At 55.2% G+C, this 230,686-nt stretch carries 208 protein-coding genes, 4 tRNA genes and 19 pseudogenes (2 of these 231 cut by a window edge); 173 read left to right on the forward strand and 58 right to left on the reverse strand.

Going from position 1 to position 230,686, the window contains the following annotated elements:
* The 3 genes and pseudogenes from ET810_RS06335 to ET810_RS06345 form a co-directional block, all read right to left on the reverse strand.
* Nucleotides 1-1,878, reverse strand: a pseudogene (locus ET810_RS06335) (pyruvate formate lyase family protein) (its annotated part extends 24 nt beyond the left edge of the window); the annotation flags it as partial.
* A gap of 474 nt (nt 1,879-2,352) precedes the next feature.
* Nucleotides 2,353-3,180, reverse strand: a pseudogene (locus ET810_RS06340) (class I SAM-dependent methyltransferase).
* 23 nt (nt 3,181-3,203) lie between these two features.
* Nucleotides 3,204-3,707 (reverse strand): DUF2505 domain-containing protein, encoded by a 504-nt coding sequence (locus ET810_RS06345; RefSeq protein WP_134316153.1) that lies wholly within the window; start codon nt 3,705-3,707, stop codon nt 3,204-3,206.
* Between the two features lie 23 nt (nt 3,708-3,730).
* On the opposite strand from ET810_RS06345, the gene ET810_RS06350 reads away from it, so the two are divergent.
* On the forward strand, nt 3,731-4,870 hold the full coding sequence (locus ET810_RS06350) for a UDP-N-acetylmuramate dehydrogenase (RefSeq protein WP_087453317.1): 1,140 nt from the start codon (nt 3,731-3,733) through the stop codon (nt 4,868-4,870).
* Between the two features lie 120 nt (nt 4,871-4,990).
* Here ET810_RS06350 and ET810_RS06355 read toward each other — a convergent pair whose 3' ends face one another.
* Nucleotides 4,991-6,697 carry a long-chain-fatty-acid--CoA ligase gene (locus tag ET810_RS06355; protein ID WP_087453318.1) on the reverse strand — a complete coding sequence of 569 codons (1,707 nt, stop codon included), beginning with the start codon at nt 6,695-6,697 and terminating at the stop codon, nt 4,991-4,993.
* A 345-nt stretch (nt 6,698-7,042) separates the two neighbouring features.
* On the opposite strand from ET810_RS06355, the gene mshA reads away from it, so the two are divergent.
* The 4 genes from mshA (at nt 7,043) to ET810_RS06375 (ending at nt 11,131) form a co-directional block, all read left to right on the forward strand.
* Complete coding sequence (mshA, locus tag ET810_RS06360; protein WP_415750656.1) at nt 7,043-8,305, forward strand: D-inositol-3-phosphate glycosyltransferase; 1,263 nt, start codon at nt 7,043-7,045, stop codon at nt 8,303-8,305.
* A 124-nt stretch (nt 8,306-8,429) separates the two neighbouring features.
* A complete protein-coding gene (locus ET810_RS06365) occupies nt 8,430-9,176 on the forward strand; it encodes a phosphoglyceromutase (protein WP_087453320.1) in 747 nt (248 codons plus the stop codon).
* A 20-nt stretch (nt 9,177-9,196) separates the two neighbouring features.
* Nucleotides 9,197-10,435 carry a sensor histidine kinase gene (locus ET810_RS06370; protein WP_087453321.1) on the forward strand — a complete coding sequence of 413 codons (1,239 nt, stop codon included), beginning with the start codon at nt 9,197-9,199 and terminating at the stop codon, nt 10,433-10,435.
* A complete protein-coding gene (locus ET810_RS06375) occupies nt 10,436-11,131 on the forward strand; it encodes a response regulator transcription factor (protein ID WP_087453322.1) in 696 nt (231 codons plus the stop codon).
* Here ET810_RS06375 and ET810_RS06380 read toward each other — a convergent pair.
* Nucleotides 11,128-12,063: a DUF3109 family protein gene (locus ET810_RS06380; protein WP_087453323.1), complete on the reverse strand. Its 936-nt coding sequence runs from the start codon at nt 12,061-12,063 to the stop codon at nt 11,128-11,130. The two genes, ET810_RS06375 and ET810_RS06380, sit on opposite strands and share 4 nt — an antisense overlap.
* A 32-nt stretch (nt 12,064-12,095) precedes the next feature.
* On the opposite strand from ET810_RS06380, the gene ET810_RS06385 reads away from it, so the two are divergent.
* From ET810_RS06385 to ET810_RS06420, 7 genes are all read left to right on the forward strand, one after another.
* A complete protein-coding gene (locus ET810_RS06385; protein WP_087453324.1) occupies nt 12,096-13,052 on the forward strand; it encodes a Ppx/GppA family phosphatase in 957 nt (318 codons plus the stop codon).
* 5 nt (nt 13,053-13,057) lie between these two features.
* The gene (locus ET810_RS06390) at nt 13,058-14,143 is read left to right on the forward strand and encodes a DUF2157 domain-containing protein (RefSeq protein ID WP_087453325.1); all 1,086 of its coding nucleotides are present in this window, start codon (nt 13,058-13,060) and stop codon (nt 14,141-14,143) included.
* A gap of 96 nt (nt 14,144-14,239) precedes the next feature.
* A complete protein-coding gene (gene proC, locus ET810_RS06395) occupies nt 14,240-15,043 on the forward strand; it encodes a pyrroline-5-carboxylate reductase (protein WP_134316155.1) in 804 nt (267 codons plus the stop codon).
* A 286-nt stretch (nt 15,044-15,329) separates the two neighbouring features.
* On the forward strand, nt 15,330-15,521 hold the full coding sequence (locus tag ET810_RS06405) for a helix-turn-helix domain-containing protein (protein ID WP_013241124.1): 192 nt from the start codon (nt 15,330-15,332) through the stop codon (nt 15,519-15,521).
* A gap of 312 nt (nt 15,522-15,833) precedes the next feature.
* Entirely contained in the window at nt 15,834-15,935 is a 102-nt protein-coding gene (locus ET810_RS06410) for a 30S ribosomal protein bS22 (protein ID WP_003402602.1), read from the forward strand.
* A gap of 82 nt (nt 15,936-16,017) precedes the next feature.
* Nucleotides 16,018-16,902, forward strand: a complete 885-nt coding sequence (locus ET810_RS06415) for a DsbA family protein (protein WP_134316156.1) — start codon at nt 16,018-16,020, stop codon at nt 16,900-16,902.
* Entirely contained in the window at nt 16,895-17,719 is an 825-nt protein-coding gene (locus ET810_RS06420) for a cytochrome c biogenesis CcdA family protein (protein ID WP_087453328.1), read from the forward strand. Before ET810_RS06415 ends, ET810_RS06420 begins: the two co-directional genes overlap by 8 nt.
* On the opposite strand, the gene ET810_RS06425 is transcribed toward ET810_RS06420, so the two are convergent.
* Entirely contained in the window at nt 17,716-18,759 is a 1,044-nt protein-coding gene (locus tag ET810_RS06425) for an HAD-IB family hydrolase (protein ID WP_087453329.1), read from the reverse strand. The two genes, ET810_RS06420 and ET810_RS06425, sit on opposite strands and share 4 nt — an antisense overlap.
* Nucleotides 18,760-18,852: 93 nt before the next feature.
* Here ET810_RS06425 and ET810_RS06430 point away from each other — a divergent pair, with 93 nt between their 5' ends.
* The 9 genes from ET810_RS06430 (at nt 18,853) to ET810_RS06470 (ending at nt 30,373) form a co-directional block, all read left to right on the forward strand.
* Nucleotides 18,853-19,107 (forward strand): glutaredoxin family protein, encoded by a 255-nt coding sequence (locus ET810_RS06430; protein ID WP_087453330.1) that lies wholly within the window; start codon nt 18,853-18,855, stop codon nt 19,105-19,107.
* 164 nt (nt 19,108-19,271) lie between these two features.
* Nucleotides 19,272-20,636 (forward strand): glutamyl-tRNA reductase, encoded by a 1,365-nt coding sequence (locus ET810_RS06435; RefSeq protein ID WP_087453331.1) that lies wholly within the window; start codon nt 19,272-19,274, stop codon nt 20,634-20,636.
* A gap of 2 nt (nt 20,637-20,638) precedes the next feature.
* Nucleotides 20,639-21,529, forward strand: a complete 891-nt coding sequence (hemC, locus tag ET810_RS06440; protein ID WP_087453332.1) for a hydroxymethylbilane synthase — start codon at nt 20,639-20,641, stop codon at nt 21,527-21,529.
* 257 nt (nt 21,530-21,786) lie between these two features.
* Nucleotides 21,787-23,475, forward strand: coding sequence for a bifunctional uroporphyrinogen-III C-methyltransferase/uroporphyrinogen-III synthase (locus ET810_RS06445; RefSeq protein ID WP_087453333.1), 1,689 nt, complete (start codon nt 21,787-21,789; stop codon nt 23,473-23,475).
* Between the two features lie 46 nt (nt 23,476-23,521).
* Nucleotides 23,522-24,529 (forward strand): porphobilinogen synthase, encoded by a 1,008-nt coding sequence (hemB, locus tag ET810_RS06450; RefSeq protein ID WP_087453334.1) that lies wholly within the window; start codon nt 23,522-23,524, stop codon nt 24,527-24,529.
* A gap of 7 nt (nt 24,530-24,536) precedes the next feature.
* Entirely contained in the window at nt 24,537-25,118 is a 582-nt protein-coding gene (locus tag ET810_RS06455) for a hypothetical protein (RefSeq protein WP_087453335.1), read from the forward strand.
* On the forward strand, nt 25,105-27,744 hold the full coding sequence (locus ET810_RS06460; RefSeq protein WP_087453336.1) for a heavy metal translocating P-type ATPase: 2,640 nt from the start codon (nt 25,105-25,107) through the stop codon (nt 27,742-27,744). The genes ET810_RS06455 and ET810_RS06460 overlap by 14 nt, the downstream gene beginning before the upstream one ends.
* A 134-nt stretch (nt 27,745-27,878) precedes the next feature.
* Nucleotides 27,879-28,925: a uroporphyrinogen decarboxylase gene (gene hemE, locus ET810_RS06465; protein WP_134316158.1), complete on the forward strand. Its 1,047-nt coding sequence runs from the start codon at nt 27,879-27,881 to the stop codon at nt 28,923-28,925.
* Nucleotides 28,926-28,987: 62 nt separating this feature from the next.
* Nucleotides 28,988-30,373: a protoporphyrinogen oxidase gene (locus tag ET810_RS06470; protein ID WP_134316159.1), complete on the forward strand. Its 1,386-nt coding sequence runs from the start codon at nt 28,988-28,990 to the stop codon at nt 30,371-30,373.
* 6 nt (nt 30,374-30,379) lie between these two features.
* On the opposite strand, the pseudogene ET810_RS06475 reads toward ET810_RS06470, so the two are convergent.
* Nucleotides 30,380-31,215: pseudogene (locus ET810_RS06475) on the reverse strand (NAD(P)-dependent oxidoreductase).
* A gap of 87 nt (nt 31,216-31,302) precedes the next feature.
* On the opposite strand from ET810_RS06475, the gene hemL reads away from it, so the two are divergent.
* From hemL to ET810_RS06500, 5 genes are read left to right on the forward strand one after another with little or no spacing between them, the layout of a single operon-like run.
* Entirely contained in the window at nt 31,303-32,628 is a 1,326-nt protein-coding gene (gene hemL, locus ET810_RS06480; protein WP_087454822.1) for a glutamate-1-semialdehyde 2,1-aminomutase, read from the forward strand.
* Between the two features lie 8 nt (nt 32,629-32,636).
* Nucleotides 32,637-33,245, forward strand: a complete 609-nt coding sequence (locus tag ET810_RS06485) for a histidine phosphatase family protein (RefSeq protein ID WP_087453338.1) — start codon at nt 32,637-32,639, stop codon at nt 33,243-33,245.
* Between the two features lie 2 nt (nt 33,246-33,247).
* Nucleotides 33,248-33,832, forward strand: coding sequence for a TlpA disulfide reductase family protein (locus ET810_RS06490; RefSeq protein WP_023635061.1), 585 nt, complete (start codon nt 33,248-33,250; stop codon nt 33,830-33,832).
* Complete coding sequence (locus ET810_RS06495) at nt 33,829-34,635, forward strand: cytochrome c biogenesis CcdA family protein (RefSeq protein WP_134317669.1); 807 nt, start codon at nt 33,829-33,831, stop codon at nt 34,633-34,635. Before ET810_RS06490 ends, ET810_RS06495 begins: the two co-directional genes overlap by 4 nt.
* 13 nt (nt 34,636-34,648) lie before the next feature.
* On the forward strand, nt 34,649-36,256 hold the full coding sequence (locus ET810_RS06500; protein WP_087453340.1) for a cytochrome c biogenesis protein ResB: 1,608 nt from the start codon (nt 34,649-34,651) through the stop codon (nt 36,254-36,256).
* A gap of 34 nt (nt 36,257-36,290) precedes the next feature.
* On the opposite strand, the gene ET810_RS06505 is transcribed toward ET810_RS06500, so the two are convergent.
* Nucleotides 36,291-37,019 carry a class I SAM-dependent methyltransferase gene (locus ET810_RS06505; RefSeq protein WP_087453341.1) on the reverse strand — a complete coding sequence of 243 codons (729 nt, stop codon included), beginning with the start codon at nt 37,017-37,019 and terminating at the stop codon, nt 36,291-36,293.
* A 168-nt stretch (nt 37,020-37,187) separates the two neighbouring features.
* Here ET810_RS06505 and ccsB point away from each other — a divergent pair, with 168 nt between their 5' ends.
* On the forward strand, nt 37,188-38,201 hold the full coding sequence (gene ccsB, locus ET810_RS06510; protein WP_087453342.1) for a c-type cytochrome biogenesis protein CcsB: 1,014 nt from the start codon (nt 37,188-37,190) through the stop codon (nt 38,199-38,201).
* Nucleotides 38,202-38,263: 62 nt separating this feature from the next.
* On the opposite strand, the gene ET810_RS06515 is transcribed toward ccsB, so the two are convergent.
* Together ET810_RS06515 and ET810_RS06520 are read right to left on the reverse strand one after the other, a co-directional pair.
* Entirely contained in the window at nt 38,264-38,473 is a 210-nt protein-coding gene (locus ET810_RS06515) for an ArsR/SmtB family transcription factor (RefSeq protein WP_225870233.1), read from the reverse strand.
* A 178-nt stretch (nt 38,474-38,651) separates the two neighbouring features.
* The gene (locus tag ET810_RS06520) at nt 38,652-38,942 is read right to left on the reverse strand and encodes a hypothetical protein (RefSeq protein WP_087453343.1); all 291 of its coding nucleotides are present in this window, start codon (nt 38,940-38,942) and stop codon (nt 38,652-38,654) included.
* Between the two features lie 107 nt (nt 38,943-39,049).
* Between ET810_RS06520 and ET810_RS06525 the strand changes: the two genes are divergently transcribed.
* Nucleotides 39,050-39,361: a DUF4229 domain-containing protein gene (locus ET810_RS06525; RefSeq protein ID WP_087454824.1), complete on the forward strand. Its 312-nt coding sequence runs from the start codon at nt 39,050-39,052 to the stop codon at nt 39,359-39,361.
* Here ET810_RS06525 and ET810_RS06530 read toward each other — a convergent pair.
* From ET810_RS06530 to dcuC, 5 genes and pseudogenes are all read right to left on the reverse strand, one after another.
* Nucleotides 39,347-40,222 carry a 1,4-dihydroxy-2-naphthoate polyprenyltransferase gene (locus tag ET810_RS06530; RefSeq protein ID WP_087454823.1) on the reverse strand — a complete coding sequence of 292 codons (876 nt, stop codon included), beginning with the start codon at nt 40,220-40,222 and terminating at the stop codon, nt 39,347-39,349. The two genes, ET810_RS06525 and ET810_RS06530, sit on opposite strands and share 15 nt — an antisense overlap.
* A gap of 13 nt (nt 40,223-40,235) precedes the next feature.
* Nucleotides 40,236-41,363, reverse strand: a complete 1,128-nt coding sequence (gene menE / locus ET810_RS06535) for an o-succinylbenzoate--CoA ligase (protein ID WP_087453344.1) — start codon at nt 41,361-41,363, stop codon at nt 40,236-40,238.
* A gap of 60 nt (nt 41,364-41,423) precedes the next feature.
* Complete coding sequence (locus ET810_RS06540; RefSeq protein WP_087453345.1) at nt 41,424-42,392, reverse strand: 1,4-dihydroxy-2-naphthoyl-CoA synthase; 969 nt, start codon at nt 42,390-42,392, stop codon at nt 41,424-41,426.
* A gap of 258 nt (nt 42,393-42,650) precedes the next feature.
* A complete protein-coding gene (locus ET810_RS06545; RefSeq protein ID WP_087453346.1) occupies nt 42,651-43,112 on the reverse strand; it encodes a DIP1984 family protein in 462 nt (153 codons plus the stop codon).
* Nucleotides 43,113-43,188: 76 nt separating this feature from the next.
* Nucleotides 43,189-44,612 (reverse strand): annotated as a pseudogene (dcuC, locus tag ET810_RS06550) (C4-dicarboxylate transporter DcuC).
* Between the two features lie 242 nt (nt 44,613-44,854).
* Here dcuC and ET810_RS06555 point away from each other — a divergent pair.
* From ET810_RS06555 to ET810_RS06575, 5 genes and pseudogenes are all read left to right on the forward strand, one after another.
* Complete coding sequence (locus tag ET810_RS06555; protein ID WP_087453347.1) at nt 44,855-45,892, forward strand: o-succinylbenzoate synthase; 1,038 nt, start codon at nt 44,855-44,857, stop codon at nt 45,890-45,892.
* A 62-nt stretch (nt 45,893-45,954) separates the two neighbouring features.
* Nucleotides 45,955-47,568, forward strand: a complete 1,614-nt coding sequence (gene menD, locus ET810_RS06560) for a 2-succinyl-5-enolpyruvyl-6-hydroxy-3-cyclohexene-1-carboxylic-acid synthase (RefSeq protein WP_087453348.1) — start codon at nt 45,955-45,957, stop codon at nt 47,566-47,568.
* Nucleotides 47,565-48,020 carry a DUF3592 domain-containing protein gene (locus tag ET810_RS06565; RefSeq protein WP_087454825.1) on the forward strand — a complete coding sequence of 152 codons (456 nt, stop codon included), beginning with the start codon at nt 47,565-47,567 and terminating at the stop codon, nt 48,018-48,020. The genes menD and ET810_RS06565 overlap by 4 nt, the downstream gene beginning before the upstream one ends.
* A pseudogene (locus ET810_RS13180) lies at nt 47,998-49,116 on the forward strand (glycosyltransferase family 4 protein). Before ET810_RS06565 ends, ET810_RS13180 begins: the two are co-directional and overlap by 23 nt.
* Nucleotides 49,109-49,807: a demethylmenaquinone methyltransferase gene (locus ET810_RS06575; protein WP_087453349.1), complete on the forward strand. Its 699-nt coding sequence runs from the start codon at nt 49,109-49,111 to the stop codon at nt 49,805-49,807. Before ET810_RS13180 ends, ET810_RS06575 begins: the two are co-directional and overlap by 8 nt.
* A 75-nt stretch (nt 49,808-49,882) precedes the next feature.
* On the opposite strand, the gene ET810_RS06580 is transcribed toward ET810_RS06575, so the two are convergent.
* Entirely contained in the window at nt 49,883-50,845 is a 963-nt protein-coding gene (locus tag ET810_RS06580; protein ID WP_087453350.1) for a lactate/malate family dehydrogenase, read from the reverse strand.
* 95 nt (nt 50,846-50,940) lie between these two features.
* On the reverse strand, nt 50,941-52,221 hold the full coding sequence (locus ET810_RS06585; protein ID WP_087453351.1) for a geranylgeranyl reductase family protein: 1,281 nt from the start codon (nt 52,219-52,221) through the stop codon (nt 50,941-50,943).
* A 151-nt stretch (nt 52,222-52,372) separates the two neighbouring features.
* Here ET810_RS06585 and ET810_RS06590 point away from each other — a divergent pair, with 151 nt between their 5' ends.
* From ET810_RS06590 to ET810_RS06720, 28 genes are all read left to right on the forward strand, one after another.
* Complete coding sequence (locus ET810_RS06590; RefSeq protein WP_087453352.1) at nt 52,373-53,392, forward strand: polyprenyl synthetase family protein; 1,020 nt, start codon at nt 52,373-52,375, stop codon at nt 53,390-53,392.
* A 78-nt stretch (nt 53,393-53,470) separates the two neighbouring features.
* Nucleotides 53,471-53,555 (forward strand) — tRNA-Tyr (locus ET810_RS06595).
* Nucleotides 53,556-53,933: 378 nt separating this feature from the next.
* A tRNA-Thr gene (locus ET810_RS06600) sits at nt 53,934-54,006 on the forward strand.
* 38 nt (nt 54,007-54,044) lie between these two features.
* Nucleotides 54,045-54,116, forward strand: a tRNA-Met gene (locus ET810_RS06605).
* A 127-nt stretch (nt 54,117-54,243) separates the two neighbouring features.
* Nucleotides 54,244-54,316: transfer RNA gene (locus tag ET810_RS06610), tRNA-Trp, on the forward strand.
* Between the two features lie 341 nt (nt 54,317-54,657).
* The gene (gene secE, locus ET810_RS06615; RefSeq protein ID WP_087453353.1) at nt 54,658-54,984 is read left to right on the forward strand and encodes a preprotein translocase subunit SecE; all 327 of its coding nucleotides are present in this window, start codon (nt 54,658-54,660) and stop codon (nt 54,982-54,984) included.
* A gap of 118 nt (nt 54,985-55,102) precedes the next feature.
* Nucleotides 55,103-55,933: a transcription termination/antitermination protein NusG gene (gene nusG, locus ET810_RS06620; protein ID WP_087453354.1), complete on the forward strand. Its 831-nt coding sequence runs from the start codon at nt 55,103-55,105 to the stop codon at nt 55,931-55,933.
* A gap of 297 nt (nt 55,934-56,230) precedes the next feature.
* A complete protein-coding gene (gene rplK / locus ET810_RS06625) occupies nt 56,231-56,662 on the forward strand; it encodes a 50S ribosomal protein L11 (RefSeq protein ID WP_013910757.1) in 432 nt (143 codons plus the stop codon).
* A gap of 78 nt (nt 56,663-56,740) precedes the next feature.
* Entirely contained in the window at nt 56,741-57,448 is a 708-nt protein-coding gene (rplA, locus tag ET810_RS06630; protein WP_013910758.1) for a 50S ribosomal protein L1, read from the forward strand.
* A gap of 108 nt (nt 57,449-57,556) precedes the next feature.
* Nucleotides 57,557-58,894 carry a C1 family peptidase gene (locus ET810_RS06635; RefSeq protein ID WP_134316160.1) on the forward strand — a complete coding sequence of 446 codons (1,338 nt, stop codon included), beginning with the start codon at nt 57,557-57,559 and terminating at the stop codon, nt 58,892-58,894.
* A 39-nt stretch (nt 58,895-58,933) separates the two neighbouring features.
* Nucleotides 58,934-60,235, forward strand: coding sequence for a C1 family peptidase (locus ET810_RS06640; protein ID WP_134316161.1), 1,302 nt, complete (start codon nt 58,934-58,936; stop codon nt 60,233-60,235).
* A 107-nt stretch (nt 60,236-60,342) separates the two neighbouring features.
* Nucleotides 60,343-61,416 (forward strand): alkene reductase, encoded by a 1,074-nt coding sequence (locus ET810_RS06645; RefSeq protein ID WP_087454826.1) that lies wholly within the window; start codon nt 60,343-60,345, stop codon nt 61,414-61,416.
* Nucleotides 61,417-61,740: 324 nt separating this feature from the next.
* Nucleotides 61,741-62,262 (forward strand): 50S ribosomal protein L10, encoded by a 522-nt coding sequence (gene rplJ, locus ET810_RS06650; protein WP_087453356.1) that lies wholly within the window; start codon nt 61,741-61,743, stop codon nt 62,260-62,262.
* 78 nt (nt 62,263-62,340) lie between these two features.
* Nucleotides 62,341-62,724: a 50S ribosomal protein L7/L12 gene (rplL, locus tag ET810_RS06655; protein ID WP_013241171.1), complete on the forward strand. Its 384-nt coding sequence runs from the start codon at nt 62,341-62,343 to the stop codon at nt 62,722-62,724.
* A gap of 312 nt (nt 62,725-63,036) precedes the next feature.
* A complete protein-coding gene (locus tag ET810_RS06660; RefSeq protein ID WP_087453357.1) occupies nt 63,037-63,990 on the forward strand; it encodes a choice-of-anchor M domain-containing protein in 954 nt (317 codons plus the stop codon).
* A 9-nt stretch (nt 63,991-63,999) separates the two neighbouring features.
* Complete coding sequence (locus ET810_RS06665) at nt 64,000-65,625, forward strand: anchored repeat ABC transporter, substrate-binding protein (protein WP_134316162.1); 1,626 nt, start codon at nt 64,000-64,002, stop codon at nt 65,623-65,625.
* Between the two features lie 90 nt (nt 65,626-65,715).
* A complete protein-coding gene (locus ET810_RS06670; protein WP_134316163.1) occupies nt 65,716-66,765 on the forward strand; it encodes a choice-of-anchor M domain-containing protein in 1,050 nt (349 codons plus the stop codon).
* The gene (locus tag ET810_RS06675; RefSeq protein WP_087453359.1) at nt 66,762-67,562 is read left to right on the forward strand and encodes an anchored repeat-type ABC transporter ATP-binding subunit; all 801 of its coding nucleotides are present in this window, start codon (nt 66,762-66,764) and stop codon (nt 67,560-67,562) included. Before ET810_RS06670 ends, ET810_RS06675 begins: the two co-directional genes overlap by 4 nt.
* Nucleotides 67,559-68,440, forward strand: coding sequence for an anchored repeat-type ABC transporter permease subunit (locus tag ET810_RS06680; protein WP_134316164.1), 882 nt, complete (start codon nt 67,559-67,561; stop codon nt 68,438-68,440). The genes ET810_RS06675 and ET810_RS06680 overlap by 4 nt, the downstream gene beginning before the upstream one ends.
* Nucleotides 68,437-70,443 carry a hypothetical protein gene (locus ET810_RS06685; RefSeq protein ID WP_134316165.1) on the forward strand — a complete coding sequence of 669 codons (2,007 nt, stop codon included), beginning with the start codon at nt 68,437-68,439 and terminating at the stop codon, nt 70,441-70,443. The genes ET810_RS06680 and ET810_RS06685 overlap by 4 nt, the downstream gene beginning before the upstream one ends.
* 104 nt (nt 70,444-70,547) lie before the next feature.
* On the forward strand, nt 70,548-71,489 hold the full coding sequence (gene pgfA, locus ET810_RS06690; RefSeq protein ID WP_087453362.1) for a cell envelope lipid trafficking protein PgfA: 942 nt from the start codon (nt 70,548-70,550) through the stop codon (nt 71,487-71,489).
* A gap of 225 nt (nt 71,490-71,714) precedes the next feature.
* The gene (gene rpoB / locus ET810_RS06695) at nt 71,715-75,215 is read left to right on the forward strand and encodes a DNA-directed RNA polymerase subunit beta (protein WP_171483329.1); all 3,501 of its coding nucleotides are present in this window, start codon (nt 71,715-71,717) and stop codon (nt 75,213-75,215) included.
* Between the two features lie 105 nt (nt 75,216-75,320).
* A complete protein-coding gene (locus ET810_RS06700) occupies nt 75,321-79,331 on the forward strand; it encodes a DNA-directed RNA polymerase subunit beta' (RefSeq protein WP_087453364.1) in 4,011 nt (1,336 codons plus the stop codon).
* A gap of 173 nt (nt 79,332-79,504) precedes the next feature.
* Nucleotides 79,505-79,846: a DUF4288 domain-containing protein gene (locus ET810_RS06705; RefSeq protein WP_087453365.1), complete on the forward strand. Its 342-nt coding sequence runs from the start codon at nt 79,505-79,507 to the stop codon at nt 79,844-79,846.
* Between the two features lie 415 nt (nt 79,847-80,261).
* On the forward strand, nt 80,262-81,131 hold the full coding sequence (locus ET810_RS12645) for a thioester domain-containing protein (protein WP_225870232.1): 870 nt from the start codon (nt 80,262-80,264) through the stop codon (nt 81,129-81,131).
* Nucleotides 81,103-81,669, forward strand: a complete 567-nt coding sequence (locus ET810_RS12650; protein WP_233426079.1) for a VaFE repeat-containing surface-anchored protein — start codon at nt 81,103-81,105, stop codon at nt 81,667-81,669. Before ET810_RS12645 ends, ET810_RS12650 begins: the two co-directional genes overlap by 29 nt.
* A 176-nt stretch (nt 81,670-81,845) precedes the next feature.
* Nucleotides 81,846-83,114 carry a sensor histidine kinase gene (locus tag ET810_RS06715; protein WP_087453366.1) on the forward strand — a complete coding sequence of 423 codons (1,269 nt, stop codon included), beginning with the start codon at nt 81,846-81,848 and terminating at the stop codon, nt 83,112-83,114.
* A 14-nt stretch (nt 83,115-83,128) separates the two neighbouring features.
* Nucleotides 83,129-83,833 carry a response regulator gene (locus tag ET810_RS06720; protein WP_087453367.1) on the forward strand — a complete coding sequence of 235 codons (705 nt, stop codon included), beginning with the start codon at nt 83,129-83,131 and terminating at the stop codon, nt 83,831-83,833.
* A 20-nt stretch (nt 83,834-83,853) separates the two neighbouring features.
* Here the strand turns inward: ET810_RS06720 and ET810_RS06725 are convergent, their stop codons facing one another.
* Nucleotides 83,854-85,197 carry a DUF5692 family protein gene (locus ET810_RS06725; protein WP_087453368.1) on the reverse strand — a complete coding sequence of 448 codons (1,344 nt, stop codon included), beginning with the start codon at nt 85,195-85,197 and terminating at the stop codon, nt 83,854-83,856.
* 205 nt (nt 85,198-85,402) lie between these two features.
* Here ET810_RS06725 and ET810_RS06730 point away from each other — a divergent pair, with 205 nt between their 5' ends.
* On the forward strand, nt 85,403-86,455 hold the full coding sequence (locus tag ET810_RS06730; protein WP_171483315.1) for a hypothetical protein: 1,053 nt from the start codon (nt 85,403-85,405) through the stop codon (nt 86,453-86,455).
* Between the two features lie 78 nt (nt 86,456-86,533).
* Here the strand turns inward: ET810_RS06730 and ET810_RS06735 are convergent, their stop codons facing one another.
* The gene (locus ET810_RS06735; RefSeq protein ID WP_241657936.1) at nt 86,534-87,604 is read right to left on the reverse strand and encodes a DUF5692 family protein; all 1,071 of its coding nucleotides are present in this window, start codon (nt 87,602-87,604) and stop codon (nt 86,534-86,536) included.
* Between the two features lie 273 nt (nt 87,605-87,877).
* Here ET810_RS06735 and ET810_RS06740 point away from each other — a divergent pair, with 273 nt between their 5' ends.
* From ET810_RS06740 to ET810_RS06755, 4 genes are all read left to right on the forward strand, one after another.
* Nucleotides 87,878-88,867: an ABC transporter ATP-binding protein gene (locus ET810_RS06740; protein WP_087453369.1), complete on the forward strand. Its 990-nt coding sequence runs from the start codon at nt 87,878-87,880 to the stop codon at nt 88,865-88,867.
* A gap of 38 nt (nt 88,868-88,905) precedes the next feature.
* On the forward strand, nt 88,906-89,655 hold the full coding sequence (locus ET810_RS06745; RefSeq protein ID WP_087453370.1) for an ABC transporter permease subunit: 750 nt from the start codon (nt 88,906-88,908) through the stop codon (nt 89,653-89,655).
* Between the two features lie 100 nt (nt 89,656-89,755).
* Nucleotides 89,756-90,481 carry a TIGR03943 family putative permease subunit gene (locus ET810_RS06750; RefSeq protein WP_087453371.1) on the forward strand — a complete coding sequence of 242 codons (726 nt, stop codon included), beginning with the start codon at nt 89,756-89,758 and terminating at the stop codon, nt 90,479-90,481.
* Nucleotides 90,478-91,434 carry a permease gene (locus tag ET810_RS06755; RefSeq protein WP_134317668.1) on the forward strand — a complete coding sequence of 319 codons (957 nt, stop codon included), beginning with the start codon at nt 90,478-90,480 and terminating at the stop codon, nt 91,432-91,434. The genes ET810_RS06750 and ET810_RS06755 overlap by 4 nt, the downstream gene beginning before the upstream one ends.
* A gap of 10 nt (nt 91,435-91,444) precedes the next feature.
* Here the strand turns inward: ET810_RS06755 and ET810_RS06760 are convergent, their stop codons facing one another.
* Nucleotides 91,445-92,140: an anaerobic ribonucleoside-triphosphate reductase activating protein gene (locus tag ET810_RS06760; protein WP_087453373.1), complete on the reverse strand. Its 696-nt coding sequence runs from the start codon at nt 92,138-92,140 to the stop codon at nt 91,445-91,447.
* Nucleotides 92,106-93,902: a ribonucleoside triphosphate reductase gene (locus ET810_RS06765; protein ID WP_087453374.1), complete on the reverse strand. Its 1,797-nt coding sequence runs from the start codon at nt 93,900-93,902 to the stop codon at nt 92,106-92,108. Before ET810_RS06765 ends, ET810_RS06760 begins: the two co-directional genes overlap by 35 nt.
* Before the next feature lie 268 nt (nt 93,903-94,170).
* On the opposite strand from ET810_RS06765, the pseudogene ET810_RS13185 reads away from it, so the two are divergent.
* The 7 genes and pseudogenes from ET810_RS13185 (at nt 94,171) to ET810_RS06800 (ending at nt 101,097) form a co-directional block, all read left to right on the forward strand.
* Nucleotides 94,171-94,555 (forward strand): annotated as a pseudogene (locus ET810_RS13185) (hypothetical protein).
* 470 nt (nt 94,556-95,025) lie between these two features.
* Complete coding sequence (gene rpsL / locus ET810_RS06775) at nt 95,026-95,397, forward strand: 30S ribosomal protein S12 (protein ID WP_013241191.1); 372 nt, start codon at nt 95,026-95,028, stop codon at nt 95,395-95,397.
* Between the two features lie 3 nt (nt 95,398-95,400).
* Nucleotides 95,401-95,868, forward strand: coding sequence for a 30S ribosomal protein S7 (gene rpsG / locus ET810_RS06780; protein WP_013241192.1), 468 nt, complete (start codon nt 95,401-95,403; stop codon nt 95,866-95,868).
* 288 nt (nt 95,869-96,156) lie between these two features.
* Nucleotides 96,157-98,283: an elongation factor G gene (gene fusA / locus ET810_RS06785; RefSeq protein WP_134316166.1), complete on the forward strand. Its 2,127-nt coding sequence runs from the start codon at nt 96,157-96,159 to the stop codon at nt 98,281-98,283.
* A gap of 306 nt (nt 98,284-98,589) precedes the next feature.
* Nucleotides 98,590-99,780 (forward strand): elongation factor Tu, encoded by a 1,191-nt coding sequence (gene tuf / locus ET810_RS06790; RefSeq protein WP_013241194.1) that lies wholly within the window; start codon nt 98,590-98,592, stop codon nt 99,778-99,780.
* 95 nt (nt 99,781-99,875) lie between these two features.
* On the forward strand, nt 99,876-100,505 hold the full coding sequence (locus tag ET810_RS06795; protein WP_087453378.1) for a hypothetical protein: 630 nt from the start codon (nt 99,876-99,878) through the stop codon (nt 100,503-100,505).
* Between the two features lie 34 nt (nt 100,506-100,539).
* Nucleotides 100,540-101,097, forward strand: a complete 558-nt coding sequence (locus ET810_RS06800) for a DUF421 domain-containing protein (RefSeq protein WP_404825542.1) — start codon at nt 100,540-100,542, stop codon at nt 101,095-101,097.
* On the opposite strand, the gene ET810_RS06805 is transcribed toward ET810_RS06800, so the two are convergent.
* The 6 genes from ET810_RS06805 to ET810_RS06830 are packed head-to-tail and all read right to left on the reverse strand — an operon-like array spanning nt 101,094 to nt 103,674.
* Complete coding sequence (locus ET810_RS06805) at nt 101,094-101,639, reverse strand: alkaline shock response membrane anchor protein AmaP (protein WP_087453380.1); 546 nt, start codon at nt 101,637-101,639, stop codon at nt 101,094-101,096. The two genes, ET810_RS06800 and ET810_RS06805, sit on opposite strands and share 4 nt — an antisense overlap.
* Entirely contained in the window at nt 101,636-102,184 is a 549-nt protein-coding gene (locus ET810_RS06810; protein WP_087453381.1) for a DUF6286 domain-containing protein, read from the reverse strand. The genes ET810_RS06805 and ET810_RS06810 overlap by 4 nt, the downstream gene beginning before the upstream one ends.
* On the reverse strand, nt 102,177-102,638 hold the full coding sequence (locus ET810_RS06815) for an Asp23/Gls24 family envelope stress response protein (RefSeq protein WP_087453382.1): 462 nt from the start codon (nt 102,636-102,638) through the stop codon (nt 102,177-102,179). Before ET810_RS06815 ends, ET810_RS06810 begins: the two co-directional genes overlap by 8 nt.
* Nucleotides 102,638-102,844 (reverse strand): hypothetical protein, encoded by a 207-nt coding sequence (locus tag ET810_RS06820; RefSeq protein ID WP_013910792.1) that lies wholly within the window; start codon nt 102,842-102,844, stop codon nt 102,638-102,640. Before ET810_RS06820 ends, ET810_RS06815 begins: the two co-directional genes overlap by 1 nt.
* A complete protein-coding gene (locus ET810_RS06825) occupies nt 102,844-103,194 on the reverse strand; it encodes an Asp23/Gls24 family envelope stress response protein (protein ID WP_087453383.1) in 351 nt (116 codons plus the stop codon). The genes ET810_RS06820 and ET810_RS06825 overlap by 1 nt, the downstream gene beginning before the upstream one ends.
* A 12-nt stretch (nt 103,195-103,206) precedes the next feature.
* A complete protein-coding gene (locus ET810_RS06830) occupies nt 103,207-103,674 on the reverse strand; it encodes an Asp23/Gls24 family envelope stress response protein (protein WP_087453384.1) in 468 nt (155 codons plus the stop codon).
* Between the two features lie 735 nt (nt 103,675-104,409).
* Between ET810_RS06830 and rpsJ the strand changes: the two genes are divergently transcribed.
* From rpsJ to rpsQ, 11 genes are read left to right on the forward strand one after another with little or no spacing between them, the layout of a single operon-like run.
* Nucleotides 104,410-104,715 (forward strand): 30S ribosomal protein S10, encoded by a 306-nt coding sequence (gene rpsJ, locus ET810_RS06835; RefSeq protein ID WP_003854291.1) that lies wholly within the window; start codon nt 104,410-104,412, stop codon nt 104,713-104,715.
* Between the two features lie 32 nt (nt 104,716-104,747).
* The gene (rplC, locus tag ET810_RS06840) at nt 104,748-105,404 is read left to right on the forward strand and encodes a 50S ribosomal protein L3 (protein ID WP_013241203.1); all 657 of its coding nucleotides are present in this window, start codon (nt 104,748-104,750) and stop codon (nt 105,402-105,404) included.
* The gene (gene rplD, locus ET810_RS06845) at nt 105,401-106,054 is read left to right on the forward strand and encodes a 50S ribosomal protein L4 (RefSeq protein ID WP_087453385.1); all 654 of its coding nucleotides are present in this window, start codon (nt 105,401-105,403) and stop codon (nt 106,052-106,054) included. The genes rplC and rplD overlap by 4 nt, the downstream gene beginning before the upstream one ends.
* The gene (gene rplW / locus ET810_RS06850; RefSeq protein WP_023635110.1) at nt 106,054-106,359 is read left to right on the forward strand and encodes a 50S ribosomal protein L23; all 306 of its coding nucleotides are present in this window, start codon (nt 106,054-106,056) and stop codon (nt 106,357-106,359) included. Before rplD ends, rplW begins: the two co-directional genes overlap by 1 nt.
* Before the next feature lie 21 nt (nt 106,360-106,380).
* A complete protein-coding gene (rplB, locus tag ET810_RS06855) occupies nt 106,381-107,223 on the forward strand; it encodes a 50S ribosomal protein L2 (RefSeq protein WP_013910797.1) in 843 nt (280 codons plus the stop codon).
* A gap of 16 nt (nt 107,224-107,239) precedes the next feature.
* Nucleotides 107,240-107,518: a 30S ribosomal protein S19 gene (rpsS, locus tag ET810_RS06860; RefSeq protein ID WP_013241207.1), complete on the forward strand. Its 279-nt coding sequence runs from the start codon at nt 107,240-107,242 to the stop codon at nt 107,516-107,518.
* Nucleotides 107,519-107,521: 3 nt separating this feature from the next.
* Nucleotides 107,522-107,884 (forward strand): 50S ribosomal protein L22, encoded by a 363-nt coding sequence (rplV, locus tag ET810_RS06865; protein WP_013910798.1) that lies wholly within the window; start codon nt 107,522-107,524, stop codon nt 107,882-107,884.
* Nucleotides 107,884-108,630, forward strand: coding sequence for a 30S ribosomal protein S3 (gene rpsC / locus ET810_RS06870; RefSeq protein WP_087453386.1), 747 nt, complete (start codon nt 107,884-107,886; stop codon nt 108,628-108,630). Before rplV ends, rpsC begins: the two co-directional genes overlap by 1 nt.
* A 2-nt stretch (nt 108,631-108,632) precedes the next feature.
* Nucleotides 108,633-109,049 carry a 50S ribosomal protein L16 gene (gene rplP, locus ET810_RS06875; protein ID WP_013241210.1) on the forward strand — a complete coding sequence of 139 codons (417 nt, stop codon included), beginning with the start codon at nt 108,633-108,635 and terminating at the stop codon, nt 109,047-109,049.
* Complete coding sequence (gene rpmC, locus ET810_RS06880) at nt 109,049-109,279, forward strand: 50S ribosomal protein L29 (RefSeq protein ID WP_004566751.1); 231 nt, start codon at nt 109,049-109,051, stop codon at nt 109,277-109,279. Before rplP ends, rpmC begins: the two co-directional genes overlap by 1 nt.
* 2 nt (nt 109,280-109,281) lie before the next feature.
* Nucleotides 109,282-109,560, forward strand: a complete 279-nt coding sequence (rpsQ, locus tag ET810_RS06885) for a 30S ribosomal protein S17 (RefSeq protein WP_087453387.1) — start codon at nt 109,282-109,284, stop codon at nt 109,558-109,560.
* A 195-nt stretch (nt 109,561-109,755) separates the two neighbouring features.
* Here rpsQ and ET810_RS06890 read toward each other — a convergent pair whose 3' ends face one another.
* The 4 genes and pseudogenes from ET810_RS06890 to ET810_RS06905 all read right to left on the reverse strand — a co-directional run bounded on the left by ET810_RS06890 (nt 109,756) and on the right by ET810_RS06905 (nt 115,570).
* Nucleotides 109,756-111,438, reverse strand: a complete 1,683-nt coding sequence (locus ET810_RS06890; protein ID WP_087453388.1) for an ABC transporter family substrate-binding protein — start codon at nt 111,436-111,438, stop codon at nt 109,756-109,758.
* A 24-nt stretch (nt 111,439-111,462) separates the two neighbouring features.
* Nucleotides 111,463-113,541: pseudogene (locus tag ET810_RS06895) on the reverse strand (dipeptide ABC transporter ATP-binding protein).
* A 3-nt stretch (nt 113,542-113,544) separates the two neighbouring features.
* Nucleotides 113,545-114,584 (reverse strand): annotated as a pseudogene (locus ET810_RS06900) (ABC transporter permease).
* 2 nt (nt 114,585-114,586) lie between these two features.
* A pseudogene (locus ET810_RS06905) lies at nt 114,587-115,570 on the reverse strand (ABC transporter permease).
* Between the two features lie 712 nt (nt 115,571-116,282).
* On the opposite strand from ET810_RS06905, the gene rplN reads away from it, so the two are divergent.
* From rplN to ET810_RS07000, 20 genes and pseudogenes are all read left to right on the forward strand, one after another.
* Nucleotides 116,283-116,651 carry a 50S ribosomal protein L14 gene (rplN, locus tag ET810_RS06910; RefSeq protein WP_013241217.1) on the forward strand — a complete coding sequence of 123 codons (369 nt, stop codon included), beginning with the start codon at nt 116,283-116,285 and terminating at the stop codon, nt 116,649-116,651.
* Nucleotides 116,652-116,653: 2 nt separating this feature from the next.
* The gene (rplX, locus tag ET810_RS06915) at nt 116,654-116,968 is read left to right on the forward strand and encodes a 50S ribosomal protein L24 (protein WP_087453389.1); all 315 of its coding nucleotides are present in this window, start codon (nt 116,654-116,656) and stop codon (nt 116,966-116,968) included.
* A 2-nt stretch (nt 116,969-116,970) separates the two neighbouring features.
* Entirely contained in the window at nt 116,971-117,534 is a 564-nt protein-coding gene (rplE, locus tag ET810_RS06920) for a 50S ribosomal protein L5 (RefSeq protein WP_013910805.1), read from the forward strand.
* Nucleotides 117,535-118,234: 700 nt separating this feature from the next.
* Nucleotides 118,235-119,578, forward strand: coding sequence for a serine/threonine transporter (locus tag ET810_RS06925; protein WP_087453390.1), 1,344 nt, complete (start codon nt 118,235-118,237; stop codon nt 119,576-119,578).
* Nucleotides 119,579-119,629: 51 nt separating this feature from the next.
* Nucleotides 119,630-121,006 carry an L-serine ammonia-lyase gene (locus ET810_RS06930; RefSeq protein WP_087453391.1) on the forward strand — a complete coding sequence of 459 codons (1,377 nt, stop codon included), beginning with the start codon at nt 119,630-119,632 and terminating at the stop codon, nt 121,004-121,006.
* Nucleotides 121,007-121,216: 210 nt separating this feature from the next.
* Nucleotides 121,217-122,296: an asparaginase gene (locus tag ET810_RS06935; protein WP_087453392.1), complete on the forward strand. Its 1,080-nt coding sequence runs from the start codon at nt 121,217-121,219 to the stop codon at nt 122,294-122,296.
* A 535-nt stretch (nt 122,297-122,831) separates the two neighbouring features.
* The gene (locus ET810_RS12015) at nt 122,832-123,083 is read left to right on the forward strand and encodes a hypothetical protein (protein WP_087453394.1); all 252 of its coding nucleotides are present in this window, start codon (nt 122,832-122,834) and stop codon (nt 123,081-123,083) included.
* Nucleotides 123,084-124,237: 1,154 nt separating this feature from the next.
* Nucleotides 124,238-125,461: pseudogene (locus ET810_RS06940) on the forward strand (acid phosphatase).
* Between the two features lie 292 nt (nt 125,462-125,753).
* On the forward strand, nt 125,754-126,152 hold the full coding sequence (gene rpsH / locus ET810_RS06945) for a 30S ribosomal protein S8 (RefSeq protein ID WP_013910810.1): 399 nt from the start codon (nt 125,754-125,756) through the stop codon (nt 126,150-126,152).
* Between the two features lie 15 nt (nt 126,153-126,167).
* Nucleotides 126,168-126,704, forward strand: a complete 537-nt coding sequence (rplF, locus tag ET810_RS06950; RefSeq protein WP_087453395.1) for a 50S ribosomal protein L6 — start codon at nt 126,168-126,170, stop codon at nt 126,702-126,704.
* Nucleotides 126,705-126,707: 3 nt separating this feature from the next.
* Entirely contained in the window at nt 126,708-127,115 is a 408-nt protein-coding gene (gene rplR, locus ET810_RS06955; protein ID WP_134316168.1) for a 50S ribosomal protein L18, read from the forward strand.
* Nucleotides 127,116-127,155: 40 nt separating this feature from the next.
* On the forward strand, nt 127,156-127,782 hold the full coding sequence (rpsE, locus tag ET810_RS06960) for a 30S ribosomal protein S5 (RefSeq protein WP_013241228.1): 627 nt from the start codon (nt 127,156-127,158) through the stop codon (nt 127,780-127,782).
* A 2-nt stretch (nt 127,783-127,784) separates the two neighbouring features.
* On the forward strand, nt 127,785-127,970 hold the full coding sequence (gene rpmD / locus ET810_RS06965; protein ID WP_013241229.1) for a 50S ribosomal protein L30: 186 nt from the start codon (nt 127,785-127,787) through the stop codon (nt 127,968-127,970).
* A 3-nt stretch (nt 127,971-127,973) separates the two neighbouring features.
* Nucleotides 127,974-128,420, forward strand: a complete 447-nt coding sequence (rplO, locus tag ET810_RS06970; RefSeq protein ID WP_087453396.1) for a 50S ribosomal protein L15 — start codon at nt 127,974-127,976, stop codon at nt 128,418-128,420.
* A gap of 228 nt (nt 128,421-128,648) precedes the next feature.
* Complete coding sequence (locus ET810_RS06975) at nt 128,649-129,107, forward strand: hypothetical protein (protein ID WP_087453397.1); 459 nt, start codon at nt 128,649-128,651, stop codon at nt 129,105-129,107.
* Nucleotides 129,108-129,659: 552 nt separating this feature from the next.
* Nucleotides 129,660-130,907, forward strand: a complete 1,248-nt coding sequence (locus tag ET810_RS06980) for an extracellular solute-binding protein (protein ID WP_087453398.1) — start codon at nt 129,660-129,662, stop codon at nt 130,905-130,907.
* Between the two features lie 112 nt (nt 130,908-131,019).
* Entirely contained in the window at nt 131,020-132,426 is a 1,407-nt protein-coding gene (locus ET810_RS06985) for a carbohydrate ABC transporter permease (protein ID WP_087453399.1), read from the forward strand.
* Nucleotides 132,426-133,304: a sugar ABC transporter permease gene (locus ET810_RS06990; RefSeq protein WP_087453400.1), complete on the forward strand. Its 879-nt coding sequence runs from the start codon at nt 132,426-132,428 to the stop codon at nt 133,302-133,304. The genes ET810_RS06985 and ET810_RS06990 overlap by 1 nt, the downstream gene beginning before the upstream one ends.
* Before the next feature lie 167 nt (nt 133,305-133,471).
* The gene (locus ET810_RS06995; RefSeq protein WP_087453401.1) at nt 133,472-134,215 is read left to right on the forward strand and encodes a TraX family protein; all 744 of its coding nucleotides are present in this window, start codon (nt 133,472-133,474) and stop codon (nt 134,213-134,215) included.
* 212 nt (nt 134,216-134,427) lie between these two features.
* Nucleotides 134,428-135,225, forward strand: coding sequence for a formate/nitrite transporter family protein (locus ET810_RS07000; protein WP_087453402.1), 798 nt, complete (start codon nt 134,428-134,430; stop codon nt 135,223-135,225).
* A gap of 27 nt (nt 135,226-135,252) precedes the next feature.
* Here the strand turns inward: ET810_RS07000 and ET810_RS07005 are convergent.
* Both ET810_RS07005 and ET810_RS07010 read right to left on the reverse strand, forming a co-directional pair.
* Nucleotides 135,253-136,570 (reverse strand): annotated as a pseudogene (locus ET810_RS07005) (DUF4032 domain-containing protein).
* Nucleotides 136,571-136,616: 46 nt separating this feature from the next.
* Nucleotides 136,617-137,753, reverse strand: coding sequence for an ABC transporter ATP-binding protein (locus tag ET810_RS07010; RefSeq protein WP_087453403.1), 1,137 nt, complete (start codon nt 137,751-137,753; stop codon nt 136,617-136,619).
* Nucleotides 137,754-137,881: 128 nt separating this feature from the next.
* Between ET810_RS07010 and ET810_RS12020 the strand changes: the two genes are divergently transcribed.
* From ET810_RS12020 to infA, 7 genes are all read left to right on the forward strand, one after another.
* A complete protein-coding gene (locus tag ET810_RS12020) occupies nt 137,882-138,022 on the forward strand; it encodes a hypothetical protein (RefSeq protein WP_166741068.1) in 141 nt (46 codons plus the stop codon).
* Nucleotides 138,023-138,394: 372 nt separating this feature from the next.
* The gene (gene secY / locus ET810_RS07015) at nt 138,395-139,717 is read left to right on the forward strand and encodes a preprotein translocase subunit SecY (protein ID WP_087453404.1); all 1,323 of its coding nucleotides are present in this window, start codon (nt 138,395-138,397) and stop codon (nt 139,715-139,717) included.
* Entirely contained in the window at nt 139,717-140,262 is a 546-nt protein-coding gene (locus ET810_RS07020; protein WP_087453405.1) for an adenylate kinase, read from the forward strand. Before secY ends, ET810_RS07020 begins: the two co-directional genes overlap by 1 nt.
* A gap of 163 nt (nt 140,263-140,425) precedes the next feature.
* Complete coding sequence (gene map / locus ET810_RS07025) at nt 140,426-141,220, forward strand: type I methionyl aminopeptidase (RefSeq protein ID WP_087454830.1); 795 nt, start codon at nt 140,426-140,428, stop codon at nt 141,218-141,220.
* A 388-nt stretch (nt 141,221-141,608) separates the two neighbouring features.
* Complete coding sequence (locus ET810_RS07030; protein ID WP_087453406.1) at nt 141,609-143,675, forward strand: sialidase family protein; 2,067 nt, start codon at nt 141,609-141,611, stop codon at nt 143,673-143,675.
* 169 nt (nt 143,676-143,844) lie between these two features.
* Complete coding sequence (locus ET810_RS07035) at nt 143,845-144,567, forward strand: L,D-transpeptidase (RefSeq protein ID WP_087453407.1); 723 nt, start codon at nt 143,845-143,847, stop codon at nt 144,565-144,567.
* 335 nt (nt 144,568-144,902) lie between these two features.
* The gene (gene infA, locus ET810_RS07040; RefSeq protein WP_013241245.1) at nt 144,903-145,121 is read left to right on the forward strand and encodes a translation initiation factor IF-1; all 219 of its coding nucleotides are present in this window, start codon (nt 144,903-144,905) and stop codon (nt 145,119-145,121) included.
* A gap of 6 nt (nt 145,122-145,127) precedes the next feature.
* Here infA and ET810_RS12025 read toward each other — a convergent pair whose 3' ends face one another.
* Nucleotides 145,128-145,274 (reverse strand): hypothetical protein, encoded by a 147-nt coding sequence (locus tag ET810_RS12025; protein ID WP_166741069.1) that lies wholly within the window; start codon nt 145,272-145,274, stop codon nt 145,128-145,130.
* A gap of 39 nt (nt 145,275-145,313) precedes the next feature.
* On the opposite strand from ET810_RS12025, the gene rpsM reads away from it, so the two are divergent.
* From rpsM to ET810_RS07080, 8 genes are all read left to right on the forward strand, one after another.
* Nucleotides 145,314-145,682 carry a 30S ribosomal protein S13 gene (gene rpsM, locus ET810_RS07045; protein WP_013910826.1) on the forward strand — a complete coding sequence of 123 codons (369 nt, stop codon included), beginning with the start codon at nt 145,314-145,316 and terminating at the stop codon, nt 145,680-145,682.
* 3 nt (nt 145,683-145,685) lie between these two features.
* Entirely contained in the window at nt 145,686-146,090 is a 405-nt protein-coding gene (gene rpsK, locus ET810_RS07050) for a 30S ribosomal protein S11 (protein WP_013241247.1), read from the forward strand.
* 23 nt (nt 146,091-146,113) lie between these two features.
* Nucleotides 146,114-146,719, forward strand: a complete 606-nt coding sequence (gene rpsD, locus ET810_RS07055; protein ID WP_087453408.1) for a 30S ribosomal protein S4 — start codon at nt 146,114-146,116, stop codon at nt 146,717-146,719.
* A 145-nt stretch (nt 146,720-146,864) separates the two neighbouring features.
* Nucleotides 146,865-147,881 (forward strand): DNA-directed RNA polymerase subunit alpha, encoded by a 1,017-nt coding sequence (locus ET810_RS07060; RefSeq protein WP_013910827.1) that lies wholly within the window; start codon nt 146,865-146,867, stop codon nt 147,879-147,881.
* A 75-nt stretch (nt 147,882-147,956) separates the two neighbouring features.
* Nucleotides 147,957-148,442, forward strand: a complete 486-nt coding sequence (gene rplQ / locus ET810_RS07065; RefSeq protein WP_013910828.1) for a 50S ribosomal protein L17 — start codon at nt 147,957-147,959, stop codon at nt 148,440-148,442.
* A 199-nt stretch (nt 148,443-148,641) separates the two neighbouring features.
* Entirely contained in the window at nt 148,642-149,517 is an 876-nt protein-coding gene (gene truA, locus ET810_RS07070) for a tRNA pseudouridine(38-40) synthase TruA (protein ID WP_087453409.1), read from the forward strand.
* Nucleotides 149,518-149,576: 59 nt separating this feature from the next.
* A complete protein-coding gene (gene eccB / locus ET810_RS07075) occupies nt 149,577-150,935 on the forward strand; it encodes a type VII secretion protein EccB (RefSeq protein WP_404825548.1) in 1,359 nt (452 codons plus the stop codon).
* A gap of 101 nt (nt 150,936-151,036) precedes the next feature.
* Nucleotides 151,037-151,459, forward strand: coding sequence for a TIGR02611 family protein (locus ET810_RS07080; protein ID WP_087453411.1), 423 nt, complete (start codon nt 151,037-151,039; stop codon nt 151,457-151,459).
* Here ET810_RS07080 and mycP read toward each other — a convergent pair.
* The 3 genes from mycP to ET810_RS12665 are packed head-to-tail and all read right to left on the reverse strand — an operon-like array spanning nt 151,456 to nt 153,969.
* Nucleotides 151,456-152,652, reverse strand: a complete 1,197-nt coding sequence (gene mycP / locus ET810_RS07085; RefSeq protein ID WP_087453412.1) for a type VII secretion-associated serine protease mycosin — start codon at nt 152,650-152,652, stop codon at nt 151,456-151,458. The two genes, ET810_RS07080 and mycP, sit on opposite strands and share 4 nt — an antisense overlap.
* A 2-nt stretch (nt 152,653-152,654) precedes the next feature.
* Nucleotides 152,655-153,353: a type VII secretion integral membrane protein EccD gene (eccD, locus tag ET810_RS12660; RefSeq protein ID WP_225870290.1), complete on the reverse strand. Its 699-nt coding sequence runs from the start codon at nt 153,351-153,353 to the stop codon at nt 152,655-152,657.
* Nucleotides 153,253-153,969 (reverse strand): ubiquitin family protein, encoded by a 717-nt coding sequence (locus tag ET810_RS12665; protein WP_225870288.1) that lies wholly within the window; start codon nt 153,967-153,969, stop codon nt 153,253-153,255. The genes eccD and ET810_RS12665 overlap by 101 nt, the downstream gene beginning before the upstream one ends.
* A gap of 260 nt (nt 153,970-154,229) precedes the next feature.
* Here ET810_RS12665 and eccCa point away from each other — a divergent pair.
* From eccCa to ET810_RS07140, 10 genes and pseudogenes are all read left to right on the forward strand, one after another.
* A pseudogene (gene eccCa / locus ET810_RS07095) lies at nt 154,230-158,080 on the forward strand (type VII secretion protein EccCa).
* On the forward strand, nt 158,073-159,116 hold the full coding sequence (locus ET810_RS07100; RefSeq protein WP_134316381.1) for a type VII secretion-associated protein: 1,044 nt from the start codon (nt 158,073-158,075) through the stop codon (nt 159,114-159,116). Before eccCa ends, ET810_RS07100 begins: the two are co-directional and overlap by 8 nt.
* Nucleotides 159,117-159,273: 157 nt before the next feature.
* Nucleotides 159,274-159,591 (forward strand): WXG100 family type VII secretion target, encoded by a 318-nt coding sequence (locus ET810_RS07105; RefSeq protein ID WP_087453414.1) that lies wholly within the window; start codon nt 159,274-159,276, stop codon nt 159,589-159,591.
* Nucleotides 159,592-159,637: 46 nt separating this feature from the next.
* A complete protein-coding gene (locus tag ET810_RS07110; protein ID WP_087453415.1) occupies nt 159,638-159,919 on the forward strand; it encodes a WXG100 family type VII secretion target in 282 nt (93 codons plus the stop codon).
* Between the two features lie 350 nt (nt 159,920-160,269).
* On the forward strand, nt 160,270-160,713 hold the full coding sequence (gene rplM / locus ET810_RS07115; protein ID WP_013910839.1) for a 50S ribosomal protein L13: 444 nt from the start codon (nt 160,270-160,272) through the stop codon (nt 160,711-160,713).
* Complete coding sequence (rpsI, locus tag ET810_RS07120) at nt 160,710-161,243, forward strand: 30S ribosomal protein S9 (protein ID WP_087453416.1); 534 nt, start codon at nt 160,710-160,712, stop codon at nt 161,241-161,243. The genes rplM and rpsI overlap by 4 nt, the downstream gene beginning before the upstream one ends.
* 209 nt (nt 161,244-161,452) lie before the next feature.
* Complete coding sequence (gene glmM / locus ET810_RS07125; RefSeq protein ID WP_087453417.1) at nt 161,453-162,796, forward strand: phosphoglucosamine mutase; 1,344 nt, start codon at nt 161,453-161,455, stop codon at nt 162,794-162,796.
* 71 nt (nt 162,797-162,867) lie between these two features.
* A complete protein-coding gene (locus ET810_RS07130) occupies nt 162,868-163,170 on the forward strand; it encodes a hypothetical protein (protein WP_087453418.1) in 303 nt (100 codons plus the stop codon).
* 34 nt (nt 163,171-163,204) lie between these two features.
* Nucleotides 163,205-164,366: pseudogene (locus ET810_RS13190) on the forward strand (hypothetical protein).
* Entirely contained in the window at nt 164,360-164,665 is a 306-nt protein-coding gene (locus ET810_RS07140) for a hypothetical protein (RefSeq protein ID WP_134316382.1), read from the forward strand. Before ET810_RS13190 ends, ET810_RS07140 begins: the two are co-directional and overlap by 7 nt.
* Before the next feature lie 48 nt (nt 164,666-164,713).
* Here ET810_RS07140 and ET810_RS07145 read toward each other — a convergent pair whose 3' ends face one another.
* Nucleotides 164,714-165,556 (reverse strand): dienelactone hydrolase family protein, encoded by an 843-nt coding sequence (locus tag ET810_RS07145; protein WP_087453419.1) that lies wholly within the window; start codon nt 165,554-165,556, stop codon nt 164,714-164,716.
* 154 nt (nt 165,557-165,710) lie between these two features.
* Here ET810_RS07145 and alr point away from each other — a divergent pair, with 154 nt between their 5' ends.
* The 9 genes from alr to groL all read left to right on the forward strand — a co-directional run bounded on the left by alr (nt 165,711) and on the right by groL (nt 174,723).
* Nucleotides 165,711-166,823, forward strand: coding sequence for an alanine racemase (alr, locus tag ET810_RS07150; RefSeq protein WP_087453420.1), 1,113 nt, complete (start codon nt 165,711-165,713; stop codon nt 166,821-166,823).
* A 162-nt stretch (nt 166,824-166,985) separates the two neighbouring features.
* Nucleotides 166,986-167,480: a tRNA (adenosine(37)-N6)-threonylcarbamoyltransferase complex ATPase subunit type 1 TsaE gene (gene tsaE / locus ET810_RS07155; RefSeq protein WP_087453421.1), complete on the forward strand. Its 495-nt coding sequence runs from the start codon at nt 166,986-166,988 to the stop codon at nt 167,478-167,480.
* A gap of 540 nt (nt 167,481-168,020) precedes the next feature.
* Nucleotides 168,021-169,628 (forward strand): aspartate:alanine exchanger family transporter, encoded by a 1,608-nt coding sequence (locus ET810_RS07160; protein WP_087453422.1) that lies wholly within the window; start codon nt 168,021-168,023, stop codon nt 169,626-169,628.
* Between the two features lie 186 nt (nt 169,629-169,814).
* Nucleotides 169,815-170,291 carry a hypothetical protein gene (locus tag ET810_RS07165; RefSeq protein ID WP_087453423.1) on the forward strand — a complete coding sequence of 159 codons (477 nt, stop codon included), beginning with the start codon at nt 169,815-169,817 and terminating at the stop codon, nt 170,289-170,291.
* 117 nt (nt 170,292-170,408) lie between these two features.
* Nucleotides 170,409-171,083 carry a tRNA (adenosine(37)-N6)-threonylcarbamoyltransferase complex dimerization subunit type 1 TsaB gene (gene tsaB, locus ET810_RS07170; RefSeq protein WP_134316384.1) on the forward strand — a complete coding sequence of 225 codons (675 nt, stop codon included), beginning with the start codon at nt 170,409-170,411 and terminating at the stop codon, nt 171,081-171,083.
* On the forward strand, nt 171,084-171,575 hold the full coding sequence (gene rimI, locus ET810_RS07175; protein WP_087453425.1) for a ribosomal protein S18-alanine N-acetyltransferase: 492 nt from the start codon (nt 171,084-171,086) through the stop codon (nt 171,573-171,575).
* Nucleotide 171,576: 1 nt separating this feature from the next.
* Nucleotides 171,577-172,632 carry a tRNA (adenosine(37)-N6)-threonylcarbamoyltransferase complex transferase subunit TsaD gene (gene tsaD, locus ET810_RS07180; RefSeq protein ID WP_134316387.1) on the forward strand — a complete coding sequence of 352 codons (1,056 nt, stop codon included), beginning with the start codon at nt 171,577-171,579 and terminating at the stop codon, nt 172,630-172,632.
* 160 nt (nt 172,633-172,792) lie between these two features.
* Complete coding sequence (groES, locus tag ET810_RS07185; RefSeq protein WP_004566891.1) at nt 172,793-173,089, forward strand: co-chaperone GroES; 297 nt, start codon at nt 172,793-172,795, stop codon at nt 173,087-173,089.
* Between the two features lie 11 nt (nt 173,090-173,100).
* On the forward strand, nt 173,101-174,723 hold the full coding sequence (gene groL / locus ET810_RS07190; protein ID WP_087453427.1) for a chaperonin GroEL: 1,623 nt from the start codon (nt 173,101-173,103) through the stop codon (nt 174,721-174,723).
* Between the two features lie 84 nt (nt 174,724-174,807).
* Here groL and ET810_RS07195 read toward each other — a convergent pair whose 3' ends face one another.
* Nucleotides 174,808-175,089 (reverse strand): WhiB family transcriptional regulator, encoded by a 282-nt coding sequence (locus tag ET810_RS07195; protein WP_087453428.1) that lies wholly within the window; start codon nt 175,087-175,089, stop codon nt 174,808-174,810.
* Nucleotides 175,090-175,410: 321 nt separating this feature from the next.
* Here ET810_RS07195 and ET810_RS07200 point away from each other — a divergent pair, with 321 nt between their 5' ends.
* The gene (locus ET810_RS07200) at nt 175,411-175,992 is read left to right on the forward strand and encodes a sigma-70 family RNA polymerase sigma factor (RefSeq protein WP_134316388.1); all 582 of its coding nucleotides are present in this window, start codon (nt 175,411-175,413) and stop codon (nt 175,990-175,992) included.
* 2 nt (nt 175,993-175,994) lie between these two features.
* Nucleotides 175,995-176,874, forward strand: a pseudogene (locus tag ET810_RS07205) (hypothetical protein).
* 12 nt (nt 176,875-176,886) lie between these two features.
* Here the strand turns inward: ET810_RS07205 and ET810_RS07210 are convergent.
* Complete coding sequence (locus tag ET810_RS07210; RefSeq protein WP_087453429.1) at nt 176,887-177,297, reverse strand: DUF5319 domain-containing protein; 411 nt, start codon at nt 177,295-177,297, stop codon at nt 176,887-176,889.
* Between the two features lie 139 nt (nt 177,298-177,436).
* On the opposite strand from ET810_RS07210, the gene guaB reads away from it, so the two are divergent.
* The 5 genes and pseudogenes from guaB (at nt 177,437) to ET810_RS07235 (ending at nt 184,365) form a co-directional block, all read left to right on the forward strand.
* Nucleotides 177,437-178,957: an IMP dehydrogenase gene (gene guaB / locus ET810_RS07215; RefSeq protein WP_087453430.1), complete on the forward strand. Its 1,521-nt coding sequence runs from the start codon at nt 177,437-177,439 to the stop codon at nt 178,955-178,957.
* Between the two features lie 26 nt (nt 178,958-178,983).
* On the forward strand, nt 178,984-180,126 hold the full coding sequence (locus ET810_RS07220; RefSeq protein ID WP_087453431.1) for a GuaB3 family IMP dehydrogenase-related protein: 1,143 nt from the start codon (nt 178,984-178,986) through the stop codon (nt 180,124-180,126).
* Between the two features lie 161 nt (nt 180,127-180,287).
* A complete protein-coding gene (locus tag ET810_RS07225; RefSeq protein WP_134316386.1) occupies nt 180,288-182,147 on the forward strand; it encodes an APC family permease in 1,860 nt (619 codons plus the stop codon).
* Nucleotides 182,148-182,214: 67 nt separating this feature from the next.
* Nucleotides 182,215-183,789, forward strand: coding sequence for a glutamine-hydrolyzing GMP synthase (guaA, locus tag ET810_RS07230; RefSeq protein WP_087453433.1), 1,575 nt, complete (start codon nt 182,215-182,217; stop codon nt 183,787-183,789).
* A 127-nt stretch (nt 183,790-183,916) separates the two neighbouring features.
* Nucleotides 183,917-184,365, forward strand: a pseudogene (locus ET810_RS07235) (imm68 putative immunity domain-containing protein).
* Here the strand turns inward: ET810_RS07235 and ET810_RS07240 are convergent.
* Nucleotides 184,362-185,408 carry a PspC domain-containing protein gene (locus ET810_RS07240; RefSeq protein ID WP_087453434.1) on the reverse strand — a complete coding sequence of 349 codons (1,047 nt, stop codon included), beginning with the start codon at nt 185,406-185,408 and terminating at the stop codon, nt 184,362-184,364. The pseudogene ET810_RS07235 and the gene ET810_RS07240 sit on opposite strands and share 4 nt — an antisense overlap.
* A gap of 105 nt (nt 185,409-185,513) precedes the next feature.
* Between ET810_RS07240 and ET810_RS07245 the strand changes: the two are divergent.
* Both ET810_RS07245 and ET810_RS07250 read left to right on the forward strand, forming a co-directional pair.
* Nucleotides 185,514-186,547 (forward strand): annotated as a pseudogene (locus ET810_RS07245) (PspC domain-containing protein).
* 5 nt (nt 186,548-186,552) lie between these two features.
* Nucleotides 186,553-187,232 (forward strand): annotated as a pseudogene (locus ET810_RS07250) (LuxR C-terminal-related transcriptional regulator).
* Nucleotides 187,233-187,236: 4 nt separating this feature from the next.
* Here ET810_RS07250 and ET810_RS07255 read toward each other — a convergent pair.
* A complete protein-coding gene (locus ET810_RS07255) occupies nt 187,237-187,869 on the reverse strand; it encodes an AMIN-like domain-containing (lipo)protein (RefSeq protein ID WP_134316404.1) in 633 nt (210 codons plus the stop codon).
* A 183-nt stretch (nt 187,870-188,052) separates the two neighbouring features.
* On the opposite strand from ET810_RS07255, the gene ET810_RS07260 reads away from it, so the two are divergent.
* On the forward strand, nt 188,053-188,919 hold the full coding sequence (locus tag ET810_RS07260) for a sucrase ferredoxin (RefSeq protein WP_166741031.1): 867 nt from the start codon (nt 188,053-188,055) through the stop codon (nt 188,917-188,919).
* A 179-nt stretch (nt 188,920-189,098) separates the two neighbouring features.
* Here ET810_RS07260 and ET810_RS07265 read toward each other — a convergent pair whose 3' ends face one another.
* The 4 genes from ET810_RS07265 to ET810_RS07280 form a co-directional block, all read right to left on the reverse strand.
* Nucleotides 189,099-189,776, reverse strand: coding sequence for a methionine ABC transporter permease (locus ET810_RS07265; RefSeq protein ID WP_087453438.1), 678 nt, complete (start codon nt 189,774-189,776; stop codon nt 189,099-189,101).
* Nucleotides 189,773-190,795 carry a methionine ABC transporter ATP-binding protein gene (locus ET810_RS07270; RefSeq protein WP_087453439.1) on the reverse strand — a complete coding sequence of 341 codons (1,023 nt, stop codon included), beginning with the start codon at nt 190,793-190,795 and terminating at the stop codon, nt 189,773-189,775. Before ET810_RS07270 ends, ET810_RS07265 begins: the two co-directional genes overlap by 4 nt.
* Before the next feature lie 45 nt (nt 190,796-190,840).
* Entirely contained in the window at nt 190,841-191,683 is an 843-nt protein-coding gene (locus ET810_RS07275; protein WP_134316403.1) for a MetQ/NlpA family ABC transporter substrate-binding protein, read from the reverse strand.
* Nucleotides 191,684-191,911: 228 nt separating this feature from the next.
* Nucleotides 191,912-192,778, reverse strand: coding sequence for a MetQ/NlpA family ABC transporter substrate-binding protein (locus ET810_RS07280; RefSeq protein ID WP_134316402.1), 867 nt, complete (start codon nt 192,776-192,778; stop codon nt 191,912-191,914).
* A 512-nt stretch (nt 192,779-193,290) separates the two neighbouring features.
* Between ET810_RS07280 and ET810_RS07285 the strand changes: the two genes are divergently transcribed.
* From ET810_RS07285 to ET810_RS07315, 7 genes are all read left to right on the forward strand, one after another.
* The gene (locus tag ET810_RS07285) at nt 193,291-193,749 is read left to right on the forward strand and encodes a PH domain-containing protein (RefSeq protein ID WP_171483310.1); all 459 of its coding nucleotides are present in this window, start codon (nt 193,291-193,293) and stop codon (nt 193,747-193,749) included.
* Nucleotides 193,750-193,802: 53 nt separating this feature from the next.
* Complete coding sequence (locus tag ET810_RS07290; RefSeq protein WP_087454833.1) at nt 193,803-195,050, forward strand: PH domain-containing protein; 1,248 nt, start codon at nt 193,803-193,805, stop codon at nt 195,048-195,050.
* A 59-nt stretch (nt 195,051-195,109) separates the two neighbouring features.
* A complete protein-coding gene (locus ET810_RS07295; protein ID WP_134316401.1) occupies nt 195,110-196,066 on the forward strand; it encodes a metal ABC transporter substrate-binding protein in 957 nt (318 codons plus the stop codon).
* A gap of 84 nt (nt 196,067-196,150) precedes the next feature.
* Complete coding sequence (locus tag ET810_RS07300; RefSeq protein ID WP_087454834.1) at nt 196,151-196,909, forward strand: metal ABC transporter ATP-binding protein; 759 nt, start codon at nt 196,151-196,153, stop codon at nt 196,907-196,909.
* Nucleotides 196,902-197,744 (forward strand): metal ABC transporter permease, encoded by an 843-nt coding sequence (locus tag ET810_RS07305; protein WP_087453443.1) that lies wholly within the window; start codon nt 196,902-196,904, stop codon nt 197,742-197,744. The genes ET810_RS07300 and ET810_RS07305 overlap by 8 nt, the downstream gene beginning before the upstream one ends.
* Nucleotides 197,738-198,547, forward strand: coding sequence for a metal ABC transporter permease (locus tag ET810_RS07310; RefSeq protein WP_134316400.1), 810 nt, complete (start codon nt 197,738-197,740; stop codon nt 198,545-198,547). Before ET810_RS07305 ends, ET810_RS07310 begins: the two co-directional genes overlap by 7 nt.
* On the forward strand, nt 198,505-199,179 hold the full coding sequence (locus tag ET810_RS07315) for a metal-dependent transcriptional regulator (protein WP_087453445.1): 675 nt from the start codon (nt 198,505-198,507) through the stop codon (nt 199,177-199,179). Before ET810_RS07310 ends, ET810_RS07315 begins: the two co-directional genes overlap by 43 nt.
* Before the next feature lie 10 nt (nt 199,180-199,189).
* Here the strand turns inward: ET810_RS07315 and ET810_RS07320 are convergent, their stop codons facing one another.
* A complete protein-coding gene (locus tag ET810_RS07320; protein WP_166741032.1) occupies nt 199,190-199,663 on the reverse strand; it encodes a tRNA (cytidine(34)-2'-O)-methyltransferase in 474 nt (157 codons plus the stop codon).
* 68 nt (nt 199,664-199,731) lie between these two features.
* Between ET810_RS07320 and ET810_RS07325 the strand changes: the two genes are divergently transcribed.
* Both ET810_RS07325 and ET810_RS07330 read left to right on the forward strand, forming a co-directional pair.
* A complete protein-coding gene (locus tag ET810_RS07325) occupies nt 199,732-200,577 on the forward strand; it encodes a bifunctional methylenetetrahydrofolate dehydrogenase/methenyltetrahydrofolate cyclohydrolase (RefSeq protein ID WP_087453447.1) in 846 nt (281 codons plus the stop codon).
* The gene (locus ET810_RS07330) at nt 200,570-200,896 is read left to right on the forward strand and encodes a DUF3017 domain-containing protein (protein ID WP_134316399.1); all 327 of its coding nucleotides are present in this window, start codon (nt 200,570-200,572) and stop codon (nt 200,894-200,896) included. The genes ET810_RS07325 and ET810_RS07330 overlap by 8 nt, the downstream gene beginning before the upstream one ends.
* Nucleotides 200,897-200,899: 3 nt before the next feature.
* Here the strand turns inward: ET810_RS07330 and ET810_RS07335 are convergent.
* The 3 genes and pseudogenes from ET810_RS07335 to ET810_RS07345 all read right to left on the reverse strand — a co-directional run bounded on the left by ET810_RS07335 (nt 200,900) and on the right by ET810_RS07345 (nt 203,907).
* A pseudogene (locus ET810_RS07335) lies at nt 200,900-201,981 on the reverse strand (HNH endonuclease signature motif containing protein).
* Nucleotides 201,982-202,233: 252 nt separating this feature from the next.
* Nucleotides 202,234-203,332: pseudogene (metX, locus tag ET810_RS07340) on the reverse strand (homoserine O-acetyltransferase MetX).
* Between the two features lie 101 nt (nt 203,333-203,433).
* Entirely contained in the window at nt 203,434-203,907 is a 474-nt protein-coding gene (locus tag ET810_RS07345; protein ID WP_087453451.1) for a hemin receptor, read from the reverse strand.
* Nucleotides 203,908-204,098: 191 nt separating this feature from the next.
* Between ET810_RS07345 and ET810_RS07350 the strand changes: the two genes are divergently transcribed.
* The 5 genes from ET810_RS07350 (at nt 204,099) to ET810_RS07370 (ending at nt 210,055) form a co-directional block, all read left to right on the forward strand.
* The gene (locus ET810_RS07350; RefSeq protein WP_087453452.1) at nt 204,099-205,946 is read left to right on the forward strand and encodes an HtaA domain-containing protein; all 1,848 of its coding nucleotides are present in this window, start codon (nt 204,099-204,101) and stop codon (nt 205,944-205,946) included.
* Nucleotides 205,947-206,072: 126 nt separating this feature from the next.
* Nucleotides 206,073-207,128 carry a heme/hemin ABC transporter substrate-binding protein gene (locus ET810_RS07355; protein ID WP_087453453.1) on the forward strand — a complete coding sequence of 352 codons (1,056 nt, stop codon included), beginning with the start codon at nt 206,073-206,075 and terminating at the stop codon, nt 207,126-207,128.
* A complete protein-coding gene (locus ET810_RS07360) occupies nt 207,112-208,164 on the forward strand; it encodes a FecCD family ABC transporter permease (RefSeq protein ID WP_087453454.1) in 1,053 nt (350 codons plus the stop codon). The genes ET810_RS07355 and ET810_RS07360 overlap by 17 nt, the downstream gene beginning before the upstream one ends.
* A complete protein-coding gene (locus ET810_RS07365; RefSeq protein WP_087453455.1) occupies nt 208,161-209,003 on the forward strand; it encodes a heme ABC transporter ATP-binding protein in 843 nt (280 codons plus the stop codon). Before ET810_RS07360 ends, ET810_RS07365 begins: the two co-directional genes overlap by 4 nt.
* Nucleotides 209,004-209,146: 143 nt before the next feature.
* Complete coding sequence (locus tag ET810_RS07370; RefSeq protein WP_087453456.1) at nt 209,147-210,055, forward strand: HtaA domain-containing protein; 909 nt, start codon at nt 209,147-209,149, stop codon at nt 210,053-210,055.
* Nucleotides 210,056-210,140: 85 nt separating this feature from the next.
* Here the strand turns inward: ET810_RS07370 and ET810_RS07375 are convergent, their stop codons facing one another.
* On the reverse strand, nt 210,141-211,454 hold the full coding sequence (locus ET810_RS07375) for an O-acetylhomoserine/O-acetylserine sulfhydrylase (RefSeq protein WP_166741033.1): 1,314 nt from the start codon (nt 211,452-211,454) through the stop codon (nt 210,141-210,143).
* A 184-nt stretch (nt 211,455-211,638) separates the two neighbouring features.
* Nucleotides 211,639-213,849 carry an NADP-dependent isocitrate dehydrogenase gene (locus ET810_RS07380; RefSeq protein WP_087453458.1) on the reverse strand — a complete coding sequence of 737 codons (2,211 nt, stop codon included), beginning with the start codon at nt 213,847-213,849 and terminating at the stop codon, nt 211,639-211,641.
* Between the two features lie 252 nt (nt 213,850-214,101).
* On the opposite strand from ET810_RS07380, the gene ET810_RS07385 reads away from it, so the two are divergent.
* Nucleotides 214,102-215,331 (forward strand): MFS transporter, encoded by a 1,230-nt coding sequence (locus tag ET810_RS07385; RefSeq protein ID WP_087453459.1) that lies wholly within the window; start codon nt 214,102-214,104, stop codon nt 215,329-215,331.
* Here the strand turns inward: ET810_RS07385 and ET810_RS07390 are convergent.
* Nucleotides 215,328-216,098 (reverse strand): MerR family transcriptional regulator, encoded by a 771-nt coding sequence (locus ET810_RS07390; protein ID WP_134316226.1) that lies wholly within the window; start codon nt 216,096-216,098, stop codon nt 215,328-215,330. The two genes, ET810_RS07385 and ET810_RS07390, sit on opposite strands and share 4 nt — an antisense overlap.
* 68 nt (nt 216,099-216,166) lie before the next feature.
* On the opposite strand from ET810_RS07390, the gene ET810_RS07395 reads away from it, so the two are divergent.
* From ET810_RS07395 to ET810_RS07415, 5 genes are all read left to right on the forward strand, one after another.
* Nucleotides 216,167-217,066, forward strand: a complete 900-nt coding sequence (locus tag ET810_RS07395; protein WP_087454835.1) for an exodeoxyribonuclease III — start codon at nt 216,167-216,169, stop codon at nt 217,064-217,066.
* Between the two features lie 86 nt (nt 217,067-217,152).
* Nucleotides 217,153-217,332 (forward strand): hypothetical protein, encoded by a 180-nt coding sequence (locus ET810_RS07400; protein WP_087453461.1) that lies wholly within the window; start codon nt 217,153-217,155, stop codon nt 217,330-217,332.
* A 293-nt stretch (nt 217,333-217,625) separates the two neighbouring features.
* Nucleotides 217,626-218,765 carry a trypsin-like serine protease gene (locus ET810_RS07405; protein ID WP_225870258.1) on the forward strand — a complete coding sequence of 380 codons (1,140 nt, stop codon included), beginning with the start codon at nt 217,626-217,628 and terminating at the stop codon, nt 218,763-218,765.
* A 112-nt stretch (nt 218,766-218,877) separates the two neighbouring features.
* Nucleotides 218,878-219,906: a tryptophan--tRNA ligase gene (gene trpS, locus ET810_RS07410; RefSeq protein WP_087454836.1), complete on the forward strand. Its 1,029-nt coding sequence runs from the start codon at nt 218,878-218,880 to the stop codon at nt 219,904-219,906.
* A 135-nt stretch (nt 219,907-220,041) separates the two neighbouring features.
* On the forward strand, nt 220,042-221,127 hold the full coding sequence (locus ET810_RS07415; RefSeq protein WP_087453462.1) for a YhjD/YihY/BrkB family envelope integrity protein: 1,086 nt from the start codon (nt 220,042-220,044) through the stop codon (nt 221,125-221,127).
* 33 nt (nt 221,128-221,160) lie between these two features.
* Here ET810_RS07415 and ET810_RS07420 read toward each other — a convergent pair whose 3' ends face one another.
* Nucleotides 221,161-222,372 (reverse strand): D-alanyl-D-alanine carboxypeptidase family protein, encoded by a 1,212-nt coding sequence (locus ET810_RS07420; RefSeq protein WP_134316227.1) that lies wholly within the window; start codon nt 222,370-222,372, stop codon nt 221,161-221,163.
* A gap of 35 nt (nt 222,373-222,407) precedes the next feature.
* Here ET810_RS07420 and ET810_RS07425 point away from each other — a divergent pair, with 35 nt between their 5' ends.
* A complete protein-coding gene (locus ET810_RS07425) occupies nt 222,408-223,331 on the forward strand; it encodes an amidohydrolase family protein (RefSeq protein ID WP_134316228.1) in 924 nt (307 codons plus the stop codon).
* Between the two features lie 65 nt (nt 223,332-223,396).
* On the opposite strand, the gene ET810_RS07430 is transcribed toward ET810_RS07425, so the two are convergent.
* The 3 genes from ET810_RS07430 to ET810_RS07440 are packed head-to-tail and all read right to left on the reverse strand — an operon-like array spanning nt 223,397 to nt 225,785.
* On the reverse strand, nt 223,397-224,632 hold the full coding sequence (locus ET810_RS07430; RefSeq protein ID WP_087453464.1) for a hypothetical protein: 1,236 nt from the start codon (nt 224,630-224,632) through the stop codon (nt 223,397-223,399).
* Nucleotides 224,633-224,652: 20 nt separating this feature from the next.
* A complete protein-coding gene (locus ET810_RS07435) occupies nt 224,653-225,519 on the reverse strand; it encodes a C40 family peptidase (RefSeq protein ID WP_087453465.1) in 867 nt (288 codons plus the stop codon).
* A complete protein-coding gene (locus ET810_RS07440; protein WP_087453466.1) occupies nt 225,516-225,785 on the reverse strand; it encodes a hypothetical protein in 270 nt (89 codons plus the stop codon). Before ET810_RS07440 ends, ET810_RS07435 begins: the two co-directional genes overlap by 4 nt.
* Nucleotides 225,786-225,849: 64 nt before the next feature.
* Here ET810_RS07440 and upp point away from each other — a divergent pair, with 64 nt between their 5' ends.
* Nucleotides 225,850-226,485: a uracil phosphoribosyltransferase gene (gene upp / locus ET810_RS07445; RefSeq protein WP_087453467.1), complete on the forward strand. Its 636-nt coding sequence runs from the start codon at nt 225,850-225,852 to the stop codon at nt 226,483-226,485.
* A gap of 201 nt (nt 226,486-226,686) precedes the next feature.
* Nucleotides 226,687-227,124, forward strand: a complete 438-nt coding sequence (locus ET810_RS07450) for a helix-turn-helix domain-containing protein (protein ID WP_087454837.1) — start codon at nt 226,687-226,689, stop codon at nt 227,122-227,124.
* A 45-nt stretch (nt 227,125-227,169) separates the two neighbouring features.
* Here the strand turns inward: ET810_RS07450 and ET810_RS07455 are convergent, their stop codons facing one another.
* Nucleotides 227,170-228,780 carry a phospho-sugar mutase gene (locus tag ET810_RS07455; RefSeq protein ID WP_087453468.1) on the reverse strand — a complete coding sequence of 537 codons (1,611 nt, stop codon included), beginning with the start codon at nt 228,778-228,780 and terminating at the stop codon, nt 227,170-227,172.
* 321 nt (nt 228,781-229,101) lie between these two features.
* Between ET810_RS07455 and ET810_RS07460 the strand changes: the two genes are divergently transcribed.
* Nucleotides 229,102-230,298 (forward strand): amidohydrolase, encoded by a 1,197-nt coding sequence (locus ET810_RS07460; protein ID WP_087453469.1) that lies wholly within the window; start codon nt 229,102-229,104, stop codon nt 230,296-230,298.
* Nucleotides 230,299-230,423: 125 nt separating this feature from the next.
* Nucleotides 230,424-230,686: the beginning of an NAD(P)H-quinone dehydrogenase gene (locus ET810_RS07465; protein ID WP_166741034.1), read on the forward strand. It continues 1,159 nt past the right edge of the window; the window shows 263 of its 1,422 coding nt (coding positions 1-263); the start codon lies at nt 230,424-230,426; the stop codon falls past the right edge of the window.

A 230,686-nucleotide genomic window follows, 5' to 3' on the forward strand; every position in this document is an offset into this window, starting at 1 on the left:
CTGGGTCGGGATGGCATCGCGGTAGAGCGGGATTTCCTTGATCTTGGACATCACCGTGTGGACGATGGTTGCGGCGATGTCGTCGACGCGGTCGTCGTCGTTACCGTAGCGAGGGAAGTCGCCTTCGGTGATGTAATCAACGATCAATCCGGTCTCATCGCGCACAGGAGTGACTGTTGCGTGCTTGATGGCAGAGAGAGAATCGGCGACGATAGCCAGACCTGCGATGCCACAGCCCATGGTGCGGATGATGTTGGAGTCATGCAGCGCCATCTCGATGGACTCGTAGGCGTAGCGGTCGTGGCAGAAGTGGATGATGTTGAGTGCCTCAACGTAGGTGCCGACGACCCAGTCGAGCATGTTCTCGTACTTTTCCCAGACCTCATCGAAGTCCAAGGGGCCATCGCCCTCGATGGGAGCGAACAGTCCGGGCTCGGTGATCTGCTTGCCGGAGACCTCGTCGCGGCCGCCGTTAATAGCGTAGAGCAGCGACTTTGCGCTGTTCACGCGGGCGCCGAAGAACTGCATCTGCTTGCCGATAGCCATCGGGGACACGCAGCAAGCGATGGCGGCGTCGTCGCCCCACTGATCGCGAATCTGCTTGTCGGACTCGTACTGAATGGACGAGGTCTCGATGGAGATTGCGGCGCAGAAGTCCTTGTAGCCCTCGGGTAGCTCGGGATCCCAGAAGATGGTGATGTTTGGCTCTGGTGCAGGACCCAGGTTACGAAGAGTCTGCAGCAGGCGGAAGGAGGTCTTGGTGACCATCGAACGGCCGTCTTCTGCAAAGCCAGCGTCGGACCAGGTTGCCCAGTAAGGATCGCCGGAGAAGATCTGATCGTAATCGATGGTGCGCAAGAAGCGGACGATGCGCAGTTTGATGACGAGGGCGTCGATCATTTCCTGAGCGTCTTCCTCAGTGATGAGGCCTGCGGCGAGATCGCGCTCAAAGTAGATGTCCAAGAATGCGGAGAGGCGGCCGATGGACATTGCGGCACCATCTTGGGACTTAACGGATGCTAGGTAAGCAAAGTACGTCCACTGAACAGCCTCTTGAGCGGTCTTGGCCGGGCGAGAGATGTCAAAGCCATAGGAAGCTGCCATGATCTTCAGCTTCTTCAGAGCTTTGATCTGCTCGGAGTGCTCTTCACGGTAGCGTGCCCAGTGCTCGGAGAAGTGCTCGGTTGCCACCGAGTCCTTGGCGCGATTCTTTTCCTCGATGAGGAAATCAACGCCGTAGAGTGCTACACGACGATAATCGCCGATGATGCGGCCGCGACCGTATGCGTCGGGCAGGCCGGTGATGATGTGAGCGGAACGAGCTGCACGGATACGAGGCGTGTAAATGTCAAAGACTGCCTCGTTGTGGGTCTTGCGGTACTTGGTGAAGATGCTCTTAATATCTTCGTTTGCTTCCTTGCCCGCTTCTTTAATAGCGGTCTCGACCATGCGCCAACCACCGAAAGGCATCATTGCGCGCTTCAGTGGAACGTCTGTCTGCAGGCCAACGATGACGTCATCGTCTTCGGAGATGTAGCCAGCAGGGAACGCGTCGATGTCAGCAGGAGTATCGGTGTCTACGTCGAAAACGCGCTTCTTGCGCTCTACGGAAAGGTAGTTCTTTTCCAGTGTGTCCCATACGCGGAGTGTTTTCTCCGTGGGGCCTGCCAAGAAGCTGGCGTCGTCATCGTAGGGGGTGTAGTTGCGCTGAATGAAGTCGCGAACATCGATGTCTTCCTGCCATGGGCCGGCTGCAAAGCCTTCCCAAGCAGACACGTTCGTTTCTTGTTGGGCGGTGGTCATCGAGAAAGTGCCCTCTCTAAATCGAGTTGCTGTGATCCCTGCGGGTTCGGGGATACAGAGATTCCTAGATGGCATAGCCGCTAGTTTTTACTCGGTCCTAGGTTCGTACGTCGGGGCTGAGCTATTTTTGACGGCTTTTGCCATGAACAAATTCGAGTGTAGTAATAGTGACCCATCTCTGCATAAACAGAAAGGGGTGAGTTATCTCACTTAGATTCGTTTTTACTTGTGGCTCACAACGGCGTAAATGGGGTTTGGGGTTGTGTGATTGTGTCTGACCTCGTCCGTGTGGAAAACGGTGAAAACCTGTACACTTACCGGAAATAATGGGCCGCTAGCTGCTTGGATTGTGGTCGGTAAAGGTGAAAGCGGGCTGCGACATGCGGTGTTTATATGTGTTTGATCAGCTTTTGGTCGAACCTATTTACTCAATTGGAAAATGCAATGAAAATAGATGAAAAACCGTTTTGGCTGGAATCACAGGGAAAAGGCCGTGACAATCACGAGGCGCTAATGTACGTGCGAACTTCTTAGCGGTTCGGTGGGGAATCAGCGCTGCACTGGGTCTACAAGAGACCATGGGACAGTCAGGAGACTGTCGCGCACGGGGCGACGAATAGGCATCATGGGGATGCCTTGCTCCGCGAGGGAAGCGCGGGCAGCTCTCCAGCGCACGCGGGGTCCATAGGATGCCCATGGGGCGCTGTGGTTCCAGGCGGCGTCGGCAAGCGAAAGTAGCTGGTGAATCTTCTCGCCGGGAACGTTTCGGTGAATGAGGGCTTTGGGAAGGCGCTCTGCGATGTCGGAGGGGCGTTCTACGTCGAAGGGATCTCACGCAAGGGTGAGTGATAGCGGGCCTGAGTGATTAAGTAATACCCATGTTGAGCGCCGGCCGAGTTCGTCGCATGTGCCCTCGATGAAGAATCCGCCTGGCTGGAGTCGCGAGGTAACCATGTTCCATGCGTCGTGCACTTGGTCTACGTCATACTGGCGTAAAACGTTGAAAGCTCGCACGATCGTGGGCTGATAACCCGCTAGCTCAAAACCCCCGAGCTCAAAGGTAACTCCATCACGCGGAGGCAGAACCCGCTCCGGATCGATTTCTAGCCCTGTGACCTGTGTAGTAGGGCGTATTGTGCGCAACCAACGGGCCCAGTCTACCGTGGTGGTAGAACTCGCCCCATAGTCCACATCCAGGGCCAGTGGGGTTTCGGCTCTGCGCAGTGCCGCCCGTATATCTGGGTGATGCGCCATCCACCTATCGCACCTGCGGAGGCGATTGAATCCTGTTGTCCCACGGGTGATTACGCCGACAGGACGTGACAAAGGCCGACCGTGCCCAAAGGAAGTTCGGAGATTATGGGCATGGTCGGCCATCGGTCAAATGTTAAAAAATCGAGTTAGAGGTTCTCGGAGATCCACTGTGCGGTGAGGTTGCCTTCATTTTGGAAGAGCTCGCCGAGGGCCTCGCCAACCTTGGGCTCGATGGCTGCACCCATGAACGGGATGTTCACGGTGACCTCGTTGGCATAGGACAGCGTGGTGGATTGACCAGCGCCGGTCAGAGCAATCTCGCCCTTGAAATCTACAGGGGTGCCTTTTACGTCGGCGGTGTAGCTGATGGGGGCGGAGTCGCCGTTGAGGCCGCCGACAGTCACTACACGCTTAACCTTCAATGCCTGGCTGATCATCGCACGAACAGCTTCGGGGAGCACCTCAAGGGGGAGCACCTCAAAGAGCGTTACTACGGCGCCGCCGTTGGCGTCTGCGAACTCGTGAACCTGACCTGGTTCGGGGCTCAGGTTTTCCACGACGAACGCCCAGTAATCGGGGTTAGTCAGGGCTGCATGCACCTTTTCAGCTGGCTGATTGATGGTGACAGTGTTCTCGCTACGCGTTGTCATGCGTACAGACTACCCTTAAAGGGGTGACGGATACATCGCTGACCCAAACATTCGCCGAAATTCGACCCGAGATCGAGCGCCATGCCGATACTCGCATCGAGTCTCTTGCCTTCTCCGAACTCACCACTTTCCATCTCGGCGGCACGCCTATCGCCGCTGTTCATTGCGGCTCACGTGAGGCTGTGGCGCATGTGGTGAGGCTTCTCGACGCCCACCGCATCCCCCTTCTCATCGTTGGTGGAGGGTCTAATCTGGTGATCGCTGATGGCGATATTCCGGTCGTCGCTGTGATCGTAGAATGCGAAGAGATTTCTGCAGATATGCACACTGGGCGTCTTGTAGTAGATGCTGGCGCGGTGTGGGACGACGTCGTCGCGTTTGCTGTCGACGCAGGGCTCGGAGGCATCGAATGTCTTTCCGGAATCCCCGGCTCTGCGGGAGCGACCCCCGTGCAAAATGTTGGGGCATATGGTGCAGAAATAGCAGATGTCCTGGTAAGCGTTGAGCTTTTGGATCGTGGCACTGGTGAGGTCTCCGAGGTTCCGGCTGCGGAATTAGAGCTGGCATATAGGTACTCCAACTTGAAGTTCACGGGCCGGGCCGTAGTGCTGGGCATCACGCTGCAGCTATCCTTGGACGGGCTTTCTGCGCCTTTGCGCTTTGGGGAATTAGCGCGCCTCTTGGGCGTAGCGGCCCCTGGCGAGGAAGCGATTCGCTGGAATGTGCGGGAAGTAAGAGAAGCCGTTGTGCAGCTGCGCCGGGGGAAAGGAATGGTCTATGACCCCGATGACCACGACACGTGGTCTGCCGGATCGTTTTTTACCAACCCGATTGTCAGCGATGCACTCTTGGAAACGGTGCGGACTCGGATGGCGGAGCTGTGCGAACCAGAGGATGCGGCCGCCATGCCGTGCTACCCGATGGGCCCCGGCGCATGGAAGCTTTCTGCGGCCTGGCTGATAGATAGGGCTGGATATAAGAAGGGCTACCCCGAAGGCGCGCCTGCTCGTCTTTCCACTAAACACACCCTGGCTCTGACCAACCGGGGCAACGCAACCACAACAGATCTGGTGGCGTTGGCACATGATATTTGCGACGGTGTCCAAAAAACTTTTGGAGTGGCTTTGGAGCCTGAGCCGGTGTGGATTGGCGTCGAATTTTAGATCGAATATGAGTGGGTGAATAAGCAAGACCCTGCATTTCCATAGACGTTAGGGGGTCTAGCGGGCGTCGGAGCGCGCTTTGTCTATGGAAATGCAGGGACGTGCAGAAAAGCTGTCGCGTTACTTCTTGAGCTTCTGGATCAGTTCTGCCTGCACCTCGCGGCGGCGGATCTTTCCAAGCTGGTCCTTAGCGAGCTCTTCAAAGTGGTAGAAGGTGCGCGGCACTTTGTAACGGGTGAGGTTTCCGCGGCAGTGATCCTTAAGCCCCTCGGGGTCAAGGGCTGCGCCCTCGTTGAGGGTGATTGCGGCGACAACGGACTCGGAGCCGTCGCTACGCGGGAGTCCAACAACGGCGGCATCGAGGACATCAGGGTGCTGGCGAAGAACATCTTCTACCTCTGCCGGATACACATTGAAGCCTCCGGTAATGATGATTTCCTTGATGCGAGCAACAAGGCGGATGAAGCCGTCTTCTTCCATGATGCCGACGTCGCCCGTGCGGTACCAATCTTTGTGGAAGCTATTCGCGGTGGCCTCGGGCTGGTTGAGGTAACCGGCAAACACCTGGGGGCCGCGAACCAGGATTTCGCCTTCCTGCCCGTCGGGCATCGTCTCGTCGAGGTTCTCAGGGTTTGCGATGCGAACTTCGGTGTCGGGGAAGGGGATTCCCACGTAACCAGGACGGCGGTCTGAGGTCATGGGGTTTCCGACGATAACGGGAGACGTCTCGGTGAGTCCGTAGCCCTCGACAAGCAGGCCGCTCGTGAGCTTTTCCCAGTATGCGACGGTATCCACCGGCAGTGCGGAAGCGCCGGAGAAGGAATTGCGGACGCTGGAGATGGAGATGCCGGATTTCTCGGCTGCCTCGGCGATCTTTTGGTACAGGGTGGGGACGCCGGGAACCCACGTAACGGGCTCCTTCTTCATGATCTTCATGATCAGCGGGATCTGCGGTGCTGGCAGCAACACCATCTCTCCGCCGATGTAAAACGCCAGGTTGAGGACGATGGTAACGCCGTAAGCATGGAACATTGGGATGGCGCCGAGGAGTCGTTCATCTTGATCTCCCAGCCCCTGGATCCAGGCTTTGCCTTGCAGGAGGTTGGCAAAGAGGCCACCGTGGGTAAGCTGAGCGCCCTTGGGCGCGCCCGTGGTGCCTGAGGTGTACAGGATGAGTGCCACAGAGTCTTTGGTTACTTCGGGGCAGGAGACGATATCTTCGCCCTGGCCACCGAGTGCGGTACCGGTGAGGATCTGCCAGGGGATGGTATTGGGCGCTGGCGCGGTGATTGCATCGCGCTTTTTCATCAAGGCGGGAATCGGCAGCTTGAGCGCATATTTTTGCAGTGGCGGCATTGCGTCGATCATATTGACGGACACGATGGTTTCTAGCGGGGTGGTGCGTCGTAGTTTCTCCAGCGTCGGTGCGGCCTTATCCCACACAATGGCCACGCGTGCACCGTGGTCGGTGAACGGCGCTTCTAGCTCATGTGCTGTGTAAAGGGGGTTGTGCTCAACGACGATTGCCCCAAGCTTGAGTACCGCATAATGCGCAGCGACGTGCTGCGGACAGTTGGGGAGACAAATGGCTACGCGGTCGCCGGCGCGGACACCAAGTGCTCGGAGGCCTGCGGCCGCGCTGCGTACCTGCTTATCCAATTCGGCATAGCTCTGGCGCTTGCCAAAGAAATAGGTGGCAGGTTTGTCGGCGTTGATGGCCAAGTTGTTGTCATAAATATCAAGGAGAGTGGTATCTCCATAATCAAGACTGTGAGGTGTCCAGCTGGGGTAGTACTGTAGCCACGCTTTGGTCTCAAATGCTGACATGATGTCCCTTCGACGTTGGATTAACTTTACACACCGGTAAGTTTTAATACGAGCATAGCCTCATGTTTGAGTACTGGGGGAATCCATAAGCTGGTGATTTTGGAAATGTTATGGATTTGTGAGGCGGGGAGGGGCGTATATCTTTGATGAATTGCGCCTAAAGCAAATGGCTAGAGTCACAATATGACATTCAAGTGATACTCCAAGCATTCATATAAAAGAGTGATCTAAACAATAGGAAAAGGTGCAAGGCGACATAGGGTGACATGCTGGCAGTGGCATAGCAACACCTCACAGCGCTACCAACACAAACGCAGACGACGTTCTCCTCTTAGAATGATCGTTATGCGTATAGCCATGATTTCGATGCATACATCGCCGCTGCAGCAGCCGGGTAGCGGCGATGCCGGTGGAATGAACGTTTATGTTTTGTCGATAGCGCGGGAACTGGCGCGTCGTGGGCTAGACGTGGACGTTTTTACGCGGGCGACGCGCCTCGGCCACGGGGAGGTCGTCGATGTAGAGCCAGGCCTTCGGGTTATTAACATCGTGGCGGGTCCCTATGAAGGGTTGTCTAAGGAAGAGCTGCCTACCCAGCTGGCGGCATTCGCGGGCGGAATAGTGCAGTTTGTTAAGTGCAATGCGCTGACCTACGACGTAGTGCATAGCCATTATTGGCTGTCCGGTCAGGTGGGGTGGCTGTTGCGCGATCTTTGGGAGATTCCGCTGGTTCATACTGCTCATACGCTGGCGGCGGTGAAGAATTTCTATAGCTCAACCTCTGACATGCGTGAGTCGGAAGCTCGCCGGATTTGTGAACAGCAACTAGTGGATAACGCGGATATTTTAGTGGTGAACACCCCAGAAGAAACCAGCGACCTTATCCGTCATTATGATGTGCTGCCGGATAAGGTGGCGGTGATCGCGCCGGGCACGGATATTTCCCTTTTTACGCCGGGTACGCAGCGTAATACGGAGGTATCTCGACGGTGTTTGGGAATTCCTTTGCATATCAAGGTCATTGCTTTTGTGGGAAGGCTGCAGGAGTTTAAGGGGCCACAAGTATTGCTTGCTGCTGTGGCTGAACTGATACGCCGTGATCCTGAACGTGAACTTCGGGTTATTTTTTGTGGTGGTCCCTCTGGTGCCGCGGCGACCGTCGAACATTACATTGAATTGAGTCGGCGTTTGGGGTTGGGTAAGCGAGTGCGGTTCCTTGACCCGCGTCCGCCGGAAGAGCTGGTCTCTATCTATCAGGCAGCGGATATTGTTGCGGTGCCTTCATATAACGAGTCGTTTGGGCTTGTTGCTATGGAGGCCCAGGCGAGCGGAACGCCGGTGGTTGCGGCTCGGGTGGGTGGTCTGCCGATTGCGGTGTCCGATGGGGAGACTGGGTTGCTTGTCGACGGCCACGCGCCGGAAATCTGGGCGGATGCACTGGCGCAGCTGCTTGACGACGATGCATTGCGGATCCAGATGGGTGAGGAAGCAGTGCGCCACGCTGCGAACTTTACGTGGGCTGCCTCTGCGGAGAAGCTGGAAGAAGTCTATGAGGCCGCGCTCACTATTGATGTTGATGAATGTAAAGAGCGCCATGCGGAAGGGTAAGCGATAAGGATTCTCCGCATAGAGGCCGCCACTACGATAAAGTCCGCTCGGACATAAGTGTAAACAATCCCACATTTTAGTGTGATCGCTGCCGGGCGGACATTTTCGTGGCAAACTGAGCACTATGACTATCGGAAAACTGATTCTTCTCCGTCACGGACAAAGCGAGTGGAACGCCTCCAACCAATTCACTGGTTGGGTGGACGTTAACCTTACCGAGCAAGGCGAGGCCGAGGCCAAGCGTGGCGGCGAGATGCTGAAGCAGCAGGATGTTCTGCCAACTGTTGTGTATACGTCGCTTCTTCGTCGTGCAATCCGCACCGCCAACATCGCGCTTAACGCGGCAGATCGCCATTGGATTCCTGTTGTACGCGACTGGCGTCTCAACGAGCGTCACTATGGTGCGCTGCAGGGCCTGAACAAGGCTGAGACCAAAGAGAAGTACGGCGCAGATCAGTTCATGGAATGGCGTCGTTCTTATGGCACCCCTCCTCCGGAGCTGGAGGATTCAAGCGAGTTCTCCCAGGCCAATGATCCTCGCTACGCGGATCTTCCCCAGGTGCCGCGCACGGAATGCCTGAAAGACGTCGTGGATCGTTTTGTGCCTTACTTTGAAGAGGAAATTTTGCCGCGAGCAAAGAAGGGCGAGACTGTCCTTATCGCAGCGCATGGCAATTCCTTGCGTGCATTGGTCAAGCACCTCGACAATATCTCGGATGCAGATATTGCTGAGCTGAATATTCCTACCGGAATTCCGCTGGTATACGAGCTTGACCAGGACGGAAAGGTCCTTAATCCGGGTGGTACTTACCTTGATCCAGAGGCAGCGGCAGCAGGCGCTGCGGCGGTTGCTGCACAAGGCGGCAAATAACAGGTTACGATGGTGAGCTAGTGAATGTTTTACTAGCTTTCGTATTGGGCGCGGCTCTTATGGGCCTCGCCCTACCCGCGTTTAAGTGGGTCCAAGGCCGCTCGGGGCGCTACCATCGGTCGCTCGCGGGCGCCCACGCCAACCAGGTGACCACCGTTGGTCAAATGCTGCACTTGGCTGTGCAGGGATCGCCCACGGGAGTCACGGTGGTGGATCGTACCGGCAGTGTCCTTTTGTCTAATGCCCGTGCCCATGACATGGGGATTGTGCATGAGAGAAGCCTGAACCCTGACATTTGGGCGCTTTCTCAAGAGGTCTTTGAGGATCGGGAAACCCACTCCCTGGAGTTGGCCATTGCGGATAGGCGTACGCGCATCACGTCGGTGCGGGCGATGGTGAAACCCCTGACCCTGGTGGATGACCGCTACGTGATCGTTTTTAGCACCGATGAATCAGAGAATCAGCGCATGGAGGCTGCGCGGCGGGACTTTGTGGCCAATGTGTCTCATGAGCTGAAAACCCCGGTGGGGGGCATGGCTTTGCTGGCTGAAGCAATAACGCAAGGCTCAGATGATCAAGAGCAGGTTGAGTACTTTGGTAAGCGTCTGCAAAAAGAGGCGCATCGGCTTGCAGACATGATTAATGAGCTGATCTCCTTGTCCAAGCTGCAGGGTGCGGAGGCACTGCCTGATCTGCAACCAGTCGCGGTGGACGAGATCATCGACGAAGCCTTGAGCCGGAACCACCTTGCCGCCGAGAACGCGGGCATTGAGTTGACGCGGGGGAAGAAGTGCGGCGTTGAAGTGATGGGCGATAGAAGCCTTTTGGTCACGGCAGTGTCCAACCTCATCAGCAACGCTATTAATTATTCTCCGAATGCGATGCCGGTATCGGTGACCACCAAAGTGCTTTTCGACGAGCTCGTGCTCATCCGCGTCATCGACAGCGGTATTGGTATCTCCCCGGAAAACCAAAGTCGAGTTTTTGAGCGGTTCTTCCGGGTGGATAAGGCGCGGTCGCGCTCTACCGGAGGAACCGGTTTGGGCCTGGCTATTGTTAAGCATGTTGCTGCTAACCATGGGGGGGATGTGAAGCTGTGGTCGCGCCCCGGGACCGGGTCGACGTTTACCATTGACTTGCCGATCTATCACCCCGAGGAATCTGCGCCTGCAGATTCCGTCGATGCCGAATCGGATTCAGAATTGTTGCTTCACCCCAGCGTGCCTCGTGGGGACTCTCGCCGAAAGGACAAGGCCTAAATGATTACTATTCTTCTAGTTGAAGATGAAGAGTCCCTCGCCGATCCGCTGGCGTTTTTATTGCGCAAAGAAGGGTTTGAGGTGGTAGTCGCAGGCGATGGCCCCACAGCCCTAGTGGAATTTGAGAAGAACGACATCGACATTGTTTTGCTCGATCTCATGCTGCCTGGCATGTCTGGAACCGATGTGTGCAAGCGGTTGCGCAAGGTGTCGAGCGTCCCAGTGATTATGGTGACCGCCCGTGACTCTGAGATAGACAAGGTCGTGGGCCTGGAACTTGGCGCAGACGATTATGTGACCAAGCCTTATTCGGCGCGAGAACTCATTGCGCGAATCCGGGCAGTGTTGCGACGCGGCGGCGAGCAACAAGTAGCAGATTACGAGGAAGACGGCGACGATATCCTCGGCGGTGGTCGCGTACGCATGGACGTGGAACGCCATACGGTCACCGTGGCAGGAGAAAGCATTTCTATGCCGCTAAAAGAGTTCGACCTGCTGGAATACCTCATGCGCAACTCCGGGCGGGTCCTCACGAGGGGCCAGCTTATCGACCGCATCTGGGGCGCAGATTACGTGGGAGACACCAAGACGCTGGACGTTCACGTCAAGCGCCTGCGATCCAAGATTGAAGAAGAGCCTTCTTCCCCTAAGCATCTGGTTACAGTGCGGGGATTGGGCTACAAGTTCGAAGATTAGGATGTGGCCTGTGGGCGAGCGCCCGCAGCTACGCTAGCCGGATGCGGGCTAAAAATGCTTGCGGGAACGCCGCTGCGTCGGGCGGTATCCCGCGTGCGGCATATGTGCGCTAAAAACTCGTATGAGGGGTCTCCCATGAGTGCTCTGAGCTCCGCCTCATGAGTCACCCACAAGGGGTCGGAGTTGTCGTGGCATGCCGGTGCGGTGGTGCAGTACCAGTCAAAGTCTTCGCCGCCGTTGCCCCAACCACGCCGTTCATATTCTGTGATCGTGGTGCGTAGGATCTCTACGCCGTCGGCACGCTCTTCATATGCTTCGAGTCTGCGTAACGGGAGCTGCCAGCATACTTCCGGTTTGACCACCGTGAGATCGCGGCCTGCATCGAGCGCCCATTGATGAATCGCGCAGCCGGTGCCGGTGGGCCAGCCCTTGCGGTTGGCAAAGATGCATGCGCCGTCGACCACTGTGGTTTTCAGTGCTGGTTCTGGTTCGCCGTTGTCGTCGTCTAGCTCATCCCACACCAGCCAAGGTTCTGTCTCTGCGGGGTCGTCGGCGGAAATAAAAGCGTCAGTTTCTTCTGGGCGCAGCTGCCAATAGCGCGCGGGCATCTGCGACACGGCCTGCAACAGCTGTTCGCGGTCCTCGTCGTCGGAGAGATAGGCTCCGTGCCCGCAGCATCCTACGGAAGGAAGGGATGCGTCGATGCCTTTGCATGATTCAGTGCCAAAGGCGCAGGAATATGTGGATTCGATCCAGGTGAGGTCGATGCTGAACTGATGCATCGGGTCTTCCGGATTGGTGAACTCAAACCATTGGCGCGGAAAATCCGGCGCTAATTCATCGCCGCGTCGGATCGATTCTGCAGCCGGCGAAAACTCGGGGAAACCAAGATGCACTGGAGCAGATTCGGGAGTGGTTTTGGGGTCATTCACACTGGACAGGCTATACGGTCTACCCTGGAGTAGTGCGATTAGGTGTATTGGACGTGGGAAGCAACACGGTTCACTTGGTGGCGGTGGATGCCCAACAGGGTGGTCGCCCGACTCCGATGAGTGACTGGAAAACCACCTTAAAGCTGGTGGGGTACCTGGACAAAAAGGGTGCCATTACCGCTGCTGGGGTGGATAAGCTCGTGGCCTCGGTGGCGGAAGCTGCTGCATTAGCCGAGCAACTTGGGTGTGAAGAGCTCATGCCCTTTGCTACGTCCGCGGTGCGTTCAGCAACTAATTCTGATGAGGTGCTTGCGGAGGTCGCTAAGCATACGGGGGTCAACCTTGAAGTACTCTCCGGAAGGGATGAAGCGAGACTGACTTTCCTTGCCGTACGGCGTTGGTATGGATGGTCGGCCGGACGGATTATTAATCTGGATATTGGTGGCGGATCGCTAGAAATGTCGACGGGGGAGAACGAGAACCCGGACGCGGCTTTCTCCCTAGACCTCGGTGCCGCTCGTCTTACCCACAATTGGTTTGATACGGATCCCCCTGAGCGTAAGAAGATCAACCTTCTGCGTGATTTTATCGATGCTGAGTTGGTTGAGAGTGCAAAAACACTGAAGTCCTATGGTGAGGCGCGTCTGGCTGTGGGAACCTCGAAAACTTTTCGCACCTTAGGTCGCCTCACCGGCGCAGCTCCTTCTTCCGCTGGCCCCTTTGTCAAGCGCGAGCTTAGTGCTCCTGGCCTGCGACAACTGATTGCTTTTATCTCTAGGATGACGGCCGCAGACCGGGCAGAGCTGGAAGGCGTGAGCGCGAATAGATCGCAGCAGATTGTAGCGGGGGCGCTTGTCGCAGAAGCTGCTATGAGGGCGTTGGGAATTGAACATTTAGAAATTTGCCCGTGGGCACTCCGTGAAGGCGTCATACTTCGGCGTATAGAACAGGGTATTGTGCCAAAGGAAACCCTTTTAGTAGAGAAGTAGGAGAGATGAGCGAGAAACAACTCACCGTTGCGGAACTATTGGCGCGTTCCGGCAAAAACGGCGGTAGCTCCGAAACTCCGCGACGTCGACGCCACAACCTGGAAGATGGGGGCATTTCCGTTGCGGAGCTGACTGGCAGCATTCCTAAGGTGGCCGCTAAGCCCGCCGAGTCGAAGCACTCCAGCCAGCCTATCGACGTCCCTGCTTCCTCTGCCGCGTCGTCTAGCACGGGAGAACCGGATAGCGTTGCACAAGGCTCTCGCACGCAACCTGCGGCTTTTACAGACCCTGCCTCCCATGATCCTGCCCCGTTCGCGGACGCATTCCCCACGACTTCCCGTACTCAGGCAATAAAACGTGATGCCGCGTTTAACGCGGTCAAGGGGCAGTCGGAGAAGACTCAGGAACGGCAAGCTGCAACCCAGGCTGAGGAGCTTCTCGCCGCTAATAATGTGGAAACGCCTGTTGGGCCAGAAGCACCCGTGGCAGAGACCCCCAGCAAGGAACAAACCATTGTTCTGAGTGTTGTGGATGAGAAAGATCCGGTTCGCCTGACCACTGATTCTTTCCCCGCGGTCTCAAAGGATTCGGACAGTGAAGCGGTGCAGGTTGCCGCTGACTCCCTTGGTATGGCAGCTGTAGCGCCTGCCGAGGTTGCAGATACTCCTCCTGCGGAACCCGTCAATGCCGCTGAAGAGACCAGCACATTTGCGGTTGTCGAAGACGAGGACGAAGCGTTTTATGACGTAGAAGATGACTACGAAGACTATGAAGACGCAGAAGAATTCGACGACGAGTATGACGAATACGACGAATACTACGAGGAAGACGAAGAAGAGGAACAGATCTCTGCCATGGGAGTCATCTTCATGGCTTTGGCGGGAATCGTCCTGGGTGTTGTCATTTTCCTAGGCTTCCAGCAGCTTTGGGGTGCTCTGAGTAAAGCGATCGTGGCAGCATTGGCTGTGGCCGTGACCGGAGCTATCGTTGGCGTCGTTCATGCATTGCGCACGGAGCGGGATCGCGAGTCCATGATTCTTGCAGGCGTCGCTGGTCTGGTCATGACGTTTGGCCCGCTGCTCGTGTCTTAATCCCTGTACATAGGCTTTTAAGGGCTGGTGGAGAGCAATCTTCCGCCAGCCCTTCGCTTTTGCTGTTGGTGCGGCGAGCGTGGCAGAGTGGTCGCCATGACTTCAATTGCAGTGATTGGTGGCGGCAAGATCGGCGAAGCCCTTATCTCAGGGCTTATTGCTGCGGGGATGAACCCTAAAAATATCAACGTCACCAACAGGAACGCGGAGCACGGTCAGGCTCTGAAAGAAAAGTACGGCGTCGTATCTTTTACGGAGAATATTCCTGCCGTTGACGAGGTTGACGTTGTATTTTTATGCGTCAAACCAAAGCAGATTATTAATGTGGTCGAGGAGATCGCGGACGCGGTCGATAACAACTCCAACACCACCGTGGTCTCGATGGCGGCAGGCGTAAGCACCGCGGCTATCGAAGAAATCTTGGCGGCTGGCTCGCCCGTGATTCGCGTTATGCCTAACACTCCGATGCTGGTAGGCAAAGGAAATTCGGCGGTCGCCCCTGGTCGTTTCGCGGATCAGTCCGCGGTGGAACAGGTGTGCAAGCTGCTTGAGACCGTTGGCAACGTCACGTTGATAGAAGAGTCTGATTTAGATACTGTTGTTGCGCTGTCGGGTTCTTCGCCTGCATACGTATTCCTCTTTGCTGAGGCGCTTATCGACGCCGGCGTGCACCTGGGACTGAATCGGGACCAAGCCAAGGAGCTGGCAGTCAATGCGTTTTATGGTGCGGCCGCAATGCTCAAGGAAACCGGGGAGGAGCCTACGCAATTGCGCGCTAACGTCTGTTCACCGGCGGGTACCACGATTGCAGCTATCCGTGAGCTGGAGGAAAGCGGCTTGCGGGGAATGGTGTATCGCGCAGCTGAGGCTGCTGCGAAGCGAAACGGTGAGCTCGGCTAAGTCGCTCCAAGCTAAAGGGGTAGAAGTAGTCTTCTACCCCTTTAGCTTTCCCCTTTTCACTGAACCTGTACTTGAGGGTTGGGGTTTTGATGTTTCGCCTGTGACCAGTTGTTTCCACTGGGGAGGGGAGGGTATTTACGTGACTTATGTTGCGTTTGGGGAAATAAATTAACAGGTGGGTCGCAAGTGTCACACGTTTCACGCTAAGCTTTGTTAAGCACGTGCGTGTTCGTTCTGTAGGAGGGGAAGCCTGCAGCGCGCGACTTGCTGAAGGGTTAGATAAATTATGGCTAGAGAAGATAATGGCACTTTTTTGACAGTCGCCGAGGTCGCGGAGATTATGCGCGTATCTAAAATGACCGTTTATCGGTTGGTTCACTCTGGTGAGCTTCCGGCAGTTCGCGTGGGGCGCAGCTTCCGCGTGCACGAAAAGGCTGTTAACGAGTACCTGGATGCCTCCTACTACGACGTGGGATAAGCATCTTGAGAGCTTTGCCGAGGGGCAGTTTCCACCAGTATTTCTGGGGCGACTGCCCCTCGTTATTTTTGTGACTCATGGGGGCGTTTTTGGTCTCTGGTGTGAGCGTCGGTATTATTGCGACCATTCGTGTCAGACAACAGCCCCAACCGGCGGTTGCCGCATGTCTAGTGAGGGTCAGCGCCCTCGCATGACAGGCAGTAACCCTGCGCGGGCGGATGTGCACTTCGGCCGCGTATGCATTGCAAAAGAGACCGTGGGGCTTCTGACAGGGAAGTACGTACACCGATCAATAAAGCGAGGGAAACCGTTATGGGTTCTGTCATCAAGAAGCGCCGCAAGCGCATGTCCAAGAAGAAGCACCGCAAGTTGCTGCGCCGTACTCGCGTTCAGCGTAGAAAGCTCGGTAAATAAAGCATTCACCGCCCAGGGATTACCCTGGGCGGTTTTGTTATGGTGTAAAAAGGTTTTTCACAACAAAAGGAGCCCTAACTTTATGTTTTCAGCAAAGCGTCCAGCGGTTGTGGCGCTGCTTATCGTCATTCTTCTCATCGTTGGCATTGGCGCTTATACCTTGGGCCGTGGCTCTGCCACGAAAAACGAGGGTACCTCTGCGAACAAAGCAGGCACTTCACAAGAATCTGCAGGGCCTTCCTTGCCGCCAGGCTTTACGGGTAAGACCGGTTCTTCCCGGGTAACGCCGGGTACAAAGACTGATGGCCCCGTCACACTGGCAAACGGTTCTTATGACGCCATGATCTATGGTCCCGGAAAAGAACTGAAATCAGCGGAAGATATCCTTAATGTGCATCGTCGAAACGCAAAGGATCCTTTTGCGCTCGGCGCGCTCGACGCACCCGTCGTGATCTCGGAATACTCCGATTTTGAGTGCCCTTTCTGCGCAAAGTGGTCTAACGAGACCGAGCCGACGATCATCAAGGAATACGTTGACAAGGGCCTCGTTCGTATCGAATGGAATGACCTGCCAGTTAACGGCCCCGATGCTGTCTCGGCTGCTAAGGCTGGCCGAGCTGCCGCCGCTCAGGGCAAATTCAACGAGTTCCGCAGCGCACTTTTCCAGGCCAGCAAAACCGTCAAGGGACACCCTGAAAATAAGTTGGCCAACTTTGAGGAATTCGCTCGGCAGGCAGGCGTGAAAGACATGGCGCGTTTTAGCCGAGAAGCCACCGATAGCACCTACGACTCCGTGGTGAACAAGGCACGCGAATACGCTGGCTCGTTGGTGATCAACGGAACTCCCGGCTTTGTCGTGGGAACCCAATACGTCTCCGGCGCACAACCCACTGAAGTCTTTGTCCGCGCTATCGAGGCGGAATTAGCCAAGGTCGCAGATGGAGAGGTTGCCGTTCCACGTGTCTGATATTGGATTACTTGGCGCATTCCTGGGCGGAATCCTAGCGCTGCTGAGTCCGTGTTCTGCGCTGCTGCTTCCGGCGTTCTTTGCCTATGCGTTCCAACGATCCTCGCAGATCATGGCACGGACAGGCGTGTTCTTCCTTGGACTAGCGGCTGTGTTGGTGCCGGTGGGAACCGCTGCAGGACGGCTCGGTGGATTTTTGGCGCTGCACCGTGAAACGTTGATCCTCGGCGGCGGAATCGTGATCGTAGCCCTGGGCATTTTCACCTTTTTCGGCGGCGGCATATCCCTGCCAGGTCTCTCTGGATTGGCGGGCCGGGTGCGCGGACAAGGATGGCTCTCTGTCTTTTTGCTCGGCGCGGCTTATGGGTTCTCGGGATTCTGTGCGGGCCCATTGCTCGGTGCGGTGCTCACGACTGCAGTCGTGAGTGCATCAAGCTCGTATGGTGCCCTCGTCCTAGGCTGCTATGCCTTGGGGATGGTCGTTCCCCTGGTGATACTGGCGCTGTTCTGGGAACGCATTCCTCGCGGAGCGCTAGGAGGCAAGATCGTGAACGTGGGTCGGTTAAAACTCAACACCATGTCGATGATCTCCGGCGTGATTTTTGTGATCATCGGATTAGTCTTTATGTTCACTCATGCCACGACTGGTTTGCCGGGGCTCCTCAGTATTGAAACCCAGTCCGCAATCCAAGCATGGGTGCTCGACGTAGCAGTTAACGTGAGCAATCTGACGTCGGTGTTGATCGTGCTAGGAATTATTGCGGTCGGACTGGTGATCTATATTCTTCGGACACCGGAGAAGGGGAAACGGGATTAGCGTCGCCACGCTTTCCAACCGCCGAGGCTAAACGCTGCGGTGATCAGGGCTGGCAGACCGTAGGTTCGCATAGCTTTGCGCAGGCTGCGGTAGTCATGCATCTCCCAGCCGTGCTGCTTAGCCACCTTGGCTAGCGGGCGATCCGGGTTAATGGCTACCGCGGTTCCCACCATGGAGAGCATAGGAACATCGTTGATGGAGTCGGAGTAGGCGGTGCATCGGCTGAGGTCGAGCCGCTCAATGGTGGAGAGCGCTGCAACTGCGTGCAATTTGCCGGGGCCATGCAAAATATCGCCGACCAGTCTTCCGGTGAAGACACCATCTTTGACCTCGGCGACAGTGCCCAAAGCCCCGGTAAAGCCAAGTCGCTTGGCCAGAGATTGCGCTAGCTGGACGGGGGTGGCGCTCACAAGCCAGACCTGTTGGCCCGCAGCAATATGCTGATCCGCGAGGGACTTGGTTCCCGGCCAGAGCTTTTCACTCATATTGTTGCCCACGATTTCTTCGCAGAGCTCAACCAGCTCGTCCACGCGGCGACCTTTAATAAATTCAAGCGCCTGTTTGCGCCCCTCGGCCACGTCCGCTGCGTTTTCTGCGCCCGTGACTCGGAATTTGATCTGTTTCCACGCCATGGGAAGGATCTCGCTGAACTTAAAATAACGTTTTTTGGCCAGCCCGAGAGCAAAGACAACCAGGGAAGAGCCTTGGATCAACGTATTGTCGATGTCAAAGAAGGCGGCGGCACCAAAGTCTTGCGGGATGCTGGGGTCTGGGCTGGTGACGTGCGTAGCGCCAGCGGCCTCGAATGATCCTGAGACAGACTCCAACCCGGAGGTGTATTCATCCAACTCAATCCCGTAGATTTCGGCAGCGGCGAGGGCCGCAGCAGCCTCTCCGGCTTCGCGCTGCGCCTGGGCGTCGATAGGCGGAAGTGCGTGTTCCTCAAAGAAGCGGCGAAGGTTGCCACGGGAGGTGGACCAGCCGGCCAAGAATTCTTGTGGGGTTTGGGGCCAAGTGGGATCGGGTTGTGAGATGCTCACGGATGAAGATCGGGCCTTTCGACAGGGTGGAGCTTTAAGAGTAGTCTCAGTCCATCGTAGTGTCGAACAGTAAAAAGGGCCGGTGATCTCTTTGTGTCTGGTGTAGAAAATGCGCGCGAAGTGGAGCTTATGACCCGCAAGACATGTGGTTCATGTCGGCGGGTGGCTGAGCAGATTATCCCCGTGGTCGCTGCAGCCGGGGCGGTATTGAGCATTATCGACGTAGACACGGATCGGGCACTGGCAGCCGAATACGGTGATAGGGTTCCCGTCGTTGTCATCGACGGCGAAGAGTTTGCGTGTTGGGAAGTGGACAATGATGAGCTTGCTGCCGAACTCGGTAGTTAGTCCATGCTTTCTTGTGACTTTCTTAACGCTTGACTAGCGTTGATGCATCAGAGTGGCGAAGAAACGATCAATCTAAAGATTGATAACGCTGCCTTTTTAGCTAAGATTTTAAGAAAAATCGATCAGATGATCCAGGTAGACGGTGTGAAAGCGGTGGTTGGTCCGTGAGTGTGCTGGTTGTTGGGATGTCTCACCGGTCGGCTCCAGTGACCCTCCTGGAACGGCTGAGCATGAACGATGAGGTGCGTTCCCAAACAGCCACCGACCTCGTTGCGCGTCCTTCGCTGACTGAGGCGATGATCATATCCACCTGTAATCGCCTAGAGGTCTATGCGATGACATCGAGTTTTCACACGGGTGTCAATGACGTAGTGGAAGTGCTCCACACCATGAGCGGCGTGGACATGGACACCCTCCGGGGGTACCTCTATGTGCGCTATGCGGATGCTGCTGCGGAACACATGATGGTGGTCGCCTCGGGCATGGACTCGATGGTGATGGGGGAACAACAGATTATTGGTCAGGTGCGCACCGCGTATCAGCAGGCTATCGAGTCGGGGACCGTGGGCCCCGCTCTACACGGTCTAGTTCAGGCGTCCTTGCATACCGGCAAGCGCGTGCACACGGAGACCGACATCGACGACGCCGGCGCTTCTATGGTTTCCTTTGCCTTTGACCAAGCAATGGCCGATGCCGGGTTGAGTGATCTGCGTGGTAAAAAAGCGCTCGTGCTGGGTGCCGGAGCGATGGCCTCGTTGGCTGCTACCCATCTGGGGCGATTGGGCATAGAAGGACTCGTCTTTTCCAATCGAACCCGCAGTAGAGCGGAACGGCTGGCCGAGCATTCTCGTGAAGCTGGGGTTCCTGCGGAGGTCGTCGATTTTGCATCGCGGGGGAGTGCCCTGAGCGGGGTGCATATCGCTATCTCCGCGACAGGAGCACACACGTACACGATCTCAGCTCAAGACGTACCGGAAAAACACTTAGGCCTGATATTTGTTGATCTCTCCATGCCACGCGATATCAACGATGATGTTGCGGAAATCGCGGGAGTGCAGCTGGTTAACATAGAGAAGCTGCATGAAGCCAAGACTGAGGGCAAAGATGCTGATGACGCTGCGCAAAAGATCGTTGCGGAAGAACTCAGCGCGTACACCTCTGCGCAGCGGGTTCGGGATGTGGCACCTGCGGTATCGGCGTTGCGTCGACACGCTTCTGGGCTGATAGCTTCCGAGCTGGAGCGGCTGCACACCCGAACCCCGGGCATGGATGAAGACGACTTTGAAGAAGTTCAACGCACGATATGCCGAGTCGTGGATAAGCTCCTGCACCAGCCGACGGTTCGGGTCAAAGAGCTTGCGGCAAGTTCTGGGGCGGTTTCCTACGAGACCGCTCTGCAGGACCTCTTTGGATTGCCGGTGGAAGCTCAAAGCGTAAAACGTGGCGTGCGCGACCTGCCCGATGCCGAGGTCATGGCCCTAGGGGTTAGCGACGCCAACAAGATTATCCGAGCAATCAAGGAAGACTGACCATGACTTTTACTATTGGTACACGAGGCAGCCTTTTAGCTACCACTCAGTCGGGACACGTGCGAGACGCCCTCGCTGCTCACGGATATTCGGCGGAATTGAGCATCGTCACCACACCTGGGGACGTCAATATGGCACCCGTGGAACGCATCGGCGTGGGCATTTTTACGCAAGCACTGCGCGAAGTCCTCGTTGAAGGCGGCTGCGACATCGCTGTGCATTCCTTCAAAGATCTGCCCACGCAGCGCGATCCACGTTTCCACTTAATCGTGCCAGAGCGTGCCGACGCCCGCGATTGCCTCGTAGCCCGCGACGGCCTGGCACTGGAGGAACTACCTCAGGGGGCGCGCATTGGCACGGGAGCACCTCGGAGGATCTCACAGGTCAAAGCCTTGCGCCCTGATGTGGAATGCGTACCGATGCGCGGCAACATCGACACCCGGATGGGCAAGGTCTTTTCCGGAGAACTCGATGCAGTCGTTCTGGCTTATGCTGGCCTATCGCGTGTGGGCCGTGGCGGTGAAGCGACAGAGGTATTCAACCCAGATCGTTTCCTCCCCGCGCCGGCGCAGGGAGCTTTGGCCATCGAATGCCGCATCGACGACGCAGCCGCTGTTGCTGCCATCAACGCAATTCGGAACGCAGACGACGAGACCTGCGCGCTCGCCGAACGCGTGGTACTCAATCGGTTGGAAGCCGGATGTACGGCACCTGTGGCCGCGCATTCCGTGATCAGCGGGCAAGAGCTTCACGTCACGGGAGCAGTTGTGTCTCTCGACGGACGCAAGGTTCTGCGCGCAACGATGACCGGGGCGCTGACGGAGGCTGTGGCTATCGGAGAAGCAGTTGCAGCAAAGCTTATCCAGGATGGCGCTGCCGAAGTGCTTTCCTGATGCACTCAATGTTTCCCCGCTCTGTGCGATAACCGAGCCACGTGCGCTGCGGCAATAGTCCGCCGGTTTTTATTAAACGCCTTGCTCAATTATCCTCAAAGGACGTTGTATTACCACACGCTTGACGCCGCTTAATCACGAGGCCCCTCTTAGTGATTTACAGCGGCGTGAATTTGTGTTTAGCAGTCTCTCTTAACTTTTCGCCCACTCCACAACTCGGAGCTCTTTGCAGTTCCTAGAAATACGGATACTTGTTCATGAGTTCAACTCCGCAGCCCACTCCGGTCACCCCTTTGCCGGAGGGAAAAGTGATCTTCGTAGGAGCAGGCCCAGGAAACCCTGACCTGCTCACCGTTCGCGCCCGTGAAGTTCTCAGCCATACCGCTTTTGCCGTAGTAGACGCAGAAGTGCTACCGGGAGTTCGCTCAGTAGTCGCACGTGAACTAGACGTTCCGGGAGATAAGATCCAGGCGGCTGAGGAAGAATACGAGCGCCTCTGCGCGGAGGCAAAAGAGGCCGGCGCCCGCCGTAAACCGCAGCGCCCGGACGCCCCGACCGCTGCTGAGATTACTGAAGTAGACGATGACGTTCCGGTGGCGGAGGTCGTCGACAAGCTTAAGGAGCTTTTGACCACCGGCGAGGACGTTATCCGCCTCGTGCAGGGTAACCCTCTATCCTGCGACCGCACTCTGGAAGAAATATCCGCAGTCACTCAGGCTGGACTGGAATTCCACATTGTTCCAGGTATGTCCTTGCCTGCTACCGTTCCGGCTTTTGCGGGTATCGCGCTGGGGTCTTCCTATACGGAAACTGACGTGACCGGTGAAGACGTGGATTGGGAACAGTTGGCGGCAGCACCCCAGCCACTGGTTTTACAGGCGACCAAAGAAGACCTGCCCACAATAGCGGCAGAACTCAAAGCCCGTGGGCTGGGGGCATCGACCCCGGTGACGGTGACCGCTCACGGCACGACGCGTTTGCAGCGAAGTTTTGACGTCACTCTGGGTACTCTGAGCAAGCTAGACGGGGACCTCGCTGGCACTCTCGTGGTCACCTTAGGCAAAGCCGTGGACGATCGCACCAAATACTCCTGGTGGGAGAATCGCTCTCTCTTTGGCTGGCGAGTCCTGGTGCCGCGAGCTAAAGAACAAGCCGGCCCCATGAGCACATTGCTGGCTTCGCAGGGGGCAATCCCGCAAGAAGTCCCCACGATCTCCGTGGAACCGCCGCGCAACCCCGCGCAAATGGAGAAAGCCATCAAGGGAATCGTCGAGGGACGCTACCAGTGGGTGATCTTTACCAGCGTTAATGCGGTGAAAGCTGTGCGAGAAAAGATCGGCTCTTTCGGCCTCGATGCCCGCGCCTTTGCCGGCGTACGCATCGGCGCGGTAGGGACAAAAACCGCTAAGGCGATCCGCGAGCTCGGAATTACTCCCGAGCTGCTACCGCCGAGGAATCAGCAAAATGCCGCAGGCTTGGTGTCGGTGTTCCCGGAATACGTGGAAGACCTTGACCCGGTGGGACGAGTCCTTTTGCCTCGCGCAGATATTGCAACGGACGTCCTGGTAGAAGGCCTAGAGGGCCTTGGCTGGGAGGTCGATGATGTGGTCGCGTATCGCACGGTACGCGCTGCACCGCCGAGCGCGGAAGTGCGCGACATGATTAAAAGCGGCGGTTTTGACGCAGTGTGCTTTACCTCTGCGTCGACGGTGAAAAATCTGGTGGGCATCGCCGGGAAACCGCATCAGCGCACGATCATTGCATGCATCGGGCCCATGGCGGAGGCCGCGGCAAAAGAGTTAGGCCTGCGCGTGGACGTGGTCCCTGAGGTGGCGGACGTCCCGCATCTGGTAAACAGCCTTGCTGCTCATGTGGCACAACTACGAGCGGCCGGTCAGCTGCCGCCGCCTAGGAAGAAACGGCGCGCCCGGAAAAATCGCGAGTAACGTTATTACGGCGACAGACCCAACAATCTGGAAGAAGGCATTACCTATGAGCAACGAAGATCTCCACCTGATTCGTCGTCCACGCAGGCTCCGAAGCACGCCAGTTATGCGCGAATTAGTGGCAGAGACGACGCTTCGTCCCGCTGACCTGATTCTTCCCATGTTTGTTGCAGATGGAATAACCGAGCCGCGCGAAATCTCCTCTATGCCAGGTGTGTACCAGCACACTATTCCCTCCTTGATTGAGGCTGTCAGGGAGGCGATTTCCGTGGGGATTAAGTGCGTGGATCTCTTCGGCGTGCCTCTCGACGCCGACAAAGACCTGCAGGGATCTCAATCCTGGGCACCAGAGGGAATCCTCAACCGGGGTATCACCGCACTACGCCAGGAGTTTGGTAACCAGGTCATTATCATGGCAGACACCTGCCTTGACGAGTTCACCGACCATGGACACTGCGGCGTACTGAGCACCGACCGCTTTGGCGAGGTGATCGTGGATAATGACGCGACCATTCCGCTTTATCAAAAGATGGCGGTGGCGCAGGCTGAGGCAGGCGCGCACATGGTAAGCCCCTCCGGCATGATGGATGGGCAGATTATGGCAATCCGTGAAGCTCTCGACGCTCACGGGTTCCAGGACGTGGCCATCATGGCGTACTCCACCAAGTACGCGTCGGTTTTCTATGGGCCGTTCCGCGAGGCAGTGGGTTCGTCCTTGGAAGGCGACCGCAGAACTTATCAGCAGGATCCGGCTAACTTCCGGGAATCGCTGGTGGAGGTCGACCTGGATATTGAAGAGGGGGCGGACTTTGTTATGGTCAAACCAGCCATGCCTTACCTCGACGTGTTAGCAGAGGTGGCCTCCACGTCGGTTGTCCCGGTTGCGGCTTATCAAGTATCAGGCGAATATGCCATGCTGCATGCGGCCGCCCGTAATAACTGGCTCGACCTTGAACGTGTGATGATGGAATCATTGATTTCTATCAAACGCGCTGGCGCAGACCAGATTCTTACTTACTTTGCCGTCGACGCGGCGAAAAAACTACAGCACTAGGGAAATAATGACCAACCACCAACAGCGACTCGAGCGATCACCATCTCAACCGACCACTCCCGACGCTAAGCGGGAGCGTCCCGACGCAGTTCGCTGGGCGGTTCGCGTGTGGATTTTTGCCATCTGTGTGGAGACGGTACACCAGATCATCAATATCATTGTTGGTTTTGCCAACAAGCCTGAGTTGATTTCTAAGCTCAAAGAGTCGATGAAGGAAGAGAATCTTTCTCCCGAGATCATGAACGTGGCAGCAAGCCTCAGTATCATTCTGGCGGGACTTTTTTCTTTCATCGTGCTGGGCATTATCGCGTGGTTGGCCGCGCTGCTTTATAAAGGCAATAAATCTGCTACTCTATCGCGCCGCATCCTCACGTATTTCTCTCTTTATTTTGGGGTGCGGCTGGTGACGGTTTTCTTGCTGACCCCAAGTTCTCCGTCTGTTCCTGTTGCCGTGTATGCCGTTGACGGCTGCATCCAGATCTGTATGGGTGTTGCGGCCGTCGTGGCGCTCATCTTTAAGATGCGGCCCGAAACTTTGGCGTGGACTGGTGAGTGGGAGAGCTCTAGGGGGAAGAATGGGCACTCTTAGCAGCAACCGTGGAGCCAAGGACGAGGGCGGTGCCCCTGCGCGTCCTCTGGGCACCCAGGAAGGGCTTGCCGACGCCATCGAAAAGGCGAAACGTGCCGCTGCCAAGGCTGGCATTAACACGGGGGCCTTCCATGCTATTGACCCGGAAGAAGTCGCTGCAGCTGCTATCCATGCAGGAAGAACCTCTTTTGCGTTTGAATTAAAAGGACTTTCCAGCGCCTCTTCGGTGTCCGAAGTAGAAGATGTTCTAGGCGAGTTGGAGGGCGTAGACGCAAAGATTGTGTATCCCTCGTCGATGGCGTGGGTGAGTGCAAGCCGCACTATCGACCCGATGATGTTTGTTGACGTATTCCAGAGGTTCGGAATTACTGCAACGCTCACGGATTCCTCCCTGCGGCGTCGGCTAGCCTGGTCCGATGTTGAGGAGGGCCGGTACAAGCGCTCGCGACGCCGTGACCGCCGGATTAGCCGCTTTGGTTCGCGCGTGGATGAGAAAGAGCGTCGTTTTAAGCTAGCGCGCAGGGCCGGGTTCCTGGAACGCCGTGAGGACACCTCCCGTAAAGAGTCAAGCACTGCTGTTCTCTTTACTGCGCGGTCACTCATGACCAAAACGCGTCTATGCATTAGCGCGCTTTTTACAATTCCCGTCGTGGCCATTAGCTACTCCAGAGACCTGCAGTTTGATAACTGGCAGTGGGCTTTGGCTGCGCTTTCCATCCCCGTTGTGTTTTATGGTGCGTGGCCTTTTCACCGAGCAACGCTGGGTGGGGCTCGTCGGGGCATGTCCGCCTTGGACAGTGCCTCGTCGGTAGCAATCCTGCTGGCGTGGCTGTGGTCGTTGAGCATGGTGCTGTTTACCCCGGTAGGCGACCCGGAGTATCGAGCGCGGCCGAAGTGGATTGCGATCGATCCTACGATTTTTGAGTCTGGTGCGCTCTTTTTCGACGTAGCCTGCGGAATGACGCTGATCCTTCTTGCCGGAAGGCTCGCTGCCCGCAGAGCTCGCAGCAGTCTCCAAGATGATCTTCTGAAGTACAAACCGCATCCCGCTTCTACCGTCACGGTGGTGTCCAAAAAACGGAAAGCCGGGGGAGCTGGGAAAGAAGACAAAGCGATCCAGAAGCTGAATGTAGGCGATGACGTCATCATTCCCGCTGGGGGCCTTGTGCCTGTCGACGGAATAGTGGTCGGCGGTGGCGGCACCTTGGACGGTACGGCCTTGGGCATTGGCTCATGTGAAGTAAAAGTCAACGACCGAGTCTATGCAGGGTGTATCAATGGCGGCAAGGAACTTAAGGTTCGCGTGCTGCAGACTGGGCATAGGACCTGGTTGGCTGCCATAAATCGGTGGGTGGTGGATGCTAATGTGCATCAGAATCGCTCGGATGCCATAGCTACCAAGGCTGCCTCGATGCTCGTTCCCGTGTCGTTTGTTATCGCGGCCACGGATTTTGCTCTGTGGGCATTGATCACAAACAACCTGAACCAGGCATTTGCCACGGGCCTTGCAGTATTGGGCTGCGTGGCTCCGGCGGCGCTTGCCACCTCTGCGTCGTTAGCTATGCGACAAGGCATCGAAGGCGCTGCACGACGTGGAACACTGATTAAATCGGGTGAGACGCTGCGCAACGTCGACGAGGTAGACACGGTTATTTTCAATCGTGTGGGCGCTATTTCGCGTCCGGAGATGTCTGTAGAAACAGTCACCGCTGACCGTGGGGAAAATCCCGATCTGGTGCTTCGCGTTGCCGGTGCTCTAGCCATGGAAAGCGGGCATCCTGTGTCCCGTGCCCTGGTGCGCGCGGCACGAGAAGCACGGGATGCTTCTACTGATGATTCCATTCCAGGTTGGATTGAAGTCACCCACTCGAAGGTGGACGAGGAGGGAAGCTTCCGCGGGCATGTGGAGTTGCCGGTAGTCAACAGCGATGGGGAAGAAGAACTGCGGAGCGTGGAAGCAGTGTTATGGCGTCCGCGCAACCTTTCTGACCTGCATGGTCGTCTGGCCGCGGCTGCAGTATCTGGCAGCAGTCCGCTGGTTGTGCGATGGAAGAACAAAGATCGTGGCGTGATCACGTTGTACAACGGTGCCAAAGATGATGCCGTGGATGCCGTGGACTCGCTTGAGTCGATGGGGCTGGAAACGATGATGCTTAGCCGGGATACGTACCCGGTGGCGCGTCGATACGGCGATATGGTGGGAGTATCTCACGTGCTGGCCGGTGTGCAGCCCGGGCGGAAGCCGCAGACTGTTCGATCTGTGCGTTCTCATGGGGCGAATATCGCCATGGTTGGTGATGAGTCAGTGGAGGAGTGCTATCGGGTTGCCAACGTGGGCATCATGATTAGCGCGATGTCGGGTTCACAGGGGGCACTTGCGCTTGAGCATCCCGCTGCGGATGTGGTCATGCTCAAACCGGATGTGGCGCCTATTCCGCGTTTGTTCCATTTTGCGCGTCGCCTGAATCGCAGGATCCGTGGAAACCTGATTTTTGCGTGGACCTACAACTTGCTGGCCATTGTGGCGGCGGTGGCGGGAGTCCTGCACCCGATGATTGCCCCTCTGCTCATGCTGGGGTCGAGCGTGATTATTGAGGTTCGCTCTCATTGGTTGCGCAGCATATAGATAGTAGAGCGCTATAACTAGTGCCGGATGACGGCACCATCGGAACCCTATCAATCAAATGGTTGATAGGGTTCTCGCCTGAAATAGGGTCGGCTTGCTTTCCTTTAGCCGTTTTGTTGTGCATTATTGGTGGCATGTCACAACCTTTCAATGCGCCAATTCTTGACGCCATTCAGGGGAAAACTCCCACGCGTCGTCCCGTATGGTTTATGCGCCAAGCCGGCCGCTCGCTGCTTGAGTATCGCCAGGTACGGGAAGGTATTGGCATGCTGGACAGCTGTTTTATGCCAGAACTTCTTGCAGAAATTACTCTGCAGCCAGTGCGCCGCCACGACGTAGATGCCGCGATCTTGTTCTCAGACATTGTGGTTCCGCTTAAAGCCGCTGGGGTAAAAGTAGAAATCATTCCTGGTCGCGGCCCCGTTATGGATCGCGCGATCCATAACGGGGCCGATGTGGATGCGCTACCGATTCTTGACGATGATGTCCTGCAAGTAGCCCGAGGCATCGAGATTATTCAGGACGAGCTGACGGATCAGCAGACACTGATCGGTTTTGCTGGCGCGCCATTCACACTGGCGAGTTACCTTGTAGAGGGCGGCCCCAGCAAGAATCACGAAAAGACTAAGTCCATGATGCATGGCGACCCCGAGACCTGGCATGCCCTCATGCAGCGTCTGGTTCCCACCATCGTGCGATTCCTGCGCACCCAGATCGACGCAGGCGTTCAGACCATGCAGCTTTTCGACTCCTGGGCGGGCTTCCTCACAGAGCGCGATTACCGCAACCACGTGCTTCCGTATTCTACTCAGATCTTAGAAGAGGTAGCGGACGTGCCTCGCATTCACTTCGGCGTGAGCACCGGTGAACTGCTCGCCACGATGAGCGAGGCCGGCTCTGAAGTGATGGGTGTGGATTGGCGCGTGCCTCTCGACGTCGCCGCCGAGCGCATTCACGCCCGTTCCGGGGCAAAGGTGCTGCAAGGAAACCTAGACCCGGCGTTGCTTTTTGCCGGAGAAGACGTATTAAAAACTGAGATCGAGCGCATCTGCGCTGAAGCCGATCTCGCCATTGCCGCAGGACACGCCACTGGGCATATATTTAACCTCGGACACGGCGTATTGCCGCACACTGATCCTGAAGCGATCACTCGTGCGGTGGAGCTGATTCACCGTTTTTAAATGCCTCGGCGACTAGTTCTCCCAAGCCACAACAAAGTTAAGTTTCAAGGAAGGTCATCCACGTGCGCATTGCCATCATCGGTGCCGGTTTAGCGGGACTAACGGCTGCTTATGAGATCCATACACTCGACCCTCACGTGGAAGTAGAGGTGTTTGAGGCGACCGATCGAATCGGCGGCAAATTGTTCACGGTTCCGTTTGCCTCCGGCCCTACCGATATGGGCGCAGAAGCATATCTCGCCTTCAGGGAAGACACCACTGAGTTCTTTAAAGAGCTAGGACTCGGGGAGAACCTGCGCTCGCCCTCGGGGTTGCCTTCTTTGTTGTACGTGGAAGGGAGCCTCCACGGGATGCCCTCCAACACGATCATGGGTATTCCAGGAACAAGCGAGGGCCTGGGAAACTTGGTCAGCGAGGAAACCCTCAAACGCATTGATGCGGAGAAAGACGCGGGCTCAATTGACTGGCCTCAAGAGGTAAGCCTGGGGGCGCTCCTGCGGGAACGCTTGGGCGATGACGTTGTGGATCACGTGGTGTCTGCGTTGCAAGGCGGCGTCTATTCTTCCACCTCGGACGATCTAAGCCTGCGCGCTACGGTGCCCCAGTTAGCACGCGCCTTCGACCGCCTTAAAGAGGAGGGGAAACCAGTAACCATCACGGGCGCTGTCCAGCAGCTTCTCGCTGAGCGAGAGACCCGAAACAAAGCGCGGGGACATACCCCGAGCGTATTCGCGTCTTTCGCGGGCGGTTATGCGGAGATGTATGAAATCCTTGCGGAGCGTAGCGAGGCAAAAATCCACATCGATGCCTTTATCACTGCAATTGATAAAACAGCTGAAGGCTTCACCCTCAAAGGCGCTGAGGGGGTCTTTGACAGGGTGCTGTTGACGGTGCCGGCACCCACCGCTGCACTGCTGCTGAAAAACCTTGCGCCGGAGGCCGCGCAGCAGCTCAAAACCATCAAGTTGGCAAGCTCTGCCGTGGTAGGAATGAAATTTGATCATTCCGAGGGACTCACCGAGAACTCAGGGATCCTTGTTGCCACCGATGCTCACGATGTGAAAGCAAAGGCGTTCACCTTCTCTTCCAAGAAGTGGCCGCACCTTGGCGAGCGCGGCGGCGCTTTAGTCCGAGCCTCTTTTGGGCGGTTTGGCGACGACGCGATTGCTCGCGCGGACGAGGACGAGCTTGTCGACGCAGCCCTCGACGATCTGCAGACCATTACGGGATTCGACGGACGCGCTGCGGGCTTATCGGAGATCTTTGTCCAGCGCTGGTTCGGCGGCTTGCCCGTGTATGGGCCAGGACATCTGGAAACGGTGGCGGCAATCAAGGACGCACTTGCTGAGGTCGAAGGCATCGACGCTACCGGCGCATGGGCCGATGGCGTCGGCGTGCCTGCGGTGATCGACGCAGCGAGAGCTGCAGCCAAACGCGCGCTTGCCTAAGGCGTGTTAGCTGTCGCGGCGCGTCAGAATCACAGAGAAATCCTCATCGCCATGCCCGGCCTGCTGTTGCTCTTCTAAGGAACTCAGCGCTGAGGCAACGGCGGGGAGCGGCTGGGCAGCGGTGTCGAGCATTAGGCGAGCGTCCTTTGCAATCGCATCTGCGGTGAAATCGCCAGGTGTAGTGGGGCGTTCGCCTAAGACAAAGGGGCGCTTCATTCCGGCGATAAAGGCCAATCCGGTGGAGTTGAGCATGGTGAGGGTTTCTTCAGGCGACAAACCACTGGAGTCTCCTAGAAGCAGGGCTTCTTTGAGCCCCTGGGCGCTTACTGCAAGGGCGATATTAGCTAGCAATTTTCCGACGGCGGCTTTGGGGGCGGCGTCGACAAGCACAAGCCGTTCGGGGTCTGCCCACGGGGCGACTAGTGCGGCGGCGGCCTCACGGTAATGTTCATCGGCGCTGCCCACGTAAACGCCTAAAGAACCGGCGCGGGCGGGGCCGAGGGTACCCACGACCGGGGCTGCGACATAGCTGGGCACTGCGTCAGCGAACTCGGCGCAGTCTTCTGGGCTAACAGTGGTCGTATCAACCCACAGCACCCCCTCGGGGATGAGGCGAGGGTTAATAACCACGTCTCGCACTGTATCGGGGCCAAAAAGTGACGTCACAACGATATCGGCACCAGCGACGGCTTCCTCGAGGGAAGAAGCGAGCGTGGCGCCTGCTGCTACCAGGCGTTCAGCTTGCTTGAGGTGCGATTCCACACCACGAGGTCGTGCTCTTTGAGCAAGTGGAGCGCTAGTTCTGTGCCCATTCGGCCGGTTCCAAGAAATGCAATAGTCATGGCGCCATGATAGAGAAGGTGCGGTGGGCTTCGCAGCGCGCGGAGGAAATAGTGGGCCTAAAGTTTGTGAGCTCATTACGTAATAGGATGGTACGCATGACTGTTATCCCGACTTCCTCTAACGTTCAGCGTTCCCGTGAGCTTTTCCACCAAGCCTGCACAGTAACCCCAGGTGGTGTGAACTCGCCGGTGCGTGCTTTTGGCTCCGTGGGAGGGCAAGCACGCTTCATCGCATCAGCGAAGGGATCCAAGCTTTACGACGTAGACGGCAACGAATACGTGGACCTGGTGTGTTCTTGGGGCCCGATGCTTTTGGGCCACGCTCACCCCGAAATCGTTGGCGCGGTGCAAAAGGTAGCAGAGAAAGGTCTGTCTTTTGGCGCCCCTACCGAGGCCGAAGTGCGCATAGCCAGCATGATTGTTGAACGCACCTCAGTTGAGGAAGTTCGTATGGTCAACTCAGGCACTGAGGCGACTATGTCTGCGGTTCGGCTGGCGCGTGGGTTCACCGGCCGCCCCAAGATCATTAAATTCGATGGGTGCTATCATGGACACGTCGATGCGCTACTGGCATCCGCGGGATCCGGGGTAGCTACGTTTGCTCTGCCGGATTCCCCAGGCGTGACGGGCGCTTCCGCCGCAGATACCATCGTGGTGCCCTATAACGACATCGAGGCTGTGGCTCAGGCTTTTGCGGAAAATGAGGGGCAGATTGCCTGCGTCATCGCCGAGGCGGCGGCAGGAAACATGGGCACGGTTGCCCCGCGCGATAACTTTAATGCGCAGCTTAAAGAGCTCGCCCACGCGCATGGCGCGTTGCTCATCCTTGATGAGGTGATGACGGGCTTCCGCACCTCCTACAGCGGTTGGTTTGGGGTAGACCATGTGGCTGGTGACCTCACCACCTTTGGCAAGGTCATCTCCGGAGGTCTTCCAGCGGCGGCCTTCGGTGGTCGTGCGGACATTATGAAGTACCTTGCTCCCGAGGGGCCGGTATATCAGGCCGGAACTCTCTCAGGTAACCCGGTAGCAGTGGCCGCCGGAATGAAGTCGCTTGAGCTTGCTACTCCCGAGGTCTATGACGTGGTGCGCGCCAATGCTGATCGTTTGGCTGGATTGCTGACCACCGCGCTAGAACGCGAGGGTGTAGCCCACCATATTCAGCGAGCCGCCACGATGCTGTCCATTCGCTTTGCAGAAGGCGAAGGCCACAACTTTGATGAGATGAAGGCTGCTGAGACATTCCGCTTTTCTCCTTTCTTCCATGCGCTCATGGATAATGGCATCTATGCGCCGGCGAGCGTGTTTGAGACGTGGTTTGTGTCCGCGGCGCTTACCGACGAAGATTTTGAGAAGATCGAGAACGCCCTACGCCCAGCGGCCCAGGCTGCGGCAGCCGCACACAAGCACTGAAAGGCCTCATGAGTACCACTATCGTCCACCTCGTCCGGCATGGAGAAGTCTTTAACCCAGAACGCATCCTGTACGGGCGAATCCCTGACTATCACATCTCTTCACGCGGGCGCAGCATGGCGGCTCGTACCGCTAGCTCCTTTGTGGGACACGACGTGACTGTCTTGATGTCCTCGCCTTTGGAACGAGCACAGGAGACCGCAGCGCCCTTCGCGGAGAAACTAGGGCTTGACGTGCGTCTCGACGACCGCCTTTTGGAATCCGGCAACCGTTTTGAAGGTCTCCGCGTCAAGGGGTTGCGCTCCCAACTATGGAACCCCGTCAGATGGCCGCTCATGGCAAATCCGCTCCTGCCCAGCTGGGGAGAGCACTATGTGGATCAACGCGACCGCATGATGGAGGTAGTGGAAGACGCTCGTCGTGCTGCTGAGGGGCACGAGGCGATCTTGGTAAGCCACCAGCTTCCTATTGTGTGCGTCCAGCGGCATGTCCAAGGAAAACCGCTGGCGCATAACCCGGCGGTACGGCACTGTAACTTGGCTAGCGTGAGCTCGCTGGTGTTTGAAGACGACCAGATCATTGACTATATCTACACGGAACCAGCACAGGAGATCTAACAGTGAAAAGGACTCTCGCTGCGGCGATGATAGCGAGTCTGTGTGTACTTAGCGCATGTAGCTCTGAGGACACTGCAGGGACAGACGCAGTGGCCATCGGCGGGACGTTCCAATTTCATTCCCCAGGTGGTCAGACGGAGATCTTCTACGATGAGGCTGACCGCGCTCCGGTGAAGAACATCTCCGGTGAGTCTTTGGCCTCGGACGGCAAGATCAGTCTTGATGACTACAAAGATCAGATCGTTGTGTTGAATGCATGGGGACAATGGTGCGCGCCTTGCCGCAGTGAGTCCGACGACCTACAAACTGTGCAGGAATACCTGGAAAAGGAGAAGCGCGGGACGGTGCTGGGAATCAACGTGCGCGATTATTCCAAACAGATTGCCCAAGATTTTGTCAAAGATAATGGGCTGACCTACCCCAGTCTGTATGACCCGCCGTTCAAGTCTGCCGCGCAGCTCGGAGGGGTCCCGGCTGCCGTGGTCCCCACAACAATTATCCTGGACAAGCAGCATCGCCCGGCAGCGGTTTTCCTGCGAGAAATCACCGCCAAGGACGTCATTGATGTGATTGAAAAAATCGCATGACCGACGTCTTAGCTAGCGGTATTGGCGAGCAGATCGCAGATGTTGCAGCCACCGGGCCTTTGCTGCTTGGCCTCTTGGCCGCAGCGCTTGCGGGCCTAGTCTCTTTTGCCAGCCCCTGCGTGATCCCCTTGGTGCCCGGCTATATGTCCTATTTGGCGGGAGTAGTTGGCGCTGAGATGGAATTTGGTGAGCAGGGACCGCAGGTAGCCAAGAAGGGGCGCTGGCGGGTGACCGGTGCGGCCCTCTTGTTTGTCCTTGGGTTCACCGTGATTTTTACCCTGGCTACGGCAACCGTGTTTGGTGTCATTAGTGCCCTTACCCCCAACGCGGAAACCTTGATGCGTGTCGGTGGAGCGGTTACGGTGCTCATGGGCGTGGTGTTTTTGGGATGGGTTCCTTTTCTCCAAGAAGATAAGCGCCTGACCCTCAAACGCTGGTCTACCTGGTTGGGTGCGCCGCTGCTCGGAGGGGTTTTTGCGCTGGGGTGGACTCCCTGCTTGGGGCCTACCTTGGCGGCTATTATCTCTATTTCTGCTGGCACAGAGGGGACAACTGCGGCTCGGGGAGTGGCCCTCATCCTGGCGTACTGTGCCGGATTGGGACTGCCGTTTGTGGCTGTTGCCCTGGGGTCTGCGCGTGCGATGCATGGCGTGGGGGTCCTGCGGCGGCATTCGCGCACTATTCAGATAGTGGGCGGCGTGGCGTTGATTATGGTCGGCGCGGCGTTAGTCTCTGGAACGTGGGGAATGTTTATTAATTGGGTGCGCCAGTGGACCGTCGAGTACGGTGCAACTTTTATTTAGAAAGAGCATGTGAATGAGTAATCGGACGAGGAAGCTGCTGAGCTATCCACTAAAAGCATGGCACTGGCTCACGAGTATGCGTACGGCGCTGGCCCTGCTATTTCTTCTGGCGTTGGCGTCGATTCCTGGCGCTTTGTTGCCACAGCGCTCCCTCAACCAGTCAAAGGTTACGGAATACATCGCTAATAATGGCCGAACCGCCGAGATCTACGACAAACTGCAGCTTTTCGACGTTTTCAGCTCCACCTGGTTCACCGCGATCTTTGGCCTGCTGTTCCTTTCCCTCATCGGGTGCATCATCCCGCGTTCGTGGGACCATTACAAAGCCATGAAGACCGACCCGGTTCGGGCCCCAAAGAATCTGAGCCGGTTGCCGCTGCATGGCGAGGGGAACGTCGAAAAGCCGCTGCGCGACGTAGAAGAAGACATCCGCACGCAGCTCAAAGGCTGGAAGCTTGCGGAATATACCCCAGAGGAAGATCGCGCCGGGATGCGCTCGTTCTCCGCTGAGCGAGGATACCTACGGGAGTTTTTCAATCTGACATTCCACCTCGGCTTGGTGGGCATGCTGGTTGCGATTGCAGTGGGCAAACTGTTTTTCTACGAGGGGCAAGTGATCATTGTTGCCAGCGAAGATAAGACAAAGAGCACGGAATTCTGCAACACCGCGACAGCAAACTACGATTCCTTCCGCGCCGGCTCGCTTTTCGACGGCACCGGCTTAAACCCCTTCTGTTTTATCGCGCACAACTTCTCTGCCGATTATCTCCCCAACGGACAAGCGAAGATGTTCACATCTTTGGTCTCCTACGCAGAGGGAGACAATATCTTCAACGACACCGAGACGTGGAAACAGTACACGCTCAAAGTCAACCACCCACTGCGCATCGCTGGCGACCGAGTGTATCTGCAAGGCCACGGCTATGCGCCAACATTTACCGTCACGTGGCCCAACGGGGAAAAGCGAACCCAGACCGTTCAGTGGCAGCCAACTGACCTTATGAACTTCCTATCGGACGGCGTGGTTCGTTTTGATCCACCTGCCGGGATGTACAAAGACGCCTTTGAAAAGCGCCAAAACCAGCTGGCGATCCAAGGGCTGTTTGCACCTACCGCCTCGTGGGAAGGCGAAAATAAATCCCTTCTGACCTCCAGGTACCCGGCTATGACTGACCCCGCGGTGGCCATCGACATCTACCGGGGCGACAACGGCTTGGACTCCGGTAGGGGCCAGAACCTCTTTAGCCTGGACAGCACCCTGATCCACTCCGGGCAGCTGCAAAAGCTGGAACGGGTCAACCTGAGTGTCGGCCAGTCCGTGACTCTTGACGACGGAACAGTGGTCTCATTTGACGGTGCCGAACAATTTGCCAACTACCAGATCAGCCACGATCCCGCGCAGCTCTGGGTGCTCTTTTTCACCGTCATAGCGTTGGGTTCGCTCGCTGGCTCATTGCTGATCCGACGCCGGCGAATCTGGGTGCGCGTGCGTCCTGTCTCAGACACCGTTACGTTTGTGGAGACCGCAGGTCTAGCCAGAACTGACCGCGCCGGGTGGGGAAGCGAATACGAGCGGATCCACCGACGCATCCTTGGGCTTCCCGACCCGGACGAAGACTAACCCCCTAGTCTGCGGGCCAGATGCCGTAGATCACTTAGTCATCAAGCCACTGATAGAGGTGACCCGTTTCTGCACACCCCGCGGAGCGTAGTGCCGCGAGGTGGTAGGAGCTGTCCACCTTCACCGTGGGGGATTTGTTCGCCCAGCGCTGATGCCACAGATCTGCTTCTTTCTCCCAACCCGGCATCTGGAATGCTGCCTCCCACCACGCCTCCCACGTGAGGACTCCCGAGGTAACTGTACGGGTGCGGAAGTCCTCTCGGATTGTTTCAGAAAGGGCTGCTAGGGCGGGATTGTGGTGGGTGTCGTAAAGCAAATGGTCGGCATTCATAAAGATCGCGCCAGGTTTAACCACCTGAGTGAGATCCAGGTAGAGCCGGGATAACTGGTCGGGAGCAAACCAGTGCAATGCGGTGGCGCTGATAACGGCATCAAAGTCCGTGGTGGGAAGCTGTTCCATCCAGTGGGGATCGGTGAGATCGGCGTCGATAAAGCGCAGACGCTCGCCGAAGCTGTGCGTCTCTGCACCCAAGCGCAGTAACACAGGGTCGCGGTCTACGCTGATGACCGTGGCGTGGGGCAGCTCCCGAAGAATCTCCGTGCCAAGGCTGCCCGGGCCACAAGCAAGATCGAGGACGGTGATGGGGGTGTTGGCATAACGAGCTTTGAGGACGTCGACGATCGTGCGGGTCCTGAGGTCTCGGTGCTCAATGAAAGCCGTCTGCTGTTCGTGCCATGCCTTAAGCAGCTCTTGGGGCGTCATTGCATGTGTCCTTTCGGTAAGGGGGAGCGTTGTGCATAAGTGTGCCAAAGGTTAGCGCCTTTTTGGGGTTAAAAATCTGTGTACGCAAGGAACATGTGCAGGTGTGGTAGACATCAAACTTTTTGCGGGTATTCTGTTCCGAGATCACTAACTCTGATTAGAGGTACCATGAACGTCAACTCGAATCTTGCGTCGCTATCCGATATTGCATTTGCGTCGAGCTTCGTCATCTATTTCATTGCGCTTGTGCTTTCCATTGTTTTCTATATGAGAACGAGAACACTCATTGACCTGAAACGGGAAAGGGCAGACGAGCGGGAGCTCGTTGCCGTGGGGAGCGAGTCCGATAATGCTGGCGGCAACGCTGGTGGGCTTAGCCAGGGGCCAGATTTCTCGGATGAACGGATCTCTAAGGTGGAAGCATCCGCGGAAAAGTTTGCCGGGATGACCCAGATGATCGTGTGGCTGGGCGTCGTTGTCCATGCTGCCTCCGCGATTTTGCGTGGCCTGTCCGCCTCGCGATTCCCCTTTGGCAACCTCTATGAGTATGTTCTGGTCATCAGCTGTTTTGCGGTGGGGATCGCGGCGTTCTTCTTGCAACGTCGAGAAATGCGCGTGCTGTGGCCGTGGGTCCTTACTCCCATCCTGGCTCTACTCTTTTTTGGTGGTACCAAACTGTACGCTGACTCTGCCCCGGTAGTGCCTGCTTTGCAGTCATTCTGGTTCCCGATTCACGTATCCACAGTGTCTATAGGCGCTTCCATCGGCATGATCTCTGGCGTTGCTTCTGTGTTGTACCTGCTGCGCTTATATCAGGTACAAGGGCAAGAGAAGGGGATACTGGGGGCGCTGGCCAAGCCGTTGCCGTCTGCAAAGCTTCTCGACGCCATCGCCTACCGCACGGCGATCATCACCGTCCCGGTCTTTGGCCTGGGGATTATTTTGGGAGCTATTTGGGCGGAAAGCGCATGGGGGCGTTTCTGGGGCTGGGATCCTAAGGAGACCGTGGCCTTTGCAACGTGGATTCTTTATGCGGCCTACCTACACGCGCGCGCTACCTCAGGCTGGCGCGATTCGCGGGCTGCGTGGATCAATATTGCGGCGCTTGTGACCATGGTATTCAATCTCTTCTTTATCAATATGGTGGTCTCTGGTTTGCACTCGTATGCGGGTCTGAATTAACCGAGCATAAGATGTGAACGCTTACCCCTTTGGCCGTCGATAGGGCTGAGGGGGTTTGCTCATTAACGGGGTCGGTTGAGGAATGCGCTGATACGCGGGTTGGCATTGATGGCAAGGAAAAGTTCTTGAACTCGCGCGAATTCTTCAGGAACTACGTGGTAGCTGATGCGCTTTCCATCTTTATGCGTGCAGATCAGGTGTGCTTCTGCGAGCTTGTCCATATGCTGCGCCAGAATGGGCGCCGCGATCCCGAGCGTACTGGTGATCTCCATTCCATGCCTTCGCGGTGCTCCGCCACGAGGTAAAGAATCCGAATCCGCAGGGGATCGGCAAGCGCACTAAAAAGACGCTGTGCTTTATTCGAGGGAGAATTCATGCACAGCACTATAACGGTAACTATTTCTTAAGTAAAACTTTTCTAAAGTTTTATATGTCAACAAAAACGCGAGGTTAAGCGCCTAAATCCTTGTTATCCTGTGGATTTTTCCCTTCGGGATTTGCAGGATTCTCTGTGTCTTCTCGCTTCTTTTTCTCAGCTGCTTTGCGCCTTGCTTCTTCCTCCGCGCGACGTTTTTTAAACTGATCCCGCTCTAGTCGCCATAAGAATTCTTCATCATCATCCGGGCCCTTGATGCGGGGTGGCTCCGGAGTCTCCCGCTTCTGCCACGTTTGAGGACCAAATGCCTTCCACACCAACACGACGGTGGCGATAAGGAGGAGAAGAAGAATAAGACGGCCCACGGAGAATCCTTTCAAAAAGATAAAGTTATGGGGTTATGTGACTGTGAGCCTAGATTACCCTGAAAGAAGAACTGTTGAGTAGGGTGCTGTGTGTGAGCGAAACTGCAATGCCAGAGAATTCCCGTCCGATCGTCGATCCGCAGGTAAAGGCAGCTGCCCGCAAGGCTGTCATCGTGTACGGAATCGCACGTTGTGCACTATTTATCGTGCTGACCGCAATCATTCAGGGAATCGCGGTAGCTGTAGGGGCCCCGGTGCCCATTCTTATCTCGGCCACGCTGGCCTTAATCGTGGCTATGCCCTTGTCCATGTTCGTGTTTAAAGGCATCCGGGTACAAGCCACTGAGGCTGTGGCCCTTTGGAGCGCACAGCGCAAGGCCGAGAAGGATTGGGTGAAAAGCGAGCTATCCAACCGCTAAAACTATCGCGGTTGCCACGGACCATACCACCATGGCTTTTCCGGTAGCACCAAGCACCGGAATGAGTTCTTTAGCCTTTCGACCTTTCACCACGGGGACCGCTGCTTTTATTGCAAGCGGAAGCGCAATAATGCCGATGCCGGCCCACGGGGAAATGGTGAAGAACGCAAGAGACACCACGAATGGTATGGACACAAGGAGGCAATACAAGCGTCGTGTTGCGGTATCGCCCAGGATAACTGCAAGGGTAGTTTTTCCTGCGGCGGAGTCCGTGGGGATATCGCGGAGATTGTTTATAAGATTTACTCCGGCAGACATTGCACCCACCGCTACAGCACAGCCAAAGCCAACCCACGTGATTCTTCCCAGCTGGGTGAACTGAGTGCCCATGACGGCAACAAGGCCGAAGAACACAAACACCGATACCTCGCCTAGCCCACGGTATCCATAGGGATTTTTTCCACCGGTATAAAACCACGCGCCGAGGATACAAAGCGCACCCACGGCAATGAGCCACCACGCGCTTGCTAAGCACAATGCGATACCGGCGACGGCAGCGACACCGAAAGCGAGAAAAGCGGCCCGCTTAACCTCAGCTGGCTGCGCTAGCCCGGACCCCGTAAGACGCAGGGGGCCAGTGCGGTCGTCATCTGTGCCTCGGATGCCGTCAGAATAATCGTTGGCGTAATTCACACCTACGATAAGGGCCCATGTGACAACGAGCGCCAGCAGAGCTCGCCACCAGCTAAAGCCATTGGCCTGGGCAGCGGCGCCCGACCCGATAATGACAGGGGCAAAGGCATTAGCCCATGTGTGGGGGCGTGCGCCTTCCTTCCAATCGGCAAAGGTAGCTTTCGACATGCTGTCCATTGTCTCACTGCTGTGTGAAAAGCGCGGTGACACTCCTGCGATCGACTTTCCCGGTGCCGATGAGCGGCAAAGATTCCACCCGACGGATGTCCTTGGGTAGCTGCCAACGGGGGAGATCATCAAGCGCGGAGATGATATCTGTAGGATGCGCGCTGCCCTCGTACGCTGCGACAATAATCTGCCCAAATCTCCTATCAGGCAGACCTACCACGCAAGCCGCAGTGACCCCGCGAATGTCGCAAAGTGTGCGCTCTAGAACCTCGGGGTGGATCTTTAACCCACCGGAGTCGATAACGTTGTCTAACCTTCCGGTGACATTGAGTATTCCACCGGTGAGTGTTCCCGCGTCGGAGGTGATAAACCACCCGGGCTCAGCAAAAGCCTCATGATCGGGCATAGAGCGGTAGCCCTGTGCGACCATAGGTCCACCCAGATGAATCCGCTCGCCGACAACCCGCACACTCGCGCCAGGGATCGGCCGGCCGTTGTACACACAACCTCCGGATGTTTCGGAGGAACCGTAGGTGGTCACGATGTTGATGCCGAGTTCTTTGGCAGCGCGGAGGTCGTCGGCACGCAAAGGCGCACCACCCACGAGGATTGCATCAAAGGTTCGCAGCGCCTCGATTCCTATCAAAGTATCCATTGCTTTAAGCAGCTGCAGGGGCGTGAGCGACGTGTAAACGCGTTCGCCCTCGACGCTCGCAGCGGCAGTAGCAAAGGAAGCCACGTTGAAACCACGTGAAACATCGACGACAACGGGATCATAACCAGCGATGAGCGAACGAATCAGTACTTGCATCCCCGCGATGTGATGGGCAGGCATGGCCAACAGCCACTGGGCCTCGTCACCGAGAAACTGATGGGTAGCGTCTGCCGAAGACACGAGATTGCGCGCGGTGAGCATAGCGCCTTTAGGCATCCCGGTGGAACCGGACGTGCTCATGACCAGGGCAATCTCCGGGTCAATGGGTTGGCCCACGCGTTGGCTTCTGCGCAGCAGATCCGCCCGATCCTTGTCATTGGACGGAATGGGGAGAAAACTGCGCTGCCCCACGATGGCCTGCTCCAAGCTATCAAGGATGCTGGCAGGATCATGCGCGGGAACGACGAGAGGCTCAAGTACATGCACACTTAAAGTTTAGTGCTAATGCCCACTGCTCCCGATCCCATGCCCCAATCAAGGTATCGCCTAGTAGTAGTAGGGGAACTCGCTCCAGTCCGGGTCACGCTTTTCCAGGAAAGCTTCTTTGCCTTCCACTGCCTCATCCGTCATATACGCCAGGCGTGTGGCCTCACCAGCAAAGACTTGCTGGCCCATGAGTCCATCATCGGTGAGATTAAAAGCAAACTTGAGCATGCGTTGCGCGGTGGGGGACTTGCCATTGATGTCGCGCGCCATCTGGATAGCTTCTTGTTCCAAGTCCTTGTGATCGGCCACGATATTCACAGCACCCATGCGTTGCATCGTCTCCGCATCGTATGCGCGGCCAAGGAAAAAGATCTCGCGAGCAAACTTCTGTCCCACCATTTTTGCTAGGTAGGCGGAACCATAGCCGGCGTCGAAGGATCCCACATCCGCATCGGTCTGCTTGAAGCGGGCTTCCTGCCGGGAGGCGATCGTCATGTCACACACCACATGTAAGGAGTGTCCACCGCCGGCGGCCCAGCCGTTGACCACTGCTATGACTACTTTGGGCATGGTGCGGATGAGTCGTTGCACCTCAAGGATATGCAACCTGCCGCCCTCGACCTTTTCCCGAGCTGTGTCCACCGTTGATTCGTCTGCAACGGCGTCGTCGTGAGCGTGTTCGGTTGCGTAGCGATACCCGGAACGGCCCCGAATACGCTGGTCACCGCCGGAACAGAAAGCCCAGCCACCGTCTTTTTTGCTCGGGCCGTTGCCAGTGAGCAGCACCGTTCCTACGTCGGGCGTGCGACGAGCGTGATCGAGCGCGCGGTAGAGCTCGTCGACAGTGTGCGGACGGAAAGCATTACGGACTTCCGGGCGGTCAAACGCTATGCGCACAATCCCGTTTTCCCGGCCCTCGGCTGCATAGCGGTGGTACGTAATATCAGTAAGATCCTCGAATCCTGCGACGGTCTTCCACTGAGACGGATCAAAAGGATTGTCGGTGCTGTATTTTTTCTGCTCGCTCATAATTAAAGAATGTAGTCCCCGAACCCGACCCTCATCCAAGAAATAGCCCCAGCGCGGTGGTGGTGAATTGTGCGATGTGCCGCGGACTATAAGCCGCATGTTCTCATGTGCGCAGTTCGGCGGGGTAATGAGTGCTGTGAGGAGATATGAACGCCTCGGCCCTGATACCGCTATTGGGCGCCATGAGCTCAGATAAGTCCTTCTGAGCAAGGGGTGCGCTCGCTGACTGTTCTTGGACTACCAACTACATGTAAAAGGTTACTCTACCAGCGGAGTATTCCAATTGAGCTGCTGTATACGGGTATCCAATTCGCGATAAGCCTGAGCGTATGCGTCGGCTTGCGTCCGTAACTCAGCTACCGGAAGGGTGGAGACGAACTTGATCTCTGCGCGGGAATAGCGGTCTTGGCGGGTGCCAGCGACCTTGGCCAGATCCGCATAGAGGCGGCGCAATCTGAGCAGCCCATCGCGTTCTGCGAGCGCTTGCGTGAGGTTTTTAGTCTCATCGAACGCGGTGGCGGTGTTGGTTGCGTTGATGGCAATAACCAGGGCGTCGATACGCCGTGCCACAGCCTCGGCTTCGGTGAGTAGTGTGGCAGGATCCTCGTCAGGAACGTCACCTTCCTGGACGCGGGCGACGGACATGAGGCGCTCGCGGAGGCTGTCCAAGCGGGCTTGGGCCTCGGCGCGCTCCGAGAGGGCTTCAGCAAGGAGTGTCATGCTGCTTAGCATAGCTAAAACCGGTTGCGGAGCGCTTGGTGGGCGGCGAAGCAATGGTTCGGGAAATACGTGTGGATTAGCCGATAAACAAGAAGGCACACACCGTGTTGAGTATCGTTGCGACGGACATAGGGACAAGTGTGCGTTTGAACAGGCGAATCGGGTTGACATTGATGGCGCCGGAGACAATAAGAACTGCGGCGTTGACTGGAGAAATCTGGCGCATCAGATTAGAGGTTCCCCAGATAGCGGTAAGCATTTGGGGTGCGTGAATAGAAGACTGTGCCGCTAAAGAAGGAACAACCTCGGAGAACGCAAAGTAAGGTGCGGTACCAGATCCTGTGAGGGTGGCCATGGCCGCAGTTGCTGCAACAAAAATGAGGATGATGAGCACAGCTGCGCCGGAAGAATCTTCGGCTGCTCTGATGAGCATATCGATCACGCCCATCTGAGTGATGCCTTCGACTAATACCGCAGCAGCTACCAACAGTGCGACTACGCCGGCTGCGCCTTCACCCATACCTTTGAAAAAGCTCGCTGCAGAGTCGATAGCACCCGTGATCGTACGTTTGCGTAATGACTCGATGAAGAGTGCAGTAAAGAGAGACACCACAGTAACCGGTAGGATCCCAGCTTCAAAGGGGAGCACGTCGAGGCGCTTTAGGAGAGCTGACACAATAATCAGAAGAAGGGGGAGTAGCGGGAGGACTGCGTAATAGCCTGGTAAGCCAGACACACGTTCAAGTGCGTCTCTGGTGGCAGCCGGAATCGTTTATTTCTAGGCTTTCTGTGTGATGCTGTGGGGCATCGTGGGAATGCCGTGCGTCGACGATGTCGCAATGACGTTGCCACCACATGTGTACAAAAGCAGTGATGACCAAGGTAGGAATGGTTGCCCATGCAACATATCCGTAGACAAATTCCGTAACCGTCATATTGGTAAGATCGGCACCCTGAATGAGCCCGGCCTCTAGAGGAGTGGGGATAATCGTGGAAGAGGTGACCACGATGGCACCCACCGTCAGAGGGGTAAGGACTGCGGCTATGAGTGCAGGTAGAAGCGTGGCCACGAGAAGAAGTGAAAGGGCTGAAGCTGAGGGGATGACGAGGGATAAAAGGTTGCCGATGAGAAAACCTACGGGTACGAGCCAATAAGATCCTCTGAAACGACGTAATGGCGCGGAAAGAATTACCACAGTTTTGGCATCAGCGCCGATATGGCGCATATAGGAAACAAAACCAAAGAGCACCATAATGGCCATACCGATTCCGGAGAATCGACTCTTAAAAAGAGCCTCTACTACGAGTAATTGGTCGTAGAGTGCATTTCCGGAAGAAGCTATGTCTGTGGAACGAAATTCTGCCCGGCCTGTGAGAGCAGCGATCATGAGGAGAATCACGCCTACAAAGAAAATGGCTGCGGCGGCGTGGACTTTTTGGCTATGAGGTAAAGTAAACGACTGCGGCGACGGCCAGCAGAGCGATAATGATGTAGAGCATGCGGCAGTCCTTCTCAGAGGGAGCTGGTTATAACCAATCGTTAATTACGCTAGCAGTATTGGTCACATTCCAATTTAAAAGTGATGTTTTTCATTTTTGACGGCGCTTGCCATCTCTGTTCGGGAAAAGCCGTCGGCTCATCTTCTGGCTTGACTCTTATGTCCCGCACTCTAAAACTTCAATAGTTCAAACATTTCTATTCTTAATGATGAAGATTGGCGGCGGGGCGGTAACCTAGCTATATGACACAAGCGAAACCCCTCTCAGCGTGGGGCGCCACGTTAGACGAGATACGTGAGCGCGCCCACGTGGTTGCGCTCCCTATGGCGGTGCCTTTTCGTGGAGTGACCACGCGTGAAGCCCTCCTCATCGAAGGTCCTGCAGGATGGGGCGAGTTTGCGCCTTTTGCGGACTATAGTCCTGAAGAGTCCGCTCATTGGCTTTCTTCAGGCCTTGAGATGGCGTACCAGGGGCCACCGGAAGCTATGCGCAACTCCGTAGAGGTCAACGGCACTATTCCCGCAGTGGATTCCGTGCGAGTACCTGAGGTGATGGCGCATTTTGCTGGGTGTAGAACCTTCAAAGTAAAGGTTGCGGAGAAGGGGCAGTCGCTTGCGGATGACGTTGCCCGTGTGGCTGCCGTTCGGGAGGTAATGCCCTCGGCGATAGTGCGCGTTGATGCGAACCGTGGTTGGTCTGTTGATCAAGCCTTTTCCGCCGCTCAGCAGTTGGGCCCTCTGGACTATATGGAGCAGCCTTGTGCGACGGTTGCGGAGCTCGTCGAGCTGCGTCAGCGCCTTATTCGGGCTGGCCTGTTTGTTCGGGTGGCTGCGGATGAGTCGATACGCAGGGCAGAAGATCCCTATGAGGTGGCGCGCGCCCAGGGAGCAGACGTTGCGGTGGTGAAAGCCGCACCGCTAGGCGGTCCGCGGAAACTACTCGAGATCGCCGAGTTTATGCGTGCGCGTGGCCTGGATATTACGGTGGCCAGCGCTCTGGATACGGGCGTGGGAATGAATGCCGGGCTGGCGGCGGTGGCAGCCCTGCCCAAGCACACTGATGATGAAGACTTTGACGTGCCTCCGGCTGCGGCCGGGCTGGCCACACAGCGGCTTTTTGTGGAAGACATCACTGAACCGCGTCAGATCGTCGATGGGCATCTGGCTGTGGACATGCTTGCTCCGGACCCCGATCGGCTATCGGAGTTGAGCGTGAGCGGTCACCGCCGCGATGTGTGGCTGCAACGACTACAAGACTCGTGGGCGTTCCTAGCACGCTAAACAAAAGCCTTGGTGCACGCCCCACTGTCATTGGCTGCGCAGGAACGCCTAAAATATGGGGCATGATGTCATCGCCCCAGCTTGCACGCGCCGTCGCTGCCGAACTCGCCCGCCACCTCACCGATGTGGTGATCTGCCCCGGCTCGCGTAACTCTCCGCTTTCCTTGGAGCTGCTCGCTCGGGGAGACATCCGAGTGCATACGCGTATCGACGAGCGCAGTGCAGCATTCCTGGCGCTAGGCATGGGGCGGGCGTCCGGTCGGCACGTGGGAATCGTCACTACCTCTGGTACAGCGGTGGCCAATTGCCTTCCCGCTATGCTGGAGGCTGCTCACTCCCACACACCTATCGCCATGATTTCGGCGGATCGCCCGGCGCGACTGCAGGGGACGGGCGCGAATCAGACGATCAACCAGATAGGAATCTTCGGAGTCGTTCCTACGACCTCCGTGGCTACGCTTGCAGACGTACAACTCATCGATGCAGCCTTTAACAAGGGCCAGGTTCATATCAACGTAGAGTTGGATACGCCTTTGGTGGGGGACTGCCTCCCGGAGCCTCCTGCTGAGAGTGTGAAAAAGACGCCGATAAAAGGCGATGTCCTAGATCACGGTGAGGTAGAAATAGACCTCAGCCGCAACACCCTGGTCATTGTTGGTGATGAGGCATGGGAAGTACCAGGCTTAGAAGACGTCCCCACCATTGCAGAGCCAAGCGCCCCCGCCCCCTATCATCCCGTGCACCCGCTGGCAGCCGGAATATTTGCTCATGAACAGGTTTCTGCTGAAGGCTATGTGGTCAATACCAAGCCGGAGCAAGTGATTGTGGTGGGACATCCAACGCTGCACCGGAGCGTCTTTGACCTGATCGCGGATCCGGCAATCGAGGTAACCGTACTAACGCGCACCGACACAGTCACCGACCCCACTCGCAGCGCGCAACAAGTCGCGACTCGGGTAAAAGCTACAGGTCAGCCCTCAAAGCAATGGCTCACAATCTGCGAAGCTGCCTCTGCGCTGGCTGCCGAGGCCGTCCGGGATGTACTCGCCCAAGACTTTAGCTTCAGTGGCCTGCATGTTGCCGCAGCGGTAGCAGACACGCTTGCCACCGGTGACACCCTCGTTCTGGGAGCATCCAATCCGGTTCGCGATGCCTCCTTTGTTGGCCTGCCGTTTTCCGCAGTAGACACCTTCACGCCTCGCGGTACCGCAGGGATCGACGGCACTGTGTCCCAAGCGATTGGCGTGGCGTTGGCCGTGCAAACCCGAAACCCCGAGGAAATCCGCGCTGCCCGCACTGTGGCGCTCATGGGAGATGTGACCTTCCTCCACGACGTGGGCGGGCTCCTCATCGGCCCCGATTCGCCACAGCCGGAAAACCTGACAATCGTGGTGGCTAACGACTCCGGCGGTGGAATCTTTGAGACCCTTGAGGTAGGAAACCCCCAGCTGCGAGGCAGTTTTGAGCGAGCCTTTGTCACCCCGCATGAGGTGGACATAGAAAGCATCGCCGCCGCATACGGCGTGGAATATCACCGCGCAACGGATGTGCAGGGGCTCGTCGAAAAGCTTATCGACGCCACCGACACGGCAGGGTTTACCCTCATCGAAGCCCGAACCACACGTGCTGACCGCCGCGCCATGCACGAGGCGCTGGCTAAGAAGGTGAACATGTGAGCCGGCTGCCGCACTATCCGCCAGCGAGCATCAGGAGGCGCTTGCATCAAGCCATCCTGGCGCTTTTTGCTGCCGCAACAATTGGTTGTGTCAGCATGGTGATAGGCCCTGCCCTAAACGACCGCGAGATAGCAGAATCACCAGGCCGCACACTGGCTAAAGTTATTGACGTGGGCACATTCCGCTCCACAGTGGAATACCAAGATGAAGACGGCGTCTACCATTCCCCTCGTGGCGGCCTGCTGTACCCCACAGGGTTAGGCAAAGGACAACGCGTGTGGGTCACCTATGCCAAAAGCAACCCAGACCTGGTAAAAGTACAGGGCAGGGGATGGACACTCGCCCTCATACCGGCGTTGAGCACCTGGGTGGTGTCTCTCGCCATCGCGGTGGCCCTGTGGTGGGCTGTCACCCTGTGGTACAGAAAACATGCGCATAGCGATAATCGCTGAATCCTTTCTCCCCTCTATCAACGGGGTATCCAATTCAGTGCTGCGCGTCCTGGAACACGCTCAGAGATGCGGGCACCAGGCCATGGTGATCGCGCCGGGTGCGCGGGATGGTGAAGAAGAAATACGTTCCTACTGCGGAGCGACCATTCACCGCGTGCCGACCGTGATGGTGCCACTGATTAACTCCCTGCCCATTGGAGTCCCCGTAGGGATTCGGGAGCTGTTGCGAGCCTTTAGACCCGATGTTGTGCACCTTGCATCGCCCTATGCGTTGGCCGCTCGGGGCGCCTTTGTTGCCAGGGGACTAGGGATACCGTGTGTAGCTGTCTTCCAAACGGACATTGCGGGTTTTAGTCACAAATATCATTTGCGATGGTTGGAACGTACTAGTTGGGCCTGGACACGGGCTTTTCACAATGCAGCGACCCTCACTCTCGCCCCCTCTACATAGGCGGTGGCAGCCCTGGAACTGCATGGCATCGAGCGAGTCAAATCTTGGGGTCGGGGAGTGGATCTGGAGCTGTTTCACCCAGATCGCAGAGACCACGGACTCAGGCGTAGCTGGGGCGCGGGTGGTCGCATCGTTGTGGGGTATGTGGGCAGGCTGGCTGCGGAGAAAGGCGTGCATAGGCTCGTTGACCTAGCGTGCGACAACAATATCCAACTGGTCATCGTGGGTGATGGCCCAGAGCGGAAAACCTTAGAATCGCGGCTCCCGGACGCGATTTTTACCGGAGCACTCACAGGCCTTGACCTGGCGCGGGCCTACGCTAGCTTTGACGTGTTTGTGCACCCTGGTGAGTTTGAGACCTTTTGCCAGACAATCCAGGAGGCCAAGGCGTCCGGGGTTCCGGTGGTTTCCGTAGCGGAGGGCGGGCCGCGAGACCTGGTACATAGTGGGTCGGGCGTACTGTTACCGCTTATCGACGACTCACTGGCAGGTTTGTCACGCTCCGTCCATGACGTCTTTTTGGCCCGCGAAGATTTGAGCAAAACCGCACGCCAGAGCGTGGAAGATAAGTCATGGGCTCGAATTTGTGACCAACTCTTCCGCTATTACCAAGAAGCGATGATTACACTGGACAACCGTGGCTAAGGCATCTTTGGAAAAGAACCCCTTCGACGTGGCAAAAATGTTCGACGGTGTGGGTAAAAACTACGACATCACGAACACCGTGCTGAGCTTTGGGCAAGACCGTAAGTGGCGCGAGAAGACCCGCGAACGGTTGAACCTTAAACCCGGCGAACGGGTTCTGGATCTAGCCGCCGGTACCGCAGTATCTACGGTGGAGCTAGGGAAATCCGGGGCATGGGTTGTGGCCTGTGATTTTTCGCAGGGAATGCTCGCAGCAGGCAAAGACCGAGACGTCCCCAAAGTGGTGGGCGACGGGATGCAGCTGCCTTTTGCCGATAACTCCTTTGACGCGGTCACCATCTCTTATGGCCTGCGCAACGTCCATGATTACCAGGCGGCACTTCGAGAGATGGCACGGGTGACCAAACCCGGTGGCCGGCTCACCATTGCGGAGTTCTCCACCCCCAACGTTCCTGGCTTTAAGCCAATCTACAAAGAGTATCTGACCAGGTTGTTGCCACTGATAGCCAAAGCCGTGGGCACAAACCCAGAGGCTTATGAATACCTTGCTGAGTCCATCCGTGCATGGCCAGAAAGAGAAGAGCTGGCTCGCGCTATCAACAACAATGGCTGGTCTGATGCCGGTTGGCAGAATCTTTCCCTCGGGATCGTTGCGTTGCACTCGGCAGTAAAACCTGGGGGCAACGGCTAGGAACAAAAATCAGAGGCCTCCTTGCGGCGTTATGCCGGAGCAAGGAAGCCTTCAATGCGTAGCTAGGTTATCCGGTTATGGGCTGGCGCGTTGTACCGTCTCACGGATGAACTCGGCAGACTTGTGTATTTGCTCCAACTCCCAATCGTTGAGGGTCGGAGGCATCTTGCGGAGGGCGCCGGTATTGCCGATGAGAGTAGGCACGGACATGGAAACGTCGTGGAGCCCATATTCACCATTGAGCGGGGTGCAGATGGGGTGTACGGCATGCTCATTAAGCAACACGCACTTAGCCAACTCGTTAGCTGATCGAGCCACACCAGCATTGGTCCAGCCCTTGGCCAAGAGAACGTCGTAGGCCGCCTTAATCACCCGCTCTTGGATCTCCGGTGCGGTGGGAAGGGGACTGCCACGCCAGGCAGAAAGCTCATCCCAGCTGAGGCCTTGAACGTTGACCCGCGAGAGAATAGGCACCGACGTAGAGCCATGCTCGCCCATCATGTAACCAGTGACCGATTTGGGATCAATGCCAAGCTCAGTGCCTATGATCCAACGCATCCGCGCGGAATCTAGCATGGTGCCAGTTCCAAAGATTTTTTCGGTGGGATAATCAAATTCCGTGGCCGCGATATGCAGCATAGCGTCGAGTGGGTTGGTGATAAAGATGACCACTGCGCCCTTGGTATGCGCTGCGATATTTCCCATAACATCGCGAACCACCGCGCCACTCATCTCTGCAAGCTCGGCTCGGTTCGGCATTCGCTCGGGATCATCGGGATCCGGCAAGATAGAGCCGCCCGCGGCGACGATAATCACGTCCGCGTCGGCACAATCGGAATAGTCGCCTGGGTGGCAGTATGTGTATGAGGTTCCCGGGACACCTGTGGATTGGGCTTGATCTATGGCCTCACCCTTGGATACGCCCAGCTTGATGTCAATCGTGGCTATCTCCGAGTAGAGGCCTGAATCCATTGCGTAGCTAAGAACGTAGGAGCCAACGTGGCCTACGCCAACAACAACTAATTTCGAGGTATGCATACTTTCTCAGTCTAGAAGGCCTCAGGGCGGAGCTCCACCAGAAAAAGCATGGTTAACGCCACATTGCAGTAAAGCTACGCGTGTGCAGAGTTGCCTTATGACCACAACGGGCTATCACGACGCCACCGGCTGACGCCCGCGCCCGTGCCACGCCAGAGACGCGCAACAAGATCACGGTCGGAGTCCGAGACAAGGTTGCCCATGAGCCGTGCAGCCGCTGGCATGATGACGTTTCCCAGCGGTCTGCGTAGAGCGAGCGGACCTGCCATGGGCAAGAACTGCGGATAGGTGAGCAACCGTGCGGCAGTGCGAGCGAGCATGAACGCCTCACCGTAGGTGGAACGCAAGAGTTCTGGCCAGGCCTGAGATAGATCTTTATCGGTGCCCACCAGGCTGACTGCCAGCGCTGCGGTTTCCATGCCGTAGTCGATGCCTTCACCGTTGAGGGGGTTCACACAGGCTGCGGCGTCGCCAATGAGCATCCAGTTAGGACCCGCGACGTTGCTTACCGCGCCTCCCATAGGCAATAACGCGGAAGCGACGCGTTGTGGCGTTCCAAAACCCCATTCCGCGCTGTGCTGCTCAGCGTAGTTTCGGAGAAGTTTTTTTGTGTTCACCTTTGCTGGGCGAGTGTCCGTGGACAAGGCGCCGCAGCCGACGTTTGCGGTGCCGTTGCCTAACGGAAATATCCATCCGTATCCGGGCTGCGTGGTACCTGTATCGTCGCGAAGCTCTAGGTGCGAGTGTATCCATGGGTCATCTGCTCGGGGAGTCTCGCAATAAGACCGCGCTGCAATCCCGTACACCTCGCCGCGGTGCCACTGCCGGCCCAGCAGTTTTCCAAAAGTGGAACGCACACCATCCGCGACAATGACAAAAGTGGGGGCAATGACTCGGCCATCGTCCACAGTGACAGTGCGGATGCGGCCAGCCTTGGGGAACTCACTCGGTGGTTGCGAGCTATGAGGGTCTGCGTCCACGGAGATCGCCGTGACCCCCTGCCATACCAGGACATTATTGTGCTGTTGAGCTGTATTTAAGAGCAGCTCGTCAAACTCTGTACGCGGCATGGCAGAGCCGATCGTTCCAAAGGAAGACGTGGGCCATGGCGCAGTGACCGAACCCCCAAAACCGTGCAGTTTTAGGCCTTGAGAGGAATAGCGAGAGGTGACATCAATCCCAATTTTTTCTAATTGGTGCACCGCGCGGGGCGTGAGACCATCGCCGCAGGTTTTGTCGCGGGGGAAGGTGGCGGCGTCGATAAGCAAAACCGTTAAGCCGCGCTGGGCGGCATTAATAGCTGCCGTGGAACCGGCAGGGCCAGCACCCACCACGAGCACATCTACAGAAAAAACGGAATCATTCACGCGCACCATTGTGACAGCTATGGGCCTTCCTTCACACCCCGGGGTGTGTAAGCATGACAGTTTCGACTACGGTTAGGGGGTTAGTTGTAGAACGTTAAGTGCAGTTAGTTCATCCTAATGCGGGTGGCTGCTGCCATGACCTTGTAAAGGCAGTTTTGGAATGAGCAACGGTGCCGAAGGATTAAGCACGTCCACCGGTACGCGAGTTGACCTCGGTAACCCCGCCCTCAACGAGGATATTTCCGTCGGCATGACTCGTGTCGAGGAACTACTTCAAAAGGAGCTCTCCGTCGGCGAGGACTTCATTGTGGAGAAGGTCAAGCACCTCGCGAAAGCCGGCGGAAAACGTTTCCGGCCCATGTTTGCCCTTTTGGCATCCCAGTACGGGGATCGACCCGTATCTGAGGACGTGATCAAAGCTGCCGTAGTCGTTGAAATGACTCACCTGGCCACCCTCTACCACGATGATGTGATGGATGAAGCCGCTAAACGACGCGGCGTAGAAAGCGCCAACGCGCGCTGGAACAACTCCGTGGCCATCCTGGCCGGCGATATTTTGCTGGCCCATGTCTCGCGACTCATGGCTGATTTGGGCACTGACACAGTACGCCATTTCTCCGAAACCTTCGGCGACCTGGTCACTGGTCAGATGCGGGAAACCATTGGGGTTGGGGACGGCGACCCAATCGAGCACTATATGGCTGTGATTCGTGAAAAGACGGGGGTGCTGATAGCGTCCGCCGGATATCTTGGAGCGCTGCACTCGGGAGCATCTCCCGCTCATATCGAGGCACTGCGGGCATACGGTGCCGCAATCGGCATGGTCTTCCAGATTGTTGATGACATCATCGACATTTTCTCGGATTCTGAAGACTCAGGAAAGACTCCGGGGACAGATCTACGAGAAGGCGTGTTCACCCTTCCCGTTCTGTACGCACTACGCGAGCAAACGCCAGTAGGTGAAGAGCTTCGTGCAACGCTGACGGGCCCAGTGACTGATGACGTGACCGTCGCAAGGGTTCTTGATCTGCTCGCTCAATCCACGGGTCGAGAGCAGGCACTCGCTGATGTTCATAGCTACCTCAGCGAATCAGAGAGTCAACTGGAACTTCTGCCTCAGAATGCAACAACAGATGCGCTGCGCAATCTGGCTCGCTTTACCGTTCAGCGCGTTGGCTAAAAGCAGGTCAGGGCACCGATTTGCCTTTGCCTACTAGATTCGTAGTACAGTATGTAGCGCACCGCGAACGTGGAGCACGCCAGGTTGCCCGAGCGGCCAAAGGGAGCGGACTGTAAATCCGTCGGCATTGCCTACAGAAGTTCGAATCTTCTACCTGGCACCAACTAAGCCTCAGCAGTAAAATGCTGGGGCTTTTTGGCGTCTTCGGGGTGGTGTTGGGTGTGGGGGTGTTGGACGATTGTCGTTTTTGAGAACGCTGAGAAAGGTGAACTGGGCTTTTGTGGGGAGTGGAAGGGCTAGCGTTCTCGAAAACGACAATGGGGCGCGGAATCGTCTGGAAGGCTAGAGGGTCTAGAGGATTTGGGGCAGGGGAGTCGCTGGAGTTCTTCAAAAGGCATCTATAAAGCGTTTCTAGTGGTGAGTTTCAGGCCTCTAAAAGTGCTATGAACTGGTGATTTGTATTAATTGCTCTACTCGGGTTAATCTTTGTGAGGCTTCAACGGAGCGGCCCAGAGGATTCTGGTTCACAACAAGAGGCTGTGCCCCCTTAGCTCAGTCGGCAGAGCGTTTCCATGGTAAGGAAAAGGTCGACAGTTCGATTCTGTCAGGGGGCTCTGTTCTTTTATCTGGCATTGTTCAGATGAGGGAGTGGGGCGGTGTAGCTCAGTGGTAGAGCAAGCGACTCATAATCGCTGTGTCGCGAGTTCAATTCTCGCCATCGCTACTAGGGAATATGCCAAATGGCTATGCACTGGGATGCTTTCCGGTGCTTTTTCCATAGGAATTCCCTTTTGTTGGGCGGTCTAGTAAGGTTGCCCGTGTTGCTTTCGAGTGATCGGAAACAACGGCCTAGGGGCGTAGTTCAATTGGTAGAGCAACGGTCTCCAAAACCGTAGGTTGCAGGTTCGAGTCCTGTCGCCCCTGCAAAAGAAACCGGCAGATGTTCAACATCTGCCGGTTTTTGCTATTGAGGTGTGCGTTTGTCTCGGCTTTGATACTTGGCTTTGACAAATGCTGTTGGGATTAATTCCTAGCCTTAAGGAATTCTGATATAGTCGTCACGATAACTGGGGACGGGTAGTATGCCTATCCTCAAAACAGGGTTCTTTTAGCCGTGCTTGTGCTGCGCGCATGTGGTCTCGTTGCTACGTCGTTTAGCTTTGTGGGCGCGTGCCAAGGTACGGTAACGGTAAAGAGATGCCCGGGAAGCGGCGATGAGTAATTGCGTCGTAGAATCGGCATCGTAGACAACAACGAGGAGAGCTGTGACTGAACAACAGCCTGAGAAGGTGGGCGCTACATCGCGTCCTACCGGTAAACGCCAGCTCGCTGGTGTGAACGCCACCTCCACTTCTTCTTATGAGGCCAAGAAGGTCGCACCTGCGGGAGACAACGAGGGCAAGAAGAACAACAAGGTTGTTGCTTTTGTGCCTGAAGTGGCCTCGGAGATGAAGAAGGTCATTTGGCCTACTGCTAAGCAGATGGTCAACTACACGCTTATCGTCTTTGCATTCCTTATTCTCATGACTGCACTTGTGGCAGGCGTAGATTTTGTTGCGGGGCTGGGAGTTGAGAAGGTCCTTACTCGCTAGGTAGGATGAGCGTAAAGCTACAAACATCCCGTCAGATCCTTTGGATCGGCGGGATAATTTATTGCACGTCTCGGGGTACCATGAATTCCGAACGTCAACACTTCAGGAGAAAAGACACATGAGCGACGAGAACAATAGCGGTTCATTTGCCGAGGCTTTTGACGACGCCGTAGAGGCGACCATCGCCGCGGAGACGGAAGCTGCAGAGGCTGCACCCGAGTTGGACGAGGCAGTTGAGCAACCTGTCCAGGAAGTAGATGCAGAAGCTGCGCTTGCAGGTGCTGTTGAGGATGGCGATGCCGAGTACAAGGCACGCCTGCGCAAGTACACGCGTGAGCTGAAGAAGCTGCCAGGTTCGTGGTACATCATTCAGTGCTATTCCGGCTACGAGAACAAAGTGAAGACCAACCTGGATATGCGCGCGCAGACCCTTGAAGTTGAGGATTCTATCTTTGACGTTGTGGTCCCGATCGAACAGGCTGTTGAGCTTCGCGACGGCAAACGCAAGCTGGTGAAGCGCAAGCTCCTTCCCGGCTACGTCCTTGTGCGCATGGACATTAATGACCGCTCCTGGTCTGTTGTTCGCGACACCCCTGGCGTGACCAGCTTTGTGGGCAACGAGGGCAACGCAACTCCGGTGAAGCACCGTGATGTGGCCAAGTTCCTCATACCTCAGGAGTCTGTGGCTGGCGACGGCGGCGAGAGCAACGCTGTGAACGCTGAGGGTGAGAAGGTTGTGGCCATGCCTGGCGCATCCACCAAGCCTAAGGTTGAGGTTGACTTCCAGGTTGGCGAGGCTGTCACGATTCTCTCCGGCGCGCTGGCTTCTGTTTCTGCAACGATCTCTGCTATCGATACTGAGAACAATAAGTTGCAGGCACTGGTTTCTATCTTTGGTCGTGAGACCCCGGTCGAACTCAACTTTGACCAGGTGGAAAAAGTTAGCTAATGAGGTCGGCTCTTGTCGGATATGACAAGAGCTGGCACCCCGCATGTGGTGCTCGACCTTTTCTCCCGTTTCCCCGCTATCTGCCATGGTGTTTTGGCAGGTGGCGGGGTTTGCTGTAGCATGGTAAAAAGCGTGTTTTTTGCGCAAAGAAACGTACATTCCCGGTGGCCGGGTTACGGGCTGAGCAGCAACGCTAGTGTTGCAGCGCAGACTCGGGGCTCGGCATCCGGACGGTGGTAGTGGTTCCTATAACCATCGAATCGCCACTACTACTGTTAACAAGGAAGCAGGTAAACGATGGCTCCGAAGAAGAAGGTCACCGGCCTTATTAAGCTGCAGATCCAGGCTGGCCAGGCTAACCCGGCTCCGCCAGTTGGTCCGGCTCTTGGTGCTCACGGCGTGAACATCATGGAGTTCTGCAAGGCTTACAACGCTGCAACTGAGAACCAGCGCGGCAGCGTTGTTCCTGTTGAGATCACCGTTTATGAAGATCGCTCTTTCGAGTTCAAACTGAAGACCCCTCCTGCAGCTAAACTGCTGCTCAAGGCAGCTGGTCTGCAGAAGGGCTCCGGCGTCCCGCACACCCAGAAGGTGGGCAAGGTCACCATGGAGCAGGTCCGCGAGATCGCTCAGACCAAGATGGAAGACCTCAACGCTAACGACATCGATAACGCTGCTCGCATCATCGCTGGCACCGCCCGCTCCATGGGCATCGTTGTTGAGGACTAATTCCTCAGTTATTCCGTGGTAGGGCCGGCTCCGGCCCGCACACCACACATCCTCATCTAGAAAATCAAAGGATCGACAATGGGCAACAAATCTAAGGCATACCGCGCCGCCGCTGAGAAGATCGACAAGGGTCGTCTCTACACCCCGCTGAAGGCCGCTGAACTGGTCAAGGAGACCTCCTCCAAGAACTACGACGCAACCATCGACGTTGCTATCCGTCTTGGTGTTGATCCCCGCAAGGCTGACCAGCTGGTTCGCGGCACCGTCTCCCTTCCTAACGGCACCGGCAAGACCGTTCGCGTTGCTGTTTTCGCTGAGGGTGAGAAGGCTACCGAGGCTGAGGCAGCAGGCGCAGACATCGTGGGCACCACCGAGCTGATCGAGCAGATCACCGCTGGCACCATCAACTTCGATGTTGCAATCGCAACCCCAGATCAGATGGCTAAGGTTGGCCGCGTTGCTCGCGTCCTCGGCCCTCGTGGTCTGATGCCTAACCCTAAGACCGGTACCGTTACCACCGACGTTGCTAAGGCAATCGCTGACGTCAAGGGCGGCAAGATCTCCTTCCGCGTTGACAAGGCTGCTAACCTGCACGCTGTTATCGGTAAGGCTTCCTTCGACGCTAAGGCTCTCGCTGAGAACTACGGCGCACTGCTCGATGAGATCAACCGCATCAAGCCTTCCTCTTCTAAGGGCATCTACGTGAAGAAGGTCACCCTTGCGTCGACCTCCGGCCCTGGTGTTCCAGTTGACACCTCCATCCAGAAGAACTACACCGCTGAGTAAAAACTCGTAGTGTACATGCTTTAAGCATGGAATACCCTCTGTCCCATATGTTGTGGGCAGGGGGTATTTTTGTGGTTTCTGTAGGCGGTTACGTGTATAACCGTCAGCATGAATTCCTTTGTCCCGCTTAGCCAAGAAACACGTGCGCGTTTGCGCTCGCAGCTAATCGACGATCCTGCTGCAACTCTAGCTCGTAATGCGGTTACGTCCGTGGGCATTAACGACGCCGCACTCAATAGAGAGGCCGTCGTCAAGCTTGATCACACCGTAGAGCACAAGCTTGACTCATTAGCTGTGACGGACCAAAAACGCTCGGGACGCTGTTGGTTATTTGCCGCTTTGAATGTGCATCGTCATGCAGTAGCAAAGAAGCTTAATCTGGAAACTTTTGATTTCTCGCACTCATATGTGCAGTACTTTGACAAGTTGGAGCGAGCTCAGTTCTTTTTAACGGAGATGCGGGAACGCCGCGATCAGGATATTGATGATCGGGTGATTGCTCAGCTGGTGCGCTTCGCGGCTGAGGACGGGGGATGGTATAGCTACGTTGGCAACCTGGTGCGCAAGTATGGTGTGGTTCCGGATTACGCGATGCCAGAAGTTGAGTCGGCGGGGAATACCCGGGAACTGAATCGAGCTTTGGCCCATGTGCTGCGTCGCGGGGCGTGCCGGATACGGGACGCGGAGACGGACTCGGAAGCCGACGACATCATGAATGCGACGATGCGAGACGCGCAGCGCGCGATTACTGTTCACCTTGGGGTGCCGCCAACTGAGTTTATGTGGAAATACCGTACTAAAGACGGTACATTTGTCAGGGAGGGGACGTGTACACCACGTGAGTTTGCGGAGAAATACCTGCCAGGCCTAGACACCATGGTGGTTCTTGCCGAGGACCCACGGAGTGACAAACCAAAGAACACTCGTTTCCTGGTGGAATTGTGCACCAACGTTGCGGGTGCTCAAGAGCATGATTACATCAACGTGGAGATGGAGGTGCTCAAGGAGGCCGTAGCTGCAAGCATCGAAGCGGGGGAGCCGGTGTGGTTTGCGTGCGACGTGAGCCGGCAGTTTAACCGCAAACTGGGGGTGTGGGACACCTCGCTTCTGGACCTGGCCGGCGTGTACGGTGTGGCGCTCGACTCTACAAAAGAGGAACGGTTTATCTCTGGGGAATCGCAGCCGACTCATGCGATGGTGCTCAGCGGCTTTGATCGTCACCCTGATGGTTCCATACGCGCTTGGCGGGTGGAAAACTCGTGGGGAACTAAGCTGCACGATAAAAAGACAGAGGCTGTGGGCGCAGGATACGCCACCATGTCGGACGAGTGGTTTGAAGAGAATGTTTTCTATGTTGCCTTACAACGCGACTTTGTCCCGGAGAAAGTACACAAAGCTTTGGACACGGAGCCTATCCGTCTCCCGGCTTATGATCTGATGTTTTAGACACCGATACCGCATAAGGCTTAAGGAACTGAAAGACTCATGACTGAACTAACTATGAACTCGGTGTCTGCTACAAATGCCGAGTTACTCAAGGACCCGACTCTGCGGTTAGCACGCAATGCCGTTGCGGTGAGCTCAGCTACCAAGGTTGCGCTCGATCGTGAGGTGCTGCGTTCCCTGGATACAACTGTGTCCACCAAGGTGGATTCTTGGGCGGTGGCCAACCAAAAGAATTCCGGCCGGTGCTGGATCTTCGCGGGTCTGAATTCTTTGCGTGGCGCGATCATGAAGGAAACCGCCATCAAAGACTTCGAGCTATCCCAGACATACATCCATTTTTGGGACAAAGTAGAAAAAGCAAACTATTTCCTCTGCGCAATGGATGAGCTACGCGACCGGGAGCTGACAGATCGGACCGTGGAAAAGCTGTTGCGCGACCCGATCGATGATGGCGGGCAATGGAATATGTTTGTTGCTTTGGTGCACAAATATGGTGTGGTTCCGCAGTACGCGATGCCCGAGACATTTTCTAGCAGCAACACCCACGCCATGAATCGAGATCTGGCCTCTGTCTTACGGCGGGGAGCCCTGCGGATAAGAGAGGGCGTGGCCGGCGCACGGGAAGAAGCGTTAGAAAGCGCTTTTAAGGTGATTACTACACATCTAGGGGTCCCTCCTGAGACATTCCAGTGGCAGTACCGCACCAAAGATGATGCTTTTGTGCGTGAGGGGACGATGTCTCCGCTGGAGTTTGCGCAGCGCTATCTTCCTCATGATCTCAGCGATTATGTGTGCGTGGTCAATGATCCGCGCAATGCATTCGGTGAGCTCTACACAGTGGAATACCTGGGCAATGTTGTTGGGGCGCCACCGGTAACGTACGTCAATGCCCCCATAGAGGTACTGCGGGATGCGGTTCGCGATTCGCTTCTCGACGCCACCCCGGTGTGGTTCGGCTGCGATACCGAGGTACAAGCCTATGCGGATGCGGGCCTGTGGGATGCCCACCTGGTTGATTACGAGGGCCTGTATGGTGTGGATTTTGATATGTCGAAGGCCCAGAGGCTCTTAACGAGTGATTCTTTGATGACTCATGCCATGGTGTTCACCGGCATGGATCTGGCAGAAGACGGCACAACCGTGAACCGCTGGCGGGTGGAGAACTCCTGGGGTGCGGATAAGGCCGATAAGGGGTTCTGGACGATGAGTGATTCTTGGTTCGAGGAATATGTTTTTGAAGTCGCAGTGCCAGCCTCGCGTCTTCCGGAGGAGTATCGCCAGGCGTTAACCAAAACCCCTCATGTTCTTCCAGCGTGGGACCCGATGGGTGCACTGGCGTAAAAAGGCGCGTTGAGCAGGCAGGAATCGTGGCGTGGAATGAGGTGGGTCTTGGAGCTGTTGAAAGGCTGCAAGACCCCCTTCGCATCCAGAGAAAGGCATGCTCCGCCATGACTTCACTTTTTACTTCTGCCCAAGCTGGGGCGTTAATCCTCCGCAACCGGATTACGATGGCCGCGTTAACGCGGCTCCGGGCCGGTGAAGACGGTGTCCCTAGTGCACTGCACGCCGAGTATTACGCGCAGAGGGCGTCGGCAGGCTTGATTGTTACGGAGGGAACATACCCGACGCTTCGTGGTCGTGGATTTAGCGGACAACCTGGCATCGCCGATAGCGCGCAGCAGGAGGGATGGCGCAAGGTCGCTGAGGCCGTGCATGCGGCAGGCGGGAGCGTCGTGATGCAAGTCATGCATGCCGGGTGTATGAGCCATGAGTCGATGAACGGCGGTGTGGCTCCTGAGACTCCTAGCGCACTGGCTTCGGGGACACAGATGCGCACACCTGCCGGAAAAGTTGATCTTCCTGTTCCTCATGCGCTTGAACCAGAGGAACTTGAGCGTGTGAAACAGGAGTTTGTCGCCGCTAGCCGTCGTGCTGTTGATGCAGGTCTCGACGGTGTGGAGCTGCATGGGGCAAATGGTTATTTGCTGCACGAATTTTTAAGTCCGTCCTCTAACGTGCGCACGGATGAGTTTGGCGGCACGCCGGAAAACCGAGCACGGTTTGTGATTCAGGTTGTTCAAGCAGTGGCGGAGGAAATCGGCGCGCACCGGGTGGGTCTGCGTATTTCACCGGAACACAATATTCAAGGAGTAATGGAAACCGACCGCGAGGAGACTCTAGCCACCTATCAGGTGCTTCTCGACGAAATCCGCAACCTAGGACTCGCGTACCTATCGATACTCCACGCGGATTATCGCAGCGACTTTGTCCGCCAGCTGGCAGAGGCCTTTGGCGGATTTGTGATCCTAAACTCAGGTTTTGGCTCTTATACCGAGTATGAAGAGGCCGTTGACATCGTTGAGTCAGGCCACGCGGATGCGGTGGCCGTGGGGCGCGAGCTCATTGCTAATCCTGATCTCGTGCGTCGGTGGCGCGAAGGCATAGCGCTGAATGTTCCTGATCCGGATACCTTTTATGTGGGCGGGCCTCACGGCTATACGGATTATCCTTTTGCGGATTAAAAGCCGAGCTAACGGTGTAGGAACACTACGCGGAGTTCTTTCGATTTGCTAAAGATCGCGTTGTGCACTAGCGTTATCGCTCGAAGTTTGAATGAGTCGAATTCGGCTCGTACTCAAGTTTCACCGAAGACCGTCGGTCAGCCTTAGGCTCGAAGGATTCCAAGAGATTGGAACGGCCCACGCAGGAGACACTTAGAGTTCACACTCCTTTCGGAGTATGTGCGCCCCCTGTGCTCTTGCACGGGGCTTTTTTATTGGCTAGCGCTGGTGAAAAGCCTCGGCGGATCAGATACCCAAGAGATACAAGAGGAAGGAGGCGAAGTAATGGCAAACCCGAAGAACGTATCGTCGCTTGCAGAGCTCAAAGAGCGCTTTGCAGATACCGACTCCATCGTTATCACCGAATACCGCGGACTGACCGTTGCTCAGATCACTGAGCTGCGTCGTACCCTCGGTGCGGATGCGGATGTCCAGTACTCCGTCGCCAAGAACACCCTGCTGAAGCTGGCTGCTAAAGAAGCTGGCGTCGAGGGCCTTGATGATCTCCTCTCCGGCCCGACCGCTATCGCCTTTATTAAGGGCGAGGCTGTTGATGCCGCTAAGGCGATGAAGAAGTTCGCTTCTAACAACAAGGCATTCGTAGTCAAGGGTGGCTACATGGATGGCGATGCCCTGAACGCTGATCAGGTCAACGCTATCGCCGAGCTGGACAACCGCGAGACCACTCTTGCGAAGCTGGCAGGCGCCATGAAGGGCAACTTGGCAAAGGCCGCTGGCCTGTTCAACGCCCCTGCTTCTCAGGTCGCACGCCTCGGCGCTGCGCTTCAGGAGAAGAAGGAAGCTTAGGTCACCGAACTCGGTACCTAAACAAAAACCACATACTTTTGGGCTGGTGCACAGCCCGCAATCGAAAGGATTACCACTATGGCTAAGCTCACCAAGGACGAGCTCATTGAGGCTTTCAAAGAGATGACCCTTATCGAGCTCTCTGAGTTCGTCAAGGAATTCGAAGAGGTCTTCGAAGTTACCGCTGCTGCTCCTGTTGCAGTTGCTGCTCCAGGCGCTGCTGGCGCTGAGGCTGCTGCTGAAGAGAAGACCGAGTTCGATGTCGTTCTCGAGGACGCTGGCGCTAAGAAGATCGGCGTGATCAAGGCTGTTCGCGAGATCGTTTCCGGCCTGGGCCTGAAGGAAGCTAAGGAGCTCGTTGAGTCCGCTCCTAAGGCAATCATCGAGGCTGCATCCAAGGATGACGCTGAGGCTGCTAAGGCTAAGCTCGAAGAGGCTGGCGCAAAGGTTACCCTCAAGTAATCTTTCGATTACTGAACACATCACTCCCGCTGGGATAAGCATGATGCTTTCCCGGTGGGAGTTTTGTCTTTTATCAGAGTGTTCTCTGCCCCTAAGGTGTCCCTGTTTTATACAAGATACGTGGTGTCATCTGGGGTGGTGGTGCGAAAATGGTGGCAAAGAGGGCCCTATTACGGCGAAAACTCCAATAGGGGAGGTAAAGGTCGCACACTTATTGCAAATGAACGCAATTCCCATTATGGTTAGGTCGTTCGGCTGAACCTTACAGCTGAGATAAAGAACTAAAAAATGCCATATTTGTAAAGGAATTCCGTGTTCACTCGCCCTCTTCGCTCCTCACCTACTTCACGGATCGCGGCTGCTAGTGCGGTTGTTCTTGTCGGATTATCCGCCAGTTTTGCGCCGGCGGCGTGGGCGGAAGACCTAGAGCTTGATTCAGGGCATATTGACGCTTTTAACGTAACGGCTGATGGCGGAAACCTTAAACTTAATCTCAAGGAAGACGTAACCGGCTCTCATGTGTTGCGAGACCCTGATTCTGTGACGCTGCGGGTAAAAGAAGAAGCATGGACGGATAAGACCGCACAGGTACCTGAGGTGGGAACGTCCGGCTATTACCTGCCACAGACTCAGGACCCAAATCTCATCTGGCCGGGTTGGGATACCAATGGCGTTCGCTCGGGTGGTTTTGGTGAAGTGGACATCAACTTTGTCAAAGTTTCTGGCCCCGGGCAGGTTTATGCTTTCCAAACAGGCTCCTTTGGTGGCAACACCCCGATCTTGGCAGATAAAGGGTTTGAAGTAAGAAGCGGAGAGACCATCGTCCAGCAGGAGCCGGCGCATGTGCACACCAACTGGGTGTTTACCGCGCCTGGCACCTACACCATGTGTGTGCAAGCAACTGCAGATGGCGCGGCGAGTAATGTGGCGCGCTATGTGTGGAGCGTTGGCAACGGTGGCCCCAACACGGTAGCGAGCTGCGACGGTGAGGGAGAGGCCATTGCTGTATCCGCTCGTAGCGGTAACGAGGATAGGAAGAGCCGCCCATCGAGCTCGTCTTCGAGCCGCTCCACTTCTAGTACCACCACATCCTCAAAACCTACTTCTTCTAAGCCCGCTCCGGCTGCGTCTCCCGCAAAGCGTCAGTCTTTGCCTGAGACTGGACCTTCTTATATGACGGCTGCTTTCCTCGTTTTGGGCGTTGGTCTAGCGGTATTTGGTGCTGGAACAGTTCGTTTGGTTAAGGCTGTTACCCGCAACAAATAGCCTCTGATCATGTATTTGAAGACGATACCCAGCACCCGTCGTAAGCAGGCGGGGGCTGGAGCATTGATTGCCTGCGCTTTCTTTGTCGCTGCGTGTGGAACGGGCACCAAGGATCTTCCTAGCCGTGTCGACGGCATCACGGACGTTGTTGCGTCTACGCAGATCGTTGCAGATATTGCGCGCAATGTAGCCGGCGATCGAGCCCGCGTCACCGCTCTCATGCCTCGGGGCGCAGACCCGCATACTTATGAGCCTTCGCTTCGCGGCGTCCGCAACGTGGCCAACGCGGACGTTATCTTTACCAACGGCCTTCTTCTAGAACAACAATCTGTGCTGCGCGCCATTGATAATGCTGCGGTAAAACCCGCTAAAGTTGTCGCGCTTGGCGAGCAATCCACCAAGCATGGCGCGCATTTGCTGCAGCTAGTCGAGGACGTCACCTTGGATTCTGTGTGGCTCGGCATGCGTGTAGAGGGCACGGGAGCGCAGCTAGGCGCAAACTCGCATAGCGAGATAAACATTCACGTTACTGGTGTGCGTGGAGCCGACGGCGCCGAGGCGCCAGGGGATGCTGCTGCGTATCTGACCACTGCTTTTGGCACACCCGAGGTGTATTTCAATTCGCGCGACGGCTTCCACCCTGAGCGCGGATACGAGGGCGATACGATCACTCTGCCCGCCGCCGCACATACGCATGTGAGTTGGGCCTTTAGCAAGCCTGGCGTGTACGTCATCGACATTGAGGCGGAATTGGTCACCGAGCGTGGCGCCCGACCTATCCCGGTAGGCGCAAGCTCCATCACCATGGCGGTCGGCGTAAGCGCTAAGAGCACTCCCTCCGGCGCCTCTGCAACGGTACTTGACCAGGGCCACCAGGATGTCTCTATCAACCTGAATAACAAAAAAATTGAGATTCAAGGAGACGCTGCAGACAGCAAGGACATTGCAGCCGTTTATGACTCTGCATCGACGGTGATAGAAGTCCCCAACAATACGCTCCAAAAAATCCCGGCAGGCCCGCAGTTCCGCTTCCTAGGAACCCCGGGAGATGAGGTCTATGTTCTTCCGCAGGCCGTGCTGGGCAAACACGTGCACGGGGAAGTGGACCCGCACCTGTGGCACGACGTGGATAACGTCATCGCATTTGTAAAAACAATAAGGGACGAGCTCATTGCGGCTGATCCGCAGGGTGCGCGCGATTATACGGCAAATGCAGATGCGTATATCGGTGAGCTAGGTGCGTTGCATCAGGAAGTCACAGACACGATCGCCTCCATCCCGGAGGAACGCCGGCACTTGGTGACCACCCACGACGGCTACTCCTACCTAGCCCATGCCTATGGGATTGATGCAGCAGGATTTGTCACCCCTAATCCAGGTGTTGAGCCCTCTGCTCGTGACCTCATAGCCTTGACCAATACCCTGAAGAACCTCCATGTACCAGCGGTGTTCTTAGAACCGCAGTTGGCTGTTACCTCCACAGATTTGCTGGAAACCGCCAAGCGCCTCAACATCCGGGTCTGTCCCATCCACGGAGATTCTTTTGATGAAGACGTAACTACTTACGTTGACCTTATGCGGGCAAACGCAGCAAGCCTGCAGCAATGTCTTGGGGTGCATCGAGATACGTCTTAAACACTCAGCACTAGAAAAACTCATTCCATCTTTTATTAGAGCGAGCGCCTTATGTTTTCTGAGGCAGCATCATTAATCGGAGCAAAACCAGTGTCTATCAATCTTAAACTTAAGGCCCCAGCTGTCTGCGTGAACAAGGCACGCGTCGGAGTGCTTGCAACAGGTATGGCAATCGTGTCGAGCATTGCAGTGCCGGTTGCCACTGTCGCTGCTACTCATGTTGCTTTCCCAGCAGTTGCTGTAGCCCAGAGCCAGGATGACCCATCCCTAGAACAGACAGTGACGGACACCGAAGACGTGGTGACGCTCGGTACCCAAAAAGTATTCGATCATGGACACGCTGATCTAGGACCTGTGGTGAACACAGATTCTGGGGAAACCCGCTTTTTGGTGCGCGATGATTCGGAGTTCCCACCCAAGTGGCGGCACCTATCAGACACCGTTTTCCTCGTGGATGACAGTGCCAAGCAGACTCTGCCCGAAGGATCACAATCCTTTGACTTCACTGGGGCAAAGCCAGGTTCTCAGGTGTGGGTGATCCCACAAAGCGAGGTACATGGGGTGCCATGGTTGGGGTGGAACACCCAAAATCCTGCGCTGACCAAAACAGCTGATCGCGGCATCACGCTGGAATTTGCAGGCCATGAAGGCGACGGGCAATTCTCTTTGTTCCTACAAAATGGCGGTTTTGCAGAGCCGCAGGTGCTGTGGACCTCAGAAAAAAAGGAGTCCCAGCCGATGTGGGTGGATTTAAACACCCATACGCACGCTAACTGGGTGTTTACGCAGCCAGGCGTGCATAAGGTGGCAGTACGTGCGCTCATTCCGCTTCTCGACGGCACCACCAAGGAGATCACCGAAGTACTGACCTTTGCAGTGGGCAAAGAATCCTTGGAGGAAGCAAAGTCCGCACAGTGGGATGGCGAGTTCCTCCCGAGCTCAACAAAGAGCGGGGATAAGGGGGCTTCGACAAGCACTAAAGCAAAGGACGCACTTGCCGAGGACAACTCAAGCTCCGTGGCCGTATGGATCTTCATCGCGATGATTCTTATCGCCCTGGGATTTGTGATCGCTGGGCTCCGCATGCGGGCATCAGCAAAGAAACGTAAAGAAACAGCTGCACAGAATGGGCAACGATGAGTAGTGTTGCACCCGTCATTGAAGTGCGCGGTCTAGGCGTAAGCCTGGGAGGTCGCACCGTAATGAAGGACATACATTTTGATGTGCGCGCAGGCGAATTTGTAGGCCTGATTGGCCCCAATGGTGCCGGCAAAACCACCATGATGCGTGCAATTTTGGGTCTCATACCAACAGATTCCGGGCATGTATCTATATCGGGCACCCAGGGGCGCGGCGTGCGTAACCATGCCGGTTATGTGCCGCAGCGTCATGAATTTGCGTGGGATTATCCCATCGACGTGCATGGACTTGTGATGAACGGGCGCACAGGGCTGATTGGTTGGTTCAAGCGCGCCGGGCAAAAGGACTTCGATGCGGTGCACCGTGCGCTAGACATGGTGGGGATGACCCACCTGGCAGACCGACCTATCGGTGAGCTATCCGGTGGGCAGAAGCAGCGAGTTCTTATCGCGCGTGCGCTTTCCATCGCCCCGAAGGTGCTCTTCCTTGACGAGCCCTTTACCGGGTTGGATATGCCTTCTGCCGAATCCCTGCTGGAACTATTCCACCGGTTGGCCAAGGAGGGCACCGCTATCGTAATGAGCACGCACAACTTGGTTGAGGCGGTGAGTTCCTGTGACCGCATCCTCCTTTTCAACGGCCAGATCGTTGCGGATGCAGCGCCGGATGACCTGGAACGGCCAGAGCCCTGGATCGAGACTTTTAGCGTGAGTGAGCACTCGCCTTTGCTTGTGTCTGTCGGCGCTTTACGCCGCGAGGATGCGCGCAACGCACAGAAAGGAGTGCCAGCGCCATGATTTCGCTCATGGAGTTCTTCTCCGATTTGAGTAACCCCGCCCTGGCCTTCTTGCCTAAAGCCTTGCTGATCTCAGTGATCAGTTCGATTGTGTGTGGGGTAGTGGGTACTCACGTGGTGCTGCGCGGTATGGCCTTTGTAGGCGACGCCGTGGCTCACGCGGTCTTTCCTGGTATCGCCATCGCCTTTGTCCTGCAAGGGTCGGTGCTTGTGGGTGGTGCGGTGGCCGGCGCGGTCGTAGCCCTACTTATTGCGATGTTCTCTCAACGACGACGCGTAAAAGAAGACACAGTTATCGGCATCTTCTTTGCCGCGGCTTTTGCTTCCGGTGTGGTTTTTATCTCCCAAGTTGACGGCTACACGGCATCGCTGACCAGCTTTCTTTTTGGCTCTATCACCGGAGTATCCACGGAAGACATTATTCTTACTGCCGTTGTAGGCCTGGTCGTGATTGTGCTGCTAGCTCTTCTTGCACCACAGCTCACCGCGGTTACCTTGGACCGGGAGACCGCGCGCGCAATGAATCTGCCCACGATGCTTCTCGACGTCCTCCTGTACGTCGCAGTCACCGCCGCCGTGGTTATTTCTGTCCAAACGATCGGAAATATCTTGGTGCTTGCGCTGTTGGTCACTCCCGCAGCGACAGCTCGAATGTTGACAGACAAATTTAGTATTATGTCTGCGATTGCCGCAGGGGTTGGCACGTGCTCATCCCTGGTCGGCGTGTATCTTTCATGGGCCTTGGATCTCCCCACAGGAGCGACCATTGTGCTCGTGGCCACAGTCTTTTTCCTTCTTTCGTGGTGCCTTTCACCTCGCCACGGATTGTTCAAATGCCGCACGTCGGCAGACAACTCACAAGGAGCCGTTTTCTCATGAGGAAACAACAAATCACTACTCGTATTGGGCGACCACTGGTTGGCGTCGGTTTAGCAGTGTCTCTGTGTGGGCTGCACAACTCTTTGGCTTTTGCTCAAGAGGGGGCCGAGGCGGAACCGACTGCGGCGTCGGAAAGCAAAGCCGATAATAAAGGCGTTGCATTCGATCTAGAGTCCACGATGAAACAACTCGATAGCTTTACTCTGCCCATCGGGGCCTCCGCGACTTCTTATAAGAAGCCCACCACAAAGCCATCAGAGGACGTCGAAGACCTGTCCGAAGAGCCTGAGGTTTTGGAGGAAACCCCGCTAGAGGAACCTGAGCAGACCCCTGAGACCCTGGAAAAGAAGCTCATACAAGAGGGGAAAAAACTTGAGGCATCAGGCAAAGACAACAGCAAGCTGACTGATCAAGAAGTCCGCTCGCTGTGGGAGAAGCTTGCCCAAAAGCCCAAGGCTCCGCAGACAGTTCTCCGTAAAGGAGACCTGAACATTACGATCCCGGGGACTCCTGGGGAAAAGGCCGCAGGGCAGCAAGAATCCCAGAACGTAGCGTCCCTGGTGGTGGCAAAGGACAAAAAAGACGAGTTCGCTGGAGAATCCGCAACCCCTAAGTCCTACGCCTCCGGCGAAGCACTGATCACAGTTGGTGATAAAGCACGGGTTCCAGGCGCACTGCTAGGTTTCAAGGACAAGAAAGAACCAGCTCCTCTGTGGTATCTGCCTCAGGAAAAAGACGCCAACCCAGAGGTTCCCTCCGTGGGATTTAACTTTGAAAAAGTCCCGGCTACCAAGAAAGTCACGGTAGCTCTCTCGGAATACCATGGGCCCGGGCGCATGGTGACCGCAGAGATGGGCGAAGAGAAAGCGGAAGCGGCCTTTGACTCCCAGGACCTGGATCAGGCATGGGAATACGAGGGCGGAAGTTCTTATCGCCAAGCATTCGCTTTTACCGCGCCAGGGGCTTACACGGCAAAGTTTACGTTCTCTGTGGAAGACCAGAATGAACAAAACCACGCTGCGGCCCAAAAATACAGCTTTAGCACCACATTCCTGGTTGGGGCTGCTCAGGTAGAAAAAGAAGCATCGCTCAAGGAGATTGCAGAGAAGTCCGTCGATAAAAAGCCCCTGAAGGAAGCGGCTAAGAAGGATGAAGCTAAAGCAACAAACTCCGCAGAGCCGGAAAGCAAAGAGAGCAAAAAAGAGAAGCCGAAGACTCAGAAGGACACGCCTAAGGAACCGCAGTCCCAAGAGTCAGAGACTTCTGCTCCGAAGACACCGGAGGCGGAGGCTCCTAAGAAGGACCCAGAGAAAGCGGAACCGGAGACCAAGGAATCCGAGTCTGAGCAGCCTAAGACGGAAGAACCGAAAGAGCCTAAAGAAGACACGGCACCTTCCGCGCCGTCTCCTCTTGTTCCGGTTGGTCTAAAAAACTTGGCTAAGGAAATCCGCGAGCTTGATCGGGAGCTAAACACCATGTCCCGGCAGACTGACTCGCTCTTCAAAGTGGTTACGGCTAACGATTCAGGGCGGAAACAGGAACAGCGCAAGCCTGCCTCGAACGACTCGGCGCGCACTGAGAGAGGACGCAGCGAGCAAGGATCTCCTGAGCAGAACACGAGCACACCAGACCGTTCTTCTCGTGGCACGAGCTCCGATCGCGGTGGCAGCGCAGCAAAGCCGAACAAACCACGGAGCACCTCGTCGTCCTCTGGTGGTTCCTCCGCTAAGCCCTCGACAAAAGATAAGGAAGCTTCTAAAGACAAGAAGAAACCAGCTAAAAAGTCCACAGAGAAGAAAGCATCAGCAAAGCCGGCAGAGAAGACCGCCGACAACAAAGCGGATGAGGCTCAAGAGACCAGCAATGAGAAGATCGCTGCCACAGGTGAGTCCATGAGAAAACGTGGTTGGTGGACTGGTTTTCTCTTTGGCCTGGGCGCAATGGCTATGCTCGGCGGAGTGGTGTTCTTTACCCAGGCTAGGAACATTGCAAAGCGGAAATAGCCTAGTATTGCTTGCGGGATTGCTCACGAAAGCGTGAGACTGGCAGACACTGCTTGGAGACCCCACCTGAACCGAGACCGGAGAAAGAAGGTAACATCACCGTCATGCTTCCTCGGTCAAGGATCCTCGCAGTGTTGGGCCTAGGACTTGGTCTCGCGCTTGTTGTGTGGGGGACACTGGCTCCTAGCTTCTTAATTAGTGATGCTCGCTTGCCTCTCAATCTCTCACACACCACTCTCACCCTGCGGGATGAAAAAGCCACGACTCGCGTTGTTGGTAAGGATCTTGTGGTGCAGGCTCCTGTGACACGTCAATTTCATACGGAGATTTTGCCTCCGAGCGATAACGTGAGCGCCACGGTTCGAGTTGGCGTCACCGATATGCGGGAAAGCTTGCAAAAAGACCTTGACCGGCTCATCAGTGCCAGCGTGTGGTCCTATTCCATTGACCGGCGCACTGGCGCTGCAACATCTCAAGCTACAATGACGGATCAGCTGGCTAGCCCCACGCGCAGCGTCACCATCGACGGACAATGGCTAAAATTTCCCACTGACGCAGAAAAGACCACCTATGAGGTCTTTGACGTAACCCTGCGTAAAACCCTCCCCGCGGTTTTTACGGAGGAAACTGTTAAAGAAGGCCGTACGCTCTACCGCTACCGCCAGGAGATTCAGCCCACTAATGTCGCACAGCTCTATCACTCGGTGCTGAACACCACGACTTTCCGCGACGGGGAAAGCACCACACCTGGCTATCTCTTTCACTCGGGTACCAGAGACTGGCTGGTGGACCAGAAGACTGGTCTGGTAGTTGACGTGGAAGAAAAAATCGATGATTATTTCGGTGATGCAGAAGGTGTCAAGCGCGAGGACGTTCTCACCTTTAACGGAAAGGTAAGCGAAGAACGCGTATCAGAGCTTTTGCATCAGGCATCTGGCGTGTCGGACGGCAAGACTGCCCGGGTTATTAATTATGTTGTGCTTGCGGTCGGAGTGATACTGACTATTGTGGGAGCCGCCGGCGCTTTTTGGCCCCGTAAGCGATGAGGTACTAGTATGGCACCCCTTTACAAGGGGGGAAGTATGGTATAAGCTGTTTCGTTGCGCTGGAGTACGTATCTGGCTAGTTCGAGGACCTTGATCAGTCCGGTTGAAAAAACCGATTTGACAAGGTCATTCCGTGCTATCTAGGTGTGTTATCTCCTCAGCAGACCGATTGCTCAATTACCAGCGGTTATGGTGGTCAATATTGCGGGGCCACCGCCGCGTGAGGTGCTGGAAGGACCCATCTTGGCAGTCTCCCACCAGACCAAGTCAGTGGCCGATATCCCCGGGGCTCCCGAACGTTTTTCGTTCGCCAAAATTACGGAACCTATTGAGGTCCCGGGACTTCTCGATATTCAGCTCGATTCCTTCGCATGGCTCATTGGTACGCCCGAGTGGCGTGCCCGCCAGCAGGAGGAGCTGGGTGAATGCGTCCGCGTAACCAGCGGACTGGAAGACATCCTGGAGGAGCTCTCTCCGATTCAGGATTATTCCGGAAATATGTCATTGTCTCTCTCGGAGCCACGCTTCGAGGACATGAAGAACACTATCGATGAGTGTAAAGACAAGGACATTAACTATTCTGCGCCGCTTTATGTGACTGCAGAATTTATCAACAACGAAACTCAGGAGATCAAGTCCCAAACTGTCTTCATCGGTGACTTCCCGATGATGACCAACAAGGGAACCTTCATCGTTAACGGCACCGAGCGTGTCGTGGTCTCCCAGCTTGTTCGTTCGCCTGGTGTTTACTTTGACCAGACGATTGATAAGTCCACCGAGCGTCCGCTGCACTCTGTGAAGGTGATCCCTTCACGCGGTGCATGGTTGGAATTCGACGTGGACAAGCGCGATACCGTTGGTGTCCGCATCGACCGCAAACGTCGCCAGCCGGTGACGGTTCTGCTCAAGGCTCTTGGTTGGACCACCGAGCAGATCACGGAGCGCTTCGGCTTCTCCGAAATTATGATGTCCACGCTCGAGTCAGACGGTGTAGCTAACACCGATGAGGCTCTGCTGGAGATCTACCGCAAACAGCGTCCGGGCGAGCAGCCGACTCGTGACCTCGCACAGTCACTGCTAGACAACGCCTTCTTCCGCGCGAAGCGTTACGACCTTGCCAAGGTTGGACGCTACAAAGTGAACCGCAAACTCGGTCTTGGTGGAGACAACGAGGGCTTGATGACCCTCACTGAGCAGGACATCGCCACCACCCTCGAGTACCTCGTACGCCTCCATGCGGGCGAGAGCACCATGGTTGCACCAAACGGCGATGTGATTCCTGTGGATACAGATGACATCGACCACTTTGGTAACCGTCGTCTGCGTACCGTCGGAGAGCTGATCCAGAACCAAGTTCGTGTGGGTCTCTCCCGCATGGAGCGCGTGGTTCGCGAACGCATGACAACCCAGGACGCGGAGTCTATTACTCCTACCTCCTTGATCAACGTGCGCCCGGTTTCTGCTGCCATCCGCGAGTTCTTTGGTACCTCCCAGCTCTCGCAGTTCATGGACCAGAACAACTCCCTGTCCGGTCTTACCCACAAGCGTCGTCTCTCTGCTCTGGGTCCAGGCGGCCTCTCGCGTGAGCGCGCCGGCATTGAGGTTCGAGACGTTCACGCTTCTCACTATGGCCGTATGTGCCCGATTGAGACTCCCGAAGGTCCGAACATTGGTTTGATTGGTTCCTTGGCTTCTTATGCACGAGTGAACTCTTTCGGATTCATCGAGACCCCTTACCGCAAGGTAGAAAACGGCGTTCTCACCGATCAGATCGACTACCTCACGGCAGATGAGGAAGACCGCTTTGTGGTGGGTCAGGCTCACGTTGAGGTGGACGCAAACGGCAAGATCACCGCGGACAGCGTTACCGTGCGTGTGAAGAATGGCGACATTCAGGTCGTTGCACCGGAAAGCGTTGATTACCTCGACGTTTCCCCACGCCAGATGGTTTCTGTGGCTACCGCCATGATTCCGTTCCTTGAGCACGACGACGCTAACCGTGCCCTCATGGGCGCGAACATGCAGCGTCAGGCTGTGCCGCTGGTTCGTTCGGAAGCTCCGTTCGTGGGAACCGGCATGGAGCGTCGTGCTGCTTACGACGCAGGCGACCTGATCATCAACAAAAAGGCTGGCGCTGTAGAAAACGTCTCTGCTGACTTCATCACCGTGATGGCTGATGATGGCACCCGCGAGACCTACATGCTGCGCAAGTTCGAGCGCACCAACCAGGGCACCTGCTACAACCAGATCCCATTGGTCAACTTGGGCGACCGCGTTGAGGCTGGACAGGTTCTTGCCGATGGCCCCGGTACTCACAACGGTGAGATGTCGCTTGGACGTAACCTCCTTGTTGCGTTCATGCCTTGGGAAGGCCACAACTACGAGGACGCTATTATCCTCAACCAGCGTGTTGTGGAAGAGGACATCCTCACTTCGATCCACATCGAGGAGCACGAGATTGATGCCCGCGACACCAAGCTGGGTGCCGAGGAAATCACTCGTGAGATCCCGAATGTGTCCGAGGACGTGCTCAAGGACCTCGACGAGCGCGGCATCGTCCGCATTGGCGCCGACGTCCGCGACGGCGACATCTTGGTGGGTAAGGTCACTCCTAAGGGTGAGACCGAGCTGACCCCTGAAGAGCGCCTGCTGCGCGCAATCTTCGGTGAGAAGGCCCGCGAGGTTCGCGATACCTCTATGAAGGTTCCTCACGGCGAGACCGGTAAGGTCATCGGCGTTCGTCGTTTCTCCCGTGAAGACGATGACGATCTTGCACCTGGCGTTAACGAGATGATTCGCGTTTACGTTGCCCAGAAGCGCAAGATCCAGGACGGCGATAAGCTCGCTGGTCGCCACGGTAACAAGGGCGTTGTTGGCAAGATTCTTCCGCAGGAAGATATGCCGTTCATGCCTGACGGTACCCCGGTTGACATCATCCTGAACACGCACGGTGTGCCTCGTCGTATGAACATCGGCCAGGTGCTGGAAGTTCACCTTGGTTGGTTGGCTGCTGCTGGTTGGAAGATCGATCCTGAGGATCCTGCTAACGCTGAGCTGCTTAAGACTCTTCCTGAGGAGCTTTACGACGTCCCCGCTGGTTCGCTCACCGCAACCCCAGTGTTCGACGGCGCTACCAACGAGGAAGTTGCTGGTCTTCTTGCTAACTCCCGTCCAAACCGCGACGGCGACGTCATGGTGGACGAAAACGGCAAGGCGCAGCTTTTCGACGGCCGTTCTGGCGAGCCTTTCCCATACCCAGTGTCTGTCGGCTACATGTACATGCTGAAGCTGCACCACTTGGTTGATGAGAAGATCCACGCACGTTCCACCGGTCCTTACTCCATGATTACTCAGCAGCCGCTGGGTGGTAAGGCACAGTTCGGTGGACAGCGCTTCGGCGAAATGGAGGTGTGGGCAATGCAGGCTTATGGCGCTGCCTACACGCTTCAGGAGCTTCTGACCATCAAGTCTGACGACGTGGTCGGCCGCGTGAAGGTCTACGAGGCAATCGTTAAGGGCGAGAACATTCCGGATCCGGGTATCCCTGAGTCCTTCAAGGTGCTCCTCAAGGAGCTTCAGTCGCTGTGCTTGAACGTGGAAGTTCTTTCCGCAGACGGCACTCCGATGGAGCTGTCCGGTTCGGATGACGACGAGTTCGACCAGGCTGGTGCTTCACTAGGCATCAACCTGTCTCGCGACGAGCGTTCCGACGCCGACATCGCCTAATACACCAGGTCTGCTTGGTAGTTAACGCTGCTGAGCAGGCGGAATTTAAAGCATCATCACTTTTTGAAACGATCCCCTGGGAAAACCGGGGGGAAAGGGAGTTACGTGATCGACGTCAACTTCTTCGACGAGCTCCGCATCGGCCTGGCTACCGCCGACGACATTCGTCGTTGGTCCAAAGGCGAGGTCAAGAAGCCGGAGACCATCAACTACCGCACCCTGAAGCCGGAGAAGGACGGCCTCTTCTGCGAGCGAATTTTCGGTCCAACCCGCGACTGGGAGTGTGCTTGTGGTAAGTACAAGCGTGTCCGTTACAAGGGCATCATCTGTGAGCGCTGTGGCGTTGAGGTGACCAAGTCCAAGGTTCGTCGTGAGCGCATGGGCCACATCGAGTTGGCTGCGCCCGTGACCCACATCTGGTACTTCAAGGGCGTTCCGTCTCGCCTCGGCTACCTTTTGGACCTGGCTCCAAAGGACCTTGAGCGCATCATCTACTTTGCTGCCAACATCATCACTGGTGTTGACGAGGAAGCTCGCCACAGCGATCAGACCACTCTTGAGGCAGAAATGCTTTTGGAGAAGAAGGACGTTGAGGCTGACGCTGAGTCTGAGATCGCAGAGCGCGCTCAGAAGCTAGAGGAAGACCTCGCTGAGCTTGAAGCAGCAGGTGCAAAGGCCGATGCTCGCAACAAGGTGCAAAAGGCTGCAGACAAAGAGATGCAGCACATCCGCGAGCGTGCTGAGCGTGAGATCGACCGTCTTGAGGAGATCTGGCAGACCTTTATCAAGCTTGCTCCTAAGCAGATGATCATCGATGAGACCATCTATGAAGAGCTTGTTGATCGCTACGAGGATTACTTCACCGGTGGCATGGGCGCGGAGGCTATCCAAACCCTTATCCGCAACTTTGACCTCGACGCTGAGGCAGAAGAGCTGCGCGAGATCATCAACAACGGCAAAGGCCAGAAGAAGATGCGCGCTCTCAAGCGCCTCAAGGTCGTTGCTGCATTCCAGCGCTCGGGCAATGACCCAGCTGGCATGGTGCTCGACTGCATCCCGGTGATCCCGCCGGAGCTGCGTCCGATGGTTCAGCTCGATGGTGGCCGCTTTGCTACCTCCGACCTGAACGATCTCTACCGTCGCGTGATCAACCGCAACAACCGCCTCAAGCGCATGATCGATCTTGGTGCTCCTGAGATCATCGTGAACAACGAGAAGCGCATGCTGCAGGAGTCCGTCGACGCGCTATTCGACAACGGCCGTCGTGGCCGCCCTGTCACTGGTCCGGGCAACCGTCCGCTGAAGTCCCTGAGCGATCTGCTCAAGGGTAAGCAGGGTCGTTTCCGTCAGAACCTGCTGGGTAAGCGTGTCGACTATTCTGGTCGTTCCGTTATTATCGTTGGCCCGCAGCTGAAGCTGCACGAGTGTGGTCTTCCTAAGCTCATGGCTCTTGAGCTCTTCAAGCCGTTTGTTATGAAGCGCCTTGTGGAAAACGATTACGCGCAGAACATCAAGTCGGCTAAGCGCATGGTTGAGCGTCAGCGCCCTGAGGTGTGGGACGTTCTGGAAGAAGCAATTTCTGAGCACCCTGTGATGCTTAACCGTGCACCTACCCTGCACCGCCTAGGTATCCAGGCCTTCGAGCCTAAGCTCGTCGAGGGTAAAGCCATCCAGCTGCACCCGCTTGCCTGTGAAGCCTTCAACGCCGACTTCGACGGTGACCAGATGGCTGTGCACTTGCCGCTGTCTGCTGAGGCACAAGCTGAGGCCCGCATCCTCATGCTTGCCTCTAACAACATTCTCTCCCCGGCATCCGGTAAGCCACTTGCCATGCCGCGTCTGGACATGGTGACCGGTCTTTACTACCTCACCATGGACAAGACTGAGGACGAGATCGGTGGCCAGGGTGCATACCAGGCTGCTACCGAAACCGGACCAGCAACCGGTGTGTACTCCTCCTACGCCGAGGCTCTTATGGCTCGGGACCGTGGAGTTCTTGGCCTGCAGGCTAAGATTCAGGTGCGCATCAGCCACCTGCGTCCGCCGGCAGACGTCGAGGCAGAACAGTTCCCAGAGGGTTGGGAGCAGGGTCAGACCTGGTTGGCTGATACCACCCTTGGTCGCATCATGTTCAACGAGCTTTTGCCGTGGAACTACCCATACCTTGAGGGCGTTATGGTCCGTAAGGGTGGCGGGTCGAACAAGATTCTCTTGGGCGACGTGATTAATGACCTCGCTGCGACCTATCCGATGATTACTGTCGCTCAGACGATGGACAAGATGAAGGATGCCGGCTTCTACTGGGCAACCCGAAGCGGCGTGACCATCACCATGTCTGACGTGCTCGTTCTTCCTAACAAGGAAGAGATCCTCGACCGCTATGAGGCCGAGGCTGCAAAGATCGAGCGGAAGTACTGGGAGCAGGGCGCTCTGACCGAGCGCGAGCGCTACGACCGTCTGGTTGAGCTCTGGAAGGAGGCTACCGACGAGGTTGGTAACGCCGTCGAGAAGCTCTACCCGGACGACAACCCGATTCCTATGATCGTGAAGTCCGGTGCTGCCGGTAACATGCGTCAGATCTGGACCCTGGCCGGCATGAAGGGCATGGTTGTGAACTCAAAGGGTGACTACATCACCCGACCGATCAAGACGTCCTTCCGTGAAGGCCTGTCGGTTCTTGAGTACTTCAACAACTCTCACGGTTCGCGTAAGGGCCTTGCCGATACCGCTCTGCGTACCGCCGACTCGGGTTACCTCACCCGTCGTCTGGTGGACGTCGCGCAGGACGTTATCGTCCGCGAGGATGACTGTGGCACCAAGCAGGGCATTCGTGTCCCATTGGCTGTCGAGGTTAAGGATGCTCAGGGCAACGTCACCGGTTACACCGGACACAGCCTCATCGAGACTTCTGTCGCTGTCCGTGTGGCTTCCGTCGACGTCAAGGATTCTGAAGGCAACGTCTTGGTGCCTGCTGGTGAAAACCTCACCGATCAGCTCATCGAGAAGCTCATCGCTGCAGGTGTTGCTGAGGTCAAGGTTCGCTCCGTGCTTACCTGCCAGACCCCGACCGGCGTGTGTGCTAAGTGCTACGGCAAGTCCATGGCTACCGGCAAGCTCGTTGACATCGGAGAGGCAGTGGGTATTGTCGCTGCTCAGTCCATTGGTGAGCCTGGTACCCAGCTGACAATGCGTACGTTCCACCAGGGTGGTGTCGGTGGCGACATTACCGGTGGTCTTCCTCGTGTTCAGGAGCTCTTCGAGGCTCGTGTTCCTAAGAACCGTGCTCCGATTGCTTCTGTCGCAGGTACCGTCCACCTTGAGGATGAAGGCAACTTCTACACCCTCACCATCAACCCAGATGATGGGTCTGATGTTGTGGTCTACGAGAAGCTTTCTAAGCGTCAGGGTCTGGCTACCGTTCGGGTTCCTATGGAGTCCAACCCGGGTGCCATGATCGAGCGCACCTTGTCAGAGGGCGACCACGTGAACGTGGGCGATCGTCTGCTGCGTGGTCCTGCTGATCCGCACGACGTACTTGAGGTTCTTGGTCGTCGTGGTGTTGAGCAGCACCTCGTTGACGAGGTTCAGGACGTTTACCGTGCACAGGGTGTGGCTATCCACGATAAGCACATCGAGATCATCATCCGCCAGATGCTGCGTCGCGGAACCGTCATCGAGTCCGGATCGACTGAGTTCCTCCCAGGCACTCTCGTTGATCTCTCGGAGGCTAAGGCTGCTAACGCCGAGGCTATTGCCGCTGGTGGTCAGCCCGCTGAGCTCCGCTCGGAGATCATGGGTATTACCAAGGCATCGCTGGCTACCGAGTCGTGGCTGTCCGCCGCGTCCTTCCAGGAGACCACACGCGTGCTTACCGACGCCGCCATCAACAAGCGGTCCGATAAGCTGATCGGCCTCAAGGAGAACGTGATCATCGGTAAGCTGATCCCGGCCGGTACCGGTATTTCCCGTTACCGCAACATCTCCGTTAAGCCGACTGAGGCAGCTCGCAATGCGGCTTACTCAATCCCGACTTATGGAGACTCCATCTATGGCGATGACGGCTACGGTGAGTTTACCGGCGCTTCTGTGCCACTGGATGAGGCCTACGACCTCTAAACGGTCATAGTCCTAAGCTCCCTAGGAAGTTGGTCTAAGAAATTAGATCTCACTCCTAGGGAGCTTTTGCTATGTAGTCAGCGACTTAATAAGAAGATACGGCTTGTACTTGTCTCCGGGGCGGAGATGGTGACCCCTGTTTCCGCTTTCACATTTATGGTAACGATGTGGTTATGGAACCATATGTGGGAATTGCCATATTTGAGTTGGCGGATCACAACGAGAATCCTCGGCCAAGTTTCTTTCGTGAGGATTGGTACTTGGTGTATGCGGATAGCGATGCTGAAGCTTATTCGCGCGTAGAAGCGCGCGCCAGAGAGCAGGAGACACCTAGAGGATCCTCGGAAAATAAGGCTGTGATCTTAAGACATATCGTCGATGTGGCTCCGGCGCTCTACGGAAAAGTTGATGAGGACACGGACCTGTATTCTCGGCACTTTGCGTCGCTTGAAGATTACAAGCGTTGTGAAATGCTACTTGGGGGAAAGGATCCGTTAGCCGACGATAATTGTTAACGACGTTCATATGTGGGGGTGTCTGAGGTCCCCAGCAGGAAGAAAATCGGCTTTTAGTTAAAACTCTGATTCGGGATCTTTTGCAACACTATCTGAGTCTCCTTAAGGTGGAAATCCTTCAGGGAAAAGTGTGATTTTTTTCAAAGGAAAAGCAGGGTTACTGCAGGGGTGGACTTTTTATTTATGCAGTTGAAGTGCGTTTTATGAAAGCTTTTACCTGTTAAATTTTCATAAATTTTCAATGAATAGTACGCGTTAAACCTTTGTTGTATATTCCTAGAATTAGCGTCTTGTAAGTTTGATGTGCACAGGTTCTTCAAGGCGTATGCCGTGCTTTTCCTTACTTCCGGAACATTGTGAGTGGTTGACACTTTTTTGAAAAACCGGAAGTATCCGGACCCACTCAGAAAGAAAAATGAAAAAGAATACCTTAAAAAGGGTTGCCGCACTTATCACGGGCGTAGCGCTCTCTTTCACCTCAAGTATTAGCGCTGGTGCTGTTGAAAATGACGCCCCTTATCTTGGTTACATGGATAGCCGTGTAGCAATCCAAAATCCTTATGGGAATGGAGTTCATCAATTCTCTCCTGTCCCGCCTCTCGTTGTTCAACCGGAATCTGCGACGGAGGAAGAAACTGAGCTTGCGTACTGCTTTAACATGAATTCAGCGCCACCGATGCGTAAGGATGCCCAGCCATCTGACTTGGCAAGCTATTACAATTCTGGCGTTGATCTCAGGTACAAGGCCAATTTTGATACTTCTCTGAAAAAGTTTGCTCACCGTTGGCGAGAAGGTAGCGACCCGGATGCAGGAGTGCTGAAGGCTATCTATAACGGTTACAGCCATGACGCAGCAGGCCTGAAGTCTGCCCTGAATCTCACGGACAATGAGTTCCGCTACGCTACGCAGCTGGCTGTGTGGTACTGGTCGGATAGCGACTGGGGGAAATACCTGTACGAGGCTACTTCAGGCCATCGCCAAATTGACCAGGCTTTCAAAAACCTTACTGGACAAGCAGAGTCTCCGGTCGTGCTCAAAGAAGTAGACTCCAAACAAGCTACCTTGGCCATCTACACTCCGTACAGCAACAAGACCCAGGAACAGCTTGGCTTCCAAAACCTCTTGAGCATTAAATTTGTTAATCCTCAAGACGGCACACCTGTGGAACCGGAAGTTTCGCCAGAGACAACGTTGAAGACCACCGCGCTGGATAAATTGGATCAGGATATCCCCGGGCGGTACCATCGTAGACACCGTGGAATACACGGGACTTACTCCGGGTGAAGAGTATGTGCTTCGCGGTGAACTGATGGATAAAGACACCCAGACAAGTACAGGTATCAAGGCTGAACAGGCCAACGGTTCCGTTGACGTTACATTTAACGTAAGCGGCGAATTCGCAGGTAAAACGCTCGTTGTCTTTGAAAAGCTCTTCAAAAAGAATGACGAAACGACGGTTGTGGCAAAGCACGAGGACTACGAGGCTCAGTCGCAGACCGTGACGGTGGAAAAAGACGAGCCGCTCGTGGAAAAGCCCTCTTTCCCGTGGTGGATTTTGCTGCCTTTGGGTGGACTGGGAATCGTGGCCGCAGCCCTAGGGTTCTCCCCGCACAAGGCCCCTGCAGGACCAGCACACTTCAATGCCACTCCACAGGTTCCAGCGAAGCGCGCAGAGAAGACCGAGACTCCCGTTGCTAATGTGAACAAGGTCGAGAAGAAGGTCCTTGCTCAGACGGGTGCCAATGTATGGGTGTTGGCAATCCTTGCAGCTGTATTGATTGCCGTCGGTGCGGTCCTGACGGTGCGCCGTAAACGCAGCTAAAGCAGAAACTAAAACAACAACATAAGGACTGAATCGCAGGGGTTTGTTGCATTGTGGTGTGCAGCAGGCCCCTGTTACGTTTTTTAAACGGCTGCTGAGGGGCGTCAATAAGCTGGGATATTCATACTGCGGTCGGATGGATACAAGGATTCAGCTGCTATAGGCTTTTGATTATCATGAAATCTTTTTCTGCACTCACAAAGCGCATGGATACGTGCGGATGGCTCCAGGATCGCGGGTTTTGGTCACAGCTGGTGGCGCAGAGCCTGGTGGGCGGTTTTTTCTTCCTGATCGCTGTGCAGAATACTGCTATCAAGCCAGAGATGGCATCCCCGCGTGAGCAGATGCATCAGTCGATAGTTTTTGCTTTGCTGTGGGTGGGCAGCGTAGCGCTTTTTATTGGGCTGCTTGTTCAGCGATATCGCAGGGTGATGGGGCTGTGGATCGTGGTTTTCGCGCTGCTGCTGATAGCTTGGGGAGCCCCGTTGGTGGCCCTTCTGGGGTACGCATCTGTGTGCTATCAATCCTGGTTTATAGCTGCGTATATTCAGCGCCACAGAAAGGCGTGGATTGTAGCGCTTGTGCTCGGCAGCGTTGTAGGCCTGACTTTGATTGCGGTGAGTAGCGCCCTAGGCGGAAAAGCATTCATTGACGGTAATGCAGTACGGGAACCCAATTTTTGGATCGAGGCAGCCTGGGTTTTGGTTTTCATTGTTATTTCCATTTCTCTGTGGTGGCAAATAGGTCTTAATACCAGGCGGAAAAATCAAGCGCTGGAGGAACTCCGTTCCAAGGCTGAGCTGGCAGCGCTAGCGGAGCGGAATCGTATTGCGCGCGAGATGCACGATATTGTGGCGCATTCTTTGGCCATAGTGATCGCGCAGTCAGATGGTGGTCGATACGCGGGGAGAAAAGATCCGGCGGCCGCCATTGATGCGTTGGAAACTATCTCGTCGGTGGGGCGCGACGCGTTGTCACAGATGCGGGGCTTGCTCACCGTGTTAAGGGAAAACTCGGGAGAGGAAGACGAGAGAGACATTAACGCGACGCCCGGTTTTGATGAGATAGGAAGGCTTATCGACGAAGCCCGCGCTGCAGGGTTGCAGATAGACTTTTCCGTACGCGGCGAGCTCGTAGCAGTCGATGAATCTCGGGGGCTGACGGTTTTTCGTGTTATTCAAGAATCCTTGACAAACGTGCTCAAACACGCGGGGAAAACGGCAGTTAAGGTGACTTTGGACTGGGGCGTACCCAAAGACAAAATCCTGCGTATTACAGTGGACAACGCGCATGGCGAGGCCCTCGTGAACTACGCAGTCGATTCGGTTGGGCGCGGTTTGGCAGGAATCAAAGAGCGCGCTTTGTTACATGGCGGAAAGGCGACATGGGGTGCGTCGATATGCAATGCTGGCGGGTGGCGCGTTGATGTTGAAATCCCATTGTAAGAGGTTAAGAGGACATGATTAACGTAGGGCTTGTCGACGACCAACAGCTGGTGAGAGCCGGTTTTAGTATGGTGCTTGGTTCGCAAGATGATATTCACATCGCTTGGGAAGCAAACAACGGAGTAGAGGCGCTGGATCGCGCGACGGCACAACCCGTTGACGTGGTTCTGATGGACGTGCAGATGCCGATCATGGACGGTATCTCAGCTACTAAAGAGCTGGTAGCGCGAAGTGCGATGGGGCCTACCGGCGAGCCGCTTCGGGTGATCATCCTGACTACTTTTGACAGCGAGAATTACGTCATGGAAGCGGTGGAAAACGGGGCTTCAGGATTCTTGCTCAAAGACACTGCACCAGAGGATCTGCTGGACGCGGTCAGGTCAGTCGGGGCGCAAAGCGCGGTGATCAGCCCGGCGGCCACCGCCAAATTATTTCGGAGAATACGATCCGGGCAGACGAACAAAAAGATAAGCGACCCCAAGCGCATAAACGAGGGTCTTGCTGAACCATTGACACCGCGTGAACTAGAAATTCTTGAGTTAATCGCAATGGGCAAATCCAACCCAGAAATTGCCTCACAACTATTTATCTCTTTACCCACGGTCAAAACACACGTGGGCAGGGTCCTCACCAAAACGGGTTCCCGTGACCGAGTCCACGCGGTGCTTTTTGCCTTTAAGCGTGGGTTAGTTACCCAGGATGCTCTTTTAGGTAACTGACCCACGGTGAAGAAACTGATTTAGCTGCGCACATCCCAGGTGGGATCGGAAGGAATCTTCTTGGCCGCGAGCGCTGGATCAGCCGAAAGCGGGGTGCGCGGCTTGGGGTAGCGCTTATCGCTGCGCCACCACGGCATTGTTCCTACATAACCATCTGGCGGTGGGGTAGCGGACTGCGGCGCAAACCCTAATTCTTCAGGAGTTTCTTTAATCATGTCGGTGACAAAGTACTTATCGGCGTCATCGGCATGCTCTCGCATGATGGTGCGGAACTCTTTGAGCTCCGGGTACAAAGGATCGCGCAGCGGGTTTCGCTTGGTCGTGCGGATTTTATACAACCAATAAATGAAGAGACCCACGTTGAATAGGAACGCGGCCCACGCGCACACAGCATTTGCGACGGGGTTCATCGTGGAGAAGTTGGTGATGCTGCTCGGCGGAACCAAGAACTCCGGCAAGAGGTTGTTCGCGGCGATCCAGAACATCAATGTAAAGCAACGGAACCAGATCCATTGACCCTTTGCCCAGGTAAAAGCGGGTATTGTGCAAGCTAAAAGCAGTGCAAGAGTGCAGTACCAGGTGTAGTCGGCAAGCGCGTTGTATAAGAATGCATGGTTCCAAAGGTCATAAGCAATCACCCAGGGCCACACCATGTCCACCCAAATGAGCCCGCGTACTTTGCGCTCCTTGTTGGAAGTCACAAATATTTTCCCCAAGCCCGTGATCGTGACAATATTGAGCACTCCTGCGGCGGCGGTGAGCAGATTCCAATACCCGCCGATAGTCCGGAACCCGGTGGCTGGGTCTATTCCCACACCAGATGCTCGGAAATTAGCTGCCACGGCGGAATACCATTCGGGGCTTCCGACGGACACTGTAACACCGCGAGTTTCCGGTAACCCATTAATCATGTCGATGCCTACGTGTGCGTCATTAATGGACTTCAAACAGGCAGGATCGGTGGCGCACCGCAGGTATTTGTCTGATTCAAAGAAAATCGTGACATCGCGGATATTTGCTTCCATGATGTTCACCGCGAGGCCGATCCAGAGTGCCACACCAAACCATATGGCGTAGCGATGTGCTTTGACCGGGTTGCGTTTGCCGTACCACAGAAGAAAACCCGTCATCGTTGCTGTGGCAACCATAATCACGTATTTGCCAAAGGGGAACCAGCCGACCATAGGGGTGCCGTGTAGTGCGGCATAAGGCATTAGGGCGAGGCCGCCGAACGTCCAAAGAAAAAATATTGTCCAGTTCCAGCGGCGATTAATTTCTGAAATAGCTACTTGGGCAACAAAAACTACAACCCAAGTGATGTAAACGAGGGGGGTGCCGATTTCCCAGAGAAAGAGCGAATGCATAGCTCATGCCTCCAATTGTGGGATGTAACTAGTTTTTAACCCTACCAGCGCAGGTTATCGCGGTGATAGAATGAGGCTATTAACACACGGGCACGCATGAAGGGCGTTGCGCGATAGGTAGTTGATGCATGTGCCCTTGGCCCGCTACGGGAGCACATCTCCGTGTTCCTGCAACCATTGACTAGCTAAGGCGGTTGAGCACAATATGGGGAAGAAAAAATATAAGAGCACTGGCGCGCGTGCAGCCTGGGGGATAGGTGTATTAGGGGCCACAACGATTGGGGGAATGTATGCGTTTAGCCAGCTCAGCGGTAAAGCGACCCCGGAAGAACAAGCGTGGACATATCCTGGCGATGACCTTATTGATGCGAACTATGACAATGGTTATTCTTCCACTTACGCTATCGACATTGACGCTCCAGCGTACGCCGTATGGCGGATATTAAAGCAGCTGGGTGCTAACAAAACAGGTTCATTTTCTTCAGAGTGGCTTGAGCGTACTTTTGCTCGTCTACCGTTCTACAACAGCTATGAATTACAGGAAGAATTCCAACAGCCAGACTCAATGGTCCCAGGTGATATTGCAGCCTTTGATTATCAGGGAATGTCGATGGAATGGGCCGATGTTGTTCCAGGTAAATACCTAGTTCAGTGGGTTGATACTAAAAACCCTCCAGCTGCCCCAGGGTCTTATGCCTTCCGGTATCCATCTATGGATCATTTTGCTGCAGCGTGGTGTTTCTACATGATCCCGCTTAAAGGCGAGCGTACTCGGCTGATCAACCATTGGCGTATCGGATATGAGCCAAACGCTCCACTGCCCACAGCGATCAATTGGGTAAACATTGAGCTTATTGGTGGTTGTATGACGCGTCTGCAGAACATCTATATCAAGCGCGTTGCAGAGTTCCGAAAGAAGCAGCAGCATATTGGAAAATTCATGCGCGGTACTCTGGGTGGGCGCTACTTTGGATCAAAGGTGCCTGCTGGTCGGTGGGATGGGACTCCACTGTTTGAAGATACCTATACGCAATGGTTCCAATACGGGCGCAGCTGCCCTGCAGTTGCGGAGATTCGTCCACCAAAGACCGATGATCCTGCATGGCCTCCTGTCGGGCCTGGAACTCCATGGTCAGACATTATTGATCCGGACTACTTTAAAGATTGGGAAGAGCCAAAGTTCTCCTGGGAAGAGCAGATAAGGCAAAAGAAAGAACGCACATACCTTAAGGGATGGGGGAAGAAGGCAGAAGAGTAGTACTCAGCGTTCTTATTAGATTATATTGCGCACAATAGTAGTATTGTGCGCAATATAATCATGGATCATTGTGGTAGTTCAGTGTGGCGATAGGGTTTTCTTTTTGCTATTGCGCGCAATAGGATCGCTGTACCCCAGGGCTTCTGGGGTGGATCCCAGCCTGGCGGCTATACGATCTTGATCTTCCTGAGTGGCATGCGTGCGTATGAGCGCAGTGTATTCTTTGCCCTTGGAGTAGACCTCCTGAACAAGTGGGTTTCTGCGGTATCGCATGATTCTGTATATGTGGTAGCCAAAGACCACGATGTTGAGCGTGAGGGACAGCGCGGCCAGGATGAAGGAGGCTGTGGGGTTGTGTGCCGAGCGATGGGCAAAGACCGAGCTCTCCGTAAAAGCTGGGAACGTAAGAACGACGGCGGACCATAGGGTGAGGGTGTAGGCACGGAATTGAATCCACGAGCCTCGACCAAACGTAAAGAATACGGGAATTGTGCACGATAATAAGAGGGCGACCCCGGAATACCAGGCGCGGTCTGTGAGGCAGTTGTAGCAGTAGGAGAGGTTCCAGACGTCGTAAGCAATGATCCAACCAAGCGTGAGGTCGCCCCAGATGATCGCGCGAGATTGTCCTTTAGCTACAAAGATCCCAACCCAGCCGGATATGGCTAAGAGGTTGAGGATTCCTGCAATACCGTTCATGATGTTCCAGGGGCCGCCCCATATGACCATGTGTTGACTCGGGTCGAATCCATGAATGTTATATGCCTGAAAATCGCGAACCACTGCTTCCAAAATGTTGATAGCTAAGATCGCCTGAGGGATAGTGAGATACCAGTAGTTGTGTCGCAGTTTTTTGGCGTATTGCAAGGCTACGAGGTAGAGGGATCCTGCGAGGGCAGAATATTGTTTAACAATGGCAAACCATCCCGAGGATGCCGTTCCTTCGGTAGAATGTGGCCACCACAATAGTGTGAGCAATAGTGGCGCGACTACAAAAACTAAAAGGACTACCCATTTATTTCTTTGGGCTAGCCAAGCGGTGAATGCAAGCGCAGCGGTGACAATGATCAGCATTGCGTAATCCCACCAGTCGCCACGTTCAAAAAAGAATAGCGTTGGGTAGTCGGGTGAGGGGATGCTCGGTAGCATAGTAAACCTTTCCGGTGTGTTTCCTCGGATACCCGGCTGTGCCACGAATTTCCCAGAGCATTCGCTTGAGTCGGGCCTATATCTCCAGCTTATGGTGTTGGTGGTTAAGAATGTTGTGAAGTTAGACTCGCTGAAATGACACCTCGGGATTACTATTGCGCGCAATACTAATTGTAGATAATTAGGTGGACTGCACATGTGCGTCGTCATACCTAGGGGTGACATAAAAGATCGGTCCCCAGCAGGATTACAAAAGTTGAGAAGTAGCAGATCATGGAAAACATGATCACAGTTCGACACTTAAGCAAGAAGTATGGTTCCAAGACCGCCATCGCTGATGTGAGCTTCACCGTTCCGGATGGAACCGTGACTGGATTCCTAGGACCAAACGGTTCCGGTAAATCCACAACAATGCGATGCATACTTGGTCTGGATGCGCCTACGGAAGGCAGTGTTGAGTTTTTTACTGATACGTACACGGGACCATTTGCAAACGTAAGCGACAAACCAAAAATGGCTGGCGCAATTCTTGATGCTAGTTGGTTTAATCCCGCCCGATCAGGACGTAATCACCTCCGGGTGCTTGCGCGAGGTGCAGGTATCTCCGATACCCGGGTAGAAGAGTGCCTGGATATCGTGGGGCTGCAGGAAGCAGCTAAAGGAAAAATCGGTACTTATTCCCTAGGTATGAAACAGCGCATTGGCGTTGCCGCAGCTTTGCTGGGAGACCCGCAGCATCTCATCCTTGACGAGCCAGTCAACGGCCTCGACCCCGAGGGTGTGAGCTGGATGCGTAACACGATTCGTAGCCTTGCCGCTGAAGGGCGAAGCGTCTTGGTCTCTTCCCACCTGCTCTCAGAGATGCAATTGACCGCAGACCGGTTGGTTGTGATTGGGCGAGGGAAAATGATCGGCGAGTATTCCCTTGAAGAATTCTTGGCAGACGGCACCCGCGTGGAGGTAGAAACACCGAACGCTGTTGAACTTGCCTCGGAATTACAAAACCAAGGATTTGAAATTACTAACCTACAAACCACTGCGGGATTTAGCGTCAGCGTGGATAAAAACACAGACGAACAAGCCGTGCGCACAGCCGTGGCTATGACAGCTTTAGAAGCCCGTCTCCCTGTGTTTGGACTGACTACTAAGCAAGAAAATCTAGAGCAAAGGTTCCTCGCAGCTACCGCTGAATCCCAGGAATACCGCACTAAACAGACCGTCGATAGTGCTGTGGAAGACACAGCTTCGAGCGCTACTCATTAACAGTTTTTACTCATAGGAATGAAAGGACGAGAAACCACATGATAAATGCTTTGCGCTCGGAAACAACCAAACTATTGACGCTAAGAAGCACCTGGGTATGGGCGATTCTTCTTACTGGCTCGCTCTATGGGCCAGCTGTGCTCATCAATCTGTTTAGCGGCGAAGGATCAGAGTTCAACTGGGCATTTGTTCTCCCGGGTGCGATGATTTTTACGATGCTGTCTGTATCTTTTGCGTCCTCGGGGGTAGCCGGTGAGTTTAATGACCGGATGCATGCCCAAGCTTTCTTGACTCAACCGCGTCGCAGCCTGTGGCTTAACGCAAGGATGCTAGTGGTAACAGGCTTCCTTCTGATTAATTATCTGGTAGGCGTGGCCCTTATCTACCTGGTGTTCCTGGTATTGCCTCTGAGCAGGTTGTTAAACGAGGAAGCAACGGTGATCCTGAGAGACGGTGTGCTATTCCTGGTGTTCAGCTTTATCGCAATGGGCTTGGCTGTGGTGACTCGTAGCCGAGTGGCTGCTATGGCACTCCCACTTGCTTGGTTCTTGATTATTGAACGACTCATTGACGCTGCTGCAGCACAGTTCAACGCATTTGTACCGCTATGGCTGATAACACCTGGGGAACGCATTAGCCAGTTGACCAAGTATGGAAAAGGCTACCCTGAAGGGTGGAACTTTGCGGAGGTACAGCCGTTGGCTTACAACATAGGCCTTATTGTGGTGTGGATCGTTGTGCCACTAGCTATGGGCTTGTGGGTCAACTCCAAACGAGACGTCCGTTAGTAAAACTAGCGGCAAGTGTAGAGGGTGCAGCCCGTGCCACCAACCTATAAAGTCAGGGAAGGACTTGCCAGGTTGGAAGAAAGGCTGCACCCTCTAATACATGAATATTGGGCAGTCACACACAGAATCCACCAAGGGCGTTGCCGTTGGTGCTTTTGTGATTGCAGCTCTCGGAGTGCTGCTGCTTGTGGAGTCAATAACAGGCGGCATCAACAACTACCTCCAACCAGCTTTCCGCCCCTGGATAGTACTGAGCGGAGTGCTGTTGATAGGGCTTGGTGGGTGGAGCTCATACAGCGCTCGCCGGTATCCGTGCTCGCATTCTCCGATGCGCGCTACTTCCTGGCTGCTATTAGTCCCCGTGATACTCGTAGCGCTTTGTGCTCCGACTGCGCTAGGGGCGGCGTCGTTACGCTATACCGCGGAAAGCACTGGTACAACAACGCGGAAAAACTCCTTAGACGATCTGCCGATGGAACCGCTGCGCAGTTATGGCACCAACGAGCTCACTATGGAGGAACTCACGGCCCGGTTTCTGCGCTCGGACAGCGCATCGATGGTGGGAAAGACCGTGGCTGTGACGGGATTCGCCTCGCGTTCGGTAGACGGCACATGGAGGATTAGCCGGTATAAGATTTTTTGTTGCGCTGCCGACGCCATGGCCTACACCGCCTCACTGGAGGGGGACGCAGACCTCATTGAGGACAACTGGTATGAGATCACCGCGGAAGTCATCCCCCACTCGGAGAAGTTCAATCCGCAGTTTCCGGTGCTCAAGATAGACCATGCCACCCAGATCCCGCAGCCGGAGAAGCCCTACTTATGAGACACAGAGTCGTCCAGTACGGCGCGATCATCTCTCTCCTGGTGCTCAGCGCATTGCTCATCTTTGGGCCGCTAATTCAGCTTCACGGGCTCGCGAAGGCGTGGACGCAGATAAGTATCGCAATTGTGGTGCAAGCAATACCTTTTCTGATCCTCGGCGTCATCATTTCAGGATTCATCGAGGTCTTTGTACCCGAGGCTGCTTTTCGACGCCTACCGCGCTCCCAACGCCTCGCCGTCCCTACGGCCGCAGCCTCAGGGATGCTGCTTCCTGCCTGCGAATGTGCGTCGGTGCCCATTACCCAGTCGCTTATCCGCAGGGGAGTGCCACCCGCCGCAGCCCTTGCCTTCCTCCTCGCCAGCCCCGCGATTAATCCGGTGGTGCTGGTCTCCACTGCGGTTGCCTTTGGCGGCGACACGCGCATGGTGATCGCCAGATTTGTGGCCTCTCTGAGTGCGGCAGTGCTGGTGGGGTGGATATGGATGAGTGGGAGCGTCGACATGCCCGATGGAGAAGGCCACTCGCACGAGCACCATGCGCCCAATAAATGGGAAAGGCTGAGGGAATCTTTTCTCCACGATCTCCTCAACGCCGGAGGTTATCTTGTTCTTGGCGCGCTGCTCGCTGGGCTGCTTAAGCTCATCGTCCCGCGGGAGTGGTTCCTGCTCCTTGGCGATAGACCAGTTTTTGCCTGCCTGGCGATGGCAGCATTAGCCGTGCTCCTCGCGCTGTGCTCCGAGGCAGACGCCTTTATCGCCGCTTCTTTCACCATGATGCCGCCCACAGCCCAAATCACGTTTTTAGTGGTCGGACCGATGGTGGACGTCAAACTCATGGCGATGCAACGTGGGGCGTGGGGCACTGGATTTGTTGCGCGCTTTGTCCCACTCACCTTTGTGATCGCGCTGCTCACAGCGATAGGAGTTGGCGCACTGATGTTTGGGGATCTTTAAGCGCGGATCGCTACCCGGAGTGATCTGGTGTCCATGGGCTCCCGTCGGCAGCGCGTGCATGCTGAATAACAAGGTCCACAGACGCATCCATACTGCGGGCCGCAACCAAGGAGCGTAGCTCGTCAAGGTTCTGCTCAATAACAGAGCCTTCCCACAGCGTGGTTCGCAGCGTCACCGCCACCCCAGCGGTCTGCAGAATCCGTAGCGATTCCCACACAGACGCTGCCACCCGCGGCGAACACCCCGTGACCTCATGCATATGCCGGGGCAAGGCCTTGATATCGAGCCCAACCCAATCCGGAGTGGTGGCAGGGTCCCGCACTAGCTCAGCAATGCGCCCCGGGGCATAACCACACGTGTGAATCCCCACGGGGAACCCGATGTCATGGATAGCGGCGATCGCAGCTGCTAGACCGCGGACGGAGGTAGGTTCGCCACCTGAGATGACGGCGGCGTCGATAAGCCCATGCCGAGAACCCAAAAGGGAGAGAAACTCTGCAAGCGAGTGCGCGCCGGGTGTAAAGGCCTGCAACTGCGGATTATGGCAATACACGCAGCGTAGGGGGCATCCCTGTGTGAAGGCCGTTGCAGTGAGCTTGCCCGGCCAGTCCGTTGCGGAGAAAGGAATGATCCCCGCGATCGGCAGTGAGGCAGTCTGAGCAGTCGTTGTATCAGGCAAGGGTCTCCGCAAAGTAGGTGCGCTCATGGAACTCGCCCTTCTTTCCGGTATTAAAGCTCTGGACAGGGCGGAAGTAGCCCATCACTCGGGTCCACATCTCAGTCTTTTCTCCACAATCGGGGCATTCTGGGTGCTCGCCGGAAATATAGCCGTGGGTAGGGCAAATGGAGAACGTGGGAGTGATAGTGACGTAAGGAAGACGGAAGTTTTCCAAAGAACGCCGGACGAGTTTTGCGCACGCCTCGCCATCGCTCATGGCGGCACCCATATAAAGGTGGAGCACGGTTCCACCGGTGTATTTAGATTGCAGATCTTCCTGGAGAGCAAGCGCCTCAAAGGGGTCTGGGGTATGAGACACCGGTAGCTGGGAAGAATTAGTGTAATAGGGCTCTTCATCCGTACCAGCGTGGAGGACGCCGGGGTAGCGCTTGATGTCTTCCTTGGCCAACCTGTAGGTGGCGCCCTCGGCGGGGGTGGCCTCAAGATTAAACAGGTGACCTGTGCGCTCTTGAGCCTTGACCAAGAGATCGTTGATGTGATCAAGCAGACGAGCCACCTGGGCGTGGCCCTGGGGATCGGTGAGGTCATAGGCATCGTGGGTGAAATTACGGATCATCTCATTGCAGCCGTTAACTCCGATAGTGGAGAAATGGTTGTCCAAGCTGGGCAGCCACCGAGAGCTGTAGGGGTAGAGGCCCGCGTCCATTTGCTTAGCCACAAAGGCCCGGCGGCGTTCGAGGGTCTCTATGCCAAGATCAACAAGCTTGTCGACGCTCGCCAGCAGGCCTTCCTCATCATCAGCATGGAGATACCCCAGGCGGGCGCAGTTGAGCGTGACCACGCCAATGGAACCGGTCAACTCCGCCGAACCAAAGAGCCCATTACCGCGTTTGAGTAGTTCGCGGAGGTCCAGCTGCAGGCGACAGCACATAGAGCGAATCATGCCGGGATCAAGGTCGGAGTTAATAAAGTTTTGGAAATAGGGCAGCCCATATTTCGCGGTCATCGTGAAGAGAGCTTGAGAGTTCGACGAATCCCAGTCGAAATCCTTGGTGATGTTATACGTGGGGATCGGGAAGGTGAAGGGACGTCCATCCGCGTCGCCTGCGCTCATGACCTCAATGAATGCGCGGTTGATGATGTCCATCTCTGCTTGCAACTCGCCATACGTAAACGCCTGCGGCTCCTCGCCGATGAATGGAACCTGGTCGTGCAGATCCTCGGGGCAGGTCCAGTCGAAAGTGAGATTGGTAAAAGGTGTCTGCGTACCCCAACGTGAAGGTACATTGAGGTTGAAAATAAACTCCTGCATCTGCTGGACAACGTCCTCGTAACTGAGATTATCCAGGCGGACAAAGGGGGCCATGTATGTGTCAAAAGAGCTGAACGCTTGTGCACCGGCCCATTCGTTTTGCAACGTACCCAGGAAATTAACTATCTGCCCACATGCGGAAGAAAAGTGCTTGGGAGGATGTGAGGAGATTGTGCCTGAAACACCGTTGAACCCCTGTTCCAGAAGCTGGCGCAAGGACCAGCCTGCGCAATAGCCGGAAAGCATATCCAGGTCATGGATGTGGATGGTGCCATCGCGATGTGCCTGCCCGGCCTCTGGGCTGAAGACGTTATCCAACCAATAATTGGCGGTGATTTTTCCCGCCGAATTGAGGATCATCCCGCCGAGGGAATAGTCCTGGTTTGCGTTGGCATTGACGCGCCAGTCTGATCGATCGAGGTATTCCTCGATAGTGGAGCGGGAGTTAACATAGGATTCGGTCATAGGGAATAACATAGGCGGAATTATCCCTTTGTAACTACATTATATAGTTGTTGAAGTGTCACCAATTACTATATGTTGTGGCGTGACTGTGACTTGCCTTGCGGAAACGTAGGTATATCTTGTGGGGGTGATATTTGTCGTCTAATTCGATTTTTCTTTTTTATGGCCTGTATCACTTTATTGCATGTGGTGGTGTGGGCTTTAATGGCGGGGGATGACACTCTTGATGCTGTTGCGGGTAATCTCGGCGACTACAATAGAAAATGATGAAGGAATGAATATGTCTTACAACTCTTATGTGGCAGTCGAGGACTGGATTCTTGATGACCTTCGCATCAAGGATGACGATCTGGTGGAGGCTTTGTATACGGGCAGTCATGGGGAGCTTTTTGATGTTGCTGCCGCATGGATGGATGTACAGGAGCTGCTGCACTCGGCGGGGCTGAGTACTGCTGCGGTTGACGGGGAAGAAATTATCGTGGGGGACCCGATGGTGGGGATCGTTGCTCCGCAGCGTGTAGAATAAAGTACTTTCAGATCTCTCTTCCGTGGATGATGCTGCAGTGCAGGAAGCTGGCCTTGGGGAGGCTATTCGTTCTTTCACTGATTTCTATGAGGGTGCGCGCTCCTCCGGACTCGGAGTTGTGGTTCTAGCGGGGGAATAAGGAAGCCTCTGCGGTAAAAATGTCGTTTTTGAGAACGCTGAAAAGTCTCTCTTGGGCTTTTTCTGACGGCTAGGGGGCTAGCATTCTCAAAAACGACAATCGCTGCGGTAGCTGTTGCGCTGTGTGCGGAAGTATTGGTGTGGTGCCTGCTGTGTTGCGGCATCTTTAAGGCCTTTGGCTTGCTTGTCTTGGCCAGATGCTGTAGGTTGTGTGCTAGTCCCACTTGTTTGATGGTGGGAGCCTGACGTTTTGCCTGGTTGGCGCCAGTGTGTGATCTTGTGAAAGGTTGCATACCAGTCCACAGTGGATTGAAGCGTTGTGGTAAATGCGGAAGCGGCCCCGGAAAAGAGCCCCTTTTTTGGTTTTTCTAGGGTCCTTTAGGGGCCATTCCGCACTAGCCAGGCACATGAAGCGATAACTTCTTCGAGGTTTTCAGCTTCGAAGAAAAGTACCGATTGAGAAAGACGGCTATGCCTACTATTCAGCAGCTGGTCCGCAAGGGCCGCCACGATAAGACTGCAAAGGTTTCCACTGCAGCCCTGAAGGGCTCCCCGCAGCGTCGTGGCGTGTGCACCCGTGTGTACACCACTACTCCTAAGAAGCCGAACTCCGCTCTGCGTAAGGTCGCTCGTGTGCGCCTTACCTCCGGCATCGAGGTTTCCGCTTACATCCCAGGTGAGGGCCACAACCTCCAGGAGCACTCCATGGTGCTCGTCCGCGGTGGTCGTGTGAAGGACCTTCCGGGTGTTCGCTACAAGATCATCCGTGGCGCACTGGATACCCAGGGTGTGAAGGATCGTAAGCAGGCTCGCTCCCGCTACGGCGCAAAGAAGGAGAAGTAATCAATGCGTAAGAATGCAGCTCCCAAGCGTCCTATCGTTAAAGACCCAGTTTTCGGCTCTGAGGTTGTTACCCAGTTGGTAAACAAGGTTTTGTTGGACGGCAAGAAGTCCACCGCTGAGCGTATCGTTTACGGCGCACTGGACATCTGCAAGGAAAAGACCGGTACTGATCCGGTTCTGACCCTTGAGAAGGCTCTCGGCAACATCAAGCCTGATCTTGAGGTTCGTTCCCGCCGCGTCGGTGGCGCTACCTACCAGGTTCCTGTTGAGGTTCGCCCGGGCCGTGCAAACACCCTGGCCCTGCGTTGGTTGGTTACGTTCACCCGTCAGCGCCGCGAGAACACCATGATCGAGCGTCTCGCTAACGAGATCCTTGATGCAGCGAACGGCCTCGGTGCTTCCGTGAAGCGTCGCGAGGACACCCACAAGATGGCTGAGGCTAACCGCGCCTTCGCCCACTACCGCTGGTAATTCGTATGCGTATTGTGACCCGACTGGGACGGCTCAGAGTTTTCACCCTCGTTGCGCACGTGTAAAACCACGGCGACAAGGAGATGTGAGAAGCTGCGCGCCGCCAGTTGGGTCACTTTTCCATAGGAAAGATCTCGTAAACTTTCACGTTTTGTTGGAACTCGGCTGAGAATTCAACGAGTTTTTGGCAGAATAAACACGAACTATCCGTGCAGTGAGTGTGTCTTCCTGCAGCGTTTACCGCTCTAGGGACAAAGACCACTCTAGCTACATAAGTTAGGGACAACTGTGGCACAAGAAGTGCTTAAGGACTTGAACAAGGTCCGCAACATCGGCATCATGGCCCACATTGACGCCGGTAAGACCACCACCACCGAGCGTATCCTCTTCTACACCGGCATCAACCGTAAGGTCGGCGAGACCCACGATGGTGCTTCCACCACTGACTGGATGGAGCAGGAGAAGGAACGCGGCATCACCATTACCTCGGCTGCTGTTACCTGTTTCTGGAACGGCAACCAGGTCAACATCATCGATACCCCAGGCCACGTGGACTTCACCGTTGAGGTTGAGCGCTCCCTTCGCGTTCTCGACGGCGCAGTCGCAGTGTTCGACGGTAAAGAGGGCGTTGAGCCTCAGTCCGAGCAGGTGTGGCGTCAGGCTGCTAAGTACGACGTTCCCCGTATCTGCTTTGTGAACAAGATGGACAAGCTCGGTGCAGACTTCTACTTCACCGTTCAGACCATCATCGATCGCCTCGGTGCTAAGCCATTGGTCATGCAGCTGCCTATCGGCGCTGAAGATGACTTCGATGGTGTTGTTGACCTTCTTGAGATGAAGGCCATCACGTGGCGCGGCAAGGTCGAGACCGGCGCTGAGCCAGTTATCGAGGAGATTCCAGCTGACTTGGCTGACAAGGCTGCTGAATACCGCGAGAAGCTCGTTGAGACCGTCGCTGAGGCCGATGAGGCTCTCATGGAGAAGTACTTCGGTGGCGAGGAACTCACCATCGAAGAGCTCAAGGCCGGTATCCGTAAGCTGACCGTTAACTCTGAGGTCTACCCAGTTCTTTGTGGTACCGCTTACCGCAACAAGGGTGTTCAGCCACTGCTCGACGCTGTTATCGATTACCTCCCAACTCCATTGGACATCGGAGAGGTTCACGGACACAAGGTTGGCGACGAGTCTGTGGACTTGGTTCGTAAGCCTTCCGTTGAAGAGCCTTTCTCTGCTCTTGCGTTCAAGATCGCAGCTCACCCGTTCTTCGGCAAGCTCACCTTCGTTCGCGTTTACTCCGGTGTTGTTGAGCCTGGTGCTCAGGTTGCCAACTCCACCAAGGGCAAGAACGAGCGCATTGGTAAGCTGTTCCAGATGCACGCCAACAAGGAGAACCCTGTTGACGAGGCACGCGCTGGTAACATCTACGCGTTCATCGGTCTGAAGGACACCACCACTGGTGACACCCTCTGCGATAAGAACGACCAGATCATCCTTGAGTCCATGGACTTCCCGGACCCAGTGATCAAGGTGTCCATCGAGCCAAAGACCAAGTCTGACCAGGAGAAGCTCGGTACCGCTATTCAGAAGCTTTCTGAAGAGGACCCAACCTTCACCGTTGAGCTCGACGAAGAGTCCGGCCAGACCGTCATCGGCGGCATGGGTGAGCTCCACCTCGACGTTCTTGTTGACCGCATGAAGCGCGAATTCAAGGTCGAAGCTAACGTTGGTAACCCGCAGGTTGCATACCGCGAGACCATCCGTAAGACCGTCGAGAAGCTTGAGTACACCCACAAGAAGCAGACTGGTGGTTCCGGTCAGTTCGCTAAGGTCATCATCGGCATCGAGCCTTACGTTCCTGAGCTGGAGACCTTGGAAGAGGGCGAGTCCCCAATCTACAAGTTCGAGAACGCTGTCACCGGTGGACGCATTCCGAAGGAATACATTCCTTCCGTGGATGCAGGTATCCAGGATGCAATGCAGTACGGCTACCTCGCTGGCTTCCCGCTGGTAAACATCAAGGCAACGCTTATCGACGGCGCATACCACGAGGTTGACTCCTCTGAAATGGCCTTCAAACTTGCTGGTTCTCAGGCTCTTAAAGAGGCTGTCGCAAAGGCAAAGCCAGTTCTTCTTGAGCCTTTGATGGCTGTCGAGGTCATTACTCCTGAGGAGTACATGGGCGACGTTATCGGCGACATAAACTCTCGTCGTGGCCAGGTCTCCGCAATGGGTGACCGTGCTGGCGCCAAGGTTGTTAAGGCAAAGGTTCCGCTGTCCGAGATGTTCGGTTACGTTGGTGACCTGCGCTCTCGTACCCAGGGCCGCGCTAACTACACCATGATCTTCGATTCCTACGCAGAGGTTCCGACCAACGTAGCAACCGAGATCGTTGCTGAGCGCAACGGCACTGCCTAAGCGTTAAGCCCTCTCGTACTATGTCCTTTTCCCTCCTGTGCTGGTGGGGAAAGGGGCGGTACGGAAAGGGGTAGCGGCTCGTTGAGCGTTTCCACCTGCGGAATGCTGAGCCGGCCGTTACCCTGTAAGATCCATCTGGATCCTTCGGTGGTTTGATAAAAACACCGTGTGACCCTAGGATCATGTAACTGGCGCATTAGTAAATAGCTGTACTGCCAGACTGCCGAATTAGCGGTCAGAATGTACAGCAACTGTCAACTCGTGGCTGCGAAATCGTAGCCACCACGAAGTCCAGGAGGACACACAGTGGCAAAGGCTAAGTTCGAGCGTACTAAGCCGCACGTTAACATCGGTACCATCGGTCATGTCGATCACGGCAAGACCACCACTACCGCTGCTATCACCAAGGTTCTGGCTGACGCATACCCGGATCTCAACGAGGCTTTCGCCTTCGACGCCATTGACAAGGCGCCGGAGGAGAAGGAGCGTGGCATCACGATCAACATCTCCCACGTTGAGTACCAGACCGAGAAGCGCCACTACGCACACGTGGATGCTCCGGGTCACGCCGACTACATCAAGAACATGATCACCGGCGCTGCTCAGATGGACGGCGCAATCCTCGTGGTTGCTGCTACCGACGGCCCAATGCCTCAGACCCGTGAGCACGTTCTGCTCGCTCGCCAGGTTGGCGTTCCTTACATCCTCGTTGCTCTTAACAAGTGCGACATGGTTGACGATGAGGAAATCATCGAGCTCGTCGAGATGGAGATCCGTGAGCTGCTCGCTGAGCAGGATTACGATGAAGAGGCTCCAATCATCCACATCTCCGCACTGAAGGCTCTCGAGGGCGACGAGGAGTGGACCAAGTCCATCCTCGAGCTCATGCAGGCTTGCGACGATTCCATCCCGGATCCAGAGCGCGAGACCGACAAGCCATTCCTCATGCCTATCGAGGACATCTTCACCATCACCGGTCGTGGCACCGTTGTTACCGGCCGTGTTGAGCGTGGCCAGCTGAACGTCAACGAAGACGTTGAGATCATCGGTATCAAGGAAAAGTCCACCCAGACCACCGTTACCGGTATCGAGATGTTCCGTAAGCTTCTCGACTACACCGAGGCTGGCGACAACTGTGGTCTCCTCCTCCGTGGTATCAAGCGCGAAGACGTCGAGCGCGGTCAGGTTGTTGTTAAGCCAGGCGCTTACACTCCTCACACCGAGTTCGAGGGCTCTGTCTACGTCCTTTCCAAGGACGAGGGCGGCCGCCACACCCCGTTCTTCGACAACTACCGTCCTCAGTTCTACTTCCGCACCACCGACGTTACCGGTGTTGTGAAGCTTCCTGAGGGCACCGAGATGGTTATGCCTGGCGACAACGTCGACATGTCCGTCACCCTGATCCAGCCTGTCGCTATGGACGAGGGCCTGCGCTTCGCTATCCGCGAGGGCTCCCGCACCGTTGGCGCTGGCCGCGTCACCAAGATCATCAAGTAATGATCTTTTAGCAGTTCGCTGCTAGGCTTTTAAAAATCCGCCTTGGTCTCTGTGCCAGGGCGGATTTTTTATGCCGTGGGATAAAATCGGAACCCATGATCGATCGTTCCCACATGGATAGAATGCTTGATGCCGTCCGAGAAGTGTGGGAAGGCCAGCCGGATCTGGATTTTGCTGCACTCATGGGCATGCTGAACACCCACGGACTTACGTGGGGAATTTCCGATAACGATGCCCATGACATATGCATGATGATTGCCACTACCTATCCGGGGGAGCTCTCCAAAGTCACAGGGCGGTACAGCGTGTTGCTTGCCAACAACACCACCGCAGTACTTACCCGGGAGCGCATTGTGCTGCTTCGCGGTTGGCAGCAACCTATCTGGTGGAACTACAAGTCCCTAGTGCAAGCACGGGTGGGCTTGCCCCTCGTTGTGGCTGACCACCAGGGCATTGAACACCGTCTAGACACGATTCGCCGTATTGAGAAGACAACGCTGGCGGAAGATACGGATACGCGCGTAATTGAGCTTGCCGACGCCTCCGTGGTTCTCCAAAGAGGCCATCAAGCGCGTCACTTTGTGCGCAGGTGTCGCGAGGTGGAGACCCACGAGTATCGGGTTCCTCAGGCGTGGTCGCCTGAAATAGAAAAGCCACTAAAGCTCCTCACCAAGGAACGCACTGCGGTGGAGTTGCCCGCTATCGCAGCACATATCCTTGGGTAGGAGCACTGAGGTTTCTACTGCCGGTAAAGTTCCTGTGGTGCAGGAGTTTAAACCTATCCTCGTAGAGCAACTGACCATCGAGCCGTGGCGTATCCCCGTTGTGATTATCGCCGGGGTTGGTATTTATCTTGTTTTTCTGCTGATGATCCGAATATTCGGCGCACGGGTGCTCTCCCGTATGACAGCCTTTGACGCGGTGGTTCTCACAATGGTTGGTGCTGTGGCGGGTCGCGTTATCATCGGGCATCCTCCGACGCTCGCCGCTGGCGTGATCGGGTTGATAACTCTGATGCTGCTGGAAGCTATGTTTGGGGCCGCACGTAGTGTTTCTTCTGGTCTGCGACAAACCTTTGACGGCCGTCCGCGCATAGTGCTGGTGCACGGCGAGTGGATTTTTGAGGAATTGCGTAAGACTCACTTGGCTAAGTCGGATGTCCGATTCGCCATTAGAAGAGCTGGGATACACCGTATGGACATGGTGCAGTGCGTGATTCTTGAGCCCACGGGAGAACTCTCGATTTTTAGGGAAGGAACCCCGGTAGACCCCGAGCTGTTACGGGGCGTAGCGGGCGTAGACCGGCTTTATCCTTAGTCTTCAACTTTAGCCATGTGCACACGGTACTCGGTGCGAATAGGCGTGTCCGGTAAAACCGCTGCTATGTCCTGGTCTAGTTGCTGAAGCGCCTGCTGGATGCTCAGCGCATTCGGTACCGATTCCAAGAGGATCGTGAGGGCGATGACTGTCTCCTCGCCGCGTCTTTCCACATGCCCGTGGGCGGAGATAACAGGATCGAGTTCTTCTATGTCTTCGGCTGCTAGTTCTGCTATGTGGTCTATGTTGACGCTGATTGTCCCGTTCTTCTGAGTGACGCGGGAAATATGATTGCGACGCATATTGGCAACCACAATCCAGACTCCGCTGATTAAGAAAAGAACCGCGGCGAAGAACAAAGCGACATCGAACCAGCGTTGCTGAGATGCCTGGTGCCAACGCGGAAACTCAGCAAGATCAGCGAGCTGCTGTGCCCACGGAAGATCAAAATTGAGGGCAATGGTCCACGCAGCCAGAGCTCCGAGAAGAGCACCGATGAGGAGGCATAGGAGACGGTCGAAACTAGCCGTAGATCGTTTCATTGACTTTCACCTCTCACTACAACTTTGAGCTTGGGACGTGTGCACAGCTTCAGGGCGAGGGGCTCAACAGCAGTACGAATACGTTCCTCATATGTTTTAGCTTCTGTGAGCTGGTGAGAATCAATGGACGCCACCACCCTGATGGAGCGAGCGGAACCATTTACTGTGGTGTGCGCTTGGTTGACCCCAGGGACCTGCTTGGCGTTCAAAGTAGCTAGGCGTGCGATATCAAGGGGGCGCACATAACAGGTGACATCGTCGATAAGCGCCACATGGGTACGAGGTCGAGGTTTGAAAGCAATAGCTATCAGAACCAGGGCGAGAATCACCGTTGCTATGCCCGCAGCTAGCATCCAAGGCTGGTAGGTGACGGCAGAAATAAAACGAAGCACTGGGTTCACCCAGGCATGGCGGTGGTGGCCTTCAGTTCGCACCCACCAGAGTTCTCGCGCGGCGACAAAGCCGATGCCTATAGCGACGAGCCCAATGAGAATCGCGGCAAGGCGGGCGGCGGGGCGTCCTTTGATAGCAGTGGGGCTATCCATGGCTCCTCCTTGATTCGATTCTGTGGATAGTTATGGGTTTCAGTGCGCGTTGGGGCGCAGTGACGATAGGCACGAGCGATTGCGGTTCAGGAGCCACAGGGTGTGTTACCCGTGGTGGCTGTGGCTCGGGCGCGACGTCAAGCCGTGCTCCGTGGTTAAGAGCGGTGACTACAACATTCACAGGTACGCCCTGAATACCCGCGTAGCTAGAGAACCACTCGCTAATCGCAGCGGCCACATTTTCCGCCACGGCTGTCACCGGACTGGGCCACGTTACTGCTACAAAGGCTTCCACTGTGGGGATTGAGTGGAGGTCGTCGCGGCGGACGTCGATACGCGGAAGCGAGCGGCCAGCGCGGCGTGGAACGCGTACTGTGCCGGGGACTGAGTGCACAGCCGCTTTAGCCAGCTTGGTGAGAGCCCGATCCGTGATGATTACCGGAGGGGCTGTCATTATCCGCGGCCTCCACGTCGGAGATTCTCAACGAGGTCGTGGAAAATCTTGTACAGGTCGATCTTTCCATCAAAGTGCGCGCCGATAAGGGCACCTATGCCTCCAGCGACCGCCAGAATGAGGAGCGTGAGCAAATGGCCCGACAGGATCGCAAAGATCACCAAAACGCCGAGGATTGCGCCGAGAAGGGTTTTATTCTGAAACATTAAAGCTCCTTTAGCTGGGTTAGCTTTACGACGTCACTGATGACCACGTCAATCGAATTAACATCGCAGAGATCAGAATCCGCCACAGCCGCAGTGATTGATTGGGCAAGCTCCGTGAGGTTATAGCCGTAATAAGCAGCAACATTTACCTCAAGGGTCTGCTGGCCCTGTTGTATATCGTCTAATCGGAGTCCGGTGATTTTGCACCGCGGATAGAGCAGCGCGACCTCACCAAAACGTCCGCCACGAAGCTCCGCAACACCATCAATCCCAAGAATCTTTTCTGTTAGCGCGTATGCAGATTCATATGAGGGGAGAGTGGGAAGCCCTGATGGTCGCGGGGTTGTCACTGTGAAAGCTCCTTAGTGGACGCGAGTGTGAGCAGGAGAATCGTTGGCTTCGCCTTCGTCTTCATCGAGCTCCAAGTGGACGTCATGAACGGTGACGTTGACTTCAGTGACCTCAAGGCCCGTCATGCGCTCAATGGCATTGATAATGTTCTGTCGAATTGCTTGTGCCAGCTGGTGGATAGCGACTCCGTATTCAGCGACGATGGCAACGTCTACTGCAGCTTGGCGCTCGCCAACCTCCACCTCGACACCCTGCTGAAGATTGGTGCGCGATCCAGGAATCGAGTCGCGCAGTGCCCCGACTACGCGCGCAGCGTTGCCGCCGACGGCATGAACTCCCGATACTTCTCTGGTGGCTAGGCCAGCGATCTTTGCCACGACGGTATCTTCAATGACAGTCCTGCCGTGAGTGGTTTCCAATGTTGTAGGGGAACCAGCAGTTGAAGTTTCTACTGCTGGAGCATTCTGTGTATCGGACATGAGACGATCCTCCTCGTATATGGCGGTGTAACGCGTACGCAGCCGGTTTGTTCAGCCCCTGAAGTTACGTCCTCTATACTAAAAGGGTTTTTCTTAAAAGGGGAGGGGAGGGCAACTCCATGTGGATAACGATGCGGACAATTTTTAGACAAGTCGGCGTGATGGGGGCGCGGGGGCGTCGAAAAGCTAGAACCTTCCTATGTGACGGAAAACACGTGAAAAGTGTGGAGAAAGTTCTGGGAAGGGTTGTGCTGGATGGCTATTGATGTTTAAATACAAAGGTTGCTTTGACACAGTTATCGCAAAGTCTTCGCATATATGGTGCGGAAATTTTGAATTACTGCTGGTAAAGCAAACATGACACCTTCATGGTGAACCTCTGAGCGGAAACGTGAATGAGGGAAACGGAAGGATCCTTAAGAGATTGGGTGCAATGCACGTTTTTCTTGAGGGCCGGAGTGAAGGGGCATGGCAAATAAACAGCGGCAGTACGTAAGGGCCACGCTTATCGTGAGATATTAGGTCCCTTCCGGCTTGACATACGGGTCTTGTACCCCGTCAGGTGTTATGGCGTGTGTTTGTGTCCACGTCCACTAACTCCACCAAGTCGTCATAGACAGTCAAGTAAGAACTGGCGTTGCGCCCAGGCCCTAAGGTCCGGACAACGTTATAGAGATATTAAGAGCGATTCCCACCAATCCCTAGGATGTGGGACAAGCGAGGAAGAGGATAAGCGTGGCGGGACAAAAGATCCGCATTCGGCTGAAGGCCTACGATCACGAGGCGATTGATGCGTCTGCACGCAAAATCGTCGAGACCGTGACCCGTACGGGTGCACGTGTCGTCGGCCCGGTGCCGTTGCCCACCGAAAAGAACGTATACGCCGTTATTCGTTCTCCCCATAAGTACAAGGATTCTCGCGAGCACTTCGAGATGCGCACTCACAAGCGCCTGATCGACATCCTCGACCCGACGCCGAAGACGGTTGACGCTCTTATGCGCATCGACCTTCCGGCCAGCGTCGACGTGAATATTCAGTGATCGACGAAATTTTTGGCAGCGGAGAATAACTTATGAGTGAAACTGAGATCAAGGGCATTCTGGGCACCAAGCTCGGCATGACCCAGATCTTTGACGAGGACAACCGAGTAATCCCGGTTACCGTCGTTGAAGCTGGGCCGTGTGTGGTCACCCAGATTCGCACCATCGAAACCGATGGCTACAACGCCATCCAGATCGCCTACGGCGACATCGACCCTCGCAAGGCAAACAAGCCTGCAACCGGTCATTTCAAGAAAGCTGGCGTTACCCCTCGCCGTCACGTTGCAGAGATTCGTATGAACGACGTTTCTGCATACGAGCTCGGTCAGGACGTTACCGTTGAGATCTTCGAAGGCATCACCTTTGTTGACGTCACCGGAACGACCAAGGGTAAGGGCTACGCAGGTGCTATGAAGCGCCACGGCTTTGCAGGTCAGGGCGCTGCCCACGGTAACCAGGCTGCACACCGCCGCGTCGGTGGCATCGGTGCCTGCGCTACCCCAGGTCGCGTTTTCAAGGGCACCCGCATGGCAGGCCGCATGGGTAATGATCGCGTCACCACCCAGAACCTGAAGGTTCAGAAGATTGATGCAGATGCCAACCTGATTCTGATCAAGGGCGCTATTCCTGGCAACCGCGGTGGCATCGTTACCGTTAAGACTGCAGTGAAGGGCGGTGCACACGCATGACCAACCTAAAGTTGGACGTCCTCACCGCTGAGGGCAAGACCGACGGTCAAGTCGAACTGCCAGCAGAGATCTTCGATCGTGAAGCTTCTGTGGCACTTATGCACCAGGTTGTCAACGCACAGCTTGCTGCAAAGCGTCAGGGTACTCACTCGACCAAGACCCGCGCTGAGGTCTCCGGTGGCGGACGCAAGCCGTTCCGTCAGAAGGGCACTGGCCGCGCTCGTCAGGGCTCGATCCGTGCTCCTCACTTCACCGGTGGCGGCATCTCGCACGGCCCTAAGCCACGCGACTACAGCCAGCGCACCCCGAAGAAGATGATCAAGGCTGCTCTGTACGGTGCACTGTCGGATCGCGCTCGCCACGAGCGTATCCACGTGATCACCGAGCTGGTCGCTGGTCAGACTCCTTCCACCAAGTCCGCACGCGCTTTCGTTGAGCGCATCACCGATCGTTGCAACGTTCTTCTCGTTGTCGGTCGTGAGGACACCACCGCACAGAAGAGTGCTCGTAACCTGCCCGGCGTTCACATCCTGTTCGCTGATCAGCTGAACACTTATGACGTCCTCAAGTCTGATGACGTTGTGTTCTCTGTCGAGGCTTTGAACACCTTCATCAACCGCGTCACCGGCGCGGCTCAGGAGGAGAAGTAATGGCTAAGATCGCAGACCCCCGTGACATCATTCTCGCCCCGGTCGTCTCCGAGAAGTCTTATGGCTTGATGGAGCAGAACACCTACGTGTTCTTCGTTGCTCCTACCGCCAACAAGACCGAGATCAAGATCGCAATCGAGCAGATCTTCGGCGTCAAGGTTGCTTCCGTTAACACCGCTAACCGTGAGGGCAAGCGCAAGCGCACTCGCTCCGGTTACGGCGTACGCAAGGCAACCAAGCGCGCTTACGTGACGCTTCGAGAGGGCAGCGACGCAATCGACATCTTCGGCGGCTCCGCCGCTTAAGGTTCGAGGTAAGGACAAATTATGGCTATTCGTAAGTACAAGCCGACAACCCCGGGTCGCCGCCAGAGCTCCGTTTCCATGTTCGACGAGATCACTCGTTCTACTCCGGAAAAATCTCTGGTTCGCCCGCTCCCTAAGAAGGGCGGCCGTAACGTTCACGGCCACATCACCGTTCGCCACAAGGGCGGTGGACACAAGCGCCAGTACCGCGTCATCGACTTCCGTCGTAATGACAAAGACGGCATTCCCGCAAAGGTCGCTCACATTGAGTACGACCCGAACCGTACCGCTAACATCGCACTTCTGCACTACGTAGATGGCGAGAAGCGCTACATCATCGCTCCTAAGGGTATGAAGCAGGGCCAGATGATCGAATCTGGTGCTGCTGCAGACATCAAGGTTGGCAACAACCTTCCGCTGCGTAACATCCCTGCTGGTACCACCATTCACTGCGTCGAGTTGAAGCCGGGCGCAGGCGCTAAGCTGGCTCGTTCCGCTGGTGCCTCCATCCAGCTCCTCGGTAAAGCTGGTAAGTACGCAGTTCTGCGTATGCCGTCTTCGGAAATCCGCCGCGTGGATATCCGTTGCCGCGCAACCGTGGGCGAGGTCGGCAACGCTGACCAAATCAACATCCGCTGGGGTAAAGCCGGCCGTATGCGCTGGAAGGGCGTCCGCCCGACCGTCCGTGGTGTCGTTATGAACCCGGTCGATCACCCACACGGTGGTGGTGAAGGTAAGACCTCCGGTGGTCGTCACCCTGTTTCCCCATGGGGAAAGAAAGAGGGTCGTACCCGCAACCCCAACCGTTACAGCAACAATATGATCGTGTCGCGTCGTCGCACGAACAAGAGCAAGAAGCGCTAAGAGGAGGAAAACTTAGATGCCACGCAGCCTTAAGAAGGGCCCGTTCGTCGATGAGCACCTCCTCGCAAAGGTCGATGCTCAGAACGAAAAGGGCACCAAGCAGGTCATCAAGACCTGGTCCCGCCGTTCCACCATTCTCCCGGACTTCATTGGCCACACCTTCGCCGTCCACGACGGTCGCAAGCACGTGCCAGTGTTCGTGGACGACTCTATGGTCGGCCACAAGCTCGGTGAGTTTGCACCCACCAAGACCTTCAAGGGTCACATCAAGGACGATAAGAAGGGACGTCGATAAGCGATGAGTGAATCTGTCACCTCCGCACGCGCTACCGCGCGCTTCGTCCGTGTCTCTCCTATGAAGGCACGTCGTGTGATCGATCTGGTCCGCGGCAAGTCCATCGAGGAAGCACTCGCAATCCTGAAGTACGCTCCACAGGCTGCTTCTGAGCCGGTTGCAAAGGTCGTTGCTTCTGCAGCCGCTAACGCTGAGAACAACTTCGGTCTAGATCGCCGCTCCCTGGTCATCTCTGAGGCTTTTGCCGACGAGGGGCCGACCATGCGTCGTTTCAGCCCCCGCGCTCAGGGTCGTGCTTTCCAGATACGCAAGCGCACCAGCCACATCACCGTGGTTGTTGAGAGCCAGAAGGAAGGGGCCAAGTAGTGGGCCAGAAAATCCATCCTCACGGCCTACGTTTGGGCATCACTTCCGAGTGGAAGTCCCACTGGTACGCCGACAAGAACTACTCCGAGTACGTTGCTGAGGACATCCGTGTCCGCGAGTACTTGGTAAAGACCTTGGACCGTGCAGGTATCGCCGATATCGTTATCGAGCGCACCCGCGATCGCGTCCGCGTCGATATTCACACCGCTCGTCCGGGCATCGTGATTGGTCGTCGTGGTTCTGAGGCAGACCGTCTGCGCAAAGAGCTGGAGAAGCTCACTGGCAAGCAGGTCGCCCTCAACATCCTTGAGGTCAAGAACATTGATGCAAACGCTCAGTTGGTGGCTCAGTCCATCGCCGAGCAGCTGACCAACCGTGTGGCATTCCGTCGCGCAATGCGCAAGGCTATCCAGTCTGCAATGCGCCAGCCACAGGTCAAGGGCATCAAGGTTGTTTGTTCCGGTCGTCTCGGCGGTGCCGAGATGTCCCGCACCGAGCGCTACCATGAGGGTCGCGTTCCGCTGCACACCCTCCGCGCCGAGATCGATTACGGCACCTACGAGGCACACACCACTTTCGGTCGCATTGGCGTCAAGGTGTGGATCTACAAGGGTGACGTCGTCGGTGGTCGTCGTGAGAGCGAGATCAATGCACCCGTAGAGCGTCGCCGCCGTGGTGACCGCAACGCATGCCCGCGTCGCGGTGGCCAGCGTCGTAACCGCGCTGAGCAGAAGCAGGAGGGCTAAGAATGCTTATCCCTAAGCGCGTCAAATACCGTCGCCAGCACCGTCCGACTCGTAGTGGCGTGTCCAAGGGCGGTAACCGCATCACTTTCGGTGACTACGGCATCCAGGCTCTTGAGCCTGCCTATATCACCAACCGTCAGATCGAGTCTGCACGTATCGCCATCAACCGCCACGTCAAGCGTGGTGGCAAGGTGTGGATCAACATCTTCCCGGATCGTCCGCTGACCCAGAAGCCGCTCGGCGTGCGTATGGGTTCCGGTAAGGGCCCCGTGGAGAAGTGGATCGCTAACGTCAAGCCGGGTCGTATCCTCTTCGAGATGAGCTTCCCGAATGAAGAGGTAGCTCTTGAGGCTCTGCGCCGTGCAGGCCAGAAGCTTCCTTGCAAAGTTCGTATCGTTAAGAAGGAGGACCAGTTCTAATGGCTAACGGTACCCCCGCACACGAGCTTCGCGAGCTGAACGCCGAGGAGCTGAAGACCCGTCTGACCGAAGCCAAGGAAGAGCTGTTCAACCTGCGCTTCCAGGCTGCTACCGGCCAGTTGACCAACAACCGCCGCCTTCGCACGGTAAAGCGCGACATCGCCCGCATCTACACCGTTATTCGCGAGCGTGAGCTGGGCCTGTCCGAGGTTCCGGGAGCTGAGGCTTAAACATGAGTGAGGCAAACGTGAACAAGAAGGAAAAGGGCGCACGCAAGGTCCGCACCGGCTACGTGGTTTCTGACAAGATGCAGAAGACCATCGTTGTTGAGCTTGAGGACCGCAAGCAGCACGCCAAGTACGGCAAGACCATTCGTACCAACTCGAAGGTCAAGACACACGATGAGGACAGCATCGCCGGCGTCGGCGACCTCGTCCGCATCGAGGAGACTCGTCCGCTGTCCAAGGACAAGCACTTCCGTCTCGTTGAGATCATTGAGAAGGCTAAGTAGTCTTTGACAGAGAATTAGCTCCTGGCTAATCGCAAACGCGGTGTATATCTTGAGAAATTGAGATATGCACCGCGTTTGCACAGAGCAGTAAGCTCTGGGCTCTTGCAAGCCTGTGATGGCAAAAACAAGCCGGACCATACTGAACTAGCGGGGAGCAGTTCAGTATGGTCCGGTTTGTACTAGTTTGTACTATCTTTATTCGGCAGCCCAGCCGATGTTTTCTATGGGAACGCTAGCAAAAGCATAGGCGCCGTAGTTAGCAAGCCCCTTCTTCACCGCGACGATATTAACGCCGTTGAATTCAGGGATTACCCCGTAGCGAGCGAGAGCCTCTACTTCCAGTTCGTTTGCACGTTTGATTTGTTCCTCACGGGTAGGAAGCGCCTGGAGCTCGCGAATCTTAGCATCAAGTTCGGGGGTTCCCGAGTGAGAACGATTGAGCTGGGAATCGGAGAGGTACGTTTGCCCGAAGTACGTGACGCCGAAAGGATCGCCAGCGGTGAAACCGATGGGGAAGATGTCGTAGTCGTCACTGGTTGCGAGCTTGGAAAAATCAGAGGATGGATGAGTCTCGATCTTCAAATCGATACCGATGTCTTTGAGCATCTTCTGGCTGGCTTTAGCAACAGACGTAGTTTGCTCGTCTTCACCAACCAAAACATATCGAATAGCTAGAGGCTTGCCGTCCTTTTCACGGATTCCGTTGGGGCCTTCAGCCCAGCCGGCTTCATCAAGAAGAGCCTTAGCCTTGTCTGCGTCAAAGGTAGCTACCTTGGAGAAGTTGTCCTGATAGTCCTTCTGGAAGGGGAAGTTGATGAGAGATCCAGGAGGATCCTCGGTGTAAGGAACGCCTTGGAACCAGATCGAGGACAGCAGCTTACGGTCTAGACCACGAGATACTGCCTCGCGCACCTTGATATCTTGCAAAATATCGGACTTTGCGTTGAGTAGCAGCAATGCGTTCTTAGGTAGACGACCGGTGCGGAGCTCAATACCCTGCATATCCTTGACTGCAGCGTAGCGGTCTTTCGACGGAACAGCCGTAGAATCGATCTCACCGTTCTTAAACGCGTTGACAGCCGCAGTGGTGTCCATCTGACGGAAGATGCGCTTATCTAGCTTTGGTGCGTCACCCCACCATTTTTCATTGGGAACGAACGTGGCTTCGCCTCGGTTGAAATCGATAGATTCCACCTTGTAGGGCCCTGCGCCCCATTCAGGGTGCACTTTCTTTACATAGTCATTGTAGTTGTGGGGATCACCCAACGCTGGGTGAGCGATGATACTGAATAGGCCCGTCCACCAAGGGTAGGTGCTGTCGAATTCTACGACAGCTTGCTTGTCATTAGCGCCCTTGGTCACCGAAGTGATGTTCTCATAACCGTCAGTGGCTGAGGGGACAAAAGCAGGGTCTTTGCCGTTTGTTGATTTTCCAGGTGGTTTCAAAAGCACGCCAGTCGATGGGGTTCCATCATTGAAAACAGCTTTGTCGTTGATGGTGTAAACGAGCTTGGTTTTGGAGCTGGAAGATTCTTCCTTCACATCCGTCACGTAGTTCTTGTTAAAAGAGAACTCGCTCTCTGGAGTGGAATCAATAAGTGTCGGGTTGTACCATTCCCACAGCATCGTGGTGTAACGCGTGGAATCCGCGTGGTGGCGATTCTGCTGTTCAGAGAATTCACCAATAGCAGTGGTGAACGTGCCGCCCTGCTTAATCTTGTCGCGATCCAAAGGATTGGAATCGGCGATACTGATGGTATCGGCAGTCTGCGCGTCCTTCGACGTGGGCGAGTCGCCACCGCATCCTGCAAGGAATAACGCACTTGCAGCAAACACAGCGGCTAATTTCCCGCTGGGGCTTCTGAGTTTCATGGACATGCCTTTCTTCCTAAGTTGAGAGGATTAATTGAGGGGAGTACCCGCAAAGTGACAAGCGTGAAGATGATCTGAATTTTCTGAATCGTCTATTCTGCGTACCTCCGGTTCTTGGTCGCGGCATCGACGCTGGTGGGCGTCGCCAAGCGTGGCGTAAAGCGGGCATCGTCCCCGAAACGCGCAGCCCGTGATCTCCTCTGTGGGGGAAGGCTGCGAGTCGGTGAGGATGATCCGTCTTCGGTTGCGCTCGGCGACGGGATCCGCCAGCGGGATCGCCGAGAGCAGCGCTTTGGTATAAGGGTGCTGCGGATTGTCAAAGAGAGAATCTGTATCGCCCTGTTCGACAAAACGACCCAGGTACATTACTGCGGCACGGTCAGAAATGTGACGGATAACGGAGAGGTCGTGAGCCACAAACAGGTAGCTGATGCCTAGGCGGGCTTTGAGCTCATCGAGGAGGTTCAGCATTCCTGCCTGGACAGAGACGTCGAGAGCAGAGACGGGCTCGTCAAGGACGATCAACTTGGGATTGGCAGCAAGCGCACGAGCTAGGGAAATGCGCTGGCGTTGGCCACCGGAAAAGTGGCCGGGGAACCTATCAATATGGGCGGGGTTTAAGCCGACTAGTCGGATAAGCTCGCGGATACGCTCATTTTTATCGCCGTCCCATCCCAAGGAATCGAGAGGCTCGCGGAGGATCTCTGCGACAGTGAGTCGTGGGTCAAGAGCTCCCATGGGGTCTTGGAAAACGATCTGAATGTCTTTGCGTAGGAGTCGTCGTTGATGCTTGGATATGCCCGCGACGTCTTGCTCACCTAACCGAATCTGAGTGGGTGCTTGCGGGGCCAGATCCATGATCTCCAACAGCGTGGTGGTCTTACCGCAGCCAGATTCGCCGACGATAGCAAAGCATTCGCCTTCTTTGATGTCAAAGGTCAGGCCGCTCACCGCTCGGACTTCTCCCACCGTTCGTTTCAGGAGAGCACCTTTGACCAATGGGAATGTTTTAGTCAGATCAGAGACGCTAAGCACGCAGGAGCGCTTCTCGCGGGGGATTCGCATGAGGGCGCCCTCATGAACAGGAGGCGTGGGGAAAATCGGAGCGCCATGAAGTTCTCCGCGGGAGATCGCAGTAGAGCGGATACACGCACGCTGCCTGATGCTGATCATTAATGGGCAGCAGGCCAGGCTCAGTCGCACGGCACTCGTCCGTGGCTATGGGGCAGCGCGGTGCAAAAGAGCACTCGTCGGGCAGATTAACCACGATCGGAGAGCTTCCCTCAATAGTGGTAAGTGAGACCTTTTCGCGTTTGCGTACAGAGGGGATAGAGCCAAGCAATCCGACGGTATAAGGCATCTTAGGCTCGCTGAAAAGCTCGTGAACGCCGGCGTATTCTACGGGGCGTCCTGCGTACATAACCATCACGTTGTCCGCGGTGCCAGCAACAACGCCCATGTCATGAGCAATCATGATCGTCGCGGCGTTAGTTTCCTTTTGCGCCATTTTGATCAGGTCGGAGGATCTGGGCCTGAATAGTCACGAGTCACGTCGAGGGCCGTGGTTGGCTCGTCAGCGATAAGGACTGACGGATTGTTGGCGATGGCGATGGCTATCACGACGCGTTGGCGCATACCGCCGGAAAATTCGTGGGGAAAAGCAAGGGCGCGACGCTTGGGATCAGGTATGCCCACGAGGTCCAGAAGCTCGATAGCCATATCCCACGCTTTGGCCTTAGAAATTTTTTGGTGGCAGCGCAGGGCTTCGACGATCTGAGATCCCACATTGAATACGGGTGTCAGCGCAGAGAGTGGATCTTGGAAGATCATGCTAATTTCCTTGCCGCGTGTTGCGGACATGGCGTCGTCGGAAAGCCCGATGAGCTCGCGGTCATGAAGTTGAACGGAACCTGTAACTGTGGCGTAGTCGGGCAGCAAACCCATGACTGCCATAGAGGCTACGGATTTTCCGGAACCAGATTCTCCCACTATGCCGAGTGTCTGACCAGGATAAAGATCAAAAGAGATACCGCGAACTGCGTTGACGTTTCCAGCTTCTGAAGGGAAGGTGACGTTGAGGTTCTGGACGCTAAGGACTGGATTAGTCATGGTTTAAGCCTTTCCAACTGCTGCGGAATTGGGATCGAGCGCGTCGCGGAGACCATCAGCAATGAACGCCATGGAAACGGTGAGGAGAGTGAGCACTGCAGCTGGGAAATAGAATTCCCAAGGTGAAGATAAGAGTGAATTCGCGCCGGTAGAGAGCAGGGTACCGAGGGATACGTCGGGGATCTTGACGCCAAGTCCCAAGAAGGACAACCCAGTTTCGCTCATGACCGCGCTGACCACACCTAACGTGGCATTAATGACAAGAAGCGAGCCAATGTTGGGGATAAGGTGGTGGCGAATGATAGTGAAGTTAGAGACCCCCATGTAGCGGGCTGCCTTGATATATTCCCGTTCTCTGAGGGACAGCGACATAGACCAGATCACTCGGGCGTAGTACATCCATCCGAATGCAATCAAAACCACGATGAGTAGTTTCCAGTCACCGCCGGAGCCAGAAACAATAAGGGTAATGATGAGGAAGGATGGGATCACCAGGAGGAAGTGAATAATCCCTAAGATCGCGCGTTCGGGGCGTCCGCCGAGCAAAGCTGCAGTGGAACCGACGAATGCGGAGATAAGGGTAGTGGCGAGTGAAACAGTGATGGCGATGGTGAGGGAACGTCCAAGTCCATGAACGACCATGGCAAAAAGATCGTTTCCTGAAGAACTCGTGCCAAACCAGTGCTCAGGGGAAGGCGGGCTACTCAGTGCTAAAAAGTCTGGGTCATCAAAGTCCCATTGAGCTATGAAAGAACCAAAAATCGCCAGCAGGAAGAGCAGAAACAGGATTACTGAGCCGACTACTGCCGTCTTGTTGCGAAGGAAACGCGCAGATAGAGACGGTATTTGTTCATCGGTTTTTGCACAGTAACATGCGCTGTTTCAATACCCTGCTGGGCGTTGAGGATTTCCGATTCTGTGACGCTAGAGGTGTTGGTTTGCGCCAGCGGAGAGCTGGAAACCGTGAGGTCTGCGGTAGGCAGAACGTTGGGGGAGAGGTCCTCGTGCCGATCCTCGCCGTTATTGCGATATTCCTTGCGCATGGTTAGCTCACCCGGACTCGTGGATCGAGAATGACAACAAAGATGTCGGCGAGGACTGCGCCGATGGCCGTCATAAGGGCACCAAAGGCAGCGACTGCGACAACTCCATGGATGTCATTCTTATTAATAGTGGAGACGAAATATTGCCCCATGCCCTGCCATCCGAAGATCGTTTCGGTCATAATCGCACCGGTAAAAATTCCGGGTATGGAGAATGCGACGGTAGTAGCTACGGGGATGATGGACGTGCGCAGAGCGTGTCGACGCACAGCCTGTGCCCTGGTGAGTCCCTTTGCACGTGCAGTGCGCACATAGTCGGCGTCGATGTTGTCGAGCAATATTGAGCGCTGGAGAAAGTGGTAACTCGCGTAAGAGATGATGATGAGTGAAACGGTGGGCAATATGAGGTGCTGCGCGTAATCGATGAGCTTGGGTAAGAATCCCTCAACGCCCACGGATGAGGCCCCTGTAACAAAGAAGAGATTGGTGCCTAGAGCCTGATTAGTTTTAATAGCAAGCCATACAACCACGATGGATGCCACGACAACGTGGATGTTCATGGCCAGGATAGAGATGAACTGGAAGACCCGATCGCCGGCTTTGTATTGGCGGAAAGCCGTGAAAACACCAATGCCTACGCCAAGCAGCACGGAAATGATTGTGGCGAGGAGCAGAAGTTGGGCGGAAACCCAGATGCGATAGGAGATCTGAGAGTTTACGGAATCGCCTAGCGGTGAAGACCCCTAGTCCCAGTGCATGATGATGTTGGAAAGCCAGTGCCACCAGCGCTCAATGATCGGTTCTTTGTCATTGAGGTTGAGCGGGCTCAGTATCGCGTCGACACGATCTTCCGGAACAGGCGGTCGGCGGCCAACATAGTTTGAACGGGGATTAAGGAAGAAGGACGCGAGGAAGTATGTAAGGTTCACCGCGAGAAAAATCATGGCCAACCAGCCAAGCGTTTTCTTAATGAGAAACTTGATCATAGGTATGGGCTGCCTGTCGTGATTTTATGTGTGAGCGTTGGATGAAGCCTTACCTGCCAAAAGTAAAGGGAATCACTAAACACTCTTAACGTGAGTCAGTTCATATTAAGTATGAAAATTAGCAGAGATGAGGGACTTTTTGTGTGATTCTTTCAAGAAAGTTCAAATTAATTATTTCCATGCTTCTATTGCTTATTAAGCCTCGTTTTCTGTCTTTCACCTTTGTAGATATGGTAGATCGGGGGAAATTTTTAATCTGAAAAGATGTCGGATTTAACATTTATTCCGCTTGTTCCTGTTGGCCAACAGGTCGTTTGTAAAAGGTATCCAGAATGAAAACCACCCACCTTTCCCCGTTTGGGGGTGGTTTGCAGGTTCCTGGCCTGGCTGGGGTGTTTGGTGGAATGTCTGGGTGGGAGGGGACGTCGTAAAGCAATGTCCTAAATCTCTTGAGGGTGTTGGCGGCGCGTGGGGGCTTGTTGGGAAGGCTCTTGGGTTTGATATGAGGTGAAGCTTGCTGGTGTGGTGGGGCTTGTGGTTAAATGTTCAGGTTGCCTATATAGGTCGGCTGATTGTGCACTAGTTTCCGAGTGTCGCGGCCGAGACCCCTCGACCATTGATGGTTCGTTGAGCATGTGTAGGTAGTAGTACATAGACCGCGTGCGTCAGTTCGGAAATCTGCCGCACAAACATCCAGGTCAGGAGACCCATAGTGATTCAGCAGGAATCGCGTCTGCGGGTTGCCGATAACACTGGTGCACGAGAGATTCTCTGCATCCGCGTTCTTGGTGGCTCCACCCGACGCTTTGCTGGCATCGGCGACGTTATTGTCGCGACTGTCAAGGAAGCAACCCCCGGCGGCAACGTCAAGGCTGGCGAGGTTGTGAAGGCTGTTATCGTTCGCGCAAAGAAGGAAACCCGTCGTGCAGACGGCTCCTACATTCGCTTCGATGAGAACGCTGCTGTTCTGATCAAGAACGACAACGAGCCTAAGGGTACCCGTATCTTCGGCCCCGTTGCTCGTGAGCTGCGCGACAAGCGCTTCATGAAGATCGTTTCTCTTGCACCGGAGGTGATCTAAGAATGAAGGTCCATAAGGGCGATATGGTTCTGGTGATCTCTGGCCCCGATAAGGGTGCTAAGGGCAAGGTCATTCAGGCTTTCCCGAAGACCGATAAGGTCCTCGTTGAGGGTGTTAACCGTGTAAAGAAGCACGTTGCTAACTCTGCTCCAGAGCGCGGCGCTGAGTCTGGCGGAATTGTCACCCAGGAAGCTCCAATCCACGTCTCTAACGTTATGGTTCTAGACTCCGACGGTAACCCGACCCGTATCGGTTACCGCTTCGATGAGAACGGCAAGAAGGTCCGTATCTCGCGTCGTAACGGGAAGGACATCTAATCATGAGCGAGAACTACACCCCGCGTCTGAAGACCCGCTACCGTGAAGAAATCCGCACCGCGCTGAATGAAGAGTTCTCCTTTGAGAACGTCATGCAGATTCCTGGTGTGACCAAGGTTGTTGTCAACATGGGCGTCGGCGACGCTGCACGTGACTCCAAGCTGATCAACGGTGCGCTTGAGGATCTGACCCTTATTACCGGTCAGAAGCCTGAGCTGCGGCGTGCGAAGAAGTCCATCGCTAACTTCAAGCTCCGTGAGGGCATGCCGATTGGCGCACGCGTTACCCTTCGTGGCGACCGCATGTGGGAGTTCCTGGACCGTCTGCTGACTGTTGCTCTGCCTCGTATTCGTGACTTCCGTGGTCTTTCTGACCAGCAGTTCGACGGACACGGCAACTACACTTTCGGTCTCGCTGAGCAGACCATGTTCTACGAAATCGACGTAGACAAGGTTGACCGTCCTCGCGGTATGGACATCACCGTTGTTACCACTGCAACCAACAATGAGGAAGGCCGTGCGCTTTTGCGTGAACTCGGCTTCCCTTTCAAGAAGGCTGAGAACTAAGAGTTCTTATCCCGATTGGGTCTTAGCTAGGTAAACGTAGCGTAAGGCTTAAAACAAAGTCACCCACTACCAATTAGTGGGTGACTTTGTTTTTTTGTGTCTTTTAGCGCTTCTGCTCTTGGTTTTTCGGAGTGGGCTCGGAGAAATATTTCTAAAAACTGTCCGGTTAGGAGTAGAGCGGGAAGAAAAAGCAGTAATCGGACATTTTTGTTTTCTTCTGAAAATCGTGAAAACTGTGGATTATGTTGGAGTAGCATACCTTCTATAGTGATAAAAATCCCATTCTTTGAGAAGTCTGTCGAATTATAAAAAGAAAAAATACGCGTCAGTTTATGCGGTGGGGTAAGCGATGCCCGTTTTGTTGAGCTGCGCAAACGGGGGATATCTCATGTGATACCTAGTGAACAATTGGTTTTCGGGTAGACAAGGGTCTGTTGGGGAGATATTAATTACACCAAAATAGCCGGTTAATATTTTTAACCTGCCTAGTTCCGTGGTTATTGTCCAGGTGTAACACCAAAGACAGAAGGATGTTAATCGTAACTGGCGTCACACGTCGTCATGAGCTCCCATTCTTGTTTCCTAGTACTTATACCGAGGCCCATCGTGATGGGGCTGGAATAGGTGAGGAGATGGATAAGAGTGACAAGGACTTCCTGAATTCTTTGGTTTGGAATTCGCGAGAATTTTTGGAGAACCCATGTCGCAGACAATTTCCGTGCCAGCAAACTCAGGCTCGGCCGATTCATCATCGTCAGACTCGTCGCCGTCTCACTCGACATCGGCACCGAAGTGGCGTAAAAGTGACACCGTTTGGGCCCTGAGCCTTTTCGGAACCGCCATCGGTGCCGGTGTCCTTTTCCTTCCTATTAACGCAGGCATTGGCGGCATCATTCCGCTGATCGTGATGACGATCGTTGTCTTCCCGATGACCTACTGGGCTCACCGTGGCCTGACGCGTTTCGTTCTTTCTTCTTCTAAAGAAGGCGGAGACCTCACGGACGCCGTCGAGGAGCATTTCGGTCGGAAGGCAGGCGCCTTCATGACCATTCTTTACTTCCTCTCTGTGTACCCGATTCTTCTGGTGTACTCGGTTACCATCACCAACACCGTTAACTCGTTCCTGGAGCACCAGCTCGGAGTGGCCCCATGGCCACGTTGGCTCATGTCCCTTATCCTTGTCGGCGGTTTGATCTTTGTGGTGAGCCTGGGACGCGACGTGATCGTCAAGGCTATGAGCGTGTTGGTCTTCCCATTCATCGGCATCCTGGTTCTGCTGTCCCTGTACTTGGTGCCTAAGTGGAACACATCCTTGTTTGGAACCTTCTCCCTGGAATCCGCCTCGGCAGCGACCGGTCACAGCATCTGGGTCACCCTGTTGCTCTTGGTCCCCGTTATGGTGTTCTCCTTTAACCACTCGCCAATTATTTCTTCCTTTGCGGTAGAAAAGCGCGAAGAGTACGGCATCCATGCTGATGAGAAGACCGGTAAGGTCCTGAAGGTTGCTCAGATCCTCATGGTCTGCGTGGTTATGTTCTTTGTCTTCTCCTGTGCACTAAGCCTTTCCCCACAAGACCTTGCTGAGGCAAAGTCGCAGAACATCACCATCCTGTCCTACTTGGCTAACCACTTTGATAACCCCGTCATCCAGTGGGCTGCTCCTATCATCGCCATGATCGCTGTGGCTAAATCCTTCTTGGGCCACTACCTCGGCGCTGCAGAAGGCTTCCAGGGCTTGATCTCCAAGAAGGGTGCGGAGGCATCCGCTGAGGCCAAGGGCGATCGCAAGCTTGCTCTGATCACGCTGTCCTTCATGCTGGTCACCGCATGGCTCGTCGGCTGGTTGAATCCTTCTATCCTCGGAATGATTGAGACTCTCTGCGGTCCTACCATCGCCATCCTCCTCTTCCTGATGCCGATGTACGCCATCCACAAGGTTCCTGCTCTGCAGAAGTACCGTGGACATCTCTCGAACTACTTCATCTTCTTCATGGGTCTTGTTGCCTTTGGCACGATCTTCTACAACATCGTTCAAGCAATCTAAAACACCCCATAGTTTCCCGCGATAACCTCGCACTGTTCCCTAGGAGCAAGAATGTTTATCAGTAGTTTCGACATGTTCAAGATCGGCATCGGTCCTTCGAGCTCACACACGCTCGGCCCGATGAAGGCAGGAAAGGCCTTTGCCGACGAGCTTGAGGCACGAGGGCTTCTCGACGCCACCGTCCGTGTACAAGCAGATGTCTATGGCTCTTTGTCCCTCACCGGTATCGGACACGCAACCGATAAAGCCATCATCATGGGTCTTGCTGGTTTTGAGCCAGAGTCCGTGGACATCGATGCGATGCCAAGTTTCTTGGAAGAGGTAGCCTCTCTTCAACGCCTGCCATTGTCTGGTGGAAAGAAACTAGTGAACTTCCCACGCGGGAAGGACATCGTTTTCCACAACACCTGCCTGCAGCTGCATGAGAACGGCATGACCATCACTGCGTTCTCTGAAGAAGAAGTGCTTCTACATAAGACGTATTTCTCTATCGGCGGTGGATTCATCGTGGATGAAGAGCACTTCGGGGCAGCCGATGAGGATACTTCTTCCGTTCCGTTTGCTTACCGCAGCGCAGAAGAGTTTCTCACGATGTGCGACATTGAAGGGCTCAGCATCCCGGAGCTAGAGTGGCGCAATGAGACATCAGCTGCCTCTGAAGAGGACGTGCGTGATCACCTGGCCAAGGTCTGGAACGTGATGCGTACTGGCATCGAACGTGGTTCGAGCGCTGAGGGAATTCTCCCCGGTGAGCTTCGGGTCCCGCGTCGTGCAAAGGCACTGCGGACTCGCTTGGAAAACACGAGCGAGAATGAGCCATTGCGCATGATGAGCTGGCTTAATATGTTTGCCCTTGCCGTCAATGAGGAAAACGCTGCTGGTGGTCGCGTTGTTACGTCTCCTACAAATGGCGCTTGTGGCGTTCTGCCCGCTGTCCTGTCTTATTGGGACAAGTTGGTGGCGCCTGTGGATGAGAAGATGTACACCGATTACTTCCTCACCTGCAAGGTTGTCGGTGCGCTCTACAAGATGAACGCTTCTATTTCTGGTGCTGAGGTCGGTTGCCAGGGAGAGGTGGGCGTCGCTTGTTCGATGGCGGCGGCCGGTGTTGCGCAACTTATGGGCGGAACCCCGCAGCAGGTCTTCATCGCAGCTGAGATTGCAATGGAGCACAACTTGGGCCTTACCTGTGACCCCGTGTGTGGCCAGGTACAGGTTCCTTGCATCGAGCGTAACGCCGTGGCTGCTGTGGAGGCCGTCAACGCCGCAAACATGGCTTTGCAGCGTGAGTCGAACCCGACGGTATCACTAGACCAGATCATCACGACGATGTATCAGACTGGCAAGGACATGGACTCCAAGTACCGCGAAACCTCCCTTGGCGGTTTGGCTAAGGTCGTGCTTCCTAAGTTGATGCCGTGTAGCTAGTTTTCAATCACTGTCTAGTCCATGCCTAGCGCATGTTGGTGAACAGACAAAAGAACACCTTTGCATGGATAAAAATGATCGTGACATTAGTTTTCACGGGCGTTGTATCCCTGCAAAGGTGCTTTTGGCATTCGCGCGATAACACTTATAAGCGTTGCGGTGAATGGAATCATTGGCCGCATTGAGTAGCAAGAAGGAAGGTAGGATCGTATGACTCAGTTGTTCTCTCGCCGCCGCTTTCTCGGGGCCACTGCTCTAGCTACGGCTGGCGGTATTGGAGTGCTTACTGCGTGTGCACAAGAAGGTTCTCAACCCAGTGGCGCCACCAACCACGCTGAGGAGATAGATTATTCAGCGATCTCTGGGCATGTAGTCGTTTTATCTACCGGTGGAACTATCGCTAGTACCAATGTTGCCGGGGCGCTGGTCCCCACGGTAAGCGGTGAAGAGCTTGTAACGCCTGTGTATAAAAAGTTTTCTCAAGACAAACTCACGATCGAGGTTCGTCAGGTAAGCCAGCTGGATTCTTCTGCAATGACGTTGAAGGATACAGATACCATTATCCGTGAAGTGCTTAAGACGGTGAAGGAAGACAACGTCACAGGCGTGATAGTTACGCACGGTACTGATTCGATGGAAGAATCGGCCATCGCCGTGGACACGTTCCTCAGCGGTGATAAGCCTGTGGTCTTTACCGGTTCGATGCTGCCTTTCGACGATCCTCACACTGACGGTCCCGACAACCTCACTTTGGCTGTCACCGCAGCAACAGATACTAAAAATCAAGGGAAAGGCACTTTTATCGCTTTTGGCGGCACGCTGATCCGGGCACGCGGCGCATACAAATCCCATACCTCTGAAAAAGATGGTTTTCGCACTAACGCCGGCGACGATCTGGTTCGGCCTAAGCCGCTAGATTTTAAGCCGTTGGAGTCATACCGGGTAGACATTATCGCGGCCTATCCGGGTGCACCTCGTGCGCTTGTCGACGCCGCCATCGCCACCGGAGCGCAGGCCCTAGTCATTGAGGGGATGGGCGCAGGAAACGTCGGCGGCGATATCGCAGAGGGAATCGTGGCTGCCGCAGAGAAAAATATCCCGATAGTTATGACCACGCGTGTGGATGCTGGGCTAGTGGAAGGCACCTATGGTGGCGCAGGCGGCGGAGCTACCCTTGCACAAAAAGGCGTGATTGGCTCGAATTACTTGCGGGCGGGACAATCGCGCATTGTGCTTGCAGCCGCTCTGGCCACCGGAACGGATCCCAAGGTGCTCTTTAACGAGAGTTAACCAAAGAGCGCAAGCCGGCTGAGGCGTGCTCGGGGTGTGCCAGCCGGCTTGTGATGTGCGCTTTTTTAGTTCGTTGGGGCTTTTTGTGAAATTCCTGCGACGAAAACGATGCTTGCTGCGACTAAAATGCAATGGCGATGGACGCTATGCTGACAACAAAACCGTACTTAGTAACTAAGTCTTTCTCCGTCATTATCTTACGAATCGTGTGTAAAGAAGCATCGATGCTGTCTATGTAAAGATATTTCTGAATGCTGTGTGCTTCTGCGAATCCGTTGTAGTTGGTAACATGTTCTGACAGCTTCTCCATTGTAACAGCCCTTGTCTGTCATAGTCACCGTGAGATGAAGAATGGTCTGGCTTTCTCTGTGGGCCGACCAGCCGAGCTTTCACAAACAATCTTCTAAGTATCTCGTGACGAGCAAGGGTAAGATTTTGTGATTTCAGATTGCGTTATACAGCAAGTCATAGGTAAAGATGTGGCAATGAGCTTTTGGTTTATTTGAAATGTGATCACTAGTAAAGGAAACAAGTTATGGTAGATCCAAAAAAATTTGACTCTGGAGATCAAGGGAGTTTCTCTAGCTGGAATTGGCGTTTCAAATTAGCAACTGCAATGAGCGTCCTTAGCATGGTAGCTGGGGCGGTTCTTCTTATATTGGGTTTCACAGTTTTCAGTGGATTTGCTGCTAATGTCGTTGCATATTTCCTGATGGCCGGGGGTGGATTAGGTGCGCTTGTTACTCCAATTTTCGCTGCACGGTATCGAGAGAAATCCTCAAGGTAATGCACTCGATTTTTTAGGGTTCTGAACTTGATTTAGAATCTCTGTTTTCGTCAAGCACTCCAACAAATTATCTGAGGTGTGTTTTTTCACTTTCCTCCAGGAGGCCTCGAACGGATCTGATTCCGTTTGTCAGATGCACAATCTCAGCCCAGTCAGGTTGCGGAGAAAACTAGTATGCCGCTATGGCGGGTGAACGCTATGACGCACAGCGCAGACGAGAGCTGGAAAAGGAAGTTGGGAAACTCTGCGAAGAACGAGAGATCTTGCAAAAGTTCATGAAATATTTCGCGGCAGAGACCAACTGGTGATCCGCTTCCCATTTGTTGATGCCCATTGCATCGGGCACTCGATCAAACGGATGTGCTAGTTCCTCGGCGTGGACAGGACGTTCCATTATAAACGACAGTGATCGTCGTAACGGCAGGACCTGTGATGATGAATTCTTAGCCGCAGAGATATAGATAGATATCTTCGAAGAATTCGATGCTTGTTGTGGAGTGAAGAGAATCACTGTGGAATTCAAAGCTCAGACAAAGTTTTATCCTGTTAACCACAAGTTTGTGGGCAGAGCGATGAAAGACAGGAGACGCAAGGGCTACATTATGCGTCGCATAGTGAAGGCGTCCTGACGAAGGAAGTGCGTCAGGCAGTTTATCGAAGTTATAGACATGGCTTACTGGGAATGCAGGTCCTTTGATGGTGTTGCTTTCCAAGCTGATCACGACCAGTCATGCTTTCACCGAACACTGCAGCGCTCAGGGGGACATGCACCGCACATAACACCGCTTTAGAAATGAAAACGAGATGCATTTCATAGCGGATCTTTTATTGCGGAATCACAAGACAGGGAAGAGTTATGAAATGCGTCTTAAGGGGGATGAGGGAGTCGGAACAAAAATGCAGGATGTGCGTTTCTCAGTGGGGGCAGTCAAGAAACAAGGATGTGATCCAGGAAGAGCTTCTTGTCGCTGATTGATCGCGCCCGTTAAAAGACCCAACTCTCGGGAACCCCGCTTACACGATTCATATCTTGGTATAAGTGAAATTACGTTGAGCGCTTGGACAGCAGAGACACGATGGTTCGCGCGTCTGAGAAGCGCAGCGGTGAAAAGCGAAGGCTGCGGCTGACCTATGAAGGAGAAACCTTGTCCAAGATGAATCGCCGGTTACTGAGTTCGCTGTGTGTTACGGCTTTTATGTTTGCTGTAACCACACCAGTAAACGCACAGTCGTCCCTTCCCCTGCCTCCGGCATCACAGGCGGGATCGTCCCTGGCTCCTCCGCCTGTTCTGCATCCTGGTGCTCCTACTCCACAACCGTTTGCCCTGCGGATTACGTGGGGTATATCTCCGATATCAGTTCTTACAGCGGCGGAACTTACTACGACGTGGTGTCTAACTTTGAAGACCTGCGCCGGAATCATCCGAAAGCGCTAGAAGAAAACTCGGCGACGTCGATACGCATTAATAATGAGGCCACCTCGGAGACCGTGGCCCGGGCGCAGCACGCGACGCCCTCACCGAACGTGACGGCGTGCTCATGGCATTTTCGGATGCCCTAGGCCCCACGCTTGGAGGTTATCTGCGTACCGCACTCGCAGAGAATCGGCTGCCTAAGCTGCAGATGCTTCTTGGGGGATGGACGGCGCGCGCCGGGGGGCCAGCAAGTTCCACTTTTGTGGAAAAGAACATTTTTAGAAATCCACGCCCATACATTGCACACCCCGATGCGATTCGCCAATACCCAGTCGCGCATCATGATCTGTATCCAACATCGGGTTCTTTCCCCTCGGGACACACGAATCAAGCAGCGTGGACGACTGCCCTGTGGGCTTATATGCTGCCCGAATTTTCCGCTCAGCTATTGGATAGGGGATCGGAAGCAGGGTTAACCGGGTAGTACTTGGAGTCCACTATCCGCTGGATGTGATCGGTGGGCGGATGACAGGGAACGCGGCTGCGGCAGACCGTCTTAATGACCCGAAGATGCGGGCAGCATTGGACGCTGCCGGGGCAGAATTACGTGCGGAGTTGGAATGGCGCTGCGGGAAGAACTTGTCGGAGTGCGCCGCAGACATAGGAGCAAAGCTGCAGGCGGTGCACGCATACACAGAGCGCATGAACTATGGGATGAAGCCCCGTGTGTACGCCACCGAATCGCCGATGGTGGTGCCACAGGCAGCTCCTGTGCTCTTGTCATCTGCTTTCCCGCATCTGACATGGGATCAGCGTGCTGAAGTACTGCGTCAAACCGCGTCCGAGGCGGGTTATCCATTAGATGATCAGAGCCCGCGAGGGTCCTGGCAACGGATTAATTTGGCACGCGCTATGGCTGCAACCGTAACGGTGGATGAGCGCGGTGCGGTGAGCGTCGATTAGCTAGTGCAAGGGGCGTCGAAAAAAGTTTGTAAAAAAAGTTGGCAAGAAGAACCGCGTAGAGTAAGCTGGCCACTCGGACTCGTGCGCCCTTATCAAGGTGCTGCCGAGACCACTGTACAAATTTTCATACCTACTTTGTTGTAGGCCCCTCGCCTTATGCGACCGTGTGGACATGTGGCAGCGAGCGCCCCAAGCTACTGAGTTTGGGGAGCGTAAGTGGCCCGAGAGCACGCGGTAACGCACGTTTAAAGGTGGGTAGGAACCGCAACGAGAAAGGCGCCAGGTCACTTTTATGACCATGACAGATCCTATCGCCGACATGCTGTCGCGCGTGCGCAACGCAAACCACGCGCACCACGACGTTGTGTCGATGCCTTCTTCCAAGCTCAAGGCAAACATTGCTGAGATCCTGAAGCAAGAAGGTTACATCGCTGACTACAAGGTTGAGGAAGTAAAGGTTGGCAAGACCCTTACCCTGAACCTGAAGTACGGCCCGAACCGTCAGCGCTCCATCGAGGGCGTTCGTCGCGTTTCCAAGCCAGGTCTGCGCGTGTACGCAAAGTCCACCAACTTGCCGAAGGTCCTTGGCGGCCTGGGCGTGGCTATCATTTCCACGTCTCAGGGTCTGCTGACCGATCGTCAGGCTACCGAGAAGGGTGTAGGCGGAGAAGTTCTCGCCTACGTCTGGTAAGGGAGGAGACGAAATATGTCACGTGTAGGTAAGGCACCTATCGCTGTTCCATCCAGCGTTGAGACCAAGATTGACGGCCAGCTCGTTGAGGTTAAAGGTCCTAAGGGAACCCTGAGCTTCGAGCTTCCAGAACCAATCCGCGCTTCTCTTGAAGACGGACAGATCACCGTGGTCCGCCCGGATGATCACCGCAAGAACCGTTCGCTGCACGGTTTGTCTCGTTCACTCGTTAACAACATGGTTGTTGGCGTGACCGAGGGCTACACCATCAAGATGGAAATCTTCGGTGTTGGCTACCGTGTTGCTCTTAAGGGCCAGAACCTTGAGTTCTCCCTTGGTTACTCCCACCCGGTCCTGATCGAGGCTCCGGAAGGCATCACGTTCGCTGTTGACGGCAACACCAAGTTGTCTGTCTCCGGTATCGACAAGCAAAAGGTCGGACAGATCGCCGCCATCATCCGTCGCCTCCGTAAGGATGATCCTTACAAGGGCAAGGGTATTCGTTATGAGGGCGAGCAGATCCGTCGCAAGGTCGGAAAGACGGGTAAGTAAGCAATGAGCAACAACGAGAACAACAACGGCAAGCGTCTGCCTGTGGGCAAGGACATTTCCACCCGCCGTCGCATCGCTCGCGCACGCCGTCAAAACCGCATCCGCAAGAACCTGCGTGGTACCGCCGAGACCCCACGTCTCGTCGTCCACCGCACCTCTCGCCACATGCACGTTCAGGTCATCGACGACTTCGCTGGCCACACCTTGGCTGCTGCATCCACCTTGGAAGCAGAAGTTCGTGCAATCGAGGGTGACAAGAAAGCTAAGGGCGCTAAGGTCGGTCAGCTGATCGCCGAGCGCGCTAAGGCTGCTGGCATTGAGTCGATCGTTTTCGACCGTGCTGGCTACAAGTACCATGGCCGTGTTGCTGCACTGGCCGACGCAGCTCGTGAAGGTGGTCTGAAGTTCTAATGACCGCTATCTCCATGAACATCAACGGAAGGATTGCGTAATGCCGGGACGTGAACGGCGTGACGGCGGACGCTCCGCCGACGACAACCAGAAGAAGAACGATCGCCGTGGCGGACGCCGCGATGATCGTCGTAACCAGCAGCAGGACGAGCGCTCTCAGTACATCGAGCGCGTTGTTACCATCAACCGCGTCTCCAAGGTCGTGAAGGGTGGTCGTCGCTTCAGCTTCACCGCTCTCGTGATCGTCGGCGACGGCAAGGGAATGGTCGGCGTTGGCTACGGCAAGGCCAAGGAAGTTCCAGCTGCAATCCAAAAGGGTGCTGAGGAAGCTCGCAAGAACTTCTTCCGCGTTCCAATGGTTGCCGGCACCATCACTCACCCAGTTCAGGGTGAGGCAGCAGCAGGCATCGTTATGATGCGTCCGGCTGCACCTGGTACCGGTGTTATCGCCGGTGGCGCAGCTCGTCCAGTGCTTGAGTGCGCTGGCGTTCAGGACATCCTCTGCAAGTCTCTTGGCACCGACAACGCCATCAACGTAGTTCACGCTACCGTTGCTGGCCTGAAGCAGCTCAACCGTCCTGAAGAGGTCGCTGCTCGTCGTGGCAAGACCTTGGAAGAAGTTGCTCCGGCTCGTATGCTGCGCGCACGCGCAGGACAGGAGGCGTAACCATGGCCCTGAAGATTACTCAGCATAAGGGTCTGGTTGGTGCAAACCCGAAGCAGCGCAAGAACATGGCTGCTCTTGGTCTCAAGCGCATCAACCACTCCGTCGTACACGAGGACACCCCCGCAGTGCGCGGCATGATCAATGTGGTCCGCCACATGGTGTCTGTCGAAGAAGTGGCAGGGGAGTAAAACATGAGCGAACCAATTAAGCTCCACGATCTGCGTCCTGCAAAGGGTGCAAACAAGCCAAAGACCCGCGTTGGCCGCGGTGAGGCTTCCAAGGGTAAGACCGCTGGTCGCGGTACCAAGGGCACCAAGGCTCGTAAGCAACTTTCGGTTGCTTTCGAGGGTGGCCAGATGCCGATCCACATGCGTCTGCCAAAGCTGAAGGGCTTCAAGAACCCTTCCAAGGTTTACTACCAGGTTGTCAACGTTGCTGACCTGGAGAAGGCCTTCCCGAATGGCGGCGAGATCGCAGCTGTAGACATCGCAGCTGCTGGCCTCGTTCGTGCAAAGCAGCCTGTTAAGGTTCTTGGCGAGGGCGAAATCAGCGTTAAGCTGACCGTTTCCGGCGTCAAGTTCTCCAAGTCTGCTAAGGAAAAGATCGAAGCCGCTGGCGGCTCGATCGCTGAGGCTTAATTCTCAGGTAACTGAGAAGTTTCTCACTAAAAAGCCGTACCTACTCCGCATTTGCGGTGGTGGGTACGGCTTTTTCTTATTTTAATTTCTGGTTTTTATGTTTGAGGCTATTAAAAATTGACCAAAAGCTTATTCAACGTTAACATGAAAATAACCTAACACGCCGGGTGTTTTTATAACTTATCCCTATGGTGTGTATTTTTCTCAACTCTTAAAAGGGGATCACTCATGCAAAAAATCAAACTCTCACTTATTGCCGGCGCGGTGTGCTGCCTAGCGCTAGGCGGTTCCGTGGCAGGGGCTTCGCAGGTTTTGCTTACCGACAATGGCGCGCAGGAGACTGACGTTCGCGAGACCGTGGAGAAGCAGGGTGACACCTGGACATGTAAGCGAGAATCCTGGATTACTGGTGGCGACCAGTCGTATCCTTTAATTTCCCAGGGTCCTTGCACTGTTCCTGAACTTGGTCGCGCCTATGAGAAGCTGCGCTCCTGGAATGGGCAGGATCCCCGGATTCTTGAGGCTGATTTAATGAACGCTGCTGAATTGCGTGATCACTATAAGAAACTGAGCGAGGAGCAATCTGAGTTGCTTGATGATTTGACTCAGAATGGTGATTCTTCAGTCAAGCAGAAGGTCGAAAGGCTAAAATCTCGCCTTTCTGGCCCGAGCCGAACCGGCCGCTAATCTCATTCAATCCCCTAGATGTGAACAAGCATCTAGGGGATCTCTCCTTTTCTGGGGCCTTTGAATATCTGTAGCCATTGTTCGGCTGGCTTAGCTCTCTTTGATAAACCCCGATCAAAATGGGCTATTTTCATATATTTGCACAGTTATTGGTTATCGTGTGCAAGATCTCACTCTGTCCGATGTTGGTTATTACCGGTTCCGTTTGGGGTGATCTTTGCGGGGGTCTCCTTTGTGTTCAAAGGAGGTGTGATGTCCGACCAATCGCCAGCTAGAAGCCACTTTATTGACACTTTTTCTCTTATTGGTTTTTCCTCAAAAAGCGGCAATGTTGGCCGGTTAATGCAGGTGGGGTTGCAAAGGGGTGGGTGGGCTGCGAGTATGGGGGTCTGTGAGTTAGTGCATAAACTTTCGGGTTACTCGAAAGTGTCACAGGCGGTTGCTAAGTGCTTGACAGGTGATTACCACTTTAAGAATGCTTTATCCGGGCATGAGTAAAAGAGGTAGTCGTCCCCCAACTTATCCCCCTAATCTCTAAAGGCGGTGAAGTGGATGAAGATCCGCGCAAAGAAGGCCCTCAGCGTATTGGCCATTTCAACCCTCGTTCTTGCCGGTTGCTCCAGCGAAAAGGACTCCAAGGGGTCGAGTGCTTCGGGTGACTCTAAGGGCGGCAAGATCACTCTGAGCGTGTGGAGCTCTCAGGAAGACCAAGATGGCTCAGGCGGATGGTTGCAGTCCGTTGAAAAGAAGTTTGAAGAGACACATCCGGACTATGACATCACATGGAAGAACTCGGTGGTTGGCGCTGATCAGGCTGCAACGACCGTAAACCAGGATCCTTCGGCAGCAGCTGATGTCTATGTCTACGCTAATGACCGCCTAGGCTCGTTGTTGGATTCGGGTGCTGTTGGTGAGCTTTCCGACGCCGGCATGAAGCAGCTCAGCGAGCAAGCCGAGGACACCATCGCCGCCAGTGTGAAGGGACAAGACGGCAAGGCTTATGGCCTTCCGATCGAGCCGAACACCTGGTTCATGTACTACAACAAGTCAAAGCTGAACCAGGAAGACATTAAGTCCTTTGACACCATGCTGTCTAAGGCTAAGGTCTCTTTCCCTATGTCTAACTCCTGGTACTACCCAGCGTTTTATGCTGGTGCAGGCGCTTCCTTCTTTGGCAAGGATGGCTTGGATGAGGCCGCTGGCATCAAGCTTGGCGACAAGGCCGGTGAAGTAACCAAGTACCTGACAAACGTTGTGAAGAACCCCAACTTTGTCAACGACGCTGAAGGCTCCGGCATCGGCGGCCTAGCTAATGGCTCTGTAGATGTTGTGTTCTCCGGTTCCTGGGATGCCAAGAACATCAAGAAGGCTCTGGGCGATAACTATGGTGTCGCAAGCCTCCCGACCTTCAAGCTCGATGGCCAGGATGTTCAGATGAAGTCCTTCTCCGGTTCCAAGGCAATTGCTTACAACCCCAACACCAAGAACCCAAAGGTTGCTTCTGAGTTCGCAGCTTTCCTCGCTTCCACTGAGTCTCAGAAGTCGCACTTTGACAAGAACGGTGTTATCCCAGCAGATAAGACGCTGGCCAAGGATGCTGCTATCGCAGCTGACCCTGTGGCAGTCGCACTGTTTGAGACCGTTGCCAATGCTTCGATCCTGCAGCCAACCCTGAAGCCAATGTCTGACTTCTGGGATCCTGCAACCACCTTCGGCAAGGCCCTGGTTAACGGCGAGGTCAACCCCGAGAATGCGGTGACTAAGACCGACGCTTGGACCTCTAGCTTTAGCAAAAAGTAGTCCCTGAATATGCGTATGTTGAGCCCAGTCTGCGTGCTGGGCTCAACGTGTGCATGAGCAGTTTTTCAAAAGAACACACTTTTAAAAGCCACAGGAAGGGGAGTGCGGACTCATGAAAGCTGGAGCCCACCGCGGTGGCCTGCGAACCAAACCGAAGCCAAAGACGCAAAAACGCAACGATGAGCCGAGTCTCTATTCGCTGTCTAACGCGTGGGCTAACGGAGACGCCATTACAAAGGCCTCGCTTGTTGTCTTTGGTCTTGGCAACCTAGTGCGTAAACAGTTTCTCAAAGGAGCAGTGTTCCTTGGCATAGAGATAGCCGCTATTGCACTGTTTATGAGCAAAGGAATTAAGGCGCTTCAAGAGTTGCCAGGTCTTGGTACTGGCGAACAAGGTCGCGTCAAAGTAGACGGATTCTGGGTTTATAAAAACAGCGACCCGTCGGTTGTTTTGTTGCTTGAAGGCGTGGCCACGATCTTTCTTCTTATCGTCTTCCTGTGGCTAGCTACAATCGCGTTGCGCAGTGCGTACAAGGCACAGACGTTCGTCGAGAAGCAAGGACGCGCGCGTACGCTGAAAGAAGACTTGCATGCGTTAACTGATGAAGACGCGCCGATTATGCTGATGTCGCTTCCTACGGCCGGCATTTTGATCTTCACAGTTTTGCCGCTGATTTTTATGATCAGCATGGCATTTACCAGCTATGATTCTCGGAATGTTCAGAAGTTTGACTGGGTGGGGCTAGAGAACTTTGGCAAGGTGTTCTCTAACACCGGTGGTGAAGTTAATCTGCAGATCTTTGTTGGCGTGCTCACCTGGACTCTGGTGTGGGCGTTCTTTGCCACATTCCTCAATTACTTCCTGGGCATGTTCTTGGCCATGATTATTCAGCGCAAGACCACCCGTGGAAAGGCGTTCTGGCGAGCGATTTTCTCCCTATCTGTGGCTGTTCCGCAGTTTGTTACGCTCCTCGTGCTGCGCAGTATGTTGCAGCCAGAGGGCATCGTGAACCGCCTGCTGCTGGATTGGGGCTGGATTGATAGCAGCCTGCCGTTCTTCACGGATGCAACGTGGGCGCGCGTGACGGTGATCATCGTTAACCTATGGATCGGTATTCCGTACACAATCATGCAGGTCACGGGCATTCTGCAGAATATTCCGGGCGAGCTCTACGAGGCTGCGCGTCTCGACGGCGCCAGCTGGTGGCAGACTTACCGCAATGTGACGTTGCCGTACATGTTCTTTGTGATGACGCCGTACCTGATCACCACATTTACTGCGAACGTGAACAACTTCAACGTGATCTACATGCTCTCCAAAGGCGACCCAACACCGATTGGCGCCTCGGCTGGTAAAACAGATCTCCTGATTACGTGGCTGTACAAACTCACGGTTGACCGTGGTGACTACAACGTGGGTGCGGTGATCGGTATCTTGACCTTCATTGTTCTCTCTACCGTGGCACTGATTACGTATCGACGAAGCGGCTCTTATCGCAACGAGGAAGGATTCCAGTGATGAGCACCAAACAAGTAGGGATCCGTGGAAGCCAGCGTCGTACGCGACAGCTTGTCGATTTCCTCGTTCATCTCTTTCTCACCGTCCTGGCGATCATTTGGGTGGTCCCCATCGTCTGGGTTGTGGCAGAAAGCTTTAACAAGAACACCGCTCCGTACACGAGCACCTTTTTCCCCACGGAATACAGCGTGGACAACTATGTTCAGCTCTTTACCGACCACTCAGTGCTGAACTTCCCCAAGATGTTCTTGAACACCCTGATCATCGCCTGTTTTACCTGCGCGATCAGCGTTGTCTTCGTGCTCTTTGTCTCCTATTCCCTGAGCCGTCTGCGTTTCCGGTTCCGCAAGGTCTATATGAATACCGCGCTGATCTTGGGAATGTTCCCCGGCATCATGTCGGTGGTGGCTATCTACTTCATCCTTAAAGCGATTGGCCTTACCCAAGGCTGGACCACCACGTTGGCGTTGATCATCGTGTATTCCGCCGGAACGGGCATGGGCTTTTACGTGATGAAGGGATTCATGGATACGATCCCGATTTCACTGGATGAGGCAGCGCTTCTCGACGGCTGCACAAGGTGGCAGGTCTTTACCAAGATCATTCTTCCGATTTCTAAACCGATGATTGTGTATCAAGCGATTGTGGGATTCTTGACCCCTTGGCTGGACTTTGTGCTTGCAAAAGCAATCGCTCGAACGCAGGAAAACTACACGGTTTCTCTTGGCCTATGGAAGATGCTGGAGAAAGAATATATCTACGATTGGTTTGCACGCTTTGCCGCAGGTGCCGTGTGCATCTCTATCCCCATCACGATTTTGTTCATCGTGATGCAGCGTTACTATCAGGAGTCGATGGCTGGTTCCGTTAAGGGATAGTAAAGCTCGTTGTTCGTACAACAAGTACCCTCGTGTTGGTCATAGACCAAAGGAACACGAGGGCATCCCGCTGCAATGGGCACAATCAACAAAGACCACCGAGAGCCACGTACAGCACCGCATGCAAACCTGAGGCGCTGTACACGCAAGCAGAAGCGAGGAAATGAATGGATGTTCAGCGACGTCAGAGAGGTTTTAGCGCTCATAAGCTGGCTGGCCTAGCAGGGTTTTTCATCATTGCGTCCTCGTTGGGCTCTCTTCTGGTTCGCCCCACGGGCTCGGGGTATGCGGATGCAGGCTTGGGCTTGCTGACTGTGGGAATCGTGATGGAGGTCATCTCTTGGTGCGCAATCCCACTCGTCGCCTGGCTCTACACGCTGGCAATCAAACGCGGAGTGAACCGATGGCGTCTTGCCGCGTGGACGTTCCTTATTGCTGCGGTGAGCGAGGTTCCTTATGATCTGGCCTCGGAACGACGGGTGTGGAGCACGGAGTCGCAGAATCCTGTGTGGGTTCTGCTGATAGCTCTCGTGGTGCTGGCAGCTATCGATATTACGGCGCAGCTGTCTACCGCTGCGAGATGGGCAGCGATGCTGGGGGTCACTCTTGCCGCAGTGTTTTGGATTGTGGCGCTTTCCTTGGGAACGCGTTTTGGAATCATCCCCATGGGGATCGCCTTACTCGGATTCATCATGATTTTTTATCTCCTCTGGGGATCCGAGAATCGCATGATGTATTCCGCTGGAGCTTTTGGTGCAGCGATGTTTATTTCGCCGGCGCTAGGAACAGTATTTTTGCATTACCGTCAGCCGCTGCTGGACGAGGAAGGTTCCTTGCCGGCCGCCTGGATTCCGTGGGCTTACCCTGCGGTTCTCCTGTGTGCGGGACTTATCGCCACGGTGCTGATGTAAAAAGGTAGCAAAGCCGTCCTTGATTGTGTACAGGCATAGGGCTGCTCACGCTGGGCGCGCATGCGGGAAGCTGAGAATGTGAATAGTTTCTCACTCTCCTCAAATAAAGAAGAGATGCTCTAACATCGATCTGTTACGTTCGCGCGAACCGAGACCACCCCTTCGCGGGGGCGCAGCGCGGACTCATCTCGATTTAGGAAAGGTCGTGCACGTTGACCGCGCCCGCATCTCTCAACGATAAAGTCTCCTCAGCAGTAGCAAAGAAAGTCGCCCTCTTTGACACTGACTTCTGGCGGTATTCTGTCCGCTGTATCTTCGCTGGTGTTTACCTCACCCTTGGAACAGCTTTCGCCGTTACCCTCGGACAAAAGCTCGATCATATCGTTCCCGGCGTGGGCTACCCGGTCTTTGGATTAATGTTCTTTGTCGGCCTGTACACCATAGTGTTGCTCAACGCAGAGCTTGCTACCAGCAACATGATGTACCTCGGATTCGAGGTTGTTAATAAAAAGGTGTCTTTGTCCAAGGCCACCCTCGTGCTTCTGGTCTGCACCTTTTTCAACCTTGTGGGTTCTGCACTCGTGGCCTTTTTGCTGAGCAGAGCAGTCGCGTTCTCTCACGTGGATGCAGAGAGCCTGGTCTCTACTATCACGGAAACTAAATTGGCCAAGGCCTCTTTGGGTCTCCTCATTGAGGGAATTCTGGCTAACGTCGTGGTTAATATGGGCATCATTGGTGTGGCCATGATGAAGGAATTCTCCGGTAAGCTTCTTACCCTGGCGTTTATCATCAGCATGTTTACTGTGATGGGGCTTGAGCACGTTATCGCAAACTTTGGTCTTGTCTCTTTGGTTGGGTTTAGCGCCGAGACGCTCCCAGCCCATTTTGATGCTGCGCATATTGCCCACAACTGGGCGGTCGTCTTTGTCGGCAACCTGCTAGGCGGAGGCGTGTGCATGGGCGCCGTGTACGCCTGGCTTAACCGGGGAAACGACAAGTACCGCGACTAAAAAGCTTATCGACACCCCCGCACCTTCCTAATCCTCCGATAGCTCGTCGTGGGGATCTTGATCCAGCATCCGCTCCTCATCTGGTCGGTGCGACAGGATGGTTTTTGCGTAGTCTGCCGCTGCAGTATCCAGCGGCACCTCATGCCCTGCGTTCTCTGAGAGATACCACTGATGTTCGAGAACCTCATGGAATATCTGCGCGGGCTGCAGCCGTGCCGAATACTCCTGTGGGATAGCCGCTAGCGTGGGCTCAAAAATATGAGTCAACCATTCATGGGCGATAGTGCTCATCGGCCGGTGACTATCTGAGTGGATGGCTCGGTAGGTCTCAATGGCATTGAGTATGCGTCGGGCCTGGTTTTCTTGCACGTCGAGGCCGGTGAGACGCATGAGCGCACGATGATGATGCCCTGCGTCGACCACCCTAGGCCTAATATGCACAGACTGTCCTTCATCGGAACTCGTGAGCTTGAGCTCTCCTACGTCAAAGCCCAATGCGTTGAGCTTGTCTATACGCTGCTGCACTTTCCAGTGCTCATCTGGCCTAATGGTTTGCTCGGCGGTCAGTTCCTCCCACAGCAGGGTGTACTTTTCCACGATGCGGTTGCCTATTTCTATGGCATCGACGTCTGGGGAAAGGAGTTTGCCGCTTTGCAGATCCATAAGTTCACCGATGATGTTTACCCGTGCGATGTCGACGTCGTAAAGCCTGCGTTGATCGCTGAGTTTAGGCTGTAGCTCGCCGGTTTCTGCGTCGACAAGGTACCCGGAAAAAGAGTCTGCGTCTCGACGAAACAGCATGTTGGAGAGGCTGACGTCACCCCAGAAGAAATTCAGCAGGTGGAGGTGGACTAAGAGGACGGCGAGTGAGTCGATAAGCCGGGTGGCTGTTTCCGAGCGCATGGACTGAGAAAAAACCGCGCGGTAGGGCAGTGAAAACTCCAGATGTTCCGTGACCAGCGCCGCTGTGAGGGGTTCCCCGGTGGCGTCGACACGCCCGGTGATCACAGCAAGAGGGCGTACCGACGGCGCCCCTAAGCGATTGAGATCCCGCAGCGTTTTGTACTCATTGTAGGCAACCTTTTGCCCGATCTCTTTGATCGCAAAAACCCTGCCGTCGATCCCCACAAAGCGCACCACATGGCGCGAAATGCCCCGTGGGAGCGACGCCAAATACTCTTCTGGCCAAGTCTTCTAGCGGAAGCGACCAGGGCAGCTGTAGCAATGCTGGGGCGATAGTGCCGTTGGTTATCTGCATAGAGGGGGGTAGCAGGCATGAGGACTCTTTCACGGAAGCTTCGAGGAGACAGGGGACAATGCCGAGGCTAATTGCGCGAAAGCCCACGCGGGGAAGATCCCGTGTGGGCAGCGGCGGTAAGAGCTAGACGTGCTTATTCTGGAAGTCGCACGCCCGTGGACTTGGAGAAGTTGTGCTGAGCGCCCTCACGGATACGAACATGGACGATGGAGCCAATGGGAGGCGCTGCATGCGGAGCAGTGCGAATGATGATTTCATCGGTGGACTCGTCATCGGGGTTAGCGTCCGTGCCAGAGCCGAGCGATCCGCCACCTTCCAGCTTGCCGTACATGTAGGCATCGGAGCCGAGCTCCTCGACTAGGTGTAGCTTCACCGGAATGGTGTTCGGGTCGTTTTCAGAAACAACCTCAAGCGCCTCGGGGCGGAAGCCGATAATAATCTTGCCGTTATCAGCAGGCGTAATAGCTGCACGGGTTGCTGGGCTCAGCGGAACCCGTGCCTTGCCCAAAACGGCATGGTCGCCTTCGATCGTGAAGGTTCCCAAGTTCATGGCTGGGGAACCGATAAAGCCAGCCACAAACTCGTTTGCAGGGAAATCGTAGAGCTCACGAGGCGTGCCCACCTGCTGCAGCACACCGAACTTAAGCACCGCGATACGGTCGCCCATGGTCAGAGCCTCAGTCTGGTCGTGGGTCACATACAAGGTGGTAACACCAAGTTCGCGCTGAAGAGCAGCGATTTGGGTGCGGGTCTGGACGCGAAGCTTCGCATCCAGGTTGGAGAGCGGCTCATCCATGAGGAAGACCTCAGGCTTGCGGACGATGGCGCGACCCATAGCCACACGCTGGCGCTGACCACCGGAAAGCGCCTTTGGCTTGCGATCAAGATACTCGGTGAGGTCAAGGGTGCGGGCAGCCTCTTCAACGCGACGGTTGATTTCTTCCTTGGGTTTCTTATCAATCTTGAGCGCAAACCCCATGTTCTCACGGACAGTCATGTGGGGATACAGCGCATAGTTCTGGAAGACCATGGCGATATCGCGATCACGCGGAGGCATATCCGTTACATCACGATCACCGATTGAGATGCGGCCAGAGTTGACGTCTTCAAGGCCTGCCAACATGCGCAAGGTAGTAGATTTACCGCAGCCTGACGGTCCCACGAGGACCAGGAACTCGCCGTCCTCAATATGAAGGTCAAATTCATCGACGGCTGGTTTATTCGCGCCGGGATAAACGCGGGATGCTTTTTCAAAGGTCACTGATGCCATAGTGGGGCAACTCCATTTCTTCATCGGCAGGTACGTGCCGAACGGTCCGTAGTAAAGAATCGCGTGGAAGCGTGCCTGAGGGCTAAAAACCTCGGGTACTACCTATGCGCAGTAATTAAGGCATAGACATGATTATTGTACGGGGAAAGTACGTGATGTGGACACACAATGAAAAAGTTGAGATGTATGACTCATCTCGTGTGGAGGGGGCGTGGGGCTGTGCGGGAGGCTGCGCCCGGCTGGCGCGCGTCGGCACGCAAGTACAGTAGCTTAGGGGGCCCTAAAGCTAAAAATAACCTTAACTGTGTAGTTGGTGGGGTGCGGTGGTAGAGTAAAGCGGTCAATCATGTCCAACCTCAACTTTTGATGGAATGCGAGCTTCCGCAAGGGGCCTAGCAGGAGAAAAGGGAGAGAATCCTATAACAGGGGAGTCTCCTAAAAGAGCAGTTGAAGTTAGCTTTTTCTGCGATTGAGTTTTCTGCGGGGCGTCACTGAAAAGAAGATTGCATTGTTCAACGGTTAGAGCGAACGAGTTTTATTTAAACCTTCCATCCTTTGTGGTGAAGGCAGAAGCGTGGTCAGTGTTGAACTGATTTATCGTTGTGGCCTCATCGTGGGGGTATGTGAAGCCAGGAGGCTAAGTGTCCGCCATTTTTCAGGCATTCCGGGACGCGGATCTGCGCAAGAAGATTTTGATCACCCTTGCGCTGATCATCCTTTACCGGATTGGTGCACAAATTCCGTCACCCGGAGTAGATTACGCGTCTATCAGTGGGCGTCTTCGTGAGCTGACCTCAGACTCCTCAAGCGTCTACTCGCTCATCAACCTGTTCTCGGGTGGGGCGCTGCTGCAGCTGTCGATTTTTGCGATCGGCGTTATGCCGTACATTACGGCCTCGATTATCGTGCAGCTGCTGACCGTAGTGATCCCTAAGTTCGAGGAACTGAAGAAAGAGGGACAGTCTGGTCAAGCAAAGATGGACCAGTACACCCGCTACCTCACGTTGGGCCTAGCTCTGCTGCAGTCTTCCGGCATTGTTGCTCTGGCAGACCGTAAGCAGCTTTTGGGCTCTGGTGTCCAGGTTCTGATGCCTAATGCGGGTCTGTGGACCCTCATCATGCTGGTGCTCGTCATGTCAGCCGGTGCGATGCTGGTTATGTGGCTGGGTGAGATCATCACTGAGCGCGGCGTGGGCAACGGTATGTCTCTGCTCATCTTTGCCGGTATTGCGACTCGTCTTCCTTCCGACGGCGCAAACATTTTGAATTCCTCCGGCGGCGTGGTCTTTGCCGTTGTGTTGGTAGCCGTGATGATTCTCGTGGTCGGCGTTGTGTTTGTGGAGCAGGGACAGCGACGTATTCCGGTGCAGTACGCAAAGCGCATGGTGGGGCGTCGTCAGTACGGCGGTTCCTCCACGTACTTGCCTTTGAAGGTGAACCAGGCTGGCGTGATCCCCGTGATCTTTGCGTCCTCTCTCATCTACATGCCTGTGCTGATCACGCAGATCATCAATTCGGGTTCCCACGAAGTCTCTGATAACTGGTGGCAGCGCAACGTTATCCAGTACCTACAGACCCCGTCGTCATGGCAGTACATCGTGCTGTACTTTGTCCTGATCATTTTCTTCTCTTACTTCTACGTTTCGGTTCAGTATGACCCGAACGAGCAGGCAGAAAACATGAAGAAGTACGGCGGATTCATTCCGGGCATTCGCCCTGGTCGCCCCACCGCTGAGTACCTTGGCTTTGTTATGAACCGCCTGCTGTTCGTGGGCGCTCTCTACCTTGGTATCATTGCTGTTCTTCCTAACATCGCCCTCGATCTGGGGGTAGGGGCAAGCTCTGCAGGCTCCACACCGTTTGGTGGCACGGCTATTCTGATTATGGTCTCGGTCGCACTGACTACGGTTAAGCAGATCGAATCTCAGCTTCTACAAAGTAACTACGAAGGACTCCTCAAATAATGCGTCTTGTACTCCTTGGACCCCCCGGTGCCGGCAAGGGCACTCAGGCTGCGATTCTCTCCGAGAAGCTTGGCATCCCGCACATCTCTACGGGTGACTTGTTCCGGGCCAATATTGGTGAGGGCACCCCGCTGGGGATCGAAGCCAAGCAGTACATCGATAACGGCAAGCTAGTTCCTACGGACGTCACCGCTCGCATGGTGAAGTCTCGCTTGGAAGAGGACGATGCCAAAGATGGTTTCCTCCTCGATGGCTTTCCGCGCACCGTGGAGCAGGCAGAAATCCTCGAAGGTTTCTTGGAAGAGTTTGGCACCAAGCTTGACGGTGTGATCAACTACCAGGTCTCTGAGGACGTTGTCGTAGAGCGTATGTTGGCCCGTGGTCGTGCAGATGACAACGAGGATACGATTCGTACCCGTCTGCAGGTGTACCGCGATGAAACCGCGCCATTGATTGACCACTACGGTGAGCGGATTATTGCTATCACCGCTGAGGGTACCGTTGAAGATATTAATTCCCGGACCCTTGAGGCCCTAGGAAAATAAAACCTGATTGACTGCGAACCGAGTCTGACGCGTGGCTATGCATCTGGTGCAGAGTGTTTGTCAGTGCTCGGTTTTTGCATTTTTAGCTCATAAAGATATTCGTTTGTTGCGGCTGGCGAAACGGAAGAATTCGCCCTGACAAAGGCATGAAAGTGATGTGATGATGGGTTTTCGATCCAAACGCAAAGTAATTCCAGCGAAAACACCTGCCGAACTTGATGCGATGCAAGCTGCAGGTGAAATTGTGGGTAAGGCACTACAGGCCGTTAAGGCCGCTGCAGGGCCAGGGGTGAGCACCCTTGACCTCGACGCGGTTGCAGAAGAGACCATTCGGTCTTGTGGCGCTATTCCCACGTTTAAGGGCTATGAAGGCTTCCCCGGTTCGATCTGTGCATCGGTGAATGAAGTGATCGTTCACGGAATCCCGAATGCGGAGACAATCTTGCGGGAAGGTGACCTGGTGTCTATCGATTGCGGGGCGACCTTTGAGGGCTGGGTAGGGGACTCTGCCTGGACTTTTGGCATAGGTAAGCTTGCTGCTGACGTGCAAGCGCTTAACGACGCCACCGAGTGGGTGCTCATGGAAGGTATGAAGGCAATGGTGCCGGGAAACCGGCTTACAGATGTCTCCCACGCCTTGGAAAAAGCAACGCGCCAGGCGGAAAAGCGCTTTGGCGTGAAGCTGGGGATCGTGGATGGCTATGGCGGACACGGAATCGGGCAGACGATGCACGAGGAGCCGTATTTGGCTAACGAAGGGAAGCCCGGTAGAGGCCCGATGATTCAAGAGGGTTCGGTTCTGGCGATTGAGCCGATGCTGACGCTCGGGTCTGTGGATTCTCTTGTGTTGGATGATGAGTGGACTGTGGTCACGGATGACGACTCATGGTCTTCCCATTGGGAGCACACCGTGGCAGCAACCAACGAGGGTCCCCGAATTCTTACCCCCCGTAAGTAGTTACACGTTTTTGATCAAAAAGTGGTCTGACGTCCTACATTTTTGTAGTGCCGCCGGACCACTTTTTGCGTTCTTTGCGCTGAATAAGGACCATTTTTCTTGTTATAAATACTTTATTATTTCGTGACTTTGGCGTAATCTTGTGTGCATTACCTCCATTAGTGGAGAAGGACACATTTGAAGCAAAGGTTTTTAAGCGCTCCTTTGTGGTTGCTAGTCTCCTTACTAACACCATCTGTATGTTCTGTCACCAATTACTGTGAACGTGATACGTGTCCCTTATCCCTTTTGAACCGTGGGGCATGTGTCACTATAGGAGGTCGGACGTCTGATGTGTTGGCTGTCTCATTTTTGTATGTTTCATCCATCTCAAGGAAGGAAGTTTCCAATGACGGATTCACGCCGCCGTGGAACTCGCAAAGCGCTGATAACCCTCACAGCAGCGCTCGCGCTCACCGCTCAAGGACTTGCGGTCCCTATGACTTTTGCCGAAGAGGCCCCTAGCCCCGCAACTGCTCCCCTCGATAACAATGGGCTTTTCGACGCCGCTCCGCCCGCACCCGTAGCGCGTGGTGCAGTAGGGGAAGGGCAGCTTCCTGAGCCTGTGACCAGTGAAGTTTTTGAATCGAAGGTTATTCGAGACGTAGATCCTGAAGGTCAGCGGTGCTTCCGTATTCCTGCTATTGCTACGGCGGCTGATGGAACGCTTTTGGTGGCTTTTGATAATCGGTATGGGCCGGGGGAACAGAGTAAAACCTGGTGTCGAGATGCACCTTATGAGAATATGAAATGGAATGATCAGAAGTGGCAGACAGATATTGAAATTTATCGTTCTGACGATTCTGGAGAAAATTTCGAGACTGGTAATTTTATCGCAAAGGGTACGGCAGACCCTCGTCGTCTCTCTTATACCGACCCAGCAATTGTTGTAGATCGTGAGACGGATAAAGTATTTGCTTTTTTTGTACGAGGATATGACTATCGATTTTTTGATGCACGACAGGGAATCAATTCGGAAGCATCTGATGCGCTGATTGAACGCCGGGATGTCCAAGATACTGTAGTAATTGAATCTAATGACAACGGTAGGACCTGGGAAAATTTACGGGTTATAAGCGGACTAACTGAAAAAATTCGGGTTAAGTCCCGCCCAGGGGAAGAAGTTGCAGGCTACGGCAGGTTTGTAACTTCTGGGGCAGGAATGCAATTAAGGTATGGCCTTAATAAGGGACGTCTGTTGGTTCCGATCGCTGTTAATACTAAAAGGTATGGGCAAAATAAGGTCGTAAACTTAGCGATATACTCTGATGACCACGGTCTTACTTGGCAAGTCGGGGAAGGCATCGCCGGGGACGATGCCTTCGGAGGCGATGAGAACAAGCTTGTTGAATTGTCGGATGGGCGCATTATGATGAACTCCAAAGACAATGATAAAGATCGATGGACATCGTATTCTTCAGACCAGGGGGAACATTGGTCAGCTCCGGTGCGGACTGTTATCGCCCCTCCGCAGCATCCGGATAAGCGAAATAAAGGTATTAACGTATCGCTTATTCGGGCTTACCCTAATGCTCCAGAAGGCAGTGCTGCTGCACGTGTGCTTTTGTACTCTGCCCCAATTGATCTGAGGAGTGGGCATGAATACCATACGGATGGCCGTAATAATGGCTGGGTTATGGCTTCCTGTGACGATGGGCAGACATGGAAATACGGTAAACAGGTTGAGTTTGGCCGTTTCCAGTATTCGGTCATGACTCCCATGGCTGACGGAAATATCGGCATGGTTTATGAATCTGGTGACAAAACACGAGGCATGACCCTCAAGTTCGCCAAGTTCAACATGGCATGGTTGGGTGCCGACTGCCTGAGCAATAAGGCCCTGGGCATTACCGATCTGCCGGATCCTGCTTTGGCTAAGGCTATTGAAGACGCGAAGGCTGCGACGGCTAAGGCTGAGGAGGCTACGGCGAACGTCGTAAAGCTCACCAAAGAGCTGGAAGAAGCCGAGCTCGAGAATGACGAGCTTACGGAAGCCCTGATTGAGGCCAAGGAAGCTGCTCAGAAGGCTATTGCCGCTGCCGAGGATGCTAATGCGCGGGTCAAGGCTGCTGAGAATGCCACGGCTAAGGCCGAAGAAGCCGCTGCGAAGGCAGAGAACGAAGCTAAGGCACTTGCTGAGCAACTGGCCAGGGTCGAGGCGGAGCTAGCAAAATCCCAAGATCAAGCAAAGGTTCTCGCTGAGGCTAAAGAGGCCGCCGAGATCGCTCAAAAGGCGGCGGAAGAGGCCCTTAAGCTGGAGAAAGAGAAGAACCAAACAGGCAAAGACGCAGATAACACTGAAAACAAGGGTTTTTGGCAAGGTCTTCTACAGATTTTGCCGGGATTTGCACCCATTTTCAGTTTCTTCATGTCAGCATGGGACAGCATACAAAAGCTGTTTGGGTTTAAAGCCTAAAGAAAAATCGGAGTAATCTGATTGCTAAAAAGGGGCGTGCAGAGCGGAAAACGCGGCGCGTCCCTTTGCCCATTTCGTGTCAAAAGTTGCCAAATTGTTACGTGCGACACGCCGGGGGAGGCTCGCTTAGTTTCCTAAGTTTTTGTTCAGTCGGGATATAGTGGTCAGCATGTCTTATAAGCCCCGTCACGCGAAGCAGTCCGTGGCCCGTCGCCGTATCGTGGCGATGGTTGGAACTGCAGCAACTTCCGCAGCTCTTCTGGTGAGCCAGGCTGCCACTTCTTCCGCACAGGACTTCGGATCGAGCAACCTCAGTAGCTCTATTGATCGGCAGCTACAGAACCTTGGTCGGCAGACTCGTGACGGAGCTTGGGATCTGCGAAATAACTTGCGCGCGCAAGCCGATGCAGGTTTGCCTGTCGACGCCGCCACTATGGTGAAGCAATCCATCGACAACGCTGTTAACTTTGCATTCCCTGGCCTCATCCAAGAGCGGACCGCACTGCCAGTCATGCCGGCCCCTGCCCTCCCGGCTTTTGACACTGGCTCTTGTCCAGCATTCGCCCGCGCATGCATTGACCTGGCAGGGCAGCGCTCGTGGCTGCAAAACAATGGTCAGGTTTCTTATGGTGCGGTGCCAATCTCCAGTGGGCGTGTGGGCTATGAGACTCCCAAGGGAATTTTCCACGTTAATCGTAAGATTAAGGATGAAATCTCCCGAGAATTCAACAACGCTCCCATGCCATTTTCTGTGTACTTCACCAATAACGGCATTGCGTTCCACGAGGGAAGCCCACAGGTGGCTTCGCATGGTTGCATCCACCTCAACCACAAAGATGCGGTGACCTTCTTTAATCAACTGCAGGTTGGGGACGTCGTCTACGTGTACTAATCACACCGTAGGTTTGATGACTTAGAGGAACTGGCTGCGGCATCCTGAGGAGATGCTCGTGGCCTTTTCTTTATGGGGTAGTACCTGGGGATAACGGGGGTGATGGTGAGGGGTGGGCGTCGAGAAGCTATAAGTCATAACCTGCGGCGAGTACTGGGGCTGATAAAGAGCCTAGAAAAACTTGGCTTTTCGGGCGGGGCACTGTATCGTTGCTCGTTGGTGTATTGCCAAAAGGTGAAACACCTGTAATAAGCAGTGATTATGCGGCATCGTAGTGATGAATCGGTTGGGATATTCAACCAAAATTCAGTACTGATGTCAGGAATGTGGAGGCTATGGCTAAGGAAGGCGCAATCGAGGTTGAGGGTCGTATTATCGAGCCTTTGCCCAACGCAATGTTCCGCGTCGAACTCGATAACGGACACAAAGTGCTTGCACATATCAGTGGCAAAATGCGCCAGCACTATATCCGTATCCTCCCTGAGGACCGCGTAGTCGTGGAGCTTTCTCCTTACGACTTGAACCGTGGTCGCATCGTTTACCGCTACAAATAATTCGACTTAGTCAGTTATTTCTTTGAAGCCTCCATGCTTCACTGATGCCTTGGCATCACCCACACCTTTGGCCGCGGTGGCTAAAGCCTTGCGCATCTCATCCCATCGTCCGGCATCCGTCCGGGCAAAGCGATGTTTGGTAAGGACGAGCATGGAGAAAACCACCGTAACAACCGGAAAGGTACTGCCCTTATGGCACGTCTAGCTGGAGTTGACCTTCCGCGCAACAAGCGCATGGAGGTTGCACTCACTTACATCTACGGTATCGGCCCTGCCCGTGCCGCCCAGCTGCTCAAGGAGACCGGCATCTCCCCGGACCTGCGCACTGACAACCTTACTGACGAGCAGGTTTCTGCTCTTCGTGACGTCATTGAAGCAACTTGGAAGGTTGAGGGTGACCTCCGCCGCCAGGTTCAGGCCGACATTCGTCGCAAGATCGAAATCGGCTGCTACCAGGGTCTGCGCCACCGTCGTGGCCTGCCCGTCCGTGGCCAGCGCACCAAGACCAACGCACGTACGCGTAAGGGTCCGAAGAAGACGATCGCCGGAAAGAAGAAGTAATTCATGCCTCCTAAGACTCGCAGCACGGCTCGCCGCACTGGTCGTCGTGTAGTTAAAAAGAACGTGGCTCAGGGCCACGCATACATCAAGTCCACCTTCAACAACACCATCGTTTCCATCACGGATCCGTCCGGTGCTGTCATCGCATGGGCATCCTCCGGCCACGTCGGATTCAAGGGTTCCCGTAAGTCCACTCCGTTCGCAGCTCAGCTTGCTGCTGAGAACGCTGCTCGTAAGGCAATGGACCACGGCATGAAGAAGGTTGATGTATTCGTCAAGGGCCCAGGTTCGGGCCGCGAAACCGCTATCCGCTCTCTTCAGGCTGCCGGCCTTGAGGTGACCTCCATCTCCGACGTCACCCCTCAGCCGTTCAACGGCTGCCGCCCACCGAAGCGTCGTCGCGTTTAATAGGAAAGGAAAGGTAACTTACAATGGCTCGTTATACCGGCCCAGCAACCCGTAAGTCCCGCCGCCTCCGCGTCGACCTCGTCGGCGGAGACATGGCATTCGAGCGTCGCCCCTACCCTCCGGGACAGGCTGGCCGCGCACGCATCAAAGAGTCTGAGTACCTGCTTCAGCTGCAGGAGAAGCAGAAGGCTCGCTTCACCTACGGTGTTATGGAGAAGCAGTTCCGTCGCTACTACGCAGAGGCTAACCGCCTCCCAGGCAAGACCGGTGACAACCTGGTCATCCTGCTTGAGGCTCGCCTCGACAACGTTGTGTACCGCGCAGGTCTCGCACGTACGCGCCGCCAGGCACGTCAGCTCGTTTCCCACGGACACTTCACTGTGAACGGCAAGAAGATTAACGTTCCTTCCTACAAGGTTTCTCAGTACGACATCATCGATGCTCGCGAGAAGTCTCGTAAGATGATCTGGTTCGAAGAGGCTCAGGAGAACCTCCTCGACGCAGTTGTGCCAGCATGGCTGCAGGTCGTTCCGTCCACCCTGCGCATTCTCGTGCACCAGTTGCCAGAGCGCGCTCAGATCGACGTTCCGCTGCAAGAGCAGCTCATCGTCGAGTTCTACTCGAAGTAATTTTCTGTTCTCCTGCTTTGTGGCTTCCATGCTGTGGAGGCCGCGGGGCAAGACGCGACAGGAATCTGGAATCTTCTTTAAGTCCTTTCATCCTTTCCGCCTATAGACGTCAAATAGCGGTCGTCACTCACAGGAGAGTTCTTAAATGCTCATTTCTCAGCGCCCCACCCTCACCGAGGAATACGTTGATTCCGCTCGTTCGCGCTTCGTTATCGAACCGCTTGAGCCGGGTTTCGGTTACACCCTTGGTAACTCGCTGCGTCGTACCCTGCTTTCGTCCATCCCGGGCGCTGCAGTGACCAGCGTGAAGATCGATGGTGTTCTTCACGAGTTCACCACGATCAACGGTGTGAAAGAAGATGTCTCTGACATCATCCTGAACATCAAGGGTCTGGTTCTGTCTTCCGACTCTGACGAGCCGGTTGTCATGTACCTCCGCAAGGAAGGCGCTGGCGTTGTATCCGCTGGCGACATTGAGCCACCAGCAGGTGTGGAGATCCACAACCCGGATCTGCACATTGCTACTCTGAATGAGCAGGGCCGTCTTGATATCGAGATGATCGTCGAGCGCGGTCGCGGCTACGTCCCGGCTTCTCTCTACGCAGGCACCAACGAGATTGGTCGCATCCCTGTTGACCAGATCTACTCCCCGGTGCTCAAGGTGAGCTACAAGGTCGAAGCTACTCGTGTTGAGCAGCGCACCGACTTTGACAAGCTCATCATCGATGTTGAGACCAAGAACTCTATTGCTCCGAGTGACGCTCTTGCGTCTGCTGGCAAGACTTTGGTTGAGCTGTTCGGCCTCGCACGCGAGCTGAACACCGCCGCTGAGGGCATCGAGATCGGTCCTTCTCCGCAAGAGACCGAGTACATCGCTGCTTACAGCATGCCGATCGAGGACCTGAACTTCTCCGTTCGTTCCTACAACTGCCTGAAGCGTCAGGAGATCCACACCGTTGGTGAGCTCGCAGAGTGCACCGAGTCGGACTTGCTGGATATCCGTAACTTTGGTCAGAAGTCGATCAACGAAGTCAAGATCAAGCTCGCTGGCTTGGGCCTGTTCCTGAAGGACTCTCCTGAGGACTTTGATCCCACCCAACTCGAGGGCTACGACGCCGCTACCGGCGACTACGTGGACACGGATCTGGAAGATTCCGAGTAAGAAGCCCATTAGGGGCCTGGTCATTGCGACCACGGTCCCAAGCGCTCAATAAAACTTGTACACGAGGAGTACACAATGCCTACCCCTAAGAAGGGCGCCCGTCTCGGCGGTTCCGCAAGCCACCAGAAGCACATTCTGTCGAACCTTGCGGCACAGCTTTTCGAGCACGGCGCTATCAAGACCACCGATGCTAAGGCTAAGCTCCTGCGTCCTTACGCAGAGAAGCTGATCACCAAGGCTAAGAGCGGCTCTGTTGCGGATCGTCGCAACGTGCTCAAGCTCGTTCCGAACAAGGACGTCGTTGCACATCTGTTCAACGAGTTGGCTCCGAAGTTCGAGAACCGCGAGGGTGGCTACACCCGCATCATCAAGCTCGAGAACCGCAAGGGTGACAACGCTCCTATGAGCCAGATCTCCCTCGTTCTTGAGGAGACTGTTTCTGCAGAGGCAAGCCGCGCAACCCGCGCAGCTGCTTCCAAGGAAGCTGAGAAGGTAGAGGAGCCAGCAGTCGAGGAGACCGCTGCAGAGACCTCCACCGACGAGGCTGCAGAAGAGAAGTAGTCTTTAAGGCTTTAACGCCTGGACATAAAACGTCCCTCATCGCTGATAAGAGCAGATGGGGGACGTTTTGCTATAGGGCATAGAAGTCGTAGGCGTGCCCTTTGTTACATTAGAATGCGCTTGACCTCGCGCTGAGAGAGCGTGTGGGGTTGAGGCGTCGAAAAGCAATCCAGCGCTGCTTCGTGGAGGAAGAACAAATATGGAGACCAACCAGCCAACTGTGCGTATTCGCCTCGATCTGGCTTATGACGGCACCCATTTTCATGGGTGGGCTCGTCAGGGAACCTCCCAGCTGCGCACGGTGCAACGAGTGCTTGAGGATTCGCTTGAGCTTATTCTGAGACATCCGATTCAACTGACGGTGGCTGGCCGCACTGATGCCGGAGTCCATGCTGCGGGGCAAGTGGCGCACTTTGATGTTCCGGAGGCCGCGCTGGACACTCGCAGCATCGACGGCGACCCGCGCAACCTGGTACGACGCCTAGCGCGCCTGCTGCCCGAGGACGTGCGAGTCCATGCGTGTACGCGAGCCCCGGAAGGATTCGACGCGCGCTTTTCTGCTTTACGACGCCACTACGTCTACCGACTGACCACCCATCCGCGAGGTGCTCTTCCTACTCGCGCAACAGACACAGCGCACTGGCCGAAACAGATCGACATGAATGCGATGCAAGCAGCCGCAGACGTCCTTATCGGCCTGCATGACTTCGCGGCCTTTTGCAAGTTCCGAGAAGGCGCAACGACGATTCGTGACCTGCAAGAATTCACATGGCACGACGTCTCCACTCCGCTGGAACCACAACTCTATGAAGCCCACGTTACGGCGGACGCCTTTTGTTGGTCCATGGTCAGGTCGCTCGTTGGTAGCTGTCTAGTCATCGGAGAGGGGAAACGGCCGGAAGGATTCGCTGATTCTTTGCTCACTGAAACCTCCCGTTCCTCCCGCGTCCCCGTTGCGCCAGCCAAAGGGCTAAGCCTGGTGGGCGTGGATTACCCCGCAGACAGCGAATTGCTGGCCCGCGCAGACATCACCCGTGCAGTGCGCACCGCTGACGACATATCAGGGAACCGCTAAGCCACCCGCATCCGTCTAACTAGATGGCCCTTTCCACGGGGCTGTCGAGCCAATTCCCTATGCGCATGAGGACGGATGCCATGGATACAACAACAGGAATTCCCCACGAGAACGCAGCCCAACGCAGAGGCATCGCCCCTGCGACAAAGGCGCAAGTCTCAGGCCATAGGTTCCTTGTTCGACGCATAGAGCTAGGGCTTTTGCTTGGCGACGTCCGCATGATCCACGACCCGCTAGGAAGACTGCGCCGCGCCCTGGCCTTTGGCCTCAGCGCGGTTAGCCTTGTCTCACTAGGTGCAGGTGCTTTAGCACTCTTTAGCCCGAATCCTGATCCCGGTGACGCACGCATCCTCTCCTCGCAACGAGGAGACCTCTTTGTGCGTGTCGGAGAACAACTCCACCCGGTGACTAATCTGACCTCCGCCCAGCTTGCCGTGGAGGAAGCATCCACGCCGGTAAAAGTTGGCGACTCTGTACTAAGAACGAAACGCATAGCAGTTCCCATCGGAATCGCAGATGCACCCAGCATCTTCAGCGAAGCCCCCAAGGAAGAACCTCTCTGGCAAGTTTGTACCTCCATGGGAGCACCCGCCGAGCCGAATTCCCCACGGACGACATTCCTGATCAACCACGACACAACTTTCGACCAAGCACCACAGCTAGGGGACAACGAAGCCCTTTTGACCACGAGCCTGGCAGGTGGCGTGGTGGTCACCGCTACAACCAGGAGGCTCCTGCCCCCAGCTGAGTCGCCCGAGGGCAGGAGCATCCGACGGAGACTCGGCATCGACTTTACGACGCCACGGTGGAATCCTGCGGCAGATGTGTTGGCGATTGTTCCAGAGTCACCCCAGTTCCACCTCCCCGTGGGGAATCTGGAACTTTTTGTAGCCGACGGCGAATACTGGCTGAAGAACGACTCGGGGGTTGTGCACATTAGTCCTTTACAAAAGGACGTTCTCACAGATATGGGTTGGGGGCTCAAAGCTGTCCCGCGAACAGAGATGACAGCACTGCCCGACATAGACCTTCAGGTAGCGCTGCCCGAAAAGCCATTGCGTTGGCAAGATCCGCGTAAGGCAGACACGTGCATATCGGTGTCCTTTGCCCACGCAGATATGGAATCGAGCACATCCGTGGGCCTCGCCAGTTCCGCTACGGCGTCTGCATCTGCAGTCGAGCTTTCCGGAGAATCTGTGGCGACTCACTTTGCGGGCAGCGGAGGGACTGTAGCTGTAGAAACAGGTGCGGGAGTGCATCTGATTTCCGAACATGGGCTGAGACATCAGCTGGCGCATAATGCAGTTTTAGACCATGTGGGTATTCATAAGGTATGGCGTGCGTCATGGTTTCTGCTTCGCTTGCTGCCATCAGGAACTGAGCTGAGCAAGGAAGCGGCATTAACACCGCTCTACTAGTGTGTAGACTTTCTCTTCGAGTCTGAAGAATCTCGAAGAACTTCGGAGGACCACGCACACGTCTTTTTTATCACCATGCCCGCAAGAGGAAAGGAACGCGCATGAGCTCGATGCGTGACGCAGTTGCGGACAAGCTTGCTCAAATCAATCAACACCATGAGAACCTCAAACGCCACCGTTTGGGATTCCTTGTACGTCCGACCGTTCTCATCCTGGGATGGCTGGTTGTCATTGTGGGGATTATTACCATCCCATTCCCTGGGCCTGGATGGCTTACGGTGTTTGTGGGAATCGGGATCTTGTCTCTGGAGCTCCACTGGGCAAGCGGTCTTTTGGCGTGGGGAGTGAGGCTTTATGATCGCTTCTTCTCCTGGTACCACGTGCAGCCTAAAAAGACGCGCTACTCCCTGATCGCCGGCACTATTGCGGCTGCTTGGGTCGCCGGAATTGCAATTGTTCTGTTGCTATGGAAATTGGGGTTCGTGCCATTTTTAGACCCCATAGTGCGTATGCTGCTCGGCTAATTTGCTGAATCTTGCTCAGAATGCGGATGCGTACCCGAAAGCAACAGCATTGTGGCAGTAAGCGTTATAAGCAGTAACGACGTCACCACGGCAGCGATCATCCGCCCGTGTGCTCCGTATCGGCTTGGCTGTGACACTGTCACGAGCGATGGGTGCGGCTGTGGCGGAGGCCGTGGAAAAACCTGAGTAAGAGCTAGCTCAGGATCGACAGCTCCGGTCATGGGATCAACGCTGTGATACAGCAATGCCCTAATATCGGCAGCAGTGGCTTGTGGGTAGCGTTCCCGAAGCAACGCGGCGGTGCCCGCAACAATAGGAGCAGCAAAGCTTGTTCCCTCAAATGGCACAATATTTCTATCTTTGTGCGTCCCCTGGGATAGCGCAGCACCCTCGTGCGATAACGCTGCTGCGACATTACCCGGGGCGCTGAGCATCGGATGCGGAGCAGGCAAGGAATACTGCGTAGGAAGTCCATCGCTGTTGAGCGCAGAAACAGCCAGAACCGTATCCACATGGGTCGGGTAGACGTGATCGCCGGGTTCACATGAGGAAGAACCGGCATTACCGGCGGCGGAAACCACAACGACGTTTGACTTTTCAGCGCGGTCGAGGGCCGCGTGGAGCTCAGAAAGTTCTACGAGGGTGCCGTGACGCACACACGACACCACGGAGATGTTAATCACGTGTGCGCCGTGGTCGATGGCCGCATGGATGCTTTGGGCCAGCGTAGAGAGATTTCCCGCAGGAACTGCGCGAGCCGAGTATTCCTGCCACGCACTGGTCTGCTTGATAGAGATGATCGTTGCAGCAGGAGCTACCCCTACCACGCCGTCGGGGCCGTCGCGGGCCGCAATGATTCCAGCAACAGTTGTGCCGTGGGCGTCGCAGTCATAAAGGCCGCCGCGACGTGTGCCGTCGTTGACAAAGCTACCCGCGTCTTCTACCAGACCAAGACGCGAATGGGGAGCGACACCGGTATCGATTATCGCGACTCGAATGCCAGCGCCGGTGGCGTGACGGTGGGCCCGGCGAAACTTCTGAGAGGCGGCTGCTTGCCTTTGGACATTTTCTGTCGAAGCGTGAGCGGCTTGGGCACACGATCGCTCTTGACCGTAAGCCAGCGGGCAGAAAACGATGCAAAGAACAATGAGCACCAGGGCGAAAACAAACCTGGGAAACCGAAGCGTGTGCATAGTTATCCCAACCCCCGGATCAGGGAAAAGACCCCCATGAGTTGGCACGATAACGGAAACACCGCGGCAAGGGCCAAAGCTTCGCATCTGCCGATCCATAATGCAGTAACAGGTGTAAAACGGGGCAGCAGTTTGGCCCAGATGGAAGCCGTGAGAGCACACAGTGAGATGGATAAAGGAACGATCACCAGCCACTGAATGGAAACATCCGTAGCTAGAGACAACCCGATAATTCCGCCGAGAGAGATCATCCACAGCATCCACACCGACACACCGGTCGCATGGCGATGCGAATGCGCTGCTGTGCAGATAATGACAATGACGCACACGCAGAATAGGAAGGCGAATCCGTTGCCGTGCGCTAAATAACCAATAGTCAATAGCGCTGGGGTAGCGCTTGCCGACGCTCCCATCACTATGCCTTCCAGCAACAACAGGGACTTTCTGGCCTGGTATTCCAGTCGGAGAGATGAAGCCTGCGAATCTGCGATGCTCAGGTCTTCACCAGCGCTAGGAAGGCGTGGGACTTCAACGCCAGCTAACTTGACTGCCACAGTTGGTGCCAGGATTATCGCAGTAAGTGCACAGGCAACTACTGCGCTAGCTGCGCCTAAAAACCAACCGTGTGGTTGTGATTCTGGAAATTGGTAGAGCCAGCCAGCAGCAGCTATGGGAGAAGTCGATAGCGCAAAAGAAATGATCGCGCTGAGTGGACGGACGTAAGCGGTTGGTCGGCTTTTCGTCTGAGGTCGTGGCGGTGTGGGAGGGGCGTCGAGAAGCAAGCACATGCAGCGAGAGCGAACCAGTTATAAGAGCTACATCGGCTGCTAAGACCGCTGCCGCAATGTCAGATGCGCTCGCCTCCGACACTGAGAAAGACACAACAAAAGAACCTGCCGCGCAGGCACAAAAACTGGCGAATGCTGTTAACACCAAGGCGTTGCGGGTCCATACATAAGCAAGCATGGCTAGACCGCATAGGATCAACCAGCGGAATTCGGGTGGGCCGAGTGCATCCATGCGCATGATGAGAAAAGCACAACCCATCATCCCCAAGGCCTCTGTGGCGATAGCGATACCGCGTGGAGGAATAGAGTCTTTGCTGCTCTGTGCGAGGGTTTCCGCAGAATCACGCACAACAGGGGCTTTCGACGCTCGGTGCGGGCGCAGAAGTACAACAGCACCATCGGGAAGGCTCGTAGCGTGAAGGGGCGTGGAGGCGTCGATACGCACTCCAGAAGCCGTGATGGATTGCCACGGCGTAGTCCCAGCATCTACTCCTGCGAGCGACAAAATATCCGGGATGACCTCTACCAACGCAGAAGACCGCGGGACAGAAATATCTACGTTAACGCAGGAAACAGCTGGCGTGCTATATCCAGACGTCGCAATGCGGAAATGAAGCCGAATATCTTAATCTATCAAAAGAAATCCCCTCTCTTTGTTGGTACCCCCTACCAAGTACCGTCCATCCTGACTTATGATCGCTTCAGTGTCTAGCCCAAGGGGGAACTTCGGGTGGGGCCGCAAAGGGGAATCGGGGAAGTGACTTTTCCGCGAGCACACAAGGGGGGGAAATGGTGCGTACCGCTGTATCGACTATCCAGGAAAACGATGGTGTACACATCGTTGAACAGCAGGTTTTGGCCAAGGAAGAATCCTCTTGTGCGCCTGCATTACCGCAGGAGAATGCGTTCAGCAAACAGGTTGATCACGGGATAATTCCACAGCTCAGTGCAGATGAACGGCTACCCGCGCCACCGCTTCCAGTAGGAAACCTAAAGCCGGAGGCTGTTCCAGAAGCCGCGCGTGCACAACCTGTGCCGTTGCTCAAGATGCTCATGCCGCTAGCAATGGTGGTTGCGGTCATCGCGATGGTCGGACTACTGGTGATTTCAGGTGGCGCATTAAAGCCAATGATGCTCACGCTGCCGCTCATGATGGGGATGTCTTTGCTCATGACGTTTTCTCCCGCGCCGGGAGAAGACACAGCGGAGATGCTCAGGACATATCTACGATACCTGGTGGCTTTGCGTGAAAAAGCAGTGGAAAATGCTGATGCACAGCGCGCACATGAGCTATACCGGCATCCTTCGTCACATGAGCTGTGGCCGATGGCAGGAACCGAGCGGATGTGGGAGCGGTTAGGGGACGCCTCAGATGCTTTAGAAGTGCGCATTGGCGCAGGAAGCACCGCGTTATGCACTCCGTTTGAGGTGCCGGATTCGGGTGCGGCAGAAGATTTGGATCCGGTATGTGCGGTATCGCTACGCTCGACGGTTCAGGCTTTGAGCTCTGTCCACGATATGCCACTGATTATGCAGCTACAGGCGTTTCGGGTTATCAATATTCTAGGAGAGGATGCGCGCGGTTTAGCCCGTGCTATCGTCGCGCAGCTGTGCTTTCACCATGGTCCGGAAGCCGTGGGCATAGATCTCATCGTAGGGAATACCGCAGTGAAGGGTGGCTCGGGTTCTGATGACGATTGGACTTTCATTAAATGGTTTCCGCATTGCCGAACACCACAAAGCGCGCAGCATCGGATCGCCATTGTGGATTGCATGGGTAAGGGGAGCCACGAAATAGGCGCACCTGATGTTAGCCGCTGGGACGTGATTATTGCTATCGGTGCAGACCCAGATTCAGATCTAGGTCTGCGAGCTGAAGAAGAAGGAATCGTGCTGCAGGCAGGTTCGAGCCTCGGAGTAATCACAGAAATGGGTGTCGAGGAGATCGGTATTCCTGAAACCTTGAGCAGTAGCGCGGCGTTGCTCCTTGCAAGACTCCTGACCAGATATAGACGGGCGGAGTCCGAAAGTACGGCTTCCTCTGACTTGCGTGCGCTCTTGGGACTTCGCGGTGCCGCCGGACAGCTTGATGTGGGCTCTTTGTGGAGACGTCGGAAACCGGAGGGCTAAAGAATGGGCGGCTGAGTATTCCTTTTGGCCTCAACGCATCGGGGAAACCCGTGGTGCTTGATATTAAGGAATCTGCGCACGGTGGAATGGGGCCTCATGGCCTGTGCCTGGGATCCACAGGTAGCGGAAAATCAGAGCTCTTGAGGACGCTGGTCGTGGGCCTTGCCGCAACCCATAGCCCGGAAGATCTTAATTTTGTGCTTGTGGATTTTAAAGGTGGTGCCACCTTTTTAGGACTAGACCGATTACCGCACACCTCTGCAGTAATCACTAACTTGGCTCAGGAAACTGTGCTTGTGGAACGTATGCATGATGCGATCTCGGGGGAGATGAATCGACGCCAAGAGGTGCTGCGACAAGCCGGAAACTTTAGCAACGTCAGTGAATACACTGCAGCGAGGCAACATCGACCAGAGTTAGCTCCCATGCCAGCGCTGCTCATCATCGTCGATGAGTTCTCGGAACTACTGGGTCAGCACCCCGACTTTGCCGACCTTTTTGTGGCAGTGGGACGCCTGGGACGTTCTTTGCATATACACCTCCTGCTCGCTAGTCAACGGCTTGACGAGGGAAGGTTACGCGGACTGGATTCACCTCTGAGTTACCGCATCGGCCTCAAGACATTTTCTGCTGCAGAATCCCGCCAGATATTGGGAGTTCCTGATGCCTACGAGCTACCCAATCAACCAGGTGTGGGGTTCCTTTCTACTGGTGCGGGCTCGCTGCAACGCTTCAGGGCATCCTATGTGTCAGGCCCCATGCAGAACCTTAACGTCGAACACACTAGGGGACCTTCAGTGCGACTGTGGACTGGGTGGGAAGATTCCGGACAACAATCAGGACAAGCAGAACAGAAATCTGACTCGCAAGAGAAAACGCTTGTCGACGCCATCGTCTCGGCCAGTGTGCAAGCTGCAGCGCAGGAACAATTACAAGCGCATCACATATGGCTCCCACCACTCCCAAAATCCATAAGCCTCAATCCTTTGGAGTACAACCAGGACTTTTTAGTTGCATCGGTCGGCATTGTCGATCGTCCATATCTGCAACGTCAAGACCCGTTGATCATGAATTTCCTTGGGCAAAGCGGACATGCCGCACTATGTGGTGGGCCGCAGACCGGGAAAAGTAGTGCGTTGCGCACGATCATGGCATCGCTGGCTATCTCGCATTCGACGCGCACCCTTCGGTTTTATGTCTTGGACCTCGCTGGGACGGGCCTTGCTTCAACGTCAGCATTGCCGCACGTAGCTGGGGTTGCGCACCGTACCGAGGCAGAAAAAGTGCGAAGAATCGTAGATGAGGTCGTATCCTTCATGGATTCTCCTGAAGAACGCCAAACCTTTCTTATCGTCGATGGATGGCATGTGATGGGACAAGCCTTTGACGATCTGCTTGAACCTCTTGCTCGTATCGCCTCCGACGGGCTAGCCGCACATGTCCATCTGGTGATCTCAACCCCGCGGTGGACTGCGCTGCGCCCGGAGATCCGGGACCTGATATCGCAGAGAATTGAGTTCAAGTTGGCAGAGCCTTTGGATTCGCTCATCGATAGAAAAGCACAGAGCAAACTTCCACTTGCTGCAGGCCGGGGCCTGAATACAGATAAGGAGCACATACTCTTTGCTCTATCCACACCGGCAGACCTAGAACAAGCAGCATCCACCTGCACAGATAGGGGAGATAGCGCCGTACCCACACTCAAGATGCTCCCCTCCTGGGTAGGAGTTTCGGAGCTGACGGTGGGCGTCGAAAAGCAGGAAATTCCTTTTGGTCTAGGAGGTAAGAAGCTCACTCCACTGACGTGGAATCCCCAGCATTCGAGCCATCTGCTGTGCGTAGGAAGTCAAGGCTGTGGGAAGAGCACAGTGATACACACGATCGTCAAAGGCATCGAAGCTATGGGGGCGGACAACGCTCGTATTGTGATGATTGATCACCGTCGGGCCCACCTTGGGGCGGTACAAGAGGACATGCTTGCAGCGTATTCTGCGACATCCCAGACCACAGAAAGCATGATCGGCGATGTGATTGTGACTCTTCGTTCGCGTCTGCCCGGTTCGGATGTGACTGCGGAGCAACTAAAAAACCGTTCCTGGTGGTGCGGTCCGGACATATTTTTGCTTATCGACGATCTCGACATCCTTCCCGACGGTTGCCTGTACCCGCTGGTTGAGCTTCTTCCGCACTCAAAAGACATTGGTTTGCACGTGGTGGCCTGCAGAAAAATTGGGGGTATGCAGCGCGCCCTGTATCAGCCATTTTTCGCGGAAATAAGGGATCAACAACCTACGGTTCTCATCCTCGACGGCGACAGAGACGACGGACCTCTATGGGGGATACGCCCTAGCCAGCAGCCTCCGGGCCGCGGAATTTTGGTGGAACGCGGTAGCAATAAGGGAATTTTCCAGGTAGCTGTTGCAGACACTCGCTTGACTGCTCAGGAAGACAGCCCACAGGAAGCTGAATGCGCAGTGGTGGGTGACTCCGGAGGAGAAGACCATGAATAAGCCATATGATCTGGTGATCACTGTCTTGGACACAGCAACGGTCTTTGAGGGGACAGAAGATGCGTTCCGTTACGACCTCACGAGTGCCGGGATTGTAGAGGGATGGGCTCTTGACAAAATCATCGAACAAGCAGCTGAGCAGTTGTTGCCTCAGTGGCCTGCAGTAACAATCCACATTATTGCGGAAACAACGGTAAAAGAGATTCTTACCGAGCAGTTGTTGGAACACGGAGTATCGGTGGAAGCAGCATCGGCTAGGGAGGTTTCTTATACAAAAACTGAGCCCACAAAAAGCGATCACAGTGAGCGTGCGTGGGAACCTCAACCGGACAACGAAGTACGCGATGTGCGGAGAAAAGCTATCCGGGCGAAAACCTCGTCCTTTAGTCGCATCGCACTCGCGGAGAAGCTGCATCCTTTTCACGGTCTACTCGTGGTGCTTGTTATAGCCGTGGCTGGGGTTTCGTGGTGGGCGATGGGAAAAGGGCTTACAACTCCATCTATTGGAGTAGCACCGGTGCAAAGCGTGGGGGACCAAGAGCTGAGGAACGCACCGGATGCCCATTCTGAGGCGAGACCAGCGCCAACGACGAGTGTCGCTGCATCTCTCAACAATGATGTGGTTTTGCACCATGCTCGTATCCAAGTGCTTTTACCTAGTAGCTACCATTTGGCGGAAAAAGAAGGAACGAGCGGAATGGTTATAGCGACCGGTGATGACCCGGAACTTCGGATCCTCTTGTCTATAGACCCCGTGGGCTCAACCGACGTGGAGGCTGTCTATGCGGAGCTAGATGCAATGATCACTCACGATCCCACGCTGACTAATGGGCAAACTCTGGGAATAACTAAGCCAACCCGCCTGGTCTCCTATGAAGAACGTCCCGGGGATGGACCCTATGCGCATTGGTGGTCTTGGGTAGATAACGGACATGTGTATTCCGTTGGGTGCCACAGTAAGCGGATGTCGTCCACTATTCCTCAGCGCGCAGTATGCCGTAAGGCAGTAGAAAGCGTGTCAGTGCGTAGCTCCTGACGCTGGGGTGAGGGAGAGAAGCTGAGGCACAGAAGAAAAAGGGAACAGCGGGAACCAAAAAGGCGTGACGTTACGTCTAAAGATCAAGGCTGACATAGCAGCCGATAGGGACCCCGCTTAGGGGAAGAAAATACACACAATTTATGGGGGAGGGATTATGTCCGGTCAGTTTAGAACGGAAGCTGACGTGATGATGGCTACTGCCGGTCGCGTCGATAACACTAATGCCGAGGTGCAATCGGAGCTTGCTCGACTGCGTGAAATCATCGATGGGATCCGGGGTTCTTGGGCAGGGTCTGCTCAGGTAAGTTTTGACAACTTAATGCAGAGGTGGGACGCGTCGGCAGGCAAGCTGCGTATGGCGCTGCAATCTATTTCAGACAACATTCGTAGTAATGCGGCTTCGTTCGATCAAACAGAGACCGATAACAAAGCAGCTTTTGCCTCCGTGGGGGCGCAGGGGCTTGCTCTATAAAACGCTTAGTTATCTGCTGAAACCCTGAAACAAGGAAACGATATACATGATTAAGTATGGATTTGCTGCCATTGAAGGCGCAGCGGGGGATATCCAATCTACGTCGGGCCGGATTAGCTCGTTACTTGAAGACCTCAAGACCGGTATTCGTCCGATGGTAAGCACATGGGAAGGCGATTCCGCTTTGGCATATCAAGAGGCCCAATCCCAATGGGGTCAGGCGGCGTATGAACTCAACGCAATTTTGTCTACGATTTCGCAGACAGTTCGAGCTGGAAATGAGAGAATGAGCGAAGTAAATAGAGCCGCAGCTGCTTCGTGGGGATAGTCCGGTGGAGATAATCCGCGATTAAGCGTCGATGGCGGAGCCCGTAGCTGGTCACAAAGAAAACCAAGGCAGGCTGTGACGAGTAGGGGTTGGAAGAATGGGCGCTTCTCCCCGCCATTGTTGAGCTGGGGGCATACGACACTATGCGACCGTCGTATGCCCCCTTTTTTCTATGACGTAATAAAGTTGTCTAACGCTCACAGTTCGCGTAATGTTAAGCGCCTGTGTGTTCAGAGCTCCGTTAACGCGGTGCAGCAGTCCACGATCGGGTCACCACCGGCCGCCGTTCGTGATTTCCTCTTGAATAACACCTGGCTGGCAGTTCTAGACAGACTTAAAAGGAGTCATCAGTGTCTACTTACCACCCGAAGAGCGGTGACATCACCCGTAAGTGGTACGTCATCGACGCCACTGACGTGGTCTTGGGTCGTCTTGCTACACACGCAGCTGATTTGTTGCGTGGCAAGGGCAAGCCTCAGTTCGCACCGAACGTTGACTGCGGCGATCACGTTATCGTTATCAACGCTGACAAAGTTCACATTTCCTCCAACAAGCGCGAGCGCGAGATGCGCTACCGTCACTCCGGTTACCCGGGTGGTCTGAAGACCATGACGCTGGGACGCTCCCTTGAGGTTCACCCAGAGCGCGTGATCGAGGAATCCATCCGTGGCATGATGCCGCACAACCGTCTTTCCCGTGCTTCTGCAAAGAAGCTTCACGTGTTTGCAGGTTCCGAGCACCCATACGCTGCTCAGAAGCCCGAGACCTACGAGATCAAGCAGGTGGCCCAGTGAGTGATCAGAACGTAACCGAGAACTTCGAGGCAGACGCAGCGAATATCGCCGCAGCAGTTGCAGCTTCTGAAGAGTTCACCAACACCATTGGTGACGTCGTTGCACCTGAGGCTGAGGTCGAGACCGCAGCTCCAGTTCTGCACGAAGGCCCGATCCAGACTGTTGGTCGTCGTAAGCGCGCCATCGTCCGTGTCCGCATGGTTGAGGGCTCCGGCCAGTTCACCTGCAACGGCCGCACCTTGGAGGAGTACTTCCCGAATAAGCTGCACCAGCAGCTGATCAAGGCTCCTCTCGTTCTCATTGATCGCGACGGTCAGTTTGATATCCAGGCTACCCTCACCGGTGGCGGCCCGACCGGCCAGGCGGGTGCATTCCGTTTGGCTATCGCTCGTGCACTCAACGTCTACAACCCGGCAGATCGCGCAGCCCTGAAGAAGGCTGGCTTCCTGACCCGTGACGCACGTGCCGTCGAGCGTAAGAAGGCTGGTCTGCACAAGGCACGTCGTGCCCCGCAGTACTCCAAGCGTTAATCTTTTTTTCGCTGGTTCAAGCCGCTTCACCGTTTGGTGGGGCGGCTTTCGCCGTTTCCGGGTGTCTGCCCCCAGCACCGCGCCCTAGGAGCGCAGCTAGCCATAGATTGAAGTGGCTAAGCAGCCAGTAGGGACGCCACATAAAACGCTGTGCAGTGCTCAGGGAGCCGACTATAAGAACATAATGCTAGGCGTGCATAATAGAACGCATGACTCGACTCTTTGGAACTGATGGTGTCCGCGGCCTTGCCAATAAAAAGCTTACGGCTTCTCTAGCGTTGAAATTGGGGGCTGCAGCTGCCGAGGTATTGACCAAAGATAACCGCAGCACCAGCCGACGCCCGGTCGCTGTGGTGGGACGCGATCCTCGTGTGTCTGGCGAGATGCTGGCGGCAGCGTTGTCCGCCGGGATGGCGAGCCGGGGAGTGGACGTGTTGAGGGTAGGTGTCTTGCCGACCCCAGCAGTTGCGTACCTGACAGATTTTTATGGTGCAGACATGGGCGTTGTCATCTCTGCCAGCCATAATCCTATGCCGGATAACGGCATAAAATTCTTTTCCAAAGGCGGACATAAGCTTCCGGATTCGGTGGAAGACGAGATCGAGACGGTTATGGGGACCATCTCAGATGGTGGCCCCACCGGGCATGGCATCGGTCGCGTTATAGAAGAAGCCGTGGATGCGCAGGAAAGCTACCTGAAACATCTGAAAGGGGCGATCCCGCAATCTCTTGAGGGCATCACAGTAGTAGTGGACTGCGCCAATGGTGCAGCAAGCGAGGTAGCACCGCTGGCTTACTCCGCAGCGGGTGCCAAGGTCATTGCTATCCACAACCATCCCAATGCCTATAACATCAACGATAACTGCGGTTCTACCCACATAGATCAGGTCATCGCAGCAGTGCGGGAGCGTGGCGCGGATCTGGGGCTTGCTCACGACGGCGACGCTGACCGGTGCCTGGCCGTTGATGCAGAGGGCAATGTTGTGGATGGCGATCAGATTATGGCGATTCTCGCGCTTGCGATGAAAGAGAATGGTGAGCTGCGTAAATCCACGCTCGTGGCTACCGTGATGAGCAACCTTGGGCTGCGCCTGGCGATGAAAGAAGCCGGCATCACCCTCATGACTACGCAAGTTGGCGACCGCTATGTCCTTGAAGAGCTCAATGCTGGCGGCTATAGCCTGGGCGGCGAACAATCAGGCCATATCGTGTTGCCAGATCATGGCACGACTGGCGATGGCACGCTGACCGGGTTGGCGCTCATGGCTCGTATGGCTGAGACCGGCCTATCTCTGAAAGTGCTTGCCGAGGCAATGGCAGTTTTGCCACAGGTACTCATTAACGTGCCGGTTTCTGACAAAGCCATAATCAGTGAACATCCAGAAGTGGCGGCGGCACTAGAGCGTGCTACCGACGAACTCGGGGAGACCGGGCGCGTATTGTTGCGCCCCTCAGGCACGGAAGAGCTTTTCCGCGTCATGGTGGAAGCTGCTGAGGAAGAGACGGCGCGTCGAATAGCTGGTGAATTAGCGGCATTGGTGTCAAAAATTTAATAGTTGGAACCGCAGACCCCCTTTCATAGGTCTAAGCCTTATAAGCACGATGACGTTTGGAGGGGGATTTTGTGTTTGATGTGTTCATTGAGCCGACTATCGCAGTGGGGATCATTAAAAAGTTTATTAGGGAACTTGATCACCAAGAGCATAAGCATGGAAAGCCTCCAGAGCTTGAGCCAGAGGCGCTAGGAAAGGCCTTTGCACACCACGGAGAAAAGATTTCTGAGGCGTTGCGGCTGAATCTCCATCGCGGTAACGGAATGCGGCTGCAGCGGCTTCATGCGGGAGCCGCTAAAGCGCTGTCTGATATGCAGAAGCTTATCGACGCCGACCTCACACATTCTGCAAGCCTCAAGTCCAGCGGGGCATAGCAATGGGATTCTTGCGCATATTAGGGGAGGGCTGATGGCTAAACCCGATCTTAGGCAGTATGAACGAGCAATTAACCTGCTGCGAATGGTTTCAGAGGGAACCTATTCTGGGCCAGCGTTGAGCAGCTCAGAGATGGAAAAAGCGGCGTCGAGCACAGAGGGGCTTAACACTAAGGTCCTGCGCGAAGCAGCCGCTGAGTCCGTGGGGAAAACTAACTTTTCTGCCAAGAATAAATTATGGTCTGTGCTGTTCAATGTGGTGAAGCAATGTGCTATGACACTCATCGCTAGCGGGATTATGGATCTTGCCTCAACGTGGCTGGGAGGGCTGAGCGGGGCTAAGAATCTCGCAAAGGAGGCTCACCACGCTGGGGACGCTATCGACGACGTCGACGCGCATGCGAATAAGACCATAGCTAGCTACCGTGTTGTCCTAGTTGACCGTGGCCATCGAAAAGCTGGCTGGGCAGATAGCCGCAATAGACAAAAAGGAAGACCCACACGGTTTTCTTTACTGCGTTCAAGCCGGAGCCGACTGCATAGACTCCGCCGCCAAGGTGATAGCCATAACTTGCAAAGACCGGGACAAAGCTATCGAGTCGTGCTACTCGCGGCTGGGGGCGTCGTTAAGCAAAGAATACGGAAGGCAAGACACTCGGGAGGTTGCCGGTGCAGCTAGAGGGCAGGCTATAACGGTGATAGCGCAGGCGGAGTGCATCCTGGCGGGAACCGCGGGGGCTACAGGTACTACATCGGCTGCGGAAGAATGCCCACGGGAGCCAACGGCGCCACAGTCTTTTGTGCAACAGAAAAACGTGGAACAGGCGTTGGACGTAGCGGCACCAGCACCGCATCCTGATCGTGGGGAAAATCATGAGGGGATGTGTGGCGTTTTAGGGGCACTTGGGGTGGGCGTTGCGCTTATAGGACTGAGCTTGCTGGTTGAGGCGGCCTGCGGGTGGCTGGACAGCATTCCTTGTGAAGCGGGTGAAAAGGCGGTTCCAGTGAGAACCGAAGAGCCGGTACCAGAACCTGCGCCACGACCGCAGGTGGAAGAGCCGAAAGTATCGAAGGTGCCTCCGCCTGTTGCGGAAGAACCGAGGGGCGTGGATAAGCAGAAATTTATAGCCAAGCAACAAGAATGTGTGACGCAGGGGAATAAGGGAGTCGGGATTAAGAAAGCCGGGGCATGGTGAACGCTGAAGAGGAATTTCAACGACGCGTTGAGAATGCGGAAAGGCAGCGACAGGTTACTGTCAATAATTATGCGGAGTTTGCCAAGGAATTTCGCGCAACCGTGGCAAAACGAATGGAAGAATTTGAACGCGAATTGAAGAAGTCGCAGGAGGTTGCGGAGAAAGTCAGACAGCGTGGGGAGACCCGTGCGGCGGAAAAATTCCGGAGTGATCGGATGGATACCGTGAGTTCACCACGGGATCAGGTTCCTCGCCGAGGAAGGCGTGGTCGCGTGAAAAGCGTACTGTGCAGAATATGAAAAGAAGCCTCTTAGATGAGAGGCTTCTTGCATGTACAGAGTGTGGCTTTAGATTGTTTCTGGATCGGCGGAGATAAGAGTACGCTTTTCTAGTGCGTCACCCCAATAAGACGTGATCTTCTTGGATTCTGCCTCAGGTTGGGAGAACGCCGAGTACTTGTTCTCATGCGTAAGGCGGTGGAGCAAGAAGCCGGTGACAAGACCACGGATTTTTTCACGTGAGGCGGCCTTAGAGCGACCCTGGCCGGTGACGAGTTTAAACAGGGTGTCTTCAGTGATCGTGTTATGAGAGGCCCCGTCGATTTCGCGATAAGCGACGTCTCCCTTCCACTGCGCCGCGAGTTTAGCCGCGTTGCCGTAATCGAAGAGCGCGTTGTCTTCAGTCCCCACGATCAGACCGGGTGCCTCGACACCACGAGCCGCCACCTCAGCAGAGGGGGTGGTTTGTGAGGGGTACAGGGCTGCCACTGCAGCCAGCTGTGGTCGGTTGGCTGCCGCCAAAACAGCCGCACCTGCTCCCATTCCATGGCCGACAAATCCGAGGCGGCCAGGAGCTACCGTGATGTTGCCGCTCCCGAGTTTCACCCCGGTGAGGATCTGCAAGCTTGTTTCTATATCCGCAGCAAAACCACGGTGGTTTGGTGAGAAACCCTTTTCCGTGTTCGGTGCTGCTACGACAAAACCCCAGCTGGCAAGATGCCTCAGCGTTGCGTGGTAAACGGGTATATCCTTCAACCAATCGTGGGCAAACACAACGGCGGGAAGTCCGTTGCCCTCAGCCGGAGTGTAGATTTTCCCCGGTAAACCTGCGTAATCGAGGTCGCCAACGAGAACGCGATGCCGGCCGCGCTTGGATAGGGTTGCTAGATGTTTTGAGAATTTATCAGCCACATTGTCCAAGGATAGTGGAAATTAGTACGTGTTATGGGTGAGAAGAGTCGCCAGTAGATTGCGATGAGGCATTTTGGGGGAGCTTGCTGAGAAAATCCCTGAAAAGTAGTGGTCGTTATTCGTGGGGAAAATAACAGTGGCACAATGATTCACCATGAACTTGCTCGAGGCCCGTATCGATTTGGATGCCATCGCACACAACACGCGTCTGATTAAAGACAAAGCTGCGGCACAAGGTGCGCAGTTGATGTGCGTGGTCAAAGCCGATGGGTATAACCATGGCGCGGTGGAAGTAGCCACTGTTATGGAAGACAATGGTGCGGATCAGTTTGGCGTAGCGACCATCAGGGAGGCCCTTGCTCTAAGGGAAGGTGGGATAGAATCGTCGATTCTTTCCTGGATTTGGTCGCCGGAGCAAGACCTCGGGGCGGCGATTGATGCAAGAATCGATCTGGCTGCCATCTCGCTTGCGCATGTTAAGGCCTTGGTGCGGGCGTCGGAAAGCTATGGCGAGAAGCCGGTGCGTGTGACCGTGAAAGTAGATACCGGGCTGCACCGCTCTGGCGTGGATAAGCAGGACTGGGAAGAAGCCTTCTGCGCCCTGCGGGATGCGGAGAACATTCAGGTCACGGGGGTGTTCAGCCATTTTTCCAGCGCGGATGAGTCGGATTCCCCTGAGACGGAACAACAAGTGGCGGCTTTTCTTGCGGCGATTGAGCTTGGGCGTTCGCTAGGGTTGGAGCTGCCCGTCAATCACATTGCTAATTCGCCGGCGACGCTGAACCGGCCAGACTTGTATTTTGATATGGTTCGTCCCGGTCTGGCTCTTTACGGACACGAGCCGATTCCGGGGGAAGCTCATGGTTTACGTGAGGCAATGTCCTGGGTTGGACGGGTCACGGTGGTAAAGCCAATCGCCGAGGGGGAGGGGACAAGCTATAATCTCACGTGGCGTGCGGAACACAGCGGGTATCTCTGCGTTGTGCCGGTGGGTTACGCCGATGGTTTGCCGCGCTCGGCGCAGGGCCACTTGGAGGTCACGATTGGTGGTCGACGGTATCCGCAAGTGGGCCGCGTGTGTATGGATCAGATTGTGGTGAGTCTGGGAGAAAATCCCCACGGTGTGGCCCAGGGAGATGAGGCAGTGATCCTCGGGCCCACGGGGATGACGGCAACGGAGCTTGCCACGGCGATGGGGACAATTAACTATGAACTGGTTTGTCGTCCTTGCGGTCGTACCGTGCGAGTGTTTGAGCACAGGGACTGACCCAGCGACTAGTGCGGTGATGAACGCGGCGGAAACGGTGCAATAAAATTGTGATGATAGTGCTGCGGAATCCCCCAAAAACCACCCTAAAACTGGGATTGTGAGCAATATAGGATGAAAAACACGTCGGTTTTCCTAGTTGTCAGAGGAGACACACTAAGTATGAGAGATTCCTTCCCCTCCAGCGGCGAGCGTCGCCTTGAACTGCCTGCCGACACTCAGGCCTTAGCGGAGCAACTGGGCGCCGCTCTGGAAGCCGGAGATGTGCTTATCCTGGACGGCCCTCTTGGCGCCGGCAAGACCACCTTCACCCAAGGTCTAGCCAAAGGATTGCAGGTCAAGGGGCGTATTACCTCGCCTACTTTTGTTATCGCGCGCGAACATAAGTCGCTTGTGGGAGGCCCCGCGCTCATTCACGTTGATGCGTACAGGCTTATCGACGAAACCGCCGGGGCGCCCGACCCCATCGGCGCATTGGACTCGCTGGATTTAGAAACAGAACTCGAAGACGCAGTGGTGGTCGCAGAGTGGGGCGGCGAGCTTGTGGAACAGATTTCTGATTCCTACCTGCGGATATCCATCGACCGCACCACCGCGCATCGGGAAAATACTAAGTCGGAGGCTCGTATCATCCGATGGGAAAAAGTGGTTTCCTAATCGACTCAGCCGTTGTCTAATCTGTGTATCGCAAGCTCAGTGTGGGTATTTCTTTAGGTACGCGGATTTTTCTGGATTCTTAGTGCCGGCGCAGCGGGAGGACCTGACCGGTTGCCATAGCTATGGCAAGGCCGAGGCGACTGGCCGCAGCTGACAAGTAGTGTGACGGAATTGTGTTTTTAGATAACCCATATAAGAATGTTGTCTGTTCACGAGCAGAAACCATGCACATGGAAAGGATCCGAGGCCTGGCAAGGCATGACGGATCCGCGTGAATCCCCGCGCACAAGAACACTGACGTTGCAGGTCAACCCTCTTATGGTTGACCTTTAGGTAACCGCCCTCGCTTTGAGCGACCCCTTGAATTTTTGGCTTCCCCACGATCCCTTAAATTCTTGTGCTGCCTGAAAACTATGTCAGTTGTTGTGCGCGCTGGGGATGAACGCCCGTGGGGAAGTGGTGGGCGTCGTTACGCGTCGACCGCATCCGGCTTCTGCCTGAACACGTCCTTGTACTTTCAGATTGGAGTCTCGAAGCGCCGTGCTCGATTATCTTGCGACGCAACCCCTTATCACTCTGGTCCTCATCCTCGCGTTGGGACTAGCTCTGGGGAAGATCCGCCTATTCGGCATTTCTCTCGGCGCTGCGGCCGTTCTCTTCGTCGCACTCGCCCTTTCTACTATTCATCCAGCTTTGCAGCTGCCTCCGCTGATTTTTCAGCTGGGGCTTGCGATGTTCGTGTATGCCATCGGCTTGAACGCCGGTGCTGCTTTCTTTGCTGAGTTCCGACACCGCGGCTGGAAACTCACGCTGTACGTGATCGGTCTTTTGATGGTGCTGATGGGCATCTCTTACGCGCTTATCACCTCATTCGATCTTGGCTCGCGCGCCGCGGGCGCAGGTATGTTCGCGGGAGCTATTTCTTCTACTCCCGGCATGGCCGCAATGATGGCGATTCTGGAAGGAATCGACGATTCTCTCGTAGCAGAACCCGTGGTGGGGTATTCGTTGGCCTATCCCGGTGCCGTCATTGGGTCCATCTTGGTCGCTGCGATTGGAGCGCGTGCGTTGAAAGTTAACCACGCTAAGGACGCGGAAGAAGAGGGCCTGGTGATGGATCCTCTGGAGTGGACTGGCGTGCGCATCGGCCCGAGGATCACGGGAACTATTGCCCAGCTTCCGTCGATAGCTGGTGAAGAGATCATCGCTACCCGTGTGGTGCATTCCGATAGCTTCCACTCGCTTGCTGCCCCCAGCGACCGACTTTTTGAAGGCATGGTGCTGGTGATTAACGGCACGACTGAGGCATTAGAGCGGGCGATCGCCAAGCTTGGCGCGCCTGTGGACCTAAAAATTGAAGACACCGACCTTGAGTATCTGCGAGTGACGGTTTCTAGCAAGCACGTCGTGGGGCGGAAAATCTCTGAGCTAGATACTGTGCGCTCTGGGTTTATCATCGCTAGGTTGCGTCGCGGCGACGCTGAAGTTGTTCCTGAAGCCGACGATGTTTTGCACTATTCCGATCGCGTACGCGTGATTGCGCCGAAGAATCGGATGAACGAGGTGCGTCGTTTCCTCGGCGATTCGGAGCGACAGCTTGCCGACGTCGACCTGCTTCCCTTCGCCATCGGCTTGTCTTTGGGCCTGCTCGTCGGTGCTATTCCGATTCCGCTGCCCTGCGGGAACACCTTGTCCTTGGGATTCGGCGGCGGGTCGATCGTAGTCGGTTTGATTCTGGGGGCTGTGCACCGCACGGGCCCGATTCATTGGCCGCTGCCGTATCACGCGAACCATACAATCAGTGCTTTTGGTTTGTCGATTTTCCTCGCTGGCGTGGGAACGTCGGCAGGCGTTGGCTTCAGCCATGCCCTGACGGACCCTTCTTCGCTGAAACTTATTGCGGCAGGTTTTGTGGTCACGTTGGCTTCTGCGCTGATTACTGCAGCAGTGTGCATGCCATTGCTCAAGCTGAAGTGGGATGAGGCCATGGGGGTGGCTGCTGGTGTAACCATAAACCCGGCGATTATTTCTTATCTGAACGGGCAGACCGGCACTGAATTGGCCACGCGCGGCTATGCCACGGTGTACCCCACAGCCATGATCGGAAAGATTGTGGCTAGCCAGATGCTTTTGCTTCTGCTGCTCTAGGTACAAGCTTATCGACGCCACCCCGCATCCGTGCACTAACGCAGAGGATACGGGGTGCTGCGTACTCTTAGAGAAAACTCAGTCGGTGCAGCACTCTATGCTCTCGACGTAGTACGGTTTTAGCTCAAGAGGCTTCCATAACGGTTGACCCACCCCTATTGTGCAATCCAGGAGCATTACGAGCCCATGAACAAACTTGCCCGTGGCCTACTTGCCGCTATTATTGTTGCCTTTCTCGTTGTTATCATCGCGATGATCGCCATGGCACATGGCCGGAGCGGGACCACCAACAAAGAAGGCGCTTTGGAAAGCACCCTCCGTAAAATTGGTAGTTCCGGCGTCCACGCCACTGCGCTATCGCTGAGCGACCTCTATGGCCCGGAGTGGGTGGCCGGCGCAATGATCTGCCCCGGTGCTACTGAGCAGAGCATCGCCCAGAACTATGGCATCGATACCACTGACCTACACCTCAACGGTGGCAAAGTCCCCGAGGACGTGAACTACCTCGTGATGGCGAGCGGCGATGGAGACATCCGCTTTGAACAGCTCAACCGTAACCAGGTTGATGTATGTTCCGTCGGCCCACAGGGTGGTTTTGAGACATCCTCCCTGATCCCATTTATCAAGCAAGACGGCGTGTGGAAGATCGGAACCAGCCACTAAAAATTCCTTCATCCGCCAGACCTAGCAGCTCAGGGTGGGCCTGATGTTCGGTTTATTCCGAGAAAGAATTGGGTCCTGATAACAAGCACGCTTAAGAAGCGACTACTCTTCTTAAGCGTGCTTGTTCTTGCTCTGGATACCGCCACCCCTGACCTCATAGTCGGACTCGTCCGAGTTCCCGCCGATACAGCCACCGGGACTGTTATCGCGCAACGGATTTTTACGGACAGCCGGCAGCATAATGAGCTGCTGACTCCTACCGTCGTGGAGATCCTGGAAGAATCAGGACAAAAATTCGCCGATGTTGACCGGATTGTGGTCGGCTGCGGGCCAGGGCCTTTCACCGGACTCCGGGTAGGGATGGTCACCGCGGCAGCCTTTGGTGATGCACTCGGTATTCCCGTGCATGGCGTCTGCACCCATGATGCGATTGCCGCGCAACTGGGCGGGCAAGCCCTCGTTGCCACGGATGCGCGACGCAAGGAGATCTATTGGTCGCTCTACTCTAAGGGCGTGCGGACGATGGGACCGAGCATTGTTTCTCCGACAGAATTGTCGATTCCTTCCAGAATCTCCACAGTCTCGATCCCGGAAAAGCTAGGGCAGCTTCTTCCCGAATCCGTGGCAGATGTGCCCCAGGTGCATATGCGCCCCTTGCCGGAATTCCTCGTCGCTGTAGCCGATTTCTCGGAGACGCCTGAGCCTTTGGAACCGCTGTATTTGCGTCGCCCTGATGCGAAAGAGCCAGCGCCAAAGCCGAGGTCCTCGGCGATCCCGGAGGTAGAACTCTAGATGTTTCTCCGAGAACTAACTGCTGCTGATGCGCCACGATGCGCGGAATTGGAGACGCTGCTTTTTGCAGAGGAAAATCCGTGGTCGGTAGAGGATTTGTGCGTGGCGATGAACCATCCGCACACGCTGTATATTGCGGTTGTGGATTCGCTGGATCACGGCCAGATACTCGGATACGCGGGCTTGGCTATGTTGGGCCCGGCTGATGACCCAGAGTTTGAGATCCATACCATCGGGGTGGATCCTGAGTTTCAGCGTCGTGGGGCGGCTCGTTTGATGATGGACAACATGATGTTTGTGGCGGATCGTGCTGCGGGGCCGGTGTTCCTAGAGGTGCGGACAACCAATGAGCCCGCTATACGTTTGTATGAGTCGTATGGTTTTGAGCGCCAAGGGGTCCGGAAAAACTACTATCAGCCCTCAGGTGCGGATGCCTATGTGATGGTGCGGATGCCATCGGCTGTGGAAAGCAATGAAGAGAGTGAAAAATAACATGATTGTCCTTGGCATCGAATCGTCGTGCGACGAGACCGGCGTGGGCATTATTGAACTTTCGCCCGATGGAAGCATGCGGATCCTCGCCGACGCAGTGGCCTCCTCGATGGAGGAGCACGCGCGCTTTGGTGGCGTGGTCCCCGAGATTGCTTCTAGGGCGCACCTTGAGGCGATGGTTCCGGTGATGCGGCGGGCATTGGATGAGGCGGGCGTCGATAAGCCTGATGCGGTGGCTGCGACCGTAGGGCCTGGACTTGCCGGTGCCTTGCTGGTGGGGGCTTCCGCGGCCAAGGCCTATGCGGCGGCGTGGGATGTGCCTTTTTACGGTGTGAATCATCTGGGTGGGCACGTCGCAGTGGCCAATCTGGAGGGCGAGGAGCTGTTTCATGCCATCGCACTTTTGGTGTCGGGCGGGCATTCGCAGCTGCTGGAAGTTCAGGCCGTGGGTAAACCAATGAAAGAGCTGGGATCCACGCTTGACGACGCCGCTGGGGAAGCCTACGACAAGGTTGCACGGCTGCTCGGCCTGGGATATCCAGGCGGCCCGGTGATCGATAAGCTCGCCGCGCGGGGAAACCGCAAGGCTATCCGCTTTCCTCGGGGACTTTCGCGTGCCGACGATCTGCGCGGTGAGCACCGCTACAACTTTTCTTTCTCTGGCCTAAAAACATCCGTGGCGCGCTACGTGGAAAAAGCGGAACGCGAGCAGACCGTGATTAGCGTTGAAGACGTGTGCGCCTCCTTTCAGGAAGCTGTGTGTGATGTGTTGACACACAAGGCGATTCTTGCCTGCCAAGACACCGGCGCCAAAGTCTTGCTCCTGGGCGGCGGGGTGGCGGCTAATTCACGACTTAGGGAGCTGGCGGCGGCGCGATGCCAGACAGCTGGTATTGAGCTTCGCGTCCCGCGCTTCAAGCTGTGCACGGATAACGGGGTCATGATCGCTGCCGTGGCGGCGCAGCTCATTCACGAAGGCGCACCGCAGTCGGGGTTGAGCATTGGCACTGATACCTCGTTGGAAGTGGAAATTCCGCTTGTGTATGCAGATATGTAAAACAGGGGAGTTCGCTGGCAGATAACTTTGTTGAGTGCTGGCACTTGCAGGGGTAGAGTGCCAGTAGGTTGTACTCACACAGTTGTTCACCCGCGACGACGGCTGTGCTGGAATTCCCGCAACCGGCACAAGAGAAACTTCATTGTACGGAAGGTATATCGTGGCTAACGTCAACATTAAGCCCCTTGAGGACCGCGTCCTCGTCCAGATCAGCGAAGCTGAGACCACCACTGCTTCTGGCCTGGTTATCCCAGACTCCGCTAAGGAAAAGCCACAAGAGGGTGTGGTTGTTGCAGCAGGTCCTGGCCGTTTTGACGGTGACGACCGTGTTCCTATGGACATCAAAGAGGGCGACACCGTTGTGTTCTCCAAGTATGGCGGAACCGAGCTGAAGTACAACGGTGAAGAATACCTCCTGCTCAACGCTCGCGACGTTCTCGCGATCATTGAGAAGTAAGGCGACTATCTATGGCAAAGCTGATTGCATTCAACCAGGAAGCCCGTGAAGGCATCCTGAAGGGTGTGGACACGCTGGCTAATGCGGTGAAAGTAACGCTTGGTCCCTGTGGCCGCAACGTGGTGCTGGAAAAGGCTTTTGGTAGCCCGACGGTGACCAACGATGGCGTGACCATCGCCCGCGAAATCGACGTCGAGGATCCCTTTGAGAACCTCGGTGCTCAGCTCGTGAAATCGGTGGCGGTAAAGACCAACGACATCGCTGGCGACGGCACCACCACCGCAACGCTACTGGCACAGGCTGTTATCACAGAAGGCTTGCGCAATGTTGCCGCTGGAGCTAATCCAGTCGAGCTGAACCGTGGCATCCTCGCGGCGGCTGATAAGGCCGTGGAGAAGCTTCGTGAGCGTGCAGCAGAAGTAGCTTCCGCTGCGGACATCGCCAACGTAGCTACCGTGTCCTCCCGTGACGCTGAGATTGGCGACATGGTTGCTGCAGCGATGGAAAAGGTGGGCAAGGACGGCGTAGTAACAGTCGAAGAGTCCCAGTCCATCGAGTCCTACCTTGATGTGACCGAAGGTGTGTCCTTTGACAAGGGCTACTTGTCGCCGTACTTCATCACCGACACCGATTCCCAACGCGCTGAGCTCGATGACCCGTACATCCTTCTTGTGCGGAACAAGATCTCCTCGCTGCCGGACTTCCTGCCGCTGCTGGAAAAGACAGTCGAAGCAAACAAGCCGGTTCTTATCATCGCGGAAGACGTAGAGGGCGAGCCTCTGCAGACTCTCGTGGTGAACTCCATCCGGAAGACGCTGCGCGCTGTGGCTGTGAAGTCTCCGTATTTTAGTGAGCGTCGTAAAGCATTCATGGATGACCTTGCGGTCGTCACGAGTGCCACCGTGGTTGACCCAGAGGTCGGCATTAACCTGAATGAGGCTGGCGTTGAGGTATTTGGTACCGCTCGCCGTGTGACCGTGACCAAGGATGAGACCATCATCGTCGATGGGGCGGGAACCTCCGACGCAGTGGAGAATCGTCGCCAACAAATCCGTCGCGAGATCGAAAACACAGATTCCAGTTGGGATCGTGAAAAAGCTGAAGAGCGCCTGGCTAAGCTCTCTGGTGGCGTCGCAGTGATCAAGGTCGGCGCAGCTACGGAAACTGAGGTCTCCGAGCGCAAACTGCGAGTCGAAGACGCTATCAACGCTGCTCGTGCGGCAGCGCAAGAGGGCGTTATCGCTGGCGGTGGCTCCGCGCTTGTACAGATCGCGAAGGAACTGCGCGTATACGCTGAGGAGTTCGATGGCGACGCTAAGGTCGGCGTCAACGCTTTGGCTAACGCTTTGAGCAAGCCCGCTTATTGGATTGCTGACAACGCAGGTCTCGACGGCGCTGTTGTGGTCTCCAAGATCGCTGAGCTGCCCAACGGGGAAGGCGTCAACGCTGCAACCCTGGAATACGGGAACCTGATCGAACAGGGCATCATCGACCCCGTCAAGGTCACCCACTCTGCAGTGGTCAACGCAACGTCTGTTGCTCGCATGGTCCTAACCACCGAGGCATCTGTTGTGGAAAAACCCGTTGAGGCTAAACCACAAGCCGGTGGGCATCACCACCATCACCACCACTAGAATCGCTACCACTAGAACAACGGTGTAAAAATCCCGAGCGTTGGTTTCCTACCACGCTCGGTATTTTTGTTATTGAATTGAGAACTAGGCGTGTCGCTGCGCCAGCATTGACGCCCGCTCCGATTCGGAGAGTCCTACCCAGATCCCATAAGGCTCAGCGTATTGGAGCGCATGCTGCCTGCAATTCCTCATCACCGGACACAAAGCGCAAATTTCTTTCGCCTTGCGTTCGCGAGACCGCCTGGCAAGGCCTCGCTCGCCCTCGGGGTGATAAAAAATTTCCGATTGGGTTCCCCTACACGCTCCGTGCAATTGCCAATCCCATAACTGGGCTTGCGGAGCCGGTAATAGGTCGGTGTTGTGCATATGAAGGGTGGTCCTTATGTCAGAGGCATGCCAGTAGACATGCCAGTGGGCTGGGGCAGACTCTAAATATGAGGGAAAGCTGCGTTCTCGATTGTGGGGGTGTGAAGTAAACAAGGCATGGACGCGGAGGAAAGAGGGAGAAAATTCTGGAAAGAATCGACGATTCTTTCCAGAATCCTCGCTACGACTAGAGTTGATAACTGAGGCTATGTCCCAGGTATTATTTACTTTTTGTATCGTTAGATAATGCGGTGGTTCTTATATGGACTAGAAGCACCGCCGATAACCGAGCTTAGACGAGCTCGGTTCTGCACATGAATGATGGAAGAGAAAGGGCTAGCAGTGGCCGAAACAGAGACTGAGCTCTCAAGTCTCGTACCGCGCGCTGCCGGGGGTGATTCTCGGTCGCTGCAACGGGTTATCTCCATCATTTACCCGAAGGTGCTGAGCTATGCGCGCATTCGCTTAAACAGCGGTCGGCATCCGACCCCGGAGGACGTGGCTCAGGAGATTTGCTTGGCGGTGGCTACGTCGATAGGCAAATTTGTGGACCAGGGGAAGCCTTTTATGGCTTTTGTGTACGGTATTGCGTCCAACAAAGTCGCTGATGCTCACCGGGCGTATTCCCGTGATGTGGCCAATCCCACGGAGGATGTTCCAGAAACTGAGGTGGAACTCGAAACGCCGGAATCGTTTGCGCTGGTAGCGGCCGGTAGTAACAGAGTGAGGGAACTTCTCGATTTACTAGGTGATAAGCCTCGCGAGATTATTACTCTTCGAGTTTTTGTGGAGCTCTCGGCTGAAGAAACAGCGGAGATCGTTGGTAGCACGCCAGGTGCGGTGCGTGTAGCGCAGCATCGGGCACTTGCCACATTGCGCAAGGCATTAGAGCAGGAGAACTAAGGATGACAGAACGCCGTTGGGCGAGAGACGGGGTCGAGGCCACGCAATCTGTTGAGCAGTTGCAGGCAGACGACCAGTTTCTAACGCACCTGTCTCAGGGCGTTGACCCGACCGATGGGCAGGACCCGTTGGCTCGGTTGTTCTTGGATGCTCGCGCTGAGATTCAGGCTGATGTTCCGCAGGCTCCCACGTTGGCAATGCTGGGTCTTGGCTCAGTGGAGGAGTTTCCCACGGGAGAATTAGCCCCGGTAGAGGACTCCTCGGAGTCTGCCCCGCTTATCGACGCCCCCGTGGCCGAGGTTATCGAGCTTCCTCGCCGTAGGTGGAGCAACGCCGTTGCTCATGCCTTGGTTGGTGCAGCAGCAGCAACGCTCATCATTGCTGGTGGCGGCACCGCTATTTATAACGCAGGTGAAGGCTCCGCGTTATATGCGTTGAATCAAAAGTTCTTTGGACAAACAACAAATACTGAGGCCGTAGTAGCCCTTGCCTCAAAGCTGGACCAAGCGAATGATCTCAACGCCAAAGGCGATAAGGAAGGCGCGCGCCAACTACTTGAGCAGGCCCGAGAGCTGGTCAATATGCTCAACGCATGCGATCGCGCGCAAGCCGAAGAACGAATCAAAGAGGCCGAACGCGGCAGCACAGTAGCCCCGGTACCTCCACCGGCTGAGCCAGAAGCCTCTTCTGAAACGGTAGTTACTACCGTGACCACTACGGTGACGGAGACTGTCACCGTGGAGCCTGCCCCGGCGCATTCTACGTCTGTGGCTCCAAGCGTTGATCGTTCCACAGCCCCAAGCAGCTCAGCTGTTGTTTCGACGCCTGCGCCTACCCCCGTTACTTGAGCTGCCGCAGCCGGACCATTTCCAAGTCCACTAGGGGCTGCGGCCGTTAGAAGAAGCGGGGTGCCTCGAGTCCGTCGAGGTATCCTAGGCAATAATCCCAAGGAACATAGGCTTGGGTGTTGGGGTTGAGGCTGGGCTCGTGGACTGGGCTGAGCTCGCCATTGAGGGTGGCTCGGATGTTTTCCAGCATGATGTCCCAGTCGTAATAATGTTCCTCGTTGCAGTCTTCGCAGAGGAAGAAAATTCCGTTGATGCCACGGGGCTGTAGGACTTTTTTGAACCGTTGGACCAGTCGTAGGTCTTCTTCGATGTGCTTTTTCTCAGCCTCGCTGAGTGGTGGCAAGGGCTCGTCTTCATCTAAGAACGACGCGGGATCGTTCGGATCATCAGCGAAGGGGTCGCGGGGCATTTGCCAGTCAAAGTTCACGTGCTTAACCATATTGGTCCGTCTCAGCATGGGCAAGCATCTGCGATTCCACCTGTGGATTCCTGCAAAATGCTGGTAGGGGTTAGTCTAGGTAGAGCGTGAAAACGCCCATTTTCCGAATGCATGCACCCACAGCGGTCACATATTTACCTTTGGTAGGAGTACATAGATGACGCAGCAGCGCGTATCTACTGGTGGCGACAACCCAGACAAAGTGGCTCTCGTTGGCCTGACATTTGATGATGTTCTCCTTCTCCCCGACGCATCTGACGTCATCCCGAGTGAAGTGTCTACATCTACGCAGCTTACCCGCAACATATCGCTCAATATTCCGATCATCTCTGCAGCCATGGATACGGTTACAGAGTCGCGTATGGCGATTGCGATGGCCCGCGAAGGCGGCATGGGGGTTTTGCACCGTAACCTTTCCATAGAGGAACAAGCCCAACACGTAGAGACAGTCAAGCGCTCTGAATCCGGCATGGTGACAGACCCAGTTACGTGTTCCCCCGACATGAGCATCGCGGAAGTAGATGCACTGTGCGCCCGCTTCCGAATCTCCGGATTGCCGGTAGTCGATGACAATGGAACCCTCTTGGGAATCTGCACTAACCGCGATATGCGTTTTGAGCAGGACTTCAGCATCAAAGTCTCGGAGATTATGACTCAGATGCCGCTTGTTGTGGCAGAAGAAGGCGTGACAAAGCAGCAGGCGCTGAACCTGCTTAGCGCTAACAAGGTGGAGAAGCTGCCGATCGTCGATAAGCAAGGAAAGCTTGTCGGACTGATCACGGTGAAAGACTTTGTGAAGACCGAGCAGTACCCGCATGCCTCCAAGGACAGCACTGGCCGACTGCTGGTCGGCGCAGGCATTGGAGTAGGGGAGGAATCCTGGACTCGCGCCGGAGCGCTTGTCGACGCCGGCGTGGACGTGCTCGTCGTCGATTCCGCGCATGCGCACTCCAGTGGTGTTTTGGACATGGTTTCCCGGGTCAAGAAGGAATGGGGAGACCGCGTCGATGTGATCGGCGGAAACCTCGCCACTCGCTCGGCAGCAAAAGCCATGATCGAAGCAGGAGCCGACGCTATCAAAGTTGGTATTGGCCCTGGCTCGATATGTACAACCCGCGTTGTCGCAGGTGTGGGTGCGCCCCAAATCACCGCGATTATGGAAGCCTCCGTCCCAGCTCACGCAGCAGGCGTCCCAATTATCGCAGACGGCGGCATGCAATTCTCCGGCGATCTAGCAAAAGCACTGGCAGCCGGAGCCTCCTCTGTCATGCTTGGCTCCATGCTGGCAGGCACCACCGAATCACCCGGTGAGATCGTCGTCGTGGGCGGAAAACAGTACAAGCGCTACCGCGGCATGGGCTCCATGGGTGCAATGCAGGGCCGAGGGCTCAGCGGCGAGAAGCGCTCTTACTCCAAAGACCGGTATTTCCAATCGGATGTTAAGAGCGAAGACAAGCTTGTTCCGGAAGGAATCGAAGGACGCGTCCCATTCCGTGGTTCCATCGAGGCCATCACGCATCAGCTGGTAGGTGGTCTGCGGGCATCCATGGGGTACACCGGATCGGCTACGATAAATGATTTGTGGAACGCTCGCTTCGTCCAAATTACTTCTGCTGGGCTTCGCGAATCACACCCGCACCACATTCAGCAGACAGTCGAAGCACCTAACTACCACTAATAAAATCGGGAAGGTTCCTTTTCATCATGCGTGATTACGTCGAAATCGGGATTGGCCGTGAGGCTCGCCGCACTTACTACCTAGATGACATCGCGGTCGTACCAGCGCGTCGCACACGGTCCTCCAAAGACGTGGATACTACGTGGCACATTGACGCCTATACCTTCAAAGTGCCATTTATGTCCCATCCCACCGATGCGCTGGCAAGCCCCGAATTTGTCATCGAGATGGATAAACAAGGTGGACTCGGCGTAATCAACGCGGAAGGCCTGTGGGGCCGTCATGCGGACTTGGACGCGGCAATCAACGAGATCGTAGAGGCACATGGCCAAGATGAACTTGATCTAGCCTCGCTTGGCCGAGCTACCAAGAAACTGCAGGAACTGCATGCCGCAGAACTGGATAAAGATCTGCTCACCGAGCGGATTGCCCAGGTACGCGGCTCGGGAGCCGTTGTGGCAGTACGCGTATCGCCACAAAAGTGCCGCGAGCTTGCTCCTTTGCTGATCAAAGCAGGCGCCGATCTGCTCATCATCCAAGGCACCATCATTTCCGCTGAATACGTAGAAACAAGCGGCGAGCCGCTCAACCTCAAAGAATTCATCGGATCGATTGATGTGCCAGTAATCGCTGGCGGCGTCAGCGATTACACCACTGCGCTTCACCTCATGCGCGCAGGTGCAGTTGGCATCATCGCCGGTGGTGGCTCAAACACCAACGACCTAGCCTTAGGCATCGACGACTCCTTGGCCACCGCTATCGCAGGCGTGGCCGCAGCACGTCGCGATTACCTCGACGAGACCGGAGGACGCTATGTCCACGTGATCGCCGACGGGAACATCAATAACTCTGGACAAGCTGTCAAAGCTATCGCATGCGGTGCGGACGCAGTCATCCTTGGGGAACCCCTTGCCAGGGCCACCGAAGCCGCAGGCAAAGGACTTTTCTGGCCATCAGCTGCAGCGCATCCGCGTTTCCCGCGAGGCATCGTGGGAACCGTTGGGATTATTCCCACCACGGAGCGCGTCAGCCTCGAGGTCGTCTTGCATGGGCCATCTGCAAACGTGTTCGGCGAAGAAAATTTTGTCGGCGGACTCAAGCGCGCTCTGGCTAAGTGCGGCTACACGGATTTGAAGAGCTTCCAAAAAGTTGAGTTGACGATCCGATAGAATCGTCGATTCTTTCCCACACAACGCCGGTATCCCTGTCATGGGGGCCGGCGTTGTGTGATGGCGTCGATAAGCAATGAACCTAGGAGCCGCAACGTACTGATTTATTGCACAGTGAGAGCTATTGGTCTTGGGGCCGCCTAGGCGTAGAACTGTCTTCCATGACGCATCTGGTCAAGAGGGATCGCCGGTTACAGGAGTCCCCAGCCACCAAGCACCCTTGGTGGAAGGTCATGTGCCTGACTGGTGTGGACTACTATTCCACGCTCGGTTACCAGCCTGGCATCGCAGTCGTTGCTGCAGGAGCGCTGGTGCCTATTGCCACGCTGGTGCTTGTGGCTGTGACGATGCTGGGCGCAGTGCCCGTCTATCGGCGTATTGCGCGCGAGTCGCCAGACGGTCAGGGATCCATCGCAGTGCTGTCCCATTTTGTGCATGGTTGGAAAAGGAAATTCCTGATCCTTGTACTGCTCGGGTTTGCTGCAACGGACTTCACCATCACCATGACGCTGTCGGCTTCAGACGCCACGGCTCATCTGCTACACACGACGTCCAGCCCATGGACGATTCCGCTGACGATCGCTATGCTGGCGTCGCTGGCGTTGGTGTTCTACCGGGGATTCACTGAGGCAATTAGGGTATCGGTGGTCCTAGTCAGCGTCTATTTGGTTCTGACCGCCATCATCGTGACCACAGGGCTCATTCGAATCGGCCTGCACCCCTCCATGGTGGGGGACTGGTGGCAGTCTGTGATCGTCGCGCACCCGCAGCCACTGGGCATCGTCCTCGTGGCGCTGCTGGTTTTCCCCAAACTCGCATTGGGCCTCTCCGGCTTTGAAACGGGAGTGGCAGTCATACCGCAGATCGACGGCGGCGCAGAAGGCCGCGCGGGGAAGGTGCGCGCCGGGCGGAAGCTACTGCTTGTGGCTGCGTCTATCATGAGCGTGTTCCTCATTGCCTCGTCGATCGTGGTCACCCTACTTGTTCCTGCAGATTCGCTTATCGACGGCGGCCCTGCCAACGGCCGCGCCCTCGCATACCTCGCCCACGAGCAATTTGGCCCGTTCTTTGGCGGTGCTTATGACCTGGTCACCGTGGTGATCCTGTGGTTCGCTGGTGCTTCAGCCATGGCCGGCATGATTAACCTGATTCCACGTTATCTACCGCGTTATGGCATGGCCCCCGCGTGGGTGGCTAAGACACGCCCGATGGTGAAAGTGGTGGCCGCTATTACTTTTGCCGTAGCCATAATTTTTAGGGCAAACGTGGATAAGCAATCTGGGGCCTATGCCACGGGTGTCCTAGTTCTTTTGCTCTCCGGGGCGTTAGCGGTCACGCTCTCGTCTGCTGTGGACGTTCGGCGCAAACGCGGCCCGCATTGGAAGCCATTCGCTTATGGCCTGGTGACGTTGGTTCTGGGTTACACCACAATCACCAACATGGTTGAGCGCCCCGAGGGACTCAAAGTGGCTTTTTGGTTTATCGTGGCGATCATCGTGGTATCTATGGTTTCCCGCGTGGGCAGAGCTTTTGAACTGCGCAGCCCCATTATTTCTTATGACGAGAAGGCGCTGCGCATCATCGATTCCACCTGTGGCCCCTTTGCGATCATTGCGCATTCCATAGGCTCCGATGACCCAGCCGAATATGAGCGCAAAGAACACGAGGTCCGGGCCCGCAATCACATTCCAGATTCTCAGCCCGTCATCTTTTTGGAGGTAGGGATACGAGACGCCAGCGAATTTAGCTCAGCGCTTGTGGTCACAGGGCATGTGTGCGGGGGACACACGATTCTTCGCACAGAATCTGCAGCCATCCCGAATACCATCGCGGCGCTCGCAGTGGATATGCATCACCGCGGGAATGTGGACGTGTACTTTTCTTGGTCGCCAGGTTCTCCTGTGCGCGATATGCTGCGCTATCTGGCTATCGGTAAAGGACAAAACGCGGTTGTAGTCCACGAGATAATTTGGCGCGCTAATAAGGACGGAAAACCGCATCCGCATGTCCACTTGGGATAAAGCTTCTCGACGCTCGTCGCTAAGCCCCGGTATCTAGGGTCCTAGCCCATGCGGTAGTGTATGCAGCGTGACACAGCAAACTCCCCAAAAACATAATCCGGTACTAGTCGTCGACTTCGGCGCTCAGTATGCGCAGCTCATTGCCCGGCGCGTCCGCGAAGCAAAGATCTACTCGGAAGTGGTTCCACATACCGCGACCGTTGAAGAAATTAAAGCCAAAAATCCTGCGGCGCTAGTCTTGTCGGGTGGCCCCTCGTCTGTTTATGAGACCGGGGCGCCGTCTCTTGACCCAGCGTTGCTGGAATTAGGAATCCCTGTCTTCGGTATTTGCTATGGATTCCAGGCGATGACCCATGCGCTTGGGGGAACCGTCGCCAACACCGGCAACCGCGAATACGGACGTACCGAGTTGGTCGTCGAGGGCGGCATACTGCACGACGGATTAGAAAAGGCCCATAAGGTTTGGATGAGTCACGGCGATGCTGTGTCTCAAGCTCCGGAAGGATTCGTCGTTTCTGCCCACTCGGAGGGTGCTCCGGTTGCGGCGTTTGAGTGCGTCGAAAAGCGCATGGCGGGCGTGCAGTATCACCCCGAGGTGCTGCACTCGCCGCACGGCCAAGAGGTTCTGGTTCGCTTCCTCACAGAGATCGCAGGGCTGGAGCAGAATTGGACGGCGGCAAATATCGCTGAAGAGCTTATCCAGGCGGTTCGGGATCAGGTTGGTCCTGAAGGCCGTGCGATTTGTGGTCTTTCCGGTGGCGTCGATTCTGCGGTGGCGGGAGCGTTGGTGCAGCGCGCCATCGGTGATCGTCTCACGTGCGTCTTTGTGGATCATGGTCTGCTGCGTGCCGGTGAGCGAGAGCAGGTGCAGAAGGACTTTGTGGCGTCGACAGGCGCTAAGTTGGTGACGGTTGACGAGCGGGCAGCTTTCCTGGATAAGCTGGCTGGTGTCACCGAGCCAGAGGCAAAGCGCAAGGCCATCGGTGCGGAGTTTATCCGTTCCTTCGAGCGTGCTGTCGCCGGTGTGCTGGAAAGTGCTCCGGGAGCGAGCGTAGATTTCCTTGTCCAAGGAACTTTGTACCCGGATGTTGTTGAATCTGGTGGCGGCGCGGGCACCGCGAATATCAAGAGCCACCACAACGTCGGCGGACTTCCCGATGACGTGGAGTTTAAGCTCGTTGAGCCGCTGGGTCTGCTTTTCAAAGACGAGGTTCGCGCGGTTGGTCGGGAACTAGGCCTGCCCGAGGAGATCGTGAATCGCCAGCCCTTCCCAGGTCCTGGCCTCGGCATCCGCATCATCGGCGAGGTCACCGAGGATCGCCTAGAGACCTTGCGCGCCGCTGACCTTATCGCCCGCACCGAGCTCACGGCTGCCGGTTTGGACGACCAGATCTGGCAGTGCCCTGTGGTGTTGCTTGCCGACGTCCGCTCCGTGGGCGTTCAAGGCGATGGTCGCACGTACGGTCACCCGATTGTGCTGCGCCCAGTGTCCTCCGAAGACGCGATGACTGCGGACTGGACGCGCTTGCCTTATGAGGTCTTGGAGAAGATCTCTACGCGCATCACCAACGAGGTGCCAGACGTCAACCGCGTGGTTCTCGACTGCACGTCCAAGCCCCCAGGAACCATCGAGTGGGAGTAATCGCTGACTAATGGCTACCGAGTTGTCGGTAGCCATTAGCGTTTTTATTAGTGTGTTTCGCGGATGCAACTGCGCATAATTGGGTCTAAACTCTGGTTGCAGTAAACGCACGAGGAAGGATACTGCGATGATTATCGATACCTACTGGGGGAAATTCTTCGGCGATTCCGCCGATAGCCGCACCCTGACGCAGTACCTTGACTCCAAAAGCGAAGTGCTCACGATCGAGGAAATCTTCCAAGACTTTCACCTCGACGAGCTCCACGGAAACTACACCGAGGCTTCCCTCGACGGAGCCGGTTTCCACTTCGATTCAGCATTCCAGTTGGTCCTAGACCTCTCGGTATTGATCCTAGAATCCAAGAAAGTGGGGCGTTTAACCTTGCGCGCATCGGCGGCCCCCACGATCGTATGATGCGCATCGACGCCACCTCCGAGCGCATCCTTCCCCTGGCCATAGCCCTCAAACATTATGCCCTCAGCCCCGAGGACTATCGCCTTGAGCGTATCGACGAATCCGACTGGTACGAGCTCGGAAACCTCTGCGAAGAGGTCCGAGCCCAACTGGATTCTTAACCCGTCGGCTGCACCGTGACATCGCCAATGCCACTGGTCACCCGCAGCTTCAACGTTTCTCCCTGCGCGTCAGGGTTATGTACTCCCTCGGTGCAGTGCTTATCGCCGATTCGCGTCCCACAGCTGACCTCCACTCGTACCTTTTCTGGTAACAGGACATGCACGTCGCCGACCTTTGTCTGAACCTGGACCTGACGAGGCTTATCCAAAGACTCGATACGGCTGAGGTCGAGACTAATGTCGCCGGCTCGGAGAGTGTAGGAGTCTGCAAGCTGTGTGGCGGTGGCAGGCCGTGCGTTGATGTCTCCGAAAGAATCGTCGATTCCTTCCCGAGGACCAAGCATCGCAGCAACGATGACAATGCCACTAGCAAACCACATCAGCCCTCTGATCCACGGGTTACGACGTTTCTTAGGTTGTGGCGCTGGGCCGGGTTCCGGAAGATCCCAAGCAAAAGGGGCGGTCCCTAGAGGATCCCACGCTGGTGGCTGCTGTGCAGTAAACGGTGCAGTGAATCCTTCCACCGGACTATAAGAGCTTAAGTCTACGTGCGGGCCTGCGGCGTCCGGGTGCTGTTGCAACAATCCCATTGGAGGTTCAGGCGTGCGTTGGTGCAATAGGTACCATGCGAGGAAGAACACGATGAATGCGCCAAAATGACCTACCCCAAACAGTACTGTATCTGAGCTTCCGGATGAAAGAGCTATCACCAAGATCACCAGAATGAGTGTCCATCCGGTGTTTCGTTCGCTACGTAAGATTTTGCTGTCTTTGACGGACGCGTCTTGACGCAACAAATCAACAGGTGCTTTTACAAGCGAATACTTTGGCATCAGAAACCAAGCGATGAGGTATAAGGAAATACCGCCACCCAGGAAACCGAAGATAACAAAAAAGATGCGTACCAACGTCGGGTCGATTTGGTAACGAACCCCAATGCCCTCACACACGCCTAAGAGTTTCGCCTCGCTGCCTTGCTCGCGAGGTAAACGCACCGGGCGAGTGTCCCACATCTGATGAAGTGTCTCGTTCATGCTTTCCATTGTGAACGCTTATACGGAAATACACATCGGGGAAGACCCTGAATTAGTAAAAATCAGGGTTTCACCTGATGGGGTAATCAGAAACGCTATGGGAAAATAGCATGCATGCAACAGGCCTATCCTCCTTTCTATCGAGACCGTGATAACAACGTCATCGGAGGCGTCGCCGCGGGTTTAGCCAGATATTTTGGTTTTAGTGTGGTGCGGGTTCGGATAGGGCTTGCCGCGTTGGCTTTATTCAACGGGGTAGGGGTGATGGTTTATACGGCCTTGTGGATCTTCACGACGTCAAAGTCTTTCCGGAAAGACTTCTGAAACATTGGCGTGGACGCAGTCAACAAACTGGCTTCTAGCGGTCGCCGCGCTAGGCGGGGCGTTCGGTGTCTCGGGATTTTTGTGGAAAGCAGCGGGCATTTCTTCGGGAGTTGTGGCGGCTTTTGGGGTCATTGGTGTTGGCGTGTTGTTGGCATGGCTCGCTTATGACCGGATTACTTCTGATTATGCGGTGGTCATGATTGGGGTGGGGGCGTCGTTAGTGTTTGTGGGAGTGTTGTTTGCGGCGGTCCAATGGCAGGATCGTCAGTTTTTTGGTTCGGCTGTGATTACGGTGGTTCTTACTTTGGCTGGTGTGGCGGCGTTAGTGGTGCCGTTTGTGGTGCGGGTGTTGCAGCGGCTGAGCGTGGGGCGCGCGGAAAAGGCCGCGGCTGATGAGCGGGCGGAGATTGCGGCAGTGGCTGGTTTCCCCACGGGAGGATGCCACGGTTTTTAAGGCGATCGAGCGGGCCTGTGGCGAGGTGGAAGACATGTTTGCCATAACGATTTCGCCTGTGATTGTGGGGGAGGATCGGCCGTTGGATGCGTCGATGAAGTCCGCGGTGTTGGCTGCGCGTGAGGCGATGGTGAATGCGGCGAAGCATTCGGGGGAGAACTCTGCGGATGTGTATGCGGAGTGTTTTGAGGAGTTGGCTATTTTTGTGCGGGATCGTGGGCCGGGGTTTGACCTTGAGACTGTGGATGAGAGTCGGCATGGAGTTCGCGATTCTATCCTGGGTCGGGTGAAGCGTGCTGGCGGTGACGTGCAGATTCATAATTCGGCGGGAACTGAGGTAGCCATTCGCATGCCTTTCAAGAAACAATAGGAGGCATGAAGATTTTTCTCGTTGACGATCCATTCTGTGTTCCGTGCGGGCGTTCGCGCTGAGATTGGGGTGAAGTGGAGATCGTGGGGGGGAAGCTGGGACTGTCAGCGAGGCCGTGGCAGTCATTGATGCTTCGCAACCCGATGTGGTGCTTCTCGACGTCCACATGCCCGACGGCGGCGGGGTAGCAGTGTTGCGTGGGGTCGAAACGCCTGCGCGCTTTTTGGCTTTGAGCGTTTCCGATGCCGCTGAGGACGTGATCTCAGTGATTCGCGCGGGGGCCAGGGGTTATGTGACAAAAACGATTTCGGGCACAGAGCTTGTCGACGCCATCACGCGGGTGCACGACGGCGACGCCGTGTTTTCGCCACGACTAGCGGGTTTTGTCCTCGATGCCTTCGCCCGTCCCGATCCCATGGGGGCCGGGGTTGTCGATTCTCCGGAGTCGGACAGGGAAGTAGAGGAGGGTAAACAGGTTTCTGACCCGATAGTGGACGCGCTGACCCGGAGGGAATTGGAAGTGCTGCGCCTACTAGCCCGCGGGTACACGTATAAAGAAATTGGGGCGCAGCTTTTCATATCGGTCAAAACCGTCGAAACGCATGCTTCGAACATTCTGCGGAAGACCCAGCAGTCGAATAGGCATGCGCTTACCCGCTGGGCACACTCCCGCGACTTAGCTTAGGGTGCTAGGACTGCGAACGGATGTCGATCACAACGCGCGTGGGGTTGGGGACGATCTGCACGGAGTAAGGGTGCTCGGAATCCAAACCGATTACAAATTGTGAACGGCCTTCTACGGTGCCAGCAGATTTGACCTCGGTGATGTTTCCAACGCCCTGTACAGTGCCGATCTGCGGATCCTGCTTACCTAGCTCAAAGGGAAGCAGTGTGCCGTCAATGTTGACGTTGAGCGCTGCCTTACCGCGAACCTGGATGGGATTACCGCTTGCCTGTTGCGTCGGGGACGACGTGTAGTCCACAAACCAGCCGGGCGTTCCAGTTCCTTCGATATCAAAGACCACGCGATCAAAGGTCTCGTGATGCCCAACTCGGACACCTGTGACGATGGATTCGGACTTCTCGGGACGCTGTGTTTTCGCTTCCTTGTTGGCATCGCCCAGAGGGACGAGTCCTGCATTAGATGAGGATGCAGGCGCCGAAGGCAACTCCGAGTGTGTAGATGCGGAAGTAACAGCATCCTTTGGTGCGGAGGCTTTATCCGTAGAACAAGCGGCTAGTCCCGTCACACTTAGGGCAGCTGCAAGCGCAGCAGCGGGCAGCTTCCAACGGGAGCGACTGCCAACTGGGTGTTCATTCATGTGTCCTACCGTAACGTGTCAGGCGACTTCTAATGAAGCTTAGAGGCGATATTCCAGGCAATCGTTGTGAAATTGAGATACGCATCAGATGTGCTGCCTCTTAATGCGTGGGTGATTTCCCGCATTGATCGCATAGATGAGGCTTAGCTGCACCTTATTTAATTACACGATACGCTAATCGTCATGACTGACCTGTGCTCTGACGTTCACATCGAGCCTTTACCCGGAACTTCCAAAGTGGGCGATACCTATGTGTTGCTAGAGCACACCGGGGCATGGAGCCATGACATTCTTGACGGAAATACATTTACCGCAGAAGTGTCCTCGAGGCTTAAAGCGTTGGGCGTGGGACTCTACCTGATTCGGAAGCCGGGGCGAGCTGGGCACGTCGATAAGCCACTCAAAACGGTGTACTTAGTGTTCGGATCCGCGGGAATCGCGGAAACTCTAACAGTAGAAAACGCCGAAGACATTTGTTCCTTGGACCTTTCGGGGCCGGGGAAAAACGGGGCAACACGGGTTGTAGACCCAATCCTTCTTATTTGCACCCATGCCAAGCGAGACGCCTGCTGCGCGATCAAAGGACGCCCGATCGCGGCATCGCTGTGCCGGGCCTTCCCAGAAGCTCCTATTTGGGAATGCAGCCATACCAAAGGGCATCGCTTTGCGCCTTCTATGGTTCTGATGCCGTGGGGATACGCCTGGGGCCGGCTCAACGAAGTCGCATCGCAAGAGCTCTATCGCACCGCACGACGCGGCGAACTGTTCCTCCCAGGGTGCCGAGGCCGAGGGCTGTGGGCGCCCGAGGGACAAGTAGCGGAGATCGCGGTGGCAGAGCACGTGGCGAATAATGGCGAAAAACCACAACTTGGGCAGTTTGTGTGGGAAAGAATCGACGATTCTTCCCTGATCACCGAGGCATCGGGCGATCGGTCTTGGGTCGTGACTATGCATGAGGCTGAAGTGGAAGGCGTTGTGGCGTCGTGTGGGAATCCTCCGACAACAGGAAAAGCCTGGTTTGTTGATTCAGTAGTGAGACGGCAGCCGTAGACCACAAGATCACGGCAGCGAATTACTAGCGGTGAAGTGTTTATAGCGCGATCACCAGTCGCGCCGGGGAAACTATGCCAACTATGCCGGGGGTACTAAGCGGGCATGCTATGAAGATAAGAAAGTGGGCGCCATACAAGAAAAGTATGACGCCCACCGGAAAGAATCGACGATTCTTTCTATCGTCGCATGATTTTCTTTGATAGCCAGTTACCAAAGAGCTGCGCAATCTGGACGATGAGGATGATCACGAAGGTCGCTACGTAGGTGACCTCCCAATCGTAGGCACGGTAGCCGTAGACGATGGCAAAGTCTCCCAGACCGCCGCCGCCGATATAGCCGGCCATGGCAGACATATCCACGATGGCGATAAAGATAAAGGTGTAGCCGAGGACTAGCGGTCCTAGAGCCTCGGGGACAATCACCGACGTGATGATTTTCCAGGGGCTTGCTCCCATGGAACGAGCAGCCTCGATGACACCGGGATCAATTGTGACAAGGTTTTGCTCCACGATGCGCGCAACGGCGAAGGTTGCGGCGATGGACATGATGAACATGGCGGCTTCGCGACCAATGGTCGTGCCCACTACTGCCAGTGTGAGGGGGCCGAATGCCGTAATCATGATGATAAATGGGATAGGTCGAACAAAATTCACCAAGATATTAATAACGGTGTAGATGAATTTGTTCTGGAGAATTCCGCCGGCGCGGGTGGTATACAGCAGGACGCCGAGGGCAAGACCAAGCAGGCCACCGACGACGAGAGTGACCGACACCATGATGAGGGTGTCCACGATGGCGGAGGTGAAGGTGTCGCCAAGACGGGACCAGTTGGCGGCGAGGATCTGAGTGGTCATCGCTGGATCTCCTGGATGTCGGTGGTGGTGGAAAGGTAAGCGAAGAAGTTGTCAATGACGCTGTCGGGGCCGGTGAGGCGGACAGTGACTTTGCCAAAGGAATGTTTCTGCAACGTAGTGATGCCGCCGTGCACGATTCCGATTCCGGCTCCTGCGTCCTTGGCCTGCGCCGCTGCGGTGAAAAATCCTGAGTCCTCAGAGAGTGTGATCGTAAAGAGTCGGCCCTCGTGCGCCAGAAGATCTTCCGATTCAATGGCGTCGGGAGTATTGCGTAACGACGTAGCAACGAAGCGCTGGGCCACGCGCGTCTGAGGATGCGAAAAGACTTCGTAGACGCTGCCGTATTCGACCACTTTTCCGTTTTCCATGACAGCAACTTTGTCGGCGATAGAGCGGATAACATCCATCTCATGAGTAATCACGACGATGGTAATTCCCAACTCGCGATTGACCTTACGCAAAAGGTCGAGGACTTCATGCGTGGTTTCTGGGTCCAGCGCTGAGGTGGCTTCGTCGGCAAGCAAAAGCGCCGGGTTGTTGGCGAGCGCACGGGCAATGCCGACGCGCTGCTTTTGTCCGCCCGATAGTTCTTCAGGGTAATTGCCGCCGCGATCGGAGAGCCCCACGAATGCGAGGAGCTCGTCGACACGCCGCTTGCGCTCCTGCTTATCGACGCCCGCCAGCTTCAACGGATACTCAATATTTCCGGCAGTCGTGCGAGAGGTAAACAGGTTGAATTGCTGAAAGATCATCCCAATGCCAGCACGAATGCTGCGGAGCTTCTTCTCTGGCATGCCCACGATGTCAGTGCCGTCTAGACGCAGATGCCCCGAGGTAGGGAAGTCTAGGCCGTTAATCATGCGGACAAGTGTTGATTTTCCGGCGCCAGAATAACCAATGACGCCAAGAATTTCGCCCGGCTCGACGGTCAAGCTGACGCCATCGAGAGCGGTGATATTTTTCTTACCTGAGCTGAAGACTTTGGTGATGTCTTCAAACTCAATACGGGTTCCGTTCATAGGGAATGCCTTCTGCTGTTAAACGCGTAAAACGTGGGCCAAACTTTAGGATTGCTTTTGAAGTCGATCGAGAATCTGCTGTAGCTCCTCAGGCGAGCGCTTGACTTCCACGGAGGTCCCCTTTGAATCCTCTGCCAGTGCGGCCTGCACCTCGGAGGTGTGCCACAACTCGATAAGCTTCTGCCACCTCGGGTCGTCCTTATTCTCCTTCTTAGCCACTAACACATTGATATAAGGCTCTGCCTCAGCAGAAGAAGGATCGTCTTGGAAAATCGTGGTTTTGGCATCGATCCCTGCGCGATCGAGGAAAGTGTTATTGATGACCGCAGGTTTGCCCTCGCCATAAGCCGCCGGCGCTGAAGCCGCCTCAACCGGGGTGACGGAGACCTTGGACTGTTCCTTATCGATGTCTGCCGGTGCCGGTAGATCGGGGCTGCCATCTTTAAGTTTGAGCAAACCCGCCGCCACCAACACATTCAATGCGCGAGCTTGGTTTGTCGGGTCATTAGGAATTGCTACGGAGTTTCCCTCAATTCCGTCGAGCGAATCATGGCCCTTCCAAAACAGTGCCAGAGGGATAATCTCCGTCGAACCGACAGGCACCAAATCAGAGCCAGACTTGACGTTATATTCGGCAAGGAACTTCAAATGCTGGAACAAATTCACATCCAGCTGGTTCTGGCTGAGAGCTTGGTTAGGAGTGGAGAAGTCCGAAAATTTGACGACATCGAGCGTGATTCCCGCTTCTGCCGCTTTGTCTGTCCAGACTGTCCATGCCTTTTTCGTGGAGTCAGTGGTGCCGATTCGGACAGAATCGTCGATTCTTTCCGAAGAACAAGCGACAAGCCCTGTGCCTGCGATGGCCGCGATGCTGTGACGAATATTCATGGACGCGTGTTTTCTTCCTTTTGGCAGGTGCTCGGCACGTATGCTTTTGCTGCTTTATGAAAATCAGTTGAATTTTTGTTATCGCTGGCAGAGTAGTCGAGCGAACTTATTTTGTACAGCTTGGTCTATTCGGTGCTGAGTTAGGTCGGGGTGCTGATGGCCTACAAGGCATAAACGCCCTGTCCCCGGCGATATGGCCGGGGTGGGGCGTCGATAAGCGAAAAGCCGTTATTTACCTTGGATCTCTTCGAGGCGCTTGAGGATCTTTTGCAGTTCCTCGGGGGAGCGCTTTACCTCAACGGAAGTGCCCTTGGAATCTTCCTTGACACCCTCTTGGACTTCGGTGGAGTGCCACAGCTCGACTAGCTTGGCGATGTTCGGGTCATCCTTCTTGTCGGCCTTGGTGACGAAAGCGTTGATATAAGGCTCGGCTTCTTGGGACTCTGGGTTGTCTTGGAAAACAGCGAGCTTCGGATCAATGCCAGCTCGGTCCAGGAATGAGTTGTTGATGATAGCTGGTTTGCCTTCGCCGTAGGCGGCGGTCGTCTGGGCTGCGTCGATGGGGGTGACCTTGACTTTGGAAGCACCTTCATCGATGTCTGCGGGCGCTGGCGTGACTAGGCCATCGTGCTTGAGCTTGAGCAGTCCGGCTTGGACAAGCACGTTGATCGCGCGGCCCTGGTTCGAGGAATCGTTAGGGATGGCGATGGATTCGCCGTCGATACCGTCTAAAGAGTCGTGACCCTTCCAGAACAACGCTAGAGGGACGATCTCGGTGGCTCCGACAGGGGTGAGGTCGGCGCCTTTTCCGGTGTTGTACTCTGCGAGGAATTTGAGGTGCTGGAAGAGGTTAACGTCGATTTGGTTCTGATTCAGAGCGTCGTTGGGGGTGGAGTAATCAGAGAAGTCGACGATATCGAGTTTGATTCCGGCTTCCTTGGCCTTGTCCTCGAAGGCGCTCCAAGCCTTCTTTGTGGAATCCGTTGTGCCGATTTTAATGGTGGTTCCGTCCTTGGCATCGGAGGAGCACGCGACTAAACCCGTTGCGGCAAGCGTGGATGCGGCGATAACGGCGAGGCTGCGGAGCAGTTTCATTGTGGAGTCCTTTAGCGAGATTTTGTTCGGGTGTTATGAAGATAAAAGGGTGAGCAAGAAAGCTTTTCGACGCCAGCCGAAGGTCACTTATCTATAGACAGCTCGGTTAACCGATTGGACTCTATGAGGATGATCGTGACGACTGAATCGTACATATAGGATCTGGAGGGCAGTGTGGTTAGCACTGTTCAGTGCCTATTTTTGTTCAGGCGAAGATGGAAATCCTCTAGGTTTATGCGGTTATCACTGGGACAGTAGTTGAGGTCGGTCAAAATGTACAGCTTTGTCTAGTAATTGATCTTATTTTTGTAGATTAAAAGTTCTAATAGGGTGCCGCTTGGATAGGCTCGGCGGTAGAAAATGCCTGTAAGCCATATATTTTTCAGTCTGTGTAATCGTGTTGTTAAATTTATCGACTTTATATTTGAATAAATTCATTCAGGGGTGAGGCGAAGAGCAGATGGGGAAGATGTGTGGGAAAGAATCGACGATTCTTTCCCACCTTTGCCAAAATGGTCGTTGTGAACCCGGTTTCCTCCAAACTCGTCGCGGCTCGCCTTATTGCGTTGATGCCTTGCTTCGTGGTCGCTTTTGTTGGTTTTGCTATCTCTGCGTATGTGTGGAGTCCTTGGTTGTGGGCGGGGGGTGTCGTTACGCTCGTGGCTGCGTTGTGGGTGGCGTGGCTTATTCCTTTGCAGGTGCGAAACCTTGGCTGGGAAGAGCGTGATGATGAATTGCTGATTACTAAGGGAAAGATGTGGCGGACACTCACCGTGGTGCCTTACGGCAGGATCCAATTTGTCGATGTCACCGAGGGGCCTATCGCTTCGCGCTTTGGTCTTGCCCGCGTTGAGCTGCATACTGCCTCTTCCACGAGTGATTCGGCGATCCCTGGCCTGGAGGTTGATCAGGCTCATGAGCTTAGGCGGAGGTTATCGGAAAAGGCTCGGGAGAGGATGAGCGGGCTATGACCTCGGAGGCTCAGGGCGAGCGTGTGTTATCTAGGGGGGAGCGGGTAGCTGGCATGCGCAGGGTGCATCGGCTGACTCCCTTGCTTCGCTTTTGGAGTGGGATCGTGGCGCTTGTGTCTTTGCTGGTGGTCAATATTGATCGGGACGAGATTCGTTTTGTTGTTGAGCATCAGGATTATGTGTTTTATGCCGTGGGGGCGGTGCTGCTGAGTGTGCTTGTGGTGTGGGCGGTGTCGGGGTTCTGGTGGAGGTCGGAAGGCTTTGACATCACGGAACAAGACGTCACCGTTGCGCGCGGAGTTCTTAACGCGAAGCTGCGTTCCGCCAGGCGTGATCGCATTCAAGCTGTGGACATCGTGGAGTCGGTGATTGCGCGACTATTTCGCGTGGTGGAGGTGCGCGTAGAGACTGCAGGCGGCAGGGATTCCGTACTGACGATTGGCTATCTGACGCGTGAAGAAGGGGAAGCCGTTCGACGTGAGTTGCTGGGGGAGCCTGTCGAACAATCAGGGGAGCATATTCGAGTTTTCAGAATCTTGCTGGGCACTGCGTTGACGCACGGCACGTGGTTGTGTTGCGTGGGGCTGCTGTTTCTGGTTCCTGGCGGAGCTACCGCGGCGGTGCCTTTTGTGGTGGGAATCGTCCCTTCCGCCTGGGGAGTGATCGATAAAGGGTGGCAGTTCCAGTCCAGCTTTGTAAGTGACGCGGAGGGGCCGAGCATTCACGTGTCCTATGGTCTGGCTGATCGTCGGAAGCAATCCATTCCTTTGTCGCGGATTCATGCGGTGGAAATTTCGCAACCCGCGTTGTGGCGCTTTGTCGGTTGGTGGCGAGTGCGGGTCTCGGTCGTGGGCTATGGGGTTAAGGACAAAAAAGCGGGGACGACGACGTTGCTTCCGGTAGGCACATGTGATCAAGCAATGGATTTGGTACGTGAGATCACCGGAATTTCCCTCGATCCACGGCGAGAGAGCGATCCCACTTTGAGAAGCCCGCGCCGGGCGCGGTGGATTTCCCCGTTGGATGTGAGTAATCAGACAGTAAAGCTTTTCGACGGCTATGCGGTGACGCGGTTTGGGTGGCTTCGTCGGCGCGCTGCTGTGGTGGAAACGGCGCATATTCAGGAACTTAGCGTGGTCCAAGGGCCTATTCAGAGATTGCTGCGATTACAGACCGTGCGTTTAGACCTTGTGGCGGGGCCGGTGTTAATGCAGGGGCGTGATCTTGGTGAGGTGCAGGCACAGGAACTGGTGAACTCTTTAAGGGGTAGAAAGTTCAACGCGTTGAATGACGCGTCTTGATATAGGTGAAATGTGGTGTTAGCTTCTGTTTTGGAATATTTTTCAAACAGGAGCATTTCATGTCTAAACTTGCCCGCGGTTTGGCCGCAGGAATGGTTGTTTCCCTTGCTCTCGTCGGATGCTCAAGTGCCGGCAACAATAAAGATAAGGGCCATAGCAAACTCGGAGTTGTGGCGACCACCACCCAAATCTGCGATTACATGAAAAACATCGACGCCGACGTTAACCTCACGTGCCTGCTAGCCCCCAACGCTTCAGCGCACGAACATGAGATGACTCGTGAACAAATGGACGCGTTGCCTAAAGCCGATCTGCTCCTGAAAAACGGCATCGACCTCGAACACTTCCTTGACAATGCTGTCACGTCCTCGGGATTCTCCGGGACTACTGTGGATACTTCTGAAGGCGTCTCTATAGCGAAGTGGCCATTCCCTCCAGAAGAAGGCGAAAGCCAGCCTGAATTCACCCACGATCCGCATATTTGGACAAGCCCACGCAACGCGAAAATCCAAGTGGAAAACATTGGAAAAGCATTGGAAAAGGCCGACCCAGATCATGCGGCTGAGTACAAGAAACGGGTGGATGGGTACGTCGAAAAGCTTGTAGACCTTGACAAGTGGATCTCTGATTCCCTGGCATCCGTCCCAGAGACGGAACGCATCCTCTTTACCTCGCATGATGCTTTCGGCTACTTCTCACGGGACTACAGCGTGAAGTTCATCGGGGCCGCGCTCTCCGACTTCAACTCTCAGCAAGACGCCACCGCGGATCACATCAATTCAGCCGCCGCCCAGGTGCGCGAATCCGGTGCCAAGGTGCTCTTCGCGGAAAACTCCAACAGTTCGCGTTCCATCGAAGCCGTGGCAAAGGCCGCCGGGGTGAAACTCGGTGGAGAACTCTACGGAGACTCCCTAGGCCCTGACGTCACCTACATTCAATCAATCGTCCACAATGTGGAGGCCTTGGTAGAAGGATGGGGCGGCAAACTCGCAGAAAAGCCAGCCTCGCTGGGATAATCCGACTCTTCACCAACGCGTCATGAAGGCCTTCCTATGAAGGTCCTCACCTGTCTTTCGAGAGAAAACCCATGAATGAAACCCATGAATACTGATAACACCACAACACGGAAGCTAGATGTGAACAGCCCAGTTCTTCAGTTTGATAACGCGAGTTTTGCTTATGGAAAAGGCCCCAACAGGAATGTTGCGTTGCAAGGAGTGACAGGCAAGCTATATCCCGGTGAGGCACTCGCATTGATCGGGCCGAATGGGGCGGGGAAGACGACGTTGCTTAAGGGGATTGTAGGAATCGTCGATTCTTTCCAAACAATCGTCGATCGCGGCACCAACAATTCCATCGGATACGTCCCCCAATCCGCGGATTTGGACCTGACCTTTCCGGTGACAGCACGGGACGTTGTGGCGATGGGGTTGTACAACGAGTCGGGATGGAAACCCACGTTCTTGCGAAAAAACCCAGCGAAGGATCCGAGGGTGGACGCTGCGCTGACGAGGGTTGGGCTGTTGGATCGGGCGTCGAAACGCTTTGGTGAGCTCTCGGGCGGGCAGCGTCAGCGCGTACTGATCGCCCGCGCCCTTGTGGCGACGCCTCGATTAGTGCTTCTCGACGAACCTTTCAACGGGCTGGACGAGCCAAATCGCAAAGAGCTACTCCGCATCATTGATGCCGCTAAACGCGAAGGCGTGGCAGTCGTCGTGTCCACCCACGACCTGCTGCTAGCCGAAGAAACCTGCGATAAAGCGCTGCTTTTGGCCGGCCGGCAAATTGCTTTCGGCGCGATCGATGATGTGATGATCCCCGACCTCATCGCTCGTGCCTATGGAGGGCCCCGTGGTTAACGAGTTATCGCAGCTTCTGAACATCCCGCCCTACCTCCTGCGCCCAATCATCCTTCTTACCGTCCTTGGCATTGTGTCGGGATTGGTAGGGGTGATCGTTAACCTTCGCAAACTGGAGTTTAATGCGGAGGCCGTGGTGCATGCGGTTTTCCCTGGGATAGTGGCTGGGGCGGTGTTTGGTGGGAGAGAATCGATCATTCCTTACGCCTCCGTGGTCGCGGTAGTGGTGGCGGTGGTCCTCACTTTCGCGTCGCGCCGCTCGGAGGCCGGAACCGCCATCGTGCTTACTTCGTTTTTCTCCGCGGGCGTTGTCTTATCTCTGAAGAAGGGCGACTTATCAGGGCAACTTGAGGCGTTGATGTTTGGACGATTGCTTGAATCGACCGACAAGCGTTTAGGTGAGGCGCTTGTTGTCTGCGCGGTCGCGGTCCTCATCATGGCGATTACATGGCGAAACCAGATTTTTGTCGCTTTTGACCGCCCAGGCGCGAAAGCTTCAGGCGTGAACGTTGTGCTTTACGACGCCGCCATCAATGTCGCAATTGCAGCGGTCGTGGTCTCTGCATCGACAGCCATCGGAACGCTTCTTGTTATCGGCTATCTAGTGATCCCCGGCGCCGCTGCTCGCCTCGTGAGCACCCGCATCCGACACATGGTCCCCATCGCCATGGCGGTCGGGCTCATCGGTGGCTATATCGGACTATGGATCACCGGAGTCTCTGCACGGATCTCCCCGCAGGCGGCCGTTGCGCTCTCTGTGGTTGCTATGTACTTCCTAGCGCTAGGCCTAGCCAGGCTTGGGCGTCGAGCAGGAAAGAGTGAAGCACCATGCTAATCGACGTCCTCACCCTCCCCATCCTAGAACTCATCAGCGTAGGCGCTCTCTGCGGGCTTGTCGGCGTATTCACAGTGTTGAAGCAACGCGTATTCTTTACCGAATCCGTCACCCACGCCACATTCCCCGGGGCTATTCTGGGCGTCGTGATCCTGGGGCGTGACGGCCTTTACCTCGGAGCACTCATTATGTGCATTCTCATGGCCGTAGCAATGAGATGGCTCACCCGAATTCACGGGCAGTCATCGCAGGCCTCTGCCGGGATCATCCTCACAGTGAGTTTTGCGCTTGGCTACTTCCTCAACAAATGGTTCGCCCCGTTGCCCATCAGAATCGAGGGATTTTTAGCGGGATCGGTGCTCACGGTAAGGGTTTTTGATGTTGTGGTAGCGGGGGTTGTGTTAGTTGTTTCTGTAGGAATCGTCAATTCTTTCCAGAAACACCTCGTCTATTACAGCTTCGATGAGATGGGATTCCGCGCGGCAGGCGGAAACGTGAAGTTAGCTGAGTCCCTGATCCTCGCCATGATTGTGGCAACGGTCGTATGCGTTATCCCAGCCATTGGAACGATTTTGTCTATCGCGCTTATCGCTGCGCCTACGGCAGGCTTGCACTTCCTCGTCTCCAGCCCCACCAAATTGTTATGGCTTGCCCCTATGGTGGGCGTAAGTATAGGGCTTGTTGGTTTGGGGATCGCTGTAGCCTTCAACCTGTCGGCCGGTGGAACGATCGCGGTGGTGGCCGGTGTATTCTACGGAGTATGCATGTCTCTGAGCTCCCTCAAAAGTCCCAGGACTACTTGAAAAACGTGTGGGATCTACACGAAGCCACCGGAAAGCCCGTTCCACTGGGCGAACTCGCAGCTAGAATGTCTGAGAAAACGTCGACGGCGTCTGAAGCAGTAAAGAAGCTCGTCGCACGGGGTTTCCTTGACCATGAGCGCTATGGGGGCATTTTGCTTACAGACGCCGGGAATGCTCTAGCTACCCAAGTTGTTCGCCGGCACCGGCTTATTGAGATGTTCCTGTTTGACACGCTTGGCTATACATGGGACGAAGTTCATGAAGAGGCAGAAATCTTAGAGCATGCGCTTTCCGACAGATTGCTTGAGCGTATCGACGCCCACCTAGGCCACCCAACACGAGATCCGCACGGCGATCCGATTCCTTCTCAGGAAGGAATCGTCGATTCCGTCCCAACACGAGAGCTCGGCGAGTTTGAAATCGGCGAAACTGTGATCGTGGAACGAATCCATGACCGTGATCCGGACTTGTTGCGGTACCTTGCAGAGCATGGCGTACTGCCAGGCGTATCCGTAACAATCAAACAACCCGCATACCCAGGGATGAGCCTTATTTCGGTAGCAGGAAAAGATGTTCCGCTTGCCGACGCCAGCCTGTGGGCGATTAACGTGACGGGGACGTCGAAAAGCTAAGCGATCGCTCTTAAACTCCACCTCGGTAGCCTAGTTGACGCCATACTTCATAGGCTGCCACGGCAGCGGCGTTTGAGAGGTTCATGGAACGCCTTCCCGGGAGCATCGGGATGCGAACCAGCTGGGTAACGCGAGGATGCGCCAAAGTTTCTTCTGCTAAACCAGTCGGTTCGGTGCCAAAAAGGAGCGCATCACCGGGCTGCCACATGACATCCGAGTGGTGAGTTTCCCCATGCGTGGTAAAAGCAAAGATGCGAGTATGCGGGAGAGAATCGAAGCAGCTTTCCAAGCTCTCATGGACACTGACCTCAGCAAGGTCGTGGTAATCGAGTCCAGCTCGGCGCAGATTTTTCTCTTCAAGATTGAAACCTAGAGGGCCTGCAAGGTGTAAATGGGCACCGGTACCCGCGCACATTCTTATCGCATTCCCTGTGTTTGGAGGTATTGCAGGCTGGTCGAAAATGATATGAGCGAATGCAGACATGGGAATAATCTTAGAGCTGTTCTGGAAGGAATCGACGATTCGTTCCAGAAAGTGCAATAATTCGTACTGTGACTGCTATTAAATTAGACGGAAAACTGTACCGAGACGAGATCTTTGCTGACTTAGAGGTCCGCGTTCAATCTTTGAAAGAAAAGGGAATTGTTCCCGGTCTGGCAACAGTTTTGGTGGGTGATGATCCCGCAAGTCACTCTTATGTCAAAATGAAGCACAGTGACTGCGAACAGATCGGTATACGCTCCATTCGTCGGGATCTCCCGGCTGATATTTCTCAAGAAGAACTACTTAGCGTTATTGATGAACTGAACAATGCCCCCGTATGCACTGGCTATATTGTCCAGCTCCCTCTGCCGAAGCACTTGGATGAGAATGCGGTTTTGGAGCGTATTAACCCTGATAAAGATGCTGATGGTTTGCATCCAGTTAATTTGGGCAAGCTCGTGCTCAATGAAGACGCCCCGTTACCCTGTACGCCGAATGGAGCGATACACCTATTAAAGCGTTTCGGTATCGAAATCGCAGGTAAAAAAGTTGTAGTAATCGGCCGGGGAGTGACCGTAGGTAGACCGATTGGCTTGATGCTGACGCGTAGAAGCGAGAACGCGACGGTAGTGCTATGCCATACCGGAACGAAGGATCTTGCTGCGGAAACACTTCAAGCGGATATTATTGTTGCGGCTGCAGGGCAACCTCATATGCTGACATCAGATATGGTGAAACCAGGTACGGCTATCTTGGACGTGGGAGTTTCCCGCAAAGATGGAAAGCTTCTGGGCGATGTACACCCAGATGTTTGGAATATCGCAGGGGCAATTTCACCGAATCCAGGTGGCGTGGGTCCGCTTACCCGTGCATTTTTGATTCGTAACGTGGTGGAGCGCGCGGAACTTGGTTAAAATTTCTCCTCTTGATAACCCACACGACATTGGCCGGAAAGAATCGAAGATTCCTTCCGGAATCCAATACATCGGGCTAGCCCTCTTCGTGATCGCTGTCGCCACCTCAGGCGTCTATTCACTTACTGAGCACTGGCGTCGTGCCACTTTTGTCCTTGGGACAGCTTTGTTGTGGTTGGCGGTTTTGAGGTTGACTTGCGATTCGAAAGTACTGGGGGTTCTCTCTATACGTTCCAGGACATTTGATGTGATGTATGCGTCGGCAGTTGGCGGCGCGATGGTCTTTCTTTCTTACTCGATCGATTCGTTGGGTTCGTAGCAGCTAGCCGTGATTTGCCTGCCGACGCGCTCTTATGCGCTGTTCCTCATGTTTTTCCAAGACTGGCCAAAACGCGGCGGCCGCTTAACCCCTCCCGGCTGCGATTTTTTAATGACACCGTTGGGGAAATACCACGTAGCTATCCGATTTTCGTCGATTGAATAATGGACGCGGTGCTCGGTTTTAAAATTATGGTGAAACCGGCAGAGGCAGGCCAGATTATCTGGCGTCGTCGGGCCATTTTCATCGTGATTAATGACATGATCGATATCGCAATGCTGCGCGCTGACGGTGCAGTTGGGGTAGCGGCAGGAGCCGTCGAGTAGCTGCACAGCTGTTCGGATTTCATCGGTAGGTTGGTACGCCGCAGTATATGCGTCAGCATCGATAGCGGAGGAATCGACGATTCCTCCGCCGGCCATACGCATGAGACCATCAGTGCCTTTAAAAACATTGAGAATAACTTTCGTTGTTATTTGGCTATTAATCAAAGCCATAAAGGAATCGATGAGCTCTTCGCCTGGTTGTATCTTGAGATCTTGTTGCAATATGCAAGCTTCGGTATCGGTCATGGTTATGCTAAGGCGCGTGTATCCGTCGAGTCCCCGTTTGAAAGACGCTGCTCGTTGTTGTTGATCCTGCGGTTTTTGTGCTGCTGGAGGATCGATACTCTCAATGTAGTTTCGAATATGCTTGGACAGCGTCGCTTTCTGAGGTATGACCTGACCCGATACTTGCGAGGTGAAATAATCACATAGATAGTTGTCTAACTGTGGCAATAAGTCTTTACTTATGGCCATGAGATGCTTCTCCAAGACCACAAGGCGTGGCATGTCAAGGTGCCAGTGAGCCTGTAAACAAGACAGTAATTTTGGAAAATTTCTCAGCATAACGCCTACGCGTAGTCCATTTTTCGCATCATTTCGGGAAATATTCATGGAAACGCTCAGGGCATCTATCTGAGTATGAAAGTCCTCTTCAGTCTCAGGAACCTGATGCAGCCAAAACGTAATAAGTTGGCGATTAATGCTCATCTGAAACGCAGATACCGAGTTATTCGTATCAGCGTGCCTAAACCCAATCATGAAAACTCCCTGCTTAAAGCTTTCCGACGCTCACCTGAAGGCGAAGCCAGCCAATATTTCAGGATTAGCCTAGACCTGAACCAAGACCTCAATGAGCTCGAATAAAAGTTATTCACAGGCAGAAACTCTGAGTATGGAAGAAACAGCGATATGGCGTTAGTTATCCACATTTTGTCCGTTGAGTATCAAACAATTGTATTTTCTTTTGATCTTGTGTAGTGCCCAGCCTCCTGTGCGGGTGGCCTGAGTGTTTCAATCGCTAAGGCGTTTTTGTTCTAAAGAATCGTCGATTCTTTCCCACACATTCCTGATGATCCGGTCCATCTGCCGGGTTTCTGTTAGGAAAGCATCATGGCCTATGGGCGAGCTAATTTTTGCCATGCCCAATAGATTTTGACGTTTCGTGAGATGTGTTCCTGCTGGTGGTAGGGGTAAAGGATGTCGGTGTCTACGCCAGCAACTATCGTTGGAACGTTGATGGATGCGAGTGCTTTGTTCAAGCCGCCTCGCCCTCGTCCGATATCGTGACGATTAAGGGCTTCGGTGAGTGCTACGTAGCTGCCGGCATCGAAACGCTCTGCCAGTTTGCGCCCTTGATGCTGCAGGTAACTTTCTACGGCAAAGCGTTGCGACGCGTCTCTGTAAGGCCCCAAAGGATTTTCCTCGTGCTGGGCAGAAGTGCCGAATCTTTCATCAATCTCAAGCTCCCCTCGATAGGTGAGGTGGGCTATTCTGCGCGCGGCGGCAAGGCCATCGAGCGGGTAATCGGCGGCATAGTAGTCTCGCCATTGTTCCAGTTGGGGTCACGCTCGATTGCGCTGATTTGAGCGGACTGAATGCCGATTTGCCAGGCGCTCGCTCTCGCAGACACTGCGATCACTAAAGCAGCTCGCAGCATATCTGGGTAAAGAATCGACCATTCCATCGTGCGCGCACCACCCATCGACCCACCGATGATTGCATGAATTTTATTGATGTTGAGTGCGTCGAGGAATCGTTTTTCGCAGTGCACGAGGTCGCGGATGGAAAGGGCGGGGAAACGGGATCCCCAGGGGCGGGCGTCGTGATGCAAAGTGCTAGGGCCAGTAGAACCCATGCATCCGCCGAGAGCATTAGTACAGAGGACGCAGTAGCGGCGCGTGTCGAGCGCCAGACCATCCCCAATAAGTCCGTTCCACCAGCTTATCGCGTTGGAATCGCCGGTGAGAGCATGCTCGACGAGCACAAGATTGTCGCCACGAAACGTGCCCCATGCTTGATACGCGATGACGACGTCGGGGATCGTGACACCGGCTTCCGTGTGAAAGTCCCCTATGGGAACAAGCGTGAGTTCTCCTGTGGTTTTGAGCATGTCGGGGCTCCTTGGCTGTTCGCAGTGAGGATCGCGTACATGCTACATGGACAGCTCTGTCTAGTCTATCTTTTACGCTCGCGCTATCGCCGCTTTCGAGCTTATCGACGCCCTCCCGCACCCCTGCGCCATACCGGGCTCATCCCGGGCATAAACCATGTGAGGATTCCTGCTACTGCCGCGGCGATGGTGGCTGCAAGGAATCGGCTAATCTGTGGCGTAGCTAAAAACAATCCGATGCACACGGCAGCTATCGCCACCCAAAACAGCAGGATGAAAATAATGTGTTGACGTCCGGAGCCTTTGGTGTTTTCTGCCCAGGGCTGTGCAGGGAAGCGGTTTTTTGCTTCTGTTCTGATTCGGCGGGCTGTTTTTTGTGCTGGTGCGGTGGTGGAAAAAAGGATGAAGGCAAGGCCTGCGCCGACGATGATGAGGTCGCCAAACACTGCTCCGAAAGCGAGCGTTGCGCAAGAAAAAGTAATAGACAACCGTTCGGACCAGTTGAGGGGTAAACCTTGGGTGGGATCGACGTCTGGATAGAGATTCTTAAAAGCTGAGGTAGTGGAGGTATTCATGCAAAATCCTTCGCGATACCAAGGGATGGACTAGAAGATTAGGTAAGTGTAGCCTATACATGTTTTCTGTTAGGTAACACTTCCCTTCGTCACCTCGACTCGGCTTCCGAAAGAACTACGCTGTGGTTTCTTTGGCGCTGTTTTTAGGAAAGAATTGACGATTCCCTCCCTCTTCTAGGAGCTATCCACTCATGCTGAAACCCCGCCGACTGGTCTTAGGGCTGATGAGCGTCGCGGCTCTTGCGGCTGCGCCACTATCCGTTATTTTTGCCCCGCATGCGCAAGCTGCCGAAGGACAATGCTCGTTTGACTGGGGCATCAAGCAAACCTTTAGGTACTACATGCTTAAAGGGGCAGCAGGACAAACCGGAGGGCAGTGGGCTACGGAAGGAATCGGCTTTTCTGGCAGCGACACCGGACACGACGGCGCCTTTAACTTCACGCCAAGCAAAGCGCTTGTCGACGGTTCCACCGCCACCATCCCATTCGGCGGCCTCATTCATTTCAAAGGCCACGATCATGGCAATGGCGTTTACCTATTAGATATGACCCTTAGCGATTGGAAAGTTGTTACAAACGGTTCTTCTGCAGAAATCAAAGTCGATTATGTCTCCTATGAATCGGATATGAGCAATACTCATGAGCGAGGCCCTCAGATCACCGGCGACGACGTAACCATCGCAACGATTAACCTCACAAACTTTGCAGACCCTTCAAGTGGTTCCGTTGACTTAAGTGGCACAACAACATTGACGAGCGAAGGCGCCAAACTCTTCCTCGCTTATCAAGCCGGCGATTCAATGGATGACACCCACGGAAACATCCGTCTTGATGGGCGCTGCTCTCCATCGATAGAGGGCGGTAACGGATCAGGCGGATCAACGGGCGGTAAAAAACGTGCGTTGTCTTCGATCAAAGGAAACTTCACGGGCTTCAATAAAGAAGCCATGGCTATTTTGTCAGAGACCAACGACACCATGAACGCCACCACAATTTTCATGGACAATGCAGGGCACTTTCTCGATTCGTTGAAAGACTTTGAAACTCGTGGAACTGGGGCCAGCGCTGGAAAAACTAATTCGAACGCGAGAAGCGCCCGAGCGGGTAATGCTGCCACATCAAACGGTCAAGATTCTGGAAAGAATCGTCAATTCCTTCCCAAAACAGACAATCAAACCCCATCCCAACCCTCCCAAAACACAGCTGGAAGCACCACCCCTAACCCTCAAACATGCGCTGCTGGCTCAGGAGTCCAGAGTGCTTCGGCTCGCTGGGGAGTAAAGAAGTCGTTTCAGTCTTACATCACTGGTTCGATAGCAAAGGGAAAGTGGACTTTGGATCAGGCGACTCACAGCGGAGGACAGTTCGTATTCTCGGGTAATTCTGGAGCTGTGGATGTGCCAAAGCGCTCGGGGAAAATTGCATTTGTGGGCGGAGTGAACTTTAGCGGACACAATGGGGTGCTGGACTTAAGTATCTCCAATATTGAAATTGGCTTTAACGGGCGCAGCGGCGTGCTGTATGCCGATGTTCGTTCGTCTGATTTGCAAGGCAACAAGAATGATTATGGACATATACCGCTAGCTAATCTGAACTTTGGTTCGTTGGATCTGTCAGACTCTAAGGTTTCGGGTAGAGCTGCGGCGACGTTAACTAAAGAAGGTTCTGGTGCTTTTGCTGGTTTCTATGAAGCGGGAGCAGAGCTAGATTCTTTAGATTTTGATGCAGCTTTGGGCGGTGCTGCGGATTGTGCCTCTGGTGCCGCTAAAGCGAGCGGAGCAAAGAACGGCAAGAAAGTAGCCAGCGCTGCGGCGTCCGGAGCTGATAAAGAAGCCAACGACGATAGTGGCGCAGCAGCTGCGGATGATCAGGATCCGAATGGGTCTGGTTACAAGAATGGCGCAAAGAACTTTAAATTCCGTCCGGCCGCTGATGATAAGGAAGGCATCGATCCCAACATGTATCTGTTGCTCATCGTCGCGGGTTTTGTGATCGCCGGAGGTAGTATGGGGCGTTTGGTGCTTAATAATCCGTCGTAGATGCAGGTTTTCCGTTACTTAGTGTTGGTTTGTTTGTGATCAACGTTGTCGAGTCAGCCATAGTTCGTGGAATAGTTTCCACTAGGCTGTGGCGTCACACTCGATAGCGCCGAGAATAGGATTTTGATGAATAAGTTTGTGCGCGTAGCTGCATCAGTGGTGTGTGCGTTGTCGTTGATAAGCTGCGGCGTCCAAGGGTCGTATGATTCTACTAAGGAGTTGCGCGAGTCTCTTCCTACGGATGTGAAGGATCCTCGGAGCTTTAAAGGCGTGTCAGAGGTAAAGAACTTTGACGACGTTCAACCGGTTGCAGACTCGGTTTCCCCAAAGCTGCCTGTGCAGTTGACCGACGCTGATGGGCATGAGGTCGAGGTCACGGATGTCTCGCGAATTTTAGCTTTAGACATCTACGGCACCTATACAAAAACACTTGAAGGGCTAGGCCTGACAAAAAACATCGTGGGTCGTACGGTGTCTTCGACGGAGAATGCGTTGAAGGACCTTCCTGTAGTTACAGAAGGCGGCCACACCATTAACGTGGAGGCCGTGCTGAATCTTCGCCCTTCGTTGGTTATCGTGGACCATTCTATTGGTCCGCGGGACGCCATTGATCAGATGCGCGCTGCCGGCGTCACCACTGTAGTCATGGAACCAACGCGCACTATTGATTCGGTATCTGAGGACATTAAAAATCTCGGCGGCGTCGTTGGGCTTAACGACGAAGCCACGAAGCTGGCGGAACGCAGCATCCAAGAGATTAACTCTGCGCGGGAAGCGATTAAGAACATTGCGCCCAAGGACCCCATGAAGATGGCATTCCTTTATGCGCGTGGCAACGGTGGAGTCTTTTTTATCATGGGCGATGGGACCGGCGCCAAGGATCTCATTGAGGGGTTAAGCGCTGTTGATCTTGCTGCTGAGCACAAGCTTTCTTATGCAGAACCTGCCAATGCGGAAGCGCTGGCCAAGATTAATCCTGAAGCAATTATCATGATGTCGGGGGGCTTGGAGTCTACGGGCGGCATCGATGGTTTGTTGTCTCGTCCTGGCGTTGCCCAAACGACTGCGGGTAAAAACAAGCGAGTGATTACGCTTCCCGACGGTCAGTCTTTGGCATTCGGACCGCTAACCGGTCAGACCCTTCTCCGAACCGCACAGGCTCTGTATGCTCCGCAAACGTAGTACTTTGGTCCAGGATGTTTTTGAACACCGAGCTAGGCGCAGGACAATACTTTTTATTGTCCTCGCCGGTTTGGCGTTTCTAGCGTTTGTAACGTCTCTTGCGCTAGGCCAATACTATGTCCCGCTGCAAGACCTGCCTTTTATCCTGTTCAATCGTGGCGATGAAAGCCTCACCACTAGCGTGGTGTGGGAGATTCGTCTGCCACGTATTGTTTTAGGTTTTTTGGTGGGTGCCTGTTTGGGCGTGGCCGGCACACTGATGCAAGCAGTGTTTGCCAACCCGCTTGCTGAGCCGTCTATCATCGGCGTGACCTCAGGTGCTGGCGTGGGGGCTGCTGCTGTCATCGTGTTTAATATCGGTTTCCTAGGGACTTTTACGGTTCCCGTTGCTGCATTCATGAGCGCAGTTTTGGTAACCGTGATTATTTATCAGTTGGCGCGCCATCAGGGAAAAGTTGCGGTGGTCAACCTTATTCTTACGGGCATTGCGATCAATGCCGTGTGCAACGCGTTGATTTCTTTCCTGGTTTATCTGGCGCCGACAGCAAATCGAGAACAGATTGTCTTTTGGCAAATGGGCTCGCTTAATGGATCGCAGTGGAAGCATGTCTGGGTGGTCTTGCCGATAGCGATAGCCGGTGTGCTCATCGCAATTCGCTTAGGCCGCCAGCTGGATGTTCTTGCGCTAGGCGAACGAGCGGCCGTCCACACGGGCATTCACGTTTCACGATTACGGATTATCGCTATTGCGGCATCGACGATTCTTACCGCCGGTGCGGTTTCCTTTGCCGGCCTGATTGGATTCGTTGGCCTTATCGTTCCGCATTTATTGCGTAGTCTCGTTGGGCCAGAAAACAAGATTCTTCTGCCGGCCTCTGCGCTCACGGGCGCGGTGCTCATTGCGTTTGCCGATGTCGCGGCTCGCACGTTGATTCCGTTTGCCGACCTGCCCATTGGCATCTTCACCGCAATAGTTGGCGGGCCAACATTTTTTGTTTTGCTCCGCCGTATGCTCAAGAAAGGTTCGGTCCATTGAGTAGACAGCCTGCAGTCGTCGTAAGCGATCTTACCGTCGCCGTCGGCGAGAAAGTTCTGCTGGACAAGGTCACTTTTGAAGCCCGCCGGGGCGAAATCACCGGTCTGATAGGTCCGAATGGTGCGGGGAAATCGACGATTCTTTCCGCAATCAGCGGCGACCTTGAGCGAACAAGAGGCACCATCGACATCCTGGGCCACGACCCAGCGACCAGCTCCCCGAAAGATTTGTCGCGGGTCCGTGCCGTCATGATGCAAGACGTGAGTGTCTCTTTTGAATTTCTTGTGCGTGATGTGGTCGCGATGGGGCGACGTCCTTGGGAAGGCACGGAAAAACAGCTTTTCGACGACCACCTCATCGACGCTGCCCTCGCCGCCACAGACACTGCTCACCTAGCTGGACGCGATGTGATTACTCTGTCTGGAGGCGAACGCGCGCGTGTGGCCTTGTCTAGGGTGCTGGCTCAGCAGACGCCTGTCGTGATGCTTGATGAGCCAACGGCTGCGCTCGACATTCGCCATCAAGAACAGGTATTGGGACTTATGCGCATGATTGCTCGTGAGACGAACGTCGCGGTGATTGTTGTGCTTCACGACCTCAACGCGGCCGCTGCATACTGCGATCGAATAGTTTGCTTGGCTAATGGCTGCGTGGCGAAGGAAGGAAACGTCGATTCCGTCTACACAGACGAGAATCTGTCCACGGTATACGGATGGCCGATTCATGTAGAAAAGCGTGATGACGGTTCTCTTTTTGTTCATCCTGCACGTGATCAGGGCGGTAAACAAGAGTCAGACTTCGTTTCCCTGGTGCGCGAGGCAGAGGCAGTGACTTCCTAGCAAAGCACAACTGCGGTCGTTGTGCGGGGTAGGGAAGCAGGGGTATTCGGGGTAAGTCTTTAGTTTTTAAGTTAGGTAAGGCACGCCATCTTTTAATAAGGTATGCCTTGCCTTTAAAAATCTCGAAAGATAGGATCCCTCGCGTGTTTAAGCGACTTGCTGTCCCTGTGGCAGCCACTATGATTGCTGCCGGTATTGCCGTCCCTCAGGCTGTGGCATCTGAAAAATGCTCGATCGAAGTTGTAAGCGGAACGCTGAATTGGGGGATCAAGCAATCGTGGCGGAGTTATGTGCAGGGGCCTATTGCAAAGGGTAAATGGGAAACTGCAGGTTCTGTCTCCGAGGGTAGCGGTGGGAAGAGTAGCGCGGGCTTTGCTTTTACATTTGAGGTAGACCCTCAAACTTCTAAGGTGGTTCTAGATTCCCGCGGAAAGGTTAGTTCGGCAGAGATCAAGACAAAAATGTCTTCTCTTACTTTTACTGGGCATGGTGATTCTCTCCGGTCGGTAATGAAGAGCCCTTATGTGTCGGTTAATGGACAGGATGTAAAGGCCGGGGCATCTTATGAAGGGTATTACGTCGAAGGCAAGGAGATGACTAAATATGAGGCGGCCGATCGTACTGATGCTAATAAAAAGACTGGTACGGACACTTTTGCTTCAGGTCAACTTGAAGGGTGGAAACTTAACAGTGAAAACTTAAGTTTTGCAGGTAAAAATATGAGGTATACTCCCAAGCCTCTTACTGATGGTAAGAAAAATATTATCGATGGAATCGATATACTCTTTATGGGTATATATAACGATGAATACAAGCCCGAAGTCGACGACGTAAACATCGAGCTAACCGTTAAGAACAACTGCGGTCTCAAAAATGGCCGAGTTCCTGAGGCTGAAAAGCCCCAGTCCCCGAAAGACCTTTCACTCGGCAATTTCCCTAAGATTTGGAGCATTGTTTTGGGAGTCGCTGGACTGGTGGCCACGGTGGCTGTTTTGTTCCAAGTTGCGATGAAGTCCGGCGTTTTGCGGAATCTTCCGTTCATGAACGTGTAGACTGTTCAATAGACTTTGGGTGGGGCGGGCTAAATAAAGCACGTGATGTGAGACTTTTGTTTCTCGCATCACGTGCTTTGTCTTATTAGATAGCGTTAAGCCCTGCTTGTAGGTCGGCGATTATGTCTTCGATTGACTCGATTCCGACTGAAAGTCGCACTGTGGCGGGCGTAATGCCGGCGGCTTTGAGCGAAGCCTCATCGGATTGGGAGTGTGTGGTGGTGGCTGGATGTGCTACCAGTGACCGAACATCTCCGATGTTGGCCAGGTTCGAGTGGAGCTTGAGGGCGTCGATAAAGCGCCATGCTTCTTCTTGTCCTCCGTTGACATCAAAGGACAAGACTGAGCCTGTGTGGGAAAGATTGAGCTTTTCTTTCGTAACAAACCACGGGGAGTCGGGGAGTCCGGCGTAGTTGACTTTGGATACTTTGGGGTGCTTTGTAAGGAACTCTGCGACGGCTTGGGCATTTTCGTTATGACGCTGAACGCGTAGTGAGAGCGTGTCCAGGCCTTGTGCGGTTACCCAGGCGTTGAAGGGGGATGGGGCGGCGCCGGTGTCGCGAAGCAATCCGACGCGTGCCTTGAGTCCGAAGGCTGCTGGCCCGAGGTCTATGTACTTGAGGCCGTGGTAGGCGGGGTCGGGGGTTACGAAATCGGGGAAGAGGGGCTTTCCGTGCTTTTCGACGCTCCAGTCGAAGCGTCCGCCGTCGATAAGCACTCCTCCGAGCCCTGAACCGTTGCCGGTGTAAAACTTTGTGAGGGACGCGACAACGACGTCGGCGCCGAGCTCCAGCGGGCGAACGAGTGCTGCGGTGGCAAGGGTGTTATCGACGATCAATGGCACGCTGTTTCTATGCGCGACGTCTGCGATTGCGGGAATATCAAGGATGTCGGCTTGGGGATTGGCAAAGGTTTCGCCGTATAGGGCGACAGTATTGTCCTGGATAGCGCTCTCCCACGAGGTGGGGTCGTCGGGGTTGTCCACGAAAGTTGTTTCTATTCTGAGGCGCGCAAGAGTCGCTGTGAAAAGGGTTTCCGTGCCGCCGTAGATTCTCGGGGAGGAAACGATGTGGGAACCAGCGCGGGCGATATTGAGAATCGCCGCGGTTTCGGCAGCCATTCCGGAGGAAAATAGGACGGAATGGACACCTCCTTCCAGAGAAGCGAGTCTTTCTTCGACCGCATTGACTGTTGGGTTGGTGAGTCGGGAATATACCGGACCTGCGTCGGAAAGGTTGAAGCGATTCGCTGCGTGTTCTGCGTCGTTGAAAACGTAGGAGGATGTGAAATAAATGGGGAGATTCCTTGCGCCGGTGCCTGCGTCGACGGTTTGGCCGGCGTGGATGGCTCGGGTATCAAAGTTCCATTGATCGGATTGGGAGTTGTCGTACTTAGTCATTTCTTGCCTTTCTGAATAACGTGCATTGGCAAGAACGCTAGACCGCATCGAATGAAAAATAAACAGCTTGGTCTATTTTTTAAAGAATATGCAGGTAGATGGTGAATTAAAATATAGACTAAGTGGTTTTAGAAAAGCGAAAAGCCGCATCCATGTGTGAACATGGATGCGGCTTTTGAGCGGGTTACTTTATGGAGCTAATGATGTCGTTGTAGCTAGCGATGGGACGCATGATCGCGGTGGTCTTAGCGTCATCGGGCTGGTAGTAGCCGCCAAGATCTGCAGGGGCGCCTTGAACTGCGAGCAGTGCGTCAGCGATCTCCTCGGAGTTCGCCTCTAGTACCTCTGCGACAGGTGCGAACGCGGCGGCGAGGTCGGCATCTTCGGACTGAATCGACAATTCCTTCGCCCAGAACTTGGTAAGGAAGAAGTGCGAGCCGCGGTTGTCGATTTCGCCCGCCTTGCGCGATGGAGAATAGCCCTCGTTGAGAAGGGTTTCGGTGGCTCGGTCGAGGGCGTCGGCAAGCACTCCGGCCTTGGTATTGCCTTCGGTGTTAGCAAAGTGGCGTAGGGATTCCGCTAGGGCGAGGAACTCGCCAAGGGAGTCCCAACGGAGGTGGTTTTCCTCGACAAGCTGTTGGACATGCTTTGGAGCGGATCCGCCGGCGCCTGTCTCAAAGAGTCCGCCACCTGCCATAAGCGGAACCACGGAGAGCATCTTTGCGGAGGTGCCAAGCTCAAGGATGGGGAAGAGGTCCGTGTTGTAGTCACGGAGCACGTTGCCGGTAACCGAGATAGTGTCCTCGCCGCGGCGGATGCGGTCGATGGAGAACTGGGTGGCGTCGACAGGGCTCATGATGCGGATGTCGAGTCCCTCGGTGTCGTGGTCGGCGAGATACTTTTCCACGAGAGTCGTGAGGTTGCGGTCGTGCGCGCGCTCAGGGTCGAGCCAGAAGACTGCCGGCATGCCGGACAGTCGCGAACGAGTGACCGCCAGCTTGACCCAGTCCTGGATAGGGGCATTCTTGGCCTGGCAGGCGCGCCAAATGTCGCCGGCCTCTACGTTGTGCTCGATCAGGACTTCGCCAGCGGAGTTAACAACCTGTACGGTGCCGTTGGCTTCGATCTTGAACGTCTTATCGTGTGAGCCGTACTCCTCGGCCTTTTGTGCCATCAGGCCCACGTTGGGGACGGTGCCCATGGTGGTCGGATCGAATGCGCCATTCTTCTTGCAGTCTGCAATAACGGTTTGATAGACGCCTGCGTAGGAGGAATCAGGGATGACGGCCAGGGTGTCCTGCTCTTCATCGTTCTTGTTCCACATGTGTCCAGAGGTTCGGATCATGGCTGGCATGGAGGCGTCAATGATGACGTCGGAGGGGACGTGGAGGTTGGTGATGCCTTTGGCGGAGTTGACCATGGCGATATCAGCACCTGATTCGAGGGCTGCGTCGAAAGCCGCTTTGATGTCGGCGCCATTGGGGAGGGACTCTAGGCCGGAGTAAATCGCGGCGAGACCGTTCTCGCCATTTAATCCAGCTGCCTCTAGCTGCTCGCCGTATGTTGCGAATACGTCTGCAAAGTAGGCGCGGACGACGTGCCCAAAGATGATGGGGTCGGAAACCTTCATCATGGTGGCCTTGAGGTGTGCAGAGAAGAGGACGCCTTCATCTTTTGCACGCTTGACCTGTGCTGCCAGGAACTCATCGAGCGCGCGGGCGGAGATGAAGGTGCCGTCTACGACCTCGCCTTTGAGAACCTTAAGGCCGTCTTTAAGGACCTTTTCCCCGTTGTCGGTCACCAATTTAATGGTGAGGGTGTCGTCGGCAGGCATGATGACGGACTTCTCGTTATGGCGGAAGTCATTGCTTTCCATGGTGACCACGTTGGTCTTGGAGTCCGCAGACCATGCGCCCATGCGATGAGGGTGCTTCTTGGCAAAGTTCTTCACTGCGATAGGCGCACGACGATCGGAGTTGCCCTCGCGGAGCACCGGGTTGACGGCTGAACCCTTGACCGCGTCATAGCGGGCGCGGATGTCTTTTTCCTCGTCAGTGGAGGGGGCGTCTGGGTAATCCGGGAGCTTGTAGCCTTGGGACTGCAGCTCGGCGACTGCTGCTTTGAGCTGGGGGACGGAAGCTGAGATGTTGGGCAGCTTGATGATGTTTGCTTCCGGAGTCTTGGCGAGCTCGCCGAGTTCTGCCAGTGCGTCGTCGACCTTTTGATCGTCTGTAAGAAACTCGGGGAATTGTGAGAGGATGCGGCCTGCGAGGGAGATATCGCGGGTCTCCACCTCGATGCCTGCGGTGGAGGCGAACGCCTCAACGACCGGCTTGAGAGAGTAAGTGGCCAGAAGCGGTGCTTCGTCGGTGCGGGTGTAGATGATCTTTGCCATGAGTCTCCTCTTTAATCGGGCTCGTTGTACAAACAAAAAGAATACCTGTTGTACAGCATAAATGCCTCCCTGATGGGATGAATATGGCCATATGCTGGGGATAGTTGTTGGGGGGCCGGGGGTAAAAACAGTACAACCGTCCTGTTTATCAGGCGAGGTGGCTGTGTTAAATGTCCGCTTGTGGTGAACCGGCAGAGGAGAGTTCATCCCTCTTGCATAAAATCAGGGTCGCTAGCTGTAAGGTAGTCCGATGTGCAAAAAATGATGCGTCGTCCAATTCCCCGACAAACTGAAATTTCCGAGCAACGTCGGCTCGCCACCATGATCGCCTTGGCTCTTGGAACATTCGGTCTGGGAATAACCGAGTTTGTCACGATGGGGCTGCTCAATCAGATCGCTGCGGATTTTAACGTCAGCGAGGACACCGCAGGCCACGTCATCGCTGCCTATGCCCTAGGCGTGATGATTGGCGCGCCTCTCATTACCGCATTAACCGGCATGATCCCGCGCCGCAGACTCCTCCTCATCCTCACGCTCGCCTTTGTCGCCGGAAACGCATTGACTTTCTTTGCCTCCAGCTTCTCCGTGCTTATCGTGGCGCGTGTGATCGCAGGTCTTCCTCAAGGCGCGTTCTTCTCCGTCGCAAGCCTGGCCGTTGCGTCGATGGCGCCTGAAGGCCAGCGCGGCCGTTCGCTTGCGTTTGTAGGAATGGGCCTTCCCATTGCCACCGTTCTTGGTGTGCCAGCCACCCAGGCTCTAGGACATGCCACAAGCTGGCACGCCGCATATTTGCTGGTTACTGTCGTGGGGCTGGTCACGCTCGGCTTGCTCTGGTTCCTTATGCCTCACATGACAAAGATGAAGCCAACGAGTCCCTTGACGGAATTGGGGGCCCTAGCCCGCGGGCAGGTCTGGGCGTCGCTGCTCATTGGCTCTGTGGGATTTGGCGGCATGTTCGCCGTCTACACCTATATCTCTTGGACTATGACGCAACAGGCTGGTCTGCAAGAAAACCGTATGTGGCTCGTGCTCATGGCTTATGGAATCGGAATGATCGCCGGAAACTGGCTCGGTGGTCGCTTGTCTGATTGGAGTGTGGAATACGGAATTTTCTGGGCATTGATCGCCATCGTGGTCACTCTGGCCGGGTTCTTCTTTACCAGCCATAACGCTGTCCTGGCAACGATCAACTTTGGGCTCATCGGGCTATCCGGCTCACTGCTTATTCCCTCCCTGCAGATTCGTCTGATGGACGTTGCCGGTCGGGCACAGACGTTAGCTGCAGCCCTCAATCAGTCGGCTTTGAACATCGCTAACGCGGCAGGAGCACAATTCGGAGGACTCGTGATCGCTGCCGGCTACGGCTATTCCGCCCCCGCACTCGCTGGCGCCGCGCTAGGAATCGCAGCCATCATGCTGTGGATTCCGGCGCATATTTTCCGCATGCGATCTGAGCAGGCGCCTGTGGCGTCGACAAGCTAAGTCCACGACGGATTATCCACATCAACGCCCCCGCGTCGCGCCGCATCACGGACAAGCTCTAAAAGATAAGGCGCAAGCCCCTGGTAGTGGGCGGCAAAGCGCTCGTCGTTCACATACATGTTCGCCAAAATGAGCTGTTTTGAAAGCGACGACTCATACCACTGGGCGATTTGCTCGCGATGTAGCTCAACAATGCGGTCCGCGGCCGCGGTGCCCGGGCGCACGCCCGCTTGCCATGCGCGATGCAGCTCGGACACAAAAGCCGCATCCGAGGCCTTAGCCTGCTGCCAGTCGCTCGCAGACATCGAACGCATTGTGCTTTGCGACGCCGCCCACTCCTCCGAATCGCCCCAACGAGACTCCGCCTCATTCTGATATTCGACGTAGTTCTCGCTCCAGTCATGGGAAAAAGTATCGGCAAAGCCTTGTGGGGTCATGGGGGTTTCTCCTCGAAGTAGTTTTTCGACGGAAAGAATCGACGATTCTTTCCGGAAAATCTCTTGTTTAAGCAACCTCAGCTGCCGCTGAAGGTGCTCTTTTTCCGTTGATGGTTCTTCCAAAATGTTCTGGATGGCTTTGAGACTCAGCCCTGCTTCTCGGTACACCAAGATAGTGAAGGCCTTTGTGAGGTCTTCTTCGGTGTAGAGCCGGTAGTCGCTGTGGTTGCGCCATTGTGGTTCCAATAAACCGATGGCGTCCCAGTGTCGCAGTGCTCGTGTGGTTATGCCGAGGAATTCGGCGGCTTCACCTATGGTGAGTTCGTTCATGCTCCTATTGTGGCGCTTGACGCTGGGGCAAGGTCAAGAAGTGGAAAATTAAAGTTAGGATGAACATCATGCAGATTACGACGGTCAACGTTAATGGCGTCCGCGCAGCCGTGAAAGAGCGCAGTGAAACGAATCTGGGCATGCTCCCATGGTTGGAGAGCGCCGGTTCCGACGTCGTGCTCTTGCAGGAGGTCCGGGCTTCTGAAAAAGACACCTTGGCAGCGCTTGCCCCGGCGCTCGATGCTGGCTGGCATTATGTGGGGGGCCCGGCAGCTGCCAAGGGCCGTGCTGGTGTGGGAATTTTGAGCCGTTCTGAGCTTTTCGACGTCCACGTGGGCATCGAAGGATTCGAAGATTCTGGCCGGTACATTCAGGCAACGCTTCGCGACGGAACCGATGATGTGACAGTCGCCTCGCTGTATCTACCTTCTGGTTCCGCCCAGACGGAGAAGCAGGATGAGAAGTACCGCTTTTTGGATGTCTTTGAGCCTTTCCTCGAGCAAGCGGCCAAGGATCATAAATACATGGTGGTAGGCGGGGACTGGAACATCTGCCATCGGCGTGAGGACCTGAAGAATTGGAAGACCAATAGAAAGAAGTCTGGATTCCTTCCAGACGAGCGTGCCTTTATGGACTCGGTGTTTGGTACGTTTCCTGACGCAGCTTCTCAGGTGGAGGATGCCGGGGAGTGGGCTGGCGCGGTGGAGTATGCGTCGGATGCAAAGCGTAAGCCGGCGTTGAATCCTCAGTGGTTTGACGTGGCGCGTCGTTTGCAGCCTCAGGATGCTCCCTATACCTGGTGGACATACCGTGGCCAAGCTTTTGATACGAATGCGGGATGGCGTATCGACTATCAGGCTGCAACGCAGGCGATGCTAGACCGCGCAGAAAAGACATGGGTGGATAAAGCCGGGGCTTATGATCTGCGATGGTCGGATCACTCGCCTTTGAGCGTTATCTACCATTAAAAGGTGTGGGCTTCGGCACTTGCGGAGTTTTCGAGTAGGATACACCGGGTTGTCATTCCTGTGTACGTTATTTTCGAGGAGCTTTCATGCGCGTTAAGAGTCTCATTGCGATTGCCGTTGGTCTTGTTTTGTTCGTTGGGTCTCACTTCATGCTCGGCGCACACGATGTGAACTCGATGCTTGGATCCATCATTATGGGAATCGGTGGAGCGTTGGCGATCGGTGGACTAGTGGGAGTTCTCTGTAAAGAGCCTCGGAAGCAATAACAAAATATGTTTGCGTAGTCTTCGGACTAAGGCCTGTCGTTGTATAACGGCAGGCCTTTTTGTTTATGTATAAGCTTTGCGACGCTCCCCGCTAGCCAAAAATATCTCTAAGCAGAGTGCTTCATTTTCTTAAACTAAAGGGCTGTGAGTTTATATTCATTTAATAATTTAAAACACTAACATGTTATTTTTATTTTATTAAACCCCTAAGGGGGTATTTTTACTGAATTGATTGTGAAGTTGCGGGAAAAGGTAGCGTTATTTTTCGGTCGCCAGTTTCCGTTGATGTTCGGTTGGGTGACGCTTTTTCTGTAAGGCTGAAACAATTAAGTATTTTTATTACGTTTTGTTTCAGGAATTATTTAACAGAACGTGGGAAAATGCTAATTCGTAAGATTGCTGCTTTATGTACCGCCGGAATAACCGCGTTGGCTTGTCTTGTTGCTCCAGCTCAGGCAATGGATGGGGGTGCAGAGGTAAGTAGTGATTATCAATTAGCGCAGATGGTTATACGGGTTCAGTCTTGCACAGGTACAGCAATTGCTCCGCATTGGGTGTTGACCGCAAAACACTGTTTTAGGGACGAAACAGGAAAGCGCTATGTTCACTTAGGTATTAAGCGGGCGACGGAAGAAAATAAAACGGTCATTGATCGCTTTGTAGAAGCGGATAAGACATTCTTTATTCCGAACTCCGATGTGGCATTGCTGCACACAATCCAAGACATGAAACTACCTCGTTATGCGGAGCTGGATTATAGCCCGCTGACACCTGGGACACAGGGCACAGGCTACGGATGGGGTAGGGGCACTGCGGGGCTGTTGAAACGGGGCGAGTTGGCCGTCAAATCGATAGGAAAAACTACGCATCGCGGTCCTGCGATTGAGGCTTATCACACAGATGGAAGCAATACCCAGGCTGGTGATTCTGGTGGGCCATTGTTTGTGAATAGCAAGGTGGTCGGCGTTGCTTCTCACAAAGCAGTGAGCTACCAAGTTCCGTGGGTCAATTATTCACAGCTCTATGGCCTGGAAAACGAGATAACTCAAATAAAAAATACCGCAGTAGGTTCTGAGACTGATCAGGGGCCGCGTGAGCAGCAATGGAATGAATCCACACGGGAGATGGAAGATGTGGATCCCAGTGAAAGCCCCGAATTTTTAGCAGATGCCGAAGAAACGACAGAGCAGAGCTCTGTGCCGGAGATTCGTGAAGAAGATCTGCTGAACGCGGAGGCGGAAATCGAGAAACCAGAGACTGAGTTAACCGTGCCTGCCCCTACAGACAGATCCATCGACGCTGGTGAAGGCCACACGCCGCCGAGGCAGGAAACAAAAGGAATCGCTGGCATAATTCTAGGGGTACTCGCAGGCCTTGGTGGCTTCGGTGCGCTTATTGCTTTCCTGATTAATTACATGAAAGGTCTGATCTAACCGGCTGCGCGTGGCCCCGTGCTCAGCGTGGTGCGTCGAAAAGCAACGGCGTACCACGCGATTATGCGAGGGGACCGTGGACTGTGCGAAGCGGAATACTAGAATGGCAATCATGACTGAACCGAAAGCTGTAAAAAAGCAACGAGTGCTCTCGGGAATCCAGCCGACAGCTGATTCCTACCATCTAGGTAACTACCTCGGTGCTTTGAAGCAGTGGATTGATCTCCAGGATGGATACGATGCGTTCTATTTCATCCCCGATCTTCATGCCATCACCGTAGATCAAGACCCTAAAGAGCTACGCCAGCGCACCATTGCAGGAGCCGCGCAGCTTTTGGCGCTGGGCATTGACCCGGAAAAGTCGACGTTGTTTGTCCAGTCTCATGTTCCAGAACACGCTGAATTGGGCTGGGTCATGACGTGCCTTACAGGTTTTGGTGAGGCAAGCCGCATGACGCAGTTTAAGGACAAATCCACAAAGTGCGGTGCCGACCGGACGTCTGCGGGCTTATTCACATATCCCATGCTGATGGCCGCGGATATTCTCCTGTACCGGCCTCAGCTCGTTCCAGTTGGCGAAGACCAGCGTCAACACCTGGAGCTGACTCGTACACTTGCAGAACGCTTTAACTCGCGTTTTAAAAAGACCTTTGTTGTTCCAGAAGGAATCATTCCGGAAGGTGCGGCCAAGATTTACGACCTGCAGGATCCGACGTCCAAGATGAGTAAGTCGGGATCGAACCCGAAGGGACTCATCAATCTTCTCGACGACCCCAAAGTATCTGCGAAACGCATCAAATCTGCTGTCACCGATAACGATGGTGACATCCGCTACGACAAAGTCAACAAGCCAGGCGTTTCCAACCTGCTCGTTATCCAAGCGGCACTAACAGGTAAAACCATCGACGAACTCGTGGCCGGATACCAAGGCCAAGGCTATGGCGCCCTCAAGACCGACACGGCTGATGCTCTTGAAACTTTTGTGACGCCGCTCAAAGCCAAATACGACATGTACATGTCTGACCGAGCAGAGCTTGAACGGGTGCTTGCACTTGGAGCTTCCAAGGCGCGCGAGGTAGCTTCCCGCACGCTGGCGGATGCGTATGAGCGCATCGGTTTCCTGAAGGTTGGGAAAGAATAGACGATTCTTTCCAGAAAACATCTAACAAGTTGACAACGATCCGGCCCAGATACCTAAAATCTCGGGCCGGTTTTTGTTTGTCGTCTCTATCGTGGAAGAAGCTAACAAGAAAACTTTTGTCAAAAGGAATCCCTCATGTCCACAACAACCACCTCAACTCGCCAAGATAAACACAAAACTGACGAATACGGGATTGAGCGATCCAATGCCGATGAGCCAGGAATTGTGGATAAGTATCGTGATAAATGGCCCTGGTTCGATCACATTATGCGGATGAACGAGCGGTACAGCAAAGAAGGTGGCAACCAGTACTCCGCTGGTATTACGTACTTCTCAGTGCTGTCCATGTTCCCCTTATTGATGCTCATCATGGCAATTGCGGCATCAATGCTGGCGCAGCGTCCTGACTTGCTCGCACAGATTCAGGAGAAAATCGTCGCTTCTGTTGACGGTTCAATTGCTGAGACCCTTACCAAGATCCTGGATACCGCTATTGCCCAGCGTGGCGCCATGTTCGGCATCGGTGGCTTGACGGCGCTGTGGTCGGGACTCGGATGGATGGCTAACCTGCGCTATGGCGCATCCAAAATGTGGTGTTATTCCGTCACCGGAGAGAACTTCTTTAAAGCAAAACTGCAGGATCTGCTCGGACTCGTGGGCCTTATTTTTGCGTTCATGGTCGCTTTTGGCGTGACCGCGATTGGTTCTTCGGGTCTCACAGAACGTTTGCTCGTTGCAGTTTCGCTTGCCGACGTCCCCGGCATCTTCCTCCTCACCTTCGCCGTATCGATCCTGCTTGGTCTCGTCGCTAACTTCTTTGTTTTTCTGTGGATGCTGAAGTACCTCCCACGTGGGGAGGTCCCTATGAAATCGGCGGTGCGTGCGGCCATCATCGGAGCGGTGCTTTTTGAGGTGTTCAAGCAGCTGGCCGCACAGTTCTTCTCGAATGGTCTGAACAACCCCGCGGGCGCTACTTTCGGGCCGATCATCGGTGTGATGGTTTTGTTCTACTTTGTCTGGCGAATCCTGATGTACTGCTCTGCCTGGGCGGCTACAACAGAAGAGTCCTTGGCTATCGCTAAACTCGACGTGCCAGCGCCTGCAGTGATTCGAGTCCGTGAAGAGATCCGGGTCAGCAATGATAAGGGCAAAGGAATCGGGATTGGAGTGGCCGCCGGCGCTGCCGCCGCCGCACTAGTCGCAGCTTTAAGAAAGAAATAACAAAGCAGGGGAGCTCGTGGAGCTCCCCTTTGTTTATGACTGCTTGTGCCTCTTCCGGCCCAGGAACCAGGTCAGCGTTCCCAACACTAGTAGGCCCACGATCGCACCTCCGATCACGAGGGCCGGGGCGTGGTTTCGGTCGCGGCTGGGTGCGTCGCCCTCGGCAGGGGTCGGCGGAGTGGGCAGTTCTGATGGGGAAGGTTGGGAAAGAATCGACGTTTCTTTCAGATTCCCCACCTTTTCGCCTCGCGGAACAGCATAGGCGGCGTCGATAAGCTTTTGCGCCTGCTGCCACGGGCGGCCTTGTTCCACGGTGGTATCTAAGATCACTGCGGCGAGGCGGCGGCCGTCGATGTCTTTTGCACCGACAAAGGTGTGGTGGGCGTCGTCGGTGTAACCGGTTTTCCCGCCGATGCCGTGTTCGTCGTTGAGGAAGAGTCCGTTGTCGTTCCATACCTGGAACGTGGGAGTGGCGGCGTTGCCGGGGAGCTCTATGTGTTCTGTGGCCACCATTTTTGCAAATGTTGGGTTCTTCCAGGCATGGCTGTAGATGAGCGCTAAGTCGTGCGCGGAGGTGGACATGCCGGGGGCGTCGAGACCGGAATAGCTGGCGGCATAGGTGTCCACGGTTCCCAAGGACTGTGCGAGGGCGTTGACCTTTTCCAGGGTTTTGTCATCGCCGCCGAGCCGCTGCGCGAGGGCGTGCGCGGCGTCGTTTCCGCTGTTAAGGAGCAAACCGTAGAGGAGTTGCTCGTTGGTGTATTCCACACCGTCTACGTATCCCACCGCAGAGCCTTCCTGGTTGGCGTCCTCGGCGGTGATTTTTACTTTTGCTTTCAGGTTGAGTTCATCGAGCGCAACAAGTGCGAGTAGTGCTTTGATAACGGACGCTGGTCGGTATCGTCCGTGCGGGTCTTTTGTGGCGATGACGTCGCCACTGTCTAAGTCAAAAACCATCCACGCAGAGGCGGTGTTGGCGGGTTCGTTGAACCCCTTGACTTTGGTCACGCCACAGCCACCTTGGTATTCGTTGATAACCGTAGGTAGGGGAGTGGGAGAAACCTGACCCGGTTTTAACTGTTCAGAAGTGGTTTCTGCAGGCGGTGGAGTAAGTGCGTACTCGCAGTTGTTGGTGTTAGGTGCCGATGATCGCGGGGTAGGGTCGGCTAGCGCCGCGGGGGTAAAAACAAACGCTAAGGTAAAAGATGATGCAGTTAACGCTGCGATCGTTGATGACACTTTCATATCAATGATCGTGCCTGTGCCTTAATGTTATATGCATGTACGACACCCCAGATTTTCGAACAGAGTTTAAGATCCTAAAACCGGAGTTGCTTCACGCAATGCCAAAGGTCATTCTTGGCGACGCCGGTGACGCAGCTTACCTCATCGCCCGGATTCGGGAACTGGGCGATGACACCGTTGCTTATTACGAATGCACAGTGCCTCTCGACGCCGCTGCCGCCGCCATCGCAGCCGTGGAGGCCGCACCCTTCCCCGTGGGCATAGTGCTCGACCTTGGCGATCAACCAGCCCCGCTCGACGACCTCACACACCCGGCAGTTCTGGCCTGCGTGACCTCCGACGACCATACCGCGCGTGTCCTGCGAGAAAATTTAATCGCCTATGACTTCACCGGCCCGCTTGAGCAACAAATACATGCCGGCGCCACCCGCATCACCCACGGGATAGAGCTTTTCGACGACTTCTGCGTCACCGACGGCGACCTCAAACCCGGACACCTTTCCGCATGGGTTCTGGATCAGCGCATCCCCGTGCTGACCAACCCCTTCGAAGACCTCGAATCCGGAGACCTCGACGACCTCTCAGATCATCCGCTGCCCCTCATGCACAAGCTAGGCTTCCACGCCGCCCCAGCGCTGCTGAGTAGTGATCGCATGCTCGAACTTGTCGAGCACTTTGACTACTCGATCGAAGACCTCTACGCACTAACCATGACGGCGGTCGCCGTCTCCTACTTGCCAGAGCCCGCCCGGGTCAAACTCATCGAATCAACCATTAGCCCTTTCTTCGCCATGCTGAGCGACGATGACAACGGCGGAGCAGAAGATCTTGCGGAAGATATTGAGGATAGTGAAGATCTTGAGAAGAATCGGAAAGAATCGTCGATTCTTTCCGAACCGCCACTAGAACTCATTGCGGAGATGGGCATCGATCTCAAAGATCTCGGGCTCAAGGAATAGCTCCCAGAGAAAAAGCCCTACGCGTAGCGTAGGGCTGGAAAGAATCGACGATTCTTTCCGATTCTTTAGAACTTACTAAAACGCTTGGTCAGCATTGTTTCGAGTTCTTTCCATCCTTCTGCGTGATCGTCGAAAGGCGGGGTCGGGGTGTAGCCCGAGATTTCGCTGGATCCGAGCATGTAGGAGATGTAGTCCTGCATGTGGGGGTTAGCCAGGAAGTAGGAGTTGAGGGAGTCGTCTGCGGCCCAGTCGGCGGCGTCGGCAAGCAATTCGTAGGCGCGGGCCATCTGTGCGGTGTCTACTGCCTCGACGCTGGAGTTGATGTCGCGGGCCAGGCCGTTGAAGGAGTAGACGTTATCGGAGTGCACGGTGACGTCGAGCTCTCCGGCGTTCAGCGGCACCATGAGGTCTTCCCAGGTGGAGACTTTGGCAAGGTCGTGATCGTCGTGTTCGACGAGCCAGCGCAAGAGCGCTTTGGACGAGGAGAAAGTGAAAATTTCGCCAAATTTTCCGAGGAAGACCGGCTGCGCCTCAACGTAGGTGCGCAGAGTGTAAAGGGTGCAGCCGTCGATGGAGACCTTGATGGGGTCGATGCCGGATGCTGCCCATGGGGTGGTGTCGTAGGGATCGACTTTTTCAGCGTCGGCTTTCTTCTGTTCTTCTGCTTTTTCGCGTGCGACGCGAGCGGCTTCTTCCGCGGCTGCGATGCGAGAAGCGGCATCGTCGATGGCAGCGGAATCAGCTGTGAGGTCTTTGACCGTGATCAGATTGTCTAGGCTATCGACGACAGCGTTCCAGTTGCTCAGGACCACGCGTCCGATGGCGCTCCATTCCCCAAGGCCGTTTTCGCCTGCGAAATGATCGACGCCGCGCTCGGGGTTGCTCAGGATGGAGTGGGAGGAGAAGAAGACGAGGATATCGGTGGTGCCGGTGACGTCGCCAAGGCTGCGCGCAATCTTGAAGTTGCGGGCCACTGCGGAGACATTGTCATAGGAAGGGCGCTCGGCAAGCAACTGAGGCGTGCCGACGATGTCGAATTCTTGGCGTGCAGTGGGAACAACGCGGTTGGCGGCTCCTGCGTTAAAAGAATTCCATTTGGGGTGGTCGCTAAGGTCGTGCTTTGTGCCGGATTCGAGGAAAAGCAGGACTTCTTCGGGGGAAGTGAAGACGTAAAGATCGTCTCCCTTACCTAGGAATGCTTGCCATTCTGCGCCGTGTTCGCGCCACTCGGGCGCCCAGAGAGTGTAGAAGTCGCCCTCAGTCAGCGACAGTTTGACGGGAACGATTCCTTTATTAGCCATGGCTACGTATCCTAGCGGGTTTAGCCCGTTGGTCGGAAGTAACCCTTAAAAGCCATTCCCATATTCGTTGTGCGCAATGGATTGATTTGGACGGGATTCCCGGCCTCAATGATAGTTCCGTCCCCGGCGTACATGGCCACATGCCCATCCCAGACCACGAGGTCGCCGGGGAGAAGCTGATCGTGGGTGACCTGTGCACCCACTATTTGTTGCTCCGCGAGGCGGGGAAGCTCGATACCGGCTTGCCGCCAAGCCCACTGCGTGAGACCGGAGCAATCGAATCCGGCGATGGAAGTTCCACCCCATTGGTAGGGGGTTCCCAAAGCCCTTTTAGCTGCGGTGACTGCTAGCGCACCGGGCGTTTGATGCATGTTGGTGCTTCCGCTGGTAGAAGGCATGTCGGGTTTCTGTGAATCAGGATCGCCGGTAGCTAGCCCACCGTTGTCTGTCTCGATGCTGGCTAGCCGGTTCAATTCGGTGGTGACGTCGGAAAGCTTGATAGACGCCGTGTGCAGGCGCGCGTAGGCAAGCTGCACGTATGTGTCTGGCAGCGCCGTGATCTCTACCAAGGCAGGCGCTGAGATGGCTGGAATCGGGCTAAAAACTCGGGGTAGGAGGATCGCCGATTTTTTAAGAAAATCGGCAGCCATATGGCCCAGTTCTGCACGGACTGCGTCGATTTCGGTGTGCGCCCGGGGAAGTAAGCGATGCGCGTGTTCTATGTCGGTGGCTAGTCTGCGGGCGTCGTCGACAAGCTTGGGGTGTGCGCCGAAAGCCGCGGCTAAGGGCAGAGCCGCGCGGAAGAGCGGTACGCAGGGCAGCGTGAGCAGTTGTGGCGGCGGCGCGAGAGCGCTCAGCATGGAGACGACTGCTGCGAGGTTGATCACAGTGCATCCAGCGAGGCTGCAAGGGAAGAGTCCGTGTTCTCCACAGCTTCGAGGTTGCGTAGCGCCGTGGCCGCGAGGCTTTCTGCACGGGAATATTGCTCTGCGGCCCGTGCCATAAACGCGTCGACGCAGCTGTTATAGGCAGCGAAGAAACTGCCGAGCTCAGGAAGGCTTGCACCGGCGCTGCGTGCGATGGGGGCAGGGGTGGTGGCGTCGTCGGAAAGCTGGGCAATGAGCGTGCGCGCGTGGTCTGGGTCGATCCTCATGAACACTTAGACGTTTGCGAGTGCAGTTCTGGTTCCCTGTTGTAAGGAGGCTACGATGTAGGGCATGGAGATTACGATCGTTGACCACCCCCTTGCAGCGTCCCGACTAAGTATTATGCGAGATAAGCGCACCAATAACGCTGGCTTCCGTGCAGCGTTGGCTGACCTTGGAGCAATGCTGATCTATGAGGCTTCCCGAGGTTTGGAGGTGGAAAACTTTCCGATGAGCACCCCTGTGGCTGAGACTCAGGGGATTAGGCTGCAAGATCCGCCGATCATTGTTCCCATCATTCGTGCAGGTCTGGGCATGGTAGACCCGGCCTTGTCGATGATCCCTGATGCTCAGGTGGGCTTCCTGGGGCTAGCTCGAGACGAAGAAACCCATGAGCCGGTGCCGTACTTGGAGGCACTCCCGGCGGATCTCTCTGGACGCACAGTGTTCTGCGTGGACCCTATGTTGGCCACGGGCGGCTCGTTGCTGCACGCGATTAAATTGCTGGCAGATCGTGGCGCGACAGACATTACTGCGGTGTGCATGGTGTCTGCTCAAGCTGGAGTCGACGCCCTTGCCCAGTCAGGGCTGCCGTGCCGATTGGTCACTGCAACGATCGATCCTGAGCTCAACGAGAACGCATATATCGTGCCGGGGCTCGGCGATGCCGGCGACCGCCTCTACGGGCCACGAAACATCGATCTCTAGCACTGAGCTTCGACGCGCCACGTCGCGTCTTCTCAGGCCTCCATGGCGCCTGCCACTGCATATAACACGTAAATTATCAATTCACTGCGAGCCGTATTAGGATTAGGGAATATTTCCCGACAGGGATCTGGCCGTGACAGTCAAGGCCTTGCCCAATATATTATGCGGACTTTGCCCATTGCGGTGGGCAGTGTGTGTGGCATGGTGAATGGTTGGCAGCAGTGGCCGAGTTTCGGTCACGCGTTGAGCGTGCGGTTGCGCACGCTCCGCAAGATGCGCGGCCTAAGCCAGGACCGGCTTGCAGAACTTTCGGATGTGAGCCGTAACCAAATCTCCAACCTTGAGCGCAACGAGAACAGCGCCACCAAATCAGCTGATCCGACGATGTCCACGGTCTATCGTCTGGCTCGCGCTCTGCACGTACCTCCTGCGGTGCTCCTGCCCGCAGCAACAGACATCGTGCAGGATATCTGCAAAGACAATGCTGCTGATCTCGGCGTGGACCTCGTGTGGCCCGCAGACCCAGAAGATACCTTGGCCTTTGATATTCAGCATCTCTATGGGCTGCGTATGGGGGAGAATCCACGATTCGTTGATCCCTCGGGTCCTCAAGCACCACCTGGGGACACCGCCGGCTGATTTTTGCGGCTGCTTCAGCAACTGCGCTAAAAACCGCGAAAGCGGCTAAAAGCGCAGCGCCCGATTTCGCACCTCGTTGCACAATTGGGCAAGAAGCTCCTCGGCTTGTTCAACACTGGTAGCTTGCGACACCTCCAAGTACATTTTGACCTTGGACTCAGTGCCGGATGCCCGAACGATAGCCCTGATGGATGCGTCCTCGTTGCTGCCGCTGAGCTTGAGACCGCGAAGCTCCGGCAGCTGCGTAGCTGTGACTGTGATGCCGGCAAGGTGCTTCGGTGGATTGGCGATCCAATCGGAAACAAGCTCTGCTGGGTCGATAGTTCTGACCGCGATCTGGGTGCCGGTGAAATAGCCGTATTGGCGATACAGGTCATGCAACGCGCTATGCAGTCCGAGTCCTAACCCCTTAAGCTCGGCGGCCCATGCACACGCCACAAGGGCCGTGACCACGCCGTCTTTATCTCCTACTCGATGCAAATCAGGGGCCACACCATTGGCTTCCTCACAGGCATAGGCCACTCCACCATCATGCGCCACGGAGGCTGCTGCAGCTGCCAGGTTTTTGAAGCCAGTGGGGGTCTCTCGATACAGCCATCCGCGATCTTTAGCCATCACGCTGAGTAGCTGGGATGAGACGATAGTAGTAGCCACGACTGGTTGTGGCTTAGCCTCTTTATCGGTTTTATCAGTCCAGTTAGGGACAAGGCGAGCCGCTAGTAAGGGGCCTAACTCGTCACCCCTGAGCATGCGGAGGGTGCCGTCTTCGGTGCGGATCCCCACAGCGCAGCGATCGGCATCCGGGTCTAGAGCGATGAGAACGTCGGCGTCGACAGCCTCTCCATGCTCAAGTAATGCCGCCACTGCGGCCGGTTCCTCTGGGTTGGGAAAATCTACCGTGGGGAAAGTAGGGTCGGGGTAGAGCTGAGAATAGACGGGAAAGACGTGCGCAAAGCCTGCAGCCTGGAGGCACACCTGTAGAGTGCGGCCACCCACGCCGTGCATGGCGGTAAAAGCGACACGGAGATTAGCTCGGTCGGAATTGACGCGTAAGAGGTCTGCTTGAGCGGGGATGATCGTGGAGACGGCATCATCAATGTAGTGGCGCAGGAGATCCGAGCTTGGCCGCACGGAGACGCGGGGTATCTGGAAAGAATCGTCGATTCCGTCGTAAATAGCCTCGATGCGGCGCGCGCTGGCGTCGATAAGCTGCCTGCCGCTGTGGCAATAAACCTTGTAACCGTTGTCTGCGGCCGGGTTGTGGGATGCAGTGATTTGGACACCGCCATCGAGATCCCATGTGCGGATGAGCCAGGGGATGAGTTGGGTGGGGGCAGGCATGGGCATGAGAAAGACCTCGAAGCCTGCGCCGGCAAATACTTCTGCTGTCGCGGTGGCAAAGGCGTGTGAACCGTAGCGGGCGTCGTATCCCACGGCAACACGCAGCGGGGCAGCATCGTCATGGAAGACGTCGCCGATTCCCTTGACCAGGTCTTGCGGATAGGTTCTCGCGTGGTGGGTGGGGGAAGCTGCGGCTTGCTCCGCTAGCCACATGGCCACCGCCGAGGTGAACTTGGTGACGTTTCCTACGTTCATCTGGTTGGAGGCTGGGCCCACGGGAGCGCGGACGCCTGCTGTGCCAAATCTTAAGGACATGTTTTGCCTCTTTTCACACGTGAACTGATCGGTGCAGTAGTGGAACAGATGACCTCAGTGAGGTCACGGAAGCGTCGAGAGAGGTGTCGCTAACCTAAATTTATAAGTTTAGAGATTTCTTTCCTGGCGCGCTGTGATCTGTGGCAGCGATCCGTGATTCTGGCCCGTGGCTCCGGCCTCGCCGTGGCTGCTACCAGGAAGCAGCGCCAGGACAACGCTAAGGCAGTACATGTGCTACCCGATGATAGTTTGGCCACCATATGGGTGGCTTTCCGTGGTCGACCCTCTAGGATGAGCAGTCGAGAATGAAAGGGGTTGGTCGTGGCTACTTCGATTTCCGGGCATGTGAACGCTTGGATCGCGGATCATCAAGAGGAGGTGATCGGGTGGCGCAGGCACCTGCATCGTCATCCTGAACTATCCCATATGGAGTTTGCTACCACTGACTTCATCGCTGAGACCCTCATTTCTTATGGTCTGAACCCGCAAAGGTTTCCCACGACTGGCTTGATGGTGGATGTCGGACCAGAGACGGAAGAAAAGTTGGCCTTCCGTGCAGACATCGATGCGCTACCCATTAGCGAGCAGAACGGACTTGACTTCGCCTCCGCCAACGCCGGGGTTATGCATGCGTGTGGGCACGATATTCACACGACGATAGCCTTAGCCACTGCCTGCGCACTCGCATCGGCTGAGCTGAGCATTGGTGTTCGCGTGATTTTTCAGCCGGCAGAGGAAGTCATGGACGGCGGCGCGCCGGATGTGATTAGGTATGGGGCGCTGGAGGGAATAGCCAATATCTTTGCAATCCACGCCGAGCCCAAGCTCAAGGTCGGTTATGTAGGGGGGCGTGCCGGTGCCATTACCAGCGCATCTGATGTCGTTGAGGTTCATGTCGCGGGGCCGGGTGGGCATAGCTCGCGTCCGCATCTCACGGTGGACATCGTATATGCGCTTTCCAAGTTGGTGCTCGACTTGCCCGGGTTACTTTCTCGGCGTGTGGATCCCCGTACCGGCACAGTATTAGTTTTTGGTTCCATTAACGCAGGATATGCGCCTAATGCCATCCCGGAATCGGGTTCGGTGACCGGTACGATACGGACCGCGGACATTACTGTATGGCGGAAGATGGGAGAGCTTCTGCGCGAGCTTATTCCTCAGATCCTCGCGCCTACAGGGTGCGAGGTATCCATCGTGCATCACAAGGGGGTCCCTCCGGTGCTCAATGATGATGTAGCTACGGCAGTGCTTGCCGACGCCGCCCGCAGCATAGATCCCAACGCAGTCGTGCAGGCACCGCAGTCATCGGGCGGCGAAGACTTTTCGTGGTATCTCGAACACGTGCCGGGGTCGATGGCACGCCTGGGATGCTGGGACGGAGTAGGAGAACCCGGTGACCTGCATCAGGCGGACATTCTTATAGATGAGCGCTGTATTGCTGTCGGGGTTAAATTATTCGGCGCAGTCGCGGATAGGTATAACCACAACGCTGAACTCTTTTCAAAGCCTTCGTTGTAAGAGGGGGTGGCGTCGAGAAGCTCAAGGCTGAGCTGCCCCTGTTTTACCCGCGGACTTGTCGTATGTCACAAGATAGGCCGTGTGCTGCGTTAGACTATGTGCGGATGAACTAAACCAGCCCACCCATGTCTGGAGGAATTTTGACTCGAATCGTCATTATCGGCGGCGGCCCTGCTGGATACGAGGCCGCACTTGCTGGCGCTAAATATGGTGCCCAGATCACTATTATTGAGGATCGCGGCTTGGGTGGGGCGGCCGTTATCAATGATTGCGTGCCATCAAAATCCTTTATCGCGGGCGCCAACATTAAGACTGACTTGCGCCGTGCAGATGACATGGGACTGAACAAGGGTATCGGCGAGGCCAACCTCCTTCTGGACGCGCTGAA

Source organism: Corynebacterium silvaticum (genome assembly GCF_004382825.2).
Classification (GTDB): Bacteria; Actinomycetota; Actinomycetes; order Mycobacteriales; family Mycobacteriaceae; genus Corynebacterium; species Corynebacterium silvaticum.

Bases quoted from the DNA above. Each gene is read 5' to 3' on its own strand.
- upp (WP_087453467.1), top strand. From the start codon at position 225,850: ATGGAGATTACGATCGTTGACCACCCCCTTGCAGCGTCCCGACTAAGT.
- rpmC (WP_004566751.1), top strand. From the start codon at position 109,049: ATGGCTAACGGTACCCCCGCACACGAGCTTCGCGAGCTGAACGCCGAG.
- ET810_RS07430 (WP_087453464.1), bottom strand. From the start codon at position 224,632: ATGGCTAATAAAGGAATCGTTCCCGTCAAACTGTCGCTGACTGAGGGC.
- ET810_RS06975 (WP_087453397.1), top strand. From the start codon at position 128,649: ATGCAAAAAATCAAACTCTCACTTATTGCCGGCGCGGTGTGCTGCCTA.
- rplR (WP_134316168.1), top strand. From the start codon at position 126,708: ATGAGCAACAACGAGAACAACAACGGCAAGCGTCTGCCTGTGGGCAAG.
- rplO (WP_087453396.1), top strand. From the start codon at position 127,974: ATGAGCGAACCAATTAAGCTCCACGATCTGCGTCCTGCAAAGGGTGCA.
- hemE (WP_134316158.1), top strand. From the start codon at position 27,879: ATGTCACAACCTTTCAATGCGCCAATTCTTGACGCCATTCAGGGGAAA.
- rpsE (WP_013241228.1), top strand. From the start codon at position 127,156: ATGCCGGGACGTGAACGGCGTGACGGCGGACGCTCCGCCGACGACAAC.
- ET810_RS06500 (WP_087453340.1), top strand. From the start codon at position 34,649: ATGAGTAATCGGACGAGGAAGCTGCTGAGCTATCCACTAAAAGCATGG.
- ET810_RS07440 (WP_087453466.1), bottom strand. From the start codon at position 225,785: ATGAGGATCGACCCAGACCACGCGCGCACGCTCATTGCCCAGCTTTCC.
- mycP (WP_087453412.1), bottom strand. From the start codon at position 152,652: ATGCACACGCTTCGGTTTCCCAGGTTTGTTTTCGCCCTGGTGCTCATT.
- hemB (WP_087453334.1), top strand. From the start codon at position 23,522: ATGAGCAACGAAGATCTCCACCTGATTCGTCGTCCACGCAGGCTCCGA.
- rpsL (WP_013241191.1), top strand. From the start codon at position 95,026: ATGCCTACTATTCAGCAGCTGGTCCGCAAGGGCCGCCACGATAAGACT.
- ET810_RS06505 (WP_087453341.1), bottom strand. From the start codon at position 37,019: ATGACGCCCCAAGAGCTGCTTAAGGCATGGCACGAACAGCAGACGGCT.
- ET810_RS06485 (WP_087453338.1), top strand. From the start codon at position 32,637: ATGAGTACCACTATCGTCCACCTCGTCCGGCATGGAGAAGTCTTTAAC.
- tsaE (WP_087453421.1), top strand. From the start codon at position 166,986: ATGAGAGATTCCTTCCCCTCCAGCGGCGAGCGTCGCCTTGAACTGCCT.
- ET810_RS07260 (WP_166741031.1), top strand. From the start codon at position 188,053: ATGACTGACCTGTGCTCTGACGTTCACATCGAGCCTTTACCCGGAACT.
- ET810_RS07100 (WP_134316381.1), top strand. From the start codon at position 158,073: ATGAATAAGCCATATGATCTGGTGATCACTGTCTTGGACACAGCAACG.
- infA (WP_013241245.1), top strand. From the start codon at position 144,903: ATGGCTAAGGAAGGCGCAATCGAGGTTGAGGGTCGTATTATCGAGCCT.
- ET810_RS12020 (WP_166741068.1), top strand. From the start codon at position 137,882: ATGATTATTGTACGGGGAAAGTACGTGATGTGGACACACAATGAAAAA.
- ET810_RS07295 (WP_134316401.1), top strand. From the start codon at position 195,110: ATGTCTAAACTTGCCCGCGGTTTGGCCGCAGGAATGGTTGTTTCCCTT.
- ET810_RS06685 (WP_134316165.1), top strand. From the start codon at position 68,437: ATGAGGAAACAACAAATCACTACTCGTATTGGGCGACCACTGGTTGGC.
- glmM (WP_087453417.1), top strand. From the start codon at position 161,453: ATGACTCGACTCTTTGGAACTGATGGTGTCCGCGGCCTTGCCAATAAA.
- ET810_RS12025 (WP_166741069.1), bottom strand. From the start codon at position 145,274: ATGCTCGTCCTTACCAAACATCGCTTTGCCCGGACGGATGCCGGACGA.
- ET810_RS06990 (WP_087453400.1), top strand. From the start codon at position 132,426: ATGAGCACCAAACAAGTAGGGATCCGTGGAAGCCAGCGTCGTACGCGA.
- ET810_RS06740 (WP_087453369.1), top strand. From the start codon at position 87,878: ATGGAAAACATGATCACAGTTCGACACTTAAGCAAGAAGTATGGTTCC.
- rplW (WP_023635110.1), top strand. From the start codon at position 106,054: ATGGCTAAGATCGCAGACCCCCGTGACATCATTCTCGCCCCGGTCGTC.
- ET810_RS07420 (WP_134316227.1), bottom strand. From the start codon at position 222,372: ATGAAAGTGTCATCAACGATCGCAGCGTTAACTGCATCATCTTTTACC.
- ET810_RS06415 (WP_134316156.1), top strand. From the start codon at position 16,018: ATGTTTTCAGCAAAGCGTCCAGCGGTTGTGGCGCTGCTTATCGTCATT.
- ET810_RS06530 (WP_087454823.1), bottom strand. From the start codon at position 40,222: ATGTCGAAAGCTACCTTTGCCGATTGGAAGGAAGGCGCACGCCCCCAC.
- ET810_RS07360 (WP_087453454.1), top strand. From the start codon at position 207,112: ATGCTCCGCAAACGTAGTACTTTGGTCCAGGATGTTTTTGAACACCGA.
- ET810_RS07400 (WP_087453461.1), top strand. From the start codon at position 217,153: ATGCGCGTTAAGAGTCTCATTGCGATTGCCGTTGGTCTTGTTTTGTTC.
- ET810_RS07425 (WP_134316228.1), top strand. From the start codon at position 222,408: ATGTACGACACCCCAGATTTTCGAACAGAGTTTAAGATCCTAAAACCG.
- ET810_RS06545 (WP_087453346.1), bottom strand. From the start codon at position 43,112: ATGACACTCCTTGCTGAAGCCCTCTCGGAGCGCGCCGAGGCCCAAGCC.
- ET810_RS06730 (WP_171483315.1), top strand. From the start codon at position 85,403: ATGGGGAAGAAAAAATATAAGAGCACTGGCGCGCGTGCAGCCTGGGGG.
- ET810_RS07285 (WP_171483310.1), top strand. From the start codon at position 193,291: ATGGTCGTTGTGAACCCGGTTTCCTCCAAACTCGTCGCGGCTCGCCTT.
- rplF (WP_087453395.1), top strand. From the start codon at position 126,168: ATGTCACGTGTAGGTAAGGCACCTATCGCTGTTCCATCCAGCGTTGAG.
- ET810_RS07320 (WP_166741032.1), bottom strand. From the start codon at position 199,663: ATGTCTGCATTCGCTCATATCATTTTCGACCAGCCTGCAATACCTCCA.
- ET810_RS07390 (WP_134316226.1), bottom strand. From the start codon at position 216,098: ATGAACGAACTCACCATAGGTGAAGCCGCCGAATTCCTCGGCATAACC.
- ET810_RS06815 (WP_087453382.1), bottom strand. From the start codon at position 102,638: ATGACAGCCCCTCCGGTAATCATCACGGATCGGGCTCTCACCAAGCTG.
- rplL (WP_013241171.1), top strand. From the start codon at position 62,341: ATGGCTAAGCTCACCAAGGACGAGCTCATTGAGGCTTTCAAAGAGATG.
- menD (WP_087453348.1), top strand. From the start codon at position 45,955: ATGATGTCATCGCCCCAGCTTGCACGCGCCGTCGCTGCCGAACTCGCC.
- rpsM (WP_013910826.1), top strand. From the start codon at position 145,314: ATGGCACGTCTAGCTGGAGTTGACCTTCCGCGCAACAAGCGCATGGAG.
- rplJ (WP_087453356.1), top strand. From the start codon at position 61,741: ATGGCAAACCCGAAGAACGTATCGTCGCTTGCAGAGCTCAAAGAGCGC.
- ET810_RS06405 (WP_013241124.1), top strand. From the start codon at position 15,330: ATGGCTAGAGAAGATAATGGCACTTTTTTGACAGTCGCCGAGGTCGCG.
- groL (WP_087453427.1), top strand. From the start codon at position 173,101: ATGGCAAAGCTGATTGCATTCAACCAGGAAGCCCGTGAAGGCATCCTG.
- ET810_RS07020 (WP_087453405.1), top strand. From the start codon at position 139,717: ATGCGTCTTGTACTCCTTGGACCCCCCGGTGCCGGCAAGGGCACTCAG.
- tsaD (WP_134316387.1), top strand. From the start codon at position 171,577: ATGATTGTCCTTGGCATCGAATCGTCGTGCGACGAGACCGGCGTGGGC.
- ET810_RS07010 (WP_087453403.1), bottom strand. From the start codon at position 137,753: ATGGCATCAGTGACCTTTGAAAAAGCATCCCGCGTTTATCCCGGCGCG.
- ET810_RS06365 (WP_087453320.1), top strand. From the start codon at position 8,430: ATGACTATCGGAAAACTGATTCTTCTCCGTCACGGACAAAGCGAGTGG.
- ET810_RS06830 (WP_087453384.1), bottom strand. From the start codon at position 103,674: ATGTCCGATACACAGAATGCTCCAGCAGTAGAAACTTCAACTGCTGGT.
- ET810_RS06925 (WP_087453390.1), top strand. From the start codon at position 118,235: ATGTCGCAGACAATTTCCGTGCCAGCAAACTCAGGCTCGGCCGATTCA.
- rplQ (WP_013910828.1), top strand. From the start codon at position 147,957: ATGCCTACCCCTAAGAAGGGCGCCCGTCTCGGCGGTTCCGCAAGCCAC.
- ET810_RS07395 (WP_087454835.1), top strand. From the start codon at position 216,167: ATGCAGATTACGACGGTCAACGTTAATGGCGTCCGCGCAGCCGTGAAA.
- rpsG (WP_013241192.1), top strand. From the start codon at position 95,401: ATGCGTAAGAATGCAGCTCCCAAGCGTCCTATCGTTAAAGACCCAGTT.
- ET810_RS06745 (WP_087453370.1), top strand. From the start codon at position 88,906: ATGATAAATGCTTTGCGCTCGGAAACAACCAAACTATTGACGCTAAGA.
- ET810_RS06555 (WP_087453347.1), top strand. From the start codon at position 44,855: ATGACACAAGCGAAACCCCTCTCAGCGTGGGGCGCCACGTTAGACGAG.
- pgfA (WP_087453362.1), top strand. From the start codon at position 70,548: ATGCTTCCTCGGTCAAGGATCCTCGCAGTGTTGGGCCTAGGACTTGGT.
- ET810_RS06410 (WP_003402602.1), top strand. From the start codon at position 15,834: ATGGGTTCTGTCATCAAGAAGCGCCGCAAGCGCATGTCCAAGAAGAAG.
- rpsQ (WP_087453387.1), top strand. From the start codon at position 109,282: ATGAGTGAGGCAAACGTGAACAAGAAGGAAAAGGGCGCACGCAAGGTC.
- rplK (WP_013910757.1), top strand. From the start codon at position 56,231: ATGGCTCCGAAGAAGAAGGTCACCGGCCTTATTAAGCTGCAGATCCAG.
- ET810_RS06715 (WP_087453366.1), top strand. From the start codon at position 81,846: ATGAAATCTTTTTCTGCACTCACAAAGCGCATGGATACGTGCGGATGG.
- ET810_RS06525 (WP_087454824.1), top strand. From the start codon at position 39,050: ATGCCAGAGAATTCCCGTCCGATCGTCGATCCGCAGGTAAAGGCAGCT.
- rplP (WP_013241210.1), top strand. From the start codon at position 108,633: ATGCTTATCCCTAAGCGCGTCAAATACCGTCGCCAGCACCGTCCGACT.
- map (WP_087454830.1), top strand. From the start codon at position 140,426: ATGGGTTTTCGATCCAAACGCAAAGTAATTCCAGCGAAAACACCTGCC.
- ccsB (WP_087453342.1), top strand. From the start codon at position 37,188: ATGAACGTCAACTCGAATCTTGCGTCGCTATCCGATATTGCATTTGCG.
- ET810_RS07030 (WP_087453406.1), top strand. From the start codon at position 141,609: ATGACGGATTCACGCCGCCGTGGAACTCGCAAAGCGCTGATAACCCTC.
- ET810_RS07310 (WP_134316400.1), top strand. From the start codon at position 197,738: ATGCTAATCGACGTCCTCACCCTCCCCATCCTAGAACTCATCAGCGTA.
- rpsS (WP_013241207.1), top strand. From the start codon at position 107,240: ATGCCACGCAGCCTTAAGAAGGGCCCGTTCGTCGATGAGCACCTCCTC.
- ET810_RS06820 (WP_013910792.1), bottom strand. From the start codon at position 102,844: ATGTTTCAGAATAAAACCCTTCTCGGCGCAATCCTCGGCGTTTTGGTG.
- ET810_RS06735 (WP_241657936.1), bottom strand. From the start codon at position 87,604: ATGCTACCGAGCATCCCCTCACCCGACTACCCAACGCTATTCTTTTTT.
- rplA (WP_013910758.1), top strand. From the start codon at position 56,741: ATGGGCAACAAATCTAAGGCATACCGCGCCGCCGCTGAGAAGATCGAC.
- rplD (WP_087453385.1), top strand. From the start codon at position 105,401: ATGACCAACCTAAAGTTGGACGTCCTCACCGCTGAGGGCAAGACCGAC.
- alr (WP_087453420.1), top strand. From the start codon at position 165,711: ATGAACTTGCTCGAGGCCCGTATCGATTTGGATGCCATCGCACACAAC.
- ET810_RS06750 (WP_087453371.1), top strand. From the start codon at position 89,756: ATGAATATTGGGCAGTCACACACAGAATCCACCAAGGGCGTTGCCGTT.
- ET810_RS07080 (WP_087453411.1), top strand. From the start codon at position 151,037: ATGAGCTCGATGCGTGACGCAGTTGCGGACAAGCTTGCTCAAATCAAT.
- truA (WP_087453409.1), top strand. From the start codon at position 148,642: ATGGAGACCAACCAGCCAACTGTGCGTATTCGCCTCGATCTGGCTTAT.
- ET810_RS06375 (WP_087453322.1), top strand. From the start codon at position 10,436: ATGATTACTATTCTTCTAGTTGAAGATGAAGAGTCCCTCGCCGATCCG.
- ET810_RS07280 (WP_134316402.1), bottom strand. From the start codon at position 192,778: ATGAAACTGCTCCGCAGCCTCGCCGTTATCGCCGCATCCACGCTTGCC.
- ET810_RS06445 (WP_087453333.1), top strand. From the start codon at position 21,787: ATGAGTTCAACTCCGCAGCCCACTCCGGTCACCCCTTTGCCGGAGGGA.
- ET810_RS07035 (WP_087453407.1), top strand. From the start codon at position 143,845: ATGTCTTATAAGCCCCGTCACGCGAAGCAGTCCGTGGCCCGTCGCCGT.
- ET810_RS07375 (WP_166741033.1), bottom strand. From the start codon at position 211,454: ATGACTAAGTACGACAACTCCCAATCCGATCAATGGAACTTTGATACC.
- rpsH (WP_013910810.1), top strand. From the start codon at position 125,754: ATGACCATGACAGATCCTATCGCCGACATGCTGTCGCGCGTGCGCAAC.
- ET810_RS06930 (WP_087453391.1), top strand. From the start codon at position 119,630: ATGTTTATCAGTAGTTTCGACATGTTCAAGATCGGCATCGGTCCTTCG.
- ET810_RS06795 (WP_087453378.1), top strand. From the start codon at position 99,876: ATGATCGATCGTTCCCACATGGATAGAATGCTTGATGCCGTCCGAGAA.
- nusG (WP_087453354.1), top strand. From the start codon at position 55,103: ATGAGCGACGAGAACAATAGCGGTTCATTTGCCGAGGCTTTTGACGAC.
- rpsK (WP_013241247.1), top strand. From the start codon at position 145,686: ATGCCTCCTAAGACTCGCAGCACGGCTCGCCGCACTGGTCGTCGTGTA.
- ET810_RS06585 (WP_087453351.1), bottom strand. From the start codon at position 52,221: ATGGTGCGCGTGAATGATTCCGTTTTTTCTGTAGATGTGCTCGTGGTG.
- ET810_RS06355 (WP_087453318.1), bottom strand. From the start codon at position 6,697: ATGTCAGCATTTGAGACCAAAGCGTGGCTACAGTACTACCCCAGCTGG.
- ET810_RS07140 (WP_134316382.1), top strand. From the start codon at position 164,360: ATGGTGAACGCTGAAGAGGAATTTCAACGACGCGTTGAGAATGCGGAA.
- ET810_RS06540 (WP_087453345.1), bottom strand. From the start codon at position 42,392: ATGAGCGAGCAGAAAAAATACAGCACCGACAATCCTTTTGATCCGTCT.
- ET810_RS06665 (WP_134316162.1), top strand. From the start codon at position 64,000: ATGTATTTGAAGACGATACCCAGCACCCGTCGTAAGCAGGCGGGGGCT.
- ET810_RS07300 (WP_087454834.1), top strand. From the start codon at position 196,151: ATGAATACTGATAACACCACAACACGGAAGCTAGATGTGAACAGCCCA.
- rplX (WP_087453389.1), top strand. From the start codon at position 116,654: ATGAAGGTCCATAAGGGCGATATGGTTCTGGTGATCTCTGGCCCCGAT.
- ET810_RS06755 (WP_134317668.1), top strand. From the start codon at position 90,478: ATGAGACACAGAGTCGTCCAGTACGGCGCGATCATCTCTCTCCTGGTG.
- ET810_RS12645 (WP_225870232.1), top strand. From the start codon at position 80,262: ATGAAAAAGAATACCTTAAAAAGGGTTGCCGCACTTATCACGGGCGTA.
- ET810_RS07165 (WP_087453423.1), top strand. From the start codon at position 169,815: ATGAACAAACTTGCCCGTGGCCTACTTGCCGCTATTATTGTTGCCTTT.
- ET810_RS06640 (WP_134316161.1), top strand. From the start codon at position 58,934: ATGACTGAACTAACTATGAACTCGGTGTCTGCTACAAATGCCGAGTTA.
- ET810_RS06390 (WP_087453325.1), top strand. From the start codon at position 13,058: ATGAGCGAGAAACAACTCACCGTTGCGGAACTATTGGCGCGTTCCGGC.
- ET810_RS06760 (WP_087453373.1), bottom strand. From the start codon at position 92,140: ATGAGCGCACCTACTTTGCGGAGACCCTTGCCTGATACAACGACTGCT.
- rplB (WP_013910797.1), top strand. From the start codon at position 106,381: ATGGCTATTCGTAAGTACAAGCCGACAACCCCGGGTCGCCGCCAGAGC.
- ET810_RS07105 (WP_087453414.1), top strand. From the start codon at position 159,274: ATGTCCGGTCAGTTTAGAACGGAAGCTGACGTGATGATGGCTACTGCC.
- ET810_RS07220 (WP_087453431.1), top strand. From the start codon at position 178,984: ATGCGTGATTACGTCGAAATCGGGATTGGCCGTGAGGCTCGCCGCACT.
- ET810_RS06580 (WP_087453350.1), bottom strand. From the start codon at position 50,845: ATGCATACCTCGAAATTAGTTGTTGTTGGCGTAGGCCACGTTGGCTCC.
- rplE (WP_013910805.1), top strand. From the start codon at position 116,971: ATGAGCGAGAACTACACCCCGCGTCTGAAGACCCGCTACCGTGAAGAA.
- rpsD (WP_087453408.1), top strand. From the start codon at position 146,114: ATGGCTCGTTATACCGGCCCAGCAACCCGTAAGTCCCGCCGCCTCCGC.
- ET810_RS07240 (WP_087453434.1), bottom strand. From the start codon at position 185,408: ATGGAAAGCATGAACGAGACACTTCATCAGATGTGGGACACTCGCCCG.
- ET810_RS06810 (WP_087453381.1), bottom strand. From the start codon at position 102,184: ATGGATAGCCCCACTGCTATCAAAGGACGCCCCGCCGCCCGCCTTGCC.
- ET810_RS07345 (WP_087453451.1), bottom strand. From the start codon at position 203,907: ATGAATACCTCCACTACCTCAGCTTTTAAGAATCTCTATCCAGACGTC.
- ET810_RS07270 (WP_087453439.1), bottom strand. From the start codon at position 190,795: ATGAACGGAACCCGTATTGAGTTTGAAGACATCACCAAAGTCTTCAGC.
- ET810_RS06590 (WP_087453352.1), top strand. From the start codon at position 52,373: ATGAGCAACGGTGCCGAAGGATTAAGCACGTCCACCGGTACGCGAGTT.
- ET810_RS12015 (WP_087453394.1), top strand. From the start codon at position 122,832: ATGGTAGATCCAAAAAAATTTGACTCTGGAGATCAAGGGAGTTTCTCT.
- rimI (WP_087453425.1), top strand. From the start codon at position 171,084: ATGTTTCTCCGAGAACTAACTGCTGCTGATGCGCCACGATGCGCGGAA.
- ET810_RS07225 (WP_134316386.1), top strand. From the start codon at position 180,288: ATGACGCATCTGGTCAAGAGGGATCGCCGGTTACAGGAGTCCCCAGCC.
- mshA (WP_415750656.1), top strand. From the start codon at position 7,043: ATGCGTATAGCCATGATTTCGATGCATACATCGCCGCTGCAGCAGCCG.
- ET810_RS06720 (WP_087453367.1), top strand. From the start codon at position 83,129: ATGATTAACGTAGGGCTTGTCGACGACCAACAGCTGGTGAGAGCCGGT.
- ET810_RS06455 (WP_087453335.1), top strand. From the start codon at position 24,537: ATGACCAACCACCAACAGCGACTCGAGCGATCACCATCTCAACCGACC.
- ET810_RS07455 (WP_087453468.1), bottom strand. From the start codon at position 228,780: ATGTCCTTAAGATTTGGCACAGCAGGCGTCCGCGCTCCCGTGGGCCCA.
- rplV (WP_013910798.1), top strand. From the start codon at position 107,522: ATGAGTGAATCTGTCACCTCCGCACGCGCTACCGCGCGCTTCGTCCGT.
- hemL (WP_087454822.1), top strand. From the start codon at position 31,303: ATGGTACGCATGACTGTTATCCCGACTTCCTCTAACGTTCAGCGTTCC.
- ET810_RS06725 (WP_087453368.1), bottom strand. From the start codon at position 85,197: ATGCATTCGCTCTTTCTCTGGGAAATCGGCACCCCCCTCGTTTACATC.
- ET810_RS07265 (WP_087453438.1), bottom strand. From the start codon at position 189,776: ATGACCACTCAGATCCTCGCCGCCAACTGGTCCCGTCTTGGCGACACC.
- trpS (WP_087454836.1), top strand. From the start codon at position 218,878: ATGACTGAACCGAAAGCTGTAAAAAAGCAACGAGTGCTCTCGGGAATC.
- ET810_RS06935 (WP_087453392.1), top strand. From the start codon at position 121,217: ATGACTCAGTTGTTCTCTCGCCGCCGCTTTCTCGGGGCCACTGCTCTA.
- hemC (WP_087453332.1), top strand. From the start codon at position 20,639: ATGACTTTTACTATTGGTACACGAGGCAGCCTTTTAGCTACCACTCAG.
- ET810_RS07060 (WP_013910827.1), top strand. From the start codon at position 146,865: ATGCTCATTTCTCAGCGCCCCACCCTCACCGAGGAATACGTTGATTCC.
- ET810_RS06675 (WP_087453359.1), top strand. From the start codon at position 66,762: ATGAGTAGTGTTGCACCCGTCATTGAAGTGCGCGGTCTAGGCGTAAGC.
- ET810_RS06635 (WP_134316160.1), top strand. From the start codon at position 57,557: ATGAATTCCTTTGTCCCGCTTAGCCAAGAAACACGTGCGCGTTTGCGC.
- ET810_RS06890 (WP_087453388.1), bottom strand. From the start codon at position 111,438: ATGTCCATGAAACTCAGAAGCCCCAGCGGGAAATTAGCCGCTGTGTTT.
- ET810_RS06515 (WP_225870233.1), bottom strand. From the start codon at position 38,473: ATGGAGATCACCAGTACGCTCGGGATCGCGGCGCCCATTCTGGCGCAG.
- rpmD (WP_013241229.1), top strand. From the start codon at position 127,785: ATGGCCCTGAAGATTACTCAGCATAAGGGTCTGGTTGGTGCAAACCCG.
- guaB (WP_087453430.1), top strand. From the start codon at position 177,437: ATGACGCAGCAGCGCGTATCTACTGGTGGCGACAACCCAGACAAAGTG.
- ET810_RS07315 (WP_087453445.1), top strand. From the start codon at position 198,505: ATGCATGTCTCTGAGCTCCCTCAAAAGTCCCAGGACTACTTGAAAAAC.
- proC (WP_134316155.1), top strand. From the start codon at position 14,240: ATGACTTCAATTGCAGTGATTGGTGGCGGCAAGATCGGCGAAGCCCTT.
- ET810_RS07290 (WP_087454833.1), top strand. From the start codon at position 193,803: ATGCGCAGGGTGCATCGGCTGACTCCCTTGCTTCGCTTTTGGAGTGGG.
- ET810_RS06705 (WP_087453365.1), top strand. From the start codon at position 79,505: ATGGAACCATATGTGGGAATTGCCATATTTGAGTTGGCGGATCACAAC.
- ET810_RS06345 (WP_134316153.1), bottom strand. From the start codon at position 3,707: ATGACAACGCGTAGCGAGAACACTGTCACCATCAATCAGCCAGCTGAA.
- ET810_RS07195 (WP_087453428.1), bottom strand. From the start codon at position 175,089: ATGCACAACACCGACCTATTACCGGCTCCGCAAGCCCAGTTATGGGAT.
- ET810_RS07415 (WP_087453462.1), top strand. From the start codon at position 220,042: ATGTCCACAACAACCACCTCAACTCGCCAAGATAAACACAAAACTGAC.
- ET810_RS07380 (WP_087453458.1), bottom strand. From the start codon at position 213,849: ATGGCAAAGATCATCTACACCCGCACCGACGAAGCACCGCTTCTGGCC.
- ET810_RS07255 (WP_134316404.1), bottom strand. From the start codon at position 187,869: ATGAATGAACACCCAGTTGGCAGTCGCTCCCGTTGGAAGCTGCCCGCT.
- ET810_RS06680 (WP_134316164.1), top strand. From the start codon at position 67,559: ATGATTTCGCTCATGGAGTTCTTCTCCGATTTGAGTAACCCCGCCCTG.
- ET810_RS07450 (WP_087454837.1), top strand. From the start codon at position 226,687: ATGGTGAATGGTTGGCAGCAGTGGCCGAGTTTCGGTCACGCGTTGAGC.
- ET810_RS06460 (WP_087453336.1), top strand. From the start codon at position 25,105: ATGGGCACTCTTAGCAGCAACCGTGGAGCCAAGGACGAGGGCGGTGCC.
- ET810_RS07350 (WP_087453452.1), top strand. From the start codon at position 204,099: ATGCTGAAACCCCGCCGACTGGTCTTAGGGCTGATGAGCGTCGCGGCT.
- ET810_RS06805 (WP_087453380.1), bottom strand. From the start codon at position 101,639: ATGAAACGATCTACGGCTAGTTTCGACCGTCTCCTATGCCTCCTCATC.
- ET810_RS07355 (WP_087453453.1), top strand. From the start codon at position 206,073: ATGAATAAGTTTGTGCGCGTAGCTGCATCAGTGGTGTGTGCGTTGTCG.
- ET810_RS06645 (WP_087454826.1), top strand. From the start codon at position 60,343: ATGACTTCACTTTTTACTTCTGCCCAAGCTGGGGCGTTAATCCTCCGC.
- ET810_RS06980 (WP_087453398.1), top strand. From the start codon at position 129,660: ATGAAGATCCGCGCAAAGAAGGCCCTCAGCGTATTGGCCATTTCAACC.
- ET810_RS06985 (WP_087453399.1), top strand. From the start codon at position 131,020: ATGAAAGCTGGAGCCCACCGCGGTGGCCTGCGAACCAAACCGAAGCCA.
- ET810_RS07210 (WP_087453429.1), bottom strand. From the start codon at position 177,297: ATGCTGAGACGGACCAATATGGTTAAGCACGTGAACTTTGACTGGCAA.
- eccB (WP_404825548.1), top strand. From the start codon at position 149,577: ATGCGCATGAGGACGGATGCCATGGATACAACAACAGGAATTCCCCAC.
- ET810_RS06765 (WP_087453374.1), bottom strand. From the start codon at position 93,902: ATGTTATTCCCTATGACCGAATCCTATGTTAACTCCCGCTCCACTATC.
- ET810_RS06995 (WP_087453401.1), top strand. From the start codon at position 133,472: ATGGATGTTCAGCGACGTCAGAGAGGTTTTAGCGCTCATAAGCTGGCT.
- ET810_RS07275 (WP_134316403.1), bottom strand. From the start codon at position 191,683: ATGAATATTCGTCACAGCATCGCGGCCATCGCAGGCACAGGGCTTGTC.
- rplC (WP_013241203.1), top strand. From the start codon at position 104,748: ATGAGTGAAACTGAGATCAAGGGCATTCTGGGCACCAAGCTCGGCATG.
- ET810_RS07200 (WP_134316388.1), top strand. From the start codon at position 175,411: ATGGAAGAGAAAGGGCTAGCAGTGGCCGAAACAGAGACTGAGCTCTCA.
- ET810_RS07110 (WP_087453415.1), top strand. From the start codon at position 159,638: ATGATTAAGTATGGATTTGCTGCCATTGAAGGCGCAGCGGGGGATATC.
- ET810_RS06495 (WP_134317669.1), top strand. From the start codon at position 33,829: ATGACCGACGTCTTAGCTAGCGGTATTGGCGAGCAGATCGCAGATGTT.